A 230,686-nucleotide genomic window follows, 5' to 3' on the forward strand; every position below is an offset into this window, starting at 1 on the left:
CCTCATGGCCCACCTCTTGCTCTTCCAATGCTCTATAAGAGGAGCTTTACAATGAAATACATTTATGGTTTTTTCTCGGTCTTACTGATTCTTGCTGCAAGTTATCGAGCGGCAGCACGGCCCGCAGGCGAACACTCTGACAGCCATCCCTCCAATTCAATTCCAAAAATTTTCCAGTGCAAATATGAGTCGGGAGACGTTGGCACAATTATCGGAAGAGGTGCGACGGCTAGCGAGGCCTTTGCTGATGCCAGCGAAAAGTGCTTTGAACGTAGAGTTTCAATCTATGAAAAAATCCGAGGCAAACATGTTGATGAAGAGCGAGGACTCGACTTCATTGACTCCTGCGTGAACCTTTCCTGCGGATAAATTTTACGGTCTCACAAATAGGAAGATCAGCCGAGATCACTTCGTTTTTACCAACCGGACACTTTTTTTCCCGTCCGCAGATATGCCTGCCAGAAAAAGAACCCCATTGTCTCCAATAGCTGCAGCGGTGATCCGTGACATTGCTCCCTCCAAGGATTGAGAAAGTTGAGTTGAAAAGCCCCTGTCAACCTCCAGCCCTTGCTCAGTCTTGATGAAGCGTACCAAGTTAAAATCCGAAGTCACTTTTTCGAATACCGGCGGAGACGCCTTTTGATCTTTATCATCAGATTCTTCATTGGCATTTTCTGATATCTCTCCCGCATCCTTGGAATTAGCGGCCACATTGATATTTAATTCTAGATTAAGGGGAGCAAAGTCATCGCTCGGTCCATCAGTATATTTCAACAATACAAAAACGGCTGCAGGATCTTCAAAAATATCCACGTCGAAATCTTTGCTGTAACGGGAAGTAGCAGTTAGGAGATGTTTCAATATCGGTAAATTCCAACGATTTTTTCTCAATGGGTAATCGGGAAGAAAGATGCGGGCATCAACTTGATAGTCTTGATCACTTAGAGCTTGCGAAATGTTGGGTTTCATTTTCAATCCAAGAGAAGCAGTTATCCATTGCCCCTCGGAGGCCAGACCATGCCGATGAACGAATTCCATCGACCTTGGAGGATAAAAATAAGGCCCGAAAAGATACCCAATAGTGTCACTGCTCTTTATCAACTTATAACTAACACTATCTTTTACAGTTATACTCAAGGGAAAAAACTGTCGGAGGGAATTCGGATCTGCCTGATAATTCTTTTCTTGTCCGCACCAGGACCAGCTTTCACGAGTAGATCCGCCTTCGCCGCATTTGCGATTTACCATTTCAAGCCTATTCGAATAACTGCTACTATCTGCTGGCACAACCAAGATTCCTGAGAAACCATTGTCAACCAAGGTCTGAAAGCTGGGCCTGGGATTGGTTGGACCGACTGAGGTGGGCCAATTTATTCCCAACCCACCAAATACCCGAGCACTCTCATCATCATAATTAGGATAGAGCACAAAGACCTGTGAAAATGACGATGGAGCCTCCGAGAGCGCTACCTTGACGTCATCGCCCTTCTTCTCAGATGACGACATCAATGAACTACTCAAGATAACGGCCTCGCGCCATTCCTTCATTCTTTTGTTTGTTTTAGTATTCAGACAGTCGTTACCCACAGCAAATCCTTTACCAACTAACCAAACTTGGCTATCGGGGGATCGGAAAGATTTGAGTTCTTCAATTTGATAATGAGTTGAATGGCACATCTTATCATCGCTGAACAAAGTGAAGAATTCATTGTTTGGCGGATTATCCAAATAGAATGACTGCAAAATTCCTTGGGTGTTAGCTGTATAGATCCGAGTCCCGCCATTAGACACAATAAAAAATTGATCCGCGCCCGCGCCACTGAAAATTTTAATCTGAGGGCTGAGGGGTTCCAGCTGATCCTTGGGGGACCTTCCAGACCCAAAAAAAAGACTTGTCACATCCCAGTTTTTCTCGCGCTTTCCGACAGAATCAAAAACTACCAATTGCACGCTCTCAATTCGATTTTTTGGCGAAGAAGAGCTCTCAGATGAAATCAAAGCGCAAAGTCGCTCTGTTAAGGCCACAAAGTGTCCATCTCCGGTAGTTGCCACTTGCGTGATATAGGAAGGGCCGCAGCTTTGATCCGCTTCTACTGCGGAAGAAGCTTCCTCGGCATGGCTTTGAATACTGGCCAAGGAAGCGACAAAGCTTATAAAAATCCCATAAAGGAGAATGGAATAGAGAGAGTTCATAGAAGAGCCTCCTGGGATCAGATCCCGCAGACATTTGATGTATGAAACAATGTGGTCTTTTACTACTCACCCCATTTTTTTCTCAAAATCAAACTTATTTTTATGATAAATTATATCTCGAAGAAGTACCCAGCTTGCTGAAAACTGAAGATTTTCCTCACAAGCCTGTGCCGGAGCAAATTCAAATTTGCCGAGACTAATGACGTGATTCCGATTAACAACTCTGTATCTTTGATGCAAAAGATCTCTTCAAGCTTACAGTGCCCCGGAAGTGCTTGGCAGGCAGGTTTCAAATTGTGCAGTCTCAGAGAGTATCGTGGGCTATGCTGATGAGGGAGATACACGGTTTTGAGGTATTCACTGGTTTGCTACATCATTTGCACTGATTGCGTCGTCGATGGCCGCAATAAGACATGTTTCCCGATTATCAAACCATCTATGATGGCTACCGTTCCATTTGGATTAAAAGGATCGACTGAGACATCCTGATGCGTTCATAGCGTGGCTTCATCTGACGCTTCTGTACTCTTTTGACCAATCCTATTTCATGACACCAGCTCCGAAAAGTTTCGCGTTTGAGATTGATACCTTCCACATGTAACTTTTCGAGGACATGAACCATGTTGAAATCGAAATACTTTTCCATCATAACATATTGCACTCGACATTTCTGATTCCGATGCCAATTTGTTCTTTGGCGCACGCCCTTATTCCCATGTCGAATGAAGGTGCTCTTCCCGTTAATTTGTTAAGTAACTCCTTAATGTTCGACCCGAGACCTACAAAAGAGTTTCTGCTTCAAATCGAGTCACGAGGTCATTTTCCCTTGGCAATTGGACCCGGACAGAATCGCTTAGTAGTTACAAAGGTGGGAATATTAAACAAAGGAGATGCGTGCATAAGTAATGAACATCCGTCATTAAATTCATGTCTCTTGACTCGACAATCGAGCCATTGCCGGGAACGTATTTTGCAGCTTTAGGGGGCGTAAGTGCATTTCCTCAAAAGAAAAGGGTGAAAATACTATGCCATCAAGATCAGGAAAAAAAGTAGGAATTCGAAAAGGTTATTTTAGCTCCGTTTTTCAAGTGCCCAGTTGGTGGATGGGACCGTGGCAGGTATTGTTTTTTGGCTCCCTGGTTTGCCAAATATATGTGATTCCCTCTGCAGAGGCTACTAAATTGCTTATTACCGAGGCGGAGGTCGCGGAATCCAGACTGATGTATAATCTCACTAAGGGTTGGCCATATTTTGATCCGAATCGAGGAACCTCTAGTATGTATGCTCAGGCTTGGGATTTCTACCTAGAAGGGATCAGAAGAAGAGTGCCTTTAAGCTGGAAAACTGGATTAAAATTGACTAAGGAAGAAGGTCTGTTTGCTGGAATGCCAGGGAGTATGATGCCGCGTTTCGAAGTAGAAGTAAAAGATTCGATTAAATCATTTCTTGCGGAGATACATGAGAACGTGTCGACTCTTAAGCGGGAGTCAGATCACCAACTTTTTCATGATGAAGAGTGGGAGGCTGATAAAATACAGGCGCAAACTAGTCTGCGTTCATCAATAGAGAGCCTGAGGATCTTCTTCGAGAGATTAAAAGTCCTATCCCCTGATCTATCAGAAATGGCTATCCGCGTGGCTCTAACAGAAGGCATAGTACCTTCTTGGATTATGGATCCGAAAATGCGTCGTACTTCAGATGGAAAAGTCATAGTCCTTTCCGTCGCAGACCTTCTGAATGAAATTCCAGATGAGATTTTTAAAAATAGCTTGTTTGCCGCACTCCCAAGTCAGACATATCCAGCCGCGACTGGTCCGAAAGCACAAGGGAAAGGTGAAAATCCACCTGTCACCAGTCTAGTAAAAATCAACGACGGCACTCCTGACACTAACCGTTTATGCGGACTCAGTAAATCCTCAGCGGTGCGAGACGCCGTTTATGAGTTCGAGAGAGAAAAAGCACCCAGTAGGCAATTCCTCGTTAATGGCGACGTCTCAGAATCCTCAGGGTTCAACTGCCGATTGGTTAAGTTTGGACTGGTTCGGGATCCCAAAGACAAATCGATTGGATTGGATCCTGAAAGTTACGCTGTTTTTCCGGATGGAAGACAAATCAAGCTGAACAACGACGACTTAAAATCGCTCCGTGAGTCTTGGAATCAGATTCAATCAGGGGACAGAATTGCTCAACCGAGAACAGTCAGGCGGTCTTCAGGCGCACAGTAAGGGTGCCCCTTAGCGCGAGACTGGGGTTCGTCTGGCAAACAAATCACGAAGATTTGACACCATTTAAAAAAAATCATTGCGAACCAGTTGACGGATGGATTGATGTTTTATTGACTGTCCTTGAGGGATTAACTGGGGGACGTTGTGATCAATGTAAAATATCGATTTTTGTTTTTTCTGTTGGGCTTGTCAATTAATGGACTTCTACTCTCGTTTTCAGGGAACGCCAGAGAAACCCCGGACTCGAACAAGCAACCAGCCTATTTTTTCAGTCAAGTTTCAAATATCTACAAACGCCAACTCAAATTGCTTTTTTTTGCTCATAATAATCCAACGATCGCAGAGTTTGCTCTTGCCAAAGGACGAGTCAGCACAATCCTCAGCGAGATTCTAAAACATCACTTTGAACCAAAAGTGGAAACAGCAGAGATTGGCCTTGCACCTCTAAAATGGAGGGCGGAAACGTGGTCAACCATAACGACAAGCTTTACATTGCAACGAGAGCGACTGACGATCAAATTGAGGCTGGCTTGCTTGATTACTTTGAAGTTGTTGAAGTCTCCGGCAAGCTGATCTTTTTTGCTCACAATAGACCAACGATCGCTCAATTTTATCTTGTAAAGAGAAGAGTCGGAAATGTCTTGAAGCGATTTGGCCAATACGGCCTAAAGGTCGAGATCCCTTCTTTGGAAATCGGAGCCGTGCCGGTTGCGATGGCGGGAGGTCAAGTCGTTGAGCACAACGGAAAAGTCTACATTGCTTCGACGGCAACCGAGGAAAAAATCGAAGGCTACTTTACCCGATACGCCTCCGGAATCGAAACCAAACACTAATCTTTATCCATGATGAACATCTTCCCAAGCAAGCATCTCTGCAAGTCTTTGTTCCTTTTCATCATCAAAACCACAAGTTGATTCGAATTTTACGGGATTCCTATATGTTCCAAATAGAATATCCCACCAAACAATGTCTCCGTAATTGGATTTGTGTTGTTGATACTCATGGTGATATCGATGCATTTCTGGCCTTTGAAAGATGTAACCTAACCATTGGGGCGTATTAACATTTGTATGGTAGAAAAATTCACCCATTGCAGTAAAGAATGTATAGTAAGCCGCTCCCTCGAAAGAAATTCCTAGGATAGCGAAAACAATAAGACTTCCAAGAATAGAGTTAATGCCCATTTCAATTGGGTGCGTACTGGCACGTCAATTTTTAAGTGCCTGAGAACACCTACCTCGAGGGAGAAATCTCTTTTGCAGATCTCTTATCGAGGATCTTATTTCCAATTCCCGCGAAGAGGACCACTGTCTGACTCTTGCTGAGGATCTCCCAATTAAACCATTATGAACTGCCCAGACGTGGAGACTTAAAGAAGCAAGAGCCCCAGAACCAAAACCCAAACCAAAAAATTCAGATACCACCCATCCAGCCCCAAGTAACAAAGCAATCGCTCTAACGGGGCGATCGATACCAGAGTGATGCCAATTAATGAATCTCCTCACTGGTGAAGCCAATTGCCTTTGAAATGCGGCATCGCTCTGAGTATATCTAATCCACAAAAGGGGTAGTCTCAACACACGGTTTGACCCGATCTCTTCGTTAAGTCTTCGGTCAATAAACGCTGAGGAAAAATTCCCGGCCCCTGTAGCTTGTGTAAAAGCAAAAACAACCAGGCGCTTCAGCGGGATCTCTTCACTAAGTTTTTGCTGTAGTCTTACATAAAATTCATCTTGAAAATTTTTTCCTTTTCGAGTACTTCCCCCTTGATTACAACAATCAAGATATACAAAAAATTCATTACCTATTTGATCCACAGGCAAAATTCGAATCAACATGTCAGCGAACCGCTTTCCACTTACCATTCGAACATCAGCGGTACATGATGTACAATTCTCATAGTGCAATGATTGCGTAGATCCATGAGCGTGAACAAGGAAACCAATAATTCTATCATTTGGACCTAATTGGCTCTTTGTCAGATTATCATCCACACTGTAATTTATTACCTTCCCAAGTTCTCCGATGTCGAGGATTCTAGCTTTAACGCCCATGCCTCCAAGCATCTCGCCAAAATCCTCCCCAAATGATTCGTCATAATCATCCTCTGCAAAAGGTGCTCCTCGTACGATAACGACAACATTGTCGGCAATCGCAGAATTGACGAATCCAGTGAGTACACAAAATAATAATAATCTTACCAAGAGAAAACCTCCTATTACCAAGACGGGACAAGCACTGCTTCGATAGTGCTGAGCAAGAAATATGCCAGTACCAAATCAATCGAAGTAAAAAAGCAGATATCCTCACAGAAGAGATCAACGCCGAGGCCATCCGTGTCTCAATCAACGGACCCAAGGGCCAGAGGATCACAATCCACTTTCTTTTTTGGTGAGATAAGGCGAGCTGAGCCGAGAGTTCTCGCATCTTAAAGAAATCATTTCAAACCAGTTGACGGATGGATTGATGTTTTATTGACTGTCCTTGAGGGATTAACTGGGGGACGTTGTGATCAATGTAAAATATCGATTTTTGTTTTTTCTGTTGGGCTTGTCAATTAATGGACTTCTACTCTCGTTTTCAGGGAACGCCAGAGAAACCCCGGACTCGAACAAGCAACCAGCCTATTTTTTCAGTCAAGTTTCAAATATCTACAAACGCCAACTCAAATTGCTTTTTTTGCTCATAATAATCCAACGATCGCAGAGTTTGCTCTTGCCAAAGGACGAGTCAGCACAATCCTCAGCGAGATTCTAAAACATCACTTTGAACCAAAAGTGGAAACAGCAGAGATTGGCCTTGCACCTCTAAAAATGGAGGGCGGAAACGTGGTCAACCATAACGACAAGCTTTACATTGCAACGAGAGCGACTGACGATCAAATTGAGGCTGGCTTGCTTGATTACTTTGAAGTTGTTGAAGTCTCCGGCAAGCTGATCTTTTTTGCTCACAATAGACCAACGATCGCTCAATTTTATCTTGTAAAGAGAAGAGTCGGAAATGTCTTGAAGCGATTTGGCCAATACGGCCTAAAGGTCGAGATCCCTTCTTTGGAAATCGGAGCCGTGCCGGTTGCGATGGCGGGAGGTCAAGTCGTTGAGCACAACGGAAAAGTCTACATTGCTTCGACGGCCTCCGAGGAAAAAATCGAAGGCTACTTTACCCGATACATCACGGGAAAAAAATCGGGACAGAGCATTTAGCTCTACTTTTCTTAATATTTAACATGCGTGACGTAACGCAGTCATAACTCAGCTGGCAGTGGCAGTACTGGTGCAACTCCTGCTACAGCTAAAAAGACTTATCGAAAGATACCAGGGCACGCTTTGGGAACTGCTCCGTGACATAAGAACTGCGTTCATAGGAATAAGACTGTCAGCAGTGAATCTTATCACAGATTCTGAAACAGTTTGGGACGGACACATCAAGGCTTAAGTGCCTGAGAACACCTACCTCGAGGGAGAAATCTCTTTTGCAGATCTCTTATCGAGGATTTTTCTTCCAATTCTACAGAAGGAGTCCAGTGTCTGACTCTTGCTGAGGATCTCCCAATCAAACCATTATGAACTGCCCAGGCGTGAAGACTTAGAGAAGCAAGAGTCCCAAAGCCCAAACCCAAACCAAAAAATTCAGATATCACCCATCCAGCACCAAGTAACACTGAAAACGCTCTAACGGGACGATCGAGACAAGAGGGATGCCAATTGATGAATCTCCTCACTGGTGAATTAATTTGTTTTTGAATTGCGGCATCGCTGTAAGTAGACTTAAGCCAAATATTGGGTAGTTGCCGGAGGATGTTTAAGTCTCTCTCTTCCTTAATTCTTCGTTCAAGAAAAGCTGAAGAAAAAGTCCCAATCCCTGTAGCTTGTGTAAAAGCAAAGACAACCAAGCGCTTCATCGGGATACTAGCTTCACGAAGTCTTTTCTTTAGTCCCAGATAAAATTCATCTTGAAAATTGCTTCCTTTTCGAACTTCTCCCCCTTGATTACAACAATCAAGATATACAAAAAATTCATCACTTATTCGATCCAAAGGCAAAATTTTGGTTAAGATGTCAGCGAACTGCTCTCCACTTACCCATTGAGCATCATCGGTATTTGTGAGCGCTGTGGATGGATCCTTCGCATAGACCAATGATTGCGTAGAACCATGAGCATGTACAAGGAAACCAATAATTCTATCACTTGGAGTCAATTGGCTCTTTGTCGAATCATCATCTACACGAGAATCTATTGCCTTCCCAAGCTCTCCGAGGTCGACGACTCTAGCTTTAACGTTCATGCTCTCAAGCATATCGCCAAAATCCCGACCAAATGATTCGTCAAAAAATTCTTCCTCCGGAAAAGGTGTTCCTCGTACGATCAGGACAACATTGCCCGCAATCGCAGAATTGACAATTCCAATGAAAACACAAAATAATAACGGTCTCATCATGAAGAAATCTCCGAATTCCGAAACGGGGCAACCACTGGTTCGCTGGATCTCGCAAGACAAATGCCAGTATTTAATGCACAATTCCTCCAGAGGAATCTATTCGACAAAAGACTCTGCCTTTTTTTTCTCAATCAGACAGTCGTCACCCACAGCAAATCCTTTACCAACTAGCCAAACTTGGCTATCGGGGGATCGGAAAGATTTGAGTTCTTCAATTTGATAATGATTTGAATAGCACATAGTATCATTCTTTAAAAATCGGAGCCGCTCCTGTGGCGATGGCGGGAGGTCACGTCGTTGAACACCACGGAAAAGTCCACATTGCTTCGACGGCCTCCGAGGAAAAAAAATCGAAGGCTACTTTACCCGATACGCCTCCGGAATCGAAACCAAACACTAATCTTTATCCATGATGAACATCTTCCCAAGCAAGCATCTCTGCAAGTCTTTGTTCCTTTTCATCATCAAAACCACAAGTTGATTCGAATTTTACGGGATTCCTATATGTTCCAAATAGAATATCCCACCAAACAATGTCTCCGTAATTGGATTTGTGTTGTTGATACTCATGGTGATATCGATGCATTTCTGGTCTTTGAAAGATGTAACCTAACCATTGGGGCGTATTAACATTTGTATGGTAGAAAAATTCACCTATTGCAGTAAAGAATGTATAGTAAGCCGCTCCCTCTAAAGAAAGTCCAAGGATAGCGAAAACAATAAGACTACCAAGAATAGAGTTAATGACCATTTCAATTGGGTGCTTATAAAAAGAAGTGATAACCTCAATCCGTTGAGGACTGTGGTGAATTTGATGAAATAATCTCCATAAAACAGGAGACTCGTGCCTGTACCTGTGCCACCAATAAAAAATGAATGTCGCAAGAAAGTAAGCAATAAATCCTTCGAACCAAACAAGCAAACCAAATGACCCGAGCTGAACTAGACTCCAACCATTTAGCCACTTTTCCCAGCTAATGCCTGCCAACAGAATTACCCCGAGCTGTGCCACGTTGAGCAAGAGAACGCGAAAAGCCCAGGTCTTAACCCTTGGCAATTTCCAGCCAGGAAAACTCCTCTCAACCACAAAACATGAAAAACCTATTATCATTGCAAGAGAAAATAGTTTTCCGGTCATTTCAGTTCCATATCAAAAATCGTCAAAACCTTGTAAATAGAGAGACCCGCAAAACAGTGTTTCAAAGTATGCCCACTTATCACGCCTGTGATAGAAAAAACATGATTATCTGCAAGTTCAAAGACTTTGGCTACAACGTAAAGTCCAATGGCCGACCACCAAATAGAATTCGGTATTCGAGATACTCTTAATAGCAATATTGCAAGCGCAAGAAAAAAGAGTGTTCCAAACTGCACTGCAATGTAGAGCTTCAGACTAAGCCATGATTGATTGTATCCAATAATTGCAAATAGGCCGAGAAGAATCAATCCAATTAGAGACCCGACCTGGTTTTGATCAATTCTGTCGGCGATAACCAATCCATTTATGGCCCAAAGCAAATTGTCATTGGCAAACGGTCCCACAATAGGGTCGCTGGGGAAGGGCTCCAATGAAAATACATCGATCCAAAACAGGTTAAAACTGAACCAACGGCAAGTGCTAATCCAAACTCCACAAACTCCACAAACTTCACACTCCCGGCTTTCCTATTCTTCAAAATTTTTTTTATACCGATAATTCCAATCAACAAAAAAGCAAGATTAGAAAACACGTCGAAGGCGTTGGGGAAACTTCCAAATGATCTGGTGTCTGAAAAATCAAAATAAGATGTGGAATCTGAGATCGGAAGCTGAGGCCATGTCCAAAGAAAAATTGCACCAAGGACAACAAGCAATCCAATAACGGTTCGCAGAGGTTTCGTCGACCGACTGAAAACTATTGATTCTATAGAACTCAATCCAAACCCCATAAAACTAAAATTATCATAAGCCTTATAAAATTATCATAAGCCTTATACTGACAATCTCCAAGAATTTGTCCCTCAAAAAAATTAATAATGCCCCAAAGCGCCAGATTTGTCGCTGACCACAGCTCCCTGAAAGAGAGAACATCAGGCGTAAAGGCCAAAGATACCATATAAAATAAGCGACAAGCAATCTAATAAGGATTCGCAAAGGTCTCGTCGACCGATAGAACTGTACAGCGCGCTTTACAAGGGGCTACGCCAGAAACAGAAATCGTGCTATTGGCCGGCACTTATCCAGCGCTTGGCGGCGTCTCAAATTTAACGGGCACCAGGCAAAACCCGATCAAAATTCGTGGTGAAAGCGAAGTGATTGTCAACGCAACGGCTGGACCTACGGGACTCTCAATGGTGACCCACGTTACGTCGTGATAGAAAATTTGATTATTCAAAACAGTCCAATTCACGGAATGGACATTGACGACGGCGGCAGCTACTCCACACCTGGAGAATATCTGGTTCTGAGAGAAATCGATTTTCGAAATATTGGTTCCGGAAACAATAATGACTGTTTGAAAATGTCTGGCATCAATAGATTTCACATTGAGGGCGGTCCTTTTGAGAATTGCAATATGGGCGAAGCTATCGACATGGTTGGTTGCCATGACAGTACTGTGACAGGGAATTTATTTCGAAATATTCCACAACATGCCGTGCAGGCAAAAGGTGGTAGCGAAAATGTATTGGTTCATGGTAATATATTTCCCGATATTGTGGGACATGCCTTGAATTTTGGTGGCTCAACTGATCCCACTTTAATTCGGCCAATTACAGCAACTTCTGAAGGAATGTGGTTTTCAACTGATAATGCCAATTTCGCCGGACCCAATTCGGGTGAGGCTGGCCCAGAGCTAAATTCTATAGTCCAACAAAATCCAAATTTTAGAAATTTGGAAAGTGGTGACTACAGGTTGCAAACAGGCTCAAGGGCCAGAGCCGCAGGCCGAGCACTACCAACACCTGCACCCGGCGATTTTACTGGCCGTTCTTAGAAAATGCCACCAAGCTTAAGTGCATTTGAAGTTGAGTGAAGCCTTTTAGCTCTACCTTCCTTTTCTCTATGTCTACGAGATTTTCACCCCAACCGTGAGGCCCTCGCCCGTCGGAAAAATCGTTGTACAAAAATGAGGTGAACTCGCAAGCCTTGCATTGAACTCACGCATCGCAAGGACCGAAGGAGATTCCTCCTGGCCCGGAAGACCAACACCAATTCGCCCAAAGGCAAAAGTGTTGTCCCCGATAACAACTCCCCCAGTGCGAAGATTTTTTTCTGCCCAATCCAGATATTGAGGATAGCTTGTGGTCCAACATATTGCGTAACCTGCCCGTCGAGACCCGCAGCCTTAAAATTACGATGAGCGACTTGAGCGTGAGCCGGGCTGAGCTCAAAGGTGTATAAATGACCACTTGCCCCCATCCCACGAATCAAAAAAATCCCCGAGTATCCTCCCAAAGTTCCGATCTCGACAGCTTTTTTTGCCCTTGCCATTCGGACCAAAACCTCCAAATGACGCCCATCCAGCTCACTCACCTGAATATCAGGCATCCCCGATTGCAGACATTCTTTTCTCGCTGAAGCCAGGACAGTATCTTCTGGCTTCAATAAATTCTGCACGTATTGCCTGATTCCGCTGTCAGAGTTTCCAAAGAGTTTCTCCACTTTACACCTCTCATCCACCCAGATGTGGCATTGGAATTGACTTCAACTTCAAGCTTAAAAGACGCATCATCGCCATGACTTGATTTCTTCATTACTTGATTACTTGTTTACTTGATTGTTTGATTTTCGGGACTCAACGGACTATATTACTGCAAGAAATGAGGGATATGGGCAAGCTTTTAAATTTTCTATTTGGCAAAGAAAATAACATTTTTGATTCTCAGGGTCGCGTCCTGCAAAGACTTCCGAGACAACGATGGGATGCTTGGCAGCAACGTTACTTGAGTGACTCTGCCTACAACTGGAAAAATCACTCCGGAATGAAGGCCCGGGAGCGTCGTTCTTCCTCGTCGCCCACTTCTGCCCACTGATTAGCTTCATTGGCTTTATTCACAACTCGACCATTCCGTCTCGGGACTCTCGTCTAGATTAGTTCCAATTTGGGACCTAATTCATGAAATCCTCTTCCCGTATGGCTTTGCGCTGCCTATGCTAGAACAAACAATAAGAATTAGCTAGTTCTAGAAAGGACTCGCATATGATAACAAAACGGATTTTGTTTCTAGTCGCCTGGATGGGAGGAATGGGCCTTGGTCTTTCTTTCGGCTTTCCTCAAACGCTCTGCGCCGGGTTTGTCGAAGAAAATACGATGAATATTCCAGTGGGTGCCGCTGCTGGCGGACTAACTCAGGCCGAATTCAACTCGGTTCTTGACGCCGTTGAAGCCGTCTATTCTCCTATCGTTGCTGAAAAGGGAGGAACCCTTCAAATTCGCCGCCTGTGGAATGATGGGACAGTCAATGCCTCAGCCATGCGCTACGGAGGCACCTGGGTCGTGAACATGTATGGAGGTCTCGCTCGCCACCCCGCAATCACCGCAGAGGGCTTTGCACTGGTTGCTTGCCATGAAGTTGGACACCACGTTGGAGGAACACCTAAGATAAGTGATGGCTGGTTTAACTCCTGGGCGAGTAACGAGGGGCAGAGCGACTATTTTGCAGTTCTAAAATGCTTACGCCGCGTGTTTACGCCTGCGGATAACCTCGCTTGGGTCCAAAACAGCAATCTTGATCCTTATCTTTTGTCAGAATGCGCCTCTCAATTCCAGTCCCACGAAGAGCAGGCACTCTGCGCTCGTGCTTCTATGGGTGGAATGTCGACAGCAGAACTCTTTAAGGATTTAAAAAAAGAAACGACTCCAGCCCTGTTTAATACCCCAGACCAAAAAGTCGTCGCAGCCACGGACGACGCACATCCTGGAACGCAATGTCGACTCGACACTTATTTTCAAGGCTCCATCTGCACGGCTGACCTCAATGCGGACCTCAATGACCGCGACTATCGTCAAGGCACATGCACTGTTTCTACGGGCTTTCAAAAAGGTTACCGACCACTCTGCTGGTTCAAACCCTAAACGCTCACACTCCCACAACATTCTTCATGATGTCATTTCAGAAAACATGGTCCTGGCCTTGTCCAGGGCCTCATTTTTATCTTTAATCAATCCTGAAATTTGAAGTCGATAAACTCGATCCAGAATCAGACCCATCAAGGGGCCTCCATCAATTCCGAGATTTAAGAGCTCCGCACCTTGAATCCAAGGCTTTTCTAAGTGGCCATCACCTTGGTCTCTTGAAACGAACTCATCATGAAGCCTAAGGAGACGCTCCTGACCAAGCCCTTCAATCGCACTTAGTACCATCGAAAAATCCAATAAGGATATCCCATGTGGACCGTTTAGATTCATGAGGCAACTCACGTCCTCGTCGCTCAGACCATTGCCATTGCCATTGCCTTGCGAAGGAGCAAGGCGCGACTCACCTCCAGCCCCTCCCTTCAGAAACAACCCTGAATGACTCAAGACAAACAGAGCTTCATGGATCTCATTTTTAGGAAGCCTGAGCCGACGAAAGAAGGATTCAAATTCTTTTTGCATCCAGGCTTTGTGTTGCTCCATCGGAATACCATCAAGCCCACGGGCCTTCGCCTCGGGCCACACAAGAAGAGCCCAGAGAAGTCCACATCGAGATTCCTCGCCAATCTTGTGCGCCAAGTGGCGTCCCATGCGAGCCCAAGAATGCAAGTCTGATCTTGCCATCACCCTTAACTCGGGAAGAATCACTTCAGCCATCCCCGTTAAAACCAAATCATGCAAAGCTCTAACTCGACTCTTCAACAGCATCATCTTACGAAGTTCGGAGGTGATTCTCTCCTGTGAAACAAGCTTTGCCTGGGACGACTTTTTGCAAATGGATTTAAATGTTTGCCTCTCTATATTAAAGTCAATTTGAGCTGAGATCCGCAGGGCCCTCAAAAGACGAAGTTTGTCTTCTTCAAAGCGCAACTCGGGATTTCCCACGGTCTTCAGAACCTTGTTTCGCAAATCTTCGCGCCCGCCAACGTAGTCAATGATCTGCCCGGTGGAGAAATCACAAAAAAGGGCGTTTACTGTGAAGTCCCTCCTCTCTGCGTCCTCCTTTGGGCTGGCCCTGCGGACGGTTGAGGGCCTGCGTCCGTCGAGGTACAATCCGTCCGCGCGGAAACAGGAAATTTCCACTTGGAAGCCCGCAAATGGAATGATCAGAACCCCAAATTGTTTCCCCACAGAGAGAGCTGAAGGAAAAAGTTTTTCCAATTCTTCTTGACGCGCATCAGTTGCGATATCAAAGTCGTTGGCCGTGCGTCCCAGAAGAAAGTCTCGAACACAACCTCCAGCAAGATAGGCCTTGTAGCCGCTTTTTAACAAAATCTGGCAAATCTCTTGAACGGCTGTAAAATGTGGATGCTCATCGAAATTTTTCAATTGGTAGGAACCTCGCTGAAATGCAGACTATTCAAGCCTCATATAGACCATCGTCATCATGACACAAATCGAAGAACAGATCAAAATCAAGGGTTTCAAACGATATGGTTTTACTCCTCTTCAACCAGCACTCAGTCTTGATTTGTATAAAAATTGGCTTGAGAAGGACTTTCACGGAGAGATGAAGTATCTAAAAGCCCATATGGTCCAAAAGGAGCAACCTCAACTTTATGCACCAAAAGCTCACTCTGCCATTGTGATTGCGCAAGACTATTTTCCGACAATACCTGGCCATGAGGATTTTCCTCTCCGGAAAAATTCAATCGCAAGTTATGCCCGCGGCAAAGATTATCATTTTTGGTTCACTCAAGAACTCAAAGAATTGACTTTAACTCTTCAGTCCTTATTCCCGAAAGAACAGTTCTATCCTTGTTCCGATTCAGCTCCCGTACTAGAGAGAGATCTGGCCTATCGAGCTGGCCTGGGCTGGATTGGCAAGAACACCTGTTTGATTGATCGTGGTCGCGGCAGCTTTTTCTTCATTGGTGAAATACTCACAAGCCTCAAACTCACTCCAGCCCATTCATTGTCACCAGACCACTGCGGAACCTGCACTCGCTGTATCGACGCCTGCCCGACTCAAGCCCTCGTTGCCCCGCGAGAACTCGATGCCCGCAGATGCATATCTTATTTGACCATCGAAAGCAGGGAGAATCCCCCTTCCGAACTGCGCTCTCAAATTGGAGATTGGCTCTTCGGCTGCGATATCTGCCAGTCTGTCTGCCCCTGGAATAAAAAAGTATTTGGAGCTGCACTGGCAGAATCAAACGAGTCACAAGATATCCAAGATCGAGAAGAGGAATTGCGCTATATTCTCAGGACTTCAAACAGAAAACTCATGCGTGACCTCAGCTTGACGCCTTTGCTCAGAAGCGGCGGCACTGGACTCAAACGAAATGCCATTGTCGTGGCGACTAATCTAAAATTGAGAGGGCTCGTGCCGCATATTCAAGTCTTTTTAAATCATCCCAAACTGGGTCCATTGGCGGCTTGGTCTCTCCATCAATTGACGAATTCGGACCTCTGATCAGATTTGAATTCCTTATAACAGGCGTCACCTCCCATCCTTGCCTCAGACCTTGAAGCTCCGCTAGACTGGGCTTGTTTTTTTGAACCTCTCAAAGGAGAACTTATATGGCCATTAGCCTGCCCCCGCTACCTTATTCAAATGATGCACTCGTTCCACATATTTCCCCTGAAACAATTGAATACCATTATGGAAAGCACCACAAAACTTACGTAGACAAGTTAAACGGCCTCATCGGTGGAACCGAGTTTGAAAACATGAATCTCGAAGATATCGTAAAAAAATCTTCTGGAGGAATCTTTAATAACGCTGCTCAAATTTGGAACCATACCTTTTATTGGAACTGCCTAGCCCCAAAAGCGGGAGGTGAACCAGCCAAGATTCTTTCCGATCAACTGAGCAAGAATTTCGGCTCTCTCGAAAAATTCAAGGAACAATTCTCAGCGGCCGCCACCAATCAGTTTGGTTCAGGATGGGCGTGGTTGGTCAAGAAATCTGATGGAAAACTCTCCATCTACTCAACTGCCAACGCCGACACTCCCCTGACTAAAGGCGATACCCCCTTGTTGACCTGTGACGTCTGGGAGCACGCCTATTACATCGACTATCGCAACGCTAGACCCAAGTATATCGAATCCTTTTGGAAGCTGGTTAACTGGAAATTTGTGGAAGACCAATTGAAGGCTTGATTAAACTTTGATTACGGAGATTCCGCCAACTTGGAATTCTCCATTTCAGCCAGTTTGCATTTTCCTCTGATTCAACTGGATAAAGGCCGCGGAAGTGATCTGCGGCCTTTGCCAGACGCCCCTGAAGAATTTTTGTCAGATCTTTGTGAAAAAACAAATCGTCTAACAGGTGGCCCATAAAACCAAAAGGCAACTCGTAGTCCACGATATCAGTAACTAAGGTTTGATTCCGCCCATGAGACGAGAATTTTTGAGTGTGGATCCATCGACGATAGATCCCTTCCGTTTGCTTATAAGTGAGAGAGTTGCCTCGTGAAACCTCTTCAACACGAAAACGCAAGTACTGAGAAATGCCCGCTCTTGTCATCAAGTAACTAAACTCAGCCCCCTTCACGAGGTCGGCCTCTGCGTTCTCTATTTCGACGTCCACCTTGCCAGCCAACAGGAATGGAACTCTCTTAGGGTCAGTGAGAAACTCAAAGGTCTCCTTGATGGGGGCTGGTACGACAAATGAGCAATTTATATGTGCCATAGGAAAGTAGACTATCGAAAGCAGCGGCATGACGTCATTTGGTTTTGCAGCGAGTTAGGCTCTTTTCTCCAGAATTCCCCTCGCGTTAGACACTTTATTTGAGTTGCCTGAGCGAACGAAGTTCCCTATCAGAATAAGAATGAAGGTCATTTCCTGGGCGATTTTGTTGTTTCTCGTTTTTTTCGCTTCGGGGAGTTATGCCTTGATGGCCATCGAGGGAAGGGTTTTCGTGAACAACTCTGGCCTCTTTTTGAAGGAGAGGTATCTTAGGAAAAAGGTAAAGATTTCTTCAAAAGACTCTGGCATCGCAAATGACATGCAAAAACTCCGAACGGGGGATTATATCTCTGGTAAAGGAGAATATGATGCAATTCTGCAGGAAGTCTCTCTGGTCACCCTTGAATTCGTAGGGCTACAAAAACTTTTAGGACGCTGGGAAAATCATAAAAGCGATATTTTCGACTTCAAAAATTTTAGTCAACTTGATCTTTATCTAGCTACCCCCACGGGCTCGTCGCTTGCCGTTCAACCCTCAAGGCGACTCAGATACACCATCGCTCCAGATTCAGGATCAGGATGGTCGATATTAATGGTGGACAGCCTTGCCGAAAACGCATCTCATTCGATTGAGGTCGAAAGCCTTTCAATCATTCGAGAGAAACTTCGGATTGACATCTTTGATGCTAAAACTGGCCAGATCAAACGAACAATTCACCTTTTGCCAGCAACGATTTCGGAGGACTGAGCAAGTATGGTTGCTATCCCGACCAACAAATCTCTTTTTTTTACAAAGCCCGACAAGGCCGATCCAAGACTTGGAGGACTCACTCAATCTTCTATGGATTTCTCTGCAGAAGTTACTCCCAACCGCTTTTATATGATCGGATATCCTGACGAAGAGGGTATTATTATCAACGGCGGCCGCCCTGGGGCAAGTCTTGGACCAGACTCAATTCGAAGCGTGCTATACCGTATGACACCACCGCCAATTGCAAATGCAAGTCTACAACTCACTGACATTGGCAATCTGAATATTCAAAACCTGCCTCTTGAGCAACGGCATGAAGCCGCAATGAAAATGGGTAAGGACGTTCTCAGTCGAGGAGGGAAATGGCTGAGCCTAGGTGGAGGACATGACTATGGATATCCTGATGGGGCCTCATTTATTGAAAGTTCACTTAAAATTTTTCCTCTTGAGCGCCCCTTGGTTATTAACTTTGATGCCCACCTCGATGTGCGCCCACTTGACAACGGACTCACCAGTGGGACCCCATTTTTCAGACTTCTAGAAAAGTATGGAGACACCTTTGATTTTGTTGAAATCGGAGCACAATATCATTGCAACAGCAAATCCCACGTCTCATGGTGCCTCGACCGTAATGCAAAAATTCTTTTCTTGGAGGACATTCAATATTCAGGAGAATCCCTGCTCGTCCTTGTCAGCCGTCTCCTTGAAGTCGAACTCACCCGAGCAAGACCATGCTTTCTATCGGTAGATATTGATGGCTTTTCATCCTCTTATGCTATGGGTTGCAGTCAAAGTTGGCCCACAGGCTTTACTCCCCAGCAATTTTTTCCAGTTCTCCACCTTTTGCTCCATCGCTGCAACGTCAGGTCCCTGGGAATTTACGAAGTCAGTCCCCCTTTGGATCTTGACCTTCGCACGGCCAAACTGGCCGCTCAAATTGCTCACAAGTATCTTTTTGCGGGGTGATGTAAATACTGAGGCCTTGGCCCCTACCCATTCTTCGACGAGCATGCTATCACGCCAAATCAGGTATCAAGCCAAATGAGGTGCGATTATGTCTTTGCAGTCCGTTCGAGGAACCCATGATCTCCTTTTCGAAGATTTTAAAACCCAGGCCTTGATTATTGAAAAGGCGCAAGCCGTCTGTGAATGCTATGGCTACGAGGGAATTTCCACCCCTGTATTTGAATTCACAGATGTCTTTAAGCGCACATTGGGAGAAACATCCGATATTGTTCATAAGCAGATGTACACATTTCCCGACAACAATGGCGATCTTCTCACGCTCCGACCGGAGGGCACGGCGGGAATTGCTCGCGCCTTTATTTCCAATGACTTGAGTCGACAACTTCCACTAAAACTTTACTATCAAGGTCCTATGTTTCGATACGAGCGTCCACAAAAAGGACGACAGAGACAGTTCCACCAATTCGGGGTGGAACTTTTGGGGATCTCAGATCCAAAGGGTGACGTCGAGATTATTTCTATGGGGTACGCATTCCTCAAGAATCTCGAGATTCTCTCATCGATTTCTTTGGACATTAATACAATTGGTGATCAAGCTAGCCGTCAGGCCTATAAAGAAAAACTCCTCCAATATTTAGAAAAATTCGAGAAGGATTTAAGCGAGGACAGCCAAAGACGTTTGCGTCTAAATCCTTTGAGAATTCTTGATTCGAAGGACGAGGGCGACAAGAAAATTGTCTCCACTGCCCCCGAGTTCAAGAATAGTCTGAACAGTGAATCGCTTGATTTTTTTGATAAAATTCAGAATGGGCTGACTCATTTGGGTATTTCATTTGAAATCAATCCTCGCCTGGTTCGAGGACTGGACTACTACTCTCATTGTGTCTTTGAGTTCAAAAGCAAGGCCCTGGGCACTCAAGATGCCGTTTTGGCTGGCGGTCGCTATGATGGGCTTGTTGAGCTAATGGGTGGCCCATCTACTCCGGGTGTCGGTTGGGCTGCAGGTCTTGAAAGATTGGCATTACTTGTGACCCCTCAGAAGAAATCCCAGAGACCGGTGACAATGATCCCACTCGGAGAGGCCGCTGACCGACATCTTCAGAAACTTGCATTTGAACTCAGATTAAAAGGACTTGCCGTAGAACTCGATTTTTCTGGGAACATTAAGAAACGTCTGACCCGCGCCAGCAAAGCCAACGCGCGCTGGGCTCTTATTCTCGGCGACGAAGAGCTTAAGAAGGGAGTTATTATCTTAAAAAATCTGGATCTTCAAACACAGACAGAAATCTCAATCGAACAAGAGGCCGTTTTGAACAGCCTCAATTTGCGATGATCTGGATGAGGTGGGTGAGTTGGGTGATTTGGGTGATATGAAGACGGCTAAGGGGAAGCTCCATTCCCCCTTATTGCGGGCGCGGCTCTTGAACCCGAGAAAACTTCCACCATGCAAATATCGTTAATGCCGTTTGCATGCAAGGAAGCCCCCAATGAGTCTCGATCCACATACAAACGATCGAGTTGTTGATTTCGACCGATTTTGCCGCCTGGCCTCGTCGAAGTTATCACTCCAGCGGGTGACCCTCCAAAATTTAATCGGAATTGAGCAGAGATTCCTTTTGGTGATACTCCTTGCTGACTTCGATTTTTTACCAAACCCACACAAGCGACGAGATTCTCTTTTAATTGAGTCCAAAGCCGGTGGTAATAGTCAGTTTCGGCCCTGGACTTAGTGTTAAAACTCGCAATTTGTCGCCTTAAAAACTCCAAGCGAGAATTGACGAGATTTTGGTCAAATTTTGATTTGCAAATCAGGTCTTGAGCTTCCTCAAAGGACAAAACAGGGCTCGGCTCTTCAGATCCTGGAAAAGCCGCATCAAAGTCAAGCGCGTGAGGCCTGCACTTACCCTTACCATATTGTGACACTCCCTCATCTCTCAATGCATGTTTCTCAAGCGTTTCACCTCTGCCGGGTCTGGCTGCTGAGGGACGAGCACCGTCACCATCCGCAACTTCTGGAATAGTTTCGTCTGGCAGCTCTTCATCAGAAGGCGCATCGTCATCGGACTCTCCGTCTTCTCCAGTGTCACGAGCGACCGCCCTTCTTGTTGGTCCACCTGCTGAACGGGTCCTAGCGCCACGCCTTTCTGCAAGTCTATCTCGTCGCTCCACAGTAGCTTTTCCTGCCTTGGCTGCGCCTCTCACTGCGTCCGTCTTCGCGACCGCTGGGCTCTTCGAGACAGCAGGAGGACCACTCTTCGGCTCTTTGACAGCCACAGACTGCGGCAAGAGAGCGTTCAACTCCCGAAGTCTTTTGCTCAAACTTTTACAGTAGGGAGGAGCGTCGGTTCTATTGCAAGGAGCTGTTGATTCTTTAAAAGTCTCATTGAATTTCTTCCAATCCGAAGCGCTTTGCTTTATTTCCTCAGCCACAATCTGGTTGGATTTAGTTCTTTCAAAACAATTCAATGTCGCCTTATTTCTGACCTCCATATTTTCTACGGACACGCAAACTCCATTTCCGAAAAGAAGGGGGTTACACTGAACTGAGTTCTTACTGGCGTCACCTTCGCAAGCTTTGGGCCTTTGACAATATCCCTTGCTATCGGTTGTACTGATCCATCCCGCATAAATACACGACTGAGGTGTGATGGGGGCCTTTGCTGCTGGTGTCTTCTCTGGCGCCGAGTTTATTGGTGGTGGTTTAACAGCGGCTGGCACCGCGGCAGGCGAAGGGGCCGTGGCCGGGGTAGAAGCAGGAGCGGCCGCAGATAGACCTGGAGGGTTCGTCTTCGCCCAAACGCTCTCAGCAACAAGAATTGAAAATGCTCGATCCAAGAATTTTAACTGTTCGCTCGTATTTCCCGCAACCAATTCGGGGTGATGAGCCGCCTGCGATTTCTCCCAGTCGACCAGCATGAGTTTGATCCCGGTGAGGTAAAGTCCTAAGTCCTCTTTTGACAAACTCATCAATTGCTCGTATTCCATCAACTGCAAAGAGTTTCCAGGTGAACTTACTTGAGACCCTTTTGTTAACGGTCCACCTGAGGATACCCCGCTGGGAATTGAGAAAGACAAAATTAAAATAGCAACCGCGGCTCGATTCCATTTTTTCAAATTCCCCAGCTCCATGATCCCTCCGACTGATTTACCAATTCCCATTCATTTGAATGAGAATAAAACTAACTCCTTGGCCGACAACGACGACCCAACCGCGCCCGCAAGTCGTGTGGACTAAAGGGAGCGAGGAGCCGAGTCAACTCCTCTATCGGAACGCTTTCTTTCTGACTGAAACGCCATTTAGGACTCTGATCCTTGTCTATCAAGACCGATCGAACACCCTCCCGAAAGTCTGGTTCCAAACTCAGACGAATAGCGAGAGACCACTCCAAATCAAACACTTCCGAAAGACTGAGATTTCGGCACCGCTTCAGGTGAGACCAAATAATTCTGGCGACAAGACCTGAAGCATTTAATAATTGGTCTCTTCCTTTTTGATTCTGACTGTTCTCGAATTGATAGGCAGATAGAAACTCAAAACCCTGATCATATTCCTCAATTTGATCCAGCAGGCACCCCACTTTCCGCAATTCCAAAATCTGGGCCTGGCTCTCTGTCTGAATGTGGTTCATCTGAATGTGGTTCATAGAAGCCGAGTTTGAAGAAACAGAGTTCAGAGAGGCTGATACAACTTGAAAAAAATCTTCCCCAGATTTTTGCCCTTTAGGATTTTTGGCATCACTCGAAATGGCTCCCAAAATATCGAACACTGAAGATTTATCTTCGGCCTTCACAAGACCATTTGCCAGGCCGAGTGCCACAGCAAGCTCTCCATTGATACGCGTGCCTGTAAGGCCCAAGAAAAGCCCCACGCCTGGCTCCAGTTGATTTAAAAAATACCCCGCGCCGACATCAGGAAAAAATCCAATGCCGACTTCAGGCATGGCCCATGTGCTAACCGAAGTTGTTAACCGGTGGCTGCAGCCACTTGCCACCCCGATACCACCTCCCATCGTGATTCCTGAAGCCCAACACACCACGGGCTTCGAATAACAGTGAAGATAATAATCCAAACCATACTCAGTCGTGAAAAATTTTTTTCCGAAATCAAGAGATCCATTTCGAGATTCCATCACGATCGATTTTACGTCTCCTCCCGCGCAAAAAGCTCGATCTAAACTTGATTCTATCCACACCAGCGATATCTGAGGGTCACTCTCCCAACTTTCAAGCACCTCCCTCATTTCCGATAGCATCTCAGTCGTCAGTGCGTTAAGCGCTTGGGGACGCTCTAAAGTGAGACGAGCAATCGAGTTGCTCCCAAATGACACTTCTTCTGTTTTGATGTTCATTTCTAAGTCTCCAAATCCCAATTTTAAACGTTCCATCTCAATGCAAATATTCTTAATAATAATAAAGGATGTTCAATAGATAGCCAGTGCAAAGAAGTTCGTCTTTCGAATATCCTCGAATCCCCGTTAAAGGCCCGCTGAAGTGGCACAGATTGTGGATTCTTTAGCAGTCAAAGGCTAATTAATAATGGGGATCAAAAAGGACTGCATTTTAATTTTCTGCTGTGAAATATCATTGGCAAAAGGCACAGCAGATTCTTTTTGATACAAGGGGGACAAAATTGACAAATTTTATCAATTGCCAGGCCTGCGGGAAAACTATTCCGCCAGAAAGAATTTTTTCAACAATGATCGTTTGCAGCTGCGGATGGACTGATTCTCCTCAGACAGAATCATTTGAAAAAGAACGCTTTCGTAAAACCAATTTCACAATTATCGGTGGCGCTGTTCTAATTTTGGCGGTCTTTTTCCATATTGTGCATTGGGACAATTATTCACTCGCGATCATTCCACTCAAGATCAAGGAGTTAACAGGTACGGCGAGCCCCAAAGATCACCTCAATCTCATTGAAATTTGCACAAGTAGACACAAATATGACTGCTTGAAAGGTGCCTACAAGGGCCTCTATCGTTCAAACAAGGACATCTCCTTGCTCGCCAAACTTGGGCAGATAGAGAAATCAACTGGCGATCTTCAATCGGCCTCAGATACACTTGGGGATTATGCTAAATTGGGAGGCAAGGACAAAGCAGCCCTCGCTAGCTACGCCGAAGTATTGAATCAAACAGGCAGGACAGAGGAAGCTCTTAAGATCTACAAAAGGATACTTGCGGGTACTCCTGGGACCCTTCAAATTTCGTTGGCGCGCAGTTATGTTTCTTTGCTCATTGAGAACAAGAAGTATGCTCAGGCGCGCAAAACACTGGAATTCTACAGGAAAAAGGCCACCATCAATGGATATTTCATGGAAAAAGAGTATCAAGCCCTCAACAAGAAGTTGCGCTCAAGCGAAAACAAAAGCTAAAAAAAAAACGAGAACCTTCGCTGCAGGTTCTCGTTTTTCGTCCAAGTTTTTTTAGATTTCTCTAATTAAAACACATTGATATTGGCACTCAGAGCCACGTTCGTGAGGTCTGATCTAAGATTTCCAGGCAAAAACTGAACGTTTGGATAAAGATAAATGTCCCGGGTGATCGAAATGCCCAATCCCACTGATTGATAAACCGTGTTCTTGGAAAAAGACCAGGCGGTATTTGCTCCTCGATAATGTTCATAAACCTGAATTCCCGAGATCGTGCGAAAATTAAAAGTATCATTAAAAACATATTCTAACATGGGATAGAGTCCAAAATTATAGTCTGAACTGTTGGCCTTTGCCTCTTCGGTAAACTTATCAAAAACGCCTGCTCCTGCAGCCAAAAGAACTCCCACACTGAGTCCAGTCGTTCCAATATCCTTTACAAAGATCTGTTGCACACCCAAATCCGCAACGTAGCCAACTTCCCGCGAAGAGGCCGTTGTGTAACCAGTTGCCGTTACCGTAGTAACAGACTGAACTCCTGCCAATTTATCTAAGTAGGTGTAAGACAAATAGGGATTATTTACGTCGTTTCGCTCTAGCTCCTCACCTTTAGCATTTTTAACTTTCGTCGCACCAAGAGACTCATGAAATGGCGCCAACATCCTAACTCCGACTCCGGCGCTCAAAGACGATTGCTCACCCACTCGATACTTCCCAGATACATCACCGGTAATTCCTGATACGGCAACTGTATTGGCCTCACCCGTGATATTTGGACGAATTTTGCTCCCTGGCTTTTCAACTGACCCACCCTTGTAATTAAACATCGTAGAGAGAGAAACTTTTGATTTAGAACCAGTTTCCGCGCGGAGCTTTTTGTTTGTGATCAATTGATCAACATCTTTCTGACCTTCGTCCCCTTTAACATCTTCCAATTTCGCCTTGGTCTCAGAAGACTCCTGAGCACGAGACAAGGTACCGTAGGATAAACTCGATACTAAGGCCAATCCCAATAACAGGCTGACCGTTCCTTCTTCCTTTTTCATTTCTTTTTCCCTTCGTTCGCTCGCTTTTGCTCACCAAAAGAAGCTCTTAAAGTTATTTTGGCTAAATCCCACCAAAGCCCCTACTTTGAGAGAATCTAGGCCATCGTCCGGCAGATAATGCAATGCGCCCGAGAACCTGTCAAATACAAATAGGAGTGTGCCGCAAATCAGATGGTCTTGTGAGATTGAGCTACCGTTGAGCGACTTCCACGATTACACTCAAGCCATGGATATTTCTTCACTTTATTGGCGAAAATGCAGCTCCTGTAAGCTTGATATCGGTTATCAAAAGACCCACTACAAGTGCAATGTTTCAACCTGTAACCGCAATCGAACGGGGCTCGTGTTCTGCTCCATCCCCTGTTTTGAGCGCCATCTCCCCTCTGCAAGACACCGTGATGCTTATGCAATTGAGGAAAAATCCCCGAGCTTTGATCAGTGGAAAAAGGAACTGGAAGCAGCTGACTCGGCCCCCTCAGCATCGGCACCAGCATCAGCACCGGCCGTGGCAAAAGGTCCAATGCCCGTGGCGAACCCTAGAATCTTTTTAGTGCGTAAAAATCCACCGGTCCCTGCCGCAAATAAAGTACGTGAAACGGAAGTTCTCGTTGTGGCTTCAAAGGTAAAGGACTACATTCGGCGACGTTCAGAAATGAACACCTCCGGAGAAGTCCTGCAGGTTCTCTCGGATCAGATCCGTTCACTGTGTGACAAGGCAATGGACTCAGCCCGTGCAGACGGAAGAAAGACCGTCATGGAGAGAGATTTTAAGAAATAATGAAGGATATCCTCACCTACTTTCTTTATACCTACATGAGTATCTTTACCATTGTGAACCCACTGGGTACCTTGCCCGTTTACGCTGCCTTCACTGATTCAGTCAAACGGGACCAAGCTGTTCGTGTGGCCAGGACAGCTTCCTTTGTCGCCTTCGTTTTAATGATTCTCTTTGCGCTGACGGGCCAATTTCTGTTTAATTTTTTCAGCATATCTATAGATGGTTTGAGAGTGGTCGGCGGCATCCTTCTTTTTCTTACCGGTTACGACATGCTTCAAGGAAAGAATTCTCGAACGAAAATTCTCTCCAAAGCAGAACGATTAGAAATCGAGGAATTTGCAATCACCCCTCTCGCCATTCCTATGATTTGCGGGCCGGGAGCCATCACGGTCGTGATTGTTTTGATTCAAGAAGCCAACAGTCTTGTTCAAAAGTCAATTTTGTTCAGCAACATCGCGCTGGTTTGTTTTGCCAACTTTCTGTTTCTTATTGGCTCAAAGCGGATCTTGAGCCTCCTCGGAAATAGCGGGAACAAGGTCTTCTTTCGCCTGATGGGCCTCATCATTATGATGATTGCCGTAGAATATTTCTTCCGAGGCCTCACTCCCTACGTTCAAAAAATAATCAGAGGCTGATGATCCTTGATCGCCCCCAGATTATTCGGCATAGCTCACCCTCAATTCCTTTGGAATCTCATCATCTGTTCGCGGAACATAAACCGTAACGGGACCTTTTCCAACTGGTTGAACCCATGACCCAGAACCCCCGGGATTTTTTTGGTTTGACTTAGCCAATAAGTTTCCGTTCCAGAAAATGCCCGTCACGGGGCGGTGGCTGATGACTTGCACTTTCCATTCTCTCCCATTTGATACTCCGGCATAAGTGCCTTCGCTCGATCCGATCAGCACAACATAATCACTACCGACAAAGCGGTGAGAGACTTTGGTTTTCTTAATGGCTCCAGCCAGATAGGCAGTTGTCTCTCCATCATCTTCACGAAGAATGAACTCTCCTCCATTCTTCGATGGATAAATCCTCAACTCCTCGGCTCCACCGGAGTTCTTTCCCAGGTGTCGAACTGCTTCTCCCATCATGGGAAGTACAGCCCCCTCCCTCACATAAAGTGGAAGCTGAAATTTTCCGGTTTTCCAAAACGGATGAGCCGACACCCACTCTCCTCGACTGACAATCGGACTATTCTCGTAAAACTCATACCAGGTTCCCTTAGGTAAGTAGATTTTCCGAACTGTCTCGACATAGGAGGCTGTAATTCCCATCATCAAACTGGGGCCAATCATTTTCTGATGAGCCATACCACGAGCCAAAGGATCATTTTGAAAATGATAGAAGACTGGAGGAAAAATAGCCTCTCCATTTTCATGAGCCGCATGGGCCAAGGAATAGTAGTAGGGTGCCAATTGATAACGTAATTTTATATTGGCACGATTGCTCTCTTCGTGACCCAAGCGATCAGGAGCAGTTTCTTTGCAGTTGCAAGTGTTCTCAACGTGGGGCCGTACAGGAATATCGAGGAGCGAGGAGTTGGCAAACCACTGAGTGTAAAGGATATTGAGATCGCCATCGAGCCCTCCTCGATGAAAGCCGCCTATATCTGAACCATAAAAATCAAATCCAGAAAGTGACATGTGCATTTGTGCACGGAGGTGTGAGGCGAGGCTGGGCATATTTGATCCAATATCCGCAGACCACATTCCAACACCAAATCTCTGGGATCCGGGTCCACCTGATCGACTCAGGATAAAGGGCCGGCGCTCCGGATGAAACTTCGAGTACCCCTCAACAATTCCCTGGTGCCAAGAAAAAGAGAAATAATTGTGAATTGATGCATGACTGTGTAACCCCAATTCAGGCCATCCGCTGTACCACGACCAAGGCTGAAACATTTCTGGCTCACCCAGGTCCGTCCAATGCCCTTGAACCCCCATATCGACCAATGCTTTGCGCTTCGATTCAGCCCAGTAACTTCGAGCAGTTGGGTTTGTCCAATCAATCATGCCACCCTTGCCCCACCAAGGATTCGTATCATTGTAAGTAGGCCCACAATTAAAACAGTCTTTGGCCAAGAGGCCTCGACTCGCCAAGTCCTGGTGTTCTTGAAGTCCCTTTCCAACATAAGACTCCTCAATCAAAATCAGTCCGAGATGTTCATTTTTATTAAGCTCCGCTATTTTTTTTGCAGGCTGCGGAAATCGATTCTCATCCCACTGAAGCCTCCCCATAGGGGTGTGATCAGAATGAGACTGAACGCCCCCGAACCACTGCAAGTCCATCACAAAACCATCGACAGGAAAGTTTTTAGCTTTTAAAGATTGAAGCTTTGACTCTAATTCTTGCCAATTGTCGTAACCATATTCAGAAACCCAGAGACCAAACATCTTTCGCGGTGGAACCGGTGGCCGACCCGTCAAAGCTATGTAATCGCTCCGCCAATCTTTTAGATTGGGACCCGTAAAAAAGAAGCCGCTCAGGTTCTCAGTCAGGTTCTCAGAAGCTGTCGAAACGCTCCAAGGCTGGCTCTGAAAATCAAATGAAAGCTTTGCGAGACTATCAAAATACAAGCCGTAACCGAGATATCCATCACCCATCGCGTAGAGAACAGGGATTTGCGTGTCTCCAACCGCTCCTCCTATAAACTCCTTCATAAAATTACCATAGGGACCCGGCGACACCCTTTTTCTCCCAACCCAATCATCCCCTAATCCGCCATCTTTTCTTGGGTCATCAAGCTGCTGACCCAATCCAAAAACTTGTTTCATTCCAAGTGGGTCGATCTTTATCTGCACACCGGAGCCTGCATTCTTCGCAACGCAGAGATTGGTCAGTGGTTTTTGGTGATTTTTTTTATCTTCAACATTTATGCACGGCTGATCATTGCTGACCGTAATCATGAGCTCACTTGTCTCGATCACTTGTTCTCCCTGAGCGTTTGAACGCCGAACGAACGTCTGAGAGGAGTTGCGACGCTCACTCAAAACAGAAGGGCTTGTCCAAATGGGAGAATCTGGGGTTTTGCGGACCCAAATCTAAAATGAAAGAGATCTTCCTGCCATATTTCGATTTGAACATACTGATTGCTGCGATAAAAATTAAATAAGAGAGTTTCTGGCGAGCCTTGGGCCGCACAGACTGGTAAAAAGTAACACAGCCAACAAAGCCGCAAGCACTTCCCGTGCTAACTTGAATATCATACTCTCCCCCTTTTTTTTGACATCCCCTTAAAATTCATAACCCAATACCTGGCGAGATGACCATGAAAAAGGCTTTGTTGCTCTGTGCACAATCCTTTGGAGATCAAAATATTATGTAACCTAGAGGATTAGATGTTTGTCGTTGGGAAAGCAGGAACAACAATGAATTCAAACTACTCGCCAATTGCCGTGCGAAATTCCCTTGCTCGCCTTCTCAGTGCCGACTGTGGGTGCTCTTTGGAAGCGATGCCTCCCACTGTGTTGAGTCCTTTGTCATACTCAACAAGGACTAACTCTAACATTAACTTTGCGTCTGACTTTTTAAATAGCTTGTACAAATCCGCCATTTCAACAGAAAGCTGGTTGCTCACCAATTCCAACTCACCAATAGCCCCTGAGTAGGCTTTATCTGTGTAGGCCCTCAGTTTTTGAAGACTCGTATAATCCGGATAATCTCCCTCACTATCCGGGAATTTGTTTTCTATAAGCGGAATCAGGCGAGCAAAAATCAATTTGTAAAACCACTGACCCACGGTATATTTTGTCCCAAAATGGACATCAAAAGATTCAGTGAATGGACTCGTAAATTCGACTCCCAAGTGTGATCTCAAGATTCGAAAAAACGAGTTGTTTTCAGATTCTGAAGTAGAATCGTCTAAAAATAGAAGCGGAGTGAATCCTGAAAAGTTGTCCCGACTCCTCGCTTGTGTTTGAAATAGCAAAGCAATCAATGCCTCCCTGTAACGAGGCACACTCAGTAACGGGTATCCTTTTAGATCAAAATTAAATTCCCGAACAAAATCTGCAAAGCGGATAAGAGCGCCAATCCTGGCATTAATCGGTCCCAATTGATCTCGGGTCCAAAGTACATCAAGCGCATGATGAGAACTATCATGAATGATTTCCTTGGGTGAAAAGGGAGTTTGGTCGTTGAAATAGAATTCACGAACGTATGTTTCCGAATAACTTAACTTGACCCCATCGGGGCTCACTGCAGGTTGAGTTTTTTCTACCCACCTCACCGGTATCTCTTCAAGTCCCTTCTTTTTTAAAAACAGGTTCATAGCAACTATTCGATTGTTAAATAGCAAGCTATTTGGTGCATACATGACGTCGTCACTGACAAGGCGAAATCCAAAAAATGCTGCCACCTTTGGACCCAGTGCCGAAATGATCCAGGTCGGATCGCTTTCAACTGCAAAGAAGTTGGGGCCTCCATGTCTCCGCCAAGTTTTACCTCCCTTACGAAGCAAAAAATAGCCTTCGCCGTCCTTTCCAACAATTATCTGCTGCGCCTCGACCGCCGGTACCCTAGGAAACCTCTTGAAATCTATATCCACTCTCGGAAGGCGAAAAGCAGGATCTTTTTTAGTGATCGGAGCGTCTAATACAGACAATAGCTCCTCCAATGTCTGGGGGTGCTTTAAAACACGACCTAGGTTCAACACTCGAGATATACAGGCCGATAAAACACTATTTGGGGACCTAGTGCCGCTATTTGTCGCACCCACGGCCGAACAGAATGAAAGAGAAGAAATTAACAGCAAAAAATAAGGCAGGTTTGATTCGAAAAACAGACATGATATTGAACTCTGCAATGTCTGGGCCGGTGTTATCTACTGCCTAGCTCACAAATTTTATAACTCGAACTTTAACCCTTGTTTAGCTCACAAATTTTGTCACTCGAACCTTATCCCTCATCCTAAATTTACTTTCTCCTCCTCATCGGCGTGCGAATGGTTTTCCCGTTACGTACTTGAACATCATCGCCTCCCCAGCGGGTAGGGAAACCTCAAGTCGATAGACATTGTTACCTACGGACTTGAGAGGAATTATTTCTTCGCGACCAAGCTTTGTATTTAGCCAAAGCAATTGATCCACTTTGGCGTAATTTGGATTAACAGAGAAATCTACTTCCACTCGACCGGATTTGATCGTTCCCAAAGGAAAGTCGGCGCTCGAATGTCGAGTGTTTTGAATCATCGTGTAGAGTTCTCCTCGGTCGTCGCGAAAATAACCAATCGACAAGTCAAGAAAGTATTCTTTGGAGGCGGGTCGAATGCTCTTAATGTAGGGGTCATCGCCTGCTCCGTAAGACCAAGCCTTGGTCCCACGAGGCTGAAAGAGCGAAGCCCTGTAACGAACATCAGTGCTTGTCAGCTGAGTGACTACGTTTCCGTACTCAACCAGTTCTCGGTTGATATTTGAAATCATAGCGTACATGGCTGTTTTCTTCGCAAGAAAATTGGCATTTTCCTCAAAAAGAATTGCATTTAACTCAGATTCCTTGGGAGATATTTGATAAAGAAACCAAGTAAATCCTGTGAACCCATAAAGAACCCCACCAAAAGCGTCCCAACGGGCATCGCTTTCGGTCATTCTATCTTTTGGTTGGTCTAAGTAAGATCTCAAGTACTTCCAATAGGGCCTATTGTATTTAAGACCCTCTTTGCGAATGCCCTCAAGAGGTTTGTAAGTTCTTTGTTGGCGTGAATACCAATCATAGCTGATCAGGTCCGCGTCCATTTTTCCGTAAAAATCCACCATTTCATTGTAATTCTTGTTACCAGAAATATTTCCAAAATTAACATAAAGCAAAGCATCGGGATCGTACTTTCGAACCCTGTTAATTGTGTCATTCATCTCGCGGAGATCATTCATCTCAGAAGGTTCATCGCCGATCTGAAAACCAATCCGACCCGGCAGCCCCGGAGGAAGCCCTCCCATGAATTTCCCATTTGACCAGCTATTTCCAAGCTGATTGACCCAGGAAACAAACGGGAGATTTGGACGATGCTTCCGCCACCCCTCTATTTCAAATGGCAAGCCTGTCTCCCAGGTGTGTACGGCGCTGGCCTTAAAAAGATCAAGATAATCATTCACGGCTTCGGCTGGCGGCTCTCCCATGCTCACATTGAGACCTGATAAAAACATCGGATGAGACCTGACCCATTTTAATCCTCTTGTCAAAACAGGAGGAGTGAAGGGTTTCGGATAGACCCCCGATTGAGGGTGTTCTTGTTGCTCAACAACAACATCTGTTTTCTGTGGAGTTTGTTCGTTCACGGATGACGCAGGCTGTGCCGGACTGCAAGACGCAAGAAAAAGAAAAAGTACGCTGCCAAGCCCAGTCGCTGTCGTTATCGCAAATCTATTTTTGTATGTACAAGCTTCCATCTTCCCACCCCCAAAACTTCTTTTCGGTGAAGAGAGAATGGAACCTTAAAAAATAATCATTGAGACTAACCGAACCTCGTGAAAATAAAACCGAATCTCAGATTATCAAAGACAGAATGACGCATCGATCACAGATATCTGTGATCATCTCATTGAGGATTGCCAACATAGTCAATGGCGCGTTTCACAATTTTTTTGTTTGTGTCGCTTGCCTGCGCCAAAAGTTCCCGACGAGACTCAGGAAAACTTAGAGCATACTGCATCGACAGCTCGACTTTATCGCCAGCGAGGGAAACCTTAAGATCCCGAGGCATATTCTCCTGAATAGTCTGAGCCAAAATAATCTGCCTTACTGTATTCTGGGATTCATACCTTGACGGATTTTGATCATAATGAAGAGACTCATTGAGAAATTCTACGGCAGCATATCGAAGAGCCTCGTCAGAAGAATCGAGAGATTCTCTTGATCCCTGCAAAAGAAAATCGCCCACAGCACGAATCCGTGCGGTATCACTCAAGAGCTCTTGATAAGCGGCCAATTCATGCTCATTGCGAAGCCAGTTCCTCTTCAAATCAAAGAATTGCTTGAGTGTGGGAGCCACTGAAACTGAGGATTGGGACAGAACTTCAGAAACTTGCTCCGGGTTCACGATTCTTTCTGATGAAAATGCGCTCGCCCTCTCCTGATCTCCCTTCTGTTCACCTGAAACTGAAGAGAGAGAAGTCGTGAAAGTCGAGGGAGCATCCAAGGAGCCCTGCTCAATTTTAGAACCCCAAATCCCAGGTCCAAAATTTGACTTTAGATTTGAAATTTTTAATCCATTTCGAAAATGATTATTGAGGAGTGTTCGACCCCCTGTCGCCGCAGCTAAGAGGATCGAACAAAAAACTATTATGTTACGCATTTTTGGGCTCATTTATTTTTCACCTTGGACTGAACACCATGAGGAAATAGATCCTCGACCAAAGCATGGCGCAGGACAACTCGCCCCACGTACTCATTGCCCTCGCTTTGGTAAAAGGCTGAACCGCTGATGAATCCCTGGGCCACAATCAAATTCTTATGAAGTTCATGTGACTGAGGATAGAGATTATAGACTTTGCCAAAAATTTCAAATTTGCGAACGGCCACAATAACATCAGGTCGTCCATTATAAAGAATGAGCTTATTGCCCACTTTAAGAGTCTGTGCATCTACCAATCGGCCATTCTCAGTTAACATGGGGTGACTCTCTGTGACCTGAATACGACCGCCGCTGGCAGTTCTAAATTCGAGTATGGCCTGAGCGGCTGGAGCTAAATCGACAATAAATCGATCAATTTTTTCTCCAACCAAACGTAAATCTTCAAGGAAGCTTTCGGGGTGAACGACCATCACGTCTTTCACTGAGGCTTCCATCGCAGAACGAATGCCCTGATACTTGTTTCCTCCAAAAAGGATGTTTTGACTTTCTGTGAAACAACCAGCCGTGCACAAGCCAAGTAACTTCACTCCGTCTGGAATATCGCAGGCAAACGAAGCATTCACTGGAGCTTTCCATGACTTCGTCACCTTATCATTTTTGATATAACCGAAAGATGGATAGTGATTTCGATGGGTATAGAGCTTTTCTCCTCCCATATCAAAGAAAAATTTAATTTCGGGATGGTCCTTGCACTTTCGAACCCAAGCTCTGCGTCCCTCTACTTCGGTAGCAAAAATAGAGTCCCCAGCACAACGACCTGAGACATTAAAAGGCCTGCAATTCTTGACTTCAGAACTTGAAATTATCTCTGACTTCACAAACTTGTCTTGGCCCTTTTGGCACAGATAGTGCTGACTTATTTTGCTTTTACGAACAATTTCTCCAATTTGATTTACAGGACAAGTCAGACTGTCGTTAGTTTCCTTGATCTCGCTCCAAGTCTCACCTTCGCTGTGACCACTCGGACAGAGCTGAACACAGGAATTTTCCTTATCGACCCAATTTCCAATAAATTCGCTGCTAGAGATTGCGCCAACTGTGCAAAGGAAAACGGTGGTTATCTGTCTTTCCTGAAGAATCTGTCCTCGATATCCCTGATGGCAATTCACAGTTTGTTGTTCGGACCTCACCTGAGACCATTTCTCTCCATCAACCCTTCCGCCTTCACACATTTTCTTGCAAGTATTGCCTACCTCAAACCACTCTCCAAGATCCACATGACGGTCAATGCTGCCATTGTCACAACTTAGACTTGTGACCATCTCTTTTCTGTATTCGACTTCACCCGAAAAGCCGACGGCACAATTTTCCTTTTTGGATTCGACATCAACCTGTCGCCATTTGTCTCCATGTTTGTGCCCATCGTCGCAATTTTTTCTGCAGGTATCCTGCAGAACTGTCCACTCCCCATAGTTTCCCTGAGTGTTCACCACTCCATCCATGCATGTAAGCGTCTCCATGTACATGCGTTCTCGAGTGATTTGCCCAGTGTAGTTGATTTCGCACTGTTTGACTTCGGATTGCTTGGTCGTCGAAGACCGCGATTGACCATGGGTCAGGCCCACCTGAGGGCAACTCCTGTGGCAGCTGTTGGCGACGAGGTCCCAATCCCCCACAACATAGGCTGTTCTCGAAACAGTCCCATTGAGACAAGTGTAAGTCTGTGTCGTCGTTTTCTTATAATCAATTTGACCCGTCTCATCTTCTTTACATGATTCAATCTTTGTCTCGTCAGTAGGTTCGCTCCATACTTCGTTGTGTTGGCGATTGCCGCATGCCTGACCTGCGGGAGGGCGTACCTGGCAACTGCTGTCATCAACCTTGTAAATGGTCCTTCCTGAAGCTCCTTCCGAATTCCACTTTCCATCCTGACACAACTCGCTCGTGCGAACCAAATAAGTCAGTTCGATAGCACCATTTGAATCCTCAGGGCATGGAAACAATGCGGTCTGAAAATCGAAAAGGTTACGCGCTTGACCGTTCTCATATTCGCCACACTTAGATTGAGTCCGCTGGCACTGAGCAGCTTGGATCAGACGGCCCCTAAACTCCCCCACTTCTATTACCTGACCCTCTTCACAAATATACATTTTCACGCGCTCATATGAATCGGAGTTTTCGGTTCCGTCCTCACAAGCCACTCTTACGGGAATACTTCCTTCTACGTAGGTCCAAGGAATTCCGCCGGGGATTCCCCTACAGGTATTTTGTTCAGGAGAAACACTGAAGAAAGCTAAACTCTGCGCCTTTTCAGAAGGCATATCAACCAAGGAAATCTCATCGGTGCAACCCTGCAGTCCAGCAATGACCAGCGTAAAAGCCATAAACATAAATAGGAATGTGAAATTATTGTGTTTGCGCATACTGAGTTCTCCATCTTTCAGCCAGTGGCTGTTATTGCAATTTCTTAAGCTTGTCCAAAACCAATCGCCTGAGGATGGCCCCAACCACAATCAATCGCCCGCACCAAAAAAATGACCACCCATAGCTCAATTTAAGAATTGAATGTTAGGACAACAGACAAGTTGCGTGATCGAAGATCATCCTTTCCCCGCATACACATAACAATCAAGGTGGCTTTAGCCTCGCAAAGATAGGATCAAAAAAATAGGGGCCCTTGAAAATAAAATCTTCAAACTCGCCACAACGATTCTCATTAACTCCCTGTTTTATTGATAGACATTGAGACTTCATTTCGAGACAGACAATGGTCACGATCAGAACACCAATAGTTTTTCATTTTTTCTGAAATTCGGTGACCGTCGACGGCATGTAATTTGCTTGTTGTTAACCTTCTAACTCGGAGTCGCCTAACACAGGCATGAAAAGTCTGTCAGACGACTCCACTTTATGGTGGGCGGATAAAACAAATGAGAAAAATATTCAAACTGTCTTCGATACTCGCTCTGATTTTCAATTTTGGGTGTTCGAAATCAGCCAAACAAGACTCTCATGATTCACCTGCCCCTGCCACCCTATCGCCAAAACAATCCGATAAAGATGAATCAAAAGCCGAGAACAAAGAACCCAAATCTCCCGATGAGGAGGCGGATAAGGCCCTTATAGAAATTGATAAGCCCCCTACAGAGACTGATAAGCCCCCTACAGAGACTGAAAAGGCTCCAAGTGATGTCAATTTGGTACCTGCAAATAATGAAACCGCAAACGACAAAACTGAAAACGACAAGGCCGAAAACGACAAAGCTGAAACGAAACAATTATACCCGCTACATCCATTTTCAATTCCGCAAGTTATTGAAGTCGCCACCCCGCAGCCGATTTCAAAGGTTCAGCCTGAAATCCCCGACCTGCGCCCGAAAGCAAAAAGGAATTCAAAAGATCAAATTTTAGTTCTTGATCCAAAACGTTCTGGAAATTCCGAATTTTCAACCTATGACGACTTCGTGTGGGATTTTCGTGGAGTTTTTGATGTCGAAGCTTTGGATTATCTTAAAAAACTTTCAATCCAAACGGGTGGTTTTGTTACATTTTCGCCAAGACCAAATTCCTTTGCAGACTCGGTTGATGCGGTTTTGGATATGATATTGAAAGACCCTGGAACATCAGGAAACGACGTCGTTTTGATTATCGACACAACAAACTCAATGGCCAATGACATTCGGGATTTAAAAGCAAAAAAGGACGAGATCCTCAAAAAACTAAAAGAAAAGTCGGATCACGTCGATCTCAAGTTAAGTTTGATTGCCTATCGTGACAAAAATAATAGTTACTTGGCAAAGATATTTAGAGATTTCACAAGTAGCACTCGGTCCTTTGGCGGGGCCATCGACGAATTGAACGCGGGCGAGGGCAATAAAGATATTCCTGAGGCCACCTTAGATGCGCTAGAACTTGCTGCCACTCAACTCTCTTGGCGTGCTGACTCGAAACATAGCGTGATATTGGCAAGCGATGCTCCCGGCTTTCCCGTTAGCTACTCGAATCAAACATTCGAACAGATTGTCGATATATGCGGCCAAGAAAAGCATCGCATAGCGATCTACTCAATTCTGGCCGGTAGCCTTGAATAAAAAAGCAATAAACTTGTGAAATCTGTCCGATCCAACCCAAACCAACCTCACCTGCCACGGGAGAACCTAGACAGATTGAGAATTTGACAATTGCCAATCTGCAAATATATCGTCTTTAGATGACTGATCATCTTATCTATTTCTTCATTGGCTTTATAGCTCAACTCTTTGATGGCGTTTTGGGTATGGGCTACGGAGTTGTTTCCTCAAGTCTGCTTTTGAGCACGGGGCTTACACCCTTGGCGACAAGCAGCACTGTTCATTTTTCCGAAATTTTCACGACCGGCATGTCGGCCTACTGGCACTCAAAATTTGGAAATGTCGACAAATCTCTTTTCAAGAAATTGGTCATTCCGGGCGCAATAGGTGGCATCGTAGGAGCTTATATTTTAACTCAAGTCCCAGGAGAGGGCCTATTGAAGGCCTTTGTTTCAATTTATCTTCTCGGCATGAGCATTCGAATTATTTTCAAGAGCCTCAACAAGTCCCTCCCGCTGTCTCCTATTAAAAGGATTGCCCCCTTAGGCCTTGCGGGAGGTTTTTTTGATGCAATTGGAGGAGGGGGATGGGGTCCCATAGTAACTGCGACCCTGCTCGGACGCGGGCACAAAACTCATATTGTCGTGGGTTCAGTCAATGCAGCCGAATTTGTTGTGACAATCTGCCAGGCGGCGACCTTCTTCGCAATGATAGGATTGGTTAATCTGAATATCACGATTTCTCTGGTTTTAGGAGGATCCCTCTCTGCGCCAGTGGGAGCCTTTCTTTGTCGAAAATATGCCTCAAAAAATACAGGACTCGCCATTGGTGGATTTAATTCAATTGTCAGTCTGCAAACACTGTTGAGGTCTATCCTTCGGTTGCTAGGCTAATGCTTTAAGGCTCAAAATTTGAGTCTATTTTCAACCGAAAAAACTGGTGCGGGTAAGAGGACTTGAACCTCCACGAGATTGCTCTCACTAGAACCTGAATCTAGCGCGTCTACCAATTCCGCCATACCCGCTCCCATCAAAGGAGGCAGTGCAGTGATAACATGACTGTGCCCAGACTTTCAACCAGTCTGATTCAAGGCAATTCGATTTTAGTGTTTTCAAATGATATCCAAACAATATTAGATTTTCTGACACTAAGTATTAGACCATGAGGCGCCGATAAATAGAAAGGTATCGAAGAAGGTTCCATCGGAGTCAAAATGTCTAGCCTGCTGGCGAAGCTAAATCCCCAAGCCGTGTCAACGCCTTTCGCAGTCGCTTTGATCATTGCAAAAAACGAAGAGTTCAATCGTTCTATCATGAAATATCTTTGGCAAAACGGAGTCGATGCACTTCTGACCTCATCTCTCATAGAGGGGCAGTCGATGATAATCCAACATTTGCCAGACTTTGTTTTTCTCCCCTACGACCATAGCGATTACCAACAAGTGGCGACCTTTGCCAAAAAATTTAGTCGTCTTAAAACAACTCACTTTATTGCCTATGCAGAAACAGAATTACCAACGGCTGTGGCAAGAATCACGCAATATCAAACAAAAAAATCTCTCCATCCACCAATAACAGGTGAATCATTTTTGAAAATTATCCGAGCAACTTCTAATCAAAGCGCTAATTGGTCAGATCTTCGTAGCCAAAAGATAGCACTTCTCAAAAATGTTGACATAAAAAAGACCATTGATGGCCAGACGATCAACAATGCCCTCTCCTACATTTCAAAAAAATTTCCGAAGCCAGATTCAAGCAAGCCCACACAAAGTCTAACATCTATTACCCGCCTCACCTGCTCCATCATTACAAGCGGCTTCTTTACGGGATATCTCGTTGGGGCCCTAGCTGGTGACTCAAAGGATGAAATGAATTTTGTCGATTTATCTGCTCAATGTTTTCGAGATTTCCTTAAGGAAAAGGGATTAAATTTAGGCGAAATGAAGCTACATCAAATAAGAATCCGAAAAACCAATTTTGCCAATTGGACGGCAGAAAAAACATCCACCAGGCAATTTGGAGTATACGGCAATCATGAAATTGGTGTTGCTATTTTTGAGGTTCCACCTGGTACTTTTGATCTAGTTGGCCCAATTGAAAAAGGAATGGCTCCCTTCGAAGTAGCCAAAATTGAAATAGATTCCCCAACTCCCGTAAATCTCCACCTGTATTCCGATACCCTTGCTCGATATACTACAATCCTAAAGAAGGGGCAAACGGTTACGATGGAGGAAAAATCAAAACTCGCAGAAAAGCAGATATCCTATTTGTATGTACATCAAGATGAGATTCCGGACCTTCAGTCAAACCGCCTCCAGTTACTCATTGACGAAAATATCGAGGACTTCAATTCAGAGTCCAAGGCAAAGGATTTGGCAAACAAAAATAGAATGGAAAAAGAGCTCGAAACAGCCAAGACCGTGCAAGATGCACTATTTCCAAAACCCACCCATGAAGATGATTTCGTCAAAATCAAAGGACACTACCGTACCTCGAGCGAATGCGGAGGAGACTGGTGGTATTACAGCATCGTGGGAGACAAGGTGTATTTGTTCATTGGAGATGCCACGGGTCACGGAGTACCCGCTGCTCTGGTGTGCAGCGCCGCCAAAGCTTCGGCGAGCCTTCTTGTTCACTTCCCAAATCTGACTTTGGATGGGCTGATGTCAATCCTCAATCATGCAATCTATGGAACCACGCAGGGAAAAATCCTTATGACTTTCTGCCTTGCTTGCATAGACCTGAAAACGGGCGAAATCACAATATGTAATGCAAGCCACGAAGCTCCTCTTGTTTTTCCGCTCAAAACGAACCTCAAAAAGTCGGATATTACTGCTCTCACTGCGGCTCCAGGACCTCGACTCGGAGAAAGTCTAAAGAGTCCTTACACCGTTGAGAAGTGGAAAATTGATCTCGCCGACCGCCTCTTTTTCTACACTGATGGCGTGACAGAACTTGAAAATGAAAAAGGCGAACAATGGAATGAGCAACGCATGACAAGATCACTCCTCAATGGCTTTCAAAAGGGACCAGGCATTGAGGCCGCATACGCTGGATTGAATTCCGACATAGAATCCTTTCGAAATGGCACCCCGTTTGTCGATGATGTGACCTACTTCATGGTGGAATATAAAAAAATCAAGAATTGATTTCAAGTGGCCATGCTAAAGTCCAGATGAGTCCAGCGATACTCAATGGCGATTCAAAAAGAAACTCAGCTCCCATATTGTGAGGAGATTTTCCCTACCCAACTGAATCTCCACATGGAAGACTGATACTGTGGCAGCATCAAAAGTTTTGTCATTTCTGTTCCTCTTTTCGATTTGCATCAAAGCTCAGGCTTCTCTTGAAGTTGGGGCTGGTTCGACATCGGCTACTGGCGGTCGAATTGTTCCCGCACTTGCACTAGGAGTCTCGAATTCGAGCTGGGGAGTTTTTGCTTCATCAACAGGAGTGGCAAACCAATATTACTTCCAATCGAATTATCAATTGTCATATTACTGGATTCACAACAGTGGCACCATGTGGGGAGGCGTCATTTCTCCTGGTTTTGGGCTAGGGACGATGTATACCCTTCGTTCCTTCAAAGATGAGGGCTCCACAGTTGAACTCAAATCTGATGATTTTGCCTTGGGGCCGGCGCTTCGATTGCACTGGATCTATTTTGATTCGATCTATATAGGTTTGGACGCTATGTGGGGAATTCGAAACATGGCAAATATCGTGGGGCTTGCCTATCAGGATTACGCCTGTCTTTCATTTGGAATGAAGCTATGGTGAAGTGGCCGCTACTCTTCGTTCTGCTCTTTTGCCCCATGGTGGTGCAGGCCAAACAGCGTGACTTTCACGCGCTGGCAGCTTTTTCAACGAATTTTTCCTTTCCGGGCAGCATCCGCGTAGGTTGGGGGGAATGGGAATTTGGAAGATTGACTCCATTTTCCTACGGTTTTGATAAACTCTTCGATTTAACAAATCACACTTACGTGAGCTTTGGCTTCGCTGTTTCTTCAAATGTGGGATTGTATGGAGGAGTTGGATTTTCTTATAGCTGGTATGGCTTTGGTATACGTGGCGAACTTACGACTGTCTTTGATGCATCTGGGTTTTCACAAGGCTTGGGAATTCTAGGGGTGACATATGGCTTCTAAGAGAGCCGTCTTTTTTCTGTCAATGTCCATTCTCTTTTGTGTCGGCTTTCGGCATTTCCCGAACGGAAACGCATGGCTCCTCGACAAATCAACCACCTCTGGATCAAAGCTCTTTGTCACCTATCCTTATGGCTCTCGATTGATTGAAAACGATTTACCACCTGACGATCCAGCTGCAGGCACCGCCACGATAACGATCGACAACGTGATGACCTCGATCTTCAATGACTATAACAACATTGCAGCCTCATACCTTATCCTCGCCAACGAAAATGACTTAGATTTTGCTGGAAACTCAACCAATCGAATGATCACAATTTCTGAGGCTGATCCCAACGGCGCCTTTTCGGGAGGCGATGCTCAGCAGTCCCGATCAGAGCCTCATGTCATTGGCTGCACGATCAGAATGAAACCTGAAATTTTCCAAAAGGCAAGGATCTTGGTTGCTAGCATCACGCATGAAATTGGCCACTGCTTGGGCCTTGATCACCCACAGGAGATAACCAGATCGGTGATGTCTTATTTTCATTCGCCAGATGATGTTCGCTTGCAAGCGGATGACATGATGGGTATTACATACTTATATCCTACGGTCCCCTCAAAGGCAACTGAGAGCGCGACTTTGGGCATGTCCTGCGCAAGAAAGTAGTGAAAGCTTATTATTTTCTGTTCACCTTCCTCAAAAAGCTGAGCAAAGCGATCATTGCTGGGACAATAATTGCTATGATTAGCCAATCAGTGAGTCGTAAAGGAACCAAGTGCAGAAACTTCAAATGATCTGAAATCTGAATCAATGCCACCGAAGATAAAACTGTCACAAAAGATAAAATGTTTGCGACGTGCGACCGAAAACACGGCAGATAGAAGGCTATGCCTGCGCTCCAAGATGTCAGAAGTGCCATTGCCATAGATCGAGCCTGCCCTGGGCTAGCAAAATTCGATACACGAGACAAAAAAATCCATCCCAAAATGAAAGCCAACACAATTCCAATAAAACTCGTTGTTAATATTTGATAACCTGAAAAGAAAACTTTCGGTTATTTACCCCATCGGGATTGGCCGATGCCACTGCTTGGAAAGCAAAGAGCGCTGTAGGATGAATCACAAGTTCCAGCCAAACAATATGAACAGGAAGATAGACCAGAGGATATCCTATCAATGGTACAATTGCGGCGCCCAACACAAGAGGGATATGAATGAGCAACAGATATTCAAAACTCATCGCCAAGTTTCTGAAGAGTTGTCGCCCCTCACGGATCGCGTTGACTATTGTACTAAAGTTATCATCGGAGAGTATTATTGACGAGACCTCCTTCGCACTTCTCGTGCCCCTCTCACCCATAGCAATGCCAATATCAGCGGCTTTCAAGGCCGGCACATCATTCACGCCGTCGCCGGTGACAGCGACCATTTCGCCCGCAAACTTTAAAGCCATTACAATGCGAAATTTTTGCATAGGCGTGCAGCGAGCAACCACATCGATCCCCTTCAGAAATTTGGGATTTTGGTTGAGCCATTCAACCTGAAATTGAGCCGGATCGTCCTCTGCCGAAACCACGATCGGAGTTCCCAATGTCAATCCTGCATCTTTGGCAATCGCTGCCGCAGTCTCCGGATGATCTCCAGTTACCATCAGAACACGTATTCCACTTTGACGACAGTAAGCCATTGCTCCTGCCACCTCTGGCCGAGGTGGATCCTCAAAAGCCAATAAACCACAAAACTCAAATCCCGAATCTGGCTCATACTCTGACTCCAAGAGAACATCATGTTTCTTCGCAACCCCAATCACCTTGTGACCCGCTTTCGCCCACTCGGAAATTCTCTTGCTCCAATATTCTCTATTTTCGTGAGTGATCGCCGACATTGCGAGAATAGTTTCGGGCGCACCCTTCACACAGGCCATGATACTGCCGTCTGACTGCCGAACAAACCCGGTCTCGCGCTTGCGATCTTCGGTGAAAGGCACCGCCTTCAATGGTATTGGGAGGGACATCCCTTTCTTTCGAACCACCTCATGAATTGCAACATCGAGGGATCAATACTCGAACTTGAAGCGGCAAAAGCAGCACTTAACAATAAGTCAGTGGTTTCTCCGACCGCATCAAGATGAGTGAGTGTCAACCGACCCGCAGTAATTGTTCCGGTCTTGTCCGCACAAATGTGTGTGATACGTCCTATGTTCTCAACGCTAACGGCACGTCTCACGAGGGCGCGCATCTTTGCCAGCCGATAAATTCCAACCCCTAAGAAAAACGTAAATACCACTGAAAACTCTTCGGGAATGGCTGCCACCGCCAAGGTAGCGGCACTCAGCAGAGCGTCCAGCCAACCATGACCTTGGTAGGCCCGAACCGAAGCCAGCAGTCCACACAATAGACCTGCAGAAATGATGAGAATTTGAATTAAACGGTTCATCGACTTTTGCAAAGGAGTAAGTTCGTGTGGCACGCGCGAAACGGATTGGACTATTTCACCGTAAGAAGTTTGAGCGCCGGTGAGTACCACCCTCAGCAATCCAGAACCCGCCAAGATTCTCGTTCCTGCAAACCCCAAGGTGTGAGCTGGTACTTTTACCTCCCCTTGAGAGACCAGAGAAAAAAGATCAAACTCAATCTGTTTTTTTTTGATGGGAAGTGATTCCCCTGTCAGAGCTGATTCGTCCATTTGTATGTCCCGCGACATCTCGAAAACACCGTCCGCTGGAAGAAGTATGCCGACATCGACGATAAGGAGGTCCCCCGGAACGATCTCACGAGAGTCAATTTCAAACTCTCTAGAATCTCGCCTAACCTTGATGCGTGAGCTCATTTGAGCTTTGAGCAAAGCGGTTGAAGCACGGGTTCTCCAGTGTAAAAAAGCATCCATGAATAAAAGGGGAAATACGGCAAGGAACAATGTAATTCCGTCGGCAACCTCCCCAATGAGAAAGAAAACCGACCCAACTCCAATAAGGAACCAAATCATCGGATCCTTTATTGTGTCCCGAAAAAGCTCAATCCAAGGATTTCCTGCCACCTCTACGATATCATTCGCTCCAAACCGCGAACGCTGAGCCTCAACCTCAGGAATACTCAGCCCTCCATCTTGGTGTCGTAATCCGCTGAGAGAGTCTAATGAAATAGTCTTCATTGTCTAACAGCGTCCTCACTTGCCCTGGAAGCCGGCAAAAGCAAATCCTCAAGAAAAAAGGCGGAAAGCTCTGAACGACCTGAAATTCCTGCCTTTGCATAAACGGCCATTGATTGAACTCGCGCTGTTTTCTCGGTTGTATTTCTAACATGGGCAACCTCCTTGAGGCTCAGTCCTTTCAACAAAAGAAATGCCACTTCCTTTTCCGAAAGACTGAGGTTCCATTTTGAGAGCTGCTGGTCAATGGCTCTAGCCAAACCATCGACATATTTACGGGAATCAGCGCGCCAAGCATTCGCCTCCGCTTTGAACGCAGAAAACTCCTCCATTTCTCTTTCGAGACGATGACGGAGAGTTACAGTTCCTTGCAAAAGGTAAAAGACCCCGACTAATGCAACAAATCCAATTGCGCCTTCAGTTAGAACATGCCAGAGAACGACGCCCTCGCGAGAATCAGTGAAGATATCAAAGCCAACGAGAACTGCGACCGAACAGAGAATCCCCGCTACAACAAATCGCTCACGTTGGCTCATAATACTCCTCGTTATTCGCCTTCTTCATTTTCGCCCAACTGCAAGCTTGTGCCAAAGAACCTGAGTGTCCGATTCAGACTGTCGAAGTTACCGGCAAGATACGTCGCAAATATTAAGACCAGTCCAATAAAAAGTAAGGCTGTGCCAGATCTAGAATTCGAAATCACTTCAGCAACCGGAACATCCTTCTTCTTTCCGTCAATCATCGTCATCGCAATTCCATCCCGATGGCGAAGCGCGTGCAAGACAACTCCCGCGATATGCATCAAAACAGTGACGAGAAAACCATTCGCCAATAACTCGTGAATATCTTCAAAAGTCTCCTTTTGTCCACTGGCCATCAAGTAGCCAGTGAGCCCAAGCCCCAAGGCAAAGCAGAGCATGGCTATCGTAACCCAACTAGATGCGGGATTGTGGCCGACCCACTTTTGTTTGTCACCCGAAAGTATTCCTGAAAAATAGGCCACCAAGTCCTTTGGACGAAGCGCAAAAGAAGCGAATTTCGAATACTTTGTACCGACAACCCCCCAAAGAATTCTCAGTAAGACTGTAAATCCCAGAATGAGACCCGCCAGCATGTGATAAGAAAAAATGGGCGACTCATCATCTACAGTTTTTGCGATTAAAAATGCCGTGACGAAGAGACCCGCAAAAAGCCAGTGGAATACCCGCGTCGGTAGATCGTAAACGATTTGGTTTCTCATGTCTGCTCCCTCCATGACGCACTTTTTGTGCGTCCTTTGGCAAGACAATCGTCCTTATTCAGTGTTCTGACTATTGGTCATATGGTCTATGGACCTTAAATCAACCACTTAGGCTATTTGCCCAATGGTAAAATCTAGCACATTTCGCTACTATTTGTGCAGGACGGGAATCAACTCGTCGCACTACAGAGGAGATGAAAATGAAAAAACTCGTTCTTACAATGGGACTCTTGGTCGTGGGAGGTGTCGCACACGCCAAAAAAAACTGCACCGATCAACCAAAGGACAAATGGATGAAAGAGGAGGATCTCAAAAAGCGCCTCGAGGGTGAAGGCTACAAAATTCGAAAGTTCAAACAGCCAGGAACTTGTTACGAGATTTATGGGACTAATAAAGACGGAAAAAACGTAGAGATCTATTTCAATCCAGTCGATGGTTCTATTGCAAAGGAAAAGTAAATTAGGCCACTGGCGGGCTATATTGCATAGCGTTACATGACTTGTCAACTCAAAAAAAGGGAACTGAAAATCAGATGCTGTTCTAAGATTCGGCTAGCTTAGTGCGACTTCAGCAATTGCACACTAAATACCTGTAGCTCTTCCATTTTTTTGGCGAAAACGCCGTGTCTGCAATCTCGATTATGAAGTTTGTTTATATTTGAGGGATCATGTTCTGAAACTCACCGGTATCGTTTCTGTCCAACCTCGCTCAACGCCGATCGACTCTCCGAAGCGGATCATTTCGTCCCAAGTCACGTCCTTCTTCTTTGATACGACAAAATGCTTGCCCTTGAAGACCACGTAAAGCTTGTTGCCCAAGTCGCTAAAGAAGTGAATGTACCACCCACCATCATCAATAGCCGTTTCGAATCGAGTGATCACTTCACCAAGAGTGCGCTCATCGAGACAGTACCTATTTATATTCCAAACCTTAATCTTCTCATTGGGCATGTCTGTCCGGCGGCACTTGATCTTGAATGGTTCAAGAGCATCCAAAACGGACGTATCTTGTAGACTTTCGACGATGATTTCTCCGGTATAATTGAGCGGTCCCAGCGCCTCGGAAACGCGCAGTTTGTCTGGCAAACCATCATGTGGGCCGTGATTGTGTTTTGGAATGTCATGCCACCAAGAGTCCTTGCACTCATCGCGACGACTTGGATTCAAAGGATAGTAGATCTTGTTTTCTTTCTTGGAGGACTCGCCAACGACAAGGAGCCTCGCATCTGAATCAGAATTGTTGATAAAAGTGTGACTAATTCCGGTTCCGCTAGGAAAGCCGACCGCATCGCCAGGATTTAGCCGATAGAGATCACCGTTTATCCAAACATCGGGGTTGCCTTCTATGACATACACAAACTCTTCTTCGGCGCTCTCTGCATGAGGCCATGATGTTCGCCGCCCGGAGGGAAGGAGTTCATGATGTATTCCAAGTCTTTTCAGCCCAAACTCTTTGGCAAATGGGGATCCAATCGAGAGATACTCCTTCGTTCCTCGGTAGTACGATGATTCAGGTCCTTCCTGGATGTCAGAGTAGTGCTTAATGAAATTGGGACGTGAGACCGCATAGTAAACCTGAGTGTCGTACTCTATCCGAACAAGACCGCTTCTCTGATGTTTTTCAAAAAGATACTTCAGGGCCGAACGCATTTCGGCAAAGCGCGGGTGACTGATATTAGGTGCGTAGGAGGATGACGCCAGACGACCGAGAAGGCCATCGAAGTCAAAATCCTGGTAGTTCATAAAATGCTGAACTTCAAAAGCGCCCAAAAGATCCCGAAGACAGGATTCGCCAATGTTCTTGTGCTTTACTTGCTTGTAGTCCACACCAAACAAGGTAATGAGGGCTTCATATTCCTCGGCAAACGGCGTTCCAGATATTTTTCTATCATTCCAGATGAGAACAATTCGACCATCCTCTTTCAGTATTCGATGAAACTCTTTCTTTGTTTGATTGGGCTCAAACCAATGAAAGGCTTGGGCCGCAACGACGAAATCCGCGACCTTATCCTGAAGTCCCGTATGTTCTGCTGTGCCCTTCGAGCTATAATAATTTGAGTATCCACTGAGCGCACTCTCAGCGGCCTTCCTCATCTCGTCGTTTGGTTCAACGGAAAAGACCTTGTTCCCATTTTTCAGAAATATCTCAGATGAAATGCCCGTGCCAGAGCCAATGTCAGCTACAGAACTCTCAGAATTTAGCCCCAGTCGATTTCTCAAGAAAGAGATAATCTCGCTGGGGTAACCTGGTCGGTATTTGACGTAGTTCCCAACCCGGTCGCTAAACCTCTTTGTGAAATCAGTGTCCATAATGTCCTTCTTCCTATTTTTTAGGCTCAGTGATTTGATTTGACCCATTCAAAGAATTGCGTGGAGCAAAAAAATTGTCTTTGAGCATTTGGGCAAACATCGTGGTCCCAATAATTGTGCCAGCTCGCTCTGATTGGGAGGGCTCCAAATGCTTTTGCCGCCTGCATGTCGTGGTCATGGTCTCCCACCATGACCATTTCTGAGATCTGGCACGAAAAAAACTCTTGAATTCTAAAAAGCCCTTCAGGGTGAGGTTTTCGACTCGACACGCAGTTACCAGAAACAACATGATCAAAATACTGAAGAAGCCTGTTTTCATGCAAAACCAACTTTGCAGATTCCAAATCGCGATTCGTCCAAACGGCCATCTTCCGATTGTTATTTACCAACCAAGCACACACTGAGTCGATCGCCTTGTAGGTAGGAATTAAGTTGGCTTCTCTCTCGCTTTTATCTTGAAGAGCCTGCATCGCGCGAGAGGCATCTTCGGCAGGCAAATGAGACGAGAAACTCTGTGACGGATGAATTCCGATGAGATGCTTCTTCTCAAGCCTGGAAAAATTTTGACCAAGAAGGGACTCGAGCGTTGAAAAATAGTGACCAAAGGAATCTGTTAAAGTCCCATCAAGATCGAACACCCAGTACTTCATTCAGTACCAACCCACTGTCTTGTAATGTTTATTTCCTCCTTGGCGCGAAACGCGCTCTCGGCCTCCATCCATCGGTAGCCATCCTTCTGCCGCCATCCAATGAGAGGGTTCACGTGAGCTCCTTTTCCAAGACAATTTTTAAGCCACCTTCATTCGACTCATGGCAACCAACGACTTCGAACCCGTGTTTCAAGTTCAAAATAAGCATCTCACGAAAACGATTCTGTGTCTTCGTTTGAACTTTCTTATAGCCCATTTTACGGCACCAATCGTGTTGGGATTTCATGAGGTCGGAAGCAATGCCGATTCCTCTAAAATCCGGAACAACCCCGCCGATCCAACTGTAAAACTCGTGAGAATCTTGCTCGTACCCAAGCTTGAATCCCACAGCCTGATCATCCACAAGTGCGGTGACGAGATGAAACCTATTGTGACTTTTGAATCTCGAATAAAACCATTCGGCGTTCCATTGACCAAAAGCCTTCTCAATAACAGGAACGATTCTTTCAATATGAGGATTCGTTACTTCGGTGGTCTCATCGAGAACCAATGGAATATGTCTAAATCGTGGCACTGATTGACTATCAAACTGAACCGACTCAAAGAACATCTGCTTTGGACGAACCCAAAGCTTGCCCAGCCTGTTTTCATAGAGGGTTTCGTAGATAACGACTTCCTCGAGCGTTTCGCTATTCCTCGCTTCTCCAATGTATTTGTAAGGCTTGTCTTTATAGTGACGATAGAGCTTCATTTTGGGTGATGTTCCATTTTTGGTTGGAATTGAGGAACGGCTTTTGTCAAAGTATAGCTGACTATGCAGCCTTTCTTGTTTTTTTGTCAACGGATTACATGTGATTATCCCTGACATGAAAGTCACTTCTGCACTCAAGAACTTGCGGGCTAGTTTTGTGTCTCAAAATGCAGGCGGGTCGGTATCGGAAAATGATCAGATCTCCTCGCAGCATTTATAGCTTTCTATTGATTTTAAAAGACGACCTTCGGCCCGTGTAAGCCGTCTTCAGAGAGATGGGATTGCAAATAGGTCAATGTCCTCAGAACGGTTGATGAGTTCGCCAAGGAGCGTCTGTAATTCTTGTAGATCAATCTATTCGCGGAGTTGACGTCATTGCATTTTTAGATCACCTAGCCAGAGGAAAATATCCAAAGGTCATTCGAGTAGAGCAGGGAACCGAATTCACCTCCTCAGCCATGCTCGATTGGCCCCAAAGATAAGATCAAACTTGAGATACAATAATATCAATCCTCGATTGGCCCTAGGCATGAAATCTCCAATGGCGTTTGCAAAGGAACAAGGAAGTATAATGGCAGGTTAAATCCCCCTGACCCAGGATTCTTGACTCACAGATTCTTAGGCCAACCGCCGGCCAACCCCGACTATTTTTCAATTTTCAAAATTCCATCCTTAAATAAATTGAAAATTATGGGATCAAGTTGCTCAGGAGAGGTCAATTCTTTTTGCTCAGATTTAGACAATCTATAGAAATTTAAGGAATAACCCAAAAAGAAATTAATTAATTTCATATTTGAATTTACGATTTCATTTGGAACATTTTTTCTCTTTAAAGCATATTTTGCTTGGGCGATTTTTAGAGAATCAACAATGGAAAGAAATTCAAACACTTCTTGATTGTATATTACGAAATGCTTAAAAAAGACCGTGCTTCTATCTTCACTTGCATCGGCCACAATAGCGTCAATACCTAATTCTAAAAAAATGTCCCGTTCAGTTAATGTTTTAGATGAGTTAGTTTTTTTTAAACTTAATTCTAAACGATCCTTTGCATTTCTCATTTCTTGCTCTGGTATATCTTTTGCTCTTACTATGACATGCTGCTTATTCGCTTTGTCTTTTAGCTTGAGAACAGAAACAATATTATTTGCATAATCTCGATTAAAACCATATTGATCATTAGCTTCAAAATAATCACCTGTAGCATGTAATTCTTTAATTTGTGATATTTCACCTTGAATACGTGCGCCTGCCCTACCAACCCTTGTTCCACGATAAATCAAACCATCGTCCATGTATTTATTTAATTCAGTTTTAGGAAGGGCTATTTCTCTAATTGATTCTGCCACACTCGAAAGAACAGAATCCATACATTGACGGGAATTACTTGCTGGACAACGAATAAGAATTGGATCCATATGAAAGCATCCCATAAAAATGATTGAAACCATAACAATGGAGTATAAACAGGCATTATTCACAAACTTGTTTTCGGATTTTAAATTATTAATCTACAGCGGGAGATTTCAGATCTAGTTGAAAGTTGAGGGCGCCTGTCACGTCAAAGAGGTTGGCCCAAGAATCTGAGAGTCAAGAATCCTGGGTCAGGGGGATTTAACCTGCCATTATACTTCCTTGTTCCTTTGCAAATTCTATTGGAGAATTCATTCCTAGTGCTGAATGTGGATTAATAAAGACTACCCGTATCTAAATTCATGACTCAAAAATCTCATGGGCACCCAAACTACTACTGCGCATATAGCGACTGATCACTTTCGCCCGGCCCTATGGTGTGTGCTCATCTCACTTGTGTGGCGTTCGGTTCAAGTCTTCTGGCCTTCGTGTTTAAACTTGAGTAGCCGTAGCAATTCTCATGTGGCAACCTTCATCCTTGAGATTGTTGGCCCCGGCCCCCGTCCTCTCCTTTTTGCCTTAAGCATCGGCATTGGTATATTTCACCACCCACGTAATTATGCTACCATAGTCTCGACTCAAAAATCCTCAAGAATTGGCTCCCAATAGGGGCTATAGCGCTTTTTTTTGCCGAAAACACGGGTAAACTATAGACATGAAAGTCACTTCTGCACTCAAGAACTTGCGGGCTAGGATTGATTTTCAAATAGGTTCTGCTGGAGCCAGATATTTTCAGCTCAGCCAAACTCAATCAAGCTAAATCCTTCAGAATCACTCAAGATGGGATATGATGGGAGCAAAGGATGCACGCTTTGGGAAGATGCCGCTGACCTCGCAAAGCGCACTGACCGGCCAATTAGGTTTACAGGTTTTGCCTATTCCTTCTCGCGTAGCGATTGACAGAATAAATCCAAGGTACCCGGCCCATAAGTTCAATCGTCTCGGAGACACTCCCAAGTTCGAGAAATCACGACGATCGACCGCGAGCCTGATAGTAGAATTGTATTTTATTGTTTCAACTGGTGCTTTAGCTTTTTCTCACGAAGGACATTCATTTTCTCAGCAACTGAAATCCTGCCCCGCTCTCTACTAGGTCCCCGCGCCACAAGAAATGACAACTTGCCTTTAGCTTTAATAAATTGATGCATTTTGCTACTCTCCCGCCTACCGATATTTGTACACTTTTAAAATTGGGAGGGGGTTCCTTGAAAATCACATTTGGTCTATCGTTGTCTTTGCTCGCATTAGGCTTAACAGCATGTTCTGGCGGAGGAGGTGGAGGCGGCGGCAGTGGCCCGGAAAACGCACCTCAGTCAAAAGAGGAAGCCCTACAAAGACTTTCCCCTCAACACAAAGCGAACTTTGAAGCCTGGCAAAGCAAAGTGGTTAAAGCCTGTGATTCAGCAGATGCATTTGGTTTACATAAGGAAAATAAGATGGAACAAGACGGAATCGATGGTGCAGCTCTGATCAAGATGAACAGTGGATCTGTCGTATTTTCTGACGGTAAAAATCTTGCGATTTTAGCTGGCTACAATAGCTTTTCTGGTGTTGGTAACACAAAAACTGAAGAAACACTTGAAGTAAACGGCCAAGGTTATACAGTTTCGGCCGAAACAAAAAGGGAAGGGTCAACCTGTTCCGTATTTTTGTTTGGGCAAAAGGTCTATGAAACGGGTATTGCAGAAAGCTTTATTATTGGAACTCAATACTCCCCATATAGAGAAGCCTCCGCGACATCACAAATCCCAGTAGTGAAAAATCTTGGTGTTAATGGCGCAGGTGAGGTTGTACAGCACGGCATATATGCTTTACTGTCCCAAACATTAAAGCCCTCTAAGGAAGCACAAGCATTTGTTGGTCAGATCTTTGGCTTGAATGCAGAGCAATCTGCGAAGCTATTTAGGTTAACCGATTATACGTCAGCTGATTCTGCCGTTCGTATTGATTCTGACCAGTCTTCAGTTTGGAGCAATAGCGAATGCGGAAATTTAATTTCACAAGCTTCAGGATTGAAAATAGCTTTTGATGGCACCTTGAGAGTTTTAAATCTTGAGGTTAGACTACAAGTTCCTCAGTTTGATTTTAAAGGCACAAAGAATACAGAGGACAACGGAAACTTGAAACTGACCTTAAGCTCAACAATCATCAAAAAAGATAATGGTTTTTTATATAATATCAAAAGCTTACAAAATGACGGCCTTGTACTATTTAGCCAAGCCGAGGCCGAAACTTGCACGAAGGATCGTGTAACTGCTTATTCTGGCGCCTTCGCGAGAAATTATGCAATTTCGCCATCAACTCAAGTGATGTTTAGTCCCTGCCGAACAATTTTCCCTGAAATTGAAAATGTATCTTATAAAAATGGGCTGCTAAAATCTTTAATTCCGATTGTTTTCGCCAATGTAACGCCCGCAAGTCAGTTCCAGTATGGTGGTTGGGACCTGGTTCTAAGTCGATTTGCTAAAGAGGTAGTCTCTCAAAATAAAGATATCGTTTCTGAGTTAGATCCTTCAGCAAAAACTAAAATTGTTGGTATTGCTTCAAAGCACCTTGAAGCTATTAAGATCGAAATGGACAAGTCAAAAAATATTCTCCCGTTAACGGACACAGCACTCCAAATGGGCCTTGACTGGTCGTTTCAAGGAACGATTGTCTCCGCCTCAAGAATATCGCAAATAATCCAGAGCGCAGATAATTCATCGGATATTTTTAAAATATCGACCGAGCGATTACTCAATGACCTTGCTCGAAATCCAAACGCGAACGATGATCAGCTTTCATTTGCACTCTCTATTGATGGCAACGTCAAGAGCGAAGCAATGAAGGCCTTAAATCTTTCAAAAGACCTAAACTACTCTAAGTTTGAAATTGACGTGTTTAATCAAGCCATTCAAAAAAAGGTGACCATCGAAGAGTTCAGAAGCTGGAGTGATCGATTCGCCACAATTAAGACCGAAATAGATAAGTATCCTGCAGTTTTTTCTGTTAAAAACGAGCTGATTGGGTCTTCACTTAAGTGGCTTAAGAATGGAGAAGTTGCGACACAGGATCTGGCTGGGATATATTCTGCGATTAATAATTCAATCGATCCGTTCGCTGAAAGCACTAAACAACTTGTTCTTGATTTGGGCCAGTCTCTTGCTGGAAACAAAGAGGCTCTTGAGTTTGCGAGAAACATCAAAGGTGAGTATAAACAGCTTGCATTATCTATTCGTAGTAACTCAATCGCAACTGAATACGAGAAATGGGGTTCGTCATTTTTTAATTCGGTTTTACAAAAGCGTCCAACTATTGAACAGCTTCGCCAATGGAATGATTTGTGGGTATCCTCCTTGCATTTGTTCAACGCGAAAAAGAAAGAGTTGCCGGCGAACTTGGGTCACAGCCTGAATGGAATAGAATGAAAGTGATCGAAGTAGCAGTAAAAGAAATTTGGTCAGGTCAAGATTTTTCTAAACTTGAGGCAATAGCTCCTGTTGCAAAATCTATAGATATCTGTGACCGTCATAAGGACGTGAGCTCACAAGCAATTTGTGCTGGATTGAGTTTGTTTAGTAAAGGGCAAAGAAAGTTTTTTGATCCCACCTATGCTGGCCGTTACACAAGCTTGAGTGGGGACTTTAATGGATACATGAATCGACTTTCAGGTTTTGATTGGACCACGTTGCGATGGGCGCTTGTTCGTGAGTTCTTTGGTTCTTTGGAGCCTATTTGGTCAAAGTGCGATAACAATTTATTTAATCAAAAAGCTTTAGCGCTTAAGGACCAAATCAATGCCATTGCGCGCGAGACTGACCGACTTACGAAGTGGAAGCTTGAAAGACAAATTAAAGAGACAATTAGAAACTGTCAGTAAGTCTGATCAGTTAGATGCGCTCATGCAGAGCTCTGAATTTTCCGAGTTCACACATAGCCGTGAGTCGTTCAAGATTATCTATGCTGACGGCAAGTGGCAATCCCTCAGGTTTCACATTCCGTAACAAGGCCCAATCTGGTCTCTTGCCGTCTTAACACCGGAGCCCGCATAGGCAGTAAGCAAGTATCCCCGACGCTTATCGGAGTTTGGATATACAAACTCCTCTTGGTCTCGACTGGATTTCGATGCTTCATCAATCGGTTCAGTTTCGCTCAACTTCCCAGATCTTACATGACGGCTGTTGTCCGCCTTTTTTTAAAAAACGGTTCCGACCATTTTTCGTAGAAAACAGCCGCATTGAGTAGTTTGATGAATGCACTTACGTACCCTCACCGAAAGCCAACCTTCGTCCTCGTACAACAAGCAAATGTCTATGAATTCAAGCAGGCGTCGCACTCCTCCGTCGTGGCTCACAAATCCAGATGAGGTGAAGACGCAACGAATGAGAGGCTCACCGCCAGCGCGGATCCTGGCCCTTTAATTGATGCGTTCATGCAGAGTTCGGAATTCTCCGAGTTCAAAGCCTGTTTGCCAAAAAGAGTTGGAAATTCCAGCTGTCGTGCCGACCATTTGGAGATGATTTTACTTTGCGGTTTTTAGTATGGCCATGAGTGCTTGGATGATCTTGAAAAGTTTGAGCACGACCCATCAGTTGAGGATCAACTGGGCGGACTACAGTATTGCTATTCTTTAGAAAGAGTTCAGAAGAAATTCCGGCGCCAGATCCAACATCAACGATGACACTGCTTCGGGTAAGTCCCAGTTCAGAAGTGATGAAGCCGATGATTTCTTGAGGGTAAGTTAGGCGATACTTCACATAGCTATCGACTCGATCACTGAAACGCTGGGTGGGATTGGCAACGTTGCTCACTGGACAGCCTTAGCAAAAGCAATCACATGTCCATCGATATCCATGCTGTAGCCGGCAATGTCGCCCCAGTCGCGTCTATCAACAGGACTCAATTCTTTAGCTCCATTTTTTATTGCCCGCTGGTGAAAGGCATTCGGGTCATCCACTCGTAAGTATAATTCTGCTCGCGGTATCCCGTTCGCTTCAGATGGATCTGGGAGTGCATCGCCAAGTAGGCGCTTGATTCCTTTTTCTGGCATCAACCCCAAAACACAGCCGTCGTTGAGCGCGAACTCGGTCATGCCAGGAACATCGAGCGCCGGTTTTGTTCCAAGGACTTCAATATAAAATGCAGCACTGCGGGCCTGGTCACTGACATATAAAATGAAGTGTGCTTTCATAATCTTTCTCAGTTATCCCAAATGGCTTTGCCTCTAGCTTTGTTCCAAGAAGGCCGACTAATAATTCTTTGCATGTAACTTTGAACGTGTGGCCACCAATTAGAATCAGAAAGTACGGTCTCCTTGAGCGCTGCGATTTGAACCCCGATGGCGCAGTCAACGAGAGAAAAATCCCTTCCCAACACGTATTGATTCTCTTTCAAATGGGTTTCCAAGTGACCCAGTGCCCACTCGACATCCTCGACAGCATCGCCAAGCTCGCTCAGAGACTTTGCTTGAAATCCTATTTTTGGCAATCCAAATTTATTGAACCAGATGGTACCGAACGATGGCGCCATGTGAGCTGACTCAAAAAATAGCCACTGCATGGCGATCGATTCCTGGCGCGGATTCGACGGCCAATGGTATCTACCGTACTCCTTCGCCAGATAACAAAGAATGGCATTTGATTCCCGTAGAGTGATATCTTTGTCGACGAGAACAGGAACCTTTCCCAGAGGATTTACTTTTAGGAAACTTTCGTGCCGCTGTTCTCTCTTGAATAAAATGACTTCTTTAAGCTCATGATCGATTTCAAGTTCGGCCAGAGCCATTCTTACTTTCAGGGGATTGGGTGAGTGATCGAAATTATATAGTTTCAATTGAGCCTCCCATTAGATTGTCGGCGCCGCTCAACTTATACTCACATCAACAACTTTTCACCTCGCGCAGCACTCCTATAAAAAGGCGCACGAACCCCTCCTACTCACCGCCGGTGAGCATGGATCGCTTTTCTTAAATTTTCGTTGTGAAGATTTGGGACATTTTGTTCAGTTACTTTTGGCTTAGGTGTCTGATTTTATTACCAATTTCATTTTGGAAATTGGTTGCGGGGGCCGGATTTGAACCGACGACCTTCGGGTTATGAGCCCGACGAGCTACCAGGCTGCTCCACCCCGCGCCAGAAGAATTTGCTCCGGGCATTTTTGAACTCTACCGCCCAGAGAGAATGAAACTTGTAACCGCACGCCGTATGTCTAGTCAAGCAATGGTCGTCTACAAAACTATTGTTAGTGTGCGTCAGGAATTCGCAGACACACACACATGGAGTCCTGGTCCAATTGTACACCAACAAAGTCATTTGTGGGGCCTAACTTTCCGATAGGACATGGAAATGAGCCAGAGTGATGAATTTGGCAAAGGGTATAAAATTGTATGAAAAGGAGCCATTAGCGTTCAATGAAGGCATTTTTAATTCATGCTCAAACTAAAAAGAAGTTTAGGGTTAAGACTGATACAACCATCGGTCGGATGGATTGTGATCGATCCTACCCAGATGACGGACGGATGAGCCGCACGCATTGTGTCTTACGTTGCACCGATGAGGTCTTCACAGTTGAAGATTTGGAATCCAAAAATGGAGTTTTAGTTAATGGTGAGCTCATCCCAGCTCGCACTCCTGTCAGATTAAGAACGGGAGGAAAACTTATCATTGGAGATCAGGAATTCGAAGTGTTGATCACGGGCCAGACTGTTGAAATGCCAGCTGGAATGCCCTCTCAAATTGTGAAAACAACAGATGATTTCAGCAATAACAACGGATTGGAAAACCAGGCCACCTCTTCAAATTCCAGGGGTGTCCAGCCCGATGACTTATCAAGAACTGAGGTTTCCTCAGAAAAAATGGAGAAAACTGTCCCCGATGGAAATACCAACCTATTTCAGTTTGGGCGAGAATCTTCAAACAGTGGGATAGCCAAGAATTGGAGTGAGGAAGGAGAAAGCAAGAGTTCCAGCATGGTTACGGCCCCAAGTTTCGCTAGCATCGCCGATCTTGGCGTGCCGGATGACACAGGCAAATCTCAAAATCTGTCTCCTCCAAGCCCCCCTCCAAACCTCCTGAAGGCCATAAATGCGTCTCCTGATTCTGATACGCCCGTCGCTCCAAGCTTTGATCATGCAGCGGAAAACGCCATCATCATTGATCCAAACCTTCTTAAACTAGCTGAACCACAGACCGAACAGTACACCAAGGATAAAAACCGCGGGAAAAAGAGATCTAAAAATAGCGAGGAAGCCGCTCATTCCCAACCGGGAAATAAGTCCTTTGAAGAAAAAGGGAGAAAAGATAGTTCTTTTTCTATCTACTCTTCTCATTTCAGCATATGGCGAAGCACGCTACTGGGCCTCATCATTGGCCTCCCGGTGCCTTTAATTTTTCTTCTAGATCAGGAAAATATCTATCTATTAACTCAGATTCGGGATCCTAGAATTATCATCAGATGGCTCGGCGTCCTTATTCTTCCCATATTGCTTTCTACTGGATTCATACAGAAAATTCGAATTCACACTGGGTGGAGAACCGGCGCCAAGTCCATTTCTCTTTCGTTAATGGCTCTGTCCATGATCGCACTCTTCCATCTCACGGGAATACATGCCATTGAGAGGACGAGCGACTTTGATGAAAAAAGATTTACTTTAAAGGTAAAGAAAGCCTGCATCGACAAATACAAACCCGAGAAATGCTCGGAAGTTGTATTTACCTGCCCTCAATGTCTGAGGGACCTCGGATTTACTGAGCGACAAGCACTTCTTGAATCAATCTATCCATTCGTCGAAGACCTGACAAAAAGAGAAAATGAATTGACCAGGCTCCCCTCACATCAACCCACTCATCAACCCACTCATCAAAATGGGTCAATCAAAACACAATCAATGCAGTCGAACAAACAAATGATTCCTGTTCGTCCCCTCCTGCAAGGGGAGACTCAAAATAACAGCCCGACAAAACTGAAACGGCCTGTTGTAAAAAATTTATCAGAAGAGGATAATCCCTCACAACGACAGGCCCACAAATCGAATCCAATTCCCACTTCAATTCCAAAGCCAAGTTCTGGCATTAATAACCACATCCAAGATCAAGATCTGGTTCCCGCACCCGCTCCAACTCCAGACAAAAAAAACCCAGCCCCCAACAAAACTAGCTCCGATTCAGAAAATGTCCAAATTCCAAACGACGCCAGTGAGTAGAAACCATCGAAGGAAGAGTTCCTCCATCTAGCTTTTCGTATCACAGATTTCAGGCCATTTGTGAGCTCTTGTGATATACGAATGAACTCGTTTGGAGCAATTTTACATTCGTGACGTAAAGCCCCTGGCTTTAGCCATGGGGAGTGAATCAAAGAATCCAAACCTGCGGTTCAAAATTTCCGATAACTCGCGCCCTGAGACTCGATACAAATAGACTCGAATGTCATTTGAGAAAATCCCTCAGCTCCACCTCTAAGAACTCTGGTGTTTCAGCACCATTGTCTCTTGGCTCGTCAGTAAGGAACCCAATCGTTAGACTTAAGATTTGTCCAGAACGGATTATTTCACCAATTGGAAATGAAAACTGACAGTCTGTTGGATTGGTCATCGAATTGCATTTAAATAGTTTCGAATCCTTATCCTCATACGAACTGCAAAACAAATATCTTGTTCCATCCGCCTGGATTTCATTCGCAGGACACGGATACCCTTCTGTATCAATATTTCCATCTCCAGAGACGAGGGCACTCACAAATATAAACCCACCAATAATGGGCAATTGATCCTCTTGGACTGAAAGATTCAATTGACCGACCAGAGTATTTTTCGATGTCTGAGCATCGCTCTTTTCAATTCTGGCCTGACCTGCCATTTTCCACAAGTGATGATGGAAAACCTGTGAATGGACAATAGGAAAAGAACCGTCAGAAACTATACTACCCGTTGAGTTCAGATCGGATTCTGAACCTGAAAAGTCTCGACTACAATTCTGAAATGAAAATACAACAAAAAGAGATGCAATTCCAAGTTTAAAGGATTTTCCCATGAGCACTTCCCCTTAATAAAAAAGCATTTTACTAGACCCTTCTCAAGGACCTGCAAATAAAAGACCATGCAGAAAAAGCCAACATTCACTCCTGTGGACTTTGAGGACATTGAGGACTTTGAGGACGATCTTAGAAGGTGGTTGCTGTTTAAACACTTGGCAAGTGCTTCTCTTTTTGTCTTATTTCAATTGGTGGTGTGAGATGTTATTACCAAGAGATTCTGACCCAGCAAATTTGCAAATAGATAATAGCCAACTAAGGATCTCAACTTGATACGATTTTTTTGACTTGCCCCCAAGAATTGCTCATCAAAGAAGATGAACTTGATAAACGCGCAGTTGCAGCGGTTCCTCGACTGGCGCGATGTTGATGCTATGCAGAGGTGAGCGCACTTTTAGTGCGCCTTCACCATCAAACCCAAAGTCACAACAACTTGAATGACAGCCCACCTATCTAGTTGAATCGCATTACTTGCAGCAAAAAGGCACATCATAGGCTCTTCCAGCATCAAGCATGTTGTGATTAGAGCAGGAGTCTCCAAAGGAGACTGTTCCACCGATTCCTCCGCAAGACGCAAAGCACTGGCCATCTTTCGCGCCCCAATGGGGAGCCGGATGATTCGCATCACAAACTGGCGCAGGGGGCGGCGGCGGTGGTGGCGGAGCAGGTGGTGGCGATGGAGGAGGAGGGGGAGCGACGTCCTGAATCCACCAATTCATTGTCACGCATGGTAAAAATGGGAGCCCAGATGATTCAAGCAAATTTGGGTTGACCAAATCACCTACGGTCCACTTCCGCGTCCCCTAAAAAACCTTGGTAACGGTTCACTTATTCGTTTTCTCAATTAATTATAAGAGGAAAAACTCTCACGGATGAAAAGAAAAGAACTGAGGAGATTTTAAAATACGCCAAATTCTCAGATTGGAATAATGGCTAATTATTTCTCCAAATAGAACTACAGCTTTCTAAAGAATCGACAACAATACCCTTGGGACGATAGGTGGCTTCTGCTTTGCACCTGTACTCACGTGCTGGATCCAGTTCATGAAGACTTTTGACAACTTGCTCAGACATTCCAATCAGCCTTTTTCCCACGCCCTGCCGCTTAATTCTCCAGGCCGGGGATAAAAAAAAGACATCCACTTTTAGATTTGTTCCATCTACCTGAAGCTCTCTCTCTTTTAGGAGCAAGTTCTCTATCTCGTGATCGATCTCTCCGCAGATAGCCAGGTTTCCCCCAAACACCAAATGAGAAATAAAGACAAAAACAATTCCCTTCCAAAGCCTTTCATCCAATAATTTCATCTGAAGCCTCGTTTTCTTCAATCTGTCAAAAACCTGGAAAGGAGCCAAAATTCGGCACCCTAACCAGCTCATTCAATTGATCAGCGCATTTTAATCTGCTTAGAGACATCAATAAGCAGATATCATGCCCAAACCTGGAGGTTTCATTTTTCACGACCCAATTGGAGTACTCCAATGCACCAAGTAGGCGCTTCAATTTACATTAGAAAATATACCTGCTTCCAATAATTAACAATTTTGCCACCGATAATCAGAACTTATCGAGCTTTCCGAGAAAAGCCTTCAACTAAATACAGAGGCAAATAGGAGACTGTGAGAGATAGAATGTCCCTCTATTGACAAGCTTGGCGCAATACTTGCTCTGCTGAGCTCTCAAATATCTAAAAAGGGGATGCAAGTGATCAGACAGATACGAGATCGGTCATTAATCGCGGGTCTTTTAACGACAGTTGCAATTGTGGGGCTGAGCGGCTGTTTAGAATTGGACCAGACCATCATTTTGAATAGGCCAGAGCATATTATTGTCGGCAATCCGGTGCCAACATCGAGGGACTTCAAAGCAATAAATAATAACCACAAAGTCTTGGTTGCGATTTTTGATACGGGCTTGGATTACAACCATCCCGATCTAGCTGATAATATTCACTTCGACTTAAATGAAGCAGGCCAGCCGGTGGGCTGCGGCTACGATTATTATTCGATGGATGAATGGGCTTCCTATCGGGTGGTCGATACAGACAAATACAAGTTTGAAGAACGAAGAAAGGAAACTCAAGACGAAATATTGAAAGATACTTCGTCCGAAGATTTTAATAAGAAAATCACACTCCAGAGAGAAAAGATGGAATGCGAACAAAGTGAGCTAACAAAAATTGATCCGAGACTGAGAAAATACACCGAAGCCTATCGAGGACTTGAGCAGGAGGATGGAACCACCCTACACGGCACCCACGTCGCAGGGCTCGTGACCTATGATACCAGCGAGATTGGAGTTATTCCATTTCGCGTGCTTCCATACTTTCAAGATCAAAAAGATAAAAAAGACAATAACACTGGCGAACGCGATCGATTTGTTCAAAACTTTAGGGATGCCGTAGAGCGAGTCTCGAAATACAGAGACGCTCAGGGACGAAAAGTCAGAATCGTAAATCTTAGTCTCGGGGGAAGTTTTAGCCGTCCAAACGGCGAAGGCGCCCAAGAAATTGAGAAATTCAATCGCTATGTGAAGATCGTGACCCAGGAGCTTCGCAAAATCATTGAAGAACATCCGGATATACTTTTTGTCGGAGCTGCCGGTAACGATGGGGGTTGGAGCGATAACGATGCGCGTGTTCAATATCCCTGTGGGATTAGCGCAGACAATGTTCTTTGTGTTGGAGCTACAACTAAGGAAGGAAGAAAGACCACCTTTACAAACGTTCCTCTGAATAATGTTGAGCTCGTATTTGCACCTGGATTTGAGTTAAAATCTTTGAGCCCGGCGGATCGATGCCCATTTTTGGTTAAATTTATGGATGGCATACTGAACGAAGGATCAAATGGAAACCTTTGCAAAATGGAAAAATCCACCCAAAAGTGGGTGCCAAATAGCTCGGCGATCGAAGGACGACGAGAAATGATCATGACTCTCTATAACACCTGCTCGGATAAAGAGAACCAATACAGCCTCATGTCTGGAACATCCATGGCAACGCCCGTAATAGCACGTATTGCTGCCAAAATTCTCATTGATAATCCGGATCTTTCAACGAAGGAACTTATCTCATTGGTTAAGGAGAAGGGCACTCCGACCGAATCACACACATTTAAAACCTGGGTGCTAAAGATGGATCGACCCTCTTGGCAAAAACCTGAAGAGGACGGCGTTGTGAACCGGGTTGCTTTGAGTTCAGGTCGTGTGCCCTCAATTGCTGGCCTCAATTTGGAAAATGCTCTGACCGCAGCCCAGTTGGATCTGGCAATCCAAGCATCTAAACATTTCCAGGGTATGAATTTTAATCTGACTATGGGGAGATCTGACCTTAAATAATAAGGGCGGGCAACTGCTGGCCTGATTTGAGTGAAACCATTCGCCAGTCGATACAGTTGATGGTCTTTTGACATTAGCTTTAGCCTGCGCTCCAATCCCTTACCCCCTGATCTCTTGTTCGATCAGGGGTCGATACATCCAAAACCATTGTCGGGTCGGGCAATATGACCTCCAAAGCAAAATAAAGGGGGCAGGACATTCCAACCTCTCAGGCTGGCCGCCCTCCGACCGAGTTTTTTCAATTAAATACCAAACCTTTTGCGCAATTCGATTCCATAACCTAATAATAGTTTTTAAGGTTCAAAAGGGCAAATCCATGAACATCTGTGTTCTCTCGCGGAATTCAAAACTCTACTCAACTCGCAGACTTGTAGAAGCCGGCCACGCGAGAAATCATCATGTCGAGGTCGTCGATCCTTTGCGATGCTACATGAATATCACTTCTCATAAGCCTGAAGTCTACTATCGAAAAAAGAGTCTCGACTATTTCGATGCCGTTATTCCAAGAATTGGAGCCTCAATCACTTTTTACGGATGTGCCGTGGTTCGCCAATTTGAAATGATGGGTGTCTATAGTTTGAATGAATCCGTTGCGATAACCAGGTCTCGAGACAAACTACGGGCTTTGCAAATCCTTTCCCGCAAAGGCATCGGGTTGCCCGTCACAGGGTTTGCTCATAGCACTCGCATGACCAAAGAGCTCTTGGAGATTGTTGGAGGCCCCCCGCTCGTCATAAAGCTACTTGAAGGCACGCAAGGCAAGGGTGTCGTTCTTGCTGAAACTCAAAAGGCCGCTGAAAGTGTGATCGATGCCTTTCGCGGGCTTGAAGCCTTCTTTCTTGTTCAAGAATTTATCAAAGAATCTTCGGGAACTGATATTCGAGCTTTCGTCATTGATGACAAGGTCGTCGCTTCCATGATGAGAAAAAGTAAGCCTGGAGAGTTTCGGTCAAATCTCCATCTGGGAGGAACCTCTCAACTCGTAAAACTAACGCCAGAGGAGCGTAGCACGGCAATTCGGGCCGCACGCGCCATGGGTCTTAATATTTGTGGTGTAGATATTTTGAGATCAAAACACGGCCCCCTTGTAATGGAAGTGAATTCCTCGCCAGGACTGGAGGGGATTGAAAAAGCAACCTCAAAAGACATCGCAGGAAAAATCATCGATTTTATCGAAAAGAATCACAAGGACGGGAACAATAAAACAAAAGGAAAGGGATAGAATCAAAGAATCTATCCCCTCACTTTCTCAATCATAAAATTGACCAGAAATTATTCCGGAGATTCAGAACCCCCACCTGGCTGCCCCTCTTCCATACCTTCAACAGGAGCACCCTCGTCAATGGGTTGTTCAGGACTTCCTTGCGAGGGGTCACCTTCGAGAGACTGCTGAGAATCAGGAGCTGCCTCAAGAGTGTCCGTCGCTGCTGGTTCTTCGCTCTTTTTGTTACACAAACAGCCAGAGGCCAATGAGAACGCACCAACCAATAGCATCATCGTCATCACAATACGCATTTCATTTCTCCTGTCACACCCGAGCATATAGTTGGGCTCGGGATAAAGATTTAGCTCATAATTTAATAACCGAAGAATTTACCATAATCACGAAAAAAATGACTCACTTTCTGAGGGATTCAAATAGTACTCCGTCAAGAGGGCTTGAATCATTTTAAAAAAAGGCCCAACTTTTCCTGACCCGACTGGCTTTCTTTCCCACTCGGTCACAGGCAAAACACCTATGGTTGTTCCGACCATAAGAATCTCTGAGGCCTGATCAATATCTGATTTGTAAAGCCGTGCAAGGCTCACACTCTTTACAAAAGAATTCACACCAACCTGAGCATGAGCCAGATTGAGGACGCGCAACAGTGTCGTTCCTTTCAAAGTGTAGTCAAACAGTGGGGCCACAATCTCTCTTCCACTTGTAAACAATAAAACATTTTCTGTAGAGCCTTCGGCCAATTCGCCCTGCTCCGTAAAACAAAGAGTATAATCAAGCCCTCGATCAACTGCCTCTTTTTTCATCATTACATTGGGAAGATAATTACAACTCTTTATTTGGCAATAGGGAGCTGACTTAGCCAAGACCTGGCTGACACCCGCCTTCACCCCCGATTCATATTTTACCTCAGGATAAGACTGAAACCGAGTCATCACAATATAGAGCTGACTGCCAACACACTCATAAGGGTTCGTTGTAAACCCACCGGGGCCCCTAGAAACATACAAGCGAAAAAGGACGTCAGAATCCTTCGGAGCCAGAGCCAGCAATTCAAGACATATCGATAATATTTCAGATGAATCATTAGGGAGCGATATCCCGATCGCAGAGGCAGAGCGCTCCAACCGAGCAAGATGCCCCTCAAACTCGAGAATATGGCCCGCCTGAGTTCGGAAAGCTTCAAAAACTCCGTCACCGCGATGAACTATGTGGTCATCTATGGGCAAAAACATCAGGGATGGCTCCTGGACTATTCCACCAATCCAAGAGGAATACATCGCTAAATAATTGCCTCGAGCAAAATTGGACTTTTTTCGTAGCTCGCAGAGCACCTGCTCTTCAGAGATAACCCTCATCTATCCCTGCCGACTAACGCACGCTAATGAGATTCTTGATTTCACTCAAGCGCTTCTTTTCATGATAAGGGACATGCACGCCAGAGCTGCCAGAATACCCCACGTAGACACTCTCTTCCAATCGCTCATAACACTTACGAGCCAAGGGACCTTTAGGCCACTCACGAACGCAAGATTCAAAATAAAACTCATGAAGATTCCAGGACCCTAAATCGCCAAGAACCTCGTAGCTCTCACCCAATAAAAAATATGCCTCAGATCTCTCGCTGGCCTTTTTCAGACCTGTCAAACCCTCATGAAGAAAACTTGTGGCAACCAAATATTCGACGTCGCCTCCATGATCCTTACGAAAACCCTGTGCTAAACGGGCCTTGCGAATTTCATCTTTAGCTGACTTAATGGAGTCCTTAGCAACCGACTGACCCGACTTCGCTTGAGCGGACCATGACTCTAAAGATTTTTTCCACTTTCTCACGTCTTCAAGCAGATAATAGGGAACTGTCTTGCGCTCCATAATCTGATCCATTTTTGCAATGGCCCGACTCGGGTCTTTACGCACTCTGACCATCATAGAGAGATAACGACGAAGAGCTCTCTCCATTTCGAAAGGAAAATCGCCACCATCATTTTTGTCATCAATAATACTCTCCAGGACCGAAAGAGCCTCATCATAACGACGACTGGCAACCAATAGATCCGCTTTCTCCAAGCGATTGAGTTTCAATCCTGAAAAATCCATTTTATCACCCTGAAACTCGGGACCCATCGTGGTTCTCGTGTGGCATCGAAAGCAATGCCCAACAACCGATTTCATTACACTTCTTGAATACTCTTTATGGCCTAACTCAAAACTCTCCTTGGCCCTACCTAAATCACTTCTGAATCGATTCAAACTAAAATTAAACAGAGGATCCTCGCCGATAAGCTGCTTTGATCTCTCGGGAGAAATCTTATGTACGCTCTTGGAAAAATCCTCCATGCGAGCGATGATCCTCTTTTCATTTTTTGGGTCCGTGAAGTCTCCGCGATCATATATAACCGGGATCATCTCCTTCATCACTTGGTCAAGATGCTGCATCTGCCCCGACCAATTTTGAGTCTCTTCCGTCTTTTTTGGCTTGGACTCGCAAGCACTCAGTCCACACAAAACCAAAAAAACAAACACCAGCGATTGAAATTTAGCCATTTTATCCCTCAAAATTGTCATTTAAAAAACACAGAGAGGCAGAACCAGACATAAATATTTATTTAATATCTAACAATCCTTGAGTTGAATCAACAGATCTGGTCAAAATTCATTTCCATTCACAAATTCATTTTTTTCGCACAGCACAATAACAGAATGTTTAGACTGTTCGAATCTTCTCCATATTGGTCATATGAGTTTCAGGGCCATGTTACCATTGTCATTGGCTTGGGCCAAGGTGGCGATAGCCGCCTGTTGCAATATCTGAGAGCGGACTAATTCAGACGAAGCGTAAGCAAAATCAGTATCGCGAATGCGCATCTTCGCTGCACTCATATTTTCCTCATAAATCAACATGTTTGAAATTGAATGATGCAATCGTGTGTCAATCGCGCCGATATTGGAGCGCATTTCGTTCACACGAACCAAGGCGACATCTAACAATTCAAGAGCAGATTGGGCGCTTTTCTTTTCAGAAAAATCGATTTCATCTAGCTTTAGTGAACTTAATTGAGCATTGTTCTCTTCGGAATCAAATGCAATTCTGTCCTCAAAATCATCATTAAAAACTCCCACCTGAAATTCAAAAACTCCCGATTTCCCATCCAGCAAATGTGCATCTCCCCAACGGGTCACCAACGAAATTCGATCTATTTCCTGCTTTAACTGAATCACTTCCTTTTGAATAAATCCTCGCTCCACATCGCCAACTGTATCACTTGAAGCTTGAATCCCCAATTCTCGAAGACGAATCACAAGATTTGCAATTTCATTTAGACCTCCCTCAGCAACCTGAACCATAGAAACCCCATCGTTCGCATTGCGGTTGGCTTGACGAATCGACCGAATTGTCGATCTGATGCCCTCTGAAACGGAAAGTCCGGCAGCATCGTCGGCCGCCTTATTTATTCGATCACCACTGGCCAGTTGAGCCATCGCCGCATCCAAGCCTATCCCCGAACTAAAAAGCTGACGGCGCGCCTGAATTGCCGCTAGATTTGTTGATATTCTCAATCCCATTTGTCCGACCTCTGCCCGGTTTGTCTCGACTCACCAAGAGCCTTGCTCTATCCATCGGAGGTCCAATCTGATTTTTGACAGGACATAGGGGAAGTTGCAGGTCTTTTGCCTAAATTCTAGTCTATTGTCTCACGGAGACGGTCCATCAAAACAGTCCGCCAGTCTAGTCCGACAAGCATTCTCTCGACTAAATTACGGAATCCAATCATTTCTCCACTTATGAATCACCTCGGATACCATCGATTCAATTGGGTCTTCCCCCGAAAAGACCTGGTCTGCATGAGCCTTTGATGGCTCCACATAAAGGTCGTGCATTGGCTTGACTTGATTTTCAAACTGGACTTTAACCCCCTCGGGAGTTCGGCCCCGCTCTTGGATGTCTCTCGCCATACGACGCTGAAATCGCAGTTCTTCTGAGGTTTCAACAAAAACCTTAATATCAAAAAGAGGTCTCAATTCAGGAGAATGAAGGATGAGGATTCCATCAACAATGACAACCAAGTTTGCCACCACAAAAATCCGATCCGAAGTACGCCGATGACGAGAAAAATCGTATTGAGGAGCGTAAATAGATTGTCTTGATCTCAGAGCCAACAAATGAGTGGCCAACAAACTGAATTCCAGAGACTGAGGGTGATCAAAATTAACTGTTCCACCATCGTAATCAAATTTGGAACTTTGATCGAAATAGTACCAATCCTGATAAATTAAAGATACCAGGTTCTCTCCCAACTGCTCGAAGAGAGCGCGAGCGAGCGTCGTCTTTCCTGACCCGCTCCCTCCGCTAATGGCGATGACACAAGGACGACGCACCCTTGAAATCAAAAGGTATCCCCCGTCCCATAGAGGCGATCTCCGGCATCTCCTATCCCAGGAACAATGTAACCCATTTCATTCACCTCAGGCTCAACGCTAAGAGTGTAAATCTCAACATCAGGGTGCCACTCATGCACTTTTTCAAGCCCGGGACGAGAGGCAATGATCGTCACAAATCGAATTTCAGAAACCTGATATTCCTTAAGGCGGCTAATTGCTGCCACGGCGGTGTCGCCCGTTGCAAGCATGGGATCAAGCAATATTACTTTGGCACCTTCCATCTGTTTCGGAAGACGAAAATAATACTCCACTGTGCTTTTAATAAATTTATCCCGATAAATACCTATATGTCCAACTGGCGCAAAAGATAAAAGTCTTTGCATTCCTGCAAGCATTCCGTTTCCGGCCCTCATAATCGAAACCAAGACCACACGATCAGAAATCCGATGACCCTTCGTCAAACGCATAGGCGATTCAACATCGACAGGTTCTAATTCAAAATTTCGCGCAACTTCGTAAGCCAGCAACTGACTGACCTCTTCCATTAATTCGCGAAACTGTCGGGGACGAGTTGTCTTATCTCTCAACTGACAAAGTTTGTGCTGCACAACGGGGTGACGAACAACATGACAAAACTCTTTTACCGAAGCTTCAGACATTGAATTCTCCTAAAAAACAGTTCCATCACTGGTCAACATCAAAGGCGGGGCTCCATCCGCTCTCTTTTCCTTTGCCGCCTTGCGTCCCGCCCACCAAGTCCCACCTTCAAGAGCTCTCACCAAAGGAAACTCCTGTGGTGAGACACCCCGTAAATCACAGAGACCCAAATGAATCTTGTCAATGTAATAGATCGTAAGAGCTCTCCACTCGACAATCAGTGGACTATCTGGGCGATGACACAGAGATGCGGCGTCTGAATCCTTTAAAACCAACAATCCTCGATCAATTAACAAGCCCCCATTTCGATATTCTGGGAGTCCGGTCAGTTCATTCAGCCCAACAATCTCAAATCCCGCTTCTTCGAGAGGAGTGAGAAGTGAGTAAACCATCCACTGTGTGAGCTTATGAAACGGCTGTAAGGATTGCCAGGAGGCTTTGTCTCCTAGTGCTGGATGATGCCAAACGTCTCCCAAATTAAAGGTGCCAAGCGTAAATCGTTCCGGCCAAATTGGACTCAAAGCCTTCAATAGAATCTCTAACAAATCGGAGGCAGGCAATTTTCGATTTGGATATCTACGAATCAAAAGATCTAATACGTGCCCCGGTCGTGAATAGAATCCACCAAATACTTCCTTATTCTCTTCAACGACATGCCCGAGAGAATGAATCAATTTCAATCGACCATCAACCCCAATCAAAGGATTTCCGACAGAAACTTGAAAACCAAGTTCCAATCGCTCCTTTGTGAGGTGCAACAGGCCTCCGCCATCAGCCTGCAGTTTTGTTTGAGGCTCGCTCGAAAAGGCTCCTTTAATAAACATATCCAGAGAGGCGACGGCCAAGCCCTCCGAGCGCGCAACTACCTTTCCGGTTTCAGTTTCAAAAAATTGCCACTGAGACCCCGCTCCGGCATCTAACAAAACTGAAACCATGACCAGATCTATTTTCGCTCTCACCTTTTCAAGACGATCAAGACCATTCAAATTCTTTTCAAGATAAGCCAAGCGATCGACTCCGCCCACCTGAAAGTGAGAAAAACGAGAGTGGTAAGGAATTCGACCATTAGGATAGCGCGATTCAATGACCTGATTGACGTAAGACACTATTTCCGGAATCAACTCTTCACAGATATCAAAATGACCTTTTCCGGACACACAGAATTTTTGCAACCGAAGTGCCTGGGATCGAATGCGAGATGGCGCAAAAATCTCCTCCAAAGCCTTCTGATTAAACGGCATATGAGAATCAATCATGAAGATTTCGACCTTTCACCTTTTGAAGTCCGACTTCGCTCAATGATCCCTCCGGAGAAAAATATCCCGCGGCCTTTTTCGCTTCCATTTCAACCTTGGCGTCTTCAGGTATCCGATCTTCAGGTATCGAAACTCTCGTATTAATCTTGATGCCGCTCTCTACAATAGCATCATACTTCATATCGCTCATTGACACAAAATTGTCGATCTTCTGCACTCCCAACCAATGCAAAACATCAGGCATCAGCTCTTGAAGTCTCATGTCCTGCACTCCCGCCACGCATTCCGTGCGATGAAAATAAGTCGACGCGGAATCTCCACCAGTCTGCCGTTTTCGTGCATTGTAAACCAAAAACTTTGTCACTTCTCCCAGTGCTCGACCCTCTTTCCGGAAATAAACGATAAGCCCTGAACCGCCTCTTTGCGCCGACTTGATGGACTCTTCAATTCCATGAATCAAATACGGCCTACAGGTGCATATGTCAGATCCAAAAACATCTGAACCGTTGCACTCATCGTGAACTCTCACCGTCAACTCAAAATTGGGATCCGATACCTTGCTTATATCCCCAAAAAAGTAAATTGTCGTACTTCCTATAGGAGGTAGGAACACCTTCAAGTCCTCTCGAGTGATCAATTCAGGAAACATGCCTCCGGTGTCTTGAAAGAGTCCCTTTCGCAGATCTCCCTCAGAGATACCATAGCGCTGTGCCAATCCAGGTAAAAACCACACTGGCTCAATCGCTGCCTTTGTGACGCTTACGTCCAGATTTTTACCAACCACCTGACCATCAATCTGCAAACGACCTTGAGCAACAGCTTCCTTTAGCTCCGGCATGAAAATATGAGCCTTTGTGATGGCAATGGTAGGACGGATATCCTCTCCTTGGTTCAACAAGGATTTATAGACATCAGCAACCTGCGCACCCCAGGGATCCATTGAAACAATCTTGTGAATGTTCCACCAGTTAGGAAATGGACCGATAGGCGTGCAGGGACTGGTGTTTGTCAAATCTGGCCGAAACTCTCTGGGCAAATGCCCAGCCGCTGTGGCGAGGGCTCGGTAGACTGAATAGCTCCCGCTGTGGGTCCCGATGGAATTGCGTTTTGAGGGGTCAGTGAGAGTCGCAATAACCGGTCCTCGCAACAAAGGATCCCTCTCTCCCCAGTGAATAGGTCTAACAGCTTTAAATACCTGACTTGGATGAGAGGTCAAAATCACATGAGAACAAATCGGATTTTTTTTCATGGTGCCCTTCCTTGGTCCATGTCGATCACTTTTAAAGTCTGGCTGTAAGACTCTGGTGGAGGCAAGCAAAATATTGATTCCTAAACATTTTCCTTGTAATCAAAACCTCCCATTGTGCCCCCGGCCGTGACAGAATACTCGGCAATCATGTTCGCGACAAAGGTACTCATGGAAACCCAAGCCAAGCCAATAACCCAATAGGAAGCTCGACGATTCCTATGACGAACTGACAAATTAAGTACCTTGGCTTCTGCTCGAAATGGCTTCAGTTCTTTATTCCCATACATTTCTAGAACAACAACGTCTCCAACGACGATCCTCTTTTGGCAGGTAAAAATCTTGGCGCCGATCCCCTTCGAACTAATATTACGACCTTCTCCTTTTGAAATGTACTCTCCATCCTGACTCAATATCATCATTGGCCCCACAGCCGGTACACGCTGCTCGCTCCGCCGACTGACGGTCATGGCTCTTTCCAAAGCCTTGGCATCAAGGACCGGAGAGGAGACATTCTTCTCTGGCAAAATCTGCGTTTTTTCCAAATCGTCTGCTTTATAAGGAGGCAATGAGCCAAATGCAAATGATGGCGATGACGGCAAAGGCAATGGCGTCGGCATTTTTGCAGGAGCTGGATCTCGAGTTGGAGTTAAGTTGGACAGCATAAGATCCCGCAACGGAACCTGGAGATCCAGAGTCTTCTCATCCAGAACTTCAACAATTTGATCCAATAGCCCAATCAGTGGCTTTTTTTGATACACACCCACCCACCCTGTGAAATCATAATACAATCGCCCATCAATCATTTGCAGCAACGAGCGGACCAACCGATCTTCGAGATTTCAACTCTGATTCTGAAAAATCCGACCAGTCTCGTTTCACTGTAAATATTTTTTCAGTTTTGATAAAATATTGAGGCTGTCATGAAGATGGCTATAGTTTGGTTGAGAAAATCATGGCCTTGGAAACCAGATTTGCGCAAAATCCCGCACGGGCGTTCACTCCCCGTGCGGAGCGAAAAGAAGCGCGCCACACTCTTTCCTTTGGTTTTCAGTCACATATAGCCAAAAACTGCGATCTAGGAGAGTGCAGTTAATTCGCTTAAGAAACTTTCAACTCCTAAACTTCAACTAGGCCAGAGACCAAGTCTCAATCCAAACTGATATTTTCACTCGAATGAATAGTCACGAACTTATTGGTATCTAAACCTTCCATCCGAGTGTAGACATTACCATATCCTGGCACAAAAATAAAAAAGAGGTTATAAATGCCGTTACCTATTTTTCCATTGGAACCAATCAAATCTAATTTAAAAGCCTTGTCATAAACCACGCCAGTTTGAGGAGACATCCATTGTCCTATATAATAGAGTTCCCCAAGAAAAGCGGTCCTCAGAGGACACACCTTAGAAAACATCACTCCCAGCCCAAAACAAAGAAGCCTTCGTTTCAGTTCTTTTGCTTGTATAGGAAGAGTCTGACAAACGAGTACAATAGCTCAGAGTCCAATACAGACCCGAGCCAAAAAGACTGCTTCCAAGCGACACTTCAGTTGAGGAGAATTTGATTTCATCTATCAAATAGGAGTCCATCTTCTTCTCTGTATTGGTCGAATAGTCCGCTCTAAAAATAAGTGGCTGAAACGGCCAGAAACCGGACTTACTCGAATATTCGAGCGAGATTTGGGAGAATATGCGCTCGCCGTGAACATTGATTTTGGCCTCATCTCTATTGAGAACCTTTGGCGAACGCTGACCCGAAACCTCCAAGAAGAAATGATCATCACCTCCAAAAGATCCCAAGGTAAAACCGAGAAAAGGGGCCGCCCACTGGCTCTTGGCCAAAGTATCACCAAATTCTCTGACCAAGTCGGACCCAATTCCCCATCTGAAACTATCGCCCCAGTTTCCTGAAATTCCAGCCGAAAGAGTTTGACGGCGCTCACGAACAACTTCTTCGACCTGATACAAATTCACTTGTCGATATTTCAGGCCGAATGGAAAACCATAGAGACGCAGACCGGCCTGGAGGTAATAAGAATCGATCTGCCGATTCGCCTTCGCTTCAGAAAATCCTGCCAAAGAGGACGTTGTGATCTCACTGTGCTCTGGGGCGAGGCCGAGCTCATAGAAAAAATCGGAGCCCACTTGACCTAACTGCATGCGGCCAACTTCGGAATTTGTCCTCTCTGTGTAGATACCTTGACTCAGCGTCTCTTCCTTCTGAAGTTCGTAAGACAAGCCAAACCAAGAGGTCGGCTTGACCATCATCCTCAAGCTGGGATTAATGATTTCGCGAGTGTATATGCGAGATGGTGCGCTGACTTGAGCCATCGAATCATCCTGAAAAAATGGCGAGAACAAAAAAAGTAGACACAAAAACTCTGCCGCACCCAACAGATCCTTTTTCTTTTTGCGAGTTCTCACATAAAAACAAATTAAAACCAAACAACACAAAAGACCTGCAATCAAAGAAATCCAATTGTGGATAACAAAAACAACCAGAGACAGAAAGGCTCGGGTTGCAGCACCCAACACAGGATGTTTTGTGATCTTGAGGGCGAGAAAGGGCGAGAAATCATAGTAATACCGAATGAGCTTACGACCAAAAGCTGAGGTTCGCAGCACTCGGTCCCTAAATTCACGCAAGAGACGGACCTCTGAATGAAGATAAGATCCATGTGCGGCCGTAGCAATAAAACAATGAAAATCCTTATTCTCCGATTTGCTCACGCAGCCAGGATTGATGCCAGGATCATAGCCAGAAAGAGAGGCTCTAAAATTCGCAATGTAGGGATAAGATTCGTTCATTCTCTGAACCGCGTGAGAGTAGTGTTCGATCCCAAACGGCACTCCATTGTGAGAAATCCGGGGATTTGAGAATCGACCCAACGTGGTGCAAGTAATTCCAAGGTCATCACACTGATCTGGATAGGCCATCACATCCAGGTATTTATTAATTAGATCCACATAGCCATAGCCAGTGAGAGAGGTTGTAGCCTGGTGAAGTCCAACCCCCTTCTGATAGCGATCGTGCTCTGAACCCAAATTGTGACCCCACTCGTGGGCCATCGTCCTCGCATCACACCAGTAGGAAGTGACAGAAAAACCATAAGCATCATTGTAAAAATCTTTTTGGGACAAGTAAGCCAAGCCACAGTACGAGGCCGTGTTCGTGACCAACTGAACCAGATCCGCGCCATAGGAATCCCTCAGCGTGTGGGCACTATCTATTTGCCCGTCGCTTGCATTTGCAAGCTGAGCTAAATCTGTCGATGTATTGCCTGTCTCCGTATAGGTGATGGGCCCAATGTAAACCAGCCGAAAGCGAAAATCAGCACAGCTATCGGCAAGCATGACATTCGTGGCATCAACCCTGGCCCTTAGCGTTTCTTCCACCGCGGAGTATCCCGCCACATCGTCAGTGTAGAGAATCATTACGTCCACAAAATGGTCTGCCGTGACAGTGGTGACCAAAGAAGCAGATCCCACTTCACCCTTTTTTATCTTCGGCACAGATGGAACCTGGGGATTTGGCCCCTCGAATCTCCGTTCACCCTGTTCAATCAAATAGGATTCAGCTCCCTCTCGATGAATAAAATAGCTATTGCCCGCGATTAAAAGGGTTCCTGAGAGAATTTGGGTGTCTGAGTTATAAACAAAAAATGCCTGGCTCGAAGCATCAGCTTCTACCTGCAAGTGTATAGACAAAAGCGAATTTTGAACTTGTACCTTCACAACTTTTGTTTCGAGAACTCCCTCTTTCGGCAGATCGATTTTTACAATCTGACCGATCTGAATCGCTGAAACGGCCGCAAAGTTCAATGGCGCACGCAATGAAAAAATGTCTTTGACAAGACTACGAGAAGGCAGCGAAGTATTTCTCTTTAATGAGTCAAGATGGCGAACGGTGATGAGTGGTTCAAGAAGCTCCGAGCCCGTGGATTCAGATTGCGTGTTTAAGGTGTTTAAGGTCTCTGCCAAAGTCACTTGGCAAAAAAAATTCAAGGCGCTCAATAAGCTGATCAATCTGAGCAAACCGAACAAACCGAACAAACCAAACAAACCAAAGGCACCTAGCCGATAAAAATCTCTAACCAAAACCAAAAACAAAACCAAAAGTTTGAGTCTTAAGCTTTTGCAAAACCCTAGCCCTGCCACAGAAAGCCCCCCTCCCAAAATTCTCGTTCCCCCAACGATCCGAGTGGCGAGTTGAGAAATTCTCTAAACTCGGCCGGAAATATGAAAGGTCACCCCCGGATTTTCTTTTTCAAGCCAACGAAGGTCCCATTCCTTTTCAAGGAGTACCACGGCCTCGTGGTTTTCGTCCTCAAATATCCTCGCAGCCCCCTTGATTCCCTCTTTCATGGGCTCGCCCTTCCCATTGCGTGGCCAACGCGCGACCGTATAAGACGAGCGCTCTAGTCGAACGTCCAGTTTGTATTCGTCATTGAGTCGAAACATCAAAACTTCCATCTGAAGTTCACCAACGACCCCGATCACTGGGTCCTGAGGACCCACTACCGGATCAACAAACAACTGAATCATACCCTCTTCAGCCAACTGCTGAACTCCCTTCTGAAGCTGCTTTCGCTTGAGAGGATCCTTCACCGACAATCGACCAAAAATCTCTGGAGAAAACCGAGGAATACGATCGAATTCGACGTTTTTTCCATCCGAAATTGAATCTCCAATTTGAAAAAAACCAGTGTCAATGATTCCCACAATATCGCCAGCGTAGGCCTCATCTACGGTCTCTCGTTCTCGAGCCATAAATTGGTTCGCATAAGCCAGACGCAGCTCTCGATCTAATCGAATATGCCGAACTTTCATGCCTCGTTCAAAGCGTCCTGAACATACCCTGATAAAAGCCACACGATCGCGATGCTTCCTGTCCATGTTCGCCTGAATCTTAAAAACAAATCCCGAAAAGAATGGATCATCGGGTGCGACATTTCCAATCGAGGTGTGCCGAGGACCGGGAGCCGGGGCAAACTCTGCAAAAATCTTCAGAAAAATGTCAACTCCCCAATTGTATTTTGCGCTTCCAAAAGTCATGGGACTCACTCCGCCGGCCAAAAAATCCTCCGTTGAGAATGGCCCGAGGGCGGTCTCCAAAAGCTCCATGTCCTCTTGAAATTTATCGAAGGACTCGTCACCCACCCATTGCCGAATTCTTTCGTCCTGGTAGCCAGTCACCTCCTGAATCTCAGGCTTTTCTTCTCCGCGAGTATAGAGGTAAACCCGGTTTTCAAGTCGATGATACAGCCCACGAAATCGATCTCCCATCCCGATAGGCCAGGTCAGAGGATGACATTTGATCCCGAGAGTGTTTTCCACATCATCGATAATCTCCAAGGGTTCCTTACCTTCCCGATCCATCTTATTCGCAAAAGTAAAGATCGGGATTCTCCTCAAACGACACACCTCAAAGAGTTTGCGAGTCTGAGCTTCAACGCCCTTTGCCGCATCAATGAGCATTGCAGCAGAATCCGCAGCAATGAGGGTGCGGTATGTGTCCTCACCGAAATCCTTGTGACCTGGGGTATCGAGAAGGTTTATTCTCAATCCCATAAAATCTAACTGCATTACGCTCGAGGTGATTGAGACCCCCCGTTGCTGTTCAAGTGGCATCCAGTCTGAAACGGCGGCCTTTGTCCCCGCCTTGCCCTTCACCTCTCCAGCCTTGCGAATCACACCACCCTCAAAAAGTATTTTCTCAGTAATTGTGGTTTTTCCAGCATCAGGATGTGAAATAATGGCAAAGGTTCGCCGCTTCTTAATTTCCTCAACAATATTTCCGAAACTCATGAAATTCCCTAAGATTTTTATTTTAAAACAAGAGAAGACACTAACTGAAGTCCTCGAACTCTCCTAGCATAGATTCTTATACATCGATAGCTCCGAACCCCCCTTGCCTCTCAAGTTTCTAAAGCGGACCATCAAATATAATGCATAGCATTGAATATTGCTCTAAAACCTCGTCTTCCCTATCCTAATCAGCTTGAAAATGCGACTATTTTAACGGCTTGCCCCCCTTTCGGCTGCACAAACTATTGGATCAGTGAGACTCACAAGAAAATGGCTGATAAAAACAAAAAGTACGATGAAAATGTTCCAGGGCGCTACTACGTAGATAAGGAGTGCATCGCCTGTGATGCCTGCTGTTTGACGGCGCCAAATCATTTTGGTATGGACCAGAACGATGGGCATGCGTTTGTCGTCGTACAGCCCTCTACTCCTGAGCAGGAGGCCTCCTGCAAGGAGGCGATGGATGGCTGCCCCGTCGAAGCCATTGGTAATAATGGAGACGAAGACGAAGGCCTACCTTTGACAGTCTAGCCGTGGAAGTCCCTGGTATCAAAGACCATATCGCCACTTCGGACAGCTAAAACTCAGCAAGGAGCCGTGTGATGATTCATTTTTCACTTCACTTCTTAACCTTATTGGCTTGTCTCTTGGGCAATTCTGCCTGGGCCAGCGATTCAGCAAAACCCGAATATGCTCCTGTGGCAAGCGAAGCTGAGCGAGCAGGCGACCCAAAGTATCTCAGATTTCCAGGCTTTGACCGAATCGAAATCATTGAGGAGGGAAAAGTTAAACCCGAGCTCCTCGCGCTTTTAGAAACGGAGAATTGGTCAAAACAAATATCTTCTAAAAATATATCAAAACTCCAGGTACGAAGTTTTGATCTTAAACACGCTGATATTAAGACAGTCGGCCCGATTGTTGTCGTACCCTTTGTCGTGAGCGTACTTTTCAAGGAAAGCGGTCCTTCGACCCCGCTGAGTCTTGTTCAGGGCACGATCAATTCCGAAGGATATATTATTTTGGTGGTTCATAAAAAAAGTGGAAAGATTATCGACCTTCAAATAACTCAGTTTTTCGATGATACCGACATTCAAAAATTGGGCAGAGAACTTGAGTACATCGACCAGTACGATGGTCAATTCATTTTGGGCGTCGTGCCTCCCATTCTGAAAAACTATTTTTCGCAGAACGAAAATCTGACCAGATTGATTCAAATCATTGAAAGCATTGGCGACACTGGCTCTCAGGTGATGACCAGACTTTGATAGCAAATTAGCCTGAACAGAAATAGGCCTAAGACACAGGCTCAGACACAGAGAGATATATATACAGAGAGAGAGAGAAGGGCCCTCTTTTTTACGGGACTCAGGAATATATTCTCCGTGAATGTTCTATCCGTTGACACGGCGTCCGGCGGAGTTTAAGAGTCAGTCGAAATCTCAAACCCCGTTACAGACTCGATTTACGGGCCTTTCAGAGGAGTGTCACTTGAGCAAGAGACGACGAACTAAGTTGGCTTATATTTTTATTGTCCTAAACATCAGCGCCGCCATAGGGCTGACCTCTCCCAGCTTTGGAAAGGGGTCTTCTAGTTCGGGCTCAAGAGGCGGAGGAGGAGTCAGGATGTCTCCTTCGAGACCCCTCTCCCTCTCAAAACCCCCATTGCGGCCGTCCTATACCGGCAATTCTCCAGGAGGAGGTGGAGCAAGCCGCCAAACCATCGGATCTTCGCCAGGTCAAGGTCACCAACTGCAGAAGCCAACATATGTGGCCACAAAATTGCGATCTGGACCCGATTCCTCTAAAAATATCCCAGGCCTGGGCAACTCTACTGTCACCGCAGAACAACTCCGAGCCTCTCCTCCAAAAACTGTTCAAGCTCCAGGCGGCGGGATACCAAATCGCTCTGGTCTAACGACGAAAAGAGGCTATTTGAGCCCCTCCTATGGAGTGGGAGGGTTTTTGCCATTATTCTTTTGGGTCTCATTTTTTAGTCATAGTCAGAGCCACAGCTCATCGTCTCCTCAACCGCTGACCGATCGATATCAGGATGGAGAATTTGGCTCGGATGAAGTCAACTCCCTTCCTGAGTGGATTCAGGCCTCTTTGCGTTTGATGCACTCTCAGAAAGAAGGCGTTTTTCCATCAGATATCACGATCGAACCACTTGAAGGTGATGATCGGAGTTTTGAAGATCAGATTTTAGATCTACTAAAAGAAAAGCAAGAAGTTGAATCATCATCCAAAACAATCACTGCGGTCACCAAGGCCTTTGAACTTGTGCCCGAGTACGAGGCCAAGATTAAGTCCGCTCAGACCCAGATTGACGAGACCTCCCGGTCCGCGCAGGAGGTTCAAAGTCAAGCAGATGAGACGATCCGTTTGCTCACAGAAACAATGAAAGCAAAGGAGACCTTACGAGAGAAATCCCCCGTTCTTTGTTTTTTTGATTGGACCTGCGAACAATGGATCATTTCAAGCGAAATTGAAACTGAAAAAGAATTGAAATTTAAACATCAGAATCTTCTAAATCGGAAATTTGAATGGAATTCTAGCCAGATTAAGCTAAAAGCCAATCTCGTGGCATATCAAGAGAAACTGCGAAAAAATCAAGACCTCCTCCGACAAGAGGGCACAGAAACCGAAGAACACTATAAACTGAAAATAGCTGCTCTGGAACAACTCAAGAATCGGATTCTTGATCTTCAGCAGAGAATTGAAAAACCACAGGGCTTTGTTTTGTGGAATTCAGCCGCAGGCATACAGGACATCCCGAATCTCAAGTCCTGCCCTGCCGGCCAGATTTTCATTTTTAAAGTTTCGCAAGAGGGTGTACTGGCAAAAGACAATCCGCTATTTAGAGAAGCTGTGGCGGATAATATCAAGCCTCGTCCTGAAGTGGCAGATTTGGTCGTCTGCCTTGATGAGTCGAAGCGAGTAAAGAGCATCCATATCGTACAAGATAAAAGGGAGATCTATTTTTCTAAAATCGAACGCAATGACGACTCTCAAATCTCAAGCCTTACGATCTCGAATTCGGACAAGGAGCTAGAGCGGCACAGTTGGATCCCACAGAAGGAAGGCATTATTCGATACATCATTCGATTTACTCACAAGGATAAGGCAGTGGAAATCTATTCGGACATTAACCCCGATAAGATTGAAATTGAGGCTGAATCCGAAGAACCCACCACATCGAATTGATTTCGATGAGAAGTGTAGATGTGTATCTAATTCCGTACTTGTTTCTCCTGCTTTCTATTGGCTTTGCATGGAGATCTGCAACTCGAAATGCCCTTATTGCAATTGCCGGTGCGGTTGCGAGCGGCCTCATCCTTCAAATACTTGAGCCACTTGCACTCGTGGGCATCGCTGCATTGGGCCTAAGCATTTGGGTTCCTCATTCAAAGCTGATACGAGGGAGCACGGGAGGGATGAGTCGATTCCTTAGTTACGGACTTTTTTTGATCCTTGCCGTTTTGATGCTCAATCACTTAGCTCCCGGATTCAATAATCTCAGAATGATTGAAAGCCTCCGATTCTCTGAGGATTCAAAACCATTTACGATGTACCTGAATTTCGACAAGACGATAGTTGGGATTTTCATTCTCCTATTTTTTCTAAGGAAACGAAGAGAACAATCATTCACATTCAAGAGGAGCTTTTATTTGAGCGTAGGCCGAACCTTGATTGCGCTTCTCTCCGTTCTGATTCCGATCTCCCTTCTTACACAATACGTTCGCGTCGATCTTAAACTCCCCGATCAGACCTGGATTTGGGCTCTCAATAATTTATTTTTTGTTTGCTTCGCCGAAGAGGCATTTTTTCGCGGATTTCTCCAGAAGGGTTTGACGAGTCTTTTGCCAAAAACGCGATCCATGTCGATCCTATCGGTAACTTTGGCTGCGGCGATGTTTGGACTCGCTCACTTTAAGGGCGGGGCATCCTATGTCTTGCTCTCTTCAATTGCGGGTCTTTTTTACGGATATATCTACCAAAAGACGGACCGGATTGAATCCTCCATCCTTGTTCATTTTGGATTAAATGCTATTCATTTTTTGTTCCTGAGCTATCCGGCCCTCGTCTAAACTCTTAATAAGGAAGCTTCAGAAAGAGCCCTCCGAACGCCTCAGAAGGTATCAGTGAGCTCTTCTCCCACTCGCACCGTTACAGGTTCGCCCGGCCTAATTTCAGAACGAAAAAAACCAGGTGGGTAAAGCATGACCACCGTGCTGCCCATATGAAAAATTCCTAGTTCTTCGCCAGGAATCAATTCTTGTGGGGGATCGTAATTTTTTTCGATAATTTGGCGAGAAGAGCATTGATTGGTCTGCAATTCGGGATCAAAACTGACCGTCATCTTTCCCACGTTTGTGGCCCCTACCATGATGAGAGCTACCGTTCCTCTCTGAGTCTGTATGTTAAAGATCAACCGCTCATTTCGAGCAAATAACCTGGCGATATGGTTGACACTCCAATTGTTCACGGGCCACAGATTTCCTGGAATATATTTAAGACTCTTTACAAATCCATGCACCGGAGAATGCACCCGGTGATAATCAGTTGGACAAAGGTAGTAAGTGAGGTAATGTCCACCCTCCCATTTCGCAGAAGCTTCCGAATCACTCAAAAAATCCTCAACCAAGTAAGATACACCCTTCACCTGAAACAACAGCCCTTTTTCAATCCTTCCTCTTTGAGTCAAACTTGAATCAGCCGGATGAACAACATCACCATTTGAAGGCCGAAGCCCTGGTCTCAACTTTCGAGTGAACAACTCCCCAATACTCAAATAGGATTCTATCGGCAGCTCTGCCTCCTGCAAATTGATTCGATACCTCTTTGCAAACCAACGCACAGTCCACAAAGACAGGGGGGGAGGCAGTCGAAGATGAACAAGCCTACCCACCCAATAGCTCATTAAATTTTTTGGGATCAAGAATAACAGGCGGCCAATGAAATGATCTTTGTATCTCATATCTTGAAGAGTTCACTCATCCAGATCCTTGAGTCAAGTGAACACAACAACACAGGCCAGCGCGCTAAAACCCTCTTCTTTTAAACAATTTGCCAATCACTGCCCAGTTTGGCCGCTGGAACTTCCCGTCTGACCATCATGTCGTTGACGATGAATTCTCTCAGACTGCCGATCCTGGAGCTGCTCGAGTCTTTGAGCTTCATTCGCATCCACAACACCATCTTGTTCTGCGCGCGTCTGAGCCCTTTCCACTCGCTGCTGTCCTCGTTCCAATCTTCTCCTCTCCGCTTCGTTTAGCTGAGAATTTGCGGTTCCCTGATCCAGGCGCTGTCGTTGCCGATCCTGCCTTCGCTGATCCCTTCTTTCTTGACCGCTTGCAATTGTCGAAACAAAAACCATCATCGCTATAAAAGCCGTTAAACTCGTTTGACTCACTTTTGACTCCTGTCATTGTTAAAAAGCTTCAACTAGGTCATCTCTCTTCTTAAGACCCTGACCCTGCAGCTTTTGTGCCTTATGTAAGGGCGCAACCCAATGATAATATTGGACTTACTGGGACTCAAGTGGCCAAACTATAGCCAGACGTCGTTTCTCTTTCAAATCTGGCCTTCCGGCGAGGTTTATTGAATTCATAAAGTCGCAGTACGTTAGAGCTGATCAATGATTGAACAGAGATAGAAAAGAGGAAAGAGGAATAGCGGGGCCTCGATCTCCAAAAAGCCTGGGTTTCATGTAGGATGTGTGCTACGGAAAAACATGAGTCGAATTTTTCACAATATCAAATTAGGAATAGACGAAGATTTGGAGGAAAAACTCTCCTGGCTTGTCCCTCATTATAGCAGTTACCATATTATGCGCCAATCAGTCGATGCTCGAAGGCGCCATTCTCCTCATCTCATTTATTCGGTGGAAGTATTCGAAGAAAATGAATCGCCCCCAGACTCCACGATAAAGCTCGAAAAAGTCTCTTTTAAGGGCGACCCCGTGATTATCATTGGTTCGGGTCCTGCCGGCTTATTTGCAGCCTTGCGATTACTCGAAAGAGGAATCCCTTGCCGAATCTTTGAACGAGGCTCTGATTGCGTGAAACGCCTCAAGGCGATCAATCACTTCTGGCGCTACGGTGAGCTCGACCATCGAAACAACGTCTGCTACGGAGAGGGCGGGGCCGGTTTGTATTCCGATGGCAAACTCATCACTCGAATCAAAAGCCCCCATATTCCCTACGTTATGCAAAAGCTCGTCGAATTTGGAGCTCCATCTGAGATCCTCTATTTGGCCAATCCCCACGTTGGATCAGATCGCATCAGGCGGGTCATTCCTCAGCTCCGACAGCACCTACTCAAATTGGGATGCGAGATTTTTTTTGATACTCGAATCACCGAGCTACTCACCGAAAACAAAATGATCACGGGGGTAAAGACTGAGCATGGCCAAAGCTTTCGAGGCCAACAAGTCATCCTGGCGACAGGTCACAGCGCAGGGGATGTTTTCGATCACCTTCTCGATTTGGGAGTGTCAATGGAGGGCAAGTCCTTCGCCGTCGGCTTGAGAATTGAACACCCTCAAAAATGGATTGATCAAATTCAATTTCGCGAATTTGCAGGACATCCCAAATTGGGAGCGGCGAACTACAAACTTGCGGCTCATCGCGAGGAGGAGAACACAGGAGTTTATAGCTTTTGCATGTGTCCCGGCGGATACGCTCTCTCCAGCGGCACCGAAGCTGACGGCATTGTCGTCAATGGGATGAGCAACTACCGACGAAACTCCGCCTTTGCCAATTCGGCCATTGTGGTCACAGTTGATTTTAAAAAGAGTTTTGCGGGAGATCTAATGGGAGGGATGAAGTGGCGTCGCTCACTGGAACAGGCGGCCTTTCTCGCCGTCCAAAATGAAGGCGGAGGACGAGCTCTTCCCGTGCAAAGGGTGACAGATTTCCTCAATCAAAAGAGAGGCCCCGCAATTCCATCTTCCTCACCCAGCGGAGTTATTCCCGTGCGTCTCGATGAACTTCTCCCGTCGAATATTTGTGAATCCCTCGCCTGGGGTCTCGAATCCTTTGAAAAAGCAATGAAGGGATTTGTCAGCCCTGAGGCCCAATTTCATGGCATTGAATCACGAACATCTTGCCCATTGAGAATCACCCGGGACCCACAATCTCTTCAATCCATTAGCCACGCGGGCCTTTACCCAACAGGAGAAGGCGCTGGATACGCAGGCGGAATAACCAGTGCTGCTTGCGATGGCATCAAGGTCGCCGAAGCTATTGCGAGTCTTTAAAGACCTCCAAATCCTTCTCAAAATTATCGAAGGAGACGTTTCCGATTTTGGACGAAGGTTTTTTGTCAGCGGTCTTCACTGGAAGACTCTCCCACGATTCCTTTTCGTCTGGCTGCTTTCCAGTATCAAAAAAGGTATCAAAGGCTGTTTCGATCTCAAGCTCAATCGATGAAGTGTCCTCCTCCTGTGATTTTGCAGAACTAACATCGGCGGCCGCCGGACTCACAATCTCAGAAGCTGCTTTGGCCTCTTCCAGGGACTTCTCATAGCGCTCGAGCCACTTTCTGTCTTTGGCTTCAACAACATCACCAAGTGTAATGGCATCGCGAATATCCTGAGCCCTTTCTCTGTCGCGCTTTTCTTTGGCCCTCAATTTCTCTTCTTCAAAGAAATTTGATGAGGTCGTGATAACTTCCAACTCTGAAGATATTTTCAATAACTCTTCTTCACCTTCGGAATAGGAGAATCCTGCCTCTCGCGACAAATCACCCGTGATATCCTCAAGTCGCTCATTTTTCTGATCAAACTCAGACATCTCGCCGATGCCCTCTGGAATCAACTCATCAATTTCGCTAAGCGATGGCAACTCACGAATATTTCTCAACCCAAAGGTTTCCAAAAACTTACGCGTCGTCGCATAAAGCATCGGTTTGCCAGGCAATTCACTTTTTCCAGCGAAATTAACCAAAGACTTTTCCATTAAACCACGCAGGAGGTGCCCGGATTCAACACCCCTGATTTCGTCAATCCCCCCTTTTGTCACCGGTTGTTTGTAGGCAACTATCGCCATCACTTCAAGCGCTGGACCTGAGAGTTTGAACGGACGCGTTTTCACCATGCGCCGCAAGTAGGGAAGATTATCAATTTTCGTTCGAACTTGAAAGCCACTGTTGATTTCTTCAATTGTTACCCCACGCCTCACACCGGCAAATTCTACAGCCAATTGGTCGATGGCCCAACGAATTTGCTTTGAGGTTACAGTCGTCCCTTTAAAGACTTGTCTCATCTGAGCCATTGATATTGGCTTTTCGGTGGAGAACAATAGACTCTCAACAATTGAAATGATCCGATCATCCTCAATAAACTCGGCATCCTCTACCGCTGCCGACTCAAATCCTTCCAGCTCCGTGCCCTCTGCTGAAAATTGGGAAGCTTCATCTTCAGGGGACAAGTCAGAATCGTCCTGCTCCTCGCTATCAGCAAGGATGACAACCTCTTCATCCAGAAGCGAGTCCTCTAGACTCAGAGACGGATTTCTTTCAAACTCAGCCCAACTGTCTAATTCCGAGTGAGCACTTTCTTTGTTCTCGTCCTTTGCGCCGTCCTTATTTTCGCCATCCTTATTCATGATCATCCACCTTATCTCATTTGATCTTTTTGAAAATCCTCTTCAATGAGCTTCTTCTCTTCCTCAAGAATCTCTTCGTCTGTGGCTCCATCCTCCACTGAAATCTCGGCCTCTGGCGACTCAGAGGAAGGACGATCTGCCATGAGCTTGTCCGCACCTTCTTCAGGATCAATTGAAATCCCCTGTTGAGCCTCTACAAGAAGCTGTTCTGCAACCTCCGCCGAATGAGCATTATCGTAATCTTCCACTCGTGCAATCACATCGCGGTCGACGGCATTCTTAGCCTGAATCCGAATTTCTGCCTGATCATCAGCCTGAAACAAAGAAATAAATCCCATTTTTGCCAACTCTAGCAGCGAAATAAAGGTCACTAAAATTTGATTGCTTCTTTTTTTCTCCTGAGCGTCAATTAAATCAAAAAAACCGACAATCTTGCCAATAATTAAGACGTCCTTGATTTGCAAAATCCTCTCGGAAATAGACAGCAGGGCCTCTGCCACAAAATGAACACCCTTTTTCATATTTCGAACAGTGGACCGGTAAGAGGAGATCAGCGCAAACAATGCGTTTTCCTCAACAAGAATTTCACCCACGTCTGGAGATCCCAGATCAAGTCTCTCACCTCTTAAAAATAAATCACGTCCCACCAGAGGGCGCTCATTGAGCCTGTGAGCTGCATCTTGATACTTTTGGTATTCGAAGAGCTTTGAAACGAGCTCCTTGCGAGGATCCTCATCTTGATCAACTTCTCCCGACTCATTGTACTGAGGTAGAAGTAGCTTTGACTTGATTTGAATTAAGGTTGCGGCCATTGCCACAAACTCACCAGCGTTTTCCAAATCAAGATTCTTCATTGCCTTAATAAACTCAAGATACTGGGAGGTTATCTGATGAATATTAATATCAAAAATATCCATCTCTTCCCGACGGATAAGATGGAGAAGAAGAGCCAATGGACCTTCGAATCTCTCGAGATGAATAACAAGACTCAAAGCAAATTCCTCACTTCAAAATTCTAATTAATGACACAAACCAGCATCAATTGAATCAAGAGATCCTGGAATTGGCAATCAAACATCTTACTTTATACGATCATCTTAGCGAGACCATCGGCAAACTCAATGAGATAATCTCGAAAAAAAGCCACTGGGTAGGCAAGAAAACGAAATCCACCCATCATAAAGGCACCAATCAAAATCATGTTCAGCATGTGTTGGTGCTCCTCCAATTTTCTATTGACCTCATCTGGAAGAAAGCGAGCAAGCACCTTTCCTCCATCGAGAGGATGAACGGGAACCAAGTTAAACACTGCCAGCAAAAGATTGATCCAAATAAAACCAACCATGAGGCTCGCCACAGACTCCCCAAGGGAAGGGCTCAAAAACGGGTGCGCCAATCCCAATACAAAGGCCCCAATCACTGCTAAAATAAGATTTGAAAGAGGGCCTGCAAGAGCAATCCAGAACATGTCTTTTTTAGGATTCTTCAAATTCCTTTCATTTACTGGAACAGGTTTGGCCCACCCAAACAGAGGCCACTGAAAGGCAATCGCCATGATTGGCAAAATCACCGTTCCGAACCAATCCAGATGGGCAAAGGGGTTGAGCGTCAGTCGACCCATCAACTCCGCCGTCCGATCCCCCTTCCGTCGAGCCACCCAACCATGGGCAAACTCATGAAAGCACAAAGCGAACAGAAATGGGACAAAGAAAATTGCGACTTTTGCGCCAACTTCAACGATATTGAAATGATTCATGCTTTGAGCTTATACTACGGGAAGGGTCATGACGAAATACCTTTGCGCTTTTCAACTGATTTTTTTATCTTGCGGAGCGCTGGCTGATTACGGCAACTACAATTCCATCTTGATTGGCGAAAGGGCGGCTGGCTTGGGAGGCGCCTACACTGCCTTCACAGGTGATCCTTCGGGATGCGCATTTTACAATCCGGCTTCCTTAGCACGCATGGATGGGACCACCTTCAGTGCCGCCGTCAACGCTTACAACAAAACTGACGCCCAATTTGGCGATTTGGACTCCCTCGAATCCGCGGCCATGCGAGTCAATCGCGGATCCATTGTTCCAATCCCCGCTTCTAGCGGCACTGTCTACTCCTTTGGAAATTTTGCCGTTGGCTTAAGTATTCTATTTCCCGACTACGATTCCTATACGGGCGAAATCAAAGCCAACTCAGATGTCACGTCCTACATGAACCTTAAGGATCAATCTCTTTGGGTGGGAGGATCGCTGGCGCTCAATCTCTCTGAGGAAGATGCAATTGGTTTGACTATGTATTACACTTCCCGAACTTTTTCTCGCTCCCTCACCGACCAACTCAGTCAGGCCGGAACTGTCTTCCTCACGAATGAAGAAAAAATACTTTCTCAAAATTCTCTTGTCTATATTTTGGGATATTACCGTCAGCTCAATACCAATTGGACTTTCGGCACAAGTCTTCGTCTTCCCTCTCTTTCGGTAAATGGACAAGGTTCCTTTTATCGTTCCAGCATTGACACCTCCGGAGGAATCTCTCCACCAATGAATCACAAATCTATTTCTGCTGAAACCCGAATCCCCTTACGTCTGAACATCGGCCTCGGCTACACACAGCCTGGCAAGTGGGCTTTCTCTACAGACGTAAACCTACATGGACGAGAGTCCTATATAGACTTGGATGATCCGTCTGGAGGCGATCGAATTCGACACAAAGAGGTCTGGAACCTGGCTCTCGGTGGAGAATATTTTGTTCAATCTTGGGCCGCTCTGCGCGTGGGCCTCTACACCAATTTTTCTTCACATCCGGAGATCGACGAAGTCGGCCTTCGGCAAGGTGATCATTTGGACATGTGGGGATTTTCGACAAATGTGGCTTTTTTTACGACTGGTCGGTCTACCGTGACACTGGGGGGATACTATTCTGGAGGAAAAGGAGAAAGCACTCAATTCGTGGGCCAGGAAATCAAAGAAATTCCCAAGAGTGTCCAAATTTTTTCTTTCCTCGTGGGCACCTCTTTTCAACTCTAGAAAAGAAATCAAGCGACCTAAGTCTGGAAATGCCATCAAATAGAATCGATCCGGGCTTAAATTCGCTAAGATAGAGTTATGCCGGAACTCGATAAGAAAGTAATTTTTGACAATATCCATGGATACATCACCCTGAATCGAGTCGAATCGCGAGTTCTCGAATCGACCTACTATCAAAGACTCCGATGGATTCGCCAACTGGGCTTCAGTTTCTATATCTTTCCCGGCGCCACTCACACCCGTCATGCCCATGCCCTCGGAGTTCTCCACGTCATGGATAGGATTCTTCGAAGCATTGATCTTGCCGTGCCCGAAAATTTGCTGTTCGACCCAAATGCCCACGACGAAAAGACCACATTCCATCGAATGATGCGTCTCGCGGCCATGCTGCATGATATTGGCACTTTCCCGTTTTCTCACACGACAGAAATCGCCTACATTGCTCACTGGCGCCACCAACAAAAAGTGAACAAGCCAAAGTATGCGGCCAACCACGAAAACCTAGGAAGTCGAATCATACAAAATACTGATTTTTCAGGTGGTTTGACCCAAATCCTCAAAGAAGAAGGGATAGATCCCCTTGAACTTTCCAAAATCATCGCTGGCAATAGCACTCGCCTGATCGCCAACCAACTCATGCATTCCGATGTCGATGCGGATCGGATGGATTACCTGACCCGCGACGCCCTGCACACAGGGGTAAAAATCGGGATCTTTGATATGGATTTTCTCATTCGCTCGCTCACTGTTCATAAAGAAAATGGAAATGAAATTCTTTGTGTCAAAGAAGATGCCATGAACGTGGTCGACTCCTTTTTGATCTCGCGATATCTCTGGTATTCCCAAATCATCAACGATGGGACAGGCTACAAGTTTGATTTGATCGCGGCTAAAATTTTTGAGTATTTTCTTGAAAACGGTTTGGCCTATTCCTTTGAACACCTCATGGACCAAGTCATTTACAATCCAAATGAATTCTTCACCTTCAATGACTCCTATTTTATGGCAAAGCTCCATGAATATTTAGCCGGAAGAATCATGCATCCCATGATTCGTGAGTTGAGCGAACTCTTGGCACGACGAATTCCACCTGCCCAGATCAAGATAGCTCCCATCGTGCCAACTCTTGTTCAAAGTGACGAGCACCGAAAGGACTTGGTCAAACAAACTCAAATTGCTATGGATTGGCTCAAAAGTGAAGTTCGGAGCCTTTCTCCTGACGCCTGGATTATTTGCGATATACCCAATCGTGACGTGATGTTCACTCAAAACCCGGACACTCTCAAAAAGAAATACAAGACATCAAAGGATAGTCTTCGGTCTCGAGATGCCGCCAAACTGCTGACTCGCCATGATGAACCAAGGCTCCTTGTCGACGTCCCCAACTCTTTGATGAGTATTCTCAGCCAATACCGAAACTTCATTCCAAGGGTCTACGTGAGTCCTGCAACTTATGACCTGTTGAAAAGCAAAAAAGTCTTAGAAAAAATGCGCCAACAGGATTTTACCGCTCATCTTTAACGCAGGATTGGATTTTCGTTACGATCTCTTGAATAGAAGTACCCGGCCCAAAGACACCGATGACTCCGCTCGCAAGCAACTGACGAGTGTCGTCTTCGGGAATTATGCCGCCCACGAAAATGGGCTTATGAACTTGTTCTTTTTTAAGCAAGCCCTGAATTGCGCTTACAATGGACAAATGAGCTCCCGAAAGAATCGAGAGACCAACCACGTCGACATCCTCCTGAATAGCGGCCTGAACAACCATTTCTGGAGTCTGACGAAGTCCTGTGTAGATAACCTCAAAACCCGCATCTCGAAGTCCGCGTGCCACAACCTTCGCTCCTCGATCGTGACCATCTAGTCCAGGCTTTGCCATCAAAACACGAATGATTTTTCCCATAGAGCTAAGATTTATACCGGAGTGCGTCCTCACTCAAGAAGGAGTTCATTTTTTCATTGCGATTAGCGTCACAATCCCTTAAGAATTCTAAAGATTTCAAAAAATAAGAGAGGTCTTATGTCTACCGCTCATGCCGCTTTAACTCAATATTCAGAAGATGAAATTGCCTTTCGAGAAGCCATTCGCTCCTTTGCTGAAAGTGAAATCAAACCCCTGGTCGGCAGCATGGAAGAAAAGACGCAGATCGATTCGGATCTTATCAAGAAGTTTTTTGAAATGGGTCTCATGGGAATTGAGTCCCCAGAAAAATACGGTGGCGCGGGTGGCAGCTTCACTCTGGCTTGCATTGCTGTCGAAGAACTTGGGCGAATCGATGGCTCCTGCAGTGTGATGGTTGATGTTCAAAACACACTCGTCACAAATGCATTTTTGAAGTGGGCAAACGAAGCGCAGAGGGAAAAATACCTGCCTCTTTTGGCTCGTGATTGGGTGGGCGCCTATGCTCTCAGTGAAAGTTCGAGTGGTTCTGATGCCTTTGCTCTGAAACTTCGAGCTGAAGAAAAAGGCGACAAGTACGTCCTCAATGGTCACAAACTTTGGATCACGAGCGCCAAGGAGGCTTCTCTGTTTTTGGTTTTTGCAAATGCCAATCCAAGTCTTGGATACAAGGGCATTACAGGATTTATCGTTGAAAGAGACTTCCCCGGATTTAGAGTTGGAAAAAAGGAAGATAAATTGGGCATCCGCGCCTCTTCCACTTGCGAGCTCATATTTGAAAATTGTGAGGTGCCAAAAGCCAACATTATTGGCGAATTTGGTAAAGGCTATAAGATCGCCATTGAAACTCTGAACGAGGGTCGCATTGGAATCGGCGCTCAAATGATCGGCATTGCCCAAGGCGCCTATTAAGCCACTCTTGGCTATGTAAAGACACGGGAGCAGTTTGGGAAATCCCTCGCGAGCAATCAAGCCGTTCAATTTCAATTGTCAGAAATGCGTGTTTTGCTCGAGGCCGCTCGGCTTATGGTTTACAATGCGGCTCGGCTCAAAGATGCAAAACAGGATTTTGTTAAGGAAGCCGCCATGGCGAAACTCTTTGCCTCGCGGTCGGCAGAAAAAATCACATCTTTGGCTATTGATCTCTTCGGTGGCAACGGGTTTACCAAGGAATACCCCGTAGAAAAATTCTGGCGCGATGCTAAGATCGGACAGATTTACGAGGGCACGAGCAATATGCAGCTTCAGACAATTGCGAAAATGGAACTCAGCAGTTGATGGCCTCAGCTTCAAAAGTATATTTTATAGTAACCAAACAGGTATGTGACGTCAAAGTCAGCAATCATGGGCATGCGAAACTCTCCGCCTACTGCACTCTCTCCAAGGGAGTGCTCATAACCACCCAAAACTGTCAGACCAAATTTTGAGGACGAAGAAGAATCACCAGAAGCATTGACATAGGTAAGTCTCGCGCCTCCTACGAGATTTCCCGAATGAGAAATTGGAAAATGATAGTCCACTCCTCCTTCAAAGGTAATGAAATTCACCGAAACACCGAGGACCGAATAGGTCCAAAAACTAGCTCCCGCAACAAATCCCAAGTTTCGAACAATTTGGAGAGGAGAGAAGTAGTCCGCTCCAAGTAATAAAGGAGAGGCACCATCTGCTCCAAAGACCAATCCGCCTCCAAGCTTAACTCCATTCGCGGGAGCTTTGGTTTCTGAACCCGAGGTCACCAAGTCCTCGCCCTTTCGATTTGCAACCATCCGGCGAGGGCGCTTTCGAATCTTCACCCTCCCTCCTCTTGATTCCGTTTGCGCCAATGATTGAGTGCCTTGCACCTCTGATCCAGTAGACCTGTTCATTGATTCAGGGGATTCAGACAGTTCAAAGGAATGAGCAGACAATGGGGTCATCCCCCATATGGCAAATACGAACATTGACCTTATGGAAAATGGAATGAATCCCGGCATTGATATTTCTCCCGAATGAGAGCACTTCTCTCACAATGAATTTCACTCATATTAGAATTATTCAAAACCAAATACATCAAATCCACTATTTTCTGTTAGACTTTGGTCTGAGTTGTCGGAAAAAATGCCTTTTTATGTTTGTATCTTAAAACTGAATCGTTTGGAAATCCCTCTCCATCCATTTGCGATCTGCTCCAACTTGAATTAACAAACCATCAATTTCAAACTTAATTCCTTTTACTTGCCCCCAACAGTGAGGGAACACATTCACTCTTAATGGACTCAAGAAATAATTATCAAGGTAACTAAAATTGACATTTCCAATCCTACTTAAAAGCGGAGGGTGCTCATCTGATCCATCTTTGCATCTCACTTCCAGAGCTGAGTCTTCCCACTGAACCGTCACCGGATTCTGCCAAAAAGCCCTATTTCCAAGAGCCGAACCGATGTATTCCAAACTCCAATCTTCCCCACTCAAATCAAGAACAACTCCGACTTTGCAGCGAAATGTCATCAATCAGGAGCGAAAACAAAAGGAAGGACAGTAAAAATATAAATACTTCTGAAACGACGGGCGTGATGATCAAATTCCTACCACTATAACCTGCCTTGGTTATGATAGCTCCCAAACTTAAACTCAACTTGACGACTTCCCTGTTTTGACTCTCTTAACTTCAAATATTGCGCCGGTACTGTCCACCCACTTCAAATAATGCTTGGCTCATTTGATACAAACTGCAACATCTCGCAGCGGACATCAGTGCCACAAAGATATTTCCACCATACAAAGCTGTTTCCCTCAACTCTTTTAACGCCACATCCACCCGACTGCGATTTTCATTTTTGAAAGACTCCACTTCACTCAGTTGCGAGAGTTTTTCCTCTCGAGTCGCACGGGCCATTTTAATAGGAGCAGGAGAATATCCCTCAGCTAAGGTTTTGGAATCAACAAAGGTATTGACACCAATAATCGGCAACTGCCCCGAATGTTTGAGATGCTCATAGTGGAGCGATTCCTCCTGAATCTTTGACCGCTGGTATTGAGTTTCCATTGCACCCAATACGCCCCCACGCTCATTTATTCTCAAAAATTCGGCCAACACAGCCTCCTCCACCTCATCTGTTAACCATTTGATAAAATAGCTTCCCTGATTCGGATTCTCGTTCTTAGAGAGGCCATATTCATAGTTAATGATCATCTGGATCGCCTGAGCCCTCCTGACCGACTCCTCCGTCGGCGTCGTGATGGCCTCATCATAAGCATTTGTGTGAAGCGAATTGCAATTATCACTAATAGCCAAAAGGGCCTGAAGTGTTGTCCGAATGTCGTTAAAATCTATTTCTTGAGCGTGAAGAGAGCGCCCGCTCGTCTGGATGTGATATTTCAACTTTTGAGATCGTTCATTTCCCTGATAAACATCACGCATCGCCACTGACCAAATTCTTCTCGCGACACGACCGATGACCGTATATTCTGCGTCCAGCCCATTGGAAAAGAAAAAGGACAGACTCGAAGCGAAATCGTCAATTTTCATCCCTCTCGAAAGATAATATTCAACATAAGTGAAAGCATTGCTCAAGGTAAAAGCCAACTGAGTAATGGGGTTCGCTCCAGCTTCAGCAATATGATAACCAGAAATACTCACCGAATAAAAATTTCGGACATCCTTATCAACAAAAAATTGTTGAATATCCCCCATCATCTTCAACGCGAAATCGATCGAAAAGATACAGGTATTTTGCCCTTGATCTTCTTTTAAAATATCCGCTTGAACCGTTCCCCTGACTGTACGAAGAGTTGCATCAGTTATGCGTTGATGCTCCTCCTTGGTCAGCTTTCTCTGTAACTCTTTCTCACGTTTTTCGACTTGCTGATCAATCGCCGTATTAAAAAAGAAGGCTAAAATCATAGGAGCAGGCCCGTTTATTGTCATGCTCACACTTGTTTTGGGATCACACAGATCAAAACCTGCATACAGCTTTTTCATATCCTCAAGAGAAGCGACACTGACCCCGCTTTCTCCAACTTTCCCAAATATATCCGGACGAAGATCAGGATCCTGGCCATACAAGGTCACGCTGTCAAAAGCCGTCGACAAACGCTTGACCTCTGAATCCTTGCTCAGAAAATGAAAACGCCGATTGGTTCGATGGGGCGAGCCCTCTCCGGCAAATTGTCGAATCGGATCTTCTCCCTCCCTTTTTAAAGGAAAAACTCCCGCCGTGTAAGGAAAATACCCCGGGAGATGCTCCTCACGCAAAAATTTAAATCTATCTCCCCAATCTGTGATCTCGGGAAAAATAACTCGAGGAATTGCCAGTCCACTCAAACTTTTGCGAATGAGCGGCTGCCTTGACTGGTGATCACGAACCGTGTAAATAAGATCAGTCTCGGAATACATTTTCTCCAAGTGATCCCAACTTTTAAGAAGTTCCAATTCGTCTGAAGAAAATCCGCTCTCGAAATTTTGACGACAAGCTTCAAATTTGTCATTTGAAAAAAACTCTTTGAGGCGAAAGAGAGAGCCCAATTGACTCGCCTTATCCGAAACCTCCTTTGTTCTTTTTTTGTAACCGCGTATCTTAGATACTATTTCGGCCAGATAATTTTGACGGTCGGATGGAACGATCGTCTGCTTTTGAACTCCTCGAAGCTGCACCTGAGTGTCTTTAGATAAAGACCAAATTTTCCCCTCAGTGTTTTTACTTTTCAAAACTTCATGGATCCCGAAGAACAGAGCATTCACTCCTTCATCGTTAAAATTAGAGGCTTGAGTCAGATAGATAGGAAGCTCTCCTTCCTGATCGAATTTTTTTCGCGAACGTCGAAACTGCCTCTCAACATCACGAAGTGCGTCCTGTGAGCCACGATGATCAGCCTTGTTGATCGCGATAAGATCGGCGTAGTCAATCATGTCTATTTTTTCAAGCTGGCTTGGAGCACCAAACTCCGCTGTCATGACATACAGACTTGCGTCCGCAACTTGTGTGATCGCCGTCGACGCCTGACCTATCCCAGAACTCTCCGCGATCAACAAATCAAAATCATATTTTTTTAGAAAATCCAAAAACACGGGAAGTGATCTTGCAATTTCATTGCCCGATCCACGTGAGGCAACTGAACGCATAAAAGTCCCGGGCCGACTCAAAGAATTCATTCGAATTCTATCGCCCAACAATGCTCCGCCCGTTTTTTGCTTGGTTGGATCTACGCAGATAATCCCAATCTTAATCCCGGGGTGGCAGTTTAAGAACCGCTGCACGAGTTCATCAATTAAACTCGACTTTCCAGCTCCCCCCGTTCCCGTAATGCCGAGAACTGGAGGAGTTGATCCCGATTTTCCTCTTTTGAATTTTTCCAACGAAGATAAGTCAATTGACCTGTCTTTAGGTGCTCCCGACAAGCTTTCTTCTAGAACCGATAGTGCAAGGCCCAATTCCCAATGAGGAATCGGGTCAGCTTTCTCGATTTTATTTTTTGCCGATTCCATCGCCAACGACGATACCGCTACCGATGACAAAGAAAAATCAGTCCCCTCCATCATCACCTTTGCCATACCCTCAAGGCCAAGTCGACGTCCGTCGTCAGGATGAAAAATCTGTTTGATTCCATATTTTTCTAATTCTGCTTTCTCTTCATGAACGATGACACCACCACCGCCCCCATAGATCTTCACGTAGGGAGCACCCCACTCCTGCAGAAGGTCCCTCATGTATTTGAAATACTCCATGTGACCACCCTGATAGGAGCTTATCGCAATGCCTTGAACTCCCTCCTGCAAAGCCGCGACCACAACATCACGCACCGAACGATTATGACCCAGGTGAATAACCTCGGCCCCCTGATCTTGCAAAATTCTTCTGATGATATTGATACTGGCATCATGACCATCAAAGAGGGAAGCCGCAGTGATGAAGCGCACGGGTTTTTTGATTGGAGAAGCTTTCACATTATTCTCCCGTAAACCGGGCTGGTCGTTTTTCAATAAAGGCCCTAATCCCCTCACTGTGATCCTTCAATTTAAAAGCCTCACCAAAAAGTTCGGCTTCGATTTTAAGCCCCTCGTACTGGCTCAGGTCATAACCCTCATGAATCGCGCGTTTTGCTAGTGCGAGAGCGCCAGGAGCTCGACTCGCAATTTTTTCAGCAATTTTCATCGTCTCTGAGAGCAATTTGCCTGCTTCTATGACCCTGGATACGATGCCCCATTCAAAGGCTTCCTGTGCGCTGTAAATGTCTCCGGTCAGCGTTATCATTCGAGCCCGACTCTTTCCTATGGACCGAGCCAAGCGTTGAGTGCCGCCATAGCCAGGAATCAGACCTAGCGTGACTTCGGGGAGTCCAAACCGCGCCTTTTCACTGGCAATGATGAAATCACAGGCCAGAGCCAACTCAAAACCACCACCCAAGGCAAACCCGTTCACCGCGGCGATTGTCGGCACTTTCAAAGTTTCAATTTTATTCATTATCGCCTGCCCATGTTGGGCCATTTTTAGGGCTTCCTCACCGGTCAGCTGTTCCATCTCCTTGATATCGGCGCCCGCAACGAAGGCCTTCTCGCCCTCACCGGTGATGATCAGACATCGTATTTCTTTAGGTAGATGATCCAGAAATTTTTCCAATTCATCAATGACCTGGCGATTGAGCGCATTCATGGCCTGAGGTCGATAAATATGAAGGACCCCCACGGCCCCTTGAGTTGAAAATTTGAGCGATTGAAATACCATTTTATTACCTCGCGAATATGTTAAAAAGAGAAGAACTCCTTGGCCGGGGCATTGCTAGCGCTCACTGGTGAGAATTGTAGTGATAAAAACCCCGACCCGATTTACGCCCCAACCAACCGGCCTCCACATATTTCACCAACAGCGGACAGGGACGATATTTAGAGTCCCCGAGACCTTCATGCAACACTCTCATGATAGCCAAACAGGTATCAAGGCCAATAAAATCTGCCAGAGTCAAAGGCCCCATGGGCTGGTTCGTTCCGAGCTTCATCCCGTTATCTATATCTTCAACCGAGGCAATTCCCTCGAGCAAAACATAAACTGCCTCATTGATCATAGGCATAAGAATCCGATTCACCGCAAATCCCGGCATATCTTTGGCTTCGAGCCAAGTCTTTCCGAGAAATTCCGCAAAGGCCCCGATCTTAGAAAACGTCTCATCTGAGGTTTGCAAACCTCTGATTCCCTCCACTAACACCATCAGCGGAACAGGATTCATAAAATGCATGCCCGCCACTTTTTCAGGCCGCTTCGTCGCCGAAGCTATTTTCGTGATTGAAATAGAGGACGTGTTTGTCGCCAAACAGGTCTGAGGACCACAAATATCATCTAACTGTTTAAAGATTTTCGTCTTAATCTGAACATCTTCTGTGGCGGCCTCAATGACAAAATCACAGGCCTTCAAATCTCCCATTTGAACACTCGTTTTGATATGACTCAACACCTTGTGTTTTTCAGACTCTGTCATCTTCTCCTTCTTGATCAGGCGATCACAGCTTCCTGTGATCGCCTGAATTCCCTTATCAAGAGAGGACTGCGTCAAGTCGACCATCACGACTGGCACATGGTGCATAGCCACTACCTGGGCGATGCCATTTCCCATTTGACCAGCTCCAACAATTCCAACCATTTTAAATGACACAAATGCCTCCCTGTTCCAGAATCACTAATTAAACTCTTCTTATATCCCGAGAGCCGAACAGGGTCAAAAAAACGAATTTCTTTAAAAGATGGGAAATCATTATGTTGCGCAATGCATTTAAGGAGAAATTTGACTGAAAGACTGAGCATTCAAGTGCCAAACAAGGCGAACCATATCATTATTGACTTGGTTATGAGTGTCCTCAACGACTTTCGTTCCCATAATGTAGAACCTCGAATTTCTCTCTGAACTTTTCCAAACCCAAGCCAAAGACACTTCCCGCTGAGTTTGCCCGGCAAGCCTATCATTAGGATCAAAGTAGTCTCCCCGAAACAACAAGCCCCCCTGCGAGCTAAAATCATATCCCACATCGACATGAGCGCTCACAAATCCATTCCCTCTCTTCATTTCTTGCTCAACACTTCCCCAACTCCCCTCAATCAAATAGTTCCAGTTTCCTCTGAGGGCCTGTAAGTAAACTGTTCCCATTCGCCATTTGGCCCGAAGAGCGGGGTCAACGCCAGCCAATGAATCCCCGCTTGCCGATGTTGCCTCTGGCTTTGTTGTGCCTGTGCTGCCACTCACTCCCAAATTAAATCTCTTAACATCTATCCATCCCCAACTGGCCGTCACCCAAACTCGGGCGTCCCTATTGACCTGCCCTTCGCCATTGTGCACCGCCAATCTCGTGTAAAATCCCCGATTTTCCGTTGAATACCAAAACCCGTAATCCCTTAACCCAACGACTCGATTTCGGAAAAGAAGAGTCCGCGGCCATTCTAAATCTCCCTCCCTTCGAGATCCTTCCACCCCATACCCCAGAGGCAAAAGGCCAGCGCGAATTCTCCCATAGACTCCAGAGTACTCGCCGTAGGCCTCAATCAATCCAAATTCTTCGCTCTGTGAAGTTTCAAAATGAGCTGGAATATTGAGCAAAGAAAGAGATCCAAAATTAATATGAGCCCCAATGTTTGAATCCAGTCTCCATCTGAGTCCTACAAGACTGTTCTCCATGGAAAATTGTGCAAACTGACCTTCCTTTAAAAGAAATTCAGGTCGCAGAGTCAATTCATCGAGATCAAGCATCCCTAAATTCTCGGCAGAAGCCAAAGATACAAAGCCAAAAAAAATCATCCCAAGTATAAACCGAACAAGGATTCTCACAACTGCCCCCATTCTCATGCTAACCCAATTCCGCTCGCAGCTTTTCAAAAGCCTCTGTCATCGATCGGAAAGCCTGATCCTGAAGCTGAGCTCGATCCCCAATCTTTAGCCCCTTTGTAGAAATGGGAGGGAGCACTTCGACAACCAATCTATTTCTCCACCTTCCGCAGGCCGGCAAAATTTGACCCTTTGGCTGAATACGCCAGGCCCCATAGATCAAGACTGGGACAACGAGGCACTGCGCCTCAATGGCAAAAATAAACGGACCCGACTTAAAAGGAAAAATGCGACTCCCATCTTTTCTGGTTCCCTCCGGAGCCAAAAAGAAACACTCTCCATTTTTGATTCGAGGAATCGACTCAGAGTAGACTTTGAAGACTTCTTCGCGATTGGATCGCGTGATAGGCAAAACTCCCATGCTACGCAAAATAGAACCAAAAACTGGAATCTTAAAAAGTTCAATTTTGGCCCCCCAACGAACAGAGCCTCGCAGAACTGAATTCACAACAGGAATATCAAAATTACTGGTGTGATTGAACAGACAAACAGAGCCAGGCTGTCCCGGCAATGGAAAGAAAGATCCCCCTCGCAACTCCACTTCCACTCCAAAAAGGAATACGCAAACAGCTCCCCAGGTTCGATAGAAAAAATCTCGCAAACTCTGACTGGAAAAAATCATGAGCACAATAATCGCCACACAACCATATCCGAAAGTCCATAGAAACGCAAAAATCGTCCCGAATAAGGATCGCACGTAACTGAGCAAGACTAAGGGAATAGGTTCGCTCAAACTGTCTTCCAAATGCAACTCCAAGCTTGAATCAACAGGTCAACCCTGCCAGACAAAACTCTCACGCGTTTTTCGACTTTTCAAGAAAGCCTAAAACTCGACGTCGAGCAAACTCTTTTTGGCGCAACTTATACTGATCGTGAGCAGAAGGTCCACTTAAATTTTGCAGATAAGTGCCGTAATCGAGGATTTGAATTTCGTAGGGATAAAAGAAACTCAACTGCCTAGGCTTTCCGCCTTCAGAAATTTCGATGCGTATGAGTCGACGGGTAATAAACTTCAAGAAGCGATAGTTCCCACTCGAGAACATGTTTAATTTTTTTCTATATTCAGCGTGACGGCCTGGCTCTTCCAGCTTGGCGGCAAGTCTTCTGTCTATTTCCTCCAAAGAGGAATCGCTCCCCTTCGACAAAGTCTCCATTGTCTCAAAAAAAAGATTGAGGGGATAGAGCGTGTTGTTTGACTCTTCAGAAATACCATGTGCAAAGTTCACCAAGTTATTGTCGCTCAAAAATCTCAAAACTCGAAACGCATCGAACAAATGGCGCGTGACAAAACGAGCTCCTAATTTGTCCAATATCGTAAAGGCAATCGCTCCTGGCTTTGCCAATAGTTTATTAACTGCAGAATCAAAGCTCTTGAATGATTTCACAACAAACTTATCAAGGCGGATGCGGTCAGAGTCACTTGAGCTGCCAAGCCATACGCCGCTCACTGGATCTCGATGGACATAATTCTGAAGAGGAGAAAGTATCTGTTCCTGAATTTCCTTTGAGAATTGAGCAAACAAATCATTCTCTAAGTGTACCAGGACATGCATGACTCTCAAGATTGCGCAAGCCCAACCCTGGACCGAATTGTGTTGGATGTTTCGGGTGGAAGCATAAATAAGGAGATAAGATAGATCTTTCAGTTGATTTGGATCACTCAGCATTTCAGGGATTTGTTCATCATCCCTCAAAAGATAGGTGCGAAGATAATTGAGCGCCCTCCTATAGTATTTCCAAAGATTATCTAGATGGACTTCGTTGTTCATATCATAACCGTAAGTCAATATGAATCGCCTGGCCTCTTCAACATTGGAAATATTGAGGGTTTGAATCTCAAGCGCAGGAACTCCGCCTACGAGCGTTTGAAACATACTATGGTCGAAACGAAAATTAATGCTCATTCCGTGCACGCTATAATTGGATATCCACTGAAGCAATAAAAAACCCTCGGAGAAATTGGATATTTTCTATCCGTCTCCGAGGGCCAGGGGTTGGGGGAGGAACAGGGACATCTCTACATCAAATCTCAATTACATTTAAAAAAACCACAGGTTGCCACAGAAAAGTTTCCGATGGTACCCTCAGCTCCAGGAGTCGCGCCATCCCAGTAGCGTGCATTATCAAATTTCACAACTCCTTGAAAATTATCTTTGCCAATAGTGCCCTCAAGTTTAATACTTCCGTAGGAATCGCTAAAGGTAATGACAGCTCTCGTCCCTTCGACGTATCCATCCGCAGAGCCGCGAATATGGATGGGATATTCAGGTATGAGATTTCCTGAAGCATCTGTTTTTCCCGCAAAACTATCCCATATCGAAATTCTAATTTCAGAAACATCTCGACGAATGCGCTGGTTGGAAGGTCCTGTTGTAAACGAAGCCTCCGTCTCAACATAACCCCAAAATCGAACTCCTGTGCTCTGTCCAGACCGGCCGCTCACTGTCCCCAGCTCTTTTGGATCTATTGAAGCAGAAACCAAATAATAGATCGCATCCTGAAAGGCATTTTCAGGACTTCCAGTCATCTCTCCCCAGGATGTTCCAGAAGATGGACTGTATTTAATGGGCTGACCATTTTGATCCGTCGCTCCTCGATCCGTAATCTCACTCGGACCTCGCGCATTACGACCCACTCTAATTTGCTGACGCTTGTCCTTTTTTGCACATCCAGATGCCACAGCGGCCACAATGAAAGCCAAAATAATTTTTTTAAAGAATCTCATTTTTCACTCCATCAACCCATGTTCTCGGGTTAACACAGCTTCTATAAAGGCAAGGTCGGTGCCGGCCAAATCGCTCTCTTTCTCTGATAATTTTGAGCTGAGCCGAGCATGGGGTCACGAAAAGGGGACTAACTCCTTTTTCGTCCAACAACTGATCAAATTCTACACACTGTCTGGCCGCAGCGGCCTGTCACCAAAGACCGCCTCTTTGAGCTGGCCAATCGGCACAGAGATAATGTTAACTAATTGATAATACTTATATATTATCTATTTTAGTAAAAGGTGCGATTTGTTTTGGCGATGTTGAGGTAGGGTTGGGTTGGTGCAAATCGCTTTCCATAGCGAGTTGCATAAAGCTCTAATTCCTGGACCACATAGGACGAACCAAGAGAGTCCGCATAGCGCAAAAGACCTCCACGGAAAGGAGGAAATCCCGTGCCCATAATCATCGCCAAATCCACATTCTCTGGTTTCTCGACGATTCGATCTTCTATCAGAGCAAGGGCAGCCTCGTTGATCATGACAAACAGGCCACGTTCAATCACTTCTTGGCTCTCCAGTTTATCCGTTGGAGGCGGCAATCCCAACACCTGATAGATCGACTTATCTACTTCGATTTCTTTTCCCCTTTCATCGTACCGATAAAACCCTAAGCCACCCTTACGTCCCAGTCGTTTTGATTCCTCAATTTTTTGAACGAGCTTCGAGGCCTCGATACGATCTCCAAACGACTGCTTAAAAATTTTTAATACCTTCATTCCCACGTCGAGCCCCACTTCGTCCATCAAACGACAAGGCCACATGGGCATTCCAAACTCATGCGTGAAAATGCGGTCCAATTTCTCAACGGACATCCCATCTTCAAGTAGAAAGAGAGCTTCGCTCATCCATGGCAGCAAAAGTCTATTGACGAGAAAACCGGGACCATCTTTTACGACAACCGGCATCTTCCCCAAAGTTTTAGACAACTCAAAAATAGTTGCAACGGCCTCATCACTTGTTTTTTGACCGCGTATGACTTCCACCAATGGCATCTTGTCGACAGGATTAAAAAAATGCATCCCGACAAAGTTTTCGGGATGAGGAAGATCAGCCCCCATCTCACTGACACTCAATGAACTGGTGTTGGTTGCCAAAATCACATCGGACCGACAGTGCTGAGCAGTTTCGGCCAAAACTCTTTTCTTAATTCCCATATCCTCAACGATTGCCTCGACGACAACGTCCATGTTCTTGAAACCTGAATAATCTAAGGTGCCGCTGATAAATCCCATCTTCTTTTCGAATTCATATTTATCCATTCTCCTCCGCTCCATTCGCTTCTTCCAAATGTCGCGGGCCTGTTTAAATCCTCGAGAGATCGCATCGTGATTCACATCTTTCATATGAACTTCAATGTCTTTATCCGCAGCAACTTGAGCTATTCCTCCGCCCATGACCCCAGCTCCAAGGACGGCCATTTTTTTTACCTTGCTGCCCTTGATCGATTGTGCAACCCCCGTCTGCTTTTGATCCCTTCGGTCATGTAATAAAGTTCAATCAGATTTTTGGAAATGCTGGTGACCGCAACATCACAGAAACCCTCCGCCTCAATTTTGAGTGCCCTGTCCCGGTCCGCCAGTCCGTAAGTTCTTTTGATAATTTCGAGGGCCTTCAAAGGAGCAGGATAAAAACCCTTTGTCTGTTGTAGCAACAGTTTTTTTGCTTGACGAAATACAACCGACTTAAGAGGACCGTTCAGCAGGTAATCAACGGAACCGCAGGATCGAAAGCTTTTCAGGCGCTTTCCTTTTTTCCCCTCGACAATTTCTTGAGCTAAAGCTTCTGCCCTCTGCAAAAGCTCAGATGGGGCCACCACTTCGTCGACAAGACCAATTTTCCTGGCCTTTCCGGCATCCACTGACTTTCCAGCAAGAATGATATCTAAGGCGGCCTGAAGTCCCACAATTCTTGGCATGCGAACACATCCGCCAAAACCGGGCAAAATCCCCAACTGAACTTCGGGGAGTCCAATCTTAGTTGATTTATCATCGGTTGCAATTCGATAGTCACAGGCCATGATCAGTTCACAGCCTCCTCCCATACAGGCGCCATGCACTGCCGCTATAACAGGGATCTTCAGATCCTCAAGTTGATTGAACAACTTGTGGGCCGGCCCCAATTTCTCCATGAAGGCTTCACGCGTGGACAGTTTCTTGATTTCATCGATATCGGCACCAGCAATAAAAATATTCGGTTTTTTTGAAATCAAAATGACGGCTTTGAAAGAGGAATTCTGAATTTCTTCAACTAACTCTTTAAAACGAGCCATGATGGGGGTAGAAAGTTTATTTACCTTTTCTCCCGCTAAGTCCCATTCAATAATCGCAACAGAATTCTTGGGAACAATTCTTAGACTTTCTTGAATACTCATAAAAACAAGTCTCCCCTTGGCAAATTCACACAACATGAAACTCGCAACACTCGTGATCAAAAGGTGCCCTGGATGCCCAATTGATGTCAACTTAGGGAGGGCAAAACTTTGACCAATGTGACGCGTCAAACGCTAGTAGAAAGAGGATTTTTTTCATTTTTAAATGCCCTCGGAAAACTGAGGGAGCCAAGATTCCATACCGGTGGGATGTTCCGTAAAAATCCCATCTCGCAGTTGGGCGGCCATTTGGCTTTACCAGGGTTTGAGAACAAGGTTGAAGGAGCTTTTCTAGCCTAAATAGCGGGGAGATAATTTCGCATGAAGAATCTCGATAAAGAGGCCCTGGAGTATCATTCAGCAGGAGCACCTGGCAAAATTGAAGTGGTGTCGACCAAGCCAGTGAACACCGAGTACGCCCTTTCTTTGGCCTATTCTCCTGGGGTGGCGGCGCCATGCAAAGCGATCGCTCTTAACCCCGACGATGTGTATAAATACACGATTCGAGGCAATCTGGTCGCAGTGATCACAAACGGAACGGCCGTGTTAGGACTGGGAGACATCGGTCCTCTGGCCGGCAAGCCTGTGATGGAAGGCAAAGGGATTCTCTTTAAGCAATTCGCCAACATCGATGTCTTTGACATTGAGCTCAATTCCAAGGACACGGAGTCTTTTATTGCCACGGTTAAAAACCTGGAGCCAACTTTTGGCGGCATCAACCTCGAGGACATTGCGGCACCTGAGTGCTTTGTCATTGAGGAGCGTCTCCGCAAAGAATTGCAAATTCCTGTTTTCCATGATGATCAGCACGGAACAGCAATCATCACAGCAGCTGCGTTTATCAATGCCTGTGATATTTCAAAGAGGGCGCTCGAAACCACGAGAATTGTTTTTAATGGAGCGGGAGCCGCTTCGATCGCTTGCGCTAAATTGCTCAAAAGCTTGGGAGTCGGAGGCGAGAACATTATCATGTGCGACTCCAAAGGTGTCATCCGAAAGGGACGCACCGAAGGAATGAACTCTTATAAAGAGGAATTCGCGGTCAACACAGAACGAAAGACTCTTGCTGAGGCGCTGGATGGGGCTGATTGTTTTATTGGCCTCAGCGTTTCCGGTGCCATCACTCCCGATATGCTCAAGGTCATGGCTCCAAATCCAATTGTTTTCGCCATGGCAAATCCGATTCCTGAGATTGATCCCCGCCTTGCGCTTGAAGCCAGACCAGACGTCATTGTGGCAACTGGCCGAAGTGATTTTCCGAATCAGGTTAATAATGTCCTGGGGTTTCCCTCCATTTTTAGAGGTGCGCTTGATGTCCAGGCCACGACCATCAATGAAGAAATGAAAATCGCCGCCGTTCATGCTTTGGCCAAACTCGCTCGCGAAGATGTTCCGGAGAGCGTCTCCGCCGCCTATTCAAACAAGACCTTTCACTATGGACCTGAATATATCATCCCTAAACCTTTCGATAACAGGGTTTTGACGACTGTGGCTCCCGCCGTGGCAAAAGCGGCGATGGAATCTGGAGTTGCAAGAAAGCCCATCGAGGATTTCAAAAAATACAAAGTTCGGCTTGAAAGCATGCAAAGCCTCCGGCGTGGCTTTGTTCGATCACACATGAACCGGGTCAAAACGCATGCCAGAAAGCGCCAGCTTCCGGTCCCAACAATCATCTTTCCCGAGGGAGCGAGCACTAAAATTCTCAAAGCAATCAATATGCTCAAAAATGAGAAGGTGATTCGTCCCATCCTGCTCGGCTACGAGGAAACCATCCTCAAAAAGATAAAGGAGATGGAACTCGACAATTTAACGGGTTTAACGATTTGGCAACCAAGCAAACACCCCCGATTTGATGAATTTGTTAACCGATTTTACGAATTGCGCTTGAGAAAGGGAGTGATGAAGGCCGAAGCTGAGAGGCTCGTTTCCGATCCTTACTATTTCTCAGCGATGGCGGTCGCACTCGGTGAAGTCGATGGCCTTGTTTCTGGAGCTACCCATCCCTACTCAGAATGTGTGAGACCCATTCTTGAAATTATCGGCACCGGACGACGCCGCACCATATCGGGACTCAACTTCGTCTTATGGCAAGACCGTATGATCTTCTTCGCTGACACGACAATCAATATCGATCCAACTGCCGAGCAGTTGGCAAGCATCGCAATTCACGCCGCTCAAGTCGCCAAATATTTTAAGATTGAGCCTCGAATAGCCATGTTGAGCTTCACCAATTTTACAGCTACCAAAGAAAGCCCACAAAAAATGAGAAAAGCTGCCGAACTTGTGAGGGAAAAGTGCCCGAATCTCATCGTTGACGGAGAAATGCAGGCAGATACGGCGATCAACCCAGATATCATGGAAAGAATCTTCCCCTTTAGCAATATCAAGGGGGGAGCGAATGTTCTCATTTTCCCAAATCTTGACGCCAGTAACATCAGTTATAAGCTGGTTCAGCAACTCGGGGGGGGAGAAGTTCTTGGACCTTTTATCATGGGAATAAAAAAGGCGGCGAATGTGCTTCAGAGAACTTGCTCTGTTGACGATATAGTCAATACGATAGTCATGACTGCCCTTGAGTCCCAAGCCCTCGCTAAAGGAGTAGAATAGACTGCCTATGTCGGGTCAAATGAACGAAAAAGCCGTCGTCGTTGGAATTGGACTTAAAACAGATTCCTTTGTTGAGCTCAAAGACAGCCTCGCTGAACTCGAAGAACTTGTTTATGCGGCTGGCGGAGAGGTTGTTGGAACCCTGGCCCAGACACTTCCCCAATACAATCCTGCAACACTTCTGGGAACGGGAAAAGTATCAGAAGTAAAAGAACTCGTTGAAACATCAGGGGCGAATTTGGTGGTGATTGATCATCATCTGTCTGGAGTTCAAGGTCGAAATCTAGAAAAGGAAATTGGAGTTCGAGTGCTTGATCGGACGCAACTTATTCTGGATATTTTCGCCCAGAGAGCCAAAACCTATGAGGGAAAACTTCAGGTTGAACTGGCACAGATGCTGGACCAACTCCCTCGAATGGTCGGAGCCTGGCAAGGCTCTCTGTCACGGCAAGGAGGCGGGATCGGCACACGAGGCCCCGGAGAGACCGCCTTAGAAATTGATCGACGACGCATCCATGACCGTATCAAACAATTGCGAAAAAAATTGGAGAGCGTGACAAAAAGCCGCGCCCAATACCGCGCCGCTCGGCAACGGTTTGAGATTCCGAGTTTTGCTCTGATCGGATACACAAATTCAGGAAAGAGCACGCTGCTCAATCGACTTTGCAATGCCAAAGTGCTCACCAAGGATCAACCCTTTGCAACCCTTGATCCAGCGACTCGTAAAGTTTATTTGCCGGAAATCAAAAATGCCGTCGTCACCGACACAGTGGGTTTTATTCGGCGACTGCCGACAGAACTCATAGAAGCTTTTAAAGCCACCTTAGAAGAATCACTGGACGCCGATGTTTTGATTCATGTTGTTGATCTCAGCAGCGACCAAATGCAGGCGCAAATGACCGTCGTCCATGCTCTCATTAAGGAATTTGGATGGGAGAATAAACCCATCATACATGTTTTCAATAAGTCTGATAAGGCCCCTTTTGAGCGCCAATTTCAAATCAAAGAACACCCTCGCGTCTGCATGAGTGCGCTGACTGGTGAAGGAATTGATAAATTGCGCACCTTAATGATTGAGCAAATTCGTAAACTACATACGGATACCCAGCTGTTTTTCCACGCTCTGATGAACACCGCATTTATGAGTTGGGAAGAGAAAGTATGATCAATCGAACCGAACCCAATTCACAAGGAACCGTTTGCTTTGCAAAACTAACTCCTGATCAATTGCACAAATGGCAGGGTTTTTTGGTTAAGGCCCGATAATTTTGTGGAATGGACAATGCCCTTTAAATATGAAATCCTCCTCCTATGGAAACTGTACCGTCAAGATACCTGACTAAGCTTACCCGTTGCTTTTGTTTCGTTGGCTTCTCACTTGGATGTTCTGTGGGACTTGCTCAAGTTACTGAGAGTTCTAATTATGTTGAGGTTCACTGGGAGGATCCAAAGTTATTGAAGTCCCCTGACCCTCGTACGTCTGCTGCTTTGCTGCAAGGAAAAACTCTACCAAACGTGACGATCACGCTTTTAACGGAACAAGTTCAACTCTTGAAAGATCGCTTTCACCCAGACCCAATACCTTTCAAAAACGCCCAAGTTGATAACCTCCCGTTGAAAACAGGCGAAGATGGTCTCTTTAGCTTCGAGATTCGCGTCCCAAATGGACTGTATGTGATACCTGTAACTTTTGAACCAGAAAAAGGAATTCTGAGCAACGGAACCACTCAGTTCATCTATTTACAAATAGGAGATGGGCCGCCGCAGATTCTGCGCAACTTGGATGATTTTTCTGACATACTCTTCCCTCGGTGGACCCATTACCTCTCTGGAGGGATCGGACTCAACCTGCTCGTCTATTCAAAAAAAGCTCCGGCCGTTCCTGTAGATGTGAAATTTCAGTCATTCAAAGTCCCTCTCTCTCCATTTGGAGTATTTGCGCCAGCTTTCTCAAAACTGGAATCTGACGGGTTCTTTGCAGTATTCTCCAGGGGACACTTCTTCAGGTAATCGAGTTTCTCTCGATAAGGACTCCTATGACTGGACCCTCGCCGACCTTTCGACCTCGTATAGAAGGACCTCTTGGTATTTGATGTTAAAGAAGGAAAAAATCGAATGGAGAGCACTTGGTGGCGTTCAATTCGCCTTTGTTCCTTTTCTGCATACGAATCAGGCCGGCAGCACAACGCAGACAATCGATAGCAATCTTATTACGTTTTTATCTGGAGGTGGAGGAATTGATTATTATCCGAGCGCAAGTTGGAAATATTCAGCTTATTCACGGATTCAATATCCTCTATCAGCCGGCAGTCTTTTTCAAATCTCTACCCCCTTTTCATTTGATGGATCACTTGAAGTGACATATTTTCGTGATAATAGCGATCTTGCCTATGGTCTCAAATGGCACGGACAATGGACCCAGATGACTGCCACAGAATTTGATTTATGGACCTCAAGATCGGTCACCAGCAACGTCGGATTGCTCTATTCAGCCTTCCTATTACGTGTTTACTACAAACTAAATTAGAGCCCATGCGGCATTATGAGGCCTTGGAATCTCCTTTATAGTCACAAAAAACGAGAGTGACATCATCGCCTAGAGGTTCTTCACCTCTGAAATCGTTGAATGACTTTAAGACTCTTTGCAAGTCCAAAGTAGTTTGAGAGCAAGCTGTTGAGTGTTCCAAAATATCATTTAGAAATCTCCGTTCTCCAAACTGCTTTCCGTTACTATTGACGCCTTCAAGAAAGCCATCCGTGAAAAGAATAAGACGATCACCTTGTTGAAGCTTGAAATTCATTTTCTCAAATTTGAGATTGAGAGTTTCACCTAAGCGCGAACAGCGTCCCCCTAATAGAACATGAAAACCCTTCCCCCCTGGAACGGAAGGATCTTCGTGTAGAACCATAGGAGGATTATGGCTTGCGTTGATATAAGTTAATTCTCCGTTTAGTTTATCGATTGACGCAATAAAAAAAGTCATCATTAAATTCTGATTTCCCGCCGAATAAACTGCGCGATTGACACCCAGCAGGCAAGTTTCCAAAGTGACATCTTCCCGAGTCTCAAAGATGGAAATTGCAGCGCGAGCAGCGCTGGTAATGAGAGCCGACGACACCCCATGTCCTGTCGCATCGCCTACCATTAGATAAATTTTTTCAGGTGTATCAAAATAATACCACCAATCTCCACTGCATTCGGTCGCTGGAATATAGCACCCTGAGATCGATAAATCACCATATCGCGCATCGCTCTGCGGAAATAGCGATTCCTGAATGGCCTGAGCTGTCTCAAGTTCGCCTTCCATTCTGGCCTTCTCGGCTGTTTTGATGATTAATTCTGAAACTCTAACAGCCATTGCATTAAAGCTTTCCGATAGACTTCCGACTTCGTCGCGAGTATCAACTGCAACTTTTATATCGAAATTTCCGTCCGAAATTTTTTTTGTAGCGGCAATAAGCTCTCTCAATTTCGAAGTCAATATCCGAGAGCTAAGAACTGCCACGATGGTTAAAACCGATAGAATAGAAAAAAAGAACAACAAGGCCTTTTGGTAAAAAATATTTAAACTCGCAAATGCCTCACGCTTTGGTATGAGATTCAACAGGTAGAGATCTCCGATCCCAATGCGCGAATAACCAACGAAAAAATCATTTAACTCGGTAATTCGAGTATCGGAAATTCCGTCTCCTAAAATTGACCTATTTATTGTGGTCCAAAGATTGGTGTGAAAGATTCGCTCTTGCACATCTCGATAGCCCAACAAAACTTCATTATCCAAATTAACTAAGATATTCCGTAGTCCCTCTTCCCGACTAAAAATATGCTGGAGCTCGACTGAATCGACCACAAGAACGACTGTCATGTAGCGATTTCCGTTCAAATTTCGAACTTTAATTGCCATCATGAATAATTCTTCGCCCCCAACCTCAATCAGCTCAATCAGAAGTTGCCTCTTTCTCAGGCCGATCTCCCTTGATTTGAGCCACAACGAAGTGTCGAATGGAACCAATTCATTTTCGCCTCTTTTTGAATTGAAGTACCTATGAATCACTTCCTTCTCTGGAACAATTTGAAAGATAGAAAGATCTTTAACTTCGACATTTTGATCTAAATAGGACCATCCCTTGGGGGACATGGATGATGACTGGTAATCGTACCACGATTCGACATTTTTTGCGGCCTGTACGAATCTCATCAATTCAGATTTAATTCGAAATGATTGAGCCTTAGTTACAGAAAGTGAGGTTTCAAAGATATCATTGACCTTATCGATTTTAAAGGTGCTGCTCGTCGCAAGTGCAAAGAGCAACAGCCCTGCCAAGGGAAGTGCTGTCAGGAGTAGAAATATCTTCACCTTCAGTGAGATATAATCAGGTTTCATCATCAATTCTCTTCGACTTTTTTCACACTGAACCAAAGTACTTAGGTCGAGCCATTTCAAATAATTTTATATTTAGACGTTTCGAATATTCCTCATTCTGGCGATATAATTCTGATGAAAATTCGGAAGAACTTCATATCTAGATTAAAGTCTGAATCAGATTACAAAATTGTGGTTGTCGCAACGCTTGTCTTCATAATCACAACTTACCTGTTGATCTTCGGACATTTGCGGCCTTTTGAACACGAAACAATAGATCGAGAAAAGGTAGGCACTGTGACGCTAGCAAAGAATTCCGTCACCGTTCATCATGAGAGAGGTCTACATTGGCTTGATCTCCGCACCGGAGACGACATTTATGAAAATGATCGAGTATTTACAAGTCGCGATTCGATCGCTAAATTAACCTTAAATTCTGGCTTTCTCGAAATGGGACCCTCGACCCTGGTCGTCATCACTACCCAGGGCGACAAACCCCATTTAGACCTTCTCTACGGAACTCTTCTTGGAAAGTTCTCAGGCAATCCGGATTTCATTATCAAGCAGGGCAAACAGAAAATATTCATCGGTGGAGAAAACACGAGCCTAGGTTTGCAAACGAAGCAAAATGGAAATGGCGAATTGCAAGTTTATCAAGGAAGCATTGGCCTCACCGATGAAAATGGAAACAAAAAGCTCAGTGCTCCTGCGAGTTTGAATCTCGATGGAATTCATTCAGCAGATTTAAATCAAACGAAAATTTTTCTCATTCGACCAGAAAATGAATCAACAATTGAACTCTCTGAAATTCAAGAAATGGAATTCGCATGGAAGTTTGATGGTGAGAATGCAAGCTCCCAAGAAATGAAATTGGAATTTTCTACCGACCTTGGCTTCTCAAAGGTTCTTGAATCTATAAAAGTGTCTGGAAATTCAACGCAGATGAGGCCCACAGAAGCTCTGAGAGGATCAATGTTTTGGCGCATTGTGCGGGTTGAGGGAGGGAAGCGAATCGAGGAAAGTATTCCTTATCGCATATTCTTTAAGGACATGAGTTCTCCCGTTCTAGAATATCCAGAAATTGATCAGTCATTTGTTCGCAGCGAAAACATCAGTGACTCCCACCGACAGTTGTCCTTTCGCTGGAAAGGCAACGACATTGTGAATAGATTTCAGTTTCAAATTTCTACCTCGGCAGATTTCTCACAGATCGTTGAAGATGAAATCCAAGTCGGATCAGAGCGGACCACAGAGTGGCCGCCAGACGGTCGATATTTTTGGCGAGTTCGAGGACTGTATTCAAAGGATGAAGTGACCCAATGGAGCGGCACCGGCCGCTATCTCGTTGGCATGAGATCCTTTTTATCGCCCTTGACATTACGAACGCATTTGATCGAATTGGAACTCACGAATAGATCGGCAAGAAAGATCTATTGGAATAAGGGCTCTGACATACCTTATGTTAGATTTGAAAAGCCGCTAAAAAGGATCGAATGGGATCCTCATGCGTTTGGCGGATCCTACCAAGTAGAGCTGTCGATGAGCGAGTCTTTCGAAAATGTCACGATGGTTGAAACGAAAGACAGTCAGCTGCCTCTCTTCCAATTTAGTATTGGAACCACTTATTTTCGAGTGAGGTCGAAATTATTTGATAACTACTTTACTGAGTTCAGTGCTATTGGCAAAATTGTGCTAAAAGTTCCACCCACTGATATTTTGGGTATGAATCTCCTTTCCAATTTTCTTGTAAATACCGACAAAGAGATAGGAATCATGAGCGTTTATAAACTTAAATGGATGAAATCTGCTCTGGCGGGAAATTTTAAAGTTGAATTCTCTCAAACTGAAGAATTTGATAATCCACGAGTTCTCTATACGAATAAGGACACAGACAATATTGTTCTTCCAGAGGGAGAAGATGGATGGATTCGAGTGGTCTCTTTAAATTCAATCAAACAGGAAATCAGTGACTATTCTCGTCCTCTTAATGTCGCTCGAACACTCTTGAATCTCAAGGACAATGAAGAGCTTTTGCCATCTCTGAGGATCACAAATCGTGAACCTAGCAGCAATTTGGTTTCGGTTAATGGCGCGCCCATTTACTATGTCTTTTCTTGGGAAAAAATAACTCAAGCAAGACAGTATGAAATAGAAGTTTCTCGCGACCCTTCATTTCGAGAAATCCTGGCAAAATATAAAACTGAAACTAATCATTATTCTTCGACTCGATCACTTTCGGAAGGCCTCGTTTTTTGGCGAGTACGAGCGGTAGATGGAGCACGGATTGTTTCGCGTTGGTCGGCGATCCAACCCATCCGAATACTGAGAAGATAGGGATTTTTTTGAGCTGAATTTCGACATCCTTTTCTTTGACACCTTCGCCAACTAACTATGGGTTGATATAAACAACGCCATTTTGACCCGTTCGAGAGATGTGACCCGTCCCCGCGCTGACGTTCGCACTGATGGCAGACCAAGTACCTAAATAGAAATCATTTGTGAAATTGAGACGAATAATTCCACCCCCTCCAGAGCCTCCTGACTCAGCACTGTTTGTGACGTTTGAATTGCCTCCCTTGGCTTCCACAACACCCAAAGCACCTGTTAGGTTTTGCGTGGAGATATGCACGGTGCCACCGGCGCCTCCTCCAGTGCCAATGTTTCCACTGTAACTGACCCCATTCTCTCCATTGGCATATATTGATCCTTCAAACTGGAAAACATTTCCAACTGTAAGAAGAACAGCCCCACCACCCCTTCGATAGTAGCTAGTCGCCACACCAGCCGGAACGCCGGAGCCACTGCCAAGTTCAACCGGATTGGAAGAATCAAGTGGATGAAGATCATTGGCCACCCCAGGGGCGGCATAAGACACAGGAATACTGCAACAAAGCCGATAGCCACCATTTCCGCCCATTCCACCGTGCCCGCCACCGCTGCCACTGTGATTCGATGATATTCCATCAGTTCCCTTACCTGGTCCTGACCTACTCTGATAGCCTTTACCACTGACATCTATTTGTGAACCTGGATACATAATTAAATCATTAGCGACATCGATCCTTAAAAAGTGAGTTTTATTGGTTGTATTTTCATTGTGGGTTATCCATGAGCCATTTTCCATCGTCAAATTATTAAGAGCGAGGACTCCAGATCCCTCCCACCATATCTTCCCGTAGGATTTCATTACGAGGTTCCCACCGCTAAAGATAGGTGTTCCACCATTTCGCAGAGAAAAATCCATATCAGATCTCTGAAAGTCGAAACTTACTCCAGAGGGAATATATATTCCAGTGCCTTCTCCAATTTGAACTGAGTCGAAAACATCGGATTGCAAAATAGCAGTTTCGGCCCCCCAATCATGAATATTTTCTCCATTAGAAATAATCAAGTGCCCATTCACGTCATCATTGGAGTCCATTATAAAAATTGTACCCGCACCACCCGCCCGAGCTCCACAGCCTGTGCCGCCCTCCGCATGCAACGGAAGAGTTTCAATTCCATCCTGATAAGCATCAATTAGATATCTGATGGCAATTCTACCGCCACCACCACAACCATAACTCGTGTTATAGTATTGCCCACCCTTTGCACCTACATATCCTGTCGCGCCAGATATTTGATTCTGTACGTTGATATTGATCGAGCCACCACCGGTCCCCCCAGCAACTCCAGCACCATTTCCGCCATGGGCGACAATTGATCCATTAAGGATCAAATTGTTCGTATTTATCTGGATTCGCCCACCACCTGGATAGGTCCAACCAAAGCAGTTCCCTCCTATACTCCCCATATCAGATGGATTCTTAATCAACCCATATCCGGAGCCACCCCAATTTCCACTTGAACTCTTACCCCCCGATCCGCCATGTCCACCCCCCGGCCCACAGGATCCAGGTGTTCCTGCTGTAGGAAGAGAATATCCCTTTTCGGAGGCAGAGATAGTGCCTCCATTCAAATTTAAATTATTCAGATCCAAATTTACGTAGCTAGACATCGTCGACCCGTTTGCGCTGTGAGTAACAAATCCTCCCACATTTACTGTGAGACTATTTAGAGTTAGCGGCGTAGCTCTTCTAAATTCAAGAACCCCTCTATTGTTAATGGCCAAATCAGATCCCCCTCCTAAAATCGCAAGATCTCCAATTAAAATCAAACGGAAATCCAGATTTGAACTGGGCAGAGTAAATGTTGTGCCTGCTGGGACCTCAATCACTGTACCCGAATCTGCAATGATCGAATCAAAAATTTCATTGGAGATAGGCGTGTTGATTCGTTCCCAATAGGTGCGACCAGAATTTCGAACGACAATGTGGCCATAAGTATCTAAAATGGTATTTTTCAGAAAAATTGTTCCAGCCGAACCGTGAGAGTATCCAAATCCCCCAAAACCACTCAGATTCAGATTTTTGGCTCCTGCAACTGTTTGATCATCCGCATAGAAGATCGCAACTCGACCACCGGAACCACCTCCGCCACGAGAGGCATCTCCGCTCCCACCGTTGACTGAGAATCCTCCTACGGAACCCTCAAGAATATTTGTATTGAGATAAATTCCTCCTCCAGAGCCACCTCCGAAAGGTCCCGCAGTCACTCCATACACCCTCACGCTCGTCTCACCATCTGCCGAAACAACTCCATTGATCGTTGAGGTTCCAGAAACATTCAACCGAATCAGACCGCCACCACGACCACCCCTAGAATGTCCCAAATGACTCGGATTTCTCAGGTCTCCATAGGGCGCAAAAACTGAATTAGTGCCATAGCCCTCGCCGCCCTTACCACCGTAAGATCCACCATTGTCTGAGGCTGAATAGCCGGACGGACCGTAGTCATAAGCATATCCTCGATAATTGGCATTAACTTTACCCCCGGCCAGGTTAAAGTTGGCCGCTGTCACATCAACCAAATATGATTGAGTTGTGTCATTTTGGGAATGTGTGAGGACCCCTCCACCTTGAATTGTCAAATCATTGACGACAAGGGAATCACCACGCCGCCATTCCAATAGGCCCATATTTGCAATAATGAGATTGCCTGAAGCACCTCCAGGAATCACAAGGGTTCCAGCCACCACAAGACGATAGTCAATGGTACTAAGTGATCGGCTCGGATTTGTGTGAACAGTAAATGTATCGGTGGCCTCCACGACAAGAGTTCCCGTGTTGCGAGTGATCAATTCATCAAGATTAGAAAGCAGGGCACCTGTTGGAACCGGAGTTTCTACAAATTGAACATGTGGATTGGTATTGTTGTCGACGATAATTCTGTCTTGACCGTTGTGATTTACGTACACAGTACCTGCCGCTCCGGCGTCAGAATTGTTTTGAATTCCCGCATAAGCCTGAATCGTCAGATTCTGATTACCCCCTGAATAATTATCGGTAGTGAATGACAAACTCACACGCCCACCAGCTCCACTCCCACCCCAGTTTCCACTGATATACCCCCCCACTCCTCCACTCGCTGTGAGCCGTCCACCAAGACCAGAAAGAGTTGTGGTCGAAATGAAAATCGATCCCGCAGAGCCCCCGCCCGCCGCGTGTATCGAGTTACTGGTCCCAACTGGATCCTGACCTTCTCCATTGCCACCATTCACAGATATCAATCCGTTCATTTCCAAACTTGTTGCGTTGAGAATGACCAAACCTCCGCCTGCTCCACCATAGGTATTGTAATTCACACTGTTTCCAGTTCCATACACATTTCCACCGCCGCTACCAACTGCTAACGGAGCATTGATATTTCCATAGGGGTGGCCCAATTCGGCGAGCAGTCGATTTCCAAACCCCCCATATCCGCCATGTCCAGCTCCCGACGCCTGCGAATTGCCACTGGACGAAGTACCCATCCCTTGACAAGAGGCTCTGTCACAACCTCGAGATGAGGCATCGATATTTCCACTGATCTTGATAACAGTTGAATCGATATTTACCGAATAGAGCGGCGCCGTCGCATCAGCTATAGAATAGTTCGTTGTATGAGTGAGAAGACCACCCACATTGATGGTGAGCTCATCGAGGACAACAGGAGTGGACCTTCGCAATTCAACATAGCCACCCTTTGCAATTGTCAGGTTTTCTGCCACTCCAGGAACATCCAAGTCTCCCTGCAAAATCAAGCGATAGTCAACAACTCCCGAGGGCAGAGTGAACATTAAACCAGTGGGAATCTTAATTGTTCCAGATAAAATGGTTGTTATGGAATCAAATGATTCATTGATTAGCAATGAAGTGGCTGCCAATTCGCTGTAGCTGCGAATGCCGTTGTCCACCCTGAGATGGCCGTTGGTGTCCACTCCTTGGTGTTTTCTGAAGACGGTACCGGATGCTCCATCAACATAGCCACCATCGCCTCCAGTTGTGTCAAAATTGATCGAGGACGCCCCATCGACGTAACTGTCTGTGGTGTAGCGAACTGCCACTCGTCCTCCGGAACCACCTCCCGTCGTCGCACAAGCCCCTTCACTTCCACCTCTCGCGCGAATACTACCTCCACTTCCCTTTATCTCAGTGGCAACGATGGCGATAGCTCCTCCAGCTCCCCCACCTTTGCAGTTCGCCCCGTTTTCTCCGTCGGAGGAGATCACCCCCGATAATTCCAGCGTACCAACCAAAACCCTCAGATACCCTCCGCCCCTTCCCCAGCCTCCTCCGCTGCCCAGCTCTGAGGGATCCTTAATTAGGTCGTAAGGTGATGCTCCTGGATTGCTCGCTCCCGGCCCGCTCTCTCCCCCAAAAGCACCACCGGCCGTATTCAAACCAGCACCAGGACCTGCCTCGGCCTGATAGCCTCGATGGTTGGCATGCAAAACTCCAGCAACTTTAAGTTGATTGGCTTGAACCTCTAACCAATATTTTTTTGAATTGTAGTTTCGCGAATGAGTTAAAACTCCTCCCTGCTGAATATCGATTGTATCGTACACAAAGGGGACATTTTCCTTTCTCCATTCCAAGTACCCACCGTTGCCAATAATCAAATCATCACCGCCCATTGGCAGAGTAATATTTCCCTCGACAATCAATCGATAACTCAGAGAATTGGTTGGCAAGTTAAAGGTCTGACCCGTGGGAACAATTAGGCTCCCCGTATTTCTTGTTGTCCAGCTGTCAAGATTAAGACCGATTGGCGCCATTGTTTCGCTACCCTGATTGTGAGGGTTTGATCCGTTATCAACCACGAGGTGCCCATAGGTATCGGTCAATTTATTCTTATAGTAGGTCGTTCCTGCTCCGCCAGCTCGTTCATCGACAGTCGTGCCGCCAAAGGCCTCCAGACGTAGTCCAGCAATTCCCCCGACATAATCCGAGGCGTCGTTATAGTAAACGGCAATCCTCCCTCCCGAACCGTTTGCTGCATTCGTGCTGCCATTTCCACCGTTGCTTTGGACCCGACCGCCAGCTCCTTCCAACCGATTGATATCAATCCAAATGCCTCCACCGCTTCCTCCGCCAGATCGAAATCCGTCAGCTCCTGTTGTTCCATTTGCCCCACTGGATTTTACCTCTCCATAAAGATAAAGCGTCTCATTCACAGTTAAGCGAATGCGACCTCCTCCATTGCCACCTGGACTACCGTTTGGACTATTGCCACCTGGACTACCTAAATCATTGGCGAGATAAAGATCACCAAATGGAACTGATGGAGTTAGCGAACCCACTCGCCCACCAAAAGCTCCATAAGCACCGCCGCTCGCCTCAGCTCCAATGACACCCACAACTCCAGGAGATGTGCCATTCCCGGCCGAGTGCCCGCGACCAGTCATACTCAATTGCGACCCAGACTCAATCCACATCCAATCTGCCGTGACACTCAAAAGACCGTTACCGACACCGGATGCTCCTGATGTCCATGATGATCCACTAAAAAATCCGTTGTTTGAAATACGAATTTGCTTCTCAACAATTGCTTCCTGAGAGACATACGGGGTTGCGGAGCTGCAAACGTCACCTATCACCCCTCCGCAAACAGTGATGGGAATGCCCTTGTAATAAGAACCTCCAGTACCGGACAAATAGAGACCTGCCTTGTTTCGAAATTGAAAAGGAGAATTCGCTGCAGGATAGGCATTGCCATTTACATCATAGGCAATCACTCGAACTTTATACTGCTGGTGCAATTCAAATCGACAATTGAGAAAGGTATATGAAGTTTGATCAGCCGGTAAGCTAACTCGAGGGCACTTGATGGTAATTCCGTCGTTTTCCAATACAGTCACGTCATAGCTAATCTCGCCAACTGCGTCTTCCCAGGACACAATGACGTCGTCACCATCTCCCATAGAGTCATCTGGAACGGAATCTGCGGTTCCTCCGGCGACACCCTGGATAACGTATCCAGAAGGAATGTCCGTAACTAGAAAACTAAACGGCGAATTACTCGCTATGGATTCATTTCCAGCGCTATCAACCGCTTTTACTCTTACTTTTTACGACTCGTTAGGAGCGAGAGAACAGGAATCTGAATAGCTCGTTGCCAAGGAATTTGCAGGAAGAATTTTTTCTGGACAGATGACAGTCGTGTCGTCGTCTGAATAGACAGCCACATGATAACTTGCTTCTCCTGACGAGTTCGTCCAAGTGATGGTTGGATAAGGGCTCCCGGACAAGTAATTATCTGCACCAACATCAATTCCGCCAAGGACTCCGACGATCGTAAATGCCGATGGAGGTGAAGTATCAACAGTGAAAGGCATCATATTATTTCCTGCGGGAGATGGAATACCGGAGATCGTTGCTGTTATCGCAATTTTATAAGTCTGACCTTCCGTTAAAGTACAAGAACTGAAATTGTGTGAAACAACATTGCTTGGAAGACTCACTGTTGGACACTTAACTGTAATCCCGTCATTTTGGTAAATTGTAATATCATAACCTGTTTCACTGGCAGCGTCGGACCACTGGACAACTGGGTTTAGCCCATTCGTTAGATAAAAATTGATCGAGACATCCGTGCCGCCAGTTACTCCGCGAATATCAAATGGGGCAATGAAGTCATTGTCCGTTATGAGTAAAGTATGAGTATCACCCCCGCTATCAATTGAAGCGACTCCGCTCGCGACAGTCTCAAGTTTGATAACAAGATCCTCAACACTCTCTCCAACAATATCGTCAGTGATCACTACCTGAAAATTGGTTTGAGTTGACCCCGGATCGAGTATGATTTGATTGATGGGAAATGTAAAATCAGCACCGGCAGATAAGCCTCCGCTTGTTGAAATATTTATTCGGGTGAATGAACTGGAAGCAGGGATCATATTGACGGCAATGTTAACGATTCCACCTCCCTCGTTGGAAATCGACGTCGGTTGTGAAAAACTAATGAGTGGAGCTGTCAAGGACTCTGAAATCCGAATAGACTGGGTCACTGAGGAATAAATGACTGAGGGTTCTCCAAAAACCTTAAAGATATGAGATTCAGTGCCCTCAAAGATTGTGTCGCTCTTGGTATAGATGGGAATGACAATTTCCTGATCTCCTGGGGAAACCGTCACTTCTCCTTCCCCAGCTAAAAAATCGTTTTTATCAGTTTCAATTTCCCATGAAAACTTCAATTCCTCTGAGTGAGGTTTGTTGAGTGAAAAGATCGCGTTGACGGCTCCTCCCTCGGTCAACGTAATAACCGGTTGATTCGGAGAAACAACGATCAGCGCTGAAGCCGGATCGTTAGGAGATCCACCCCCCGAACTATCGCCCACATATCCTTTGACCCCGTTGTCCTGACATCCAAAAGCCAAAACAACTGCCAACAATAGGACAGTGCCTTGGAGCCATACGATAGAATGACAGCTTCGTTTGAAAATACGTGCCTCTCTCAGTTTTATAAAACTCAATATAATATCGGTATTTTTTTAGTAATTATTTAGTGATTTCAGTATTTTATTGATTATCCCTAACAGGGCACATTCGCTAAATATGAAAGTAAAACGGACAACAAACGACAATCGAATCAGACCGATAATATGTAGGTTTTTTCTAAATTTTTTGCGTCACACTTCAACACAATGAAGTCTCATTTAAGGATTCCTTCAGAATCTGAGTGCCGCGACCTAAGGAGTTGAGATCGTGCCAATCGCTCCCGGATAAACTCCGGCTCCGCCGTCGGCACTCAAGGAAAGACCCGAATGATCTCCCGAATTGTATTGCAAGTAAATGCGACCACCACCGCCAGAACCTCCACAGTCAACTGTACAGCCGACAGGCATCCCACCTTTCGCATTAATGACGCCACCTGAACCAGTTAAAATATGAGAGACCAACTTAATGGATCCACCAGAACCTCCCCCTCCTGTTTTTGCACTGCAAGTCGGGTTTCCGCCATTCGCGACGATGCTTCCATTTAGATCCAAGGTTCCTGCTGGGGCCGAAATGATAACTAGCCCTCCTCCAGCTCCTCCGGCGCAGCCTACGCTAGCGGCCGAGTCACCACCACCACTGCCAAGCAGTACGGGATCTGTAGACAAACCATATGTGGCCCCTCCTGCAACTCCCCCATCACCAGCAGCTCCCGCTCCTCCATAACCTCCGCCGCCCGCGCCATTGGTTGTGACTGCCGTCGAAGTCCCTCTCCCTGTTCCGCCAGCAGAAAAATGCCCACGGGCCGATACATCAATTGAAGACCCGGCGTTCATTGTCATATTGGTGGTGATGTTAAGGTCGAGATACATGCTTTTTACTGCACCATTAGAACCGTGAGTGAGGAGTGATCCACTTAACATGGTCAAACTATTCAAAGAGAGAATTTGGTTTGAATCCCATGACAATTTTCCTGTTGAGTCTATTGTTAAATCACTGCTAATCCAAACCGGAACACTGGCTGTTCGCAACGGAAAACTCAGAGACGCAGAGGGAACATGAAAGTTGATTGACGGCGCCACATACAAGCCTGAATCCGAGTTCACAATAATTGTGTCGTCAGCCTCAGTGGAAACCATGATAGCTGCTTCCGAACCCCAAACATGAGTATTTGTTGTGTTGTCTACACCGTTTGTGTTGGCAATTTTCAGAATATCAGAAGCTCCAGTTGTCAGAAGGACTGTTCCTGCCCCTCCTGCTTTTACTCCGCAATTAAACCCGCCCTCAGCATCAATTTTTAAACTGGAAATTCCCCCAGTGTAACTGTCGATTGAATAATTCAAAGCAGCACGCCCACCACCACCACAGCCTCCATTGCCGTTTCCTTGACCGCCACGGATGTCTATCCGACCCCCGGCCCCAGCTAAAGTCCCTGTGTTAATTCGAACTGCACCACCAGATCCCCCTCCGCCATTTGCCACACCATCATTTCCCTTCGCTGCAATGATCCCGTTAAAAGTTAAAGTATTTGCTACCGTGAGACGGACAAGTCCTCCCCCTGACCCTGCGGCAGATCCCATGGTCAGAGTTGCCTTGCCACCGGGGCTACCAAGGTGATTAGGTGCTCTGAAGGAACCGTAGCCATTTCCAACGGTGCTGCCCTGCCCGTGCCCCCCTGTACCGCCAAATCCCCCTCCTGCAGCACCTGTGTTTCCTAATGAAGGCGCAGCACCCTCCCCATAACCATCAGCATAACCCATCCCCGTAGATTGAATGGTCCCATCAATCGTCATGTTGTTGGCTGAAAGGTCGATGGTGTATGATTTTGCGCTGGTGTTTGCTGTGTGAGTAATAATTCCTCCCACTGCCACCGAGATGCTGTCCATCCAAAGATTAGCAAGTCTCCTCATTTCTAAAATGCCCTGACTCATGACATTCAGAATATTTCCTGGAGCCGTAATTGTCCCCGATACAATGAGTCGATAGTTTAGATTGCTCGTGGGCAAATTAAATGTTGAACCGAACGGAACTTCAAGGGCAGAGCCAGAGTCTGTGACAACGGAGTCGAAAGCGCCTCCGTTCGGAAGAGGGGTTGTCACTGAAGGATCGTAGGGATTTCCTCCATTGCGGACGATAAGGTGACCTCCCACATCTGAGTCTATGTCTTTCACATAAATTGTTCCAGCTGCGCCCGCGGTATAACCGCTGCCACCCTTCGCGCTCATATTGAGATCATTCGCGACGTCAACGCCGACGGAATCCGTCTGATAAAGTAGAGCAATGCGACCTCCCGATCCACCTCCCCCGTTGGCACATCCGTTCCCACCGTCAGCACTCAAGACATAGTTCGCCTTGTTCCCAGCCAATACGCTAGTTATCAGATAAATACCTCCTCCAGCAGATCCGCCCATTTCGCCGCAAGAGGAAGCGTTCGTCCCATTGGCTTGAATACTTCCATTTAAAGTTATTGTTCCAGTAGGAACCAGAATCTTAACCAAGCCTCCTCCGGCGCTCGTCTCAGCACCACTACCCAAGTCATTGGGGTTATCATGAGTACCATAAGGGGATCTAACCCCATGAGCTATTCCTCGTCCCGATTTACCACCATAAGCTCCTCCGGCAGTGGAGGGAGTCCCCGATCCCCCTGTTCCTCCGCCGCTACTGTAACCCTTGCCGTTAACATTTACAGTGCCTCCAAAATCAAGAGTGAAAAAATTTGCCAATTCAATTTGAAGTAAATAATTTGGACTGCTGGTATTGCCTGAATGACTCAATTCTCCACCTGATTGGACTGTCAGGGAGTCAAGCTGCAATGGCACAGATTTGCGCCATTCCAGGTAACCGCCATTGGCGATCGTCAGATTCTTGCTTCCACCCGGAAGGGAAAAGTTTCCAGCCACAGCGATGCGGTAATTGAGACTCGTCGACTGCAGGGGAAGATTTTCATTTGAACCAATCAGAATTGTGGCCAATCCGCGAGTTTCAACACTGTCGACGTCCATGCTCCCATCTAGAGACAGAGGAGAGGCCGTTTCAACTCCCTGAACATACAAGTTGGCCCCGTTGTCAACAATGACTCTTCCTAATGTGTCAGCAGGCCCTTTTAAGAACAATAAACCGGCAGCACCGGTCCGATTGGTTGTGAGGGTTCCGCCGCGCAAATCATAGTTCAATAAATCGACATTGCCGGTGGACGTCGCTTCTACAGATATTCTGCCTCCGGACCCGCTTGTTCCAGTTCCAGTGCCATTTCCGCCACGAACATTGATCGTCCCCGCACCGAGAATATGATCTGTAATGAGGTAGATGCTGCCGCCGGCCCCACCACCACAATCTCCTCCACCATTGCCTCCCAAAGCCTCTATTGATCCGTCAACGGTCAGACTGTTATTGGCAACCAGACGAATGAGACCTCCGCCATCCCCACCGCAATTCCCTCCTCCACCGCTGCCCAACTCAATTGGCGCCTTAAAATCATCATATGGAATTCCTCCCAGTCCTCCTGTAGAAGTCAAACCTCCGTAACCACCGTGACCAGCGCCTCCTCCTGACGAACCAGCACCCGGACCAGTTTGAGCGATGTATCCACGGTTGTTGACATGAATAAGACCACCGGATTCAACTGAAATATCATTGGCAATAATGCCAACATAGTAGCTCTTACTATAGCTATTATTCGTACTGGTGATAACACCGCCGCTCTTAATGGTCACAGAATCAAAGGTCTTTTGTAAATTGCGCCTAAATTCTAAATAACCACCGTTCTCAAGAATAAGGTTCCCACTGCCTCCGCCTGGAAGTTGAATGTCACCCTCCAATACCACTCGAAAATCGATCGTGCTCGTCGGAAGCAAATAATTGTATCCTATTGGTATCAATATTGTTCCCGTCCCAATCGTTTGGATGCTATCAAAATCAATAATATCCATTAAGGGCGTTGTTATAAACTCGCTATAAACTCTACCAGTATTGTTGACAACAAAATGTCCGGTCGTATCCGCTGCAACATTCTTGTAAAAAATCGTCCCAGCAGCACCATCATTGGAGCCTCCATCCCCACCCAAGGCTGAGAAGGAAATGTTATTGAAACCGACCGCATCATCAACAGAGTCCATGTTGTAATAAAAAGCGATGCGTCCTCCAGAGCCACCCCCAGCACTTCCGGCTGTATTGCTTCCACCATCTGCTTTTACGCTGCTGCCCACAGCCGCCGTCAATTGATTCAAAATCTCTACATGCACCGAACCACCAGCTCCTCCTCCATAGTTGGAAGTCCCATCATAACCACTGGCATCGATCATTCCTTCAAAAATAAAATTATCTGCACTGATCTTAATTAAGCCACCACCAGCTTGCCCCACCGGCCAAGTCAAATTCTTGTTTCCGCCACCACTGCCAAATTCACTCGGAAACAAGAGGTTGCCATAAGGATCGCCACTTTGTCCGTTCGAACCAGAACCAGATTGGCCTCCGTAGGCCCCTCCAGCCACCCCGGATGTAGCTCCTGGCCCCTCGCCCGTGGCAAAACCTCTTCCCTTAGCTGAAATCGTTCCCCGCAATGTTAAAGTCGTCACATCAATGTCCAGAAGATAATCCTTGAGAACCCTATTGTGCGAATGAGCCAAGATTCCGCCTGACTCAATTGTCAGCGAATTATAACTGATTGGTGTCTTCTTTCTCCACTCAAGCCAGCCGCCCGATACAATTGTAAGATTTAAGCCACCACCAGGAAACTGCAATGAGCCTTCAGCAACCAAGCGAAAGCCAAGAGACGAAGACAGCAACTCAAATATTTCATTCGCCGGAATAATAATCGTTCCAAGATTTTTTGTTGAAATCCCATCTAGCACAAGTCCCAATGGAGCGCGAGTTTCTATTCCCTGGAGATGCGGATTTCCAACCCCGTTATCCACGACAAGAAATCCGCCAATGTCGTTGTTTGTATCCTTGAAATAAATTGTTCCCGCAGCTCCGGTAGACTCATTTAAATTTGTGCCCCCTTGAGAATTAAAAGTAACACCCGCAATGCTACCAGTATTGTAGCCCGTCGCATCTTCGTAATAAAAGGCTATTCGCCCACCCGACCCATTGCCCGCATTTGAGTCAAAAAAAGCATTGCCACCATTGGCTTGCACCACTCCACCGGTTCCGAGCAAGGTTTTAACTTGAACAAGTATGCTCCCTCCCGAACCCCCACCTGCAGATTCGGCCGGACCTGCCATGGGCTTGTAACCACCTCCGACTGCTCCGTTCGAATAAATAGCCCCGTTGAGAAACATTGTATTCGCTACGTTGATTTTAACCACACCACCGCCGGCACCGCCGAGATAACTGAATCGACTGCCTCCCGGGCTACCCAGATCCACTGGAAATGTTATGGTGCCGTAGGAGGTTGCTGGAGCAGATGTTCCTATTCTCCCGCCAGTGCCCCCATAAGCTCCGCCAGTTGGATAGTTGGGAGCAAAATAATCTGAACCGGAGCCAGGACCATTTCCGGCAGTAAATCCCCTTCCAGCCATAGAAATGCTTGATCCCGAATCAATCCAAAGACGATCTGCCTCCACTTCAAGGATCCCATTGCCAACAACTGGTGCGTTGCTGACCCAAGCCTTTCCACGAAGGACTCCGTTGTTTGCTATTCGAATTTGAGACTCAGCTACCACATCATTCGCGATGTAAGATGTGGTCGCATTGCACACATCTCCCTGTGGGCCACCACAAGTCGTTATAGCCACCCCTTTGTGATAAGAACCCCCAGTTCCAGAAATGAACAACCCAGCTTTATATTTAAATTCAAATAAATCATTACCAGCCGCAAATGAATTTGAAAGGCTATCGTATGCTGTGATCTTAATCTTGTAGGATTGATTGAGATCAAACCCACACGAAACGAAGGTATAGCTCACCTGATCGGCCGGAACATTTACCGTAGGGCAATGAACAGTTGTTCCATCTTGTTCATAAATTGCAACGTCGTAGCTAATCTCTCCGCTCGCATCTTGCCAGTGAACAGTGGCTTCAACGCCATCATTCAAGGATTCATCGGCAACAGTATCTGCCGTTCCTCCAGTAGCTCCCAAAATTACGTAACCCGAAGGATTGGTCGTAACAAGAAAATCGAAATAGTTATTTGAGGCTTCGGTAACCAGTCCCGCCTCATCCCGCGCAGATATCCGTGCGCTATATTGAGTACCTGAAGACAGAATACAGCTCGCCAAATTAAATGCTGTTACGTTAGCAGGCACAGTGACCGCAGAACACTGAACAGTCAAGCGATCGGATTGGTAGATCGTGACCAAATAGCTACTTTCTCCAAGAACATCTGTCCAATGAAAATGGGAATAGTCGAACCAGAGAGATATCGATCTGCAGATACGTCAATTCCTCCGCTTACGCCTAAAATAAGAGGAGCGGGTGGAGCCGTAGAGTCCATTTTGAACGGCATCATATTGTTCCCTGCGGAGGCAGGCCCCATTTACAATCGCAACAACAGAAATTTTATAAGTATCGCCTTCAGTCAAAGTGCAAGCCGGAAAATGTATGAGTGGTGGTATTGGCAGGAAGAACAACTAAAGAACATTTAATAGATGTTCCATTAGATTCAAAAATAGCAGCTGTATAACTTGTTTCAGCGGCAGCATCTGTCCAATGAATTCGTGGAGATCCCGTGTTGGTAAAGAACCAATCGACTACAACATCGCTTCCCCCAGAAACCCCCAAGAGATTGAACAACAGAGGACTGTCATTATCCTGCACAACGAGTAGATGCTGTTTCTTAGCGCTATCAATCGAGGCCGTTCCACTTACGACTAAGGATAACACGAGTCTCAAATCCTCTAAATCTTCAGTTAATGCGTCGTCATTCAAGACAATCTGATAGGGCTTCGACACTTCTCCCGGTCCGAAACTAAGATTGTCTCCTGGCAAAAGTGTAAAATCAGTGTTCTCAAGAAGAAGTCCAGATTTGATGATCTTTACTTGGATTATTTCGCTGGATGGTTGAGAAAGATTGACGACAAGATTAATCACTCCATCCGATTCCATAACAGAAGTTGCGCTACTGGAAAAACTCAAAACTGGAACACTGGTAAATTCGTTGATCTTAAGATTCACTGATGCCGAGGCCGAAACAATGGTTTCATCCACGGGAGAAACGATCAGAACAAAGTTTTCAGGACCCTCATACACGCCATCATTGATTGATTGCAGAGGTATTTCAATATTCTCCATCTCCGGTGTCACTGTGACACTTCCGTGATCAGCTACAAAGTCTGAAGCTCCTCCTTCAATCTGCCAATTGAGCTCCACGTTTTCAGTTGGTTTCTTATTAAAGACAAAAATAGCCTTACCAATACTTCCCTCGTTAATTAAAACCAGCGTAGAGGTCGAAGCCATGACCACGGGTACCTTCACAGTTGGCTGAGAACCAGCGTCTCCATCATCTCCAACGTAGCCGGAGACGCGATTATCCAGAGCATCGCATCCAACAACAAACCAAATAAAAATCAGAGGAAAGCATATGAGTGAAAGAGCATGTCCAAACAAACGAGAAATAGAGTTCAATTTCAATTTCAATTTCAATTTGAAGTGTTTTTCCTTGAGGATCATGGGAAACTCACTTTTCTGGCGCTCATATCATTGACGAAAGATCCGTTGCCCAACTGACCATACTGGTTTCTCCCCCAGCAGTAAGTCTGCCCATATGTCCCGACAGCACAACCGTGCTCCCAGCCTCCCGAGAGACCCAAGGTCAGTTGATAATCAAAAACGAGAGACAAGTCGAGAAAGCTTGGCCGAATACGGTTGAGATCCTGACCATCGCCAAGACGGCCATAAACACCATTTCCCCAGCAGTAGGGATTTCCCTTAAGATCTGTTGCGCAGGAATGAACTTCACCCAACTCAAGATCTTTAAACCCAAGAAACCCAGAAATAAATGATGTATCAATTGATACTGGCGTCAACCGATCAAACTGAGTTCCGTTCCCAAGTTGCCCCTGAACACCATTGCCCCAGCAATAGCCTCCCCCGTTGGAAAGTACACCGCATGAATGTTCACCACCAACGGCGACGGCCGAGAAATAGGTGTTTAGTGGCAATGATGAATCGTTCACCGGGTAAGGAAGTAACTTGTTGCTAAGCAGGCCATAGCCGAGGCGACCATTGGCTCCATAGCCCCAACAATACACTTTATTTTCTTGCGACAAACCACAGGTATGATGTTTTCCAGCCGATAAATCGCGAAACCCTTTAAAATCGACAATACTTGAAGTGTCGACAAGCTGAGGTCTCGTCTTAGAAACAATATCCCCATAACCTAATTGTCCAAAAATTCCATAGCCCCAACAATAGGCGCGACCGTCTCCAAGTAATCCGCAAGTGTGTCGAAGACCCGAGGAAATCTTCTTGAATCCAGGAAAGTTTATGATGCCAGAAACATCCACAGCCACTGGGGTGCCCTGGTTGGCAACGCCACCAAAGCCCAATTCACCATCCGTTCCAATCCCCCAACAATAGGCTGAGCCAAGTGTTGTAATTCCGCATGTGTGCCCCCCATTGGCAGAGATTTGAATCATACCGGAATTGGCCGGCAAACTACTTTCATTAATTAATTTGGGAAGAGGATCTGTAAAAACTCCTCCGCCTAATTGTCCGTTTTCTCCTCGACCCCAGCAATATACATGACCTTTGCTACTGAGCGCACAAGTATGGTCCGTCCCAGCGCTAACTTGAGTAAACGACTGAGAACTGAGTAAGCCATCGACAGCAACACTCACCGGATATTCGATCGGGGTTGTACCATTGTTACCCAATCGTCCCTCACTCCCTTGATGACCCCAACAGAAAGCCTTCCCGTCATATCTGAGGCCGCAGGTATGCTCCTTGCCTGCTGCAATTTTCGTCAATCCCATAAGTTGGAGACCAGGACCGTACATGACTTGCACCGGAAGGGCCTCGTTTGACAAAGATCCTGTGCCTAAACGACCACTGCTAAACTTTCCCCAACAAAACGACCGACCGTCCGTTGCAATCGCGCAAGTATGCTCCTGACCTGCGCTCAATTGAATCCATCGAACGTTGCCAGACAATGACGATGTATTTACTTCGACAGGCAGAGTCTGATCAGATACAATTCCGTTTCCAAGCTGTCCGCTGTCGCCCCGACCCCAGCAGTAGGCTTTGCCATCTACCGATAATCCACAGCTATGATAGCCACCCGCACTTACCGATATAAACCCGGAAAAACCAGTCAAGCCAGAGGTGTTCACATATTGTGCGGGTCTCAATTGATCGGTAACATTTCCTATCCCTATTTGCCCGTAGTTATTCCGTCCCCAACAGAACACCTGATTGTCGGCCGCAAGAGCGCAAGTGTGAGTCCTACCAGCGGTCAAATATTTAGAATGGCTATAATTTGAAATTAAGCTGATATCGACCATAACTGGGACTTGATAGTTATTTAAACTATTGTTCTCATTATTACCCAAAAGACCATTTCCAGCATTTCCCCAACAGAATAATTTATTATCATGATTAATCAAACAAACATGACTCTCCCCCGATGTGATGTCTCGGATATTCTGATATGGGACTCCCCCCAAGTGCGAATTCCAATACGTAGTGTTGCTCGTATTTGGAGAGACTGGAACATTCGAATCCGAGTAAGCATTAACAGCATCTCCACGACCATGATCATGCTCCTCAGCACGTCCCCAGCAAAAGCTATGGCGACTAAAGCTCAAAGCGCAGGAAAAGTAATCACTCAGCGAAAGGCGCTCGAAGCCTTTGTGATTTCCTCCTTCGAGACCAGCTGTGCTAACAAGAGACGGCACTCGAGAATCGATGGGATTTGCCAAATTCGTTCCGTTGCCAAGTTGACCTTCCGAATTGCTTCCCCAACAATAAGTCTTGTTGCTATTGCTTATTGCACAACTATGACTTCCTCCTACAAATATATCGCGAAAGTAAAATTCAACCACGTTATAGATAACTTGATTATCCAAGCTTGTTGATGCTTGATTCTTGTTTCCGGCCACATCGGTTATCCCTTCGGAGATAATTTTTGGAATAACTGTTCCACCCTGATTGATTGAAAAAGCTTCCAAAATAAAATCTTGATTATCAATCGAAGTGATCCTCCAGATGACCTCGGTAGCCGTACCGAGCTGTTGCAAATCCAGAACGGTAAAAGTATTCGGATCAACGACTTCGGAAAAGTGCACATCAAAAAAAATGGGTGTCGATAAAGTCGGATCTGCCTGCGATGCCGACTGATTTACCGTTACCGATGGACCAAGATTGTCATGGATGATGGAGTCGCTTATACAAGCCGACAAGTTTCCTATTTGATCACGAAATTGAATGTAAACAGAGTTAACAGAGTTTTCTGACTGCAGTGTCCAGCTCTTTGTGCTTTGATAGGATTCCCAATTTCCGCCAATGAGGCATCCAGGTGCATTGGTTACATACATATATTGTGCGTCTGAAGAGGAAATGTCCAAAGTCGCGTTGATATTCTGGGTATGAGTGGAGCCGGCTTCAATAGCTAAAAAAGGAGACGAGGGCGGAGTCGTGTCTTTCGTCCAAGAATAGCGGCTGGCCGAAGAAAACAACTGCCAATTGGAACCATTGTATCCCACGACACAAAGCCTATACGTTGTATCTGGATATCCGGAAAAAGAATCTGTGATATGGCTACTGGTTGGACTCGAAACAGAGTAACCAATTGCGCTTGCACAATCAGTGCTTGCCTGTGGTCCAAATTTATACCTGTAATCAGTGATTCCTCCCCCACCGACCGTAACATCAAGAGTGGTGTCGTTGCTCAATAGACTCGGCAAACCGGTGAGAGATGCCACAACACCATCCCCAGCTCCCTCCAGATCCACAGGGATCACAACTGTCTGCTGTCCATCAAAATATTCAATATTGAATTGCTCCGAGTAGGAACCTCCAGAAGTCGGTGCCATTTCCAGCTGTATCGCACACGAAGAGCCACCTGCCAAAATGGTTCCGCAAGTACCTCCTGTTCCAGGAAAAACTGAACCTGCAAATCCGTATGGCACATCTAGGCCATTGAGAATCATTTGACTCGCATCTATCTCTCCTTGATTTGAAATCTCAAACAGATAGGATCCCGTGCCACCAACTACCACCGTAGGCAACTGCAGCGGCAGCGGCGCCAGCACCACGAGAGAAGCAGGCTGAGTATTGTCAATAAGCTCGATAGTCATCGAAAGAGGCTGCTCAAAGGAAAGGCTATTGATCTTCAGTTCAAGACTCGCTGGAGGATCAATTCTCCGGTTAATAACCGAATTGAGCTCAATGGAAAACTCTTGTTCTCCCGCATTTAACTCTATGCGGCCGGTGGTCCCAGTGAGACGCCCCGCCCCCCCAGCCACCTCCCAAATAACTACGGTTGTGATTTTGACCGATCGACCGAAGGCAAAATCCAATGTCAAAGATTTTCCTTCTTCCAGAGTCGTCTGGCTATTGAAGGACGTAACCGGAATAATGTCGGCAATGAACCCATCACTTGGCGGAGTGGGCTCTGACAGAGTGCAGCCTACCAGCAGTAAGGCGAAACACCCATAAACAGCTATTTTTCCACTTACGTTCTTCATAATATATATCTCACGAGCGTGACATATATAGATCGGGTCTTTCCAGCCAAGCCTTTATGTTTAAGGGCTATTTCCAATTATTTATGAATGAATTCTCGCTTTTATTGAGGATGAATTCTCGAACACGTTCTCAATGCGAATCGTTTTTCTCATTTCCGGGCAAACATTATCGATTATCACAAAAAGCCGTCTCATTTTTTTCATTCGCCCCGCGAGATCCAATAAGAACACGCAGCTATCGCCCGGTTGAATCCGAAATCCAGGACCAGCCTCTGAAGCGCAGAATTCGCGATAATCGAGGTCCCAGAATTGACTGTTTGAGATTAAACATCCAAGGCCACGCAAGAAATTTCAGAATATGAATAATTCTGGACATTACCTGAGCATAGCAATAATTAAGAGAAGCCACTGCCTTGTAAACAGGCGCCCCGAATCCCTGTGGAGATGACTCTAAATCCTGAGTAAAAATCCACTTTGGTGAAAATTTCGTCGCGATAATGTCCGTCCCGCAGTGGCAGTAAGATTTTGTACAGAGAACCGCCTTCGTCGGGAATATCATTTTCGTATTTGAAATATGGCCAATTATTCCACCCACTCGACAACCGGCTCGAAGTACATTCCCCTCTGAATCAATAAAAATTTGCTCAAGTCCTATTTCACACTTCCATCCGATAAAATTGGTTTGCCCCTTCGCAAGCAGAGAATTAGCATCCAATTCAAATATTTTTCTCGGCGGACCAACAACACCCCCGTCCACATTCTCAATCGAGGCATTGTCCTTGAACTTGCGATCCGGTCCTACCGAAAAATAGGATCGTCAAAACGCCCTGCTTGGTCAGCTGAGTACTCTGTCGGAAGAGCATGAAGACCGCTAAAATCCTCAGCAATGGGAGCATATTCAATCGTTGTCAATGAGCCATACCCAAGAGAAAACCTCAAATTTTCTCCAAACGAAATTGACCGATCCCACAGCCGACGTTCAACTGGCATCATCAAACGAACTCTGACATCACAAAAAAAAGAGGAACCGATCACAGTCTCCATAAAACGCTGATCATGGGAAAACTCTGGGTGATAGCTCAAATTTAACCAAGACAGCAGGGGTGCGATCTTCTTGAAATATGAAAGTCCTCTCGAACCGTTGCTCGTGAGGCCCATTGAAATTCCGCGAGCGTGAAGCCAAGCCACAAGATCTGCGAAATGAGGCCAAAGCGTTGGCTCACCTCCACTAAATGAAACCACAATCCGACGATCTTTGTAATGTTCCAAAAATCTTTCGAGGAAGGAAATAGCATGATCATATTCAAGACGCTGGCCCGATCTACCCCAATTATTCTTATGACAGTAGGAACATCGGTAATTGCACTGTCCATTTAACATCCAACACAAGTGGATGTATGGAGATCTGTTCTCTCTCAGGTAGGATCCCATAATTGCATCTACGGGAGGACGTTGAGCTGATTTTACAAATGACACTTAAATTGAAACCCCGAAAAATTATCGCCACTTTAGCATGCAGATGGTGGATCTTACCTGGCCCCCTCCACTCATTCTACTTTTTTCTTTTGGCTAAAACTCCCAGCTCATCCCGCTACCCAAAATCAATTCCAACGCCTTCTCTGATTCTGCATCTATCTCTGCTTGGCCTCTCAAAACCGTCATAAGCTATGAGTATCACTGTTTGTGCAAAGCGCAAATCCTGGATTCGTGACGCCCTCCTTCCCAGCAGCCCAAGACCGTAATCCGCCCAGCAACTGAATTTCCAAGCGCGGGGAAAAATGCAATTCATCAGTTTTGCTCTTCCGATGTCTGTCGGCGCGTAATTCGGATCGGCGATATTTTCTCGCACCATAAGCACAATTGACTCCACCAAAGATTTTCCATTTCGCTATTCAGCGAGTCGATTGATGCCTGTCCCAAATGGATTAACTGAGCAACTAGCACCTTCCAGTTCATTGGTAGATCGGATATACCGTACGTTGGAGAACCGGCCTATCCGACACCTATCACACTCATTTTTGGGCGTCATGGAGGGGTCGAGAGTCAACCAAATTTGATTTGGCGCGGGACCAGAAGGACTCCACAAATGACCACATGGCATCAGTTTTGCTGCGCATTCTCGCAAAGCTGGAAACCAGCCATAATCATGGGAGCAGAAATGCAAGTGATAATTTTGTACACAGTCTTGTTCTTTTTATCAATACCTCTTAAAGCATCCGCTGCTCCAGAAAATTTGGTACTCAGTATTTCGCCTCAACGTTTCTTCACAGCCACAAGTGAGCAATTCCCAATCAATCACATGAGACGACTAGATTGGGGGCTCTGGGATTTTACTGTCGATGCAACAGTAACTTTCCTTATCGAATTCTCGGTTCCTGGGCATAGTGGGAAGTCAGTTGATAATCTGACTATAGAAACTACAATCGCAGCCGCCGAGGGAATTCTAACGACGGCATTTCCTCCGGATTCCACGATCCGCCTAAATTTAAAGGAGGCCATCGAGAGAATCCAACAGAAACGATCAAACATAACCGTCACCGGAATTTCTATTCAATCAATCGAAATTTGGATCACGAATTATCTGGTGCATGTAGCTGCTTATATTCTATATCCCGAAGCCGCCAATTTGATCACCGAACCGGCAAAAGAAATGAAATGGCCTATTGCTTTGAATAATCAATACGGCGAATATTTTCAATTTGAAGTAGAGCTAAAGCCCATCCAATAACCCATGATTCGCCGTGCATAGAGGGTCAAGGTGCCATTTTCCAAAAGTACTTTCTTGGCTAGTGGAAATGTGTTCTGGTGTTCAAATGCAATCCATTTGTTTGTCCTACTTTTTTCTTTGAGCTAAGACCTCCAGCACAGCGATCCAGCTCATCCTTTTAACTCATCCCGCTAGCCAAAATTAATTCCAACGCTTGCTCTGATTCTGCGTCTATCTGTGCTTTGCCTCCCAAAACCGCCATAAGCTATGAGTATCTCTATTTATGCAAGGCACAAAAACTGGCAACGATCTTTACATCATAAAATGACTAATTTAACTCTCTCTATCGAGGAAGCTCTATTGTACAACGAGAAATTGGTTTCTTGACTAGGTCTTTCCTAAGATAGGTTAACTTAAATCGATCACTGCTATCCATTGCTTGAAATAAGGCAGAATCTTCTTCAGGCATGCGCTCCAAAATTTTTGATAGCAATTCTCCTTTTGTCCAAATCACTGCGCGAAGCTCCCTTGCGCCAGTCAATGGCTCTTCATTCAGCCATTTAACTAAGCGATCGTAAACCCAGTCTGGAGCGTTAGAATTGCCTTTAACCAGTCCAAATCCCATGGCCATGATTTTGTCATTTGTCCAAATTTCGTTGTAACTGTCATGAGTCCCTTTGCCAGGGGAACTGATTTTTACTTTGGAGAACAGTTAAAATCACATTTGTCGACTAAAATTTACGTTTTTGATTCCAGCACTCTCGTGTCCATACAAAGGATAAAGAACCAAAAATAGCTTGTTCAGATGAGACGGCTCTGCCTTTTCAATCTCGGATTGGAAAAGTTGCTCCAAAGAAGGAGTGGCATGGCGTTGACTTGAAATTATTCTTAATGCCCTACCCATCCGACGAGTTTCTCCCGAAATTATGTCATTTATGAGATTTTTCTGCCAAGAGACCGGCAAGGTGGGAGCCGAACAAATATATTCCAACAGCCGGCCTTTTGCTGTATACTCCCACAAGGAGGCGATTCGTTCATAAATTTGATCAGTCCATTCCTGTCCCTTTAGAAGCCTCTCTGACAGAATGGGAAGTTCAAATTTTGGAATGTAAAACCCCTCGGGATAAATATCAGAACTACCACCGTCTTGGTATTTAGGCTCCAGCTTCGCCAAAAATTCACTTCTCAACAATAACATCTGAGACCTGGATGGACGATAATCCTTAAGGATTTGATCTAATTCCGTTCGTGCCGTGGATGTGAATTGGCGAACAATATCTTTAAGTACCTCAGTCGGAAGATGCTTTTGGGTTTGCAATATTGTAACTACATATGGATTTAGGACCGCATAGCCAGAGGAATTTTTCATGTTTCGTCTTTTGTAAAGTCTAAGAATTGACTCTTCATCAAGCTTGGGAAAATGTGCTCTCCCAATCTTTTCTGCCGATTTGTTAAATGAATCAGGGTTAATGATATCACTTATGAACGAGGAGATCAGCCTCTGAGTCAGTCTGGAAATAGTCAAATCAAGATCACTTTTAAAATTTGTCTGTAGGTCACTATCCGCAAGCTTTTCCATTTGGGTAAAAAGATCAATTTTTTGAGCCAAGTTAAGAATTGGAAGGTCAGCTAGGTTTTGTCCGAAAATATTGAACTTGGATCTTAGAATCCTTAACAAGTTGAGAAAGTCGGCAGCCGAGCCATCTTTTGGTTTCACCAAATACACTAAGCTACTCAACTCAGACTCAGACTCAGAAAGATTCGAAGTACGTAACACAGCGGCTACAACACTTTTGTCGATGGGCAAATCATGTCCCTCTCGTTTGAAAAAGGATGTGTCATATTCAAGTCCCAGCCGTCCAGAATGAACAAACAAACTCGTTAATAACTCGCGACAGAAATTCGAACAAACAGAGTTTGCCCTTAGCTCTGAGAAAAAAGCAATCTGAGCATCCCTGGGGGCTTTTCTGACTTTAAGATAAATGAGATCTTGTAACGCACGAAGGCCTGAAATCTGAGGAATTGCGTTCATGAGTAACTGGCGTTCATCCGGATTTTGCAGGTCAAAGTCAATTGTCGTCCAATGGAGAGAAGCGATATGTTCCGCTAATGGTCTATTTTTTCTTAGGAGAATTCGGAAACTTTCTGGATGCGAAGCAAACCAAATTTTCCCATTGGATGATTTCCAGAGGTGATCGGTTAGCTTCGAGTATATGGAGACCCCTCTTGCCGAAAGTTGCTTGGCATTATACTCAAGAAAGGCGGAATGCAAATAGGCGTGGGAAGACGAATACGGAAGGTCAATAAAATCAGAAAGCAGGCCCTGCATGAAATGATCGGGTGGAAGGTCTAACATCGAGAAAACCTGACCCCCAATTTGTTCAAAGTACATTTTGATCAGTTGAGTTCTATTGACTAATTCTTTGGCAAAGATTGATACCAAGTGAGCCAAATCGGCCCTATTTTGGAGCGGTCTCAGTATGCTGAATAAAACCCTTAAGACTGATTGCGCCTGAAATTCTGTGAGAGAGGTTTTTGACAATCGAATGGCATTTTCAAGTAAAGAGGTCCGAGTCACTCTTTCAATCTGTAACCGACCAGGATTATGAGGATCTTCAAGAGCCTGGCGGGTCAAAATCACATACCAATCGCCCACAACAGAAAAGTCCACACCTTGGACAGCCCCTGGCGACAAAATTATCTTAACGTCGTAGTCACCGTATCCTAGTGAACCGAACTGCGTGGCAGGATAAAATCCCTGGGGAGCATGCACAGATTTCGTTGCTCGTCCCTTGATGACACTGGCGTTATCCGAAACCCACAAGGCACCAAGGCCGATGCTTTGTGCGGCCTGAATATGAGTTCTGTGATAGAGAGTCAAGGAGCGACCTATCGGGTCTCTCTGCTTTGCCTTTTGTTTTTGTTCCTGTGTTCGATTTGGCAAAGTCTTCAACAAACGCATATCTGCGATCCCCGCTTCGACAAGGAGATCTGTGATGCCAAATTCAGAGAGGAGTTTATGTGTTCGTTCTGAATTTGATGAATACAACTGAAGCTTTTCATGCGCAAGCACTTCTTTCTCTCCAAACTTGCTGGCCTCTGTGACTAGGGAATTTCCAGACTTCAATATTTTCAAAACCTCGGCACGATGGTTGCCAACCAAGAAGGTGAGGAGCTCTCTGATCGCCGATATGGATTTTATAGAAGTGTTCATCCAACCAAATTCAGAGATATAACGAATCCATCTGAATGCTTGGACAAGACTTTTAGATACGCTCAACTTTGACATCACATCCAGATTAATTCTGAATTCAAACTCGCCATTCAAGAATTGCTGAATTCCCCAACGACAAAAATTTGTCTTCCGGCCATTGACGGTCGCGTCTAGCTGAGATGGAAAGACAATTCCTGCCGGAGAGATCACTATATTGGAGGTTGGTTCGAAGGCCTAAGACAAAATAGGATATCTTTTAACCTGTTCATCCATCCAAATTACATCGACGTTTTTATAAAAGAGACTGGGAGGAAATGCTTGATTAACAGATTCACTGATACTCTTCTTATCTGTTGAGGGTTCAAAACCTCCTTTTTGGAGGATAACCAAATCAAGATCAGAGCCTAGACGATGCCAGTCCAAGTAACTGATGCTTTCAGTCTCTCTCAGTTTTCTTAAGTAAACCTCATAGGAACCAGCTTTCATAATTCCAAGAATAACTTCCTGAAGGACCTCTCGACTTGTTCCCCCATAAGTTCCAAAGGTCAAATCAAACGGAAAAAGCCTTTCCTCAAGCGACCTGAACTCATGAATTTTGGATAAAAATAGACCGGCAGCAACTGATAATTGTTTCTCATTGATTTTAAAATCCTTTCCAACTGAAAACTGTGAACCTTGAATTTCTTCCTGGGAACTTCCCTGCCCCTGAAATATGACAAGCGACAGGAGGACCAGCACTCTCATCCCGATTTTTGGCCCACAAGTTAATAAAAAACCATTGTAACTTGTGATTATCTTTTTGAGGACTGCCACTCAAATTCTCCTATTAAATTTGCGAATCACTTTTAATAACGTGCAAATCGCGGGCCAAAATATCCACTGATTTCCTTGCTCCTCTCTCGGTAGAGAGATGATCGCTGAGGTCTCCGAATTGTAGAAGACAACTCGTTTTCGTCAAAACGCAAAGATCAAAATACATCACAAGCCCAGGTACACCTGATTTGCTCACAAGGTCTATAGAACTTTGATGGATCTCTCAATTAGAGGCAATTCTCTATTGACAACTGCAATGGCTCGGAATGTGATCTAAGGAGGTGGCCTTCAAAAATGTTCCCAACAGAATTAACTTTTTCATTCATCCATTTCCGCTGACAGCGGTATTTATGATGGCCCTGAATGATCATTTATTAAAATATCATTTCTCAGGAATAATAACTGGAAAATTGAGCGATTTCAGTGGAGTTTTTTATCTCCCCATTTTCTTTCTGGCGTTGATTGCTACGATAGATGAGGCGCTTGATCTAAAGCGCTTTAACATCAATTCAAGTTGGGCTTTGGGTGCCATTCTTTTTACAGATCTATTGATGTTTCTGGTAAAACTATCTCCAAGTAACTCTCGGGTCATAGAGGGATTTTTTAACAATCACATATTTCCAATTTATTTGACGCCAGATCCGACAGATCTTGTCTCCGTGATCGTAAATCCATTGACTTATTTCCACTTGCGATCCTATTGGACTTCCTCAAAAAAGACCTCACAAAGAAAAATCCCGTTTTCGGAGCAGGTGTAAACAATTAATGAAATTCCTTGATCAACCTGTTGCGATCGCAAACAACTTCTCAGAACTCCATCAACTTCGCCGACAATTTGATTGCTATATGTTAAGTTCACATCCTCTGAAGGAAGTCCAAAATTCAAAAAGCTCAAATCGGATGGATACTTAACTCGCTCATTAGCGACAGTGATTTGCTCCTGAAAAATAGATTGGGGACAGTTCGAGTCAACCAAATAATCTCTTTGAGCTAAAGATTCTGGAGTTATTTCATTGACATAGACATATCCCAGTTCATTGTTTCTCTTTTTTGACGTTGCAACAGTGACCACCGCAGTGGAAAGAAGGCATATTGCGGTAAAAAGAATTCTTATTTTTTCCTTCATGAACTACTCCTTGCTTTCATCTGAATAAGCAAAGCGAAAGCCAGTTCAGGTGCAATAGATTGCATTCTAGAGAACCAACACTTACCAGGAGACATTTTTTGTCACCACCACTTCTAGGTTGAGCACCCGTTCTTATTACTCCCTCCGGAGAGAACATCTCCGAGCCTAGACTTTCCTGGTAAACTATAGTGTTCAAAGGCAGCCCATTTGTTCATTCTACTATTTTCTTAGACATAAAACTCCCAGCACACCCCTCCAGCTCATCGCGTCTCCGTTCTTGATTGGTGTGCTGCAAGGATGGATTCTTGACAAACAGAAATGAAATACGGCGCTACCAATGACAACTATTGTATGAACAAGATCTTACAACGATGTAGTTTCCTCAAGTCCGCATTCATGAATCCAGATTCTCGGTTCTAGGCGCTCATTTTCTGAACGCAAAAATGGACCAATTTTTGCACTTACACTGCTTCAGGAGAAGAGCTCATGTTCTATCTAAATGGATGTTTATTCACATCGTTTCTTCTGTCAATAGCACTGGCAGGCGCTCAGTCTATTTGGCCTCAGGTAGTTCCGACCCCTGAGCAGGTGCGATGTGCGTCGTTGCTTGCCGGCGCGACCATTCCTGCCTCTCTACCCCTCGTTAAGGCAATGAATTGGAGGGGACCAATAAATCAAAGAAGAAATTTTTTCTTTGAAAGAGAAAGCCTTAACGAAGCTAACCAATCCTTAAAAGCTCCGGGACCTTTTGATGGTGTCGACTTTTGGACACACTTTTTCGGCGCCGGTTTTGACTGCTTAATAACAGTAAAATCTCAAGACGGTCGAGAAATTTTGGGGAAAGGACGCCTTACAAGGCAAGGGTCGGACATCGGCATCAAAGAGGATAAAATAATCGTAAAGGAGGTTTCCCTTTTTACAGGGTCGAGTATTGTTGGCCTGCCTACTTCCCTTATTTCGAGCCGAAAACAAATATTGATTTCACACGTGCCATTTGAAATTCCCAGGAGTTTAAAAAACTTGAATTCAAACAGTAAATTTGCGTCCAAAATTGGGATTCACAAACTCGAACGATTTGTTTCGGTTAGGCACCTCATAGACTACCTAAGATCCAACCAGCTGACGCCAGTCCCCCCTCCAAACCGTCCGCTCTCTGGATGGAATGAAGTTATATATCTGAGTTTTTCAAGAGATACGAACCGTCGATTCTTTGGCTCTTTCCCAGAGGACACTTTATCAATTGAGCAGGAACCCATCTATCTTGTTTTTTCCAATGAACTATTGAACAGATCGGATTTTTGGATCAATGAAGGTTGGGATTATGGACAATTCATAAGCTCCAGTATTTATGTAAATCATCCGAACTTTCGTAAGGCACTTTTTCTGCATTCAAAATTCGGAGTTTGGGGCCCTCATCACCCCGAACTTGTTTTTTCCGATAATATTTCTCTCAGCCACTTGAGAGCAATTTACGTAAGGCCTGGATCAAAAAACAAAGTTCTAAATTATATCAGAAGCCAGTTATCTGACGTCAATCCAATCGACTTAGACGGCTTAATGGCAGAGCATGATTGACGAGACACTTAAAACGCCGATCGTGCAGCTCAATGAAAGTCAGACAATTGAGCACACAAAATCCCCCTTTCAGTTACAGTGGCCGTTCTAGAAGGGACTGAGGAAATCCTAGAAGCGAAAGTGACCGTGATTCCCCAGATGCCTGATGACTATTTTATGAAATCAAATACCTCAACTATTAATACTTGAGAAACAAATTTCATATACCCCCTACATCCAGTATCCTCCCCTGTTTTCTCTCAGGAGAGTAGATTAAATCCGCAGTTTCGTTGGCTAAGTCTCCTTTGTCTCCTGACACTGCAGCAATAACTGTCTCGATCCTTCTTCTCCCACTTTTTGGGCAACACGATGAATCCCAGATTCAAGAAGTTTGGCCGTATAGGACTGACCTGTCGAATCCTGTCGGCGAACCCTTAAGTGAGCCTCTAATTCCTCAATGAATCCCCAAGAGCCAAAACCATCCTTGCCAAAGCAAGTCACCTGACCGGTATGGCAAGTTGGCCCTTGAGGTTTGGCCAAAATCAAAATTGTGTCTCTGTCACAGTCCATCGCCCAATTCACCAAATGAAGCGTGTTTCCAGATTCTTCTCCCTTTTCCCAAATCTTGTTCCGACTGCGACTGAAAAAAGTGACCTTGTTTGTAGCTAAAGTGCGCTCCATTGATTCTTGATTCACATAACCCAACATCAGGACTCGGCCAGAAAAATAATCTTGAACAATCGCTGGAATCAACCCGTCTCCTTTTTTCCAATCCAAGTCAGAAATTTTTGGCGAGTCCTGATTCCTATCCGATATTGGCAAGCATTTATCTTCAAGCTTATTCATCTCAAACTCCTATTTTATTGGCTCTATTGGCGAATTCTAATTCCGCTCTCTCTGCAACGGAATGTTGATTCGGCGGGCAATCCGACTCCAGATCAGTTGCACAAATGGCAGAGTTTTTTGGTCAAGGCCCGTTAATTTCGCGACCAACAATAGAATTCCCCTTCCGGCCTTAAGGTTATCTGTTTAGCGTCTGAAGGGAAAGTAATGCCGGTGGGCAGGATATGTCTTTGTAAACGAGCGGTCTGTGGTGTCCCTTTTGATATCGAGCCTAACTTCTCTCGCATTGGGAAAAACAATTTCAATTCGATTCCAATCAATTTTAATCGTATACAGCGAATCAATAAAAAGTAAATTCTTGATCAACATTGTTCTGTATTCGGCCACCCCAAAATCTTTAATCTCATAAAGAGGATTTGAGACAAAACCCTTCCCGTGTTCTTCGATTTCACGAGAGATATCATCGTCCTGGCGTTCCAATTTTTCATATATCTTGCGAACAACCCAACCAATATCAAAATTCTTGAATTTAGCCAGTTCGATATCGAAAACTGCAACACCCAAATCTCTTAGAGTTCTAGCTTGGAAATGCGCATTGACAATGTGACCCCTCAAAGAAGGTCCCGTCGTTGTGGCATTCATCTCTTCTTGGCTAATCCATTGAGGACGCTCTTTTGCCGACTGGAGTCCCATGGAGAAATCTTTACGATAAAAATCTCCACTGGTTTCAATCTCAGGAGAAAATTGAATTAAGTCTAGGCACTTCAAAAATTTAGAATGATTAGCTACGGAAAGTGGGGCGCTGTAAAATAAGGCCAAAGCCAATAGGATTCTTGAATTCATCATGGAAACCAAAATGCAAAAACCATGCTAACAAATAATAGGGTTTTCCGAGCGAATTGACTCATAGGAAATCGTACCGAAAGGGGTAGTTGCCTCGTGATGGGGGCACCTAGACCCCCGGTTGAATCATAATCCCAGCACCGAATATCCTCTTGTTATCGAAGCAAAAAAATATGGGGGTGGGATTATGTCAACCGAGTTAAAACGAGAATACCTGAGAAACATTCGTCAGCGCTACCATAGAGGCACAAAGAAGCAGCGCACACTGATTTTAGATGAGTTTTGTAAGGTCTGCGGAATCACCCGAAAGCACGCTATTAGGCTTTTAAACGAGAATATGTCGGATGCACCCCGAAGGCCTGGTCCTGAACGCAAGTACGGCGAGGATGTGGATAAACATCTAAGGCACCTGTGGGAGTGTATGGGCCGCATATGTTCAAAGAAGATGGTGGCTGCTTTGCCTTTGTGGCTTCCGTTTTACCATGAGGCCGATGTGCATATGCATAAGCTTTTAACTGAGATTTCGGCATCTACCATCGATCGTCATTTAGAAAAATTCAGGGAAACTGCACGCAAGGGATTAAGTTCAACGAACCCATCGCTTTTGAAGAATAAAATCCCAATCGAACTCCTTGATCACCAAATCAAAGAACCAGGATTTATCGAAGCTGATACCGTCGCCCACTGTGGTACGTCACTGGCTGGAGATTTTGTAAACACGTTAACGATGACGGACGTTTTTACAGGATGGACTGAAAATAGGGCCATGCTTGGCAAGGAAGGTCGAACTGTTTTAGGTGCAATCAGATCCATCGAAAAAAGTTTGCCCTTTAAGATCAAGGGCTTTGCCTCTGATAACGGCAACGAGTTCTTAAATCACGATCTACACAATTACTTTTTCGATCGCAAAGATAAGGTGAGCTTCGTAAGACGCAGACCCTACAAGAAAAATGACAACGCCCATGTTGAACAAAAGAACTGGACCCACGTCAGAGAACTATTTGGCTACACACGCTTCACTAAAAAGGTCCAAATCCAAATGATGAACGAAATTTATAAAAACTTATGGAATCCACTGTGGAACTTCTTTACGCCAGTCATGAAACTAGAAAATAAAGAACGAATCGGAGGCACGATAGTCAAGATCCACAGTAAACCCATAACACCATACAATCGAGTCATGGACTCCGGAACACTAACAACGGAACAAAGTACTCGCCTCAAAAATACATATGAGCTGATAAACCCATTCGAATTAAAGAAAGAGCTAGAAAAACAACTTAAGTGGTTCTTTAGAATCACCGAAGCAGGGAGACAAGAGGCTGACGTAGCCTAGGTTTACAACTCACCGCTCCTTGGTAGCAATTAACCGTGAGTCAATACGCGAGCGAATTGACTCATAGGAAATCGTACCCAAAGAAGGGGCTTGCCTCGTGAAGGGAGCACCTAAACGCCTCTCCGGATTTTAGAAGGGTGTAATTTGTGCCAAACTGCTATTTGGCCCCCAAAACCACCCATCTGTTAGGGAATATGCTAAATAAGGTGGCAGCGATTCCACAAACAACTAATGAATATTTCATGAAGTCATTCTACTTTTTTCTTTTGGCTAAAACTCCCAAAACATCCTTCCAACTCATCCCGCGAGCTAAAAGCAATACCAAGACATGATAGATTAAATCCGCAGTTTCGTTGGCCAAGTCTCCCTTGTCTCCCGACACTGCAGCAATAACTGTCTCGATCCCTTCTTCTCCCACTTTTTGGGCAACACGATGAATCCCAGATTCAAGAAGTTTGGCCGTATAGGACTGACCTGTCGAATCCTGTCGGCGAACCCTTAAGTGAGCCTCTAACTCCTCAATGAATCCCCAAGAACCAGAACCATGGTTGCCAAAGCAAGTCACCTGGCCTGTATGGCAAGTTGGCCCTTGAGGTTTGGCCAAAATCAAAATAGTGTCTTTGTCACAGTCCATCGCCCAGTTCACCAAATGAAGCGTGTTTCCAGATTCCTCTCCCTTTTCCCAAATCTTGTTCCGACTGCGGCTGAAAAAAGTGACCTTGTTTGTAGCTAAGGTGCGCTCCATTGATTCTTGATTTACATAACCCAGCATCAACACTCGGCCAGAAAAATAATCTTGAACAATCGCCGGAATCAACCCACCTCCTTTTTCCCAATCCAAGTCAGAAATTTTTGGCGACTCCTGATTCCTATCCGATATTGGTAAGCACTTATCTTCAAGCTTATTCATCTCAAACTCCTATTTTATTGGCTCTATTGGCGAATTCTAATTCCGCACTCTCTACAGTGTCTTTTCACTTCGCCGATCGAAAATAACTTTTTGTGAAAGACACTTGCCGCAAGGGCCCCATCAACTTGAGTCAATCGAAAAACCTCCTCAAAGTGCGCCAAGGCCCCCGCTCCACCCGAAGCCACCAATGGTACATCACACAAAGCACGCGCTACCAGCAACTGCTCTAAGTCATATCCGGTTCGCACCCCATCTTGATCCATGCAATTCAAGACAATCTCACCAGCACCAAGCCTTTGCACCTCTGCAATCCAATCCAGAGTCTTCCAATTGGTGCTCTGTTGCGTCGAAGTTCGACCCGTGTGAGAACGTACTAAATATTCATCCTGAACCTTAATGCTATCAATGCCAACGACAACACATTGACGCCCGAATTGTTCAGCCAATTCAGCAATCAATTGCGGGCGAAGCAGGGCCGGCGTGTTAACCGACACCTTGTCTGCACCGGAGAAGAGAACTCTCTTTGCAGCCTCGACAGAACTAATTCCTCCTGCCACGCAAAATGGAATATTGATTCGGCGAGCAATCCGTTCCACCCATTCCGGAGAAACATCTCTTCCATCCGCGCTGGCGGTGATATCGTAAAAAACCAATTCATCCGCGCCCTCATCAGAATAAAAAGAAGCTAAATCTTCGATTTCTCCGACCACTTCGTGATCCCGAAATCTCACACCCTTAACAACTTTTCCCTCTGCAACGTCAAGGCAAGGAATTATTCGTCTTGCAAGCATGCCAAGGCCTCCTTCAGACTGAATCGTCCCTCATAGAAGGCTTTCCCGATGATCGCACCCTCACATCCTGTCATTTGCAATTCCCGCAAATCATCAAGACTATTGACTCCGCCAGAGGCAATAATCTCCACCTCGCCCAAACTCTTTCGCAGTCTCGAGTAAAGCGCAAGGCTCGGCCCATTTAGCTTTCCATCTCGACTGATATCGGTACACAAAATCGACTTCACTTTCGGATAACCCGCCACGATTGACTCGGGAGTCATTTCGCTCACGACCGTCCAAGCATGAGTGGCCACAAAGTAATCTCCCCGGGAAACCTGGACATCGAGAGCCAGAACGCTATCACCAAAAAGTGAGAGGATTTCCTCAGTCAGACTTGGATTTGTGACAGCCAGACTTCCAATGACCAAGCGGCTGGCTCCCGCTGCCATCAGGTCCTCGGCATCTCGAAGCGACCGAATCCCGCCTCCCACCTGAACCAAAAGTTCAGTTTGTTTGCAAATTTGTTCAATCAGATTAATTTGCGAGTCCATTGGATTTTTGGCACGACTCAAATCGACAAGGTGAATCTGTTTGGCCCCTTCCGCTTCAAATTTTTTTGCAACAACCACGGGGTCACTGTCGTATATCTTGCATTGACTATAATCCCCCTGAATCAGACGGACACATTTTCCTTCCAACAGATCAATGGCTGGCCAAATCTTCATTTTTTCACCTCAAGAAAATTTTTTAATAATCTTTGACCCGCCTCAGCCGATTTTTCGGGATGAAACTGGACCCCATACCAATTCTCGTTCTTTACCACCGCAGAGAACTCGCAGCTGTACTGGCTGGAGGCCAAGGTGTAGCCATCCTCAACAATGGGGCTTTGTAGGAGTGAGTGTAATAGACCCAGGCCTCATCAAGACCTTCCAGAAGGCGATCCTCACGCAAGACTTTGATTTGATTCCATCCCATGTGAGGAACCGGAAATCCCTTCTGAGAAGTAAACCTCTCAACCGTTCCAGAGAAGAGGCCCAATCCGGAACAGGGGCCTTCCTCGAGACGATCAAAAAGAATTTGCATTCCGATACAGATTCCGAGAACGGGAGTCTTTAGCTCAAACATAAGGGGAAGGATTCCCGCCTTGTCCAAGCTTTGTCGACATTTGAGTGCCGATCCAACTCCCGGTAAGATAATTGAGTCTGCACGCCCAATGATCTCAGGATCATTTGTCAACACTGTCTGCTCACCCAACTTTTCCAATGCCGTTCTGACCGATTGAATATTTGCACCGCCCGAATCGATGATTGCGATCATAGGAGGAGACCCTTGGTTGATGGCATTTGATCTCCACTTTGGACAATTGCGGCCTTAAGCGATCGGGCAAAACCCTTGAAGGCGGCTTCAACCATATGATGCGTGTTTTGACCCTGAACCCTAATATTCAAAGTGGCGCGCAAACTGTCTGCCAGAGATCGAAAAAAATGAGGCACCATCTCGATTGAAAGATCTCCGATTTTATCTCGTGAAAATTGGTCTGAAAAGACAAGAAAAGGGCGCCCGCCAAGATCAATCGCCACTTCGGCCAAACTCTCATCCATCGGGAGCAGACACCCATACCTTTCGATTCCGCGCCGATCTCCAAGAGCTAAGCTCAAGGCTTGCCCCAGAGCCAAACCCACGTCTTCAACAGTGTGATGATCATCGACTTTAAGATCTCCCTCACATTGAATTCTCAAACTCACTCCCGAATGCTTCGCAATTTGCTCCAGCATATGATCAAAAAAATGAATTCCTGTTTGAATGCTCGCCTGACCTTGTCCATCCAGAAATACTTCGACACTAACATTTGTCTCTTTGGTCTCCCGACGACAGGCTCCCTTGCGAACTTGAAACAAGACATCACGGACCAGATTCCTCCAACCGTATTGATCAGTTAATTGAATTCCTCTGATTCCGATATTCTCGGCCAATTCAATGTCTGTATGGCGATCACCAATCACAAGACTGTTCGATCGATCGATAAGCTTCAAATAGTCCTTTATTAGACCAAGTCCCGGTTTCCGACACTTGCAAGCATCACTCGGCAGATGAGGGCAAATTCTTACGTCCGAAAACCTGATTCCCTGAGATAAAAAAATTTTTATTATAAAATTCTGACAAAGATCAAAATCGGATTGCGGAAAGCTGTCTGTGCCCAAGCCATCTTGATTGCTCACCATAACAAGCTCAAAGCCAGAGGAACTGATTTTTTGCAAAGCCCAAATCACATCTTCCACCAATTCAATTTTATCGAGGCGATCCACCTGCTGATCAGCAGGCTCCTTAATCAAAGTACCGTCACGATCAACAAATGCGATTCGACGATTCATAAGGACCCCTTCACGAAGTGATTCCATTTTTCTTGCAATTTTGGGAGGGCACATAGAACTTCTTGATTTTCTTCTTTAGTCCCCAATCCTATCCTGAGAGAATTCGGCCAAAGATGAGATCGATTCCGAACTCGAATACCCTGTTTGAGAAGTTCGTTATACACCCAGGTTGCATCCTGAACTGTCACAAATAAAAAATTCGCATCTGAAGGCCAAACCCGTTCAACAAATGAAATCTCTTCCAATGCGAGGGCCAAGGCTCTTCTTGCCTCGAACAAGTCTGTCAATGGGGGCGGCTCAATTTCCAATTGACTCAAGGCCAGGCGCGAAACGACCTCTGCAATCGGATAGGGAGCCAAAACCTTTCTCATCTGTTCAATGATATCTGGGTGGGCGATCGCCACTCCACATCTTAAACCGGCCCCGCCCCAGTACTTAGAGAGAGTGCGCAAAACGACAAGCTGACGGAATTCACCCAAACGTTTTGTCCATGACTCGCGGTTTGAAAATTCGACGTAGGCTTCGTCGATAATGACAAGGGCTCGCTCTCCAATTCCTCTCAAGACTTGCTCAATTCGATCCGTCGACAAACAGGCCCCTGTGGGATTGTTGGGAGAACAGAGAAAGATCAAACGCAGGTCCTCACGATCCGCCGTTTGCAGAATCTTCTCACAATTCAAATCGAATTGATCGTCAAGAGGAACTGAGAGAACACTCGCCCCTTGAACTGTGGCCGCATGAGCAAATATTTCAAAGGTGGGAGGATGCACGATGATCGAAGACTGTCCTGGCTCACAAAATGTTCTCACGAGCACATCAACGGCCTCATCGCTCCCCTCTTGTCACAAGGACTTCCTCAAACTTCACATTGTAGAGCTCGGACAAACTTCTTTTGAGCTCCCGAGGTTGAGGTTCTGGATATCGACTCTGAAGACTCCAAGGACCTTCGTTTGCATCTAATAAGATTTCACGAGAACCCTCGATGCTTCGAGCCGAAGAATAGGGCTTGAGATTTGCGATCACGGGCCTCACCAATCGCTGCAAAAAATCTAACATTCGCTTCCTCTCCCTTTTTCACGATTAACAACGAGAGAATTCTCCAAAACTCTTCGTCGAACTCTTACGGCATTGGCATGACAACTTAAACCCTCATGTGTGGCCATTGTCTCCACCGTCGAGGCAAGATTCAAGAGTCCTTCCGAACTCAGCTCCTGAACGGTGATTCGACGCAAAAAAGACGAGAGAGAAACGCCTCCCGTAAAGTGGGCCGCCCCTGAAGTTGGAAGAACATGGTTGGTTCCGCTCGCATAATCTCCGACGGATTCGGGAGACCAGGGCCCAAGAAATACGGATCCAGCTGCAGTCACTTTTTCAAAAAGATCGCGTGGATTTTTTGTATTTATGATGAGATGTTCAGGCCCATATTGATTGCTGCAGTCTATCGCTGCATCCAAATTTTCACAGAAAATGGCGCGACTGTTGGCCAATGAACTCCGAACAAGGTCCGCTCGATCGAGATCCGGCACGATCTGTTCGAGCAAGCTCAGCACTTCACGAATTTTATCTTCACTTGTAGAAACCAATAGAACTTGAGAATCAGCCCCGTGCTCTGCTTGGCTCAATAGATCCCAAACAACAAAGTTGGCATCTGCCGTTTCATCGGCAAGAACCAAAACCTCCGACGGACCTGCTGGCAAATCACATCCCACAGAGGGACATATCTGAGTCACCTGCCGTTTTGCCTCTGTCACCCAGGCATTGCCGGGTCCAAAAATTTTATTCACAGGAAGCAGTCCGTCTCCTCCAAAGGCCAAAGCCGCAATGGCCTGGGCCCCTCCTACCTTAATGATCTCCGTCACGCCGGACAGTTGGCAGGCCGCGAGGATGTCCGGATCTATTTTTCCATCTCGCTGAGGAGGTGTAGCAACAACAATTTCTGTGCATCCCGCAATTCGCGCAGGAATTGCTAGCATCAAGACCGTTGAAAAAAGCGGAGCCGTACCTCCGGGAACATAAATTCCAATTCTCGAAATAGGTCGGGAAACCTGCTCGCACACAACTCCAGACTCAACGACAACTTTGATGTCTTTTACCAACTCCAACTGAGATCGGTGAAATGTTTCAATATTTCCAGCCGCTTGCAAAAACGCAAGCCTCAGTGAGGAATCTATCGCATCGAAGGCGCTAGATATTTCGCCCTTTTCTACAAAAATGTCTGATAGTCGAACTTTGTCAAAGTCCTCTGTGTACCGAAGAACCGCCTCCGTACCCCGCTCCTTGACATCCAATAGAATTTTTCGAACGACTTCCTTGTCGACATGCTTGTCAGAGGGTCGCAAAAAGAGAGACTCTCTTCCGTTCCTATCTAAATTTGACCACGAATAAATATTCATTGCGAATGAGCTCCGAGTTCTTCAAGCGTTTAAGAAAGTATTTTTTCGATAGGCATCACGAGAATAGAACTCGCTCCCGCTGCCTTGAGTCGCTCCATCGTTTCCCAAAAGACATTCTCATCACAAACAGTATGAATGGCCACTCGATCAGAGGAGCAGGCAAACGGCAGAACCGAGGGTTCTTCCATTCCGGGCAATATATCTCTTATCACTGCGAGCGCCGATCGTGGCGCATTCATCATAATATACTTATTGCAAGAAGCTCTCATCACTCCATTGATACGGCGAAGGAGGCGATCCACAAGGCTTTGTTTTGGCTCGCTCAAGGGCCTCGAAGATTGAACGATCACACTCTCTGATTGATAAAGGCATTCAATTTCTTGCAATCCGTTTGTACGAAGTGTCGAGCCGGTAGAAACCAAATCACAAATTGCATCGGCAACCCCAAGAGCCGGTGCGATCTCGACCGAACCAGAAATCTCAATGATCTCGGACTCTATATCAAGGCCGCTGAGATAAGATTTTAAAGACTCAGGATAAGAAGTTGCGATGCGCTTGCCCTGCAAATCATTGACACTTTTCAGGCTTGAAGCTTCAGGAACAGCGAGAGAAAGTCGACACTTTCCAAATCCGAGTCGAAGTATGATCTCAACCATGGATTTGTCCTGTCCATTGTGCTCGCGCAGAACATTTTCTCCCACGACTCCCAGATCACAGATTCCTTTGCGGACATATTCAGGAATGTCGTCATCACGAACCAAAAGTATCTCGAGCGGAAAGTTAGTCACCTGGAGCATCAATCGATCTTTTGACCAATTAAAGGACATCCCGCAGTCTTCTAAAAGTTTCAAAGACTGTTCTGTCAAACGTCCCGATTTCTGAATTGCAATTCGTATCATGACTGTCCTCCTAAATCAGACGATTCAGACTGAGAGCTAGCTTGCGAGCGAGGTTGAGAGCTCAGTTCCGGATCCTCAATTCCGAATCGAGAGAGGGCCAACTGATACCCTCTTCCCGTTCGAATAAATCGCCCAACCCGAGTGATTGTGGCGGTGCTAATTCCAGTATTTTTTGAAATCTCACGATAAGAGTCCCCACGAGCGATCATCACTGCCACTTCCCAGCGATCCGCCAGAGCCTGAATTTCGTTGGGAGTGCACAAATCCAGAAGAAAGCTCCGTACTTCCTCAGCATTTTTCAACCCCGCAATGATCTTGCAGAGATCTCTAAAATTTCTGTCTTTTAAGTCAAAATCACGTTTCATCGGATTAGCGTATTAGCACGTTAAAACGTTTTTTGCAAGGCAATTCTGATGGCTCTGTTACATAGACCCAAAGTGAGCTTCAGGCAGGTGGCCAAAATGATGAGGGAAAGCAGTGTAACTCTCTCCCTTATGTCCGTTTTTTTGTATTTTGATACCTTCCTTTTCGATAGATTTTTTTTCCCTTGAGTCAATTCAACACTTTGATTATGTACATTTTTGGCTAGGAATTTGCATTTCCTTTGCTCGTGAGAAAATTTTGGACATCATCATCTTTTAAGCGGGCATCGAATATACGTATAACTAAATCCATCAGATGTCGGCCATGAAGTCACTGGTTATCTTATCCATTGAATTCCTAAAAGAACGGTCAGCTTTTAATTTCGTTTATTGGTTGCTGCTATTCCTTTGTTTAGGCCAAAACAGCTCCGTGATTGCTGGCCCCAGAGCTGCCGTCGGATATGTTTTAGAAGATGTCAGAGATCCCTTTCATGTACCTCTGGATTATCGGCTTAAATACTTTTACGAGTTCGCAAATGGAAGTCCTGAGGCTGAAAGTTTGTTTGGGGTCACTAAGAATCAAACGTGGACAGTGTCAGAGACGATCGATAAGTATGGAACCAACACCTCTTTCCCAAAGTTCGGAGATGCAATCGGAAAAGCTCTCTTATCGATAAGTAAGAGTTCAAATCCTACTTTGTTCGTTCTGCTCGACTCCCATGGCAATTCGGGGGAATTGGCAGATTATCACGGCAATAGTATTGCCAGCTATCAAGAGATCATCAGAGTCATTCATAAGAGAGCAACGCAAGCTGGTATTCCGGGAGAGAATTTGACAGTAAACATTTTTATACTTGCCTGCAAATCTGGGTCTTGTAGCCGAAACGATCCGACGCTCGAGAGAATAATAGCGGACTCTAGAATTAGCTTTAATATCTTCTCCGGCACTGGGGAATCTGGGACCACTACACTTCCTGAGTTCTATCAGGTCCTGACGCATGTAAGGGACCATCTGCAATTACTTCCCAAAGAAGTTGATAAAGGACTCTGGGACGAGTTAATAAAACGACCCATGAAAGTTATGTTTTCATTGTACTCCAATAACGAATTTTCTGTCAGTTTGGCGAATCCATATGCCGGAGAATTTAACTCTGATGATTTGAAGGCTATTAATGAAAATCGGCGCTGGTTTCGAAAAGATGGTCTAAAGAAAGTTTCTGCGTTTATTCGATTTCACTGGGTCTACTTTCAGAAACCCTATGCGGCACTGCTAAAAGTAGAGCCGTCGGCAAATATAAATGAAGATATGATCGAGACGGTTTCAACAACCTTAAAAGCCAAAGGATCGGCGAACAATCAATGTCGGAAGTTTCTAGATATGTGACGCTGTTACGAAAGTATTAGCAATTACGATTCAACTCATTTCCACCTTCCAAATTGGGTTTGGAAAGGGGCTGCGGTTGCATTAAAAGGCGAACTTTATAACACTAATTTTCGCAACGAAGCCTTGAAAAACTCGATTCAACTCACCCACTTTACAAGCCCAGAAAAGGTTTGATCGGGTTTAGGTTACAGAACCCCTGTCGCTTACTATGAACGAGGAACTCTTAAAGATGACACTTGGGAGAACGTCCACTTTTGCGAGCAGCCTCAAAAAGACTGAGAGCCTGGCCCATGGAAGACTCAAGATCGGCAATTCGACGGCTGTTGGATGGATGTGTTGATAGGAACTCAGGGGTACCCGAGCCTCCCGATTGCGACATATTATTCCATAGGTCAATACTTTCTCGGGGGTCAAAGCCGGCCTCAGCCATGAGATCAAGACCAATTCGGTCGGCCTCGGACTCCTGTGTGCGGCCATGCGGGAGAATAACCCCAAACTGCGTCCCAAGCCCCAGGGCGGCCATAATGTCTTTTTTTGAACTGTTGTTCCCCATCAAGGCATCGGCCACCATGAGGCCCGACTGCGCGGCCAAGGATGTGGAGACTCTCTCAGCTCCATGTCGAGCGATGACGTGACCAATTTCATGACCTATGACTGCCGCCAACTGGCCAGGTGTTTTGGCCACCTCGAACATTCCAGTTTGAACGCCAATTTTTCCTCCGGGTAGAGCGAAGGCGTTCGCTTCTTTATTCTTAAACACGACCACTTCCCATTTGTCTGCGCCAACAGAACTGGAGACAAAGGGAGCCAATGAATCAACTATGCACCTGACGTACACGTTGGCAGAGCTGCCGCGATCGATCGGCAATTTTTCTTTCATTTCGCCAAAAGCCTGTCCGCCCATGAGATTCATCTCCTGATCACTCACAATGATCAGTTGTTTTCGACCCGTTGGAGAAGTGGCGCATGAAAATGCAAATGACAGCATTGCTGTAAATAAAAAAATAAGTCTGGAATTTAAATTTGCCATGACAAAAAACCTCCAAGCAAAACCAACAAAGTGAGCGCAAGATATCACAAAAAACAAAAAATGGCCTTGGTTATGATATTACTTGCGAAACCAATCCCGTCAATGCGGTTTGCCGTTTTCGATTGTCAATCTTATTCACAGCCATTGCGAGAGCTTTTCGACTCCCCACGAAGACAGCTAATTTCTTGGCTCTTGTCAAACCTGTGTAAATCAAATTTCTAAAGAGCATATTAAAATGTTGACCAAGAACCGGTATCAAAACGACTTGGAATTCCGAGCCCTGACTTTTGTGAATTGTGATCGCATAGGCCAGTGAGAGCTCATTCAAGTCCTCTCTTTCAAAGACCACTTCCCTGCGACCATCTCCTCCACTAAAACTGACATGACAAGATCCGCCTTCCGTATCAATCTCAACAATTCGACCAATGTCGCCGTTAAAAACTCCCAAATCATAATTGTTTCGTGTTTGAATCACCCGATCGCCAGTTCTCAGAGTTCGCCCGCCCATCTGAAGCTGACGCTTATGGGGAGCTTCGGGATTGCTTGCTGCTTGCAAGCAATGGTTCAAGTTCATGGTACCGAGCGTACCCCTGACCTGAGGGGTCAGCACCTGAATCTCGACCTCTGCTCCGCCCATCCATTCTCGAATGGATTTTGTGTAGAGCCTCACAACAGAATCGACTGCCGTCAGACCGTAATGAAGCGAGGACCAGGGATGAACTGATTTTAAAATCGTCTTTAACTCAGCAGCTCCCGCTCCGGCGTGCAGCAATTGGTTCAAATCCACGTTTCGAAATTTTTCTGGAATCATTAAAATCGGCTCCCGAACACTTTGCTCAGTCACCTCTGAGGGTAGAAGGAGTTCGTCGATTTCAATTCCTTGAGCCGCTTTTTGTAAGCGTCCAACCCATTTCTCACCGCTCCTCAGTAAATGAGTCTCGCCCTCAGCCACTGTGCGCTCCAACGCCGCCTTCGCACGACTGAGAAATCTCAACTGTTCCTGAGTGGCCTCGTCAGAATCCACGAAAAGACAATCGATGCCCTGAGCAAAAGCCTGAGGCTCGGCCAAGGGAGAAAGGATTTTTGGCAAGCCGCCACTATTTATTTCGTGAGCAAAGCGAATGATCGACGAAGATTGAGCCTGACGAAAAACCTGAGTCAACCGAAAACGAGGGATCTCGGGACTCTTGAGCAAATCGGCCAACACATCACCAGCTCCGACCGCCGGCAACTGATCCGGATCACCGATGAAAAGCACTTGCGCTCCATTGGGCACAGCTTTAAACAGGCTCGCTGCAAGCCCAATGTCCAACATCGATGTTTCATCGACGATCAAAAAATCAACTTGCAACTGATCCGTTTCATCCTTTTTAAATCCAGCCTTCGCTGGAGCCCACTCCAACAAACGATGAATTGTTTTGGCTTCGATCCCGATCACTTCGCTCATTCTCTGTGCCGCTCTTCCGGTGGGGGCCGCTAGCAAGACTCTTCGTTTCATGGCAAGAAGCAATTGAACCAAAACCTTGGTGCAGGTTGTCTTTCCGCATCCGGGCCCCCCTGTGAGAATTGAAAACGGGTGAGCCGAAATTTCACACACAGCCGTCATCTGCTCTTCACTGAGTTCAATCCCCTGCTGTTCACAGTACTTTGCAACCCAGCCCTTGATTCTCACCAGATCAATAGGCACCTGCTTTTTCATGAGATCCAAGAGGCGATCGGCCGTGGTCAGTTCGTCATAGTAGAGACTTTTTGAATAATAACAATCCTGCAGTTCGCTCCCTCGATAGCTCATTTTGCGATGCTTGACCTGATTTGTATTTTTAAGAAGAAGCAAGACCTCCATCAGGTTGTTTCTTTCGATGTTTTCTCTCAAGAGCTCCAGTGTCCCAACAACAATCTGTTCTTCGGTCAAAAAACAATGCCCCTCATCTCGACTGGCTGACAAAACGTGTTTTATTCCCGCCTCAATTCGAAGTTTGCCGGTTTTTTCAAATCCCATTGCCAAAGCAATTTTATCTGCTGAAAAAAATCCAATGCCATAAATATCATGAGCCAGCCGGTACGGATTGTCGGAGACGATTTGGATCGATTTGTCCCCGTAAGTCTTGTATATTTTTGTCGCAAATAGAGTGCTTATGCCATAGCCCTGAAGAAAAATCATCACATCGCGAATCGCCTGATGTTCCGACCATGAGGTTCTGATTTGTGCAATTTTTTTGTCTGCAATACCAGGCACATGAAGAAGCTCATTGATGCTCTTCTCAAATACCTCCAAAGTTCTTTCTTTAAAATGTCCCACAATCCTCTTTGCCGTCGCAGGTCCCACGCCCCGAATAAGACCCGAGCCCAAATACTTTTCCAAAGCCGCCGCAGAGGCAGGTTTTTTCTCTACGGCTCGCACAGCCTTAAACTGCTCTCCGTGCTGAGAATGATGACCATAAGTACCCCAAAACTCCATGGTGGCCCCGGCAAAAACTTTCGCCTGGTGAATCAGAACTGTGATGAGGCGACCTGGATCTCTAAAGGAAGAGACCTTTAACACAGTCCACCCGTTTTCTGGATTGTGAAAAGTGATTCTCTCAACAATACCCGAAACTCTTTCTAAATTGTCATCAGATGGGGTCACGGAGTTGTTCACTCAAAAAGTCCTAAACTGACTCCAAATCCAGTCGGAATTGGCTTTAAAAATGGTTTTAAACATGGACATTAAGAACAAGCACACATTCGACTTACATTCGGTGAACTCATCGATCGAGTCAACCTCAGAATCAATGAAGAGCAAGAGGGTCGGACACCTCGGACCATCTCGCTCAAACTACTTCGAATTACTTTGAACCAGCGCAAGCCGTAGAAGCACTGTTTGTTCGACAAAAGCTCTTGCACCCACTCCCTTGTCTTTGAGTCGTGGTGCAATAATCGTTCATGATATCAAAGCAAGCCGGTGTAAAAACCTTTTCCTCAAGATCACAGTTATTATCGGGAAGACCCTGATTCGTTCCAGCCGATGCAAGAGTGGTAGAGGCCGCAACTCCCGAACCTGTCGTGCCTGCTGTTGTTGGAGAAGCTCCTAAGCCCTGTCCATACGGTGAGCCATTGCGCGGATTAGATCCCCATCCACCACCTGCTCCTGTGCCCGTCGAGCCGTTTGCTCCGCCCCCTGAGCTCGCCACCGACGAACCAGATGATCCTGACTGTGATGATCCTGAGCCTCCAGCGCCACCTCCACCCGGATTGGCAGTGAGGGCCATGCCACCAGACGATCCGGGGGATCGGCCTCCTCCCGTTGTTGGAGCCGCAGCAAGCCCTGTTGAACCGGAACCCGTTGTTGCGGACGAGAGGCTCCGAGCACCGGATGGCCCGGGGGAAACATAAGGGGCATTGGAGCCATTTCTCGGGTCGCCACTGTTGCTCGGCGTGGTTACCGCCACCGCCGAGCCGCTGGTCGAAATAGAGGCTTGGAGACACGGCCGAGGACTATTACCTTGTGTCACACAGGGAGCTTTGGGACCAGTACCACCCCATATCTGGCTTGGAGTTGCCGCCACCTTCTCGCCGCTCGAATCACCGTAGCTCCCATCTGATCCACTTCCTCCCGTCCCACTTCCACCCAGCGCACCTGCACCCGTCAGAGCCGTTGCTGCGGCCGTTTGCGTCGCGACCGACGTGGCCTGAGAGACCACACTCGATGCCTTGGCTACCACGTCCTCGAGGCAAAGCCCCGCTTCCCGAAAGACTCCACCGCAGTATTTCATCGCCGTGTTGTGTCCCTGATAGAGAGCGTATTCGGTTGAGGGGTTGATGGTCTTGCTTTCAGCTTCACAGGTCTCATAACAGGTATTGCGTAATTTAGCGCATTCTGATGCGGCCGTTCCCGCCGCCTGGGCGAGCATTGCCCCATTCGCTGCTAAATTTTTGGCAGCATCATTGATGGCCTCACCACCAAATCCTCCCAAAACGCCCCCTGGAGAGCAAGTATCTGGAGTCAAACAACACTGAAGTGCAGATTCAAAGCTGCTCTTGCAGTACGCCTTTAAAGTGAGAGGGTTCTTTGAAATCGCGTCCCTTTGTGCGCTTAATGAAGTGCAAATTCCACCATCGGCGAAAGCCAGGCCAAGATCAGGTCCAATCAGATTGCCAAAAAAGAGAATTACACAAACAATACCAACAAAAAAAAGAGTCTTCATTTTCGTTCCCCTTTAATAAATCCTGACTTCACTCATCTCCTTTGAGTGCAAAAAAAATGCTCAAAAACAACTGTACAAGAGAGTTCGCTAAACTCATTTATTCCAATAGGTTAAGTCATCTTCTCAATCTGAAATACTTGAAAATCTCGGACTAAAAGCGATCAGCCTCGACATCAACCGACCAAGCCATAGACACAACACATGGTCTACACATAGGCTATTTGCGTGTCTCAAAATGACTCAGTCTGAATTCATTTTAGAAGCAATTGGAAAGAATTTTGGGAACAATTATTTTCGTGTTTGAAGCCTTAATTCCCGACGTTTTTTTGCAGCCTCATAGCGGCGTTTCTCTTCGACACTCTGAGGAATCACTGGCCGCACAGGCATGGGTTTGCCATTGTCATCAAGTGCAACAAAAGTAAGATAGGCCGATGCTATCTGGAATTTTTCGTTCTGCACCAGATGCTCAGCTTCAACTCGAACACCCACTTCCATTGAAGTTCTGGAGACATAATTGACGGAAGAAACCAAAGTCACAATCCATCCCTTGTATGCTGGAGCCATAAAATTCACGGCGTCAATGCTGGCCGTGACAACGGGACGATTGCAATGCCGAAGAGCGGAAATAGCGGCGCAAATGTCGATCCAGGACATGATTACGCCGCCAAAGACACTATCAAGCGAATTTGTGTGGGAAGGGAGTATCATCTCCGTCATGACGACTGCCGAGTCACTCACAGGACGAGCTTCCACCACACAAACCCACTGTTAAACGTTAACAACTAATAAAACCGCGAATCAATTACCACCGAAAGAGTCAGCACCAGGTCCGCGATTAATTCCTGTGGGAATAGACATGCTAGAAACAACTGTCTGACTTCCTGCAGGTATTGTATCTGCGATCACATTCTGAGATCCGCCAACAATACTGTTATTGCTCGCTTCTTGTGCTGCTTGACGCTCTTCCTTTTCCACGAACCCGAAGTGCGGTAAGCACCATACGATCAGCTGGGCGCGCGACTTGACGTTCATCTTTTTATAGATGTTAGTCAAATGGAACTTCACTGTTTTCTCTGTAACGAACAATTGGTTCGCAACTTCCTTGTTGGATAAGCCCCTCGTTACCAGCTCAGCTACTTCTGCCTCGCGGTTTGATAGACCTTTTTGAATCAGGACATCTCTGAGCATCCTTGCTCCCTCCCCCGAATTAGGTGTTTTAATTATTTAAAGATCCGCTTCCTAGATCATGCGATGGCCCCCATCTGACCACCTGTATTAAAGTCTGCCCAGAAATCCAATGTTTCGCAAGTCCTTCTTTCCTATTTTTTTTTAAACTGGACTGATTTTTTTAGGTTCTGTTTCTAATGATTATTTAACGGTTATCTTGTCTCAATTATTTGATTTTGTTCTGAGCTCTACCTGGATCAAAGGACAATCTGCCTGCAAAGTAAGCACAATTTCAAGTCGTTTTTCGAGCGATATTCTCGACCCTCTTTGCAAGATCAGGCTCCAATTTCACCCCAAAAACATCATCGACCTGACGCCCCCAAGTGAAGGCCTTTGCCCAGCGAATGCTGCATCCCTCCTGAGCCAGAGCCTGGGCCGCGGTCAACAAAAGACCCGGGCTGTCTTTTCCGCGAAAACTGAGAACGGCCTCATTTTCGTCTTGATTGACAAGCTTCACCCGGTCAAACTTCGCCTCAGGCAAAGTCACCTTATGTAAATCAATAAAAGACATCCATTTTTTTAACTGGGCCGGCGTCCGGGACGATTTGACCCGAAACCAATCGTAAGCACCGAAATTCTCATAGGTTTGAACGACCGCCTGCAGAATTTGACAACCGGAGGCAAATAATATTTTTGTCCACTCCAAAAAAAGACCCGGTCGATCTTCCCGACTGTGAAAGCGGATCCAATATTCCTTCCCCTTTGCTTTCCAAATAAACAATTCCAGATCACCACGATCCGAACCTTGCAGCTTCCGAAAGTCCGCCAAAAGGTATCGATCGGGAATTTGTTCTGGAAGAGAGGGATCTAACTTATCAATAAAATCATCGCTCAATTGAACTTTTGATTGATCGGCGCACTCCAGAAGTTTGACGAATTTACCCGCTCGCGGAGAAGTCACAACAGAATAGAGATCCATCAGAAGCCGTTCTTTCCAGTTCGACCAAGCCTCAGGGTTGGTCGCCATGATGTCTACGGCTGTAAAAAGTGTCAGACGCTTCAGCCGATCCCCTTTGATCCCAAGGTGATGCAACTTTTGCCAGGTTGATGAAGAGTGAGGATTCATTCGAAATGCGGCGGTGGAGATATCCAGGTGTCTTTCGACCATCCAGGCCACTTCGACTGTCAATCTCAGTGGCAGCTTCATGGCAATGAAATCACGCTTGACGAGTTCAGCTCCTTTTTTCGAATGATCTCCGCCCAAGCCCTTGGCCAAGTCGTGATAAAGGGCCGTCCACATCAGAATCTTCCAGTCGTCAGAGGTCATTTCCTTCACCAAGAGCTTGAGTTTTCCCACACGACTGGGACGCCGGTAGATTCTCTGAACAACTCTTATCGCCTGCTGAAGGTGCGCATCCACCGTAAACCGATGATACTGGTCATGCTGAACCAATCCCCCTACTCTTTTCAAATCTGGAACACAAAAATCCATGATTCTTACTTTGAAGAGGGCCAATAAATACTCCTCAGATTGATCAATCTAAAAATACTTTGTCAGCCATCTTCCGACAGAAGTCATATCTGGATTTTGTTGAACCAAATTTTCAATGACAGAACGCACTTTACCCTGACAAGCCTTGATGGATCTGACTGTAAAGCGGCAAAACAATCACTCGCTTTGTTAAGAGAAACGCTCTCTACCTCGTCGATGTATTTTTTAGAAGCCCTCGCTCTGTTGACCATCCAATCGGCGTAAAAGCTCACGCGACTGAGACCCACCTGAATATCCCGCATAAAGCTCTTCACCTCGGTGTATCCAAACCAAAGGGCAAGCTCCTTTTGATCGCCAGCACTGACGCTGTCTCCACTTCCCATCAAATGAAGACGACGCCTGATTGTCAGAAAGAACTGACGATATTTTGAAAAAACCTCGAGTGAGTGATGGCTCACTTGATCTTGAAATTTCTGAAAAGAAAGCTCGTGAACATAAAGGGCCTGTTGAAGATCTCTCAGCCCCCCAGGTCCGTATTTCAAATTTGGTTCAAGATAATTGGTAATAGAATCGTATCGCCGACTGCGTTCCCTCCGCTCTTCCCCCATGGCCCTCATGAGAGTTCTTAGAAATCGGCTTCCTCTTTTTCGAATCATTATCTTTTGGTGTTCCAGATCCTGCGCGACGGATTCGTTCAGGGCTCGACCATGAAGGACCGCCAAAACATCAAATGGCTCCACGCCCACAGTCCAATCCTGAATATCCTCAGGCACTCGATAGCGAAGCTTGACTCCCTCAGAAGTCAATTTTGTCACAAAAGACAAAATCTTTGACTCATCCCCGACCAACAAGACATCAATGTCTGACCGAGGGCTTAATTCTCCCCGTGCCCAAGACCCGAGTGCCACAGCTCCTATTTCTTCCCATTCTGGAATATGACTCAATCTTGCGACGAGCTTTGCTTCCAACCATTCAAAGAATTCAATTCCCTGACCTCCCTCCGATGGGAGCCACTGACCAGAGGCCTGAAAACCACCCAGTCCCTCTGCGATCTCTGCTGCATTTAAAAATGATTTTGCCATTAAGATATTCTAAAACGACATCAAAATCAAAACAAGGCTTCCTGCTGACTCTCTCTCGAGAGAGCCTCCGGGCCTACTGGCGAATTGTAATCCAAAAAGCTCAATTGCCCCGGAGCGGACGACTTAAAGGCTTCAATTCTCTTCAGAAGCCCTTGGGCCCTCTGAGTGACTTCCTTTGGCAGACCCGCCAATTTTGCCACTTGTATGCCATAAGACTTGTTCGCGGGTCCCGCGACCAAAGTGTGCAGAAACTGGATGTCACCAGATTTCTCCACGATCGACATATGGGCATTTTTCACTCGCGGAAGGCGAGACTCCAGCTGAGTCAGCTCATGGTAGTGGGTTGCAAATAAGGTGAGGGACTTCTTTCGCTCAACAAGAAACTCAAGAATAGCTTGAGCCAAACACATTCCGTCATAGGTCGAAGTCCCTCGCCCCACCTCATCCAAAATGACAAGCGATCGTGCTCCCGCATCATGCAACATCTCAGCCGTCTCCTGCATCTCAACCATAAAAGTCGAAAGGCCTTCGGATATATAGTCACTGGCTCCAATGCGCGTAAATATTCGATCAAATATCGGCATCGAGGCCGACTCAGCAGGGACAAAACCTCCGATCTGAGCGAGAATTGCAGAAATGGCAACTTGCCTCATCAGAGTCGATTTGCCGGCCATATTGGGCCCAGTTAGCAACAAACACTGTCCTTCATCCAAAGAAATATCATTTGGAACGAATCGTCGATTGACCTCCTGCTCCACAACCGGATGACGACTTGATTTCAATTGCAATTGTCCGTTTGCAAACACTTTTGGTCGGCAGTATTTGTACTCTAAAGCAAGCCAGGCCAATGAACTCACGACATCGAGTTCACTCCAAACTCTGGAGAGAATTAACAAATCGGCAGAAGCTCGCAAGATGTGCTGGCGAAGTTGAACAAAAATCTCCCGCTCCAATTCGAGGCGCTTTGTCCGAGCGGTTAAAACTTTCTTTTCAAGCTCGATCAGCTCGTCGGTTGTAAACCTCTCCGCATTCGCCAATGTTTGTTTCCGCAAATAGTGGCTTGGGACCTTTGTCTTGTGGGCATTGGTGATCTCAATATAAAAACCAAAAACGCCATTGTATCGGACCTTCAATGAAGAAATGTCGGTCGCGGCCTTCTCGCGCGCTTCTAACTCCGCGAGAAGTGTTTGGCTGTCCTCACTCAATCTAATCCACTCGTCCAATTGAGGATCAAATCCCCGCCGAATAATTCCACCGTCTTTAAAGTTTGGGGGAGCCTCGCTCTCAAGTATTTGATCTATTTTTTGCGTGAGCTGAGAACAGGTCTGCCAAGGAGAGGGATCCACGTCCTGATCGCAAAAGGATTTGATAGAAAGACCGACTTCAAGGGAGTCTTTTAAAGACTCCACATCCCGTGGAGAGCAGCTAGGACTGGAAATCTTCCCAAGGCGTCGTTCAACATCGCCCATGCCGGCCAGCGTCCTTCGAAGTGTCTGCAATTCGTCAAGACAGCTCGTCCACCTCTCTAAGCGATCCAACCTCTGATGAATTTCATTTTCATCAGCGAGTGGAAACTGGAGCCAAGTCTTCAAGCGCCTCCCTCCAGCCGAGGTCTTCGTCCGATTGATCGCAAAAAATAAACTCCCCTTTGAGTCTCCCTTGTAGGTTGAAAATATTTCCAGATGTCTGAGCACGGTGGGAGACATCACAAGCCTCTTTTCAAGTCGCCTCTCAACAAAATCTCCCAAAGTGGAGCTGAGCTCCGCCCCCTGCATCGACAAGGCATAGCTCAAAACTCGCAAGGCGCTGAGGGGCAGGACTCTATGGCTCTCTCTCAATGATTCAGATAGCAACGACTCGTTCAGCGCGTGGCCCGATAAAATCATATTTGAACCTTGATTGAACGTGACAGATTCATCAAGTGAACTCGCAAACTGGCCATCCAGCCACTCTGCACGCTGCCCTTCTCCCAGCACCAATTCTTTAGGGCAAAGAACTTTCATCAGTCGTCTCTGTTCACCGGCACTTGTTTCGCGATAGAAAAAGGCCTCCCCTGTGCTGGTATCCAAGAAACTGACCGTCTCAGAATCGTAGGAACAAAGATAATTGGCCGCAAGCTGATCCAAAGTATCAGGATCATAGACCATCCCAGGGCTCAAACAGCGAGTCACGGCTCTCTTCACAAGACCTTTTGCCTGCTTTGGGTCCTCAACCTGATCACAAATAGCGATTTTTTTGCCTGCTGCGAGCAATTTCATGATGGGGCCAGCGACGCTGTGGTGAGGAACCCCACACATAGGGGTGTCGTCCGCTGATTTCTTGTTTCTTTGAGTGAGGGCAATATTCAGAATGGGAGCCGCAATGCGCGCATCCTCATGAAACATTTCAAAAAAATCTCCCATCCGAAAAAGTATCACTTTGTCTGGATGCTGATTCTTCACCTCCCAGTATTGGGTCATCAGTGGAGTCAGGTTTTTTTCGTTTGCTGCTAAGGCCATAGTTACCCCCAGAAGCTCAATGGCTACCGAATGCACAGGAAGGGGTCAATGAAACAAATATCCATTGTCAAAGTTAAGGAAAAGACTTGAATTGGCCCAATCAGAGGTTTTGCCCAAGAAGAAAGAATGTCAGTTGCAATTAATTCATTGTCCCACAATTTAGTCTTTCTACTTTGGTGTCCTTGTAGTAGATCCTTTTGTTATGCAAGGCGTTGCAATAAAACCAATGGAGGCTTGAAAATGCGATACAAGATCTCCCAAAAAAACTTAGACTCATCAATTGCTTTAACTGTGTTAACGAGTTTGATGGTCTTTAGTTTTTTCTCTGGCCAGCCTTGCTATGGCGGGTTTCACCCTGACCGCTCAACCGATGGCACCTCTTGGAGCGATTCAAACATTCATCTCATGAAGCTGGAGAAGCAAATTTTATGGGCGAAGGCCAATCTGTCAATCCCCAATTTAGGCTGGGATGATCTCAACTACTTGAGTGCAATTGCCGAGACCAGAACTTCCGCGCTATTTCAAGCCAAGCCACAGGGGTTTCCCGACGGCGTTTCTTACCTCAATGTCAAGGCCTCAATTTTTTTGCAAATCTTAGAAATTTCTTTGCTGAGCCAAGGTAGCAAGAGACAACGGCTAATTGAAGAAAAAGGTTCCTCCCTTGATATCCCCTCGTCAATGACGGCCTCTGATTACCCTCAATCAGAGACGAATGGTGAGAAATGGTTTGGATTCATTAAAATTGTTAATAGCGATAACTTCGTTTGGATTCCGGACTCAGACTTGGAACTCTTTCCATTGCTCGAAAAATTGGTGCGCACTCTTTCCATTGCCTTCTATATTGAGCCAAGGCTCGATCTTTTTTCTCGGTCTTCTCTCCCCCTTTTTCAACAGACGTACTCAGGACAGATTCTTGTTACCACTCTGGCAATGGAGGATCTATTTTTTAGAATTATGCAGTTTGAGTTTCTCCGAAAGAGTCTTGAAGCTGAGGTTTCGAGTGCCATCAAAGATCAGGAATCATTGCCTTCAGAACAGCTTCTTAAATCATTCAGTGGTCGGATTCGTAATGCTCAGATTCGGGACCATTCGGAGTATTTGCAATCGGTTCTTATGAACACCCAGCCCGGTTCAGCCTTTCTCTCAAAGGATTTTTTCCCTGAGATGAGGACCTGGTTCTCCTCACTACCCCAAGGATCTTTGTACACCCAAAAAGACGGTCTTGGGTTAGCTGACCACAAGCGGCAGTTCCTCGATAATTTGGAAAATCTTGACCGCTTCTCCCTTGAAAAAATGAAAAGGAACGCATTTGCTTCAAATCAGTTTTATCAATTCACTTTGATTCAAGACTTTGTCTCTCTCAAGTCACGTAGATCCTGCCTTAAACTTGTTCGCTAATAAGGCCAAAAGAATTTTTAATAATGCTTGAGATAACTTTTCTTAATGATAAAAAGAAAAGTATTCATCTTTCCCTACAATATCAGACGCAAAAAATCTCAATTGTTGCGCAGCGAATATTTATGGGCTACTGAAAAGGCCAGCACGATCAATATCTGGAAATTCCAGGAAGAATTCAACTCTCAATCGACTTTTATGTATTGGACTGAGGAGGTTCGAGCATGGGACATTTTAGGCAGCAGACATTTTTTAATTTACGCGGTCTTATCAGTCTTGTCATTTCAGGACAGATGATCCTAGCACCGCTCGCTGCCTATTCTCAGGTTGCCACCTTGCCAAGAAGATCCACCGGCATGGGCCATCAGGCCCCAAGTAATCCGTTGGGCATTCAAGCTAACATAGACCTTGCCGATGACTCCAGTGGCATTGACCGAAAACAACTGGCCCAGCATGTTCAGACTGCTTATTGGGGCGCATTGGATCAGGAAATGCCCTTGTTGACTGAGTTTGCCCTTGGTGAACCCATTGTACCGAAAGGGAGTTTTTGGAGGCTCGACAGTAACAATCCGCTCGTAGACAAAGATCCTTTTTTCATGCGCAGTCAAGAATGGACCTCTCTCAACAAGACAGAGAGCATTGAGCCCATGCGAGCCTTCTTCGAGAAGGATGCTGCGGGCGATCTTCATCTTGGTCTCGGCGGAGTCTCTAAGCTGCTTCACTTGAAACAAAAATTCACTCCCCTTTTAGAAACGCCTGAATACATACTGCTTTCTGCAGACTCACTGGAAATATTCAAGAATAAAAATCCAAATGAGAAGAGCCCTGGCGAGGGAATTTTCTTTATAACAAAAAAGGACTTCGCCTTTGCCTCCCAAAATGAAACTCCAGTCCCCGTATTTTTCTTCGCGCTACCAGGTGAGGGATGGACAAATCTCAAGCACTCCTTTGAATGGATCATGACCGACCAGATTGTCATTTATGATCAGTCCAACGAGGGGCTCCCCATTGATAGGACTGATTTTACAGCTATGGAAGAGGTGGGTAGAAAGAATCTCATCCTCGCACAAACCTGGGCGGTCCTTGAAGGACAAGGTATGGATCGCAGCACAGTTCTGCCCCGCCCCGACACGACGGCCGCATTTGGTCTTTTTCTTTCAGGCCAGCTACCAGAGATCGGCAAGTACAAGTCCAATGCTCAGGCTCCAGCTTCTCGCAATGGCGAGCTCGTCGCGAGCAATAAGAGCAGGACGGGCCGCTTTCTCGACACGATTATAAATGCGCTTCTTCCAAAAGCAAGGGCAAGCGAAGATGATATTGCGACAAAAACTTCTCTGCTCAGCAAAGTGAGAGGCTTTTTCACGCGTCTGGGAGGCACAGCAGAGGGGCAAACAGAAGCCAATTCTGGGGCACCAACGGCGGCCAGCAGTTCTCCTGCTGGGAGTGGAAGCCCTGCTGCAAATGGTGGTGGTCACAATGGCAACGGAGAGACAGGTGGCCCCTCAAGCCGGAAGCTCTGGCTGACAAATGCAATCCTCTACGGAGGAACAGGGGCTGCGGCCGTGGCCCTCGCCCCCGAAATCGATTGGCAAGGGTTTCTGACCGTCGATTTGGGCGAGCGAGTCATGATTGTGACTGGCATGATGGCAAGTGTTGCTGCTGCAAGTCTGTACATGAAGCTGACTGTGTACAAAGAGAAATTTAAACAAAAATATCCCTATGTCAAAGGCAAGGATTCTGTATTTAAAAAGGAAGCGAATGCGGGCAAGGCCTTTTTAGACGTATTCACACACGCTCAGTGGTTTTCACTTTCCATGATTCCACAAGGTATTCGCCATACATTGGAATATCTCAAGGACAGATTTGTCCACGACAACAAATTAGTTGGAAAAGCTTGGGATTTCACAATGGGCTTTCAGATGCGCCAAAACGAACAACTGGCCATGAATTATAAGACCTTTTGGCTTGGGGCCATTGTTTTTGGAATGACGGATGCCTTCCTCTTAGGCGTGGATCTCCTTATTTTCTATCCTTATTTACTTCAACACTTTGGAACTGAGATTGCGGTTGGAGGAGCGGCTGCGGCCTTCGTATCTGCGGAGCTTTTGCGCAATTTTTTATCCTATTTGCAAGCTGGAGCACATAGCTATTCAGCCGATGTAAAAATGATTAACCTGGAATCCGTCGAAAAGCAGGTCAGAAGACAAATGACAGAACAAGGCTTGAATCCAAACTCGCCTCAGCATCAGATCCTGCTGAGAGATCGAACCAATGAAGTCATGGAAACGCGATTTAAAAATGTTGGTTTACCTGATAAAAGTCAGTTCCTGTTTGACCCCCTCAGTTTTATGCGAAAGGTAATTTCAAAAATGGGATTTTCATTACCTCAAGCCGATGAGTATGAAGCAATATGAAGGGGGCGGCGCACAAGCACGAGAGGAACTTGAGAAATTTGAGTACACCCTCCGGGACAGACATTGGGGCCTGACTCGACCCGCCGTAAACAGGGCTCTTCGAGTTGCCAAGAGATTAAATAGGGATAATCCGTCTGAAGTCGGCAATCAAACAGTCAGCGCTCTGACACTGGCGAGCCACAGTCTCAGCAAAATAAAGGCACGAGCTTTGGCTCCAATCAAGACGGTAACATCCAGACAGGGATTTGTTGAATTCACAACTACAATAGCGGAGCAAATCAGAGGTGCTCAATTAGATAACGGACTCGCCGTAACTAAACCCTTTAGGTATTTGGGTGCTGTCCTTGCGGGAGCTTATCAGGCCCTGGCGATCAATAGTACGAGAAATGTTGTCACGGCAAGAAGTGTCGTCTACGCCATGAGCGCAACGAGCATCGAGGGAATCGAGCATAATTTAAAACTGCTGCCCAAATCCTGGGTCGAAATGGCGGGATCTCGCGAGGCTGCCCTCGCGATGGCAAAATTGATCCACAGATCATTTTTAGCTACCTACGACAAGAAGCCAGAAACCCTTGAATTTGACTCAGAGCTAGAAAGACAGTTCGGGGATAAAGCTGAGAAGGCCCTAGAAGCCCGCCCTGATCTTGTTGCAATAGATCCCTTTCTTTACAAGATCTACCAAGAGGAAGGAATTCATAAGCTTCATCAAGCAGCAGTCGCAGAGGTAGAAATTCAGAGCTACACGCCACCAAAACAATCCTTTTATGAGAAAATGCAATGGCAACGGGCCCTAAGAAAGGCTGAATCGGCAAAGGCTGCGCTCCCTGACTCGCCTGGCGAATTAAGCTCAGATAAATTATGGGCTGACTTGTCCGAACGCTATCAAAATACCTTCGATATCAAGCTAGATCTTGCGGCACAGAGCAAGTGGGTCGAAGATGCCAAAGCGAGAGTTCCTCTTGCTCAAGCGATGGGGGGGAGAGTGGGTTTGCACATTGAAGATCCTGACAAATCCCCATTTGTTCAAGAAGTTATCATTCAGGCAGTACTTCGAGCAGAAAATGCTCTGAGGCTCCCAAATGAAGTTGCCTATATAAATACCCTGACAAATGAAGAGCGCGTCCTTCACGAGGCACAGATCTTTACAGAACATTTTTTGGATATCTACGTAGAGCGTTCTGTACACAGTCACGACCATATGAGATCTGACTCGCCTGAATATCCTGGGAGATTGCAATTTGTTCGGCGAGCCTTGGTTGGAAAGCCCGGTGAGAAATTCTTTTCTGGAGTTGCTCGAGTTTTAGAAGCTCTTTTTCGCAATGAGGAGACCTCCTATAAACCGGGGTTCTGGAAGATGGTTGATCGATCTCTTCCATTGATCCCTGACGCATTTCACAATTCTTTCCGCACGGCCAGGGTACTGCCTTATGCGCTCCTTTTTGGATACCCCGTCTCCTATTATGTCTGGCAAATTCACTTGCCTTTTATCCTTTACGCTATTTTAGTCGCTTCAAATTCTGTGCACATGACGATCGTTGAGTTCAACAATCGGATCATGAAGAATTTCAACATTAAGCCTATGAATGACGTTGCTTCCAAACTCATTTATGCGTGGATACACAGTCGCGGGACAAACTTACCGGCGGGGGCAATCCAAGTAACTGCCGATCGAGCTGTAGAGGCCTACGACACTCATGTCCTCCAGCCCGTTGGGAGGGCGCTTGATTCCGCAGTCATTGAGCCAGCGAGAGAAATAATTGGTAGATGTCGGGGGCTCTTGGGCGCATCTGCTGAAAGACCCTAATTGATCGAGTTGATGGCCGATCAACTCGATCGGCCACAGCAATGTATTATTTTAAGATGATTCCAAAAGTTACGGTTCTTAATTTTTAAGTCCGTATTCCGATATTTAAAGAGTGAAATTGTCATTGTTAGGAGTCATCATTTTTACGCTGCAGTTGGCAGAGATTCTAACTGATGCCTCAGTGGCTTGGTCACATTCTGAGACGGCCACATCGGAATTAACCCCTGGACGGCCAGCTCAACCAGCGACGAGCTCTCATGCGACAGTTGACTGCCCACCTACTCTGCAAAATTGGATTGAGGATGACTTGACGGATAAAAACTCCTTCTTTTTTGAATACAAGAGCGAAGTAAAAGCATGTCAGAGTCCCGTTGAAGGCTTTCAAAAATATTTAGCAACAAAGGGAGGTATATCCAATTTTCGCGACACTTCCGACTTGAACTCATACCTGAGCAATCGATTTAAGGACAGAATCAATCCAATTTTTGAAACATACCTTTCAAAATGCTCAGGATTCAGCGATGGTCAAAGAAAATTGGCCCAGGTTCGACTCTACAATGCTGCAAGAAAATATGAAGCGGTCAATTCGCTGGTCCTCGATCAAATATCCTACATTGACTCAGTTTTACCGCGTTCAACACCTTTTCTAGACGGAATAGATTGTACCTCCGGCTCATGGCCAGCAATTAAACAAAAATGTGAAGGGCTTAAGAAAGCGGCAGCAACTTGCGAACACGAAAGAAACAACCGTCTATCGGACTTGGTTAAAAAAACTCAGGAAAAGATACCTCAGATAGAAAAGCTGATTTCATTTTATCAGAAATGCTTACAAGGAGACCTCAACTATGATGAGCCTCGGCTTTCAGAACCCAAACCATTGCACAACCCTGGGCTGCCACGACCCAAATCGTATTATAAGGGAGCAGATATAAAAACAAAAGAAGCAAAAGAGAAATGCGAACCCCTTGCTTCAGCCATTGAGCTTCTAAAAAACGACATCCCGTGGATTCGTGGTGAAGAATTTCAGAAAATAGCTGTCAAAGTGAAACCCAGCCGTGGACATGGTTCCTTTAATACTGGATATGATCTTTCGACAGAATCAATTACGAATGCAATTTCCAAACAACTCACAGCCAACCGTGGTGCCCTAGAAAACGGATATAACAGCAATCTGTCGGACTTCAATTGCCTCATTAGTCAAAAATCCTCAGATTCAAAATGCAAATTTGAAGAAATGAGAGGAAGGCTCAACGTTCAACCAGACCTGATTGACTTCGGTAGCACACAAAATACAATAAAAGATCGAGAGGCCAATTCATTTTTTGAAGCAGAGAAGTGCATTCTTGAACGTCATGAAGACCGCCACGAAACTCAGAAGCTCGTTGACAGGATGGCCTTCGATGCCATCATAACTGTAGGGACCTTCGGAATTGGTGAAGCGATAGCCGCCATTAGATTGGGTGGCGCCGCAACCAACTACTCGATTCTCAGGCATCCCCTTCTGTATTTGGGAGGAAGCATCCAATTCAGTACAGTTGTTATGGCGGCAGAAGCAACTAGATCCGCTTGTTCTAATCAGCATAGCAAAGTGATAGAACTAGTTAAAACAACTAACTTGGCAAAAGAAAATGTGTGCTCGACAAATCCATCTCCCTTAGAGCAAGCCAAAGAAGCCGCTAACAATTGCGCTATAGTGGCTCTTCTTAGTGCACCAGCCATAGTTGCTATGCCTGGCTTGGGAAGGGCACTTGGGGCATTCATAGCTCCGCTAAAAAATCTTAAGATTGCAGGACCTAACAATGGAGAAAATGGGGTTACGCTGGTTTTTTGGGATAGCCAGGGACACTTCGACCTCCTTGTAAATCGTAGATTGTATGGAACAAACCCAAAGATTCCCAGTGGACGAACTCTCTCTGAAAAGGACTTTGAGGTGATGGCAAAAATCATTCCGAACGCTTCCACCAAACGATTCAAAATCAGCGTTTCGCCTGACGAACTGAAACAGATAGAGGCAAATGCAATGAAATTTTCAGCAGATTATAGGGAAATGCTAAAAATGAGCTCCAGTGACCGGCTTAAGTATGGTTTCAAAGAATTTTGGAGTGGAAATGGTGTCTTATGTTCTGGTGTTGTTTGTGGGTTAGTTGGCGATGCGACCGGATATTATGTTCCGCGTGTGGTTCGAGAAGTCCCCTACCTAGTCTCTGCCTATTTGAAGGCTCGAAAAATTATGGGTGATTCGCGAATACTCTCCATTGAGACGTCTGGAAAATTCAATCCATTGGCATATCTGAAATCTAGGGACATGAAAGACAATGTGACTATGTTGACCTCAGCTACCGGCACCTATCTCGTTATCAAATATATCACCAAAAATGGCGACGTAAAGGAGGCTGCAGTTGAGATAGAAATTCCAAACAACACCGACAGTCCCATTCCCAAGTAGAGGGCGGGAGCTGAACCTAGGATGTTTTCTTTCTTAGGTTGAGCCCGGTCAATCCTCGGTCTGCGCTGATTCAGACATGAACCTTGCAATCATGACCTGCGGTTATTTATGGAGCAAAAGCCAAACCCAATTCACCTGCTGCTGAACCGTCACGTCCAATCAACATCCTACAAAGAGACCGCTGTCCTCCTGAGGGCCCCGAAGCCTCCTCAACTGGAGGCGGAGGAGCGACCGCCGTGACCGTCACTGCTTCGTCAGCAACAGCTAACACAGCCGTCTCCACAGCAGACGATATGGGACCGTTCACATTGAAACTCAATTTAAGGCCGAACTCTTCCTGCGCTCTTTCGAACATTCTTTTCGTCTTTACGAACTCGACATGACTCCAAGTGAGTTCATGTATTCCCCACTTAAAGCCACCCACCTTTTTCAAAACTTCAGTCAAAGAATGCTCGCTTCCCGTATGGACCATCAAACGAAAGAAAATCTCTTCAGCAGACCTCACAAGTGCATCACGAACCTTTGTTCGGACTTCATAATTTGAACTGCATCCCAAAGTAAATATTGGATTGCGGCAAAGGTCGTAATAAACCAAGGACTCCCGTCAAAATGAGTGTCTTCCGAATATCGCCCAAACAATACCCCCGGCAGAGGAAGGCCACTCACTGAATCAACTCCATACTGATTCACATTGTAACGGTGCCTAAAGTCCTCTCTCAGCCTGTCAAACGTTGCACGCATCAAGGGATGACTGGGTGGATAAATAAAATCTTCTCTCACCTGGGGTAAGTTCATCTCCCAGTACTTGTTCATCGCGATGGAAGTCATTATGACCTGCATATCCAGCCGGGATGCTTTATTTCTAACCGTGCTACCGTCTGGAATCATATAGTATTTAGCCGGAATGAATTCAACACCAGCGCCTATAAAGCGCTCTTCGATCTTGCTGGCCAAATCAACCATGGCAGGTAACAAGATTGATGGATTAAGAGCCACTCGAGCATTCAAAGAAGGATCAAACATCTCAGCAGAAGAGTAGGCTGTGTGCAAACCCCTCAGCATTTCAACTGAAATCGAAAAGTGCGCCTGTGCCTTTTCTTCCTCCCATCGCTCGACTGCAGGATTATCATAATGCTCGACCATGTAATCAATGTTAGGTTTCATCACCGTCAAAATGAGCTTTTGAAGCGGAATATCGACAATCCGCAATTCTCTCATAAGATGTAGAATTTCAGAAAGAGCGATGACCTGCAAAGGTGGCCCGTCATTCTGAGGATAACCCCATTCATTGGGATTGGGCTTACCATCGGGCATGACAAGAGCATGACCTAAATCGTATTTCCCATCCTTAAAATGAATGCTTTGGGCCCTTTCACAAAACTGCACATAGGCCTCCGCAAGGGCCATTTTGCGTTCTGCGGGAAGATAATCCAATTCTCCTTTGGCCATGATTCTAAATACTAACCGCATCGTGATTGCGGCATCGCGAATCCAATTTTTTCGATAGTCCTGCCATTCTTTTCGAACAGGATCCCATTCCCTGCTTGGGGCTGCCAGAACAGCTCCTGGAAGTCCTCTCTGATCTGCTGGACCGTCAAATAAAATCTGATTAGCGCCGACGATATTGTTCAAAATCTGATCCAGAGAGTAAGATAACTGCGCCTTCATATGACGACTCAAACGATCTGAGTGTTTTGAAAGATCAACGCGTCCGCGAGACATGGGGGACTCTTCACTTGCTGTAGCCATCAAGGACAGATTGAGAAAAATATAGGGCACCATGAAGATAACACAAATAGAAAGCAGGCCTTGCCGACGCGATTTACCCATGGAAACCCCCAATTTTGCGTATGGTTGAACTAATCTTACGTAGATGGCCAACGAGGGCCACCACCGAGCGGCTACAGTGGTACCAACCGGGAGGCCAAAATGGAACTATTTTTATTTCTTCTCAGTAATTTTGGTGCGTAAAATCGCTCTGCACGTGTAAAATCGACGCGGCATTTAAATAAATTTACAAGAACTCACTTTCTGAAACCTGTTTCGACGACCAAAGTATCAATCAATAACGAGTGATCAATCAGAAAAGAGACTAACTCCAATTCCTCGCATGATTTTATGGAAAAATTTGATATGGTGGGCGCTCTATGGCGGACGTTCTCTTACAGGTACACAACGGATCCAAGGCCTTTGGTTCTCGAACTCTCTTTGAAAGAGCCAGTTTCGCGGTCAATGAAGGCGAGCATATCGGCGTGATAGGGCCTAACGGCGCTGGAAAAACCACTCTGTTTCGCTGTCTCACTCTCCAAGATCAATTAGACAGTGGCCAAATTATTCGCTCTCATTCTCTGCGACTTGGCTATTTGGCTCAAGAGGAATTCTTAGAGCCTGGTTTAACGGTTTCGCAGTACTGGGAAAACATCTGCCAAATGCCCATCTGGGATCTCAAGAGACTCGGACAAAAGATGGGTCTCACCGATGGCCATCTCTCCTCTCCCATTTCTGCGCTCAGTGGTGGATATCGAATGAGGTGCAAACTCATTGGGCTTATCGGGCAACAGCCGAACCTACTTCTTCTTGATGAACCAACAAATTATTTGGATCTCGAATCTCTTCTTGTTTTAGAGGAATTTCTCCAAAGCTTTGATGGGGCTTTTTACTCATCTCACACGACAGAGAATTTTGCGGCGCACGACAGACCACACACTTGAGGTGGAGGCTGGAGATTTTACAAAGTTCAATGGACATATCGATGACTATTTTGAACAAAAAGCCCTTTTGAGAGAACAGCTTTCTAAGCAAGCCCTGTCTCAAGACGCTAAGCGCAAAACGATCCTTCAATTTGCCGCCCGATTCGGAGCTAAGGCAACCAAGGCCCGCCAAGTTCAGAGTCGGCTAAAGCGACTTGATAAAATGGATTCTATCGAACTCAAACCTATTTTGGTGGGGGCCAGTATTCCCATAGCCCCTCCATTTAGAACGGGCAAAACAGTTCTCTCTGCAGAAGATTTATCTATCGGCTACGGAGACCGAACTATATTATCGGGAATCGAACTCTCCCTTGAACGGGCAGATCACGTCGGAATTGTCGGAGTCAACGGAGCCGGAAAAACAAGTTTATTAAAAGTTCTCGCCGGAGTTATGGCTCCCCTCCGGGGAACTCTGAAATCTGGCCATGGAGTCACTGCAGGCTATTACGCCCAGCATGTCGCAGAGGAGCTCAATCCGACGGATACTGTTTATGAGGCTCTTATGCGAAAAGCCCATCCAGACATCCTGCCCCAGCAAGCAAGAGATTTGGCAGGGGTCCTCTTGTTTTCAGGAACTGATATTGAAAAGCCCATTAAGATTTTGTCGGGAGGCGAGAAGGCGCGCGTCGCACTCGGACAAATCCTCTTAAAGCGATCACCTTTGCTCATTCTGGACGAGCCTACCAATCACTTGGATTTCCACACTGTTGAGGCTCTCACTCAAGCCCTTCAAGCCTATGAAGGGGCGGTCGTCATCGTCAGTCATGATCGAAGCTTTATCAAACGTCTCGCTAAAAAAATTATCGAAATCAAAGATGGCAAGGCATTGCTCTACCCGGGAACTTACGATGAATACGTTTGGAGTCAGAGGCAAGGAATTCTCTCGCTGTCTTCTCATCCATCAAAGTCAACGATGGACCCAGGGCTTGCCGATAAAGCCTCGGCAAACAAGCCGTATTCAACCAACCACATGCCAGAGCACTCCCTGGGTCACTCCTCCAAGCCTAAAGAACAGAAGAAGCTCCTTGAAAAAGAAATTTCTGCCTTCGAAAAGGAGATTTCTCTTCTTCAAAGAAAAATATCCTCAGACGAAAAGCGCTGCATTGAACTGACCGAAAGTTTACACACTTCATCGGGACCAGAGGCCCAAACTAAGATGATAGAGTTAAGTGATCTCGGTGCTCAAATGTCGAGCCTCGAAGAAAAATGGTTTTCGCTCATTGGCCAACTGGAGCAAGCAAAAGAAGATTTGGCCAAACTTCTCCGACGACCTTGAAAGAGCTCGCGATCTGAAAACAAGGCCCAAACTTTTTCACAATAGAAGAAATTATCTGGTAATATGACGCATAGAATGAGCAAATTAACTCTTGAAAACAAGAGAAGATAAGGTGGTCTTATGCATCCTTGGCACGACGTAGCCGTCGGAGAAGACTCTCCGCTTTTTGTAAACGCGATCATAGAAATCCCGAAGGGCTCTAAGGCCAAATACGAACTCGATAAAAGTAGTGGTCTGATCAAGATGGATCGAATCCTCTTCAGCTCCGTTCAATATCCGGCAAACTATGGTTTTATTCCGCAGAGCTACTGCGAAGACAATGACCCTCTGGATATCCTTGTTTTAGGACAGGAGGCGGCAGTCCCTCTGTGTATTATGCGAGCAAAGCCAATTGGAGTCATGAAAATGCTGGACCAGGGCGAAGCCGATGACAAAATCATCTCGGTTCATGCCGACGATCCTGAATATACTCAAATAAATTCTATCAGCGACCTGCCCCCGCACAGAATCAGAGAAATTAGACGTTTTTTTGAGGACTACAAAGCGCTGGAAAATAAAATCGTTAAAGTAGAAGAATTCTTTGATTGCGCCGAGGCTCATCGAGTTATTGAAGCCGCAATCTCTCTATATAAGAATACCGATTTAAAATAAACTAAGGTTATTTTTCTGTGTCCCACCGCACTTCAGGTTAGTACCCTGAATAAAAACATTCACGGGACCCAACCAAGACAGCAAGGTCTCCGGAGGCAGTCGTCACGACTTTCTCCGAATTTAGCGGGAGACAAGATGAGCTTTCTCATTTGAGGACCATTTTGAGACGAGTGTCAGAGAAAAACTGACAGGTGTATGAATTCAAGACAGTCGCACAAAGCTAACTGCCTGATCACAAAGGAACGCGAGCTGTTCGAAAAATTGCACATCCACCCATTGATCAATCACTGGAGGGGTGTAATGAACAAAATTGGCAAATCCTATTACAAAATCGTCGCAATCGCGATAAGTGCTCTATTTCTGACTTTGATTGGTAACCATTGTGGAAAGTTTAGCACCGAGGATTTGCGTCTTTCTGAAGATGGATCCCGCGGCTTTGTTACGGCAAGGTTCTTCCAGGACGATCAAGTCTACGAAAAGGATTTGGCCTTTAGAAATCTTAACGGCTACGCTCTTTTTGAAGACGATATTGTTTTGGGAAAAATTGCCGAACTCAGCACTAAACCCCTTAACTTTGTTCTACCTTCTGCTAAAACGGGAGCTCTTGATTTTGATGAATTCAGCGGAATACAGTCCTTTGCCTTTGCCATTCAAGGCGGGCGACTTTGGACAAAAGGAATCGTGCCCTATGTGATTACATCGGCTGTTTCGGGCGCCGCTGGAAGCGTCAAATCGGCGATGGAGGCGATCACAGGCAACACAGGTATTAAGTTCGTCGAGCGCACCAATGAGGCCGATTACCTGGAATTCGTAAAGTCAGATCAGGCCAACACCTGTGGATCATACGTAGGCCGGCAAGGTGGAGCGCAGCAAGTATTTGTCCAGGCCGGTGGCTGCGGGTTGGCAGCTGACGTACACGAGATACTTCACGCTTTAGGTTTGTGGCACGAACAATCGCGAACGGACCGCGACACTTATATCGAAATTCTATACGAAAATATTGTAGAAGAGTATAAAGATCAGTTTGATATTCTACCTGGTGTTATTCTTGGAGCCTACGATTTCAATTCGATCATGCATTATGGAGTGACGTTTTTCTCCAAAAACGGCAAGGATACCATCCGAAGTCGCAACGGCGAAAAAATTCAACGAGTGCTCCCTATGAGCGGACTCGATGCTTCCGGAGTTCAAGAGCTCTATCGGTCTGAGCTGAGCGGAGGAGGAGGAGGAGGAGGAGGCCAATGTGATCCTGCGACTAAAGGGGGCAGCTGCAATATTGCCAACGGTTCGGGACAGTTGGAAGGACAAACATGTAACACAACAAATCAACAGTGGACAGGTGGGATCTGCCGCGTGAAATCATGCAATAGCGGATTTCAACCTGATACAGCACGAACGGCGTGTGTTACAGCTGGAAGCAATAACGAGGCACCTCGTGGAAACGTTGATCGCATTCTCGACGGTGGAATTCTAGCTGGATGGGCCTATGATCCAAACGATGCGAATGTCAGCATCGCCATACACTACTACATCGATGGTGCACTTGCTGGAGACAATATCGCCAACAAAGTGCGTACAGACGTCAACGACATCGTAAAAATTCCGGGAAACCATGGCTTTGAATTTAGAATCCCTGATAGCTATCGAAATGGTCAGTCCCACACAATCAGAGCCTACGGAATAGATCTTCAGGGGCAAATCAATCCTGAGCTCGGTGCAAAAACCTTCACGCTCGGGACTCAGGTGAAGCCTGTGAGTGCCTCCTTCACCACTACGGGCGGTCGTTTGAAAATTTCCGTTCTCAATGCCGGCCCACGGGGAGAAGTAAAAGTTGATGGCACCATTGATTGGACCAGATTTCTGCCAGAGAAATGGAGCTCCGACGGCAATAACTATTACTTGGATCAACCTCTGAGCAATTACCCTGCAGGATCCGTTTATGTGTTCCACTTTAGAAATCCCGACGTGGCCGGAGAAGCCAGTCTCACAATCAAAATCCCAGATCTAGAAGGCACTGTTCAAAAAAATCAGGCTCCGGTCGGAAACGTAGATGGCTTTTTTGGGGATGGAATCTTGTTTGGATGGGCCTATGATCCAAATGATGCCAACGTCAGCATCGCCATACACTACTACATCGATGGTGCAATTGTGGGAGACAATATCGCCAACAAAAGTCGCACCGACGTCAACGATGCATTAAAAATTCCCGGAAGCCATGGCTTTGAATTTAGAATCCCTGATAGCTATCGAAATGGTCTACCCCACACAATCAGAGCCTACGGAATAGATCTTCAGGGGCAATCCAATCCTGACCTCGGTGCAAAAACCTTCACGCTCGGGACTCAGGTGAAGCCTGTGAGTGCCTCCTTCAGCACATCGGGCGGTCGTTTGAAAATTTTCGTTCTCAATGCCGGCCCACGGGGAGAAGTAAAAGTCGATGGTTCTTTTGATTGGACCAAATTCCTGCCAGAAAAATGGAGCTCCGACGGCAATAACTATTACTTGGATCAACCTCTCAGCAATTACCCTGCAGGATCCGTTTATGTGTTCCACTTTAGAAATCCTGACGTGGCTGGAGAAGCTGCTATTACGGTAAGAATTCCTTAGTCTGGATGCGATTGCTTGCTTATTCATTTTCATCTGAAAGAAATTCCTGGCACCCGTCCAGGAATTTTCTCAAAACCACTTTTTCAATTTTCTCAACACCTGAGCCTTTTTTACTGACGATCCACATCTTGATTTTACCAGTGGGCCATTCCATTATGAGATAGAATGTTTTTGTAAGCTGATCTCTTCCTCCAAAATACATGTTTCCGACATACACCATGCTCTCATGATCAACAAAACCAAGATTCCTATTCCCTCTTTTCAGACGCTCTTCATTGTAATAGGCTTTATAAGTACTGTAAAACTCTCCCGCCGCCTTCAGTGGTCTGAGCTCGATATCTTGAATGCTTCCACCAGCCAAGCCAATCCCTGCTTTCAGCTCCATCTCGCCATTTCGATCTCTGGCGATCTCCTTTACGTGTAAGACCAATCGAATTTGATCTCTTCCAGAATTAACTAAATATTCGTTAACGTAACTCGACAAAGCGCTATCCGAAAAGCTAGCCACCTGATGGTTCACCACGAGGCGCTCCTCCGGAGATCCTTGAGGCTTATCAAAGGGCCTTGGAGTTTTTGAAAATTCAAGTTTTCCGCTTTCAAATTTCTCATTGCCCATTCCAGATCGGCTCACCACCCACAGATTGATGTCACTGGAAGGCCAGTCCACGAACAAAAAATACTCCTTTGTGATCTTGTTCTTTCCTCCAAAGTAATGGCTGCCCACCATCACGCTATCCTGGGAAATCTGAAGGTCCTTTTTTTTTTGCCCTCTCCTTTTTCTGTTATATTCTTGAAGGCTTTGATCCAGGACTTCTCGGTAGTGATGCCTCTCACTTCCACCTCCAGTCAAGGCCTTCAGAGTGATTGGAAAGGCTCTATGCCCAACTTGTCTGAGACTGCTGGTGATCTCTACTTCACCATTTCTATCATTTGCTACTTGTCTGATCTCCAGCTCCCATCTCATACGGGCTGGATCACGAGCGTAAAGGATGCTCCCTGCACGTGCTGACAGGGTTTGAAAGGCGAAGGCCCTGACTTCCTTGGCGCTGAATTCTCTCACAGACGGCCTGTCAAAATTATCTGAATGATCTGAAGAAAGATCCAAAGGGGAATCTGCAGAGCAGATCTGAGTAGCCGTAAACAAAAATACAAAGGGCCACAAGAACACATTCCATAAAAATGACCCACTCAAGCTCATTATTCTTCCCAACAAAAGCGCCTCAAAGCATTTTATTGGTCGATCGAATGCACTTTCTGGGCCAAAGACTATCTAACAAGCATCCATTGAAAATTGAGACTCAATCCAATGCAAAGGACTTTTAAACGCGTTGACGAGATAACGGGCTCTTTGATCATAATAAGAATCTGAAGAAGCTCCGGCTTCCAAATACTCAATGAGTAAAAAACCAGCCTTTTAAATGAGTTCCTTTCCCTTCTCTTTAAAAGAGCCATGAAAGACCGAAGTGATTAAAACATCGGAGGAAAAGGGGTTGAAATACTTCTCGATGGTTGGCATAAATGGTCTCTTTATCATCAAACCTCGCATGTACCTCCACTCCTTAAATCCGGAAAAAAGAGATTCAATATTGAAAAAATTCCCCAATTCATATTTTTCAAACCCTTCTCATCGAAGACTGAAGAGATATTTGTTCCAAATTTAGGCCCCGAAGATGGACCTCCCATATAAATTGCCTCATGACCTCTTTTCTTGATGAGTTGACCTAAGAGGGGTGTCAGCAAAAAATTTCGATCCAGCACGCATGTTTCATGCGCAGGTATGTGGCAATCATAGCCTTTGCTTGCTGATCAAAACTTTCGGAGAATAGCAAGAAACCTAGTTCGTAGGCCTCTTGAACAGAAAGAGCTTCGCCCGAAAACACTCTCTCAGCCCCCTCATTTCTGATTGATGCGGGTATTGCATTCAATTACGCCCCTAAGAATACAATCAAAAGAGATGTGCGCAATCAAAAATAATAACGCAATCCAATCGAAATATCGGGTTCGCCCTTAGTGATCTGTGTGACATATTGAGTGTAGGAAAGCTGTCCCACTAACTCCAAGGCAAGAAAATCAAATGATTTTGTCAGTCCACCAACTAACCGAGGACCTACCAGGTATTCTTCCTCTAGATCCGGGTCGTTTTCAGTCCTAAAACCAACTCCGCCTCCCCAAAACCAACCAAATTCAAGGCTCATAACTTCGAGTGAACTAGGATGAATCCACAGATAATCCGCCCAAGTACGAATATTTTGTACTCCCTTCATCTCCATAGCCACGGCTGCTTCTATTGTATTCACTGATGACCATGCATAGGAAGCCGACACACCTAGGCTTGTGCCCAAAGTTGCTCCAAATCCTATGTCGCCCTTTTCTTTAGAATACTGGTAACGACTCTCATACTCGGCGAGCGCCGACAATGTCGCTACAGATACAATAAGAGTGCAGACTGCCTTTATTATCGCTATTTTTCTTATCCCTGAATACATTTAAAACTCCTTTTCAATTGGTAACAATCCAAGACAGTCAACAGCAAGAGTCATTCCCAACACAGACGATGCCCTACAGCAAAGGGATTGGCGCTTAAGAAAGTCGCGCCTATATTTTTTGCCAAATGCGTGCCCATTATCGCCAAGCCTCTGGCATTTGGATTTTCTGCCAAATCTGATCCAAATATCTAAACCATATTTGAGACCTGATGAAAGACGTCTTGGATCTCGTCCCTATCTGAGATCACCTTGAGCCCTTTCCTTTTTTCATTAAACAATCAAAGCTCATAATTTCAATTCAACTTCTGATCCTTTCTTGGTAATAGCAGCAGTCCTTCCCTCATACAGAAGCTATATCCGTAACCCAAAGACTCTCATTCACACCATGAATTCGAGTCCAACAACATAAATTGGTGAGACACAGATGATAGATTTGAAGATAGCTTTTGGTCGCCTCGTCCTATTCATGGCCTCTCTGGCCGTTGCTCAAAGTTCAATTGTCGAGGCTGCGTGCACATATGAGCTCAAAAATTCATATGATATTTCACGGTGGAAGAAATCTGTTGATTCTGCATCAGGATCGGAAGAGCTCTCGCCTCCGGCCCTCTTCAGACAGGAAAAAATTAAGCCTCCCATGGGTCTAAAAGAAGACCAAATGAATCTACTTTTAAAAATGCTCAAAGACAGTCCATATTTGCAAGCATTTGACGTCTTTGTAATTTACGGAAGCCGAGTTCATTTTGACTTCGGCTCAAAACCTTCCACTATCAGCGACCTCGATATCGCAACTATCCCAAAAGACCCTTCCGCCGTTTCGCCAGAAACATATAAAGAAGCCAGGAAGACTGCGAGCGAACTTTCAGCGGCCCTTAAGGTCATGATCACATTCGATTTGCGCGCCAATCAGAGTTTTTCCGATCTCATTCAGAATCCTGATTTTTTAACCCCTCCGCCGTCGAGGAATATGTCCTTGCCTGGAAGGAGTTTCAAGCCAGCCCAGAGGCCAAGCTCAATCATGCTCTGATGGTCAAAAAAGCTTGGCAGACCTTTTTGCAAGAACGAGGACTTGGAACCTGGTTCACAAAAAATTCAATCGTGATTTTTCGCGACGACGAAGCTGCGGAAAGGTGGGCTCCTGTGCTGAAGTCTAAGGGCTTCCACAATTGGACCCCGCTCCCCTGAGTAACTCAAGAACTGGCCTTCCTGATTATTGTTCCCAATTTCAACTGTGCCATGGACGCAAAAAATTCACCGTTTATAAAAATTCACCGTTTATATATACCAGATTACCAGATTACCAGATTACCAGAAATTCCATCCCTCATTTGCATCCCATCATAGATTAATTACAGATTACAGTTAGTCTTACCATTATCTAAGCTTCCCTCCTATGCTCTGGCATGGCTAAAAAGGGAATCTAGCAAGTTTGAATCAACAACTAAAGACCTAGAGTCAATAGCGACAATAGGTCTGCTAAGGGAGAAACAATGAAAAAAGCTCTTTTTATTTTGGCTGGCCTCGTTCTCAGCTCTGCTGCACTCGCTGATGTGGAGGTTGAATTGCTCAACTGCGCACGAACTGATGTCATGGGCGCACCAAATTATATCGTCAAACAGGTCGCGGGGGCACCAAATATTCCCAATAGCTCCTTCTGGACTATCATTGAAAAACCGCTCAACCCAATGGCCCAAGCCAAGGTTGAAACTTTCGCTGGTGATGGCCGAGTTGTCCACATTGGAAATCGAGGTGCTCAAGCTTTTATTCTTTCAGCTGATCTCGGCAGATCCGGCTACGCCCACCTTTATTACGACCCGGAAACTAAAAAATCTCTCATTGATATCTCCACCATGCCTATTTCAACAAATGGCCCCCCGACGGCATATTCTTGTACCACAGCCGGCCACTATGACATCCAGTAACTACTAAAATTACTACGACAATGCGCTATAAAACTCTGAGATATCATTTAAGTCTCAGAGTTCTTTATTTCAGTGAGCTTTTGCCAAGATTTTTTGGCATGACCTTTGTAGTATTATAGTTCGTCTCCATCGCCAGTGTCATTTCGACTCCGATGGAAACGGGGATTCAATAATACAAGGGGGATAAACTTATGAAAAACATGAAAAGGTCACTTCTTTTTGTTCTGTCGGCGATTTCGCTCATTCTCATTCTAACTCAAGAAAGCAAAGCCCGTGGAGCCGGCGATTTTTTTGATATCATTGACACCATCCGCGATCACCGAGATGGCCACAGACCACTTCCTCCCGACAGGCCTTTTCCGGGACGTCCTGGTCATCCTGCCGATGATTTCGACTGCCAGGTTGTGGATCGAGGACACGAGGAACACTACGGTGGCCATGATTCTTGCCGGTCTTGCCTTCGAGAACACGGAGATTGCGTTGAAAGATGCGAAGGCTCCTCTTATCGATGCGTGGCTCAAGGACACGATGGGCGTGGTCATTTCTATAACAGTGCTCCTGGATTTGGCTCCTCCGAAAGAGAAGCTGCCCGCGACGCCATCTTCCAATGCAGAGACGAACGCCTTCTTGGCTGTCGCGTAGTTCAATGCAACAGGGGCCGTGGCGAAGTTGTTACTCGGTCATGCGGTCGGCGCTGATGCACTATCGTATTGAATGAATCGATACTGGGCCGGCCCCTTCTCGGGTCGGCCTTTATACTTTGTGATAGCAGAATAGAAAATCACACTTTTCACTCACTTCGATCTAGCTGCTTCTTCAGCTTCTTTAAAAATACCGGGTCCTCCAAAAGTGCTCTCTGAATTTCGCTAAGATTCATAGCGCCGGTGGCTTTTTGCCCCAATAGATCAGCTTGCGCCAAAACATCGATACTATGAACAATTCGGGTAGAACCTTCCCAGACTTCAATGAAATCCTGAGAATAACCAACTCTAACTTCGCGGGTAAACGGCAAAAGAGCTTCTGCAGCGGCACAATTCTTCTCTCCATGAATAACCATGTCGGTAAAAACGTTTGATAGATCTTGACCTCCCGCCATGCCGCCCAGATGCAGTGTTAGGGTGCATACCTTTGACAAAAACCCCCATCGCTCGACCTCAACCAAAATACCGTTTCGAGAGCCATCGGGACTGTAGGTTCCAAAACGCCCCTCTGTCTTTGGCACTTCGATTTTCTCAAAAGGCGGAGATGAATCGCTTGGTTCAACATCCTTAATGTCGGTGATCAGCCAGTGGGTGTCGTTCCAAACAGGATTTAGGGGGTAAGGATATTCATAAATAAAAACATAGGTCTTATTGAGATCTAGTGAGCGAAATTTCTCTAGCACAGAGTTAGACTTAGTTGAAAACGAACTGTTCAACCCGAGATATTTATCGTGCCCCTCTATAGCCCCATAACTGATCTCAAGTTCCATCGTTCCAAGTCCATAAAACATCCCCTTGTCCTCAGAAGACTTAAGAGGTCGACCAAGGAAGCATCCGTTCGACCAATAAGTACCGTGAGGTTCAATTTCCTGATCAGCTCGACCGACGAGGGAAGTGGCAAGGACAAAAACAAGAGCACTCAGAAACCACAATATTTTTCCGCTCATTTTCATAAAACTCCTCCACCGAATTCACCTAGATTAAATGATTAAATATTTGGCAGATCGGTAGCATGCGGCTTCGTCCTCTGTCCACAAAAAGTCGGTACATCGGTAAAAATACACTGCCCCATCGCGCACCATATTGTGGACGATATTCTATTATTTACCCATACCGATCGGCTCCAGTCATATTCGTTGAGATCCGCACCAGCCCTTTGTGCGGCCCGAATCAACGAAACAACCAAAAGCAAATAAGTGACAGCGACACTTGCCTTTTTCGTTATATTTCCCCCAATTGATTTTTATAATTCCAGATAATTTCCGGACAACATTTGTGAAGTGTAGCGAGTTACATTTCTATAGAAAAGGTCAACTTAACTCGAACGACCTCATTGTGTTCGCCCAAAAAGCAAAACTGAGTACAAAAGGTGAAAGTCTCGCAAAAAATACCCTGAACACAATAATCCTGGTCTTAAATTTGATCATATGGGATATGTGCCCTACTTAGAAGGAATTCGTGCATTGAAAATTCATAACAAAAAAACCTAAAAAACCATAAAGGAAAACAAATGAAAAAAATTCTGTTGGGTCTTTTAATTACTCTTGCCGGAAAATCCGTCTTCGCAGAGGAGGTCGGCGCATTTAGTATGGGTTCCAGGGGCTGGAACATCCTGAGTAGCAATCGACTAAAGGTATTGGCGTTTCCAGATCCAATTGTATCTGGAGCAACCTGTTTTGTTTCGACCGTGGAAGCAACTGGTCTGACTTTTTCAAGTGACCCTTCAGATTCAAGTATTGCCTGCCGACAAACGGGTCCAATATCTGAAAGCGATTTGAGTAAAATCGAAAAAAATCCTGAAGGAGAAGATATTTTCTCGGTCGATAAAGGTGGCTTTAATAAGAAATTTCTTAACCTTTTTAAGGAACTGAATGTCAGAAGAATCTATGATAGGAAAAATAACACTTTGCTATACGTCACTTACACGACTAAGCTCATCGAAGGACATGTTAAGAATTCGCTCAGCGCAATCACGCTATACAACAACAAGTAGGTCACGGAAAAATTGAAGTGATAGAGTCGAAAGTCGGCCGTGAGCATATTTTTGTGCCCGGCCACTTCTGAGGCAATCATCTTTGAGTCGCTGTGTTTTTTGAGTGGGCCGCCTGGTTTTTTGAAGAAGCGAAAGCGTCTGAAATTCTGCATTCCAAAGACGGAACGGCCCACAGCACTGCCCGCTTTTGATAAAGAGAAAAAGATCTCCGCGACAAGAAGCTCTCTCGCAAAGAGACCCAATTTAAAACCAGTTTGTAAAATATTTATTTTTGGTAAGGTTTTGAGTGATCTTTTCTTTTTTACCATCTAAATGTGGTCTCTTGTCCGGTCTCCGTTCTTCCTAATTGGCACACCAATTGCTCTGAGGTAACCTCCAACTATGGGTATTTTTGTATCTTCTATTTTTTTCAATTCCAGACTGAGAAATTTTACTAGACTCATCAATAGCGCACTCAATCGAACTCCCGAAATACTGTCTATTGCGATCATATGCTGGACCGGACCAGGATGGAGTGAAACTGTCAGCTGTCAAAAGTCAGTTCTTGCTAGGGATTTCTACGGCAAGCCACCCGTTCGAATTCGATTTGTTTGCTCCGATGGCATGTGTATTTCCCCGCGATGGGAACTCGTGGTTCGGAAACTCCTTGCAAGACGCCGTGTCGATAACGTGGTTGTGAGCCACATCAGCATGCAGGATTCAACTCCTGAGCAAATCCTGAGTGGCCAGGACGTGGTGATTTTATTGATCCGTCCAAAGGATCCGTATCTTGACGACTTCCTGGAATACTATGCCTGGGCCGCCGATGCATCTGAAGGTCGCAGCATCAAGGTACTCAAATTAACCGAGGGATCCCCCGAACTGGAGGATGTTCGTAGAATTATTGATGACGGTATTGACGACATCTACACAGCTTTCTACTTGTATTTGGCTGTACATGTTTTGCCACACAGAATGCACCATTCTTCGCCGTATCGAATCCAATAGCAAAAATAATCCCCGGCCTTGCTCCGTCTCATAGTGAGACGAAAGGTGCTAGAATTTTAACTTTTTGTCGATTTTCTATGGATTAGGTTTCTACAATTTGAAATTAGAGATATGATTGTGGGACGTGGTTTAGCTCTGCTGTGGGTGCGTCAAACTCGGACATGAAGTTGATAGACCGTTCTTCTGCGTAAGTCCTAAAAATTTGAATACTAAAAATAAATTGGCTCAAACCGATTTGCGAATGCTCCTCTTCGGGATGTTGGCCAAAAAAAGGGATGGCAGGTAAGGACGATGAGATTATTAAAATCAAGAAAAAATAGAAGGCAGTTGGGACAGCAGTTTGTTGCAGCTCTTTTTACGCTCGGATTGGCGGGCTCACCTTTTGGCCACACTGCCACGGGGGGCGGATGGACGGAAGGAAGCGGAGTAGATCCGCGATCCACCCCCCCGAAACCAACCCCTGCTGCACCTGCGACACCAGCAGTCCCTGCTGCGACCCCCGCCACTGCACCTACCGTAGCGGCAAACCCTGCGCCGGCCACTCCCCCCTCAGGGGGCGGCGGCGGAGATGATCCTGGTTGCAGTAAGGCCTTTGATGCGCTTTCAAAACACTGCTTCACCACGGCAGTAACAAATGATGCACAAGCGCAGGCCGGAGTCGGTTCCTTGGATCAATCTCCTGGCAACATCCACGGGGCGGCTGGGACTCAGGAGACAGCTGCGCGCATAGGCCAAAGCGCTAATGCCGGAACTTCGGCTGCTTGCGCTGAAACCCTGAAAAAATGTGAAGATGCCTGCGGGAAGGCAGCTACTGAACACAAGAGCAGAGGGAACGCTTACAGAAACGCTAATCAGCCAACTCTCGCAATGCAGCAAGACACCTATGCCAATACCGCCCAGGCTCACATTGAAAGCTGTAGAAAGAACATGGGCACTGTCGTAGCTGAAACCGGCATAAGTGCCACAACACTTGGCCTTGCGGCGGCCGCTGCTGGTGGGATTTTTCTTCTTACCAAAAGTGGGAAAAAAGACAGCGGTTCTTCCAGCGGCGACACCACCAATCCCGACGATCCTACCTCGGTGGATCCTATTAGCACCGACCCGGACTCTGGATTTCAAACTTATGATGATATGCTTGAGTACTGGACCACCAACCATTGCGTGGCCGTCTTATCGGATAAAATTAGTGCATCTGAGGATATAAAGTCAAAATGCTCAGTCATCTCTAAGGATCCAAGCTTTAGCACCTCATTGGCTTCTCTGGGCACTTGCTCGGATGTAGACAATTACGGCCGCCCTGATTGTTTCGATAGACTTAATAATTATTGCCTCCAGGTCCCAGCTGAAAGCCGATCTGCTGATCCAACATGCGCGGGCTTTTGTGTTTCAAAGCCACAGGCGGATTCCTGCACTTACCCTGTGGGATACATGACCCCGGGTGGAGTCCCAACAATTCAACCGATAGATCAAAACGCAACAACAGATCAGACATCTTCTTCTGGCTCGCCATTCAACACTGGAACAACCACTTCTTATTACCCGCGCGCTCAGCAATCACCTACAGGCACACCTGGATACGTCTCATCAGCAGCACGCGGCACACCGGGCTACGTCTCCTCAACACAAAGCCAACCTGGCTACGCAATGAGCCCCAGAGTTGGAGTTCCTAATTCCGGAACAAGAACATTGGCTTCTGCCGGACAACCAGACTGTTCGTCCTCACAAATGCTGAACAAGCCTGAGTGTGAGGCGCCGATGACCAAGTATTGTTCCCAATATGGGTCTCAGGGTAAAGGCTGCTCAGAGTTCTGCAAAACGCATAAAGGCGTATGCAAGAAATAGGAAGGGGCGGTTTGAAAGTGAGGGGGGATGCTAGAAAATGGGGAATCGCGGCTATGCCGTTAGACAAGGGAAGCGTCAAAAAGGATTCTTGATTGTCCTGTTCTTCGGGATGCCACTGTCCGCCCACGCACAAGGCACAAGCGATCCGGGCTGCGAGAGCACCTATCAGAAAATGACGACTGCTTGCCTGGCAACTAAAAGTGCGCAAGAGGCTGCGGCTAGCTCTGCCATCACGACAATGGGATTCCAACAAAGCACTTCAATCCACCCAAACGCCAATATTGAAAAAGCTGCCAGCCAGACTGGACAGGCCGCAAGCGCCAACATCGGGTCGGCCTGCGAATCTGCTCGTGTGGTTTGCGTGAAATTTTGCGGAGAACAAATAAAATTCCATAAGGCTGAAGCTGATCGATATTTGCAAATGAAACCGCCATCCTCACAGGCTGCAAAGGCCCAAATGGATTATGCCTACATTGCGAACGACCACATGGCCTCTTGCAATACAAACCTTGGAACCATTGCAAGCACTTCGAATACTTTGGCCTGGACTTTGGGGGGCGCCGCCGTTTTGGCCGGCGCAGTGGCACTCGCAACCAAAAGCGGAGGAAGCGGAGATGACGCCACCAGCGGCGGTAGCGGAAATCCAGAAACCGAATCGGATTCATCCACATCTCAAAGCATGAGTACAGATCCCACCTCGCCCGAGAGCAATAGCACAGGGACTGGGACTGGCAGCCCCTCAAACCCAACAGCTACAGCGGGTAGAGCGAATGTCCTGCCTCTCTCAACTAAATTAGGAGATTGGGTGGATTCGACAAATTTCTCAAAACCCGCTTGCTTTGATTCAATCAATGATTACTGTCTAGAGATAGTTTCCAGTAGCCGCTTGAGTGATTCGATTTGCTCAGGATTCTGCAAACAAATCCCTCATGCAGACTCCTGCCACTACACTCTCAGCTACAACCACCCCGTCAACCAACAAGTGGCTATGAGACCAAGACTGGGGTCTCATACTCAAACAGGGACAGTTTTTAGAACCCAAGCTCTCGATTGTTCAGATTCCCAAATGGTAAATACTTCTGCGTGTCTTGCGCCAATGACAAAATATTGCGCTCAGTATGGCACACAAGGGAAAGGCTGCACGGAGTTCTGCAAAACACATAAAAATATTTGCAAATCATAAACAAGAACAGGAACAGGGATAAGAATAAGAATAAGAATAAGAATAAGAATAGGAATAGGAACGAGAATTGAGTTCCTATTTTTGTTTGTAGGTACTTTTTACTGGCGAGTCGGCGGTAGCATTATCCAACCAGGTCCAAACGGTGTCAGAAGTCACTTGAGCGCTCAAGCCCAGAAAGGAATGCCCGACCCCTGAGGGATAAACCTCTTTGACTGTATGACCTGCACTCTTCCAATCTTGAACAACGTCCTGAATCGCATCAAAACTAAAGTCAGCGGTCCCTGTGAGAAAAAAGGCAGGCAAAAGACGAGGAAGATTAGAACGGTGACCAATTGCTCCTGCATAAAGGGCCACGGATTTGACCTGCTCAGAAGAAACGAGACCCACATAACCCGCAAATACCGCGCCTTCTGACATTCCAATAAAATGAATTCGTTCCGTATCGATATTGTATTTGGCGCCTATCGAATAATAAACGCATTCGATGATATCTGAAATTTCCTTCTTCGTTGCAGGCTCATCCAATTGATTACTTCCAATTAAGTGAAGGAAACTATCCCTCTCGCTATTTCCATCTTCTGGAGTCATTAAAATAAGGTTCTTCTTTTCGGCTGTCTGATGCCATCCGCCGGCCTTAATGGTCGCATCAAAATTTTGAAAATCATCACCAAGACCATAAATCGCTACCACAATAGGGCTCGCATTCGCTTGGGCATAAGACTGAGGAACAAGCAGTCTAAAGGACCTTCCTCCCTGGCAAGTTTGATTTGTATTTCCTTTTTGACCACCAGATCCCTTCGTATGAAAACGCTCTGGATCCTCTGTTGGAGGCGGAGGATTTGTCGGTGGCGGATTATTGTCTCCAGGAACATTATTATTGGCATTCTGGGCAGAAGAAACCGCTCTGTAATCAGCTTTCCCGCAGCCAGAAGAAATAGAAAGTGCAAATAGAAAACCACAAATTTTGGTAATATCTTTTGCACCTGTCGTTTTCATAAAGTTATCTCGGTCCTACTAGGCCTTATCTCGTTTAAATCGTGTATGGAACCCTTTCCCATTTACGAAGCAAACGGCACGCCAGTCACTTGATCATTGCCTCATGTCGTCGTCTCATTTTGAGGCGATAGTGCCTGAATGAGCTTTGAGTAGATACCATCAAAGCCCCCATTGGACATCAGAAGAACAACATCACCGGACCGACACTCCCTCTTTAGCAACTCTATGATGTGAGAAACATTCTGCCCTTCGTAGGCAATGCCTCCCGCCGCCTTAAGTTCACCCACAAGTTCCTCAGTTGAGAATCTATCTTCTTCTTGAATCCTGCTCTGATCATAGGGTCTGGCAACAATTGCGATATCTGCTCCCGAGAGAGCTTTCACGTAATCTTGCTGAAAAACCTTTCTCCGACTCGTCGCCGAGCGAGGCTCAAAAACTCCGAAGAGCCGACGCCGAGGAAAACGCTCACGCATCGTTTTGAGAGTCAGACTGACAGCCGTTGGATGATGAGCAAAATCCTCGATGAGAGTGATGCCATTTGGTTCTCCGATCAACTCTTGTCGCCTTTTCACCCCTTGAAAACTTGCCATACCGCCGAGTATCTTGTCGAGGGGCCACTTCAGCTCTCGCGCAAGAGCAAAGGCCGCCAGAGAGTTGAGAGTATTGTGAGGGCCAAATTGCTTGATCGCGAGTTCGACAAGACGCTGTCCCTTGTGATCCACAGCAAATTGGTTTCGTCCCAATTCGACTCGACGATCCAAGACGTGATAATCGCCGCTCTCTAATCCATAGGTCACGACTTTGCATTTGCATCTCTGGGTTAATTCCATGGCGTGAGGATCCTCGCCATTCACGACAAGAAGTCCATCGGCAGGCAACCTCTCGATCAGAAGTGCGAAGGCTCTTTTGACCGCATTCAAGTCCTGATAAATATCGGCATGATCAAACTCCACGCTCGTCAGAATGGCATAGCGAGGACGATAGTGAACAAACTTTGGAACCTTATCAAAGAAAGCTGTATCGTACTCATCTCCTTCAATCACAAACCAATTGGACAAAGGAACTCGAAAAGACTTCGAAAAATTAATGGGGATCCCCCCAATCAAAAATCCTGGTTTTAAGCCACAGGCCTCGGCGAGAACTGCGACCAGAGCTGTCGTCGTGGTTTTCCCGTGCGTTCCTGCCACCACGATCGAATTTCGGTCCGCGATTGCATAATCACCCAGCGCTTTCGGCAGGCTCGTATAAGGAATATCGCTTGCTAAAAGAGCCTGCGCCTCTTCATTCGTTCGCGAAATCACATTTCCGACAATCACGAGATCAGGGCGATCTTTTAAGTTTTCCTTCTTGTAGCCCTCCATCACAGGAATACCCAGTTCGGCCAACTGAGTGGACATGGGGGGATAGACATTCAGATCACTTCCCGTGATTTTGTAGCCGAGCTCTTTCAAAAGCCCTGCTAGACTGGCCATTGCTGTTCCACCAATTCCCATCAAATGAATATGTGAGCCCTTAGGTATCATGAGATTTCCTCCAATGATTCGACAACCCAATCGTGAAGCTGTGGACGCAGACCAACAAAACGAGAATTTTCCCGAGTGGGATGAACGCGATTGGAGAGAATCACGACCAAAAGATCGCGCCTCGGATCAAACCACAGTGATGTACCCGTAAAACCGGTATGACCAAAACTCCGGGACGAAAAGTATTTTCCGCAACTGGCCTTTCCCTTGCTCGGCAACATAAAACCCATGGCCCAGTCGCCCTTGCTTTTCGGTATTGCCCGGCGGGCGAATCTCCTGAGAGTTTTCTGAGAAACCAATTTCGAACCTCTCGCATCCAAAAACGATTTTCTCAGAAGTAAGCCCCATTGAGAAACATCATCAATGGTTCCAAAAAGTCCCGCGTGAGGAGCGACACCCCCTAATGCCCAAGAATTTTCATCATGAACTTCGCCCTGTAAGGTTTTGCCCCTCCAGGAACATTTCTCCGTTGGCGCATAAAATTTTCGAAGATATCTTGGCTCATTTCCCTTATTAAAATGAAGACTTAAACGAGGTATTTTCAAGGTTTTTTTGAAGTCCTCCCAAATGGCTTCAAGAGGTAAACCCAGCTGATTCTCTATCATCATGCCCAACATCAAGAAATCAAGATCTGAATAAACGGTTTGAGCCTTGGGGTCTGCTTTCACTTTCCGCAAATGGGTTTCCAACTGGCGCCAGCGATAAACAGGCCCAATAGGTCCACTCAATTTTGAGTAAAATGGAGCCCACCAGGGCAGGCCGGCTGAATGGCTCAGAACATCCTTGACCGTGACACTCTCAGAAGGAAACCAAGGAAGATATTCGATCATCGGCCTCGAAGGATTGAGTCTACCCTGTTCAACAAGCCTCATGACAACGGGCACTGTAAAAAGGATTTTAGTCAGTGAAGCTAAGTCATAAAATTTATAGACTTTCCCAAGCTTCAGTTCTCCCTTTAACCTGCCTCGCTCATAGGCGCGAAGCTTAAGTCCAGGAGTTATTAAGTTCAGAGCACCTTCCGTTCCTAGTTCAATCTTTTCTTTAAGTATTGATTCAAATCGATTCATCGATGACTTCCCACTTTAACTCTCAACTCTGGAGTTCTCCCCTTCTTGAGAACAGCCATGGGTCCGAATGGAATGGGTCTCTGCGAGCGGCCATGGCCCGCTGGAAAGTGATCAAAGACGGGAAAGGGCGCCTCATCTGCAAAGCGCCTTAGTACATCAGGCCAAACATATCGTCCGTTGGGTTGAGCTCCGCCAACAAACTCGCCAAAAATCAGCGCTTTTAATCCCTTGAAACCCCCACTCTGCTCGATCTGAACAAGCATGCGATCAACCTTTCGACCCTGCTCGCCAATGTCCTCAAAAAACAGAATTTTGCCTTGAGGGCAGCCCGCCCAAGCCGTCCCGACGGCCGAAGTCCAAGTGGTCAGATTTCCTCCTGTGAGGGGGCCACGGACGATTCCATTCGCTTGAGCTCTTTGATTTAAGGGTCTCAACTCAGTGAACTTCAAAAAATCTCTCTCTCCAAAGAGGCAGTCTTTGAGCTCCTTCTTGTCTCTGCTCCGCCCCGAGCCGGCTCCAAATCGATCGAGCAAAGGCCCATGTATTGTGTTCCATCCCCACTGCTGATTCAAAAAAAGGTGGACTGTCGTCACATCGCTGTATCCGATCAGAACTTTGTTGCTGGCTGGCGGTTTGAGTCGCTGCAAGTAGGGAAGCAATCGATTGGCACCATACCCGCCGCGAAGGCACCAGATGGCCTTCGAGTCTTTGGCAAAGAGGGCTTTGCGCAAGAATTGAAATCTCATTTCATCCGAATTCGAACATAAAATATCAGGACCTAATAAATCAACTGGGACACGAGGATTCAACCCCCATTCACGCAAAAATTTAACAGCACCTCTGATTTCTTTTGGCGTCGGCCCGAATCCAGGAGCCACCAAATCAATGATGTCACCGGGCTTGATTTTTGGCCAGACTACATTCTTAAACCTTGGCTTGGCAGCTGCTTTTGCCCCGGTTGTTGTTTTAGCCCCAGTTGTTGTTTTTTCTCTTGTTCCTCTCGATTTCCCATTCATCAAATCATCCCCCGATAAGACAAAAAACTAAACTTGCCACTTCTCAATCTCGATTCCGACAATACTAAAGAGTTTTAATGATTCCTGAGAACGGTAGTCTTTCGCAAAGTATATTTTTTTAAGCCCACCCATGTTAATCAAGCGTTTCGCACAACCCACGCAGGGCAAATGAGTCACAAAAGCCACCTTCTCAATGAAGCGTGGAGAATCACAGTTAATGACCGCGTTTTCCTCTGAATGCAGGCAGCCACAATTGCCCGCCTCATCACGATCACATCCATTTTCAAGACCCGTTGCGTTTCCATTGTAGCCAACGGCTAGAACCTTTCGAAAATCCGTGCTCGTGATGACAGTGCCCACATGAAGTCGCCGACAGGTCGAACGCTCCGCGAGCTTATGGGCCAAATCCATGTAGAGTTGCTGAAAGGAAGGGCGAATTCTTTCTGTTTCCATAGAGATCTAGAATTAACAAGACAGAGCAAGAGGGGCAAGTCGGCTCGAAGAGATACGAGACTTAGCTCTCTGCGCAATTTTCTTTGATGTTACTCTCTTGGCGCTGAGCCTTCAATTCCCAATCACTGTCAGATACTGGGCCTTGATCAGCTTTAAGTACTCAGACATGAACCGAGAAAGCTCCACACTGTGGCCACTCGCCTTTTCTCTTTGACCCTTGGGCTCACCGGCGATGGGCACACCTTCTCGGCTAAGAACTGAGAACTCTCCCCCGTTTTTTTCATCCACAAAATGGTCAAAATAGAACCTCACAATCTTATCGAGCTGAATCAACGCAAGGCTGGCGAGCTCCTCGCTGCCATCTTCTGAGAAAAGGCCCACAGAGATCGCTTTTGCCAAAGCCAGCATGGCTTTTGTCTGCTGCCACCACACTTTGTTTTGATGCCACATTGGAGAATCCGTTTCCCGAATAAAAGCATCAAAAACCCCTCCCCGTTCCTGATCAAGGGAATTTGAATTCAGCATCGAAACCAAAATCACGCGAGCTGCGGCCAAGTATTTGGCTTTCTTTTCTGCGGAAATGTACTTTAACTCCGTCGCTCCTCTCATCAAGAGCCAGGCCGCTTCATAATTATGACCTGTCCTCCCAACACTCACATCCCTTGAGCTGCTATCTCCGCCGTCTTTCGCCTTCACTTTCTGAACTTGCCAATCCCTCCAGGCAGGCCTCCAATCGGAGGTGAAATTCTCAATTATCCATCCCGTTTCGGTGTCAATAAAGTGGTCTGCGACAATGTCCAAAAGCTCTTCCATGATCGCGATATAATGCCTTTGGCGAGGCGTATTCAACTGAGCCAAATCAATTAAAAAAGATGTCGCGACGGTCACAGTTGATCCATAACTCTTGTTCGAGACTTCCCTTCCAGGCAAGAGAGGTCTCCCTGTCATCAGGTCAAAATCATCAAAAAATCCCAGATTTTGGTCGTCATGAAATCTCCTGTAAAAGGAATCAAACAAGACATCAATTCGCCTCAAGATGGTGGGATTCCTCGTTTTAGAGTAAAGAGCCACCAGTCCGAAAAATCCTTCGGCCTGTTCGCTGGCTGAGAGCGATCTCTGTTTGTTAAGGTCATTGCCATTGTGATCGACCGCAACTTTGAAGTAAGGTCCTTGGTCATTCGCAACGATCATTTTTTGGAGAACAAATTTGCCCTGCCTACGTGCCATTTCAGTCTCTCTCGTCTGTTGATTCCAATTGACCCCGTAAGCCAAACCATAGAGCATTTGACTTGAAGCAATCAAATGTCTGGTATTGCTCATTCGAGATCCGTCCATTTCAATTTCGGATGCAAAAGACCCCAGCTCCTTGTCCCAGGAGTAACGAATAAAAAAATCATTTGATTGCTGAGAAGTTTTTCTCCATAAACCGGAATTGGTCCAATCCAGTTGAGAATTATTTCGATGAAACTCCCCACCGCTGTTGAGGAGATGAAAAAAGGGCAGATCTCTTGCCTCTGACTTCAGGACAGAAAGCATTCCAAAAAGTACGAGGCCCAATTTCCATTTGATCCCACTCAAAATCACACCCCCCTGTTTTACAGATCAAGGATAGAACACAAAAATCAAAATTATCATAATGGATTATTTTAAGACGAAAACTTTATTGGTTAGCGAAACTTCGCTTCGTATAATTATTTTCAACAGTCTCGCAACCAGATAGCTAAAGAAATCTCAGTTTCGATTACATCGAGTGCGATCGACGATTCGATTTGAGAAGAAGGCGTCTTAGAAAAGATCTTTAGAATTTTTAATTTCATCCGTAGGGTGCTGATGTCTTATCATAGAGAGGTAGTTTTTCAGAGAATTGAACTAAAGCCAATGGTTCCTGAAAGGGAATATAAAATGGATCGTTTGCTGATTGGCCACCCAAATTATCGTCTTTTCTCCTATCTCATCGCGCTTAATCTCGCTGGCACACTGAGTTTCTCAACCTCACTGGCGAGTGAAGCTCCCTCTGGGCTCGTTTATCAAGGCCGTATCATGAAGCCTGACAACAGTCCCTTAGAAGCAGTGAGTGTTTTGTTTGATATCGAAGTGTACAGTCCCGATGGTGCCTGTCTTCTTTTTGAAGAAACCCATACGATTAACATGGCGAGCTCAGGCGGCTCTTTTGCTCTCACTCTGGGCACTGGAACTCCGATTGGCCCCTCCTATTCTGCAAAAGAAGTTTTCTCAAATACGGGAACATTCACTGGAGCTGGGCCCTGTTCTTATTCTCCTTCAACTGGCGATAGTCGCCGAATCAGAGTTACTTTTGACGAGGGTGGTGGCCCCGTTGCCTTGCAGGATCAAATTGTTCAGAGCGTCCCTTACGCCCTTTACGCCTCAAAACTCGAGGGCAAAGGCAAGAGTGACTTTTTGCAGATCAATACGACGACATCTGCACTCAGCCAGGCAAACGCAAACTCACTTTTTCAAAATGCGACCTATACCGAACTCCTGGCTTTGGCTGGTGGCACGTCAACTGTTTTTGCGAAAAGTGTGGATCTTCCTGTTTCGAGCGGGGTGCTTAACCTGAGTGGCGCGGGACAAGGCGTGAGAGTGCTAGACGCTCCGGCCGGCGGCGACTATGCCGTCAATAAAAATTATTCCGACGGCAAAATTGGTGGCAAATCAATCGACGCTGCGAACTTTGCAAGCCTTGCTGACGGTGAATCCCTGAAGTGGGACACGACAGCCAACAGCGGCTTGGGAGGCTGGGTTCGTTTCACGCCAGCCTCGACAAGTGGATTTGTGGTCAATGGAGGCCAGGCGGGAGCGGTGAGCTTAGGATCAACAAACGCCAACTCCGTCAGCCTTCTCACAAATAACACGACCCGAATGACTGTTAATAGTTCGGGCCTTGTTGGAATTGGAACTGGGGGACCATCCACCATACATCACTTGTTGCAGGTAGGATCTGGTGACGGTTCGACGAACCTCACGGAAGTCAAAACACTTTTCACAAACACAGGCCCATCAGGCATAGGAATCCGAAATAGCAGCGCGAGCGTTGAGAGCTTTCAAATAGTCAACGGTTCCGAGGGCGAAATTGGAATGCTCACAAATCATCCACTGAAAATTTCCACCAATAACGCAGGCCGGATGACGATACTTAACACGGGCGAGATCGGAATTGGGACTTCGACTCCAAGCACCGCGCTTCATATTGTGGGCACTGTGACAGTAGCCGAATCAGGGACTAACTCCGTCTCAATTGGAAATGGCAATTCTACCTCCGCGACTGGCGCAATTGCAATTGGACGAGGAAATTCGGCGGGAAATAATACAAATTCGACAGCCGTGGGTCACAGCAATAACTCAAGCCTTGGAGGCGTCTCTTTTGGCAGAGGCAACACGACATCACATTCAACTGCAATTGCGTTTGGCGATGGCAATACTGTGTCTGGATCGGGTGCTGCGGCCTTTGGAATAGGCGTGTCCAATTCAACCGCCAACTCACTTATGATAGGGCCCAGTGATGCGGCAAAAATGACTATCCTTAGCAGCGGAAACGTCGGTATTGGGACCACGACTCCGAGCGAACTACTTGAAGTCATCGGCAATGTAAAGGCCACTAGTTTTATTTCAACTTCAGATGTGAGATTAAAAACAAATATTCAGCCTATCGAAGGTTTGCCCGCAGTTTTGCGGCTACAGGGACTAAAATATACCTGGAAAAGCACAGGCCAGTCTGATGCCGGGGTTCTTGCTCAAGAAGTTGAAAAAATATTTCCTGATGCTGTCCGAACAGACCCCGTCACGGGTTATAAAGGTGTCAAATATTTGTACTTGATCGCACCTCTGATTGAATCAGCAAAAGAACTTTACGAAATGTGCAAAGCCAATGAAATGCTCGCTTCACAACAAACTCAAGAACTAGCCATTCTCAAAAATGAAAATACGAATCTAAAAAATAAAATTGAGAATCTAGAAAGACGGTTTGAAGAACTCGAAAAGAAATTGGGAATTAATCAATGATCAGAGCACCCAAATACACTTTGATAATTGATTTATTGATAATCATATTCCTGTCCTTTGCGACTCGAACCGCCAATGCTGTCATCAGCGTGGATGACTCCTCAGTTCCTCGTGTTTCGGCTATTCAGGCGAACTTTATTGACCTCACAACGGGAAGCTTTATTCCTCCAGCCAACGCACTCTTGTTGGTTATGGTCAGCGCTGATGCCATTGCAACTGCCGACACTTCTGTCGTTGTTACGGACACACAAAATCTCTCTTGGCACAAAATCGGCGAAGCGGATCCGGGTTCGGGTACCTCCCAAAGTGGACATGCGAGCGCCTGGTATGCCAGCACTGCGACTAGCACAAGCATGACAGTGAGCGTTCGGCGGACCTCCCAAAATGGAGGAACTAATCGTCTTTCGTTTAAGGTGTACATTGTCACGGGACACGACCTACTTCAGCCAATAGGGGCCTCATTTTCGGGAGGGGCAACAAGTGATAACGTGACATCCACTCTTTATTTGTCGACAGTTGATAATTCAAGGGCCTTTGGTGTTGTCACGGACTGGAATGCTACTGGCCTCCCGACTTCTTCGGATGTCGAAGATGCGGCTGATCATCCCAGTGAGATCTCGACAATGTCTGTTTACAAATCTGCGGATACTGCGACCGCTGCAACAGCCGTCTCTGTAAACTTTGACCCTTTTGGAGCTGGCCTTGCCGAATTAACTTATGTTGCCTTTGAGGTACGACCCTCAGGAGCACCCTCGTCAACTTGTTCCTCACCCGCAGGAATCAGCGGCCAATTGCAGTGGATTTCAGGAGACAGTAAAATCAAGTATTGCAGCAGTGGAAACTGGATCGATACCAGTCATTCTACGGGAGCTAGCTGCGTCGGCACGACAGCAGGTACGATCAATTATTCGTCAGGTGATCTCCGATATTGCAATGGAACGAACTGGATCAGCATGAAAGGCTCTCGTCAAGGATCCTGTTCAGGAACAACCGCAGGCACCTCTCATTTTTCAGAAAATACTTACAGGATATGCGATGGGACAAATTGGTTTCAAATGGGTCCGTCAGAAATCGCTTTTAGGCAGCTACAGGAACAAACTATCACGGCAAATACAAATACAATTTCGACAGGAGCTTTTACCTCATCGACGAATCAATCAAACCTTTTGATCTGCTGGCTGAGTTACAATAGCGCAACCGAAAGTGTCTCAAGCATCAGCGACACGCACGGCAATACATACGCCAAAGCGGCGGGACCCCTTACCGGCACCGGCTCAATTGCAGGCTATAGGCAAGAGATTTGGTATGCAGCCAATATAAACGGGGGCTCAGGCCTTGACGTAACAGCCACCCTCAGCTCAACATTCAATGCTTCCAAAGATATTTCGTGCCATGAATATTCTGGAGCCGCCACATCCAGTCCAATTGACCAAGTCGTTGAGACCACTGGCAGCGGTGCCAATGCAACGACCGCTAACATGACGACAACTTCCGCAAACCAAATGATATTTTCAGCAGTTATCTACCAGGGAACGGGAACGGGTGGTCCCGGTCACACACAACGATCCTCTCTTCATACCAACTGCTCACAAGATCGAATTGTCGGTGCAGCCGGCTCTTACAATGCAAGCTTCACTAACCTCGGAGGCGAAACATGGGCTGCACAGGCCATCTCTGTAAGGTCTCAATAGAACCAATTCACCAACAGCAGGTTCAATTGAGCCTAGATTTTACTTTGTAAGTTGCAGTCGAACTGCAGGTAACGGTCCCGGATTCGGTTGAGCAAGTCGGTGTTCCACAACTAACAGAAATGATCTTATTTTCTTTGTTGTCATTTCTGAATTCGACTTTCCAATCATCACAGGCTTTCTTCCAGTTTTTCTTTGCTTCGCGATTCATGGCAGCTCCCTCTCCCTGAACGTCAGAGGTGCCTTCTGCCAATTCCCACTCCGCATTGTTCTTCTTTTCGCCAGCCTTGCCCTTTCGGATTTCGATTGTGGTGTCTTCTGCACCGGCACTGTCGACATCTTTCACATCGACAGTCTGAGCAACAGCAATGAGTATCGGCAAAAAAAATGAAACTGCAATAAATAAAGCCTTCATGTTAAATTCCTTTTTTTTCTAGCTTCTCTCTCATATCTCTAATCTCTAAACTCTAAACTCATTCAGATTTCTCAGCAGCAGGAATAAACTCTACATAAATCGGATTGTGCTCAGAAACCAAAGACAAGTCCACTCTTTCTCCTATTATGATCTCATTTTCAAGAGGAGAATAGATCCAGCTTTCCTCCGGCAGGCCTCGCCGTAATTCGACCCCATTGACGTACAATTGAAGAGATGGCTCTTTGGGTGCCATCATCAAAGGGACCCGTCGCGAAGTCAGACCAGTGAATTTCCTAGCAATATCAGCAAGTTCCCGGCCAAAAGAAGGAGAACATACCGAAGAAGTTGAGCCCTTCATCAAATCGACAATGAAGGACTCCAGTTTAATGGCCTTGGCGAAATAATCATCTCGTGCACAGACATTGTCGTTTGCTGTCACCATGATCCCGTGAGCATAAACACTCGACTCAGCCTTAAGAGCTAAAAGATTCCTGGCGAGCTCGTCCCCGCCAATTGCGCTTTGATCCTCGGCATCTGTCACAATGACGGTGAGAAAGGCCGCATGGTCACGCAAAAATCCTTTGTTGAAACCGTCCGACTTCGCCTTTGAGGTTGCCGCTTGCAATGAGTCCAGTGGGGTCTCTCGCGAGGAGCCATCGACGCCCACAGAGAGATTTTTTGAAATCACTTCAGCCCTATTTTGAGTCTCTGGAGTCACGTATCCGTTGACCAAAGAACCGCATTTTTCCGGCGTATCACATGAGGTTGTGACCACACCTATGTGATAGTGCGCCAACGAATTTAGCTGATCCAAAAAGAGACTAAAGTTTCTCTTCAATTCGTCTTGTATCAGGGACATGCTCCCAGAATCATCTATTACAAAAAGAATGTCCGTCGCTTGCCCGAAATATTCAAGTCTCACTTTGTTCGGCAGTCGATCCATTCCGATCACCTTGCCATTTGGAAGAATCTTTCTGACGGCCGCAGCTCCCGCTCGATCAATGCCCCCAAAAGACAAAACAACTACCAAGGCAACTACCGTGCAAATTAATTTCGAATGCAACAATTTGCGAGCTAATAAATTGGCTGGAGAAAAACTCGTTCGGAAAAGGTCCACACAGTTCAACAGTTGAATCCGAATTGCAATAGACATCCGTTGTCTCCCTGAATTATGCTGAGCCAGCTTTATTGGGATGATAATTAGGCTCCTCTTCTGCTGTCCAGAGTTTTTTAAGTAAATTCTGCGTTCATGCTGACAGGATGCTGCATATTTATGGATCCAATAGACAGAGGAGGTTTGACACAATGACCGGAAATCTAGATTTCTCAAATACCATACTTCTGTTTTCAGATGGGGCTTGTTCCGGAAATCCTGGCCCCGGTGGATTTGGCACAATCATAGTGACCCCAGATGGACAAGTCGAAGAACTGGGCGAACACAATCCCTCTACCACAAATAATCGAATGGAGATGATTGGAGTTCTGCGTGGGCTCCAAAAAATTAAGAACTTGACGGGCGATCTCTGGGTCCTTACGGATTCCACTTATGTTATTCGAGGAATCACACAGTGGATATGGGGTTGGAAAAAAAAGAATTGGATCACCGCCGAGGGCGCCGACGTTGCCAACAAAGACCTATGGGAATATCTCGATCAAGAGGTCAGAGCCCGACTTGCACAAGGAAAGGTGGAATGGAAATACCTTCGAGGCCATCAAGGAATTCCGGGCAACGAACGATGCGATGAGATTGCTGTGAGTTTTTCAAAAAAGAAAAACCCCGGTTTATTTAAAGGCACCCTGCTGGCTTATCCCACCGCGATCTACGACCTTCCCGACGATCTTTCTCTCCCCCCAATGAAACCAAAAACAGAAAAGTCTCCGGCCTACTCCTACCTCAGCTATGTCAACGGCAGCTTGAAGAGGCATAAAACTTGGCCGGAGTGCGAATCACAAGTGAAGGGTCGCTCTGGGGCTAAATTTAAAAAATCCACTTCCCGAGAAGATGAACAAGAAATTGTTGTCGTCTGGGGCTTAGACCCCAGCGTCCTAGACAACCTGTAAAGAATGAATTTTGAGCTTAGTTGGGCCCCCAAGGTGGCACTCAAGGTGGCTCTAAAGATGCCACTCAAGGTGGCGGAGAAAGTCTTGAATTGACTGCAAAAACCTGAGACTTCACCAAACAGCCATTTTACTACCGTTTTTTTTGTAGTCATTTCTAGTGCTTTCTTTTTAAACAGCTGACCAGTTCTTGAATCGAATCTCCATCTCTGAATACTTAGAGTTGGCCCAAGACTTGCTCTATCTATAATAAGATCGAGTGGGTTTGGTGGGATCGAATTTAAGACATGAGCCTTTTGCTCAAATAAGTACGGAGAAACCTTAAGATGTTAGCCATTTTAAGATACAAAATGCTACTGTTCGCGATTGTCACTCTCAGTGCCCTGACAGGCTATGGAGTTGCCTGCGCACCCAGCGGCTTCAAATCCAAAACCTTGCTTGAAACATCGGAAAGTTCAATCTCATTTAGAGACAGTTTAAACTCATGCAGTTTTTCTGATCCGTCCACTTTGTCAAACGTCATCAAGCAGAAATTTGATATCAGCAGTGGCGACATTCCCATAGTTGACAGCAAAGGTGTCACGAAAAAAGATATTTCCTGTGGAGACGGAAAAACAGCAGTTGACTGTTTTTACATCAAAAAATATCGCCCTGATTTGGGCGAATCAGATCTGAACAAGGGACTCCTCGGAAATTCAGCCTGCTCTCCAACGAAGTTTAGAATTACAACAGAGCTATTTATCAACGCCTGCCAGTTAGCTCTAAAAACTCCCGCCGTCAAGGATCGGCTGTTTCCTCTTGGGGTCGATAATTATGACTATCTCTATCTCACCTTCACGGGCAGACACCCCGAATTAGTAGAAGTTTCTGTTCTCAAGAGTCTTCAAAGTAATTTTGAAGATGAAACCAAGAAAGCGGTCGCGGCCTGCGCTGCAGTTGCGGGCAGCCTAGAGTCCTTGACTATTATGTAATGTGAATAAATGAATAAGGCAGAAATCAAATGAGTAAAAAATCTTATGTTTCTCGAAGAGAGTTTATCACAAAGGCAAGCCTGGCACTTGTTTCAACAGGTCTGGCTCCTCTGGATTCACTTGAAGTCGCACAACGCCTAGCGAAAAAATATCTGCCCTTGGCAGACGCGCAGGAATCGGGATCTCCAACAAGAATTATTGAAATTGGACTGCGAGCTGGCGTGCCACTCATTTATCTGGGCACAGGTAAGGAATTCAAAAGTCTCTCGACACCTCGCTACCCTAACTGCCCCTTTTCAGGCAATGCACTGACCGACGCAGGAAATAATCTGCATCTCAATACGAGCACGGCAGCACTCGCACCCCACGCTGGGAATATTGCCATCACTCAAGGCATCGCAAATGAGGATGGGCACACTGATCTATTTTCTTATAGAAAGGGCGGCGGTGGAATAAACAAAGTGTCACCGATCATTGAGGTGACAAGCAGAAACAACTCCTTTTCATTGATGAGCGGAGTCCAATTCGGCGATGGCGTCATAAGTAACACTCTTGGAAAACCGGATTTACAAAAAGTCAATACCGCCACCTTTTATGATTACTTCAAGAAGCCAACTCTCCTCGTGCCAGAATCTGAAGCGGATATTATTGCAAAAGCGTCTAGGGACTTGTCACGAAAGCAAGCGCTTCTTTTGGAGCGAGCACAAAAAAATGCTGTTCCTGTGGCAAATTATCACAGTGCGGCCGTCTCCCTTATGACAACTGATTTCAGTTCCGTTTTAAATCTCGACGGAATCCCTTCCGGCCTGACAACCGGAAGAAAAGCAGGTTACGCCGATTCGGCAAAATCTCTGGCAATGACACTCAAAGCAATGAGTCTAAATTTGATTAATTCAAGTCTTATCGCAATCAATACCGGGGATTGGCATGGGTTTCAATCAATTGGAGCAAACCCGGACTTCCCATCAGAAATGGCCGCAATCTTAGCCGCGACAATTGATTATCTCAAAAAGACTCCTGAGCCGGCCAGCACGAAGGCTGAAACACTATGGGACACCACACTCATTGTTGTGGGCTCAGAATTCACTCGTGGAATTAGTCCCGTCGGCGCAGACAATAGTGACGGAGCGACTCAGGGGGTTATGCTTATCGGAAAGCGAGTTCGCGGCGGATACTATGGAGGCTTCACTCTTAGCGAAACTGGAAATGCCGCGGGCATGGCCCACGGTTTTGACTTGGCAACAGGAGAAACCACGCCGAACAAAACCGTCACCAACGAAGGCGTCTATCACACGACAAACGCTCTTTTGGGAAATTCAGAGTTTGACCTTAAGAAGGTGTTTAAATGCATGATCGGATAGGCACGCAAGCTAAAGTAATAAAGGGAATCAAATTATTTTATTTGATATTTCTTCCTATTTTGCTCGCCTCCGGTTGCAACCGATATTATGCACATGAGATCATCGAGCCCTCCGAAGCACCTTTGGACGCTCGCTCACTTAGCGAAAAAAGAATCAAGGCCTTAAAAAATCTCCAAATAACCCTGGTTCGAAGGCTGCCCTCGGACGACGAATTAAAGCTCGCAGAATCTCAAGAGGGCTTTTTAAAAGTCCTTCAAGAGACTCTCAACTCTGAAGATTTTAAGGCCTCAACTCTAGCACTCGCGATAAATGATTTTGAAATGGGGGGCACAGCCAATGGAATCAATTACAGCGAACCTGCAAACTTAGCGACTTATCTGATCGTCAATAACTTGGACTACAGACAGCTCCTTTTAGCTGATTACTGCGTTGACGACAGTTTCGCAAAAGTTCAATGCTCCTCCTTTTCTTCGGAGAGCCAGTCTCAGATGTACGCCGCAGGGGCCCTGACCACTCAAGGATTTCTGGAAAAATGGCAGAGTGCGTTTAATTTTCGGAGAACATCCAAGGCATTCAAGGCCTTTGCCTGTCGCGCCTATCCCGACGAAGTAGACACGGGACTTGCTCCAGAGCAACTCTCAACCACGGTGAAGCAATTCAATTGCACTGACTGTGTTCCCAAATGCTACGACTGCCATCGAAATATGAATCCCCGAGCATCTCTGTTCTACGCCTTTGATCGAAAGGGAAAATTCAATACCAATCCGAATCCAAATCCTCAGGCTGGAGAAATTACCGTAACTGATACTGGAGTCGCGTCCACCGTGGCTGACTTGTTAGTTTCTGGAGCGAAACCCATTTTTCACGGCTACGAACTCGCCAACCTCAAGGATTACGGAAGCCGTTTGGCTGAGAGCGATGAATTCAGCAAGTGCACGACCCAGCGAATTGTCGGTCGTCTGTTCGGATTGCCGGCAGACAAAGCCCTGCCTCCAGATCTGGAGCACTTTTATCAAGGCCTCAAAGAAGATGACTTCAAAGTAAAGGATTTCATTTTGAGAGTCGCGACGAGCCCGGAGTTTCTTGGCCGATGAATAGGAATAGGGATCTCATTATTCCTTGTTTGATCTTGATCACAAGCTTGATGATATCCATTCACCAGGGCTGTACTCTCAATGGAGCTTGGCATGATCAGTCCTCAGAGGATTCGAAAGTTCCTGATTTTTCTGATTTGTTTCAACCTAACCCAGCGATACCGATCTTTTCGTCACTATCGGGAAACGAAATAAATGCGGATCAGGATGTGATTTTCGTTTACGGAGGTTTTCTCAAACCCTGGGTTGATGCAATTTGGGATCATCAGTTTGGCGATGGCTCTAAAATTTGCACACAAGAAACAGCCCCTAATTTGAAATCTGCCACTTTTCGATGTAGCAATGAAGGAGAATTCACCGTATCTCTATGGGTGAAATATGAGGATGGGGGTACAGATATTTTTTCCTTGAGTTACCAGGTTAAGAAGGATCAGGGAGAGCCTCCTCCGCCTGTCGATGGAGTTGCCCTTTACGCAAGCTACTGCGCCTCTTGTCACAAGGCCTTGGGGCAAAGCACAAAACGCGGTAGAACCTCGCAACAGATTCGCGATGCCATTGCCAATGTTGTGACTATGAACAATCTGGTTAACCTCACAACTGAAGAAATCGACGCCATCGCCAAAGCCCTCAAGTAATCGAGCAATCAAATCATCGAGTCATCCAACAATCAAAGAATCGACCCCAGCACATTTCTCGCATACAATGCGGCTTGAACATTGAGACCAAGCTCGATAAAATGAGCCACTCTTACTCTTATGAGGGCAATCAACATGAAAACACAGCGCTTGCTTCTGGCCTTATTATTGATCCTTACATTCAATCTCGCGAGCGCAGCTCGGTCTGCGAGCAAACCAAAGCCGATCGAAAAACTGAGCGGAATGGCCCTTAATTGCCATGACGGAGACACCTGTCGCGTGAAAATTTCTGACAAAGAAACCAGAAAAATTCGTCTTGCAGGCATTGACGCCCCTGAGATCAAACAGCCCTTCGGCAAGGAAGCTCAAGCGCATATCGAAAAATTGATCAAGGATAAGAAAGTGGACCTCGAATGCGAGGGGATGAGCTTTGATCGCCACACTTGCCGAATTCTCTTAGGCCCCCTTGACGTTGGAAGAGAAATGGTTCTGTCAGGCATGGCGTGGGACTCCCCCCTCTATTCAAAGAAAAGGTACACTGAGAACATGACTCTAGCTAAAACAGAAAAAAAGGGACTTTGGCGGGAACCTGCCTCGGTTTCTCCCTATTGCTTTAGAAAACCGACTTCCAAACATTGTAAAAATAGACAGGAATATATGCCATGATCCTTGTGAACGTTTTTGATCTTCACAAATCCTTCGCGAGCAAAGATCTTTTTGGCGGTATAAGCTTTGGTATCAATGAAGGTGAGCGGACGGGCTTGGTTGGCCCCAACGGCTCTGGAAAATCAACCCTCATGAAAATCATCGCCGGAATGGCCTCGCCCGACAGTGGACGGGTCACAAAACGGAAAGGCCTCCGAATTGGCTTCTTGGAACAAACTCCCATTTTTGAGGAGGGCGAGACAATCCTCTCCTCACTTCTCAGTGCCGGCTCCGATCCAGACGAATCCTATTCTAAAGCTTTTGAATGGATAGGAAATCTAAAACTCAGCCAGTTCGGAGATGAATTCTTAGTTAAAGATTTGAGCGGAGGCTGGCAGAAAATGGTGGCTCTGGGACGAGAGCTAATGAAGGACCCAGAACTCTTGTTACTGGATGAACCAACCAATCATCTCGATATCTCTAGCATCTTGTGGCTTGAAAACTTTCTGCGTCAGGCTTCCTTTTCTATTTTGATGGTGACTCATGATCGATTGTTCCTCCAGCGAGTCGTGAATCGCATCATGGATCTCGACCCTCGCAATCCCCATCACCTCTTGATTGCAGAGGGGGACTATGCCCAGTACTTAGAAACCAAGGATCTTGAGCTCGCTGCACTGGCTCGACACCAAAAAGTCTTAACCAATACTTTAAGAAGAGAAACGGAGTGGCTGAGAAGAGGGGCAAAGGCTCGACAGACAAAGCAAACTGCCCGTCTCGATGCAGCCCAGGATCTCAAACAAACGGTTCAGGATTTACAAAAAAAGAATCTTCACCAAAAGGTGAAGATTGATTTTGGCGAAATCGAAAAATCACCACAAAAACTTATCGAAGCAAAAAAAATTAACAAGTCTTATGGTTCAAAAAAGTTATTTGCTGACTTGGACGTCTTGATTCGACGAAAATCCCGACTTGCCATTCTTGGGGACAATGGCACAGGTAAATCGACCCTGATTCAAATCCTACTCAAAAAACAAGATCCCGATTCCGGGTCCGTATTTCACGCAGAGGGCTTAAAAATTGCCTATTTTGAGCAAAGTCGAGAGACCATCGATCCAAATGCCAGTGTTCTAAAAAATGTCTGTCCACAGGGCGATTATGTGAGTTTCCAAGGAAAATTTATTCATGTCCGGTCTTACCTTGATAAATTTCTATTTTTTGGTCACCAGTCCGAACTTCCTGCCCATCGACTCTCAGGGGAGAAAAGGCCCGTTTGCGGCTGGCGCAGCTGATGCTCATTGAAGCCCAGGTATTGGTACTCGACGAACCGACCAATGATCTCGATTCAGATACCTTGAACGTCCTGGAAGAGGCTCTAAATGAGTTTCCAGGGGCCCTTATTCTTGTCACTCATGATCGCTTTTTCTTAGATTCGGTCGCAGACGAACTCTTGGCTTTCCCTAAACCCGGATCCTCGGACCCTCAATTGCTGCGATTTTCAGATTACTGGCAGTGGGAAAATTGGTTCCAAGAAAACTCCTCTGACTCCGTCACCTCTCCCCGCTTTTCTGCAGAAAGCAAAGACCAAGGAGCGTCGTCGGGCGCTAAATTGCGGCTTTCTTACAAAGAAAAATTGGAGTTAGAAAACATGGAAGCCTCAATTCTAAAGCTTGAGACCGAGCAAAAGCGCCTTGAAGAATTATCCCAGTCGCCTTCAGTTTCCTCAGATAACAAAAAACTCCAGGATATCTCGAAGGAGCTTGCACAAGTAGCCCTAAAAATAGAGGAAAAGTACCAGAGATGGAGCGAACTCTCTGCTAAATCTCTCGGCACCTAACTACGGCCAATCCCATGCAACCGTCGATACACCCCCTCAGCTGTCAAGCCTAAATCGTCACTGGCTCTTTTGTTGTTCGTGTAACTTATTGTTTTTACTTAACTATTTGGTGGACCGAAGCATGCAGTGATGATTGGCATGAAAGTGTATTTTTCGCTAAAAAACTCGAATTCGGAAAAACCGAAATTCCCCAAGAGCCGGGGCTTCCTCGCTCTCTTGACCCTTAGCCTCCTGCTCTACGCAGGCAGTGCCCTATCAGAGGAAATGGTGACCGTATCGAGTTCTCAGAAATTGCGAAAAAGAGGCTCTCCTCGCTCAGGAGCCATTGGTCGGATGATCCCGGGAAAAAAGGCCCTCTTAATAAAGAATTTCCGTCATTGGTCACTGGTTAACTACAACGGCAAGAGGGGTTTTGTTCCCAAAGACAGCCTTATTGCCGCCGAGGATGATAGCGATGCTGAGGTACGCGACAACCTAGATCAAGAATATGAATTGGAAAATCCAGAAGACCTGGAAGCAGACCAGCCAACTTGCCTGACCGGACAATGCCAAGCTTCTGCCCTGAGGAGTTCAATTCCGCGTGATTTGGGTGATTGGGATGGGGCCGGTTACCATAATCCAATTTCTAAGGGGCTCACAATTAATGTGAACCGTCCACTCGGTAGAACGCGAAGTGACGTCCTTATCCGATTCCTGAGAGAAACTGAAAATGAAGCGCGCGAATGCCGCAGAACATCCAGCAGTGTTCGTCGTCGAACGGGATTAAAAATCAGGTGTGGAAACCGTTCAAAAGGCATGTGTTATCAGGCTGTTAAAAACGCTTTGGTAGACTCTGGAATGACCAAACACTACCTACCGGGCAATCACGCCTATGAAGCTCACACCAAAGGACATTTAAAGAGAGCGGGCTTTACAAATTCTATTGGCCGCTACAACGCATTCAATGCGCCTGTTGGCTGTGTTTTAGTTTATAAAGGTGGACGGTCAGGACATATTGAGACAAGAACCCGGGGCGGGTATTGTTCGGATTTTTGTAGAAAAAGTCCGATTAGCACGCTATTGCGTAGGCAACTAGTAGGAGTGTATTGCAAATGAATTCATTAAATCGAAAGACGTTCTATACTTTCCTGAGAACTTCAAAGATCGTCCTCCTTTGCCTATCACTGACCGGGATGGGGGCCTTTGGCCGAACCGCCTCTTCAAAAAAGGCAACAAAGGAAAGAAAACCCTCTTGCTCAAAAATCTGCCAACAAGCCTTTGATGTCCGTTCTCGAATTGAAGAGCTTATTAAAAAACAGAACTTGACTGGCGAATCACTGGCAAAGATGAAATACAACCCTGATGTGCCAGGACAAAAACTAGCCGAAAAGGAATTGGCTCAGATTATCAAGTCAGTTCAAAGCCTCGTCACAGAAGACGATCTCGACGCCATTTTAATCGTCTGGTCTGCGGCCGTGGACTTCGATCCCGGACACGCCATTGCTCTGAATAATCTAGACCTTTTGACACCACTTTTTAACCGTCTCCGAGCCCATATCCATCTCCGCATGAGAGACCCCAAAAATCCTGTCACCAAAAAGAACCTTGAGGGAATCCTCTTCGCACTGGCCATTGCCGAATCAGAAGTTGAAGGTATCGGCAATGACCCTGATCACAAAGTGCTTGAGTCAGAAATGTGAAGCGAACAGCAAAGAACGGTTTGAATCTATATCAACTCCGTTTTTGTTCCACCTTACTCACTCCTCCACAAGAGCGAGTTCTTTTAAGATGGTTTCAAAGAGTTCTTCCAAGCCCTTGAATTCGCCTTCTGTTGGCTCGCGCTGAGATTTGAGAGCATTGAATATCTTAGTTAAGGATCCTTGGGCGTTTGAGATAAGCGCCGAAGCGAGACTGAATAGACCCTCACCTTCCAGACTCATTGACCCATTTTCCAAATTAGGAAAACTTCCAGTTACTTTACCGGAGAGAACCGATACAGCCTCGGGAGAGGCTGGAGTCAAAATAACTTCAACGTCGACATTTCCATTCTCAAGTTCATTTTTATACAATTCGAGGTGATAAAATCCGTTCTTATTTACATGATCAATCACATTTTTTACCGTCTCTTCGAATTGCAAATAGATCTCTCTTGGATTTTGCAACACCAACGAAACACCAGCTGAGGCAGAAACCTGACTTTTTCCGGAAGAGGGATCTTGATAGAGAGCTAAATCCATGAAGCCACGCCCCGCTTCCCTAGGATTTGGATTTGCTTCCTCCCAACGAAACTCCGCTCTCCCACCCGTAATTAATTCCTCTGTCCCATTTGGACCCGCCACATCGTCAAGATCTCCTCGGGTCACTTTGACCAGAATATCGTGGCCCTTTTCTTTCATCTCCTTTTCGATATAGGCATTCACTTTCTCAAGATCCAATGGATCAACGGGTCGAGCCTCAACAGCCAAGATCGCGGAAAAAGCAAACGTACCTACCAAAAGCTTGCGAATCATCTGATACCCCCTTATGAACATGTTTTTATTTCCCCTGCACCAATAGCCAATGCTAGTTGGGCTTGGTCCCGTTTCCCTATCAATTTCAATGCAGTCGAAAAAATTTCACAGGTTGGAAGAATTAAATGTGATTCTCTCTGCCAAGATTGTGAATAAACTTCAGTTCCTTCAAGACAGATGGGCGTCTTGGGATTCTTGGGGTTCATGGGACTGTTGGGTCCATTGTCATATGGATTCAAGCATGGTAGGCAAGGCCATGGATTCAAAAGTTTGGCATCTCAAATCCAAATCCGACTACCGATTTCGCATGGGCCACCCCTGGGCCATGGCCAATGAGCTCCAAGAGAGTCCAAAAGGGATCGAGCCTGGCTCGGCCATTGAACTTCGAGACTCTCGAAATGAATTTTTGGCCTATGGATACGGAAACCCCCAATCAAATATCGCTTTTCGTGAGTTGTCTCGCAAACCTGTTCCCATTCACCCCCTCTTTGATGATAATTTTGTCATTCATCGCCTCAGGCAGTGCCTCGACCTGCGAAAGAAGCTGGGCTGGAATCAATTTAGTTTTCGACTCGTACACGGAGAAGGGGATCACCTTCCTGGCTTGATCGTAGATCGCTTCCTGCTCGCAGATGGCATCGGTCAGGTCTTCGTGCTCCAGGCCCACACGGCAGGCGCTCATGCTCTCCTGCCCCAAATGGTTGATGGCCTGAAAACATTGAGTCAGGAGATGGGGTTTTCATGGGAGCAGGTCGGAATTGTGATACGCAATGATCTGGCTGTGCGAAAATTTGAAGGCTTACAACCTGAAGAACCGAAAATCCTAAAAAGCTCTATCAGGATGGACACCGAAGCGTTCTGAAATAGCTGTGGCAAAGACAAATGGCGAAAAATTATTTTCAGTTGTGACCTTCTTCGAGGACAAAAAACAGGTTTTTTTCTCGACCAAGCTCACAATATCTCCTTGGCCAAAACTTATTGTCTTTCTCTGTTTCGAGGACGAGAGGTGCGGCTGTTAGATCTCTTTAGCTACGTGGGCCAATGGAGCACTCAGTTGGGGAGTCCCCTCGCGCAAGCCGACGCAAAAGTGAGTCTCTTCGCTCAAGACGCCTCTGAGGGAGCCCTTCAGAAAACCAAGAATAATTGGGATCAAAATGGGCTGACTGGTGAGACCTTAAAATCAGACATTTTGCAGGATCTTAAAAACTCGAAATCAGAAAGTTATGAGATTGTCGTTTGTGATCCTCCTGCACTGATCAAATCACGAAAAGATCACGGACCCGGAAAACAAGCCTACGTTAAGTTGAATCGTGAAGCGATGCGCCTGTTAAAGCCAGGAGGTTTGTTTATCACTTGCTCTTGTTCAGGCCTTTTAACTGAAGAAGATTTTCAAGAAGCTCTTCTCGGGGGAGCTCGGAAAAGCCAAAGTAGATTCCAATGGATCGCTCGAGGCTCTCAATCACCCGACCATCCTGTTCTCATGGAATTTCCAGAAGGTCGTTATTTAAAAATGTGGATCGGGATTAAGGAATCGACGCAGTAACAATCAGAAATCAGACAAAACCGGCAAATAAGAATCACTTGAACGGGCCCACTTGATTGTTGTTCCAAACTCCAACGGCGAGGATCAGGATCTTCAAACATGCATTCGCGCAGCGCCACGTTGACGGCGCCGCCCCGGGCTTTGGACAACAGAATCACCGAAGGCTTGCAGGCCAGCCGCTGCATTAAAATCCAGACCTTTCTTCTCGAAGCTTTCACTGTCATTTGTCATGATCGCCGGCCAAGGGGAGGCAAAAAGTTGGATTTGATTCATTATTTTCTCATAATCACATCTGCAAACGCATGGGCCGAACCGGCTACCGGGTAGACTTACCTGATACGCAAATAATTGCATTGCGCGTCGTAGTCCGCAAATTTTAACTTTTAAACTTTACACTAGTTCACTGCTGTACTAGTTACTAGTCCATACATGAACTAGTAACAAACGGAGGAAATTATGATCATTCAAACTTTAACTTTGGGACTAATAATCGGCATGATTCATTTTGTCGTAGTTGGAATATTTATGGAAATCCGTTTGTGGACCGTATTTATCAGGATGCTCAGAAAATTGAACCTGGGTTAGAAAATGGCCGTCGAGGGGCAAGTATTTGCTTTTCCAATTCCTTGGAACTCAAATTGAAGTGTTTATCTTAACTCTTGGCTTTTTATGGATACGTCCGCACATTCCTTTCGATGGGATATCAGGAGGGGTAATTCTTGGATTATTGTTTGCTGCAATTCGAGTGTATCCGCGATTTTGGAATATGTGGATCCAATCAACCTATCCAAACAGATTGTTAGGATTTGAATTTGTCGGTGGCATCGTTAGCACTCTGACAATAGTTTGCAGCTTACAATTACTAGCGGGAGGAATTTAACAATGAAAGATTTAAAGACGTTTCCTGATTCTTGTTTTATAGTGCTCTCCATTCTTTCAGAGGGAGAGGTTCATGGCTATGACCTTGAAAAATTGGTATTCAATCGAGGCTTTCGATTCTGGACACAATTGGGGCGATCATCAATTTACAACTCGCTCCGAATGCTTGAAAAAGTGGTTTAGTGAAAACCAAATTACAGGAAGGTGGAGGCCAACACGTAAAGTATTTGCGATTACCAAACCTGGTTTACAGACCTTAAAAAGGAAGGTTACAAACACTTGGCGAATCCTGCCCACTGGAGGAGCGAAATTGATCTCGGAATTTATGCACCGCCTCTGTTAGATCAACCTGATAGACAAAAAGCCATATCTGAAACTTTAGAGCGCCTCCAGGAAAGAGTCGAGTTCATCAATGAGCGACTCAAATGGTGCCGAGATCGTAAGCTTGAGTTGCCAGCCCTAACCTTTGAGCGCACAGCAGTGATGCTGGAGGCTGAAATTCAATGGCTGAAAAACACCTTCAAAAGATTGGGATCCGCCCTTCCGAATTTTCATATGAAGATTGGCAAAATTATGAATATCGCGAGCCACCGAAATCTGATTTGCTTTAATTCGATTAATTTACTTTAACTTCATAGGGATTTCTAGTCATTGACAGCTTTCAAACGCCGCTCTTCCAGCTTCTTCCCCGAACCCAATGGTCGTCCTCGCTTGATTTTCTCCTCTCATGATCGCCATTCGAAGTTGGAATCCATGGCTGGCCCGCAAGCCTTCGGTGATTCTGTTGTGTCCAAAAGACACAGGGAGCTGACTGAAGCAAATCTCAGGAATTCAGGATCGAGTTCGGCTTGGTGCAGTGCTCACAACGTGAGCGCTGCTGCCGGACGCATGTTTGAAGATCCTGAATTCCTGAGATTTGCTTCAGTCAGGCGCCCTTGGAGTTTGGAACAACAATCAAGCGGGCCAGTTCAAGAATCACTAATAAAATCAAATTTCGGTTGGATAGGCTCCATCAAAACAAGCCGCACAATATCCATCTCGCTTCGCTCCTACCGCCTTCATCATATCTTCGATCGTCAGGTAGGCCAGAGAATCGGCATCGATGAATTCTCTGATCCCTTCCAGGGACTTCATATTTGCAATCAGTTCATTTTTCTCAGGTGTGTCCACTCCGTAATAGCAAGGACCAGTTGTTGGAGGAGAAGCGATCCTAAAATGGACTTCTTTGGCTCCTGCCTGTCTCACCAAACGGATTATTTTCTGACTGGTTGTGCCCCTGACCAATGAATCATCGATCACAATCACTCTTTTACCTTTGAGCACTTCCGACTGAGGGTTCAACTTAATTTTGACTCCAAAGGAACGAATACTTTGACTGGGCTGAATAAAAGTTCGGCCAATGTAGTGATTGCGCACGATTCCCAATTCAAAAGGCAGACCGCTCTTCTGACTGTAGCCGATTGCAGCAGGTAAACCACTGTCAGGCACGGGAATCACCAGATCCGCATCGATAGGGCTCTCTTCTGCTAGGATCTCACCCATTCTTTTGCGAGTTTCGTAAACACTTTTTCCGAATACCTTTGAATCAGGACGGGCAAAATAAACATGTTCAAAAACGCACTGAGCGAGATTCTCTGCCTTCTCTCCAAATATCTCGCTGTGTTCTCCCTCCTTATCTACCCACCAAATCTCTCCCGGTTCAATCTCTCTGACGTACTTTGCACCGATGAGGTCAAAAGCACAAGTCTCAGAGGCCACCACCCAAGAAAAGCCACCTTCCTCTAAAGGCCTCTGTCCCAACACCAGAGGTCGAAAGCCCAAGGGATCACGCATGGCAATGAGTTTATCTTGAGCCAGCAAAACCAGGCTGTAGGCGCCCTTCAAGCGCAGAACTGATTCCTTCAAACATTTAATCAGATTGCCGCTCGGGTGTCTGGCCAGTAAATGAAGCAAACATTCGGTATCATTTGTCCCTTGAAAAATAGCACCAAGCTTTTTCAATTCGCCACGCAATGCTCGTGAATTGACGATGTTGCCATTGTGAGCCATGGCAACCGGACCATTTTGAAGTTCTGCAGCGAGAGGCTGAATGTTGTTTGTCGAATTGGACCCCGTCGTCGAATATCTCACATGACCGATGGCCGCTGCGCCCTCTAATTTATCGAGAGCCTCGGCAGAAAAAACGTCACCGACCAAACCCAATCCCCGATGATGAATTTGGCGCCCACCAGCTGCTAAAGACGTGATCCCTGCTGACTCCTGTCCCCGATGTTGTTGAGCAAAGAGGCCCAAATAGGCCATACGACCGGCCTCAGGATCTCCCCAGGCTCCAAAAACAGCGCATTCCTCACGCCAAGATTTCAAGATTTGCCTCCCAGCCTCTGGAATAAGCTCGCGCCAACTCATTGATTGGAATATCGATGCTACGGCCGCAGATCACTCTGTCCTCGCCAGTTTCACCCAATTTAAAAAGTTTCACAGACTCCATCTTTTCGTCCTTCACTGCGGCTTTTAAGCGCTCACCGTCAGATTTGCCCACTTCAAAAAGTATTTCATAATAGTGCTCGCAGAATAAAGATTCAGCCTCTTTTCGGGGATTCAAGTACCATTCTCCGCCGGCCGTTTTTGCACCGATACCTTGAGGTATCGCCATTCTTGATAAGGCATAGGCCAATCCGTATTTTCCCACAATTCGAGACGACTTAATATATTTCTCCCGACCCAATCTGGTCAGAAATTTAACAAAATCAGCCACTCTATTCACATCAATTTGCCCACGTCCCAGCATTGGCTGAGCAGTCTTTGCTTCGGCATACTGCCCACTTAGCTCCAATTGAGGCAGCCGCAAAAGATAAATGTCATTAAAGGCTCCCACAAAATGGGAAGCGGGAATATCTACGACGTCCGGACGCAATCCAACTAAGCCCGTCGCTGGAGTGGAGGTCACATTGCTATTGAGAGTTTCATTATAAAAACTCACGTTACCGCTTATCACTGGTGCCTGAAGAGCTTGGCACATAGAATTCATTCCCTCTACAGAGGCGACAAATTCAGACATCAATTCTGGCTTTTCTGGATTTCCGAAATTCAAACAGTCTGTGAGCGCCAAAGGTTCAAAGCCTTTAATGGCGAGCTCAATTGCAGGATAGGCGACGGCATCAATGCCACCCTGCTTGGCATCCCATCTCATCATGTAAGGACGACAACCCAAGACAATACCAAGAGCTCGACCTGAATCAGGAAGCCTTACTACCGCAACCGAGTCGCTGCAATCTCGAGCCGTCGCACCACCCACTCTTTGATCATACTGACGAAAAATCCAATTTCGAGAAGTGCCCCGCAAGTCAGCGAGAGCCTCTATCAAGGCATCGTTAGCATCCTCGACAGAAGACGAAATCCGATCCGTCAGGTTTTCTCGTCTCTGATCAACCCAGGACTGGTACGGCCTTTCGTAAAGGGGGGCATTTTCAACAAGAAGATCAGGATCTATTGTACAAATATTTTCTCCATGCCAGTAAAGTTCAACAGTCGGCTCAGTCTTGATCTCTCCAACAACTGACGCATCGAGATTCCAACGATCGAAAACTTCTTTTAGAGCTGGGAATTTTGCGGGCTCACAAACGAGCAACATTCGCTCTTGGCTTTCTGAAAGAAGAATTTCCTCTGGAGAAATCGAAGAATCTCTGAGAGGGACCTGATCCAATTTGAGGGTCAAGCCCACTCCCCCTTTTGACGCCATCTCAAAGCTCGAGCTTGCCAAGCCCGCAGCTCCCATATCCTGGATGGCAACCACAAGATCCTTATCCATAACTTCGAGACATGACTCAATTAGCAACTTTTCAAAAAATGGATCACCAATCTGAACCGTGGGTTTTTTTGCGGCACTATTGTCATCAAAGGACTCACTCGCCATGGAAGCCCCATGAACTCCATCCCGACCTGTCTTGGCTCCAACATAAACAACATAATTCCCTGGTCCACGAGCTTTTGAATTCACCACCTTTTTGCCTGGCCGAAATAAACCAAGGGCAAAAGCATTGACCAAAATATTCCCATTGTAAGAAGAGTGAAATTCGGTCTGTCCCGTCACCGTAGGAACTCCTACGCAGTTTCCGTATCCAGCTATTCCTCTGACAACTCCATCGATCAAGGCCGGCATTCTCGAAGCCTTCGGGTCTCCAAAACACAAAAAATTTCCCAAGGCGATCGGGCGCGCATTCATCGTGAAAATATCACGCAAGATCCCGCCCACCCCTGTCGCTGCCCCCTGATAGGGCTCTATGTAACTGGGGTGATTGTGGCTTTCCATTTTAAATGCCACGCGCTCTCCCAGCCCCAGATCAATCACTCCCGCATTCTCGCCAAAACTCTCGAGGACGCGATCCGTCTTGTTGAAAAATTTCTTCAAGTGAACCTTAGAACTCTTATAGCTACAGTGCTCACTCCAAAGCGCAGAGAACAGAGCCCATTCGACTCCTTTTGGCTCACGACCGAGCAGCTCCTTTATCCGCAAGTACTCTTGCTGACTGATTCGGTAACGCTTTAGTTTGGCCGACAATTCCACGCCTTACTCCTTCCACAGATTTAACAATTCGAAATGCCTTCAGTCCTAGAGCAAAGTCTCAAAAAACTGACGACCCGCTGACCCACCCATCCAATCAAAGAGGGCGCGCTCGGGATGTGGCATCAAACCAACCACATGACCAGCTTCATTCTTCACTCCCGCAATGTCTCCGATTGAACCATTTGGATTTTCTTTATAAGTCCACCAGATCTGACCTCGATCCTGAATCCTCTTTAAACCATCTTCTTCAATGTAGTAACGGCCCTCGCCATGAGCGATAGGGAGTCGGAACAAATTTTGTTCCGTTGGGCGACCCACGAAAAAAGGGCAAGAATTAACCAACTCAAGCCCTACCCAATCGTCGATAAAACGCAAACCCAGGTTGCGAACCAATGCTCAGGCAAAAGCCCACTGTCGCAAAGAATTTGAAAACCGTTACAGATTCCCAAGGTTGGAATCCTAACTTAACTCCCTCACGTAAGGAATCCATGACGGTGGCTTTTGCCGCCAAGGCCCCACAACGAAGATAATCTCCGTAACTAAAGCCGCCCGGCAAAACAAAGGCCACAAAATCTTTAGGATCGAATCGATCTTGGTACCAAAGCCATTTTGGAGTTAAGCCCACCGACTCCAGTGCCTGCCAAACATCTCGATCACAATTAGTTCCCAAAAAGCGAAGAATTCCGACTCTCTTGGAAGAACTCATTTCGACACCACCTCTAACTCGTAACTTTCAATAAGAGGATTGTACAAAACAAACTCCGTGATCTCCCTAGCTTTGGCGAGAGCCCCTTCCTGAGTTGCTTCGTCGATCTCTAGTTGAATGTACTTGCCCACTCTGCAGGCTCCAATTCGCTTTCCATGTTGAGAAAGTGTTTTCTCAACTGCACGACCCTGACTATCTAAAACTTCGGTTCTTGGCAAAATCTTTACGCCGATTTTCATAACTGCTCCTCCCAGTACCCGGTAATTCGATTGAGAACCTCTAAATAGCTCTCCGCAACCTTGCCCAAATCACGACGAAACCGATCCTTGTCAAGTTTTTCTAGAGTGGCCAAATCCCATAAGCGACAACTGTCCGGAGTGATCTCATCACCCAATAGGATCTTTCCATTTTTATCAAATCCAAATTCGATCTTGAAATCGATGAGACGAATTCCAATCGCTTTGAAAAAATCACTGAGTGCCCTGTTCACTTCGAGAGCCTTGATTTTTAATTCATTCAGGGTTTCTTGCTTCTCAACAGTTTTGAGCATCAAGGCCTGGTCATCACTGACAAAAGGATCATTTAACTCGTCCTTTTTATAATAAAATTCTACCAGCGGCTGTTCGAGAGCAGTCCCCTCATCAAGGCCAAATTTCTTGGCAGTAGAGCCCGCCAGCCAATTTCGCACCACAACTTCAAGAGGAATAATCGAAAGCTTCTCACAAACCATCTCGCGCTCACTCAAATCAGCCACAACATGACTGGGTATACCGCGCGATTTCAAATATCGAAAAGTCAAGAGCGCAATCCGCTTGTTGACCACCCCTTTTTCCTCGAACGAGCCCTTTTTTTGAGCATTGAATGCCGTTAAGGAGTCTTTAAACTCAAGCCACAAAAGATTATTTTCACCCTTAACCTGGAAAATCCTCTTGGCCTTTCCCTCGTAAAGAAACTCACCTTTTTTATAATTCACTCTTGCCTCCACATTTCTCAACTCACTTGTGCTTCCGTATTATCTGGGCTCTCACTCGAGCAATTACTTTCAGAATAGCCTCACGATGCGTATTTCCAGAAAAGATCTCGTCCAATTTGTTTCTTGGCACTCGATCTGTCACTTCTTTGTCCTCGAGTAAACTTTCCTTTAGCTTTTGCCCAAACTTTAATTTGTGAGCGTGGGCCTGCACCAACCGATAAGCCTCTTCCCTCGTGAGTCCGCCATCAACAAGAGCGAGGAGGGCATGGGAACTAAATAAATGTCCCGCCGACATGTCCATGTTGGACAACATGCGCTTTGAATCAACAAAAAGACCATCAAGAACGCCAGACATACGATCAACCACGTAATCACAGAGAATAAAAGCATCGGGAAAGGTGACCCTCTCAACACAAGAATGACTGATGTCTCTCTCGTGCCAAAGGGCGACGTTTTCCATTGCGGACTGCAAATAACTGCGCAACAAGCGTGCGGCTCCCGTAATATTCTCGGAACTAATCGGATTCTTCTTATGAGGCATGGCACTTGAACCCTTTTGACCTGGTGAAAAGCCTTCCACAACCTCCGACACCTCGGTCCTTTGAAGATGACGGAGTTCTACGGCCAATCGTTCCAGACCCGTTCCAATCATCGCCAAGGCAAAGAAAACCTCCGCGTGACGATCACGAGGAATCACCTGAGTTGCAAGAGTCTCCGCTTGTAAGCCCAGTTTGCGACACACCCCCTCCTCAACCTCCGGTGGTTGAGTCGAATAGGTCCCAACAGCTCCACTCAGCTTTCCTACTGCGCAATTTGCAACAGCCCTTTCAAAACGACTCTGATTGCGTTTCAATTCAGCAGCAAAACCAGCCATTTTAAATCCAAAGCTGGTGGGTTCGGCGTGCATTCCATGAGTCCGCCCTGAGCAAAGGGTATTCTGATGCTCGTCTATCAATCGCCCAAGAGAGGCTTCCAATCGATTCATTGAGCGAACGAGAATGTCCCCAGCGGTAGAAATCTGAAGACTGAGAGCCGTGTCTAAAACGTCTGAGGAGGTCAATCCATAATGAACATAACGACCACTCTCTCCGATATTTTCTGCGACGCACGAGACAAAGGCAATGACATCATGCTTGGTCGTCGCTTCAATTTCATCAATTCGTTTCAGATCAAATCGCGCCAATTTTCGAATATCAACAGCTGCTTGTTTTGGGATGATACCCAAGTCTGCTTGAATCTCGGCGACAGCGATTTCGACCTTTAGCATCGATTCAAATTTATGCTGAAGACTCCAGTTTTCGCTCATCTCCGGCCGGGAATATCTAGAAATCAAGTTAATCTCCTTTTACAATCACTCTGAAACGCCATTTCGCTAGGAACAAGATACTCAATACCACCTAAAGACTCGCTTCTTTGCCTTCCTTGTTCTCTTTTGACGCCTTCAATTCGAGTTCCTTTTTCCATTTCTGAATTTTCTCACAGATTTTAACCTGATCCTTCAGCAGAGAGCTCCACTCTGAAAGCCCCCAGTCCTCAGCGCTCGAATAATGTAAATTCGAAAACTCTGCACGAAAGAGAGTGCGAAGATCACTTTCTAAAAACAGAGGAAATCGAGGCGGCCCCAGCTCCTGATATTCGTACAAATAATCCTGAGGCATATCGGCAATAGACGCCGAGCAGGCCGGAATTTTTTTACGTAAAAACTCGATCACTTCCTGGGCTTTGGCCTCCAGATAGGCGCGCTGAAATCGATGCTGACTCGGAATTCGAATCCACACATCCATATCCTCAGACTGCACCGTCCGCTGAATGATGAGCAAATTGGAATGAGTCCATGGAGCGTAAAGATCTCCAATCATGACGAATTTGAGAGGTAAATTATCCAGATACATCTCTTTGGCAAGCCTCATTCGAAATCGAATCCAGTTCCAAGATGATTGAACTATTCCCTTCGGGTAAAGGATTTCGCTGACCCTCGCTGACAATTTTTTAGTTTCCTCACTCGTTAACATCCATACAAATTGACGACCCATCATTGCCCCAGACCAGGAGCTCCGAATCTCAATGCTATTGATGGTGCCATTCTCGGTTGAGATATCCACGAACTCAGCCCCATTGTGCACCTTCACACCTCTGGAAGTGACCCAATCAAGAGAATGGCCAACTCCCTTCCGACTCACCCTTCGCAATAACCAAGGCGAAAAAATTGGCAAGGGACGACCATAAGTCAAGCCTTGAGCGTTTTCCTTGTAAACGTGACTAGCCAACTGATGGGCCAATTGAACAAGCCAGTTTTTTGAAAATGGGCTTCGACTAATTTGGTCTTTCAAAACACGAATCTGCTCAGGAGACAAATTCTCATAGTCACTTAAGTACCTGAGAGATTCTTTAGAAATCCCACTTTCGGACAACAGATGAGGGCTTAAGGAACTTTTGAGGTCAATCGGTCCATCAGACAACCAAACGGTGAAACCTTCTGGCAAATCCTCAATATAATCCTCTTCGATGAGCCGGGCCTTTTGAGAAGCCAATAGCTTATCCGTCTGAAAATATCCAAATGGCCCTTCCCAATCCTCCGGAGTCCATCGTCCCAAATGATCAGAAGTCTCAACCAGAGAAACTTTTAAACCAATGCCCGCGAGTTCAGCTGCCAGCCAGTTCCCACGACCAAATGCCGAAACCACCACGACATCAGAGCGACTTTCGATTGTCATTTATTCCCTTCTTTTCGACCCTGTCGAACGGAAGACTAAAGCTGCTCGGTAAATTCAGCCTCTTTAAAAGTCCACCGAGATGCCGAGCCTGATTCTCCCTCTTCCACGGTGCCCAGAGAAAAGGATTTAAAACCGTGCTGGCAAATGAGTTTGTGTGCCTGAAATTCACTCTCTGAGCTAACATAGACAACTAACCCAATGCCACAATTCAGTGTGCTCAAAAGATTTTTCCATTCCATTTTTCCGCGCCTTTTGACTTCGAGAAAGGGTTCTGGAACTTCCCAGGTTTTCAGTGAAAGAACTGAACCTTCCGAAACAACCCGTAGCAAGTTGTCCATCCCTCCGCCCGTAACGTGAGCATAGGCCCGAATCCCTGGAATTTGATTGAGCTCTTTTGCCAAACGAACGTAGAGCGCTGTCGGAATAAGAAGTCGATCCGCCCAAGAGTCCAAATCTCGCTCAAAAATCCTGCGCAAAAGTGAGAATCCGTTGGAATGAAAACCAGAACTTGAGACACCTATGACCCGGTCTCCAAACTGCACCCGATGAGCGCCCAAAACCTTAGCTTCATCCACAACTCCGACGCTAAAACCCGCGCAATCAAAATCCTCAGGTTTGTAAACACCTGGCATTTCAGCTGTTTCTCCGCCGATCAGAAGGCAATCTGACTGAAGACAGGCATTCTGAACTCCCTTTAAAAAGAGCTTTGCATTTTCGAGGTCCAAACGACCACAAGCGTAATAATCCAAAAAAAAGAGAGGCTGAGCTCCGCTGCAAATCATATCATTGACACACATAGCGACGAGATCCTGAGCAACCTGCTCGTAACCCCCATACTGAACAGCCAGCTTTACTTTGGTGCCAACGCCATCTGTGCAACTGACCAGACAGGGTGATTCCATTTCTGGAAATGAACCCCGAAAAAGAGCAGCAAATCCGCCGATTCCTGACACGATACGCTCCTGATGAGGCAAACGTGAGGGCTGATTTGCTTTAAGCCAAGTGACCAAGGCATCCCCAGCTTCAATATCGACGCCGGCCGTCTTATAATCCATCGTCACAGCGGATCTCCTCAGAGTTATGGAGTGGGGTTACAGGGCATCTTGTAACAAGAAAAGAAGTCCGGTTCAATGAATTCAAGATGGAATGAGATCTATAAAAGAAAAAAAAAGGGCTGATCCAAGTGGTCAGCCCTTCCCGAATGCGAAATTCTTTTTTACGCAATTCGGGCAATGGGTCCCGGATAAAGGGGGAAACCGACACCCAAATTCAAGATCCTTTCAAAATTTTACCAACGCCCAACATAATTTCAGAACAATCCCGTGATACCATCAGAACCACCCATGCCTCACCGTCACCTCTTTACCAAGCAAAAATAGCTCCAACTGCCAAAGAGTCTTTAGAATAGTCTAGACAGGACTTTGCTCTTAAAATGAAGATGAAAAACCTGCGCCGATATCATATAACATATTGTAATTACAGAGAGTTCTCAAAATCGACCAATTTCTAAGCAAGTGATCTAAACCTAGGCCCCCAGCACATCCTCCATGTGCTTCATCTTGATACAATTAAGCGGACTCATCTTAAAAATCGGCAATTTCAATGGCCTCAGACCTTCGTTTCCCATTAGACTTATAAAGAGGATCTTTCTGGAGGGACGACTATTGGCTCACGGCGAAAGTTTTAAATATTGGAGCCGCCTGCTATTTCTTATGCTACTCACGATGCTCCTTCCATCTCTCCGTGCCTTGGCCGACGAGAATTGGGTTGGACTGCTCAGAGATAGTCCTCAATGGGGGCTTCAGCCTCCTCCCGCTGCTGCGCTCAAACCACTGTACGCTCAAGCCGAAGCGGACGACAGCTACGACCCATTTGCAGATTACAGCGAGTTTGATGAAGCCAGCGACGAAGAGGCCGACATCAACTTTTTTCGCAATGGTCGATTTTTCACTCTCGGCTTTATTGGAGGCTATCGAAGTTTTACCGAAACTCTTGGCCAAATTTATTCGGCGGCGCCTGATTTCGGTCTCTTTCTCAATTATTTTTTTGATCTGCGCTTTTCCATGCAGCTTTCTTTTCTGACTGGCGACCATACCATCAATTTTATCTCTCCCGCTAAAACTCAGGTGATCGGGACGGCGGCCATTACCGCCATTGGTATTGACCTCAAATACTATTTAAACACTCAAAACGTCACACGAGGGCTCGCCCGATTCAACCCCTACCTTATCGGTGGTTTTTCCCAAGTCTATCGGACGGCTACAATTGCGGGAATCAGTGCCTTTTCGAAGGAGGGGGCTCTGGGTTTTGATTTAGGCGCAGGTATAGAAATCCCAATGATGCGCAATAAAATGTTTCTCGGATTTCAAGGAAGCTACCACTTAGTCAATTTTAAAGACGAAAACTCGGAAATCAACTTAGCTGGCGGAGAAAAAACTGGAATCTACCCAACCGGGGATTTTTTCAACCTCGCTGTCATATTGGGAATCAATTACTAGATCCTTCCATCGTTAAGGGTACTCTTTTAAAATGCTTCCAAAAGAACGGAATCCGAAATTAAATCTTGGTTCGGGTTGAGGTGGCTGTTGCTGCAAGCTGTTATCACCCTATCAGCGTATTTTGAATTGCTTGCCGAGATTAAATTTGCCGGCCTGTTAAAGGCACTGATACCAGATTTTGAGCAGACTTCCAATGAACCAGCTAACTGCAAACCGCTTGTCGCTCTGTAAACATACTCAAAAATCCGATTATTCTCCAAACCCTTGACAAAAATATGAGGATATTTGGTGTACTGATCGACAACAATCGCTGGGGTTCCTGTCACAAGAGGGGCGTTCGGAACTTTTCCCGATTGGATAGCACCGTCTCCGACATAATACCCGTGAACCAGTCGATCACTGCAGTCCACATAGCTAAAATCAACGTAACTATTCCCGCGAGCAACGGTAGAAATTCCTGAATGAAGACATCCTCCTAGTCGCGTCCAATCACCCCAGTAGGCAGTGCCATTTCGATAGTACCAAGTCTTTCTCCAAATTGCTCCGTCAAGGCCCTTTCCAAGAATATCTAAAGTGTCATAGGCGTCTCTCAGTACGGGAGTGGCATGTCCTCTCAGATCCCCTCCTAGCAAGGCTGGAACTGACCATGTGGCGCCACTGTCTGTCGAATAAGAGAAAAATACAGATCGCTCATGTTGTGCCGCCCAATCAGGACGACCGGCCCCAACCAACCAGATGTTATTATCACGAGCTGTCACTCCAAAGTCCTCTAAAAATTCAAAG

Annotated in this window: 191 protein-coding genes, 2 tRNA genes and 5 pseudogenes (1 of these 198 cut by a window edge); 77 read left to right on the plus strand and 121 right to left on the minus strand. The window is 45.8% G+C overall.

Going from position 1 to position 230,686, the window contains the following annotated elements; genetic code table 11:
- The first annotated feature begins 51 nt into the window (after positions 1-51).
- Complete coding sequence (locus IPJ71_03075) at positions 52-369, plus strand: hypothetical protein (GenBank protein MBK7842668.1); 318 nt, start codon at positions 52-54, stop codon at positions 367-369.
- Between the two features lie 36 nt (positions 370-405).
- Here IPJ71_03075 and IPJ71_03080 read toward each other — a convergent pair whose 3' ends face one another.
- Entirely contained in the window at positions 406-2,193 is a 1,788-nt protein-coding gene (locus IPJ71_03080) for a hypothetical protein (protein MBK7842669.1), read from the minus strand.
- A gap of 1,025 nt (positions 2,194-3,218) precedes the next feature.
- Between IPJ71_03080 and IPJ71_03085 the strand changes: the two genes are divergently transcribed.
- Both IPJ71_03085 and IPJ71_03090 read left to right on the plus strand, forming a co-directional pair.
- Positions 3,219-4,418 (plus strand): hypothetical protein, encoded by a 1,200-nt coding sequence (locus tag IPJ71_03085; GenBank protein MBK7842670.1) that lies wholly within the window; start codon positions 3,219-3,221, stop codon positions 4,416-4,418.
- Between the two features lie 464 nt (positions 4,419-4,882).
- A complete protein-coding gene (locus IPJ71_03090; protein ID MBK7842671.1) occupies positions 4,883-5,251 on the plus strand; it encodes a hypothetical protein in 369 nt (122 codons plus the stop codon).
- 3 nt (positions 5,252-5,254) lie between these two features.
- Here IPJ71_03090 and IPJ71_03095 read toward each other — a convergent pair whose 3' ends face one another.
- Together IPJ71_03095 and IPJ71_03100 are read right to left on the minus strand one after the other, a co-directional pair.
- Positions 5,255-5,602 carry a sterol desaturase family protein gene (locus IPJ71_03095; protein MBK7842672.1) on the minus strand — a complete coding sequence of 116 codons (348 nt, stop codon included), beginning with the start codon at positions 5,600-5,602 and terminating at the stop codon, positions 5,255-5,257.
- A gap of 24 nt (positions 5,603-5,626) precedes the next feature.
- Positions 5,627-6,622, minus strand: a complete 996-nt coding sequence (locus IPJ71_03100) for a hypothetical protein (protein ID MBK7842673.1) — start codon at positions 6,620-6,622, stop codon at positions 5,627-5,629.
- Between the two features lie 573 nt (positions 6,623-7,195).
- Here IPJ71_03100 and IPJ71_03105 point away from each other — a divergent pair.
- Positions 7,196-7,621, plus strand: a complete 426-nt coding sequence (locus tag IPJ71_03105) for a hypothetical protein (protein MBK7842674.1) — start codon at positions 7,196-7,198, stop codon at positions 7,619-7,621.
- Positions 7,622-7,842: 221 nt separating this feature from the next.
- On the opposite strand, the gene IPJ71_03110 is transcribed toward IPJ71_03105, so the two are convergent.
- From IPJ71_03110 to IPJ71_03120, 3 genes are all read right to left on the minus strand, one after another.
- Positions 7,843-8,856, minus strand: coding sequence for a hypothetical protein (locus tag IPJ71_03110; GenBank protein ID MBK7842675.1), 1,014 nt, complete (start codon positions 8,854-8,856; stop codon positions 7,843-7,845).
- A 403-nt stretch (positions 8,857-9,259) separates the two neighbouring features.
- On the minus strand, positions 9,260-9,967 hold the full coding sequence (locus IPJ71_03115) for a sterol desaturase family protein (protein MBK7842676.1): 708 nt from the start codon (positions 9,965-9,967) through the stop codon (positions 9,260-9,262).
- Between the two features lie 23 nt (positions 9,968-9,990).
- Positions 9,991-10,398, minus strand: a complete 408-nt coding sequence (locus tag IPJ71_03120; GenBank protein MBK7842677.1) for a hypothetical protein — start codon at positions 10,396-10,398, stop codon at positions 9,991-9,993.
- 808 nt (positions 10,399-11,206) lie between these two features.
- On the opposite strand from IPJ71_03120, the gene IPJ71_03125 reads away from it, so the two are divergent.
- On the plus strand, positions 11,207-11,830 hold the full coding sequence (locus tag IPJ71_03125; protein ID MBK7842678.1) for a hypothetical protein: 624 nt from the start codon (positions 11,207-11,209) through the stop codon (positions 11,828-11,830).
- 83 nt (positions 11,831-11,913) lie between these two features.
- Here IPJ71_03125 and IPJ71_03130 read toward each other — a convergent pair whose 3' ends face one another.
- Positions 11,914-12,498, minus strand: a complete 585-nt coding sequence (locus IPJ71_03130; protein MBK7842679.1) for a hypothetical protein — start codon at positions 12,496-12,498, stop codon at positions 11,914-11,916.
- A gap of 158 nt (positions 12,499-12,656) precedes the next feature.
- Here IPJ71_03130 and IPJ71_03135 point away from each other — a divergent pair, with 158 nt between their 5' ends.
- Both IPJ71_03135 and IPJ71_03140 read left to right on the plus strand, forming a co-directional pair.
- Positions 12,657-12,869: a hypothetical protein gene (locus tag IPJ71_03135; GenBank protein MBK7842680.1), complete on the plus strand. Its 213-nt coding sequence runs from the start codon at positions 12,657-12,659 to the stop codon at positions 12,867-12,869.
- A gap of 278 nt (positions 12,870-13,147) precedes the next feature.
- Positions 13,148-13,912 (plus strand): hypothetical protein, encoded by a 765-nt coding sequence (locus IPJ71_03140; protein MBK7842681.1) that lies wholly within the window; start codon positions 13,148-13,150, stop codon positions 13,910-13,912.
- 24 nt (positions 13,913-13,936) lie between these two features.
- Here IPJ71_03140 and IPJ71_03145 read toward each other — a convergent pair whose 3' ends face one another.
- Entirely contained in the window at positions 13,937-15,301 is a 1,365-nt protein-coding gene (locus tag IPJ71_03145; GenBank protein ID MBK7842682.1) for a CCA tRNA nucleotidyltransferase, read from the minus strand.
- Between the two features lie 58 nt (positions 15,302-15,359).
- Between IPJ71_03145 and queG the strand changes: the two genes are divergently transcribed.
- Entirely contained in the window at positions 15,360-16,388 is a 1,029-nt protein-coding gene (gene queG, locus IPJ71_03150) for a tRNA epoxyqueuosine(34) reductase QueG (GenBank protein MBK7842683.1), read from the plus strand.
- A 107-nt stretch (positions 16,389-16,495) separates the two neighbouring features.
- A complete protein-coding gene (locus tag IPJ71_03155; GenBank protein MBK7842684.1) occupies positions 16,496-17,077 on the plus strand; it encodes a superoxide dismutase [Fe] in 582 nt (193 codons plus the stop codon).
- On the opposite strand, the gene IPJ71_03160 is transcribed toward IPJ71_03155, so the two are convergent.
- Complete coding sequence (locus tag IPJ71_03160; GenBank protein ID MBK7842685.1) at positions 17,040-17,609, minus strand: hypothetical protein; 570 nt, start codon at positions 17,607-17,609, stop codon at positions 17,040-17,042. The two genes, IPJ71_03155 and IPJ71_03160, sit on opposite strands and share 38 nt — an antisense overlap.
- 139 nt (positions 17,610-17,748) lie before the next feature.
- Between IPJ71_03160 and IPJ71_03165 the strand changes: the two genes are divergently transcribed.
- From IPJ71_03165 to IPJ71_03175, 3 genes are all read left to right on the plus strand, one after another.
- A complete protein-coding gene (locus tag IPJ71_03165) occupies positions 17,749-18,354 on the plus strand; it encodes a hypothetical protein (protein ID MBK7842686.1) in 606 nt (201 codons plus the stop codon).
- Between the two features lie 6 nt (positions 18,355-18,360).
- Positions 18,361-19,323, plus strand: a complete 963-nt coding sequence (locus tag IPJ71_03170; GenBank protein MBK7842687.1) for a formimidoylglutamase — start codon at positions 18,361-18,363, stop codon at positions 19,321-19,323.
- Between the two features lie 85 nt (positions 19,324-19,408).
- Entirely contained in the window at positions 19,409-20,656 is a 1,248-nt protein-coding gene (locus IPJ71_03175; GenBank protein ID MBK7842688.1) for a histidine--tRNA ligase, read from the plus strand.
- Between the two features lie 47 nt (positions 20,657-20,703).
- On the opposite strand, the gene IPJ71_03180 is transcribed toward IPJ71_03175, so the two are convergent.
- Entirely contained in the window at positions 20,704-22,482 is a 1,779-nt protein-coding gene (locus IPJ71_03180; protein ID MBK7842689.1) for a hypothetical protein, read from the minus strand.
- Between the two features lie 20 nt (positions 22,483-22,502).
- Positions 22,503-23,708 (minus strand): enoyl-CoA hydratase/isomerase family protein, encoded by a 1,206-nt coding sequence (locus IPJ71_03185; GenBank protein MBK7842690.1) that lies wholly within the window; start codon positions 23,706-23,708, stop codon positions 22,503-22,505.
- A gap of 245 nt (positions 23,709-23,953) precedes the next feature.
- Between IPJ71_03185 and IPJ71_03190 the strand changes: the two genes are divergently transcribed.
- Positions 23,954-24,697, plus strand: coding sequence for a tetratricopeptide repeat protein (locus IPJ71_03190; GenBank protein ID MBK7842691.1), 744 nt, complete (start codon positions 23,954-23,956; stop codon positions 24,695-24,697).
- Positions 24,698-24,762: 65 nt separating this feature from the next.
- Here the strand turns inward: IPJ71_03190 and IPJ71_03195 are convergent, their stop codons facing one another.
- A complete protein-coding gene (locus IPJ71_03195) occupies positions 24,763-25,740 on the minus strand; it encodes a hypothetical protein (protein ID MBK7842692.1) in 978 nt (325 codons plus the stop codon).
- A 157-nt stretch (positions 25,741-25,897) separates the two neighbouring features.
- On the opposite strand from IPJ71_03195, the gene IPJ71_03200 reads away from it, so the two are divergent.
- Both IPJ71_03200 and IPJ71_03205 read left to right on the plus strand, forming a co-directional pair.
- The gene (locus tag IPJ71_03200) at positions 25,898-26,518 is read left to right on the plus strand and encodes a hypothetical protein (protein MBK7842693.1); all 621 of its coding nucleotides are present in this window, start codon (positions 25,898-25,900) and stop codon (positions 26,516-26,518) included.
- Positions 26,518-27,153 carry an NAAT family transporter gene (locus IPJ71_03205; GenBank protein MBK7842694.1) on the plus strand — a complete coding sequence of 212 codons (636 nt, stop codon included), beginning with the start codon at positions 26,518-26,520 and terminating at the stop codon, positions 27,151-27,153. Before IPJ71_03200 ends, IPJ71_03205 begins: the two co-directional genes overlap by 1 nt.
- Positions 27,154-27,174: 21 nt before the next feature.
- Here the strand turns inward: IPJ71_03205 and IPJ71_03210 are convergent, their stop codons facing one another.
- From IPJ71_03210 to IPJ71_03230, 5 genes are all read right to left on the minus strand, one after another.
- Positions 27,175-29,511 carry a DUF5110 domain-containing protein gene (locus IPJ71_03210; protein ID MBK7842695.1) on the minus strand — a complete coding sequence of 779 codons (2,337 nt, stop codon included), beginning with the start codon at positions 29,509-29,511 and terminating at the stop codon, positions 27,175-27,177.
- Between the two features lie 389 nt (positions 29,512-29,900).
- Positions 29,901-31,124: a hypothetical protein gene (locus IPJ71_03215; protein ID MBK7842696.1), complete on the minus strand. Its 1,224-nt coding sequence runs from the start codon at positions 31,122-31,124 to the stop codon at positions 29,901-29,903.
- A 325-nt stretch (positions 31,125-31,449) separates the two neighbouring features.
- Complete coding sequence (locus tag IPJ71_03220) at positions 31,450-32,904, minus strand: hypothetical protein (GenBank protein MBK7842697.1); 1,455 nt, start codon at positions 32,902-32,904, stop codon at positions 31,450-31,452.
- Positions 32,905-33,053: 149 nt separating this feature from the next.
- Positions 33,054-33,809 (minus strand): hypothetical protein, encoded by a 756-nt coding sequence (locus IPJ71_03225; protein MBK7842698.1) that lies wholly within the window; start codon positions 33,807-33,809, stop codon positions 33,054-33,056.
- Between the two features lie 8 nt (positions 33,810-33,817).
- A complete protein-coding gene (locus tag IPJ71_03230) occupies positions 33,818-36,232 on the minus strand; it encodes a hypothetical protein (protein ID MBK7842699.1) in 2,415 nt (804 codons plus the stop codon).
- Between the two features lie 507 nt (positions 36,233-36,739).
- Between IPJ71_03230 and IPJ71_03235 the strand changes: the two genes are divergently transcribed.
- Both IPJ71_03235 and IPJ71_03240 read left to right on the plus strand, forming a co-directional pair.
- On the plus strand, positions 36,740-37,900 hold the full coding sequence (locus IPJ71_03235) for a VWA domain-containing protein (protein ID MBK7842700.1): 1,161 nt from the start codon (positions 36,740-36,742) through the stop codon (positions 37,898-37,900).
- A 119-nt stretch (positions 37,901-38,019) separates the two neighbouring features.
- Positions 38,020-38,772 carry a sulfite exporter TauE/SafE family protein gene (locus tag IPJ71_03240; GenBank protein ID MBK7842701.1) on the plus strand — a complete coding sequence of 251 codons (753 nt, stop codon included), beginning with the start codon at positions 38,020-38,022 and terminating at the stop codon, positions 38,770-38,772.
- A 44-nt stretch (positions 38,773-38,816) separates the two neighbouring features.
- Here IPJ71_03240 and IPJ71_03245 read toward each other — a convergent pair.
- Positions 38,817-38,903, minus strand: a tRNA-Leu gene (locus IPJ71_03245).
- Positions 38,904-39,092: 189 nt separating this feature from the next.
- Here IPJ71_03245 and IPJ71_03250 point away from each other — a divergent pair.
- From IPJ71_03250 to IPJ71_03265, 4 genes are all read left to right on the plus strand, one after another.
- A complete protein-coding gene (locus tag IPJ71_03250; GenBank protein ID MBK7842702.1) occupies positions 39,093-41,027 on the plus strand; it encodes a serine/threonine-protein phosphatase in 1,935 nt (644 codons plus the stop codon).
- A 130-nt stretch (positions 41,028-41,157) separates the two neighbouring features.
- The gene (locus tag IPJ71_03255) at positions 41,158-41,658 is read left to right on the plus strand and encodes a hypothetical protein (protein ID MBK7842703.1); all 501 of its coding nucleotides are present in this window, start codon (positions 41,158-41,160) and stop codon (positions 41,656-41,658) included.
- Positions 41,652-42,026, plus strand: coding sequence for a hypothetical protein (locus IPJ71_03260; protein ID MBK7842704.1), 375 nt, complete (start codon positions 41,652-41,654; stop codon positions 42,024-42,026). Before IPJ71_03255 ends, IPJ71_03260 begins: the two co-directional genes overlap by 7 nt.
- A complete protein-coding gene (locus tag IPJ71_03265) occupies positions 42,016-42,675 on the plus strand; it encodes a matrixin family metalloprotease (protein MBK7842705.1) in 660 nt (219 codons plus the stop codon). Before IPJ71_03260 ends, IPJ71_03265 begins: the two co-directional genes overlap by 11 nt.
- A 10-nt stretch (positions 42,676-42,685) precedes the next feature.
- Here IPJ71_03265 and IPJ71_03270 read toward each other — a convergent pair whose 3' ends face one another.
- Genes IPJ71_03270 through IPJ71_03290 form a run of 5 tightly spaced genes read right to left on the minus strand, consistent with a single transcriptional unit; the run spans position 42,686 to position 46,395 of the window.
- On the minus strand, positions 42,686-43,009 hold the full coding sequence (locus tag IPJ71_03270; GenBank protein MBK7842706.1) for a hypothetical protein: 324 nt from the start codon (positions 43,007-43,009) through the stop codon (positions 42,686-42,688).
- Between the two features lie 20 nt (positions 43,010-43,029).
- Positions 43,030-44,022, minus strand: a complete 993-nt coding sequence (locus IPJ71_03275; protein MBK7842707.1) for a cation-transporting P-type ATPase — start codon at positions 44,020-44,022, stop codon at positions 43,030-43,032.
- Positions 44,001-45,158, minus strand: coding sequence for an HAD-IC family P-type ATPase (locus tag IPJ71_03280; protein MBK7842708.1), 1,158 nt, complete (start codon positions 45,156-45,158; stop codon positions 44,001-44,003). Before IPJ71_03280 ends, IPJ71_03275 begins: the two co-directional genes overlap by 22 nt.
- Positions 45,155-45,691 carry a hypothetical protein gene (locus IPJ71_03285; protein ID MBK7842709.1) on the minus strand — a complete coding sequence of 179 codons (537 nt, stop codon included), beginning with the start codon at positions 45,689-45,691 and terminating at the stop codon, positions 45,155-45,157. The genes IPJ71_03280 and IPJ71_03285 overlap by 4 nt, the downstream gene beginning before the upstream one ends.
- A gap of 11 nt (positions 45,692-45,702) precedes the next feature.
- Positions 45,703-46,395 carry a cytochrome b/b6 domain-containing protein gene (locus IPJ71_03290; protein ID MBK7842710.1) on the minus strand — a complete coding sequence of 231 codons (693 nt, stop codon included), beginning with the start codon at positions 46,393-46,395 and terminating at the stop codon, positions 45,703-45,705.
- A gap of 200 nt (positions 46,396-46,595) precedes the next feature.
- Here IPJ71_03290 and IPJ71_03295 point away from each other — a divergent pair, with 200 nt between their 5' ends.
- Positions 46,596-46,853, plus strand: coding sequence for a PepSY domain-containing protein (locus IPJ71_03295; GenBank protein MBK7842711.1), 258 nt, complete (start codon positions 46,596-46,598; stop codon positions 46,851-46,853).
- A 207-nt stretch (positions 46,854-47,060) separates the two neighbouring features.
- Here IPJ71_03295 and IPJ71_03300 read toward each other — a convergent pair whose 3' ends face one another.
- The 4 genes from IPJ71_03300 to IPJ71_03315 form a co-directional block, all read right to left on the minus strand.
- Positions 47,061-48,704: a cupin domain-containing protein gene (locus tag IPJ71_03300; protein MBK7842712.1), complete on the minus strand. Its 1,644-nt coding sequence runs from the start codon at positions 48,702-48,704 to the stop codon at positions 47,061-47,063.
- Positions 48,705-48,730: 26 nt separating this feature from the next.
- Positions 48,731-49,354 carry an HAD-IA family hydrolase gene (locus tag IPJ71_03305; GenBank protein MBK7842713.1) on the minus strand — a complete coding sequence of 208 codons (624 nt, stop codon included), beginning with the start codon at positions 49,352-49,354 and terminating at the stop codon, positions 48,731-48,733.
- A gap of 109 nt (positions 49,355-49,463) precedes the next feature.
- Positions 49,464-50,105: a GNAT family N-acetyltransferase gene (locus tag IPJ71_03310; GenBank protein ID MBK7842714.1), complete on the minus strand. Its 642-nt coding sequence runs from the start codon at positions 50,103-50,105 to the stop codon at positions 49,464-49,466.
- 644 nt (positions 50,106-50,749) lie between these two features.
- Positions 50,750-51,523 (minus strand): hypothetical protein, encoded by a 774-nt coding sequence (locus tag IPJ71_03315; GenBank protein MBK7842715.1) that lies wholly within the window; start codon positions 51,521-51,523, stop codon positions 50,750-50,752.
- A gap of 782 nt (positions 51,524-52,305) precedes the next feature.
- Between IPJ71_03315 and IPJ71_03320 the strand changes: the two genes are divergently transcribed.
- The 3 genes from IPJ71_03320 (at position 52,306) to IPJ71_03330 (ending at position 55,377) form a co-directional block, all read left to right on the plus strand.
- Entirely contained in the window at positions 52,306-52,611 is a 306-nt protein-coding gene (locus IPJ71_03320) for a hypothetical protein (protein ID MBK7842716.1), read from the plus strand.
- A 112-nt stretch (positions 52,612-52,723) separates the two neighbouring features.
- Positions 52,724-54,925 (plus strand): hypothetical protein, encoded by a 2,202-nt coding sequence (locus IPJ71_03325; GenBank protein ID MBK7842717.1) that lies wholly within the window; start codon positions 52,724-52,726, stop codon positions 54,923-54,925.
- The gene (locus IPJ71_03330) at positions 54,922-55,377 is read left to right on the plus strand and encodes a hypothetical protein (GenBank protein MBK7842718.1); all 456 of its coding nucleotides are present in this window, start codon (positions 54,922-54,924) and stop codon (positions 55,375-55,377) included. The genes IPJ71_03325 and IPJ71_03330 overlap by 4 nt, the downstream gene beginning before the upstream one ends.
- 577 nt (positions 55,378-55,954) lie before the next feature.
- On the opposite strand, the gene IPJ71_03335 is transcribed toward IPJ71_03330, so the two are convergent.
- The 4 genes from IPJ71_03335 to IPJ71_03350 all read right to left on the minus strand — a co-directional run bounded on the left by IPJ71_03335 (position 55,955) and on the right by IPJ71_03350 (position 57,628).
- Positions 55,955-56,308, minus strand: a complete 354-nt coding sequence (locus IPJ71_03335; protein MBK7842719.1) for a hypothetical protein — start codon at positions 56,306-56,308, stop codon at positions 55,955-55,957.
- Entirely contained in the window at positions 56,305-56,688 is a 384-nt protein-coding gene (locus IPJ71_03340) for a VOC family protein (protein ID MBK7842720.1), read from the minus strand. Before IPJ71_03340 ends, IPJ71_03335 begins: the two co-directional genes overlap by 4 nt.
- Before the next feature lie 8 nt (positions 56,689-56,696).
- Positions 56,697-57,329: a glutathione S-transferase family protein gene (locus IPJ71_03345; GenBank protein MBK7842721.1), complete on the minus strand. Its 633-nt coding sequence runs from the start codon at positions 57,327-57,329 to the stop codon at positions 56,697-56,699.
- A 222-nt stretch (positions 57,330-57,551) separates the two neighbouring features.
- Positions 57,552-57,628, minus strand: a tRNA-Met gene (locus IPJ71_03350).
- A gap of 278 nt (positions 57,629-57,906) precedes the next feature.
- Between IPJ71_03350 and IPJ71_03355 the strand changes: the two genes are divergently transcribed.
- Positions 57,907-59,697: an FHA domain-containing protein gene (locus IPJ71_03355; GenBank protein ID MBK7842722.1), complete on the plus strand. Its 1,791-nt coding sequence runs from the start codon at positions 57,907-57,909 to the stop codon at positions 59,695-59,697.
- A gap of 223 nt (positions 59,698-59,920) precedes the next feature.
- On the opposite strand, the gene IPJ71_03360 is transcribed toward IPJ71_03355, so the two are convergent.
- From IPJ71_03360 to IPJ71_03370, 3 genes are all read right to left on the minus strand, one after another.
- Positions 59,921-60,523, minus strand: a complete 603-nt coding sequence (locus IPJ71_03360; protein MBK7842723.1) for a hypothetical protein — start codon at positions 60,521-60,523, stop codon at positions 59,921-59,923.
- Between the two features lie 395 nt (positions 60,524-60,918).
- Positions 60,919-61,113, minus strand: coding sequence for a hypothetical protein (locus tag IPJ71_03365; GenBank protein MBK7842724.1), 195 nt, complete (start codon positions 61,111-61,113; stop codon positions 60,919-60,921).
- Positions 61,114-61,457: 344 nt separating this feature from the next.
- Entirely contained in the window at positions 61,458-61,829 is a 372-nt protein-coding gene (locus tag IPJ71_03370; GenBank protein MBK7842725.1) for a hypothetical protein, read from the minus strand.
- 397 nt (positions 61,830-62,226) lie between these two features.
- Between IPJ71_03370 and IPJ71_03375 the strand changes: the two genes are divergently transcribed.
- On the plus strand, positions 62,227-63,858 hold the full coding sequence (locus IPJ71_03375) for a S8 family serine peptidase (GenBank protein ID MBK7842726.1): 1,632 nt from the start codon (positions 62,227-62,229) through the stop codon (positions 63,856-63,858).
- A gap of 316 nt (positions 63,859-64,174) precedes the next feature.
- Entirely contained in the window at positions 64,175-65,080 is a 906-nt protein-coding gene (gene rimK, locus IPJ71_03380) for a 30S ribosomal protein S6--L-glutamate ligase (GenBank protein ID MBK7842727.1), read from the plus strand.
- Positions 65,081-65,130: 50 nt separating this feature from the next.
- Here the strand turns inward: rimK and IPJ71_03385 are convergent, their stop codons facing one another.
- The 12 genes from IPJ71_03385 to IPJ71_03440 form a co-directional block, all read right to left on the minus strand.
- On the minus strand, positions 65,131-65,373 hold the full coding sequence (locus tag IPJ71_03385) for a hypothetical protein (protein MBK7842728.1): 243 nt from the start codon (positions 65,371-65,373) through the stop codon (positions 65,131-65,133).
- A gap of 87 nt (positions 65,374-65,460) precedes the next feature.
- Complete coding sequence (locus tag IPJ71_03390; protein MBK7842729.1) at positions 65,461-66,435, minus strand: aminotransferase class IV; 975 nt, start codon at positions 66,433-66,435, stop codon at positions 65,461-65,463.
- Positions 66,436-66,448: 13 nt separating this feature from the next.
- Positions 66,449-67,621, minus strand: a complete 1,173-nt coding sequence (locus IPJ71_03395; protein MBK7842730.1) for a hypothetical protein — start codon at positions 67,619-67,621, stop codon at positions 66,449-66,451.
- A 189-nt stretch (positions 67,622-67,810) separates the two neighbouring features.
- The gene (locus IPJ71_03400; protein MBK7842731.1) at positions 67,811-68,641 is read right to left on the minus strand and encodes a flagellin FliC; all 831 of its coding nucleotides are present in this window, start codon (positions 68,639-68,641) and stop codon (positions 67,811-67,813) included.
- A gap of 192 nt (positions 68,642-68,833) precedes the next feature.
- Positions 68,834-69,454, minus strand: coding sequence for a uridine kinase (udk, locus tag IPJ71_03405; protein MBK7842732.1), 621 nt, complete (start codon positions 69,452-69,454; stop codon positions 68,834-68,836).
- An 8-nt stretch (positions 69,455-69,462) separates the two neighbouring features.
- Positions 69,463-70,116, minus strand: a complete 654-nt coding sequence (upp, locus tag IPJ71_03410; protein ID MBK7842733.1) for a uracil phosphoribosyltransferase — start codon at positions 70,114-70,116, stop codon at positions 69,463-69,465.
- A gap of 9 nt (positions 70,117-70,125) precedes the next feature.
- Entirely contained in the window at positions 70,126-71,370 is a 1,245-nt protein-coding gene (locus tag IPJ71_03415; GenBank protein MBK7842734.1) for a DUF1688 family protein, read from the minus strand.
- Positions 71,363-72,619 (minus strand): GTP cyclohydrolase II, encoded by a 1,257-nt coding sequence (locus IPJ71_03420; GenBank protein MBK7842735.1) that lies wholly within the window; start codon positions 72,617-72,619, stop codon positions 71,363-71,365. Before IPJ71_03420 ends, IPJ71_03415 begins: the two co-directional genes overlap by 8 nt.
- A gap of 80 nt (positions 72,620-72,699) precedes the next feature.
- Positions 72,700-73,377: a PilZ domain-containing protein gene (locus IPJ71_03425; protein ID MBK7842736.1), complete on the minus strand. Its 678-nt coding sequence runs from the start codon at positions 73,375-73,377 to the stop codon at positions 72,700-72,702.
- Between the two features lie 388 nt (positions 73,378-73,765).
- On the minus strand, positions 73,766-74,035 hold the full coding sequence (locus IPJ71_03430; protein MBK7842737.1) for a hypothetical protein: 270 nt from the start codon (positions 74,033-74,035) through the stop codon (positions 73,766-73,768).
- Positions 74,022-76,775, minus strand: a complete 2,754-nt coding sequence (locus IPJ71_03435) for a hypothetical protein (protein MBK7842738.1) — start codon at positions 76,773-76,775, stop codon at positions 74,022-74,024. The genes IPJ71_03430 and IPJ71_03435 overlap by 14 nt, the downstream gene beginning before the upstream one ends.
- Before the next feature lie 63 nt (positions 76,776-76,838).
- Complete coding sequence (locus IPJ71_03440; GenBank protein MBK7842739.1) at positions 76,839-78,425, minus strand: peptide chain release factor 3; 1,587 nt, start codon at positions 78,423-78,425, stop codon at positions 76,839-76,841.
- A gap of 270 nt (positions 78,426-78,695) precedes the next feature.
- On the opposite strand from IPJ71_03440, the gene IPJ71_03445 reads away from it, so the two are divergent.
- The 4 genes from IPJ71_03445 (at position 78,696) to IPJ71_03460 (ending at position 82,513) form a co-directional block, all read left to right on the plus strand.
- Entirely contained in the window at positions 78,696-78,956 is a 261-nt protein-coding gene (locus tag IPJ71_03445) for a ferredoxin (protein ID MBK7842740.1), read from the plus strand.
- Between the two features lie 71 nt (positions 78,957-79,027).
- Complete coding sequence (locus IPJ71_03450; protein ID MBK7842741.1) at positions 79,028-79,690, plus strand: hypothetical protein; 663 nt, start codon at positions 79,028-79,030, stop codon at positions 79,688-79,690.
- 223 nt (positions 79,691-79,913) lie between these two features.
- Complete coding sequence (locus IPJ71_03455; GenBank protein ID MBK7842742.1) at positions 79,914-81,629, plus strand: hypothetical protein; 1,716 nt, start codon at positions 79,914-79,916, stop codon at positions 81,627-81,629.
- 5 nt (positions 81,630-81,634) lie between these two features.
- A complete protein-coding gene (locus IPJ71_03460; GenBank protein ID MBK7842743.1) occupies positions 81,635-82,513 on the plus strand; it encodes a CPBP family intramembrane metalloprotease in 879 nt (292 codons plus the stop codon).
- 41 nt (positions 82,514-82,554) lie between these two features.
- Here IPJ71_03460 and psd read toward each other — a convergent pair whose 3' ends face one another.
- Complete coding sequence (psd, locus tag IPJ71_03465; GenBank protein MBK7842744.1) at positions 82,555-83,346, minus strand: phosphatidylserine decarboxylase; 792 nt, start codon at positions 83,344-83,346, stop codon at positions 82,555-82,557.
- A gap of 153 nt (positions 83,347-83,499) precedes the next feature.
- On the minus strand, positions 83,500-83,838 hold the full coding sequence (locus tag IPJ71_03470; GenBank protein ID MBK7842745.1) for a hypothetical protein: 339 nt from the start codon (positions 83,836-83,838) through the stop codon (positions 83,500-83,502).
- A 321-nt stretch (positions 83,839-84,159) separates the two neighbouring features.
- Between IPJ71_03470 and IPJ71_03475 the strand changes: the two genes are divergently transcribed.
- Positions 84,160-85,686 (plus strand): FAD-dependent monooxygenase, encoded by a 1,527-nt coding sequence (locus tag IPJ71_03475; GenBank protein ID MBK7842746.1) that lies wholly within the window; start codon positions 84,160-84,162, stop codon positions 85,684-85,686.
- Here IPJ71_03475 and scpB read toward each other — a convergent pair.
- From scpB to IPJ71_03490, 3 genes are all read right to left on the minus strand, one after another.
- A complete protein-coding gene (scpB, locus tag IPJ71_03480; protein MBK7842747.1) occupies positions 85,670-87,034 on the minus strand; it encodes an SMC-Scp complex subunit ScpB in 1,365 nt (454 codons plus the stop codon). The two genes, IPJ71_03475 and scpB, sit on opposite strands and share 17 nt — an antisense overlap.
- A gap of 11 nt (positions 87,035-87,045) precedes the next feature.
- Positions 87,046-88,026: a segregation/condensation protein A gene (locus IPJ71_03485; GenBank protein MBK7842748.1), complete on the minus strand. Its 981-nt coding sequence runs from the start codon at positions 88,024-88,026 to the stop codon at positions 87,046-87,048.
- 92 nt (positions 88,027-88,118) lie between these two features.
- Positions 88,119-88,790 carry a site-2 protease family protein gene (locus tag IPJ71_03490; GenBank protein ID MBK7842749.1) on the minus strand — a complete coding sequence of 224 codons (672 nt, stop codon included), beginning with the start codon at positions 88,788-88,790 and terminating at the stop codon, positions 88,119-88,121.
- Positions 88,791-88,818: 28 nt separating this feature from the next.
- On the opposite strand from IPJ71_03490, the gene IPJ71_03495 reads away from it, so the two are divergent.
- Together IPJ71_03495 and IPJ71_03500 are read left to right on the plus strand one after the other, a co-directional pair.
- Positions 88,819-90,057, plus strand: a complete 1,239-nt coding sequence (locus IPJ71_03495; protein MBK7842750.1) for a hypothetical protein — start codon at positions 88,819-88,821, stop codon at positions 90,055-90,057.
- A gap of 78 nt (positions 90,058-90,135) precedes the next feature.
- On the plus strand, positions 90,136-91,578 hold the full coding sequence (locus IPJ71_03500) for an HD domain-containing protein (GenBank protein ID MBK7842751.1): 1,443 nt from the start codon (positions 90,136-90,138) through the stop codon (positions 91,576-91,578).
- Here the strand turns inward: IPJ71_03500 and IPJ71_03505 are convergent.
- Positions 91,562-91,960 (minus strand): cobalamin B12-binding domain-containing protein, encoded by a 399-nt coding sequence (locus IPJ71_03505; protein MBK7842752.1) that lies wholly within the window; start codon positions 91,958-91,960, stop codon positions 91,562-91,564. The genes IPJ71_03500 and IPJ71_03505 overlap by 17 nt on opposite strands.
- Positions 91,961-92,077: 117 nt before the next feature.
- Here IPJ71_03505 and IPJ71_03510 point away from each other — a divergent pair.
- Positions 92,078-93,235 (plus strand): annotated as a pseudogene (locus tag IPJ71_03510) (acyl-CoA dehydrogenase family protein).
- 11 nt (positions 93,236-93,246) lie between these two features.
- Here IPJ71_03510 and IPJ71_03515 read toward each other — a convergent pair.
- The 10 genes and pseudogenes from IPJ71_03515 to IPJ71_03560 all read right to left on the minus strand — a co-directional run bounded on the left by IPJ71_03515 (position 93,247) and on the right by IPJ71_03560 (position 105,939).
- Positions 93,247-93,750, minus strand: a complete 504-nt coding sequence (locus tag IPJ71_03515; GenBank protein ID MBK7842753.1) for a hypothetical protein — start codon at positions 93,748-93,750, stop codon at positions 93,247-93,249.
- Positions 93,751-94,075: 325 nt separating this feature from the next.
- Positions 94,076-94,444 (minus strand): hypothetical protein, encoded by a 369-nt coding sequence (locus IPJ71_03520; protein MBK7842754.1) that lies wholly within the window; start codon positions 94,442-94,444, stop codon positions 94,076-94,078.
- Between the two features lie 160 nt (positions 94,445-94,604).
- Entirely contained in the window at positions 94,605-97,880 is a 3,276-nt protein-coding gene (locus IPJ71_03525; protein ID MBK7842755.1) for a methylmalonyl-CoA mutase family protein, read from the minus strand.
- A 1-nt stretch (position 97,881) separates the two neighbouring features.
- The gene (locus IPJ71_03530; GenBank protein ID MBK7842756.1) at positions 97,882-98,658 is read right to left on the minus strand and encodes an enoyl-CoA hydratase/isomerase family protein; all 777 of its coding nucleotides are present in this window, start codon (positions 98,656-98,658) and stop codon (positions 97,882-97,884) included.
- A 61-nt stretch (positions 98,659-98,719) separates the two neighbouring features.
- Positions 98,720-99,580 (minus strand): 3-hydroxybutyryl-CoA dehydrogenase, encoded by an 861-nt coding sequence (locus IPJ71_03535; GenBank protein ID MBK7842757.1) that lies wholly within the window; start codon positions 99,578-99,580, stop codon positions 98,720-98,722.
- A gap of 117 nt (positions 99,581-99,697) precedes the next feature.
- A complete protein-coding gene (locus IPJ71_03540; GenBank protein ID MBK7842758.1) occupies positions 99,698-100,744 on the minus strand; it encodes a hypothetical protein in 1,047 nt (348 codons plus the stop codon).
- A gap of 19 nt (positions 100,745-100,763) precedes the next feature.
- The gene (locus IPJ71_03545) at positions 100,764-101,534 is read right to left on the minus strand and encodes a 1-acyl-sn-glycerol-3-phosphate acyltransferase (GenBank protein MBK7842759.1); all 771 of its coding nucleotides are present in this window, start codon (positions 101,532-101,534) and stop codon (positions 100,764-100,766) included.
- Positions 101,535-101,595: 61 nt separating this feature from the next.
- Positions 101,596-102,705, minus strand: coding sequence for a TIGR04552 family protein (locus tag IPJ71_03550; protein MBK7842760.1), 1,110 nt, complete (start codon positions 102,703-102,705; stop codon positions 101,596-101,598).
- Positions 102,706-102,830: 125 nt separating this feature from the next.
- A complete protein-coding gene (locus IPJ71_03555) occupies positions 102,831-103,526 on the minus strand; it encodes a hypothetical protein (protein MBK7842761.1) in 696 nt (231 codons plus the stop codon).
- Between the two features lie 272 nt (positions 103,527-103,798).
- Positions 103,799-105,939, minus strand: a pseudogene (locus IPJ71_03560) (enoyl-CoA hydratase/isomerase family protein).
- Between the two features lie 318 nt (positions 105,940-106,257).
- Between IPJ71_03560 and IPJ71_03565 the strand changes: the two are divergent.
- The 4 genes and pseudogenes from IPJ71_03565 to IPJ71_03580 all read left to right on the plus strand — a co-directional run bounded on the left by IPJ71_03565 (position 106,258) and on the right by IPJ71_03580 (position 111,070).
- On the plus strand, positions 106,258-108,543 hold the full coding sequence (locus IPJ71_03565; protein ID MBK7842762.1) for an NADP-dependent malic enzyme: 2,286 nt from the start codon (positions 106,258-106,260) through the stop codon (positions 108,541-108,543).
- 7 nt (positions 108,544-108,550) lie between these two features.
- A pseudogene (gene hflX, locus IPJ71_03570) lies at positions 108,551-109,809 on the plus strand (GTPase HflX).
- Between the two features lie 45 nt (positions 109,810-109,854).
- Entirely contained in the window at positions 109,855-110,553 is a 699-nt protein-coding gene (locus tag IPJ71_03575; protein ID MBK7842763.1) for a hypothetical protein, read from the plus strand.
- Entirely contained in the window at positions 110,519-111,070 is a 552-nt protein-coding gene (locus tag IPJ71_03580; protein MBK7842764.1) for a hypothetical protein, read from the plus strand. The genes IPJ71_03575 and IPJ71_03580 overlap by 35 nt, the downstream gene beginning before the upstream one ends.
- 13 nt (positions 111,071-111,083) lie before the next feature.
- Here the strand turns inward: IPJ71_03580 and IPJ71_03585 are convergent, their stop codons facing one another.
- Positions 111,084-112,988, minus strand: a complete 1,905-nt coding sequence (locus tag IPJ71_03585; protein MBK7842765.1) for a SpoIIE family protein phosphatase — start codon at positions 112,986-112,988, stop codon at positions 111,084-111,086.
- 54 nt (positions 112,989-113,042) lie between these two features.
- Here IPJ71_03585 and IPJ71_03590 point away from each other — a divergent pair, with 54 nt between their 5' ends.
- Complete coding sequence (locus IPJ71_03590) at positions 113,043-115,241, plus strand: hypothetical protein (GenBank protein MBK7842766.1); 2,199 nt, start codon at positions 113,043-113,045, stop codon at positions 115,239-115,241.
- 55 nt (positions 115,242-115,296) lie between these two features.
- On the opposite strand, the gene IPJ71_03595 is transcribed toward IPJ71_03590, so the two are convergent.
- The 9 genes from IPJ71_03595 to IPJ71_03635 form a co-directional block, all read right to left on the minus strand.
- Entirely contained in the window at positions 115,297-121,188 is a 5,892-nt protein-coding gene (locus tag IPJ71_03595; protein MBK7842767.1) for a hypothetical protein, read from the minus strand.
- A 147-nt stretch (positions 121,189-121,335) separates the two neighbouring features.
- Complete coding sequence (locus IPJ71_03600) at positions 121,336-122,739, minus strand: hypothetical protein (GenBank protein ID MBK7842768.1); 1,404 nt, start codon at positions 122,737-122,739, stop codon at positions 121,336-121,338.
- A 216-nt stretch (positions 122,740-122,955) separates the two neighbouring features.
- A complete protein-coding gene (locus IPJ71_03605; protein ID MBK7842769.1) occupies positions 122,956-129,000 on the minus strand; it encodes a hypothetical protein in 6,045 nt (2,014 codons plus the stop codon).
- On the minus strand, positions 128,970-129,149 hold the full coding sequence (locus IPJ71_03610; protein ID MBK7842770.1) for a hypothetical protein: 180 nt from the start codon (positions 129,147-129,149) through the stop codon (positions 128,970-128,972). The genes IPJ71_03605 and IPJ71_03610 overlap by 31 nt, the downstream gene beginning before the upstream one ends.
- Positions 129,150-129,214: 65 nt before the next feature.
- Positions 129,215-130,264, minus strand: coding sequence for a hypothetical protein (locus IPJ71_03615; GenBank protein MBK7842771.1), 1,050 nt, complete (start codon positions 130,262-130,264; stop codon positions 129,215-129,217).
- Positions 130,265-130,305: 41 nt separating this feature from the next.
- Complete coding sequence (locus IPJ71_03620) at positions 130,306-134,325, minus strand: hypothetical protein (protein ID MBK7842772.1); 4,020 nt, start codon at positions 134,323-134,325, stop codon at positions 130,306-130,308.
- Positions 134,326-134,560: 235 nt separating this feature from the next.
- On the minus strand, positions 134,561-135,082 hold the full coding sequence (locus tag IPJ71_03625) for a hypothetical protein (protein ID MBK7842773.1): 522 nt from the start codon (positions 135,080-135,082) through the stop codon (positions 134,561-134,563).
- 41 nt (positions 135,083-135,123) lie between these two features.
- The gene (locus tag IPJ71_03630; protein MBK7842774.1) at positions 135,124-135,801 is read right to left on the minus strand and encodes a radical SAM protein; all 678 of its coding nucleotides are present in this window, start codon (positions 135,799-135,801) and stop codon (positions 135,124-135,126) included.
- 115 nt (positions 135,802-135,916) lie between these two features.
- Positions 135,917-136,198 (minus strand): hypothetical protein, encoded by a 282-nt coding sequence (locus IPJ71_03635; GenBank protein MBK7842775.1) that lies wholly within the window; start codon positions 136,196-136,198, stop codon positions 135,917-135,919.
- 426 nt (positions 136,199-136,624) lie between these two features.
- Here IPJ71_03635 and IPJ71_03640 point away from each other — a divergent pair, with 426 nt between their 5' ends.
- Positions 136,625-137,053 (plus strand): hypothetical protein, encoded by a 429-nt coding sequence (locus IPJ71_03640; GenBank protein ID MBK7842776.1) that lies wholly within the window; start codon positions 136,625-136,627, stop codon positions 137,051-137,053.
- A gap of 322 nt (positions 137,054-137,375) precedes the next feature.
- Here IPJ71_03640 and IPJ71_03645 read toward each other — a convergent pair whose 3' ends face one another.
- The 3 genes from IPJ71_03645 to IPJ71_03655 form a co-directional block, all read right to left on the minus strand.
- On the minus strand, positions 137,376-137,657 hold the full coding sequence (locus IPJ71_03645) for a hypothetical protein (protein ID MBK7842777.1): 282 nt from the start codon (positions 137,655-137,657) through the stop codon (positions 137,376-137,378).
- A gap of 93 nt (positions 137,658-137,750) precedes the next feature.
- The gene (locus IPJ71_03650; GenBank protein MBK7842778.1) at positions 137,751-140,246 is read right to left on the minus strand and encodes a hypothetical protein; all 2,496 of its coding nucleotides are present in this window, start codon (positions 140,244-140,246) and stop codon (positions 137,751-137,753) included.
- 234 nt (positions 140,247-140,480) lie between these two features.
- The gene (locus IPJ71_03655; GenBank protein ID MBK7842779.1) at positions 140,481-141,059 is read right to left on the minus strand and encodes a hypothetical protein; all 579 of its coding nucleotides are present in this window, start codon (positions 141,057-141,059) and stop codon (positions 140,481-140,483) included.
- 281 nt (positions 141,060-141,340) lie between these two features.
- Between IPJ71_03655 and IPJ71_03660 the strand changes: the two genes are divergently transcribed.
- Positions 141,341-141,817: a hypothetical protein gene (locus IPJ71_03660; protein ID MBK7842780.1), complete on the plus strand. Its 477-nt coding sequence runs from the start codon at positions 141,341-141,343 to the stop codon at positions 141,815-141,817.
- Here IPJ71_03660 and IPJ71_03665 read toward each other — a convergent pair.
- Entirely contained in the window at positions 141,757-142,185 is a 429-nt protein-coding gene (locus IPJ71_03665) for a hypothetical protein (protein ID MBK7842781.1), read from the minus strand. The two genes, IPJ71_03660 and IPJ71_03665, sit on opposite strands and share 61 nt — an antisense overlap.
- 486 nt (positions 142,186-142,671) lie before the next feature.
- On the opposite strand from IPJ71_03665, the gene IPJ71_03670 reads away from it, so the two are divergent.
- A complete protein-coding gene (locus IPJ71_03670; protein MBK7842782.1) occupies positions 142,672-143,760 on the plus strand; it encodes a hypothetical protein in 1,089 nt (362 codons plus the stop codon).
- Positions 143,761-144,033: 273 nt separating this feature from the next.
- Here IPJ71_03670 and IPJ71_03675 read toward each other — a convergent pair whose 3' ends face one another.
- Positions 144,034-144,585 carry a bifunctional phosphoribosyl-AMP cyclohydrolase/phosphoribosyl-ATP diphosphatase HisIE gene (locus IPJ71_03675; GenBank protein MBK7842783.1) on the minus strand — a complete coding sequence of 184 codons (552 nt, stop codon included), beginning with the start codon at positions 144,583-144,585 and terminating at the stop codon, positions 144,034-144,036.
- A 183-nt stretch (positions 144,586-144,768) separates the two neighbouring features.
- Complete coding sequence (locus IPJ71_03680; protein MBK7842784.1) at positions 144,769-145,428, minus strand: hypothetical protein; 660 nt, start codon at positions 145,426-145,428, stop codon at positions 144,769-144,771.
- 184 nt (positions 145,429-145,612) lie between these two features.
- Here IPJ71_03680 and IPJ71_03685 point away from each other — a divergent pair, with 184 nt between their 5' ends.
- The gene (locus tag IPJ71_03685) at positions 145,613-146,761 is read left to right on the plus strand and encodes an integrase (GenBank protein MBK7842785.1); all 1,149 of its coding nucleotides are present in this window, start codon (positions 145,613-145,615) and stop codon (positions 146,759-146,761) included.
- A gap of 253 nt (positions 146,762-147,014) precedes the next feature.
- Here IPJ71_03685 and IPJ71_03690 read toward each other — a convergent pair whose 3' ends face one another.
- The 11 genes from IPJ71_03690 to IPJ71_03740 are packed head-to-tail and all read right to left on the minus strand — an operon-like array spanning position 147,015 to position 154,473.
- Complete coding sequence (locus IPJ71_03690; GenBank protein ID MBK7842786.1) at positions 147,015-147,671, minus strand: bifunctional phosphoribosyl-AMP cyclohydrolase/phosphoribosyl-ATP diphosphatase HisIE; 657 nt, start codon at positions 147,669-147,671, stop codon at positions 147,015-147,017.
- Positions 147,672-147,694: 23 nt separating this feature from the next.
- Entirely contained in the window at positions 147,695-148,462 is a 768-nt protein-coding gene (hisF, locus tag IPJ71_03695; protein ID MBK7842787.1) for an imidazole glycerol phosphate synthase subunit HisF, read from the minus strand.
- Positions 148,444-149,169, minus strand: a complete 726-nt coding sequence (gene hisA, locus IPJ71_03700) for a 1-(5-phosphoribosyl)-5-[(5-phosphoribosylamino)methylideneamino]imidazole-4-carboxamide isomerase (GenBank protein MBK7842788.1) — start codon at positions 149,167-149,169, stop codon at positions 148,444-148,446. The genes hisF and hisA overlap by 19 nt, the downstream gene beginning before the upstream one ends.
- Positions 149,166-149,303 (minus strand): hypothetical protein, encoded by a 138-nt coding sequence (locus IPJ71_03705; GenBank protein ID MBK7842789.1) that lies wholly within the window; start codon positions 149,301-149,303, stop codon positions 149,166-149,168. Before IPJ71_03705 ends, hisA begins: the two co-directional genes overlap by 4 nt.
- A complete protein-coding gene (gene hisH, locus IPJ71_03710; protein ID MBK7842790.1) occupies positions 149,261-149,761 on the minus strand; it encodes an imidazole glycerol phosphate synthase subunit HisH in 501 nt (166 codons plus the stop codon). Before hisH ends, IPJ71_03705 begins: the two co-directional genes overlap by 43 nt.
- A complete protein-coding gene (gene hisB, locus IPJ71_03715) occupies positions 149,758-150,816 on the minus strand; it encodes a bifunctional histidinol-phosphatase/imidazoleglycerol-phosphate dehydratase HisB (protein ID MBK7842791.1) in 1,059 nt (352 codons plus the stop codon). Before hisB ends, hisH begins: the two co-directional genes overlap by 4 nt.
- Positions 150,813-151,625 (minus strand): aminotransferase class I/II-fold pyridoxal phosphate-dependent enzyme, encoded by an 813-nt coding sequence (locus IPJ71_03720; GenBank protein MBK7842792.1) that lies wholly within the window; start codon positions 151,623-151,625, stop codon positions 150,813-150,815. Before IPJ71_03720 ends, hisB begins: the two co-directional genes overlap by 4 nt.
- A 16-nt stretch (positions 151,626-151,641) precedes the next feature.
- On the minus strand, positions 151,642-151,872 hold the full coding sequence (locus tag IPJ71_03725) for a hypothetical protein (GenBank protein ID MBK7842793.1): 231 nt from the start codon (positions 151,870-151,872) through the stop codon (positions 151,642-151,644).
- Entirely contained in the window at positions 151,866-153,209 is a 1,344-nt protein-coding gene (hisD, locus tag IPJ71_03730) for a histidinol dehydrogenase (protein MBK7842794.1), read from the minus strand. Before hisD ends, IPJ71_03725 begins: the two co-directional genes overlap by 7 nt.
- Before the next feature lie 29 nt (positions 153,210-153,238).
- Entirely contained in the window at positions 153,239-154,108 is an 870-nt protein-coding gene (locus IPJ71_03735; GenBank protein MBK7842795.1) for an ATP phosphoribosyltransferase, read from the minus strand.
- The gene (locus IPJ71_03740; GenBank protein MBK7842796.1) at positions 154,105-154,473 is read right to left on the minus strand and encodes a helix-turn-helix domain-containing protein; all 369 of its coding nucleotides are present in this window, start codon (positions 154,471-154,473) and stop codon (positions 154,105-154,107) included. The genes IPJ71_03735 and IPJ71_03740 overlap by 4 nt, the downstream gene beginning before the upstream one ends.
- 313 nt (positions 154,474-154,786) lie before the next feature.
- On the opposite strand from IPJ71_03740, the gene IPJ71_03745 reads away from it, so the two are divergent.
- Positions 154,787-155,854 (plus strand): hypothetical protein, encoded by a 1,068-nt coding sequence (locus IPJ71_03745; protein ID MBK7842797.1) that lies wholly within the window; start codon positions 154,787-154,789, stop codon positions 155,852-155,854.
- 223 nt (positions 155,855-156,077) lie between these two features.
- Here the strand turns inward: IPJ71_03745 and IPJ71_03750 are convergent, their stop codons facing one another.
- The 8 genes from IPJ71_03750 to mutS all read right to left on the minus strand — a co-directional run bounded on the left by IPJ71_03750 (position 156,078) and on the right by mutS (position 167,307).
- Complete coding sequence (locus IPJ71_03750) at positions 156,078-156,842, minus strand: M48 family metallopeptidase (GenBank protein ID MBK7842798.1); 765 nt, start codon at positions 156,840-156,842, stop codon at positions 156,078-156,080.
- Between the two features lie 112 nt (positions 156,843-156,954).
- Positions 156,955-159,522, minus strand: coding sequence for an AAA family ATPase (locus IPJ71_03755; protein ID MBK7842799.1), 2,568 nt, complete (start codon positions 159,520-159,522; stop codon positions 156,955-156,957).
- Between the two features lie 187 nt (positions 159,523-159,709).
- A complete protein-coding gene (locus IPJ71_03760; protein ID MBK7842800.1) occupies positions 159,710-161,068 on the minus strand; it encodes a hypothetical protein in 1,359 nt (452 codons plus the stop codon).
- 288 nt (positions 161,069-161,356) lie between these two features.
- Entirely contained in the window at positions 161,357-161,785 is a 429-nt protein-coding gene (locus IPJ71_03765; protein MBK7842801.1) for an acyl-CoA thioesterase, read from the minus strand.
- 81 nt (positions 161,786-161,866) lie between these two features.
- Complete coding sequence (locus tag IPJ71_03770) at positions 161,867-162,256, minus strand: helix-turn-helix transcriptional regulator (protein ID MBK7842802.1); 390 nt, start codon at positions 162,254-162,256, stop codon at positions 161,867-161,869.
- Between the two features lie 271 nt (positions 162,257-162,527).
- Complete coding sequence (locus IPJ71_03775; protein MBK7842803.1) at positions 162,528-163,751, minus strand: HD domain-containing protein; 1,224 nt, start codon at positions 163,749-163,751, stop codon at positions 162,528-162,530.
- Positions 163,752-163,810: 59 nt separating this feature from the next.
- The gene (locus IPJ71_03780; protein MBK7842804.1) at positions 163,811-164,809 is read right to left on the minus strand and encodes a nucleotidyltransferase domain-containing protein; all 999 of its coding nucleotides are present in this window, start codon (positions 164,807-164,809) and stop codon (positions 163,811-163,813) included.
- A gap of 26 nt (positions 164,810-164,835) precedes the next feature.
- Positions 164,836-167,307 (minus strand): DNA mismatch repair protein MutS, encoded by a 2,472-nt coding sequence (gene mutS / locus IPJ71_03785; GenBank protein ID MBK7842805.1) that lies wholly within the window; start codon positions 167,305-167,307, stop codon positions 164,836-164,838.
- 240 nt (positions 167,308-167,547) lie between these two features.
- Here mutS and IPJ71_03790 point away from each other — a divergent pair, with 240 nt between their 5' ends.
- The 4 genes from IPJ71_03790 to IPJ71_03805 all read left to right on the plus strand — a co-directional run bounded on the left by IPJ71_03790 (position 167,548) and on the right by IPJ71_03805 (position 175,366).
- Positions 167,548-168,705, plus strand: a complete 1,158-nt coding sequence (locus IPJ71_03790; protein ID MBK7842806.1) for a hypothetical protein — start codon at positions 167,548-167,550, stop codon at positions 168,703-168,705.
- 221 nt (positions 168,706-168,926) lie between these two features.
- Positions 168,927-171,116, plus strand: a complete 2,190-nt coding sequence (locus tag IPJ71_03795) for a hypothetical protein (protein MBK7842807.1) — start codon at positions 168,927-168,929, stop codon at positions 171,114-171,116.
- The gene (locus IPJ71_03800; protein MBK7842808.1) at positions 171,097-172,920 is read left to right on the plus strand and encodes a hypothetical protein; all 1,824 of its coding nucleotides are present in this window, start codon (positions 171,097-171,099) and stop codon (positions 172,918-172,920) included. The genes IPJ71_03795 and IPJ71_03800 overlap by 20 nt, the downstream gene beginning before the upstream one ends.
- Before the next feature lie 118 nt (positions 172,921-173,038).
- Entirely contained in the window at positions 173,039-175,366 is a 2,328-nt protein-coding gene (locus tag IPJ71_03805; GenBank protein ID MBK7842809.1) for a hypothetical protein, read from the plus strand.
- A 106-nt stretch (positions 175,367-175,472) separates the two neighbouring features.
- Here IPJ71_03805 and IPJ71_03810 read toward each other — a convergent pair whose 3' ends face one another.
- A complete protein-coding gene (locus IPJ71_03810) occupies positions 175,473-175,871 on the minus strand; it encodes a hypothetical protein (GenBank protein ID MBK7842810.1) in 399 nt (132 codons plus the stop codon).
- The gene (locus tag IPJ71_03815; GenBank protein MBK7842811.1) at positions 175,868-177,196 is read right to left on the minus strand and encodes a hypothetical protein; all 1,329 of its coding nucleotides are present in this window, start codon (positions 177,194-177,196) and stop codon (positions 175,868-175,870) included. Before IPJ71_03815 ends, IPJ71_03810 begins: the two co-directional genes overlap by 4 nt.
- 317 nt (positions 177,197-177,513) lie before the next feature.
- Here IPJ71_03815 and IPJ71_03820 point away from each other — a divergent pair, with 317 nt between their 5' ends.
- From IPJ71_03820 to IPJ71_03835, 4 genes are all read left to right on the plus strand, one after another.
- The gene (locus tag IPJ71_03820) at positions 177,514-178,077 is read left to right on the plus strand and encodes an ABC-F family ATP-binding cassette domain-containing protein (protein ID MBK7842812.1); all 564 of its coding nucleotides are present in this window, start codon (positions 177,514-177,516) and stop codon (positions 178,075-178,077) included.
- Positions 178,013-179,392 carry an ABC-F family ATP-binding cassette domain-containing protein gene (locus tag IPJ71_03825; protein MBK7842813.1) on the plus strand — a complete coding sequence of 460 codons (1,380 nt, stop codon included), beginning with the start codon at positions 178,013-178,015 and terminating at the stop codon, positions 179,390-179,392. Before IPJ71_03820 ends, IPJ71_03825 begins: the two co-directional genes overlap by 65 nt.
- A 120-nt stretch (positions 179,393-179,512) precedes the next feature.
- Positions 179,513-180,043, plus strand: coding sequence for an inorganic diphosphatase (locus tag IPJ71_03830; GenBank protein MBK7842814.1), 531 nt, complete (start codon positions 179,513-179,515; stop codon positions 180,041-180,043).
- Between the two features lie 300 nt (positions 180,044-180,343).
- Positions 180,344-182,650, plus strand: coding sequence for a M12 family metallopeptidase (locus tag IPJ71_03835; GenBank protein MBK7842815.1), 2,307 nt, complete (start codon positions 180,344-180,346; stop codon positions 182,648-182,650).
- Positions 182,651-182,669: 19 nt separating this feature from the next.
- On the opposite strand, the gene IPJ71_03840 is transcribed toward IPJ71_03835, so the two are convergent.
- Both IPJ71_03840 and IPJ71_03845 read right to left on the minus strand, forming a co-directional pair.
- On the minus strand, positions 182,670-183,848 hold the full coding sequence (locus IPJ71_03840) for a hypothetical protein (protein ID MBK7842816.1): 1,179 nt from the start codon (positions 183,846-183,848) through the stop codon (positions 182,670-182,672).
- Between the two features lie 766 nt (positions 183,849-184,614).
- On the minus strand, positions 184,615-185,136 hold the full coding sequence (locus tag IPJ71_03845; protein MBK7842817.1) for a hypothetical protein: 522 nt from the start codon (positions 185,134-185,136) through the stop codon (positions 184,615-184,617).
- Between the two features lie 424 nt (positions 185,137-185,560).
- Between IPJ71_03845 and IPJ71_03850 the strand changes: the two genes are divergently transcribed.
- The 3 genes from IPJ71_03850 (at position 185,561) to IPJ71_03860 (ending at position 187,753) form a co-directional block, all read left to right on the plus strand.
- The gene (locus IPJ71_03850; protein MBK7842818.1) at positions 185,561-186,160 is read left to right on the plus strand and encodes a hypothetical protein; all 600 of its coding nucleotides are present in this window, start codon (positions 185,561-185,563) and stop codon (positions 186,158-186,160) included.
- A gap of 463 nt (positions 186,161-186,623) precedes the next feature.
- The gene (locus tag IPJ71_03855) at positions 186,624-187,055 is read left to right on the plus strand and encodes a hypothetical protein (GenBank protein ID MBK7842819.1); all 432 of its coding nucleotides are present in this window, start codon (positions 186,624-186,626) and stop codon (positions 187,053-187,055) included.
- 191 nt (positions 187,056-187,246) lie between these two features.
- Positions 187,247-187,753 carry a hypothetical protein gene (locus IPJ71_03860; GenBank protein ID MBK7842820.1) on the plus strand — a complete coding sequence of 169 codons (507 nt, stop codon included), beginning with the start codon at positions 187,247-187,249 and terminating at the stop codon, positions 187,751-187,753.
- Between the two features lie 92 nt (positions 187,754-187,845).
- On the opposite strand, the gene IPJ71_03865 is transcribed toward IPJ71_03860, so the two are convergent.
- Positions 187,846-188,703, minus strand: coding sequence for a hypothetical protein (locus tag IPJ71_03865; GenBank protein ID MBK7842821.1), 858 nt, complete (start codon positions 188,701-188,703; stop codon positions 187,846-187,848).
- A gap of 563 nt (positions 188,704-189,266) precedes the next feature.
- On the opposite strand from IPJ71_03865, the gene IPJ71_03870 reads away from it, so the two are divergent.
- From IPJ71_03870 to IPJ71_03885, 4 genes are all read left to right on the plus strand, one after another.
- On the plus strand, positions 189,267-189,749 hold the full coding sequence (locus IPJ71_03870) for a CreA family protein (protein MBK7842822.1): 483 nt from the start codon (positions 189,267-189,269) through the stop codon (positions 189,747-189,749).
- Positions 189,750-190,130: 381 nt separating this feature from the next.
- The gene (locus tag IPJ71_03875) at positions 190,131-190,736 is read left to right on the plus strand and encodes a hypothetical protein (GenBank protein MBK7842823.1); all 606 of its coding nucleotides are present in this window, start codon (positions 190,131-190,133) and stop codon (positions 190,734-190,736) included.
- A gap of 291 nt (positions 190,737-191,027) precedes the next feature.
- Entirely contained in the window at positions 191,028-192,578 is a 1,551-nt protein-coding gene (locus IPJ71_03880; protein MBK7842824.1) for a hypothetical protein, read from the plus strand.
- A gap of 37 nt (positions 192,579-192,615) precedes the next feature.
- Positions 192,616-193,761 (plus strand): hypothetical protein, encoded by a 1,146-nt coding sequence (locus IPJ71_03885; GenBank protein MBK7842825.1) that lies wholly within the window; start codon positions 192,616-192,618, stop codon positions 193,759-193,761.
- 75 nt (positions 193,762-193,836) lie between these two features.
- Here the strand turns inward: IPJ71_03885 and IPJ71_03890 are convergent, their stop codons facing one another.
- From IPJ71_03890 to IPJ71_03915, 6 genes are all read right to left on the minus strand, one after another.
- Complete coding sequence (locus IPJ71_03890; GenBank protein ID MBK7842826.1) at positions 193,837-194,757, minus strand: hypothetical protein; 921 nt, start codon at positions 194,755-194,757, stop codon at positions 193,837-193,839.
- A gap of 101 nt (positions 194,758-194,858) precedes the next feature.
- Positions 194,859-196,280, minus strand: coding sequence for a UDP-N-acetylmuramate:L-alanyl-gamma-D-glutamyl-meso-diaminopimelate ligase (gene mpl, locus IPJ71_03895; protein MBK7842827.1), 1,422 nt, complete (start codon positions 196,278-196,280; stop codon positions 194,859-194,861).
- The gene (locus tag IPJ71_03900) at positions 196,277-197,347 is read right to left on the minus strand and encodes a serine hydrolase (GenBank protein MBK7842828.1); all 1,071 of its coding nucleotides are present in this window, start codon (positions 197,345-197,347) and stop codon (positions 196,277-196,279) included. The genes mpl and IPJ71_03900 overlap by 4 nt, the downstream gene beginning before the upstream one ends.
- On the minus strand, positions 197,344-198,363 hold the full coding sequence (locus tag IPJ71_03905; GenBank protein MBK7842829.1) for an LD-carboxypeptidase: 1,020 nt from the start codon (positions 198,361-198,363) through the stop codon (positions 197,344-197,346). The genes IPJ71_03900 and IPJ71_03905 overlap by 4 nt, the downstream gene beginning before the upstream one ends.
- A 27-nt stretch (positions 198,364-198,390) precedes the next feature.
- Positions 198,391-198,816: a hypothetical protein gene (locus IPJ71_03910; protein ID MBK7842830.1), complete on the minus strand. Its 426-nt coding sequence runs from the start codon at positions 198,814-198,816 to the stop codon at positions 198,391-198,393.
- A 111-nt stretch (positions 198,817-198,927) separates the two neighbouring features.
- Complete coding sequence (locus tag IPJ71_03915; protein MBK7842831.1) at positions 198,928-200,394, minus strand: AGE family epimerase/isomerase; 1,467 nt, start codon at positions 200,392-200,394, stop codon at positions 198,928-198,930.
- A 252-nt stretch (positions 200,395-200,646) separates the two neighbouring features.
- Between IPJ71_03915 and IPJ71_03920 the strand changes: the two genes are divergently transcribed.
- Together IPJ71_03920 and IPJ71_03925 are read left to right on the plus strand one after the other, a co-directional pair.
- The gene (locus IPJ71_03920) at positions 200,647-202,836 is read left to right on the plus strand and encodes a tail fiber domain-containing protein (protein MBK7842832.1); all 2,190 of its coding nucleotides are present in this window, start codon (positions 200,647-200,649) and stop codon (positions 202,834-202,836) included.
- Positions 202,833-204,527, plus strand: coding sequence for a hypothetical protein (locus IPJ71_03925; GenBank protein ID MBK7842833.1), 1,695 nt, complete (start codon positions 202,833-202,835; stop codon positions 204,525-204,527). The genes IPJ71_03920 and IPJ71_03925 overlap by 4 nt, the downstream gene beginning before the upstream one ends.
- A 22-nt stretch (positions 204,528-204,549) precedes the next feature.
- Here the strand turns inward: IPJ71_03925 and IPJ71_03930 are convergent, their stop codons facing one another.
- Both IPJ71_03930 and IPJ71_03935 read right to left on the minus strand, forming a co-directional pair.
- On the minus strand, positions 204,550-204,939 hold the full coding sequence (locus IPJ71_03930; GenBank protein ID MBK7842834.1) for a hypothetical protein: 390 nt from the start codon (positions 204,937-204,939) through the stop codon (positions 204,550-204,552).
- A gap of 58 nt (positions 204,940-204,997) precedes the next feature.
- The gene (locus IPJ71_03935) at positions 204,998-206,092 is read right to left on the minus strand and encodes a VWA domain-containing protein (GenBank protein ID MBK7842835.1); all 1,095 of its coding nucleotides are present in this window, start codon (positions 206,090-206,092) and stop codon (positions 204,998-205,000) included.
- A gap of 152 nt (positions 206,093-206,244) precedes the next feature.
- Here IPJ71_03935 and IPJ71_03940 point away from each other — a divergent pair, with 152 nt between their 5' ends.
- The 9 genes and pseudogenes from IPJ71_03940 to IPJ71_03980 all read left to right on the plus strand — a co-directional run bounded on the left by IPJ71_03940 (position 206,245) and on the right by IPJ71_03980 (position 215,216).
- Positions 206,245-207,000 (plus strand): viroplasmin family protein, encoded by a 756-nt coding sequence (locus tag IPJ71_03940; GenBank protein ID MBK7842836.1) that lies wholly within the window; start codon positions 206,245-206,247, stop codon positions 206,998-207,000.
- A 323-nt stretch (positions 207,001-207,323) separates the two neighbouring features.
- On the plus strand, positions 207,324-207,968 hold the full coding sequence (locus IPJ71_03945) for a hypothetical protein (GenBank protein ID MBK7842837.1): 645 nt from the start codon (positions 207,324-207,326) through the stop codon (positions 207,966-207,968).
- A 29-nt stretch (positions 207,969-207,997) separates the two neighbouring features.
- Entirely contained in the window at positions 207,998-209,329 is a 1,332-nt protein-coding gene (locus IPJ71_03950; GenBank protein ID MBK7842838.1) for a hypothetical protein, read from the plus strand.
- The gene (locus tag IPJ71_03955; protein ID MBK7842839.1) at positions 209,314-210,423 is read left to right on the plus strand and encodes a hypothetical protein; all 1,110 of its coding nucleotides are present in this window, start codon (positions 209,314-209,316) and stop codon (positions 210,421-210,423) included. Before IPJ71_03950 ends, IPJ71_03955 begins: the two co-directional genes overlap by 16 nt.
- Entirely contained in the window at positions 210,420-211,058 is a 639-nt protein-coding gene (locus tag IPJ71_03960; protein ID MBK7842840.1) for a hypothetical protein, read from the plus strand. Before IPJ71_03955 ends, IPJ71_03960 begins: the two co-directional genes overlap by 4 nt.
- A gap of 135 nt (positions 211,059-211,193) precedes the next feature.
- Positions 211,194-211,724, plus strand: coding sequence for a thermonuclease family protein (locus IPJ71_03965; GenBank protein ID MBK7842841.1), 531 nt, complete (start codon positions 211,194-211,196; stop codon positions 211,722-211,724).
- Positions 211,721-213,537: pseudogene (locus tag IPJ71_03970) on the plus strand (ABC-F family ATP-binding cassette domain-containing protein). The gene IPJ71_03965 and the pseudogene IPJ71_03970 overlap by 4 nt, the downstream one beginning before the upstream one ends.
- A 129-nt stretch (positions 213,538-213,666) precedes the next feature.
- Entirely contained in the window at positions 213,667-214,632 is a 966-nt protein-coding gene (locus IPJ71_03975; GenBank protein MBK7842842.1) for a hypothetical protein, read from the plus strand.
- The gene (locus tag IPJ71_03980) at positions 214,629-215,216 is read left to right on the plus strand and encodes a hypothetical protein (GenBank protein MBK7842843.1); all 588 of its coding nucleotides are present in this window, start codon (positions 214,629-214,631) and stop codon (positions 215,214-215,216) included. The genes IPJ71_03975 and IPJ71_03980 overlap by 4 nt, the downstream gene beginning before the upstream one ends.
- A 57-nt stretch (positions 215,217-215,273) precedes the next feature.
- On the opposite strand, the gene IPJ71_03985 is transcribed toward IPJ71_03980, so the two are convergent.
- Positions 215,274-216,026 (minus strand): hypothetical protein, encoded by a 753-nt coding sequence (locus tag IPJ71_03985; protein ID MBK7842844.1) that lies wholly within the window; start codon positions 216,024-216,026, stop codon positions 215,274-215,276.
- Between the two features lie 112 nt (positions 216,027-216,138).
- On the opposite strand from IPJ71_03985, the gene IPJ71_03990 reads away from it, so the two are divergent.
- Positions 216,139-216,888 (plus strand): hypothetical protein, encoded by a 750-nt coding sequence (locus tag IPJ71_03990; GenBank protein ID MBK7842845.1) that lies wholly within the window; start codon positions 216,139-216,141, stop codon positions 216,886-216,888.
- A gap of 30 nt (positions 216,889-216,918) precedes the next feature.
- Positions 216,919-217,569 (plus strand): methyltransferase, encoded by a 651-nt coding sequence (locus tag IPJ71_03995; GenBank protein ID MBK7842846.1) that lies wholly within the window; start codon positions 216,919-216,921, stop codon positions 217,567-217,569.
- Positions 217,570-217,662: 93 nt separating this feature from the next.
- On the opposite strand, the gene IPJ71_04000 is transcribed toward IPJ71_03995, so the two are convergent.
- Positions 217,663-217,842, minus strand: a complete 180-nt coding sequence (locus tag IPJ71_04000) for a hypothetical protein (protein MBK7842847.1) — start codon at positions 217,840-217,842, stop codon at positions 217,663-217,665.
- A gap of 609 nt (positions 217,843-218,451) precedes the next feature.
- On the opposite strand from IPJ71_04000, the gene IPJ71_04005 reads away from it, so the two are divergent.
- Positions 218,452-218,631, plus strand: coding sequence for a PadR family transcriptional regulator (locus IPJ71_04005; protein MBK7842848.1), 180 nt, complete (start codon positions 218,452-218,454; stop codon positions 218,629-218,631).
- Between the two features lie 96 nt (positions 218,632-218,727).
- Positions 218,728-219,078, plus strand: coding sequence for a hypothetical protein (locus tag IPJ71_04010; protein ID MBK7842849.1), 351 nt, complete (start codon positions 218,728-218,730; stop codon positions 219,076-219,078).
- A gap of 357 nt (positions 219,079-219,435) precedes the next feature.
- Here the strand turns inward: IPJ71_04010 and IPJ71_04015 are convergent, their stop codons facing one another.
- The 8 genes and pseudogenes from IPJ71_04015 to IPJ71_04050 all read right to left on the minus strand — a co-directional run bounded on the left by IPJ71_04015 (position 219,436) and on the right by IPJ71_04050 (position 228,466).
- Positions 219,436-220,812 carry an amidophosphoribosyltransferase gene (locus tag IPJ71_04015; GenBank protein ID MBK7842850.1) on the minus strand — a complete coding sequence of 459 codons (1,377 nt, stop codon included), beginning with the start codon at positions 220,810-220,812 and terminating at the stop codon, positions 219,436-219,438.
- The gene (gene purL / locus IPJ71_04020) at positions 220,796-223,012 is read right to left on the minus strand and encodes a phosphoribosylformylglycinamidine synthase subunit PurL (protein ID MBK7842851.1); all 2,217 of its coding nucleotides are present in this window, start codon (positions 223,010-223,012) and stop codon (positions 220,796-220,798) included. The genes IPJ71_04015 and purL overlap by 17 nt, the downstream gene beginning before the upstream one ends.
- 45 nt (positions 223,013-223,057) lie before the next feature.
- A pseudogene (purQ, locus tag IPJ71_04025) lies at positions 223,058-223,718 on the minus strand (phosphoribosylformylglycinamidine synthase subunit PurQ).
- A complete protein-coding gene (gene purS, locus IPJ71_04030; GenBank protein MBK7842852.1) occupies positions 223,715-223,957 on the minus strand; it encodes a phosphoribosylformylglycinamidine synthase subunit PurS in 243 nt (80 codons plus the stop codon). The pseudogene purQ and the gene purS overlap by 4 nt, the downstream one beginning before the upstream one ends.
- A complete protein-coding gene (locus tag IPJ71_04035) occupies positions 223,954-224,691 on the minus strand; it encodes a phosphoribosylaminoimidazolesuccinocarboxamide synthase (GenBank protein ID MBK7842853.1) in 738 nt (245 codons plus the stop codon). The genes purS and IPJ71_04035 overlap by 4 nt, the downstream gene beginning before the upstream one ends.
- Before the next feature lie 22 nt (positions 224,692-224,713).
- On the minus strand, positions 224,714-226,024 hold the full coding sequence (locus tag IPJ71_04040; protein ID MBK7842854.1) for an adenylosuccinate lyase: 1,311 nt from the start codon (positions 226,022-226,024) through the stop codon (positions 224,714-224,716).
- Positions 226,025-226,088: 64 nt separating this feature from the next.
- A complete protein-coding gene (locus IPJ71_04045) occupies positions 226,089-227,405 on the minus strand; it encodes a hypothetical protein (protein ID MBK7842855.1) in 1,317 nt (438 codons plus the stop codon).
- Between the two features lie 35 nt (positions 227,406-227,440).
- Entirely contained in the window at positions 227,441-228,466 is a 1,026-nt protein-coding gene (locus IPJ71_04050) for a phosphoribosylformylglycinamidine cyclo-ligase (protein ID MBK7842856.1), read from the minus strand.
- Positions 228,467-229,069: 603 nt separating this feature from the next.
- Here IPJ71_04050 and IPJ71_04055 point away from each other — a divergent pair.
- Entirely contained in the window at positions 229,070-229,903 is an 834-nt protein-coding gene (locus tag IPJ71_04055; GenBank protein ID MBK7842857.1) for an outer membrane beta-barrel protein, read from the plus strand.
- Positions 229,904-229,929: 26 nt separating this feature from the next.
- Here the strand turns inward: IPJ71_04055 and IPJ71_04060 are convergent, their stop codons facing one another.
- Positions 229,930-230,686, minus strand: the final stretch of a protein-coding gene (locus IPJ71_04060; GenBank protein ID MBK7842858.1) for a glycoside hydrolase family 27 protein. It continues 1,598 nt past the right edge of the window; only the last 757 of its 2,355 coding nucleotides appear in the window; the start codon falls outside the window, past its right edge; the stop codon is at positions 229,930-229,932.

It is taken from the genome of Bdellovibrionales bacterium (assembly GCA_016714165.1).
GTDB lineage: Bacteria > Bdellovibrionota > Bdellovibrionia > Bdellovibrionales > UBA1609 > JADJVA01.

What these genes read in the sequence shown, in the direction of transcription:
- IPJ71_03820 (MBK7842812.1), top strand. Translation starts at nt 177,514, where the DNA reads ATGGCGGACGTTCTCTTACAGGTACACAACGGATCCAAGGCCTTTGGT.
- IPJ71_03385 (MBK7842728.1), bottom strand. Translation starts at nt 65,373, where the DNA reads ATGCGTATTGTGATGACGATGATGCTATTGGTTGGTGCGTTCTCATTG.
- IPJ71_04045 (MBK7842855.1), bottom strand. Translation starts at nt 227,405, where the DNA reads ATGACAATCGAAAGTCGCTCTGATGTCGTGGTGGTTTCGGCATTTGGT.
- IPJ71_03295 (MBK7842711.1), top strand. Translation starts at nt 46,596, where the DNA reads ATGAAAAAACTCGTTCTTACAATGGGACTCTTGGTCGTGGGAGGTGTC.
- IPJ71_03610 (MBK7842770.1), bottom strand. Translation starts at nt 129,149, where the DNA reads ATGATGCCGTTCAAAATGGACTCTACGGCTCCACCCGCTCCTCTTATT.
- IPJ71_03965 (MBK7842841.1), top strand. Translation starts at nt 211,194, where the DNA reads ATGAAAACACAGCGCTTGCTTCTGGCCTTATTATTGATCCTTACATTC.
- IPJ71_03555 (MBK7842761.1), bottom strand. Translation starts at nt 103,526, where the DNA reads ATGAGATTCTTTAAAAAAATTATTTTGGCTTTCATTGTGGCCGCTGTG.
- IPJ71_03220 (MBK7842697.1), bottom strand. Translation starts at nt 32,904, where the DNA reads ATGGAAGCTTGTACATACAAAAATAGATTTGCGATAACGACAGCGACT.
- IPJ71_03550 (MBK7842760.1), bottom strand. Translation starts at nt 102,705, where the DNA reads ATGAGCATTAATTTTCGTTTCGACCATAGTATGTTTCAAACGCTCGTA.
- IPJ71_03905 (MBK7842829.1), bottom strand. Translation starts at nt 198,363, where the DNA reads ATGAATGGGAAATCGAGAGGAACAAGAGAAAAAACAACAACTGGGGCT.
- IPJ71_03955 (MBK7842839.1), top strand. Translation starts at nt 209,314, where the DNA reads ATGCATGATCGGATAGGCACGCAAGCTAAAGTAATAAAGGGAATCAAA.
- IPJ71_03195 (MBK7842692.1), bottom strand. Translation starts at nt 25,740, where the DNA reads ATGAAAAAGGAAGAAGGAACGGTCAGCCTGTTATTGGGATTGGCCTTA.
- IPJ71_03590 (MBK7842766.1), top strand. Translation starts at nt 113,043, where the DNA reads ATGAAAATTCGGAAGAACTTCATATCTAGATTAAAGTCTGAATCAGAT.
- IPJ71_03960 (MBK7842840.1), top strand. Translation starts at nt 210,420, where the DNA reads ATGAATAGGAATAGGGATCTCATTATTCCTTGTTTGATCTTGATCACA.
- IPJ71_03205 (MBK7842694.1), top strand. Translation starts at nt 26,518, where the DNA reads ATGAAGGATATCCTCACCTACTTTCTTTATACCTACATGAGTATCTTT.
- IPJ71_03845 (MBK7842817.1), bottom strand. Translation starts at nt 185,136, where the DNA reads ATGTATTCAGGGATAAGAAAAATAGCGATAATAAAGGCAGTCTGCACT.
- queG (MBK7842683.1), top strand. Translation starts at nt 15,360, where the DNA reads ATGACACAAATCGAAGAACAGATCAAAATCAAGGGTTTCAAACGATAT.
- hisA (MBK7842788.1), bottom strand. Translation starts at nt 149,169, where the DNA reads ATGAAGATTTGGCCAGCCATTGATCTGTTGGAAGGAAAATGTGTCCGT.
- IPJ71_03765 (MBK7842801.1), bottom strand. Translation starts at nt 161,785, where the DNA reads ATGACGGAGATGATACTCCCTTCCCACACAAATTCGCTTGATAGTGTC.
- IPJ71_03650 (MBK7842778.1), bottom strand. Translation starts at nt 140,246, where the DNA reads ATGAACACTTCTATAAAATCCATATCGGCGATCAGAGAGCTCCTCACC.
- IPJ71_03445 (MBK7842740.1), top strand. Translation starts at nt 78,696, where the DNA reads ATGGCTGATAAAAACAAAAAGTACGATGAAAATGTTCCAGGGCGCTAC.
- IPJ71_03865 (MBK7842821.1), bottom strand. Translation starts at nt 188,703, where the DNA reads ATGAGCGGAAAAATATTGTGGTTTCTGAGTGCTCTTGTTTTTGTCCTT.
- IPJ71_03140 (MBK7842681.1), top strand. Translation starts at nt 13,148, where the DNA reads ATGAATATTCCAGTGGGTGCCGCTGCTGGCGGACTAACTCAGGCCGAA.
- IPJ71_03945 (MBK7842837.1), top strand. Translation starts at nt 207,324, where the DNA reads ATGTTAGCCATTTTAAGATACAAAATGCTACTGTTCGCGATTGTCACT.
- IPJ71_03830 (MBK7842814.1), top strand. Translation starts at nt 179,513, where the DNA reads ATGCATCCTTGGCACGACGTAGCCGTCGGAGAAGACTCTCCGCTTTTT.
- IPJ71_03665 (MBK7842781.1), bottom strand. Translation starts at nt 142,185, where the DNA reads ATGAAGGAAAAAATAAGAATTCTTTTTACCGCAATATGCCTTCTTTCC.
- IPJ71_03160 (MBK7842685.1), bottom strand. Translation starts at nt 17,609, where the DNA reads ATGGCACATATAAATTGCTCATTTGTCGTACCAGCCCCCATCAAGGAG.
- IPJ71_03135 (MBK7842680.1), top strand. Translation starts at nt 12,657, where the DNA reads ATGAGGGATATGGGCAAGCTTTTAAATTTTCTATTTGGCAAAGAAAAT.
- IPJ71_03330 (MBK7842718.1), top strand. Translation starts at nt 54,922, where the DNA reads ATGAAAGTGATCGAAGTAGCAGTAAAAGAAATTTGGTCAGGTCAAGAT.
- IPJ71_03165 (MBK7842686.1), top strand. Translation starts at nt 17,749, where the DNA reads ATGAAGGTCATTTCCTGGGCGATTTTGTTGTTTCTCGTTTTTTTCGCT.
- IPJ71_03890 (MBK7842826.1), bottom strand. Translation starts at nt 194,757, where the DNA reads ATGAAAACGACAGGTGCAAAAGATATTACCAAAATTTGTGGTTTTCTA.
- IPJ71_03800 (MBK7842808.1), top strand. Translation starts at nt 171,097, where the DNA reads ATGAGTATGAAGCAATATGAAGGGGGCGGCGCACAAGCACGAGAGGAA.
- IPJ71_03880 (MBK7842824.1), top strand. Translation starts at nt 191,028, where the DNA reads ATGAGATTATTAAAATCAAGAAAAAATAGAAGGCAGTTGGGACAGCAG.
- IPJ71_03230 (MBK7842699.1), bottom strand. Translation starts at nt 36,232, where the DNA reads ATGCGCAAACACAATAATTTCACATTCCTATTTATGTTTATGGCTTTT.
- IPJ71_03770 (MBK7842802.1), bottom strand. Translation starts at nt 162,256, where the DNA reads ATGCTCAGAGATGTCCTGATTCAAAAAGGTCTATCAAACCGCGAGGCA.
- IPJ71_03885 (MBK7842825.1), top strand. Translation starts at nt 192,616, where the DNA reads ATGGGGAATCGCGGCTATGCCGTTAGACAAGGGAAGCGTCAAAAAGGA.
- psd (MBK7842744.1), bottom strand. Translation starts at nt 83,346, where the DNA reads ATGAGCTATTGGGTGGGTAGGCTTGTTCATCTTCGACTGCCTCCCCCC.
- IPJ71_03685 (MBK7842785.1), top strand. Translation starts at nt 145,613, where the DNA reads ATGTCAACCGAGTTAAAACGAGAATACCTGAGAAACATTCGTCAGCGC.
- IPJ71_03400 (MBK7842731.1), bottom strand. Translation starts at nt 68,641, where the DNA reads ATGGGATTGAGAATATCAACAAATCTAGCGGCAATTCAGGCGCGCCGT.
- purS (MBK7842852.1), bottom strand. Translation starts at nt 223,957, where the DNA reads ATGAAAATCGGCGTAAAGATTTTGCCAAGAACCGAAGTTTTAGATAGT.
- IPJ71_03340 (MBK7842720.1), bottom strand. Translation starts at nt 56,688, where the DNA reads ATGAAAGCACACTTCATTTTATATGTCAGTGACCAGGCCCGCAGTGCT.
- IPJ71_03745 (MBK7842797.1), top strand. Translation starts at nt 154,787, where the DNA reads ATGTCGGCCATGAAGTCACTGGTTATCTTATCCATTGAATTCCTAAAA.
- IPJ71_03835 (MBK7842815.1), top strand. Translation starts at nt 180,344, where the DNA reads ATGAACAAAATTGGCAAATCCTATTACAAAATCGTCGCAATCGCGATA.
- IPJ71_03420 (MBK7842735.1), bottom strand. Translation starts at nt 72,619, where the DNA reads ATGAAAAAAAATCCGATTTGTTCTCATGTGATTTTGACCTCTCATCCA.
- IPJ71_03235 (MBK7842700.1), top strand. Translation starts at nt 36,740, where the DNA reads ATGAGAAAAATATTCAAACTGTCTTCGATACTCGCTCTGATTTTCAAT.
- IPJ71_03975 (MBK7842842.1), top strand. Translation starts at nt 213,667, where the DNA reads ATGATTGGCATGAAAGTGTATTTTTCGCTAAAAAACTCGAATTCGGAA.
- IPJ71_03280 (MBK7842708.1), bottom strand. Translation starts at nt 45,158, where the DNA reads ATGAAGACTATTTCATTAGACTCTCTCAGCGGATTACGACACCAAGAT.
- IPJ71_03095 (MBK7842672.1), bottom strand. Translation starts at nt 5,602, where the DNA reads ATGGGCATTAACTCTATTCTTGGAAGTCTTATTGTTTTCGCTATCCTA.
- IPJ71_03080 (MBK7842669.1), bottom strand. Translation starts at nt 2,193, where the DNA reads ATGAACTCTCTCTATTCCATTCTCCTTTATGGGATTTTTATAAGCTTT.
- IPJ71_03500 (MBK7842751.1), top strand. Translation starts at nt 90,136, where the DNA reads ATGCCGGAACTCGATAAGAAAGTAATTTTTGACAATATCCATGGATAC.
- IPJ71_03290 (MBK7842710.1), bottom strand. Translation starts at nt 46,395, where the DNA reads ATGAGAAACCAAATCGTTTACGATCTACCGACGCGGGTATTCCACTGG.
- scpB (MBK7842747.1), bottom strand. Translation starts at nt 87,034, where the DNA reads ATGAATAAGGATGGCGAAAATAAGGACGGCGCAAAGGACGAGAACAAA.
- IPJ71_03225 (MBK7842698.1), bottom strand. Translation starts at nt 33,809, where the DNA reads ATGCGTAACATAATAGTTTTTTGTTCGATCCTCTTAGCTGCGGCGACA.
- IPJ71_03305 (MBK7842713.1), bottom strand. Translation starts at nt 49,354, where the DNA reads ATGAAGTACTGGGTGTTCGATCTTGATGGGACTTTAACAGATTCCTTT.
- IPJ71_03740 (MBK7842796.1), bottom strand. Translation starts at nt 154,473, where the DNA reads ATGAAACGTGATTTTGACTTAAAAGACAGAAATTTTAGAGATCTCTGC.
- IPJ71_03825 (MBK7842813.1), top strand. Translation starts at nt 178,013, where the DNA reads ATGGGGCTTTTTACTCATCTCACACGACAGAGAATTTTGCGGCGCACG.
- IPJ71_03680 (MBK7842784.1), bottom strand. Translation starts at nt 145,428, where the DNA reads ATGATGAATTCAAGAATCCTATTGGCTTTGGCCTTATTTTACAGCGCC.
- IPJ71_03265 (MBK7842705.1), top strand. Translation starts at nt 42,016, where the DNA reads ATGGCTTCTAAGAGAGCCGTCTTTTTTCTGTCAATGTCCATTCTCTTT.
- IPJ71_03565 (MBK7842762.1), top strand. Translation starts at nt 106,258, where the DNA reads ATGAAGAATCTCGATAAAGAGGCCCTGGAGTATCATTCAGCAGGAGCA.
- IPJ71_03155 (MBK7842684.1), top strand. Translation starts at nt 16,496, where the DNA reads ATGGCCATTAGCCTGCCCCCGCTACCTTATTCAAATGATGCACTCGTT.
- IPJ71_03505 (MBK7842752.1), bottom strand. Translation starts at nt 91,960, where the DNA reads ATGGGAAAAATCATTCGTGTTTTGATGGCAAAGCCTGGACTAGATGGT.
- IPJ71_03395 (MBK7842730.1), bottom strand. Translation starts at nt 67,621, where the DNA reads ATGGCTAAATTTCAATCGCTGGTGTTTGTTTTTTTGGTTTTGTGTGGA.
- IPJ71_03240 (MBK7842701.1), top strand. Translation starts at nt 38,020, where the DNA reads ATGACTGATCATCTTATCTATTTCTTCATTGGCTTTATAGCTCAACTC.
- IPJ71_03735 (MBK7842795.1), bottom strand. Translation starts at nt 154,108, where the DNA reads ATGATACGAATTGCAATTCAGAAATCGGGACGTTTGACAGAACAGTCT.
- IPJ71_03495 (MBK7842750.1), top strand. Translation starts at nt 88,819, where the DNA reads ATGACGAAATACCTTTGCGCTTTTCAACTGATTTTTTTATCTTGCGGA.
- IPJ71_03300 (MBK7842712.1), bottom strand. Translation starts at nt 48,704, where the DNA reads ATGGACACTGATTTCACAAAGAGGTTTAGCGACCGGGTTGGGAACTAC.
- IPJ71_03460 (MBK7842743.1), top strand. Translation starts at nt 81,635, where the DNA reads ATGAGAAGTGTAGATGTGTATCTAATTCCGTACTTGTTTCTCCTGCTT.
- hisD (MBK7842794.1), bottom strand. Translation starts at nt 153,209, where the DNA reads ATGAATATTTATTCGTGGTCAAATTTAGATAGGAACGGAAGAGAGTCT.
- IPJ71_03875 (MBK7842823.1), top strand. Translation starts at nt 190,131, where the DNA reads ATGGGTATTTTTGTATCTTCTATTTTTTTCAATTCCAGACTGAGAAAT.
- IPJ71_03855 (MBK7842819.1), top strand. Translation starts at nt 186,624, where the DNA reads ATGAAAAAAGCTCTTTTTATTTTGGCTGGCCTCGTTCTCAGCTCTGCT.
- IPJ71_03355 (MBK7842722.1), top strand. Translation starts at nt 57,907, where the DNA reads ATGAAGGCATTTTTAATTCATGCTCAAACTAAAAAGAAGTTTAGGGTT.
- mutS (MBK7842805.1), bottom strand. Translation starts at nt 167,307, where the DNA reads ATGGCCTTAGCAGCAAACGAAAAAAACCTGACTCCACTGATGACCCAA.
- IPJ71_03475 (MBK7842746.1), top strand. Translation starts at nt 84,160, where the DNA reads ATGAGTCGAATTTTTCACAATATCAAATTAGGAATAGACGAAGATTTG.
- IPJ71_03370 (MBK7842725.1), bottom strand. Translation starts at nt 61,829, where the DNA reads ATGAAATTATTGGATGAAAGGCTTTGGAAGGGAATTGTTTTTGTCTTT.
- IPJ71_03490 (MBK7842749.1), bottom strand. Translation starts at nt 88,790, where the DNA reads ATGAATCATTTCAATATCGTTGAAGTTGGCGCAAAAGTCGCAATTTTC.
- IPJ71_03180 (MBK7842689.1), bottom strand. Translation starts at nt 22,482, where the DNA reads ATGGGAATTGGTAAATCAGTCGGAGGGATCATGGAGCTGGGGAATTTG.
- IPJ71_03085 (MBK7842670.1), top strand. Translation starts at nt 3,219, where the DNA reads ATGCCATCAAGATCAGGAAAAAAAGTAGGAATTCGAAAAGGTTATTTT.
- IPJ71_03415 (MBK7842734.1), bottom strand. Translation starts at nt 71,370, where the DNA reads ATGATTGATTCTCATATGCCGTTTAATCAGAAGGCTTTGGAGGAGATT.
- IPJ71_03640 (MBK7842776.1), top strand. Translation starts at nt 136,625, where the DNA reads ATGAGACGACTAGATTGGGGGCTCTGGGATTTTACTGTCGATGCAACA.
- IPJ71_03620 (MBK7842772.1), bottom strand. Translation starts at nt 134,325, where the DNA reads ATGAAGAACGTAAGTGGAAAAATAGCTGTTTATGGGTGTTTCGCCTTA.
- IPJ71_03520 (MBK7842754.1), bottom strand. Translation starts at nt 94,444, where the DNA reads ATGACATTTCGCTGCAAAGTCGGAGTTGTTCTTGATTTGAGTGGGGAA.
- IPJ71_03260 (MBK7842704.1), top strand. Translation starts at nt 41,652, where the DNA reads ATGGTGAAGTGGCCGCTACTCTTCGTTCTGCTCTTTTGCCCCATGGTG.
- upp (MBK7842733.1), bottom strand. Translation starts at nt 70,116, where the DNA reads ATGTCTGAAGCTTCGGTAAAAGAGTTTTGTCATGTTGTTCGTCACCCC.
- IPJ71_03360 (MBK7842723.1), bottom strand. Translation starts at nt 60,523, where the DNA reads ATGGGAAAATCCTTTAAACTTGGAATTGCATCTCTTTTTGTTGTATTT.
- IPJ71_03285 (MBK7842709.1), bottom strand. Translation starts at nt 45,691, where the DNA reads ATGAGCCAACGTGAGCGATTTGTTGTAGCGGGGATTCTCTGTTCGGTC.
- IPJ71_03760 (MBK7842800.1), bottom strand. Translation starts at nt 161,068, where the DNA reads ATGAAGACTCTTTTTTTTGTTGGTATTGTTTGTGTAATTCTCTTTTTT.
- IPJ71_03750 (MBK7842798.1), bottom strand. Translation starts at nt 156,842, where the DNA reads ATGCTGTCATTTGCATTTTCATGCGCCACTTCTCCAACGGGTCGAAAA.
- IPJ71_03390 (MBK7842729.1), bottom strand. Translation starts at nt 66,435, where the DNA reads ATGAGGGTTATCTCTGAAGAGCAGGTGCTCTGCGAGCTACGAAAAAAG.
- IPJ71_03275 (MBK7842707.1), bottom strand. Translation starts at nt 44,022, where the DNA reads ATGTCCCTCCCAATACCATTGAAGGCGGTGCCTTTCACCGAAGATCGC.
- hisF (MBK7842787.1), bottom strand. Translation starts at nt 148,462, where the DNA reads ATGCTTGCAAGACGAATAATTCCTTGCCTTGACGTTGCAGAGGGAAAA.
- IPJ71_03860 (MBK7842820.1), top strand. Translation starts at nt 187,247, where the DNA reads ATGAAAAACATGAAAAGGTCACTTCTTTTTGTTCTGTCGGCGATTTCG.
- IPJ71_03595 (MBK7842767.1), bottom strand. Translation starts at nt 121,188, where the DNA reads ATGGGAGATGGTGACGACGTCATTGTGTCCTGGGAAGACGCAGTTGGC.
- IPJ71_03780 (MBK7842804.1), bottom strand. Translation starts at nt 164,809, where the DNA reads ATGGCAAAATCATTTTTAAATGCAGCAGAGATCGCAGAGGGACTGGGT.
- IPJ71_03690 (MBK7842786.1), bottom strand. Translation starts at nt 147,671, where the DNA reads ATGAATAAGCTTGAAGATAAGTGCTTACCAATATCGGATAGGAATCAG.
- IPJ71_03365 (MBK7842724.1), bottom strand. Translation starts at nt 61,113, where the DNA reads ATGGCCAGTGCTTTGCGTCTTGCGGAGGAATCGGTGGAACAGTCTCCT.
- IPJ71_03790 (MBK7842806.1), top strand. Translation starts at nt 167,548, where the DNA reads ATGCGATACAAGATCTCCCAAAAAAACTTAGACTCATCAATTGCTTTA.
- IPJ71_03320 (MBK7842716.1), top strand. Translation starts at nt 52,306, where the DNA reads ATGATGGGAGCAAAGGATGCACGCTTTGGGAAGATGCCGCTGACCTCG.
- IPJ71_03985 (MBK7842844.1), bottom strand. Translation starts at nt 216,026, where the DNA reads ATGATTCGCAAGCTTTTGGTAGGTACGTTTGCTTTTTCCGCGATCTTG.
- IPJ71_03850 (MBK7842818.1), top strand. Translation starts at nt 185,561, where the DNA reads ATGATAGATTTGAAGATAGCTTTTGGTCGCCTCGTCCTATTCATGGCC.
- IPJ71_03315 (MBK7842715.1), bottom strand. Translation starts at nt 51,523, where the DNA reads ATGGATCCAATTCTTATTCGTTGTCCAGCAAGTAATTCCCGTCAATGT.
- IPJ71_03170 (MBK7842687.1), top strand. Translation starts at nt 18,361, where the DNA reads ATGGTTGCTATCCCGACCAACAAATCTCTTTTTTTTACAAAGCCCGAC.
- IPJ71_03185 (MBK7842690.1), bottom strand. Translation starts at nt 23,708, where the DNA reads ATGGAACGTTTAAAATTGGGATTTGGAGACTTAGAAATGAACATCAAA.
- hisB (MBK7842791.1), bottom strand. Translation starts at nt 150,816, where the DNA reads ATGAATCGTCGAATCGCATTTGTTGATCGTGACGGTACTTTGATTAAG.
- IPJ71_03795 (MBK7842807.1), top strand. Translation starts at nt 168,927, where the DNA reads ATGGGACATTTTAGGCAGCAGACATTTTTTAATTTACGCGGTCTTATC.
- IPJ71_03815 (MBK7842811.1), bottom strand. Translation starts at nt 177,196, where the DNA reads ATGGGTAAATCGCGTCGGCAAGGCCTGCTTTCTATTTGTGTTATCTTC.
- IPJ71_03935 (MBK7842835.1), bottom strand. Translation starts at nt 206,092, where the DNA reads ATGTCTATTGCAATTCGGATTCAACTGTTGAACTGTGTGGACCTTTTC.
- IPJ71_03930 (MBK7842834.1), bottom strand. Translation starts at nt 204,939, where the DNA reads ATGAAGGCTTTATTTATTGCAGTTTCATTTTTTTTGCCGATACTCATT.
- IPJ71_03310 (MBK7842714.1), bottom strand. Translation starts at nt 50,105, where the DNA reads ATGAAGCTCTATCGTCACTATAAAGACAAGCCTTACAAATACATTGGA.
- IPJ71_03440 (MBK7842739.1), bottom strand. Translation starts at nt 78,425, where the DNA reads ATGAGTTTCGGAAATATTGTTGAGGAAATTAAGAAGCGGCGAACCTTT.
- rimK (MBK7842727.1), top strand. Translation starts at nt 64,175, where the DNA reads ATGAACATCTGTGTTCTCTCGCGGAATTCAAAACTCTACTCAACTCGC.
- IPJ71_03645 (MBK7842777.1), bottom strand. Translation starts at nt 137,657, where the DNA reads ATGGGATTTGGACTGGTTAAAGGCAATTCTAACGCTCCAGACTGGGTT.
- IPJ71_03725 (MBK7842793.1), bottom strand. Translation starts at nt 151,872, where the DNA reads ATGTTAGATTTTTTGCAGCGATTGGTGAGGCCCGTGATCGCAAATCTC.
- IPJ71_04005 (MBK7842848.1), top strand. Translation starts at nt 218,452, where the DNA reads ATGAAAGATTTAAAGACGTTTCCTGATTCTTGTTTTATAGTGCTCTCC.
- IPJ71_03530 (MBK7842756.1), bottom strand. Translation starts at nt 98,658, where the DNA reads ATGGTATTTCAATCGCTCAAATTTTCAACTCAAGGGGCCGTGGGGGTC.
- IPJ71_04000 (MBK7842847.1), bottom strand. Translation starts at nt 217,842, where the DNA reads ATGAATCAAATCCAACTTTTTGCCTCCCCTTGGCCGGCGATCATGACA.
- IPJ71_03575 (MBK7842763.1), top strand. Translation starts at nt 109,855, where the DNA reads ATGGAAACTGTACCGTCAAGATACCTGACTAAGCTTACCCGTTGCTTT.
- IPJ71_03450 (MBK7842741.1), top strand. Translation starts at nt 79,028, where the DNA reads ATGATTCATTTTTCACTTCACTTCTTAACCTTATTGGCTTGTCTCTTG.
- IPJ71_03115 (MBK7842676.1), bottom strand. Translation starts at nt 9,967, where the DNA reads ATGATAATAGGTTTTTCATGTTTTGTGGTTGAGAGGAGTTTTCCTGGC.
- IPJ71_03670 (MBK7842782.1), top strand. Translation starts at nt 142,672, where the DNA reads ATGTTCTATCTAAATGGATGTTTATTCACATCGTTTCTTCTGTCAATA.
- IPJ71_03925 (MBK7842833.1), top strand. Translation starts at nt 202,833, where the DNA reads ATGATCAGAGCACCCAAATACACTTTGATAATTGATTTATTGATAATC.
- IPJ71_03675 (MBK7842783.1), bottom strand. Translation starts at nt 144,585, where the DNA reads ATGAATAAGCTTGAAGATAAATGCTTGCCAATATCGGATAGGAATCAG.
- IPJ71_03900 (MBK7842828.1), bottom strand. Translation starts at nt 197,347, where the DNA reads ATGAATCGATTTGAATCAATACTTAAAGAAAAGATTGAACTAGGAACG.
- IPJ71_03075 (MBK7842668.1), top strand. Translation starts at nt 52, where the DNA reads ATGAAATACATTTATGGTTTTTTCTCGGTCTTACTGATTCTTGCTGCA.
- IPJ71_03920 (MBK7842832.1), top strand. Translation starts at nt 200,647, where the DNA reads ATGTCTTATCATAGAGAGGTAGTTTTTCAGAGAATTGAACTAAAGCCA.
- IPJ71_03250 (MBK7842702.1), top strand. Translation starts at nt 39,093, where the DNA reads ATGTCTAGCCTGCTGGCGAAGCTAAATCCCCAAGCCGTGTCAACGCCT.
- IPJ71_03950 (MBK7842838.1), top strand. Translation starts at nt 207,998, where the DNA reads ATGAGTAAAAAATCTTATGTTTCTCGAAGAGAGTTTATCACAAAGGCA.
- hisH (MBK7842790.1), bottom strand. Translation starts at nt 149,761, where the DNA reads ATGATCGCAATCATCGATTCGGGCGGTGCAAATATTCAATCGGTCAGA.
- IPJ71_03110 (MBK7842675.1), bottom strand. Translation starts at nt 8,856, where the DNA reads ATGATGAGACCGTTATTATTTTGTGTTTTCATTGGAATTGTCAATTCT.
- IPJ71_03910 (MBK7842830.1), bottom strand. Translation starts at nt 198,816, where the DNA reads ATGGAAACAGAAAGAATTCGCCCTTCCTTTCAGCAACTCTACATGGAT.
- IPJ71_03870 (MBK7842822.1), top strand. Translation starts at nt 189,267, where the DNA reads ATGAAAAAAATTCTGTTGGGTCTTTTAATTACTCTTGCCGGAAAATCC.
- IPJ71_03980 (MBK7842843.1), top strand. Translation starts at nt 214,629, where the DNA reads ATGAATTCATTAAATCGAAAGACGTTCTATACTTTCCTGAGAACTTCA.
- mpl (MBK7842827.1), bottom strand. Translation starts at nt 196,280, where the DNA reads ATGATACCTAAGGGCTCACATATTCATTTGATGGGAATTGGTGGAACA.
- IPJ71_03940 (MBK7842836.1), top strand. Translation starts at nt 206,245, where the DNA reads ATGACCGGAAATCTAGATTTCTCAAATACCATACTTCTGTTTTCAGAT.
- IPJ71_03840 (MBK7842816.1), bottom strand. Translation starts at nt 183,848, where the DNA reads ATGAGCTTGAGTGGGTCATTTTTATGGAATGTGTTCTTGTGGCCCTTT.